Source organism: Enterococcus sp. DIV1421a (assembly GCF_051711025.1).
Classification (GTDB): Bacteria; Bacillota; Bacilli; order Lactobacillales; family Enterococcaceae; genus Enterococcus_B; species Enterococcus_B hirae.
In genome coordinates this window covers 115,344-342,500 of record NZ_JBIOLU010000001.1, presented here as the reverse complement: position 1 = coordinate 342,500, position 227,157 = coordinate 115,344, and the positions used below count along the sequence as shown (strand labels likewise).

At 36.4% G+C, this 227,157-nt stretch carries 197 protein-coding genes, 2 rRNA genes, 2 pseudogenes, 1 riboswitch and 2 other annotated features (2 of these 204 running past the window's edge); of the genes and pseudogenes, 55 read left to right on the top strand and 146 right to left on the bottom strand.

The window, feature by feature from the left end; genetic code table 11:
* The 5 genes from IGK21_RS01565 to IGK21_RS01545 form a co-directional block, all read right to left on the bottom strand.
* Positions 1-516 (bottom strand): 23S ribosomal RNA (locus tag IGK21_RS01565) (it extends 2,398 nt beyond the left edge of the window).
* A 232-nt stretch (positions 517-748) separates the two neighbouring features.
* A 16S ribosomal RNA gene (locus tag IGK21_RS01560) occupies positions 749-2,308 on the bottom strand.
* Together the 16S and 23S rRNA genes form the textbook arrangement of a ribosomal RNA operon.
* 1,349 nt (positions 2,309-3,657) lie before the next feature.
* Positions 3,658-4,008, bottom strand: coding sequence for a Spx/MgsR family RNA polymerase-binding regulatory protein (locus IGK21_RS01555; protein ID WP_010720213.1), 351 nt, complete (start codon positions 4,006-4,008; stop codon positions 3,658-3,660).
* Between the two features lie 21 nt (positions 4,009-4,029).
* On the bottom strand, positions 4,030-4,434 hold the full coding sequence (locus IGK21_RS01550; protein ID WP_010720214.1) for a Spx/MgsR family RNA polymerase-binding regulatory protein: 405 nt from the start codon (positions 4,432-4,434) through the stop codon (positions 4,030-4,032).
* A gap of 228 nt (positions 4,435-4,662) precedes the next feature.
* Entirely contained in the window at positions 4,663-6,867 is a 2,205-nt protein-coding gene (locus tag IGK21_RS01545; RefSeq protein WP_034699220.1) for an ATP-dependent helicase, read from the bottom strand.
* A gap of 177 nt (positions 6,868-7,044) precedes the next feature.
* On the opposite strand from IGK21_RS01545, the gene IGK21_RS01540 reads away from it, so the two are divergent.
* Positions 7,045-7,734, top strand: coding sequence for a YoaK family protein (locus IGK21_RS01540; RefSeq protein ID WP_096708504.1), 690 nt, complete (start codon positions 7,045-7,047; stop codon positions 7,732-7,734).
* A gap of 126 nt (positions 7,735-7,860) precedes the next feature.
* Here the strand turns inward: IGK21_RS01540 and IGK21_RS01535 are convergent, their stop codons facing one another.
* On the bottom strand, positions 7,861-8,091 hold the full coding sequence (locus IGK21_RS01535; RefSeq protein WP_010720217.1) for a hypothetical protein: 231 nt from the start codon (positions 8,089-8,091) through the stop codon (positions 7,861-7,863).
* Between the two features lie 260 nt (positions 8,092-8,351).
* Here IGK21_RS01535 and IGK21_RS01530 point away from each other — a divergent pair, with 260 nt between their 5' ends.
* The 3 genes from IGK21_RS01530 to IGK21_RS01520 all read left to right on the top strand — a co-directional run bounded on the left by IGK21_RS01530 (position 8,352) and on the right by IGK21_RS01520 (position 11,113).
* On the top strand, positions 8,352-8,954 hold the full coding sequence (locus tag IGK21_RS01530) for an accessory gene regulator B family protein (RefSeq protein WP_010736952.1): 603 nt from the start codon (positions 8,352-8,354) through the stop codon (positions 8,952-8,954).
* 140 nt (positions 8,955-9,094) lie between these two features.
* Positions 9,095-10,372, top strand: a complete 1,278-nt coding sequence (locus tag IGK21_RS01525) for a sensor histidine kinase (RefSeq protein WP_010736951.1) — start codon at positions 9,095-9,097, stop codon at positions 10,370-10,372.
* Between the two features lie 12 nt (positions 10,373-10,384).
* Positions 10,385-11,113, top strand: a complete 729-nt coding sequence (locus IGK21_RS01520; protein ID WP_010720220.1) for a LytR/AlgR family response regulator transcription factor — start codon at positions 10,385-10,387, stop codon at positions 11,111-11,113.
* 104 nt (positions 11,114-11,217) lie between these two features.
* Here the strand turns inward: IGK21_RS01520 and IGK21_RS01515 are convergent, their stop codons facing one another.
* A complete protein-coding gene (locus IGK21_RS01515; protein WP_181918529.1) occupies positions 11,218-12,735 on the bottom strand; it encodes a zinc ABC transporter substrate-binding protein AdcA in 1,518 nt (505 codons plus the stop codon).
* A 294-nt stretch (positions 12,736-13,029) separates the two neighbouring features.
* On the opposite strand from IGK21_RS01515, the gene IGK21_RS01510 reads away from it, so the two are divergent.
* Positions 13,030-14,217, top strand: a complete 1,188-nt coding sequence (locus IGK21_RS01510; protein ID WP_010720222.1) for an AI-2E family transporter — start codon at positions 13,030-13,032, stop codon at positions 14,215-14,217.
* Between the two features lie 597 nt (positions 14,218-14,814).
* Positions 14,815-14,919 (top strand): putative holin-like toxin, encoded by a 105-nt coding sequence (locus IGK21_RS01505; protein WP_223603620.1) that lies wholly within the window; start codon positions 14,815-14,817, stop codon positions 14,917-14,919.
* Between the two features lie 167 nt (positions 14,920-15,086).
* On the opposite strand, the gene IGK21_RS01500 is transcribed toward IGK21_RS01505, so the two are convergent.
* Both IGK21_RS01500 and IGK21_RS01495 read right to left on the bottom strand, forming a co-directional pair.
* Positions 15,087-15,227: a hypothetical protein gene (locus IGK21_RS01500; protein ID WP_161298828.1), complete on the bottom strand. Its 141-nt coding sequence runs from the start codon at positions 15,225-15,227 to the stop codon at positions 15,087-15,089.
* A 368-nt stretch (positions 15,228-15,595) separates the two neighbouring features.
* The gene (locus IGK21_RS01495) at positions 15,596-18,994 is read right to left on the bottom strand and encodes a BspA family leucine-rich repeat surface protein (RefSeq protein WP_438718809.1); all 3,399 of its coding nucleotides are present in this window, start codon (positions 18,992-18,994) and stop codon (positions 15,596-15,598) included.
* A gap of 485 nt (positions 18,995-19,479) precedes the next feature.
* Here IGK21_RS01495 and IGK21_RS01490 point away from each other — a divergent pair, with 485 nt between their 5' ends.
* Positions 19,480-19,896 (top strand): hypothetical protein, encoded by a 417-nt coding sequence (locus IGK21_RS01490; RefSeq protein WP_229065685.1) that lies wholly within the window; start codon positions 19,480-19,482, stop codon positions 19,894-19,896.
* A 546-nt stretch (positions 19,897-20,442) separates the two neighbouring features.
* Here the strand turns inward: IGK21_RS01490 and treC are convergent.
* The 3 genes from treC to IGK21_RS01475 form a co-directional block, all read right to left on the bottom strand.
* Complete coding sequence (gene treC, locus IGK21_RS01485; RefSeq protein ID WP_181914782.1) at positions 20,443-22,071, bottom strand: alpha,alpha-phosphotrehalase; 1,629 nt, start codon at positions 22,069-22,071, stop codon at positions 20,443-20,445.
* Between the two features lie 269 nt (positions 22,072-22,340).
* A complete protein-coding gene (locus IGK21_RS01480; RefSeq protein WP_181914781.1) occupies positions 22,341-25,052 on the bottom strand; it encodes an ABC transporter permease in 2,712 nt (903 codons plus the stop codon).
* A 9-nt stretch (positions 25,053-25,061) separates the two neighbouring features.
* Positions 25,062-25,763 carry an ABC transporter ATP-binding protein gene (locus tag IGK21_RS01475; RefSeq protein WP_010720230.1) on the bottom strand — a complete coding sequence of 234 codons (702 nt, stop codon included), beginning with the start codon at positions 25,761-25,763 and terminating at the stop codon, positions 25,062-25,064.
* Positions 25,764-25,926: 163 nt separating this feature from the next.
* On the opposite strand from IGK21_RS01475, the gene IGK21_RS01470 reads away from it, so the two are divergent.
* From IGK21_RS01470 to IGK21_RS01460, 3 genes are all read left to right on the top strand, one after another.
* Positions 25,927-26,532 (top strand): cysteine hydrolase, encoded by a 606-nt coding sequence (locus IGK21_RS01470; RefSeq protein WP_010720231.1) that lies wholly within the window; start codon positions 25,927-25,929, stop codon positions 26,530-26,532.
* Positions 26,533-26,616: 84 nt separating this feature from the next.
* Complete coding sequence (gene rbsR / locus IGK21_RS01465; RefSeq protein WP_034699241.1) at positions 26,617-27,642, top strand: ribose utilization transcriptional repressor RbsR; 1,026 nt, start codon at positions 26,617-26,619, stop codon at positions 27,640-27,642.
* A gap of 323 nt (positions 27,643-27,965) precedes the next feature.
* Positions 27,966-30,071 (top strand): glucosaminidase domain-containing protein, encoded by a 2,106-nt coding sequence (locus tag IGK21_RS01460; protein ID WP_034699243.1) that lies wholly within the window; start codon positions 27,966-27,968, stop codon positions 30,069-30,071.
* A gap of 370 nt (positions 30,072-30,441) precedes the next feature.
* Here the strand turns inward: IGK21_RS01460 and IGK21_RS01455 are convergent, their stop codons facing one another.
* The 10 genes from IGK21_RS01455 to IGK21_RS01410 form a co-directional block, all read right to left on the bottom strand.
* The gene (locus IGK21_RS01455) at positions 30,442-32,250 is read right to left on the bottom strand and encodes an FtsX-like permease family protein (protein ID WP_178306224.1); all 1,809 of its coding nucleotides are present in this window, start codon (positions 32,248-32,250) and stop codon (positions 30,442-30,444) included.
* A gap of 14 nt (positions 32,251-32,264) precedes the next feature.
* Positions 32,265-33,017 carry an ABC transporter ATP-binding protein gene (locus tag IGK21_RS01450; protein ID WP_010720235.1) on the bottom strand — a complete coding sequence of 251 codons (753 nt, stop codon included), beginning with the start codon at positions 33,015-33,017 and terminating at the stop codon, positions 32,265-32,267.
* A 6-nt stretch (positions 33,018-33,023) separates the two neighbouring features.
* Positions 33,024-33,410, bottom strand: a complete 387-nt coding sequence (locus tag IGK21_RS01445) for a YxeA family protein (RefSeq protein ID WP_034699252.1) — start codon at positions 33,408-33,410, stop codon at positions 33,024-33,026.
* Positions 33,411-34,211: 801 nt separating this feature from the next.
* Positions 34,212-35,081, bottom strand: a complete 870-nt coding sequence (locus IGK21_RS01440; protein ID WP_034699254.1) for an SPFH domain-containing protein — start codon at positions 35,079-35,081, stop codon at positions 34,212-34,214.
* A 26-nt stretch (positions 35,082-35,107) separates the two neighbouring features.
* Positions 35,108-35,602, bottom strand: coding sequence for a DUF5348 domain-containing protein (locus IGK21_RS01435; protein ID WP_010720238.1), 495 nt, complete (start codon positions 35,600-35,602; stop codon positions 35,108-35,110).
* Between the two features lie 408 nt (positions 35,603-36,010).
* A complete protein-coding gene (locus IGK21_RS01430; protein WP_181918528.1) occupies positions 36,011-36,844 on the bottom strand; it encodes a DUF4097 family beta strand repeat-containing protein in 834 nt (277 codons plus the stop codon).
* Between the two features lie 17 nt (positions 36,845-36,861).
* Positions 36,862-37,476, bottom strand: coding sequence for a DUF1700 domain-containing protein (locus IGK21_RS01425; protein ID WP_010720241.1), 615 nt, complete (start codon positions 37,474-37,476; stop codon positions 36,862-36,864).
* On the bottom strand, positions 37,469-37,786 hold the full coding sequence (locus IGK21_RS01420; RefSeq protein ID WP_010736935.1) for a PadR family transcriptional regulator: 318 nt from the start codon (positions 37,784-37,786) through the stop codon (positions 37,469-37,471). Before IGK21_RS01420 ends, IGK21_RS01425 begins: the two co-directional genes overlap by 8 nt.
* A gap of 325 nt (positions 37,787-38,111) precedes the next feature.
* Positions 38,112-39,137: a HAMP domain-containing sensor histidine kinase gene (locus tag IGK21_RS01415; RefSeq protein ID WP_010736934.1), complete on the bottom strand. Its 1,026-nt coding sequence runs from the start codon at positions 39,135-39,137 to the stop codon at positions 38,112-38,114.
* Positions 39,134-39,808 carry a response regulator transcription factor gene (locus IGK21_RS01410; RefSeq protein WP_010720244.1) on the bottom strand — a complete coding sequence of 225 codons (675 nt, stop codon included), beginning with the start codon at positions 39,806-39,808 and terminating at the stop codon, positions 39,134-39,136. Before IGK21_RS01410 ends, IGK21_RS01415 begins: the two co-directional genes overlap by 4 nt.
* A gap of 141 nt (positions 39,809-39,949) precedes the next feature.
* Here IGK21_RS01410 and IGK21_RS01405 point away from each other — a divergent pair, with 141 nt between their 5' ends.
* The 3 genes from IGK21_RS01405 to IGK21_RS01395 all read left to right on the top strand — a co-directional run bounded on the left by IGK21_RS01405 (position 39,950) and on the right by IGK21_RS01395 (position 44,407).
* Positions 39,950-42,286, top strand: coding sequence for an ABC transporter ATP-binding protein/permease (locus IGK21_RS01405; RefSeq protein ID WP_181914780.1), 2,337 nt, complete (start codon positions 39,950-39,952; stop codon positions 42,284-42,286).
* A gap of 532 nt (positions 42,287-42,818) precedes the next feature.
* Entirely contained in the window at positions 42,819-43,334 is a 516-nt protein-coding gene (locus IGK21_RS01400) for an RNA polymerase sigma factor (protein WP_161638015.1), read from the top strand.
* A gap of 11 nt (positions 43,335-43,345) precedes the next feature.
* Positions 43,346-44,407: a hypothetical protein gene (locus IGK21_RS01395; RefSeq protein ID WP_181914779.1), complete on the top strand. Its 1,062-nt coding sequence runs from the start codon at positions 43,346-43,348 to the stop codon at positions 44,405-44,407.
* 65 nt (positions 44,408-44,472) lie between these two features.
* Here the strand turns inward: IGK21_RS01395 and IGK21_RS01390 are convergent, their stop codons facing one another.
* The 3 genes from IGK21_RS01390 to IGK21_RS01380 form a co-directional block, all read right to left on the bottom strand.
* A complete protein-coding gene (locus IGK21_RS01390) occupies positions 44,473-44,760 on the bottom strand; it encodes a DUF1905 domain-containing protein (RefSeq protein ID WP_034699260.1) in 288 nt (95 codons plus the stop codon).
* Positions 44,761-44,880: 120 nt separating this feature from the next.
* Positions 44,881-45,594, bottom strand: a complete 714-nt coding sequence (locus IGK21_RS01385; RefSeq protein ID WP_010736929.1) for a DUF4811 domain-containing protein — start codon at positions 45,592-45,594, stop codon at positions 44,881-44,883.
* Positions 45,591-47,063, bottom strand: a complete 1,473-nt coding sequence (locus IGK21_RS01380) for an MDR family MFS transporter (RefSeq protein ID WP_034699264.1) — start codon at positions 47,061-47,063, stop codon at positions 45,591-45,593. Before IGK21_RS01380 ends, IGK21_RS01385 begins: the two co-directional genes overlap by 4 nt.
* A gap of 137 nt (positions 47,064-47,200) precedes the next feature.
* Here IGK21_RS01380 and IGK21_RS01375 point away from each other — a divergent pair, with 137 nt between their 5' ends.
* Positions 47,201-47,680, top strand: coding sequence for a MerR family transcriptional regulator (locus IGK21_RS01375; protein ID WP_010720251.1), 480 nt, complete (start codon positions 47,201-47,203; stop codon positions 47,678-47,680).
* A 173-nt stretch (positions 47,681-47,853) separates the two neighbouring features.
* Here IGK21_RS01375 and IGK21_RS01370 read toward each other — a convergent pair whose 3' ends face one another.
* The gene (locus IGK21_RS01370) at positions 47,854-48,405 is read right to left on the bottom strand and encodes a PadR family transcriptional regulator (protein ID WP_034699266.1); all 552 of its coding nucleotides are present in this window, start codon (positions 48,403-48,405) and stop codon (positions 47,854-47,856) included.
* Between the two features lie 103 nt (positions 48,406-48,508).
* Here IGK21_RS01370 and IGK21_RS01365 point away from each other — a divergent pair, with 103 nt between their 5' ends.
* The 3 genes from IGK21_RS01365 to IGK21_RS01355 all read left to right on the top strand — a co-directional run bounded on the left by IGK21_RS01365 (position 48,509) and on the right by IGK21_RS01355 (position 51,905).
* Positions 48,509-49,039, top strand: a complete 531-nt coding sequence (locus IGK21_RS01365; protein ID WP_010720253.1) for a phenolic acid decarboxylase — start codon at positions 48,509-48,511, stop codon at positions 49,037-49,039.
* Positions 49,040-49,334: 295 nt separating this feature from the next.
* The gene (locus IGK21_RS01360) at positions 49,335-50,951 is read left to right on the top strand and encodes a hypothetical protein (protein WP_371126270.1); all 1,617 of its coding nucleotides are present in this window, start codon (positions 49,335-49,337) and stop codon (positions 50,949-50,951) included.
* Between the two features lie 219 nt (positions 50,952-51,170).
* Positions 51,171-51,905 (top strand): hypothetical protein, encoded by a 735-nt coding sequence (locus IGK21_RS01355; protein WP_034866747.1) that lies wholly within the window; start codon positions 51,171-51,173, stop codon positions 51,903-51,905.
* Positions 51,906-52,022: 117 nt separating this feature from the next.
* Here the strand turns inward: IGK21_RS01355 and IGK21_RS01350 are convergent, their stop codons facing one another.
* Positions 52,023-52,856, bottom strand: a complete 834-nt coding sequence (locus IGK21_RS01350) for an endonuclease/exonuclease/phosphatase family protein (protein WP_010736923.1) — start codon at positions 52,854-52,856, stop codon at positions 52,023-52,025.
* A 253-nt stretch (positions 52,857-53,109) separates the two neighbouring features.
* Entirely contained in the window at positions 53,110-55,287 is a 2,178-nt protein-coding gene (locus IGK21_RS01345; RefSeq protein WP_181914778.1) for a PTS transporter subunit IIBC, read from the bottom strand.
* A gap of 306 nt (positions 55,288-55,593) precedes the next feature.
* Here IGK21_RS01345 and IGK21_RS01340 point away from each other — a divergent pair, with 306 nt between their 5' ends.
* Genes IGK21_RS01340 through IGK21_RS01325 form a run of 4 tightly spaced genes read left to right on the top strand, consistent with a single transcriptional unit; the run spans position 55,594 to position 60,602 of the window.
* Entirely contained in the window at positions 55,594-57,888 is a 2,295-nt protein-coding gene (locus IGK21_RS01340; RefSeq protein ID WP_181918526.1) for a glycoside hydrolase family 65 protein, read from the top strand.
* On the top strand, positions 57,881-58,546 hold the full coding sequence (gene pgmB, locus IGK21_RS01335; protein WP_181914777.1) for a beta-phosphoglucomutase: 666 nt from the start codon (positions 57,881-57,883) through the stop codon (positions 58,544-58,546). The genes IGK21_RS01340 and pgmB overlap by 8 nt, the downstream gene beginning before the upstream one ends.
* A complete protein-coding gene (locus IGK21_RS01330; RefSeq protein ID WP_181914776.1) occupies positions 58,539-59,561 on the top strand; it encodes an aldose epimerase family protein in 1,023 nt (340 codons plus the stop codon). Before pgmB ends, IGK21_RS01330 begins: the two co-directional genes overlap by 8 nt.
* Before the next feature lie 18 nt (positions 59,562-59,579).
* A complete protein-coding gene (locus IGK21_RS01325) occupies positions 59,580-60,602 on the top strand; it encodes a LacI family DNA-binding transcriptional regulator (protein WP_081128226.1) in 1,023 nt (340 codons plus the stop codon).
* Positions 60,603-60,772: 170 nt separating this feature from the next.
* On the opposite strand, the gene nhaC is transcribed toward IGK21_RS01325, so the two are convergent.
* From nhaC to dhaM, 10 genes are all read right to left on the bottom strand, one after another.
* Positions 60,773-62,149, bottom strand: a complete 1,377-nt coding sequence (nhaC, locus tag IGK21_RS01320) for a Na+/H+ antiporter NhaC (RefSeq protein WP_181914775.1) — start codon at positions 62,147-62,149, stop codon at positions 60,773-60,775.
* Positions 62,150-62,471: 322 nt separating this feature from the next.
* Complete coding sequence (gene tyrP / locus IGK21_RS01315; RefSeq protein WP_010720263.1) at positions 62,472-63,890, bottom strand: tyrosine-tyramine antiporter; 1,419 nt, start codon at positions 63,888-63,890, stop codon at positions 62,472-62,474.
* 513 nt (positions 63,891-64,403) lie between these two features.
* The gene (gene tdc / locus IGK21_RS01310; RefSeq protein WP_081128229.1) at positions 64,404-66,278 is read right to left on the bottom strand and encodes a tyrosine decarboxylase; all 1,875 of its coding nucleotides are present in this window, start codon (positions 66,276-66,278) and stop codon (positions 64,404-64,406) included.
* 289 nt (positions 66,279-66,567) lie between these two features.
* Positions 66,568-67,824, bottom strand: coding sequence for a tyrosine--tRNA ligase (tyrS, locus tag IGK21_RS01305; RefSeq protein ID WP_010736915.1), 1,257 nt, complete (start codon positions 67,822-67,824; stop codon positions 66,568-66,570).
* A gap of 94 nt (positions 67,825-67,918) precedes the next feature.
* Positions 67,919-68,124: a binding site (T-box leader), on the bottom strand.
* Positions 68,125-68,499: 375 nt separating this feature from the next.
* Entirely contained in the window at positions 68,500-69,156 is a 657-nt protein-coding gene (locus IGK21_RS01300; protein ID WP_034699296.1) for an HI_0552 family protein, read from the bottom strand.
* Positions 69,157-69,277: 121 nt separating this feature from the next.
* On the bottom strand, positions 69,278-70,111 hold the full coding sequence (locus tag IGK21_RS01295; RefSeq protein ID WP_181918525.1) for a hypothetical protein: 834 nt from the start codon (positions 70,109-70,111) through the stop codon (positions 69,278-69,280).
* A gap of 107 nt (positions 70,112-70,218) precedes the next feature.
* A complete protein-coding gene (locus IGK21_RS01290) occupies positions 70,219-71,418 on the bottom strand; it encodes a hypothetical protein (RefSeq protein WP_034699305.1) in 1,200 nt (399 codons plus the stop codon).
* Positions 71,419-71,642: 224 nt separating this feature from the next.
* Complete coding sequence (gene dhaL, locus IGK21_RS01285) at positions 71,643-72,245, bottom strand: dihydroxyacetone kinase subunit DhaL (protein ID WP_010720270.1); 603 nt, start codon at positions 72,243-72,245, stop codon at positions 71,643-71,645.
* Positions 72,246-72,259: 14 nt separating this feature from the next.
* Entirely contained in the window at positions 72,260-73,243 is a 984-nt protein-coding gene (gene dhaK, locus IGK21_RS01280; protein ID WP_034699308.1) for a dihydroxyacetone kinase subunit DhaK, read from the bottom strand.
* 1 nt (position 73,244) lies between these two features.
* A complete protein-coding gene (dhaM, locus tag IGK21_RS01275; RefSeq protein ID WP_010736909.1) occupies positions 73,245-73,640 on the bottom strand; it encodes a dihydroxyacetone kinase phosphoryl donor subunit DhaM in 396 nt (131 codons plus the stop codon).
* Between the two features lie 203 nt (positions 73,641-73,843).
* Here dhaM and IGK21_RS01270 point away from each other — a divergent pair, with 203 nt between their 5' ends.
* On the top strand, positions 73,844-74,164 hold the full coding sequence (locus IGK21_RS01270; protein WP_034699311.1) for a putative heavy metal-binding protein: 321 nt from the start codon (positions 73,844-73,846) through the stop codon (positions 74,162-74,164).
* A 458-nt stretch (positions 74,165-74,622) separates the two neighbouring features.
* On the opposite strand, the gene IGK21_RS01265 is transcribed toward IGK21_RS01270, so the two are convergent.
* The 6 genes from IGK21_RS01265 to pepV form a co-directional block, all read right to left on the bottom strand.
* Positions 74,623-74,859: a hypothetical protein gene (locus IGK21_RS01265; protein ID WP_232622355.1), complete on the bottom strand. Its 237-nt coding sequence runs from the start codon at positions 74,857-74,859 to the stop codon at positions 74,623-74,625.
* On the bottom strand, positions 74,849-75,148 hold the full coding sequence (locus tag IGK21_RS01260) for a hypothetical protein (protein ID WP_232088549.1): 300 nt from the start codon (positions 75,146-75,148) through the stop codon (positions 74,849-74,851). Before IGK21_RS01260 ends, IGK21_RS01265 begins: the two co-directional genes overlap by 11 nt.
* A gap of 72 nt (positions 75,149-75,220) precedes the next feature.
* On the bottom strand, positions 75,221-75,415 hold the full coding sequence (locus IGK21_RS01255) for a hypothetical protein (RefSeq protein WP_034699314.1): 195 nt from the start codon (positions 75,413-75,415) through the stop codon (positions 75,221-75,223).
* A gap of 389 nt (positions 75,416-75,804) precedes the next feature.
* Positions 75,805-76,995 carry a hypothetical protein gene (locus IGK21_RS01250; protein ID WP_034699317.1) on the bottom strand — a complete coding sequence of 397 codons (1,191 nt, stop codon included), beginning with the start codon at positions 76,993-76,995 and terminating at the stop codon, positions 75,805-75,807.
* A gap of 471 nt (positions 76,996-77,466) precedes the next feature.
* Positions 77,467-79,605, bottom strand: a complete 2,139-nt coding sequence (locus IGK21_RS01245; protein ID WP_232622354.1) for a hypothetical protein — start codon at positions 79,603-79,605, stop codon at positions 77,467-77,469.
* Positions 79,606-80,038: 433 nt separating this feature from the next.
* On the bottom strand, positions 80,039-81,457 hold the full coding sequence (gene pepV, locus IGK21_RS01240) for a dipeptidase PepV (RefSeq protein WP_010736907.1): 1,419 nt from the start codon (positions 81,455-81,457) through the stop codon (positions 80,039-80,041).
* A 147-nt stretch (positions 81,458-81,604) separates the two neighbouring features.
* On the opposite strand from pepV, the gene IGK21_RS01235 reads away from it, so the two are divergent.
* The 3 genes from IGK21_RS01235 (at position 81,605) to IGK21_RS01225 (ending at position 83,187) form a co-directional block, all read left to right on the top strand.
* On the top strand, positions 81,605-82,453 hold the full coding sequence (locus IGK21_RS01235) for an NAD(P)H-hydrate dehydratase (RefSeq protein ID WP_034699320.1): 849 nt from the start codon (positions 81,605-81,607) through the stop codon (positions 82,451-82,453).
* Between the two features lie 2 nt (positions 82,454-82,455).
* Positions 82,456-82,887, top strand: coding sequence for an acyl-CoA thioesterase (locus tag IGK21_RS01230; RefSeq protein WP_034699323.1), 432 nt, complete (start codon positions 82,456-82,458; stop codon positions 82,885-82,887).
* A 132-nt stretch (positions 82,888-83,019) separates the two neighbouring features.
* Positions 83,020-83,187 carry a hypothetical protein gene (locus IGK21_RS01225; RefSeq protein WP_010720280.1) on the top strand — a complete coding sequence of 56 codons (168 nt, stop codon included), beginning with the start codon at positions 83,020-83,022 and terminating at the stop codon, positions 83,185-83,187.
* A gap of 132 nt (positions 83,188-83,319) precedes the next feature.
* On the opposite strand, the gene IGK21_RS01220 is transcribed toward IGK21_RS01225, so the two are convergent.
* The 6 genes from IGK21_RS01220 to IGK21_RS01195 all read right to left on the bottom strand — a co-directional run bounded on the left by IGK21_RS01220 (position 83,320) and on the right by IGK21_RS01195 (position 89,318).
* A complete protein-coding gene (locus IGK21_RS01220) occupies positions 83,320-85,140 on the bottom strand; it encodes a DUF3329 domain-containing protein (RefSeq protein WP_051641768.1) in 1,821 nt (606 codons plus the stop codon).
* A gap of 824 nt (positions 85,141-85,964) precedes the next feature.
* Positions 85,965-86,324 (bottom strand): 50S ribosomal protein L20, encoded by a 360-nt coding sequence (rplT, locus tag IGK21_RS01215; RefSeq protein ID WP_010720283.1) that lies wholly within the window; start codon positions 86,322-86,324, stop codon positions 85,965-85,967.
* Between the two features lie 54 nt (positions 86,325-86,378).
* Entirely contained in the window at positions 86,379-86,579 is a 201-nt protein-coding gene (gene rpmI, locus IGK21_RS01210; RefSeq protein WP_002289309.1) for a 50S ribosomal protein L35, read from the bottom strand.
* A gap of 71 nt (positions 86,580-86,650) precedes the next feature.
* Entirely contained in the window at positions 86,651-87,175 is a 525-nt protein-coding gene (gene infC, locus IGK21_RS01205) for a translation initiation factor IF-3 (protein WP_010720284.1), read from the bottom strand.
* 44 nt (positions 87,176-87,219) lie between these two features.
* Positions 87,220-87,345 (bottom strand) — a sequence feature (ribosomal protein L20 leader region).
* A gap of 183 nt (positions 87,346-87,528) precedes the next feature.
* The gene (locus tag IGK21_RS01200; RefSeq protein WP_010736889.1) at positions 87,529-88,434 is read right to left on the bottom strand and encodes a magnesium transporter CorA family protein; all 906 of its coding nucleotides are present in this window, start codon (positions 88,432-88,434) and stop codon (positions 87,529-87,531) included.
* A 224-nt stretch (positions 88,435-88,658) separates the two neighbouring features.
* Positions 88,659-89,318 (bottom strand): deoxynucleoside kinase, encoded by a 660-nt coding sequence (locus IGK21_RS01195; protein WP_025480266.1) that lies wholly within the window; start codon positions 89,316-89,318, stop codon positions 88,659-88,661.
* Between the two features lie 314 nt (positions 89,319-89,632).
* Between IGK21_RS01195 and mvk the strand changes: the two genes are divergently transcribed.
* From mvk to fni, 4 genes are read left to right on the top strand one after another with little or no spacing between them, the layout of a single operon-like run.
* Positions 89,633-90,580, top strand: coding sequence for a mevalonate kinase (gene mvk / locus IGK21_RS01190; RefSeq protein WP_181914774.1), 948 nt, complete (start codon positions 89,633-89,635; stop codon positions 90,578-90,580).
* The gene (gene mvaD, locus IGK21_RS01185; RefSeq protein ID WP_010736887.1) at positions 90,573-91,550 is read left to right on the top strand and encodes a diphosphomevalonate decarboxylase; all 978 of its coding nucleotides are present in this window, start codon (positions 90,573-90,575) and stop codon (positions 91,548-91,550) included. The genes mvk and mvaD overlap by 8 nt, the downstream gene beginning before the upstream one ends.
* Before the next feature lie 12 nt (positions 91,551-91,562).
* Positions 91,563-92,648, top strand: a complete 1,086-nt coding sequence (locus IGK21_RS01180; protein WP_010720289.1) for a phosphomevalonate kinase — start codon at positions 91,563-91,565, stop codon at positions 92,646-92,648.
* Positions 92,645-93,691 carry a type 2 isopentenyl-diphosphate Delta-isomerase gene (fni, locus tag IGK21_RS01175; protein ID WP_181914773.1) on the top strand — a complete coding sequence of 349 codons (1,047 nt, stop codon included), beginning with the start codon at positions 92,645-92,647 and terminating at the stop codon, positions 93,689-93,691. The genes IGK21_RS01180 and fni overlap by 4 nt, the downstream gene beginning before the upstream one ends.
* Before the next feature lie 244 nt (positions 93,692-93,935).
* Here the strand turns inward: fni and IGK21_RS01170 are convergent, their stop codons facing one another.
* The 4 genes from IGK21_RS01170 to tgt all read right to left on the bottom strand — a co-directional run bounded on the left by IGK21_RS01170 (position 93,936) and on the right by tgt (position 99,893).
* Positions 93,936-95,036 carry a hypothetical protein gene (locus IGK21_RS01170; RefSeq protein WP_181914772.1) on the bottom strand — a complete coding sequence of 367 codons (1,101 nt, stop codon included), beginning with the start codon at positions 95,034-95,036 and terminating at the stop codon, positions 93,936-93,938.
* Positions 95,037-95,395: 359 nt separating this feature from the next.
* Positions 95,396-97,993: a bifunctional acetaldehyde-CoA/alcohol dehydrogenase gene (gene adhE, locus IGK21_RS01165; protein WP_181914771.1), complete on the bottom strand. Its 2,598-nt coding sequence runs from the start codon at positions 97,991-97,993 to the stop codon at positions 95,396-95,398.
* Positions 97,994-98,265: 272 nt separating this feature from the next.
* Positions 98,266-98,655, bottom strand: a complete 390-nt coding sequence (yajC, locus tag IGK21_RS01160) for a preprotein translocase subunit YajC (RefSeq protein ID WP_010720295.1) — start codon at positions 98,653-98,655, stop codon at positions 98,266-98,268.
* A 92-nt stretch (positions 98,656-98,747) separates the two neighbouring features.
* Positions 98,748-99,893: a tRNA guanosine(34) transglycosylase Tgt gene (tgt, locus tag IGK21_RS01155; protein WP_181914770.1), complete on the bottom strand. Its 1,146-nt coding sequence runs from the start codon at positions 99,891-99,893 to the stop codon at positions 98,748-98,750.
* 208 nt (positions 99,894-100,101) lie between these two features.
* On the opposite strand from tgt, the gene IGK21_RS01150 reads away from it, so the two are divergent.
* Positions 100,102-100,803 (top strand): DUF975 family protein, encoded by a 702-nt coding sequence (locus IGK21_RS01150; protein WP_126344801.1) that lies wholly within the window; start codon positions 100,102-100,104, stop codon positions 100,801-100,803.
* A 101-nt stretch (positions 100,804-100,904) separates the two neighbouring features.
* Here IGK21_RS01150 and IGK21_RS01145 read toward each other — a convergent pair whose 3' ends face one another.
* From IGK21_RS01145 to IGK21_RS01055, 19 genes are all read right to left on the bottom strand, one after another.
* Positions 100,905-101,078: a PepSY domain-containing protein gene (locus IGK21_RS01145; protein WP_232622393.1), complete on the bottom strand. Its 174-nt coding sequence runs from the start codon at positions 101,076-101,078 to the stop codon at positions 100,905-100,907.
* Position 101,079: 1 nt separating this feature from the next.
* Entirely contained in the window at positions 101,080-101,532 is a 453-nt protein-coding gene (locus tag IGK21_RS01140) for a hypothetical protein (RefSeq protein WP_126344803.1), read from the bottom strand.
* 291 nt (positions 101,533-101,823) lie between these two features.
* Positions 101,824-102,240, bottom strand: coding sequence for an Ohr family peroxiredoxin (locus tag IGK21_RS01135; protein WP_010736880.1), 417 nt, complete (start codon positions 102,238-102,240; stop codon positions 101,824-101,826).
* Positions 102,241-102,489: 249 nt separating this feature from the next.
* Positions 102,490-103,911 (bottom strand): flippase, encoded by a 1,422-nt coding sequence (locus IGK21_RS01130; protein WP_010720300.1) that lies wholly within the window; start codon positions 103,909-103,911, stop codon positions 102,490-102,492.
* Between the two features lie 5 nt (positions 103,912-103,916).
* Positions 103,917-105,083, bottom strand: a complete 1,167-nt coding sequence (locus IGK21_RS01125; RefSeq protein ID WP_034865877.1) for a nucleotide sugar dehydrogenase — start codon at positions 105,081-105,083, stop codon at positions 103,917-103,919.
* 3 nt (positions 105,084-105,086) lie between these two features.
* On the bottom strand, positions 105,087-105,938 hold the full coding sequence (locus tag IGK21_RS01120; RefSeq protein ID WP_010736877.1) for an NAD-dependent epimerase/dehydratase family protein: 852 nt from the start codon (positions 105,936-105,938) through the stop codon (positions 105,087-105,089).
* Complete coding sequence (locus IGK21_RS01115; protein WP_010736876.1) at positions 105,938-107,083, bottom strand: glycosyltransferase family 4 protein; 1,146 nt, start codon at positions 107,081-107,083, stop codon at positions 105,938-105,940. The genes IGK21_RS01120 and IGK21_RS01115 overlap by 1 nt, the downstream gene beginning before the upstream one ends.
* A 16-nt stretch (positions 107,084-107,099) precedes the next feature.
* Complete coding sequence (locus IGK21_RS01110) at positions 107,100-108,176, bottom strand: EpsG family protein (protein ID WP_010720304.1); 1,077 nt, start codon at positions 108,174-108,176, stop codon at positions 107,100-107,102.
* Positions 108,173-109,213, bottom strand: coding sequence for a glycosyltransferase family 2 protein (locus tag IGK21_RS01105; protein WP_181914769.1), 1,041 nt, complete (start codon positions 109,211-109,213; stop codon positions 108,173-108,175). The genes IGK21_RS01110 and IGK21_RS01105 overlap by 4 nt, the downstream gene beginning before the upstream one ends.
* A gap of 5 nt (positions 109,214-109,218) precedes the next feature.
* Positions 109,219-110,205 carry a hypothetical protein gene (locus tag IGK21_RS01100; RefSeq protein ID WP_181914768.1) on the bottom strand — a complete coding sequence of 329 codons (987 nt, stop codon included), beginning with the start codon at positions 110,203-110,205 and terminating at the stop codon, positions 109,219-109,221.
* Between the two features lie 13 nt (positions 110,206-110,218).
* On the bottom strand, positions 110,219-111,343 hold the full coding sequence (locus tag IGK21_RS01095) for a glycosyltransferase (protein ID WP_010720307.1): 1,125 nt from the start codon (positions 111,341-111,343) through the stop codon (positions 110,219-110,221).
* A gap of 7 nt (positions 111,344-111,350) precedes the next feature.
* Entirely contained in the window at positions 111,351-112,043 is a 693-nt protein-coding gene (locus IGK21_RS01090) for a sugar transferase (protein WP_010720308.1), read from the bottom strand.
* Between the two features lie 34 nt (positions 112,044-112,077).
* Positions 112,078-112,845 (bottom strand): tyrosine-protein phosphatase, encoded by a 768-nt coding sequence (locus IGK21_RS01085; protein ID WP_181914767.1) that lies wholly within the window; start codon positions 112,843-112,845, stop codon positions 112,078-112,080.
* Positions 112,842-113,567: a hypothetical protein gene (locus IGK21_RS01080; RefSeq protein WP_223603459.1), complete on the bottom strand. Its 726-nt coding sequence runs from the start codon at positions 113,565-113,567 to the stop codon at positions 112,842-112,844. Before IGK21_RS01080 ends, IGK21_RS01085 begins: the two co-directional genes overlap by 4 nt.
* 148 nt (positions 113,568-113,715) lie before the next feature.
* Entirely contained in the window at positions 113,716-114,399 is a 684-nt protein-coding gene (locus IGK21_RS01075; RefSeq protein ID WP_010720311.1) for a class D sortase, read from the bottom strand.
* Entirely contained in the window at positions 114,392-114,970 is a 579-nt protein-coding gene (locus tag IGK21_RS01070) for an LPXTG cell wall anchor domain-containing protein (protein ID WP_223603460.1), read from the bottom strand. Before IGK21_RS01070 ends, IGK21_RS01075 begins: the two co-directional genes overlap by 8 nt.
* A gap of 353 nt (positions 114,971-115,323) precedes the next feature.
* The gene (locus IGK21_RS01065; RefSeq protein ID WP_010720313.1) at positions 115,324-116,022 is read right to left on the bottom strand and encodes a CpsD/CapB family tyrosine-protein kinase; all 699 of its coding nucleotides are present in this window, start codon (positions 116,020-116,022) and stop codon (positions 115,324-115,326) included.
* Between the two features lie 11 nt (positions 116,023-116,033).
* The gene (locus tag IGK21_RS01060; RefSeq protein WP_010720314.1) at positions 116,034-116,738 is read right to left on the bottom strand and encodes a YveK family protein; all 705 of its coding nucleotides are present in this window, start codon (positions 116,736-116,738) and stop codon (positions 116,034-116,036) included.
* Between the two features lie 147 nt (positions 116,739-116,885).
* Positions 116,886-117,347 (bottom strand): hypothetical protein, encoded by a 462-nt coding sequence (locus IGK21_RS01055; protein WP_010720315.1) that lies wholly within the window; start codon positions 117,345-117,347, stop codon positions 116,886-116,888.
* A 276-nt stretch (positions 117,348-117,623) separates the two neighbouring features.
* Between IGK21_RS01055 and IGK21_RS01050 the strand changes: the two genes are divergently transcribed.
* A complete protein-coding gene (locus tag IGK21_RS01050; protein WP_010736872.1) occupies positions 117,624-119,096 on the top strand; it encodes a helix-turn-helix domain-containing protein in 1,473 nt (490 codons plus the stop codon).
* A gap of 202 nt (positions 119,097-119,298) precedes the next feature.
* Here IGK21_RS01050 and IGK21_RS01045 read toward each other — a convergent pair whose 3' ends face one another.
* Together IGK21_RS01045 and IGK21_RS01040 are read right to left on the bottom strand one after the other, a co-directional pair.
* On the bottom strand, positions 119,299-119,517 hold the full coding sequence (locus IGK21_RS01045) for a hypothetical protein (RefSeq protein ID WP_034699360.1): 219 nt from the start codon (positions 119,515-119,517) through the stop codon (positions 119,299-119,301).
* Positions 119,518-120,081: 564 nt separating this feature from the next.
* Entirely contained in the window at positions 120,082-123,129 is a 3,048-nt protein-coding gene (locus tag IGK21_RS01040; protein WP_034699364.1) for an immunoglobulin-like domain-containing protein, read from the bottom strand.
* Between the two features lie 348 nt (positions 123,130-123,477).
* On the opposite strand from IGK21_RS01040, the gene IGK21_RS01035 reads away from it, so the two are divergent.
* Both IGK21_RS01035 and IGK21_RS01030 read left to right on the top strand, forming a co-directional pair.
* The gene (locus tag IGK21_RS01035; protein ID WP_016249923.1) at positions 123,478-127,335 is read left to right on the top strand and encodes a putative mucin/carbohydrate-binding domain-containing protein; all 3,858 of its coding nucleotides are present in this window, start codon (positions 123,478-123,480) and stop codon (positions 127,333-127,335) included.
* A gap of 328 nt (positions 127,336-127,663) precedes the next feature.
* The gene (locus IGK21_RS01030; protein WP_010736869.1) at positions 127,664-128,677 is read left to right on the top strand and encodes an acyltransferase family protein; all 1,014 of its coding nucleotides are present in this window, start codon (positions 127,664-127,666) and stop codon (positions 128,675-128,677) included.
* Between the two features lie 132 nt (positions 128,678-128,809).
* Here the strand turns inward: IGK21_RS01030 and IGK21_RS01025 are convergent, their stop codons facing one another.
* The 6 genes from IGK21_RS01025 to IGK21_RS01000 all read right to left on the bottom strand — a co-directional run bounded on the left by IGK21_RS01025 (position 128,810) and on the right by IGK21_RS01000 (position 140,516).
* Positions 128,810-131,446 (bottom strand): cation-translocating P-type ATPase, encoded by a 2,637-nt coding sequence (locus IGK21_RS01025; protein WP_034698735.1) that lies wholly within the window; start codon positions 131,444-131,446, stop codon positions 128,810-128,812.
* Between the two features lie 747 nt (positions 131,447-132,193).
* The gene (gene queA / locus IGK21_RS01020; protein WP_010720324.1) at positions 132,194-133,225 is read right to left on the bottom strand and encodes a tRNA preQ1(34) S-adenosylmethionine ribosyltransferase-isomerase QueA; all 1,032 of its coding nucleotides are present in this window, start codon (positions 133,223-133,225) and stop codon (positions 132,194-132,196) included.
* Between the two features lie 128 nt (positions 133,226-133,353).
* Positions 133,354-134,064 carry a hypothetical protein gene (locus IGK21_RS01015; RefSeq protein WP_181914766.1) on the bottom strand — a complete coding sequence of 237 codons (711 nt, stop codon included), beginning with the start codon at positions 134,062-134,064 and terminating at the stop codon, positions 133,354-133,356.
* Positions 134,065-134,223: 159 nt separating this feature from the next.
* On the bottom strand, positions 134,224-136,047 hold the full coding sequence (locus tag IGK21_RS01010) for an amino acid permease (RefSeq protein ID WP_010720326.1): 1,824 nt from the start codon (positions 136,045-136,047) through the stop codon (positions 134,224-134,226).
* Between the two features lie 560 nt (positions 136,048-136,607).
* On the bottom strand, positions 136,608-139,313 hold the full coding sequence (locus tag IGK21_RS01005; protein ID WP_181914765.1) for a YhgE/Pip domain-containing protein: 2,706 nt from the start codon (positions 139,311-139,313) through the stop codon (positions 136,608-136,610).
* A gap of 258 nt (positions 139,314-139,571) precedes the next feature.
* Complete coding sequence (locus tag IGK21_RS01000; protein ID WP_181914764.1) at positions 139,572-140,516, bottom strand: NADP-dependent oxidoreductase; 945 nt, start codon at positions 140,514-140,516, stop codon at positions 139,572-139,574.
* Positions 140,517-140,738: 222 nt separating this feature from the next.
* On the opposite strand from IGK21_RS01000, the gene rpsN reads away from it, so the two are divergent.
* On the top strand, positions 140,739-141,008 hold the full coding sequence (gene rpsN / locus IGK21_RS00995; RefSeq protein ID WP_010736862.1) for a 30S ribosomal protein S14: 270 nt from the start codon (positions 140,739-140,741) through the stop codon (positions 141,006-141,008).
* Between the two features lie 323 nt (positions 141,009-141,331).
* Here the strand turns inward: rpsN and IGK21_RS00990 are convergent, their stop codons facing one another.
* The 14 genes from IGK21_RS00990 to IGK21_RS00925 all read right to left on the bottom strand — a co-directional run bounded on the left by IGK21_RS00990 (position 141,332) and on the right by IGK21_RS00925 (position 153,972).
* Entirely contained in the window at positions 141,332-141,694 is a 363-nt protein-coding gene (locus IGK21_RS00990) for a type II toxin-antitoxin system PemK/MazF family toxin (RefSeq protein ID WP_010720330.1), read from the bottom strand.
* A 10-nt stretch (positions 141,695-141,704) separates the two neighbouring features.
* Positions 141,705-142,826, bottom strand: coding sequence for an alanine racemase (gene alr / locus IGK21_RS00985; RefSeq protein WP_010720331.1), 1,122 nt, complete (start codon positions 142,824-142,826; stop codon positions 141,705-141,707).
* A 15-nt stretch (positions 142,827-142,841) separates the two neighbouring features.
* Positions 142,842-143,192 carry a holo-ACP synthase gene (gene acpS, locus IGK21_RS00980; protein WP_010720332.1) on the bottom strand — a complete coding sequence of 117 codons (351 nt, stop codon included), beginning with the start codon at positions 143,190-143,192 and terminating at the stop codon, positions 142,842-142,844.
* Between the two features lie 129 nt (positions 143,193-143,321).
* Positions 143,322-144,833 carry a degradosome RNA helicase CshA gene (cshA, locus tag IGK21_RS00975; protein ID WP_010720333.1) on the bottom strand — a complete coding sequence of 504 codons (1,512 nt, stop codon included), beginning with the start codon at positions 144,831-144,833 and terminating at the stop codon, positions 143,322-143,324.
* Between the two features lie 322 nt (positions 144,834-145,155).
* Positions 145,156-146,508: a UDP-N-acetylmuramoyl-tripeptide--D-alanyl-D-alanine ligase gene (locus IGK21_RS00970; RefSeq protein ID WP_181914763.1), complete on the bottom strand. Its 1,353-nt coding sequence runs from the start codon at positions 146,506-146,508 to the stop codon at positions 145,156-145,158.
* A gap of 76 nt (positions 146,509-146,584) precedes the next feature.
* Complete coding sequence (locus IGK21_RS00965; RefSeq protein ID WP_010720335.1) at positions 146,585-147,661, bottom strand: D-alanine--D-alanine ligase; 1,077 nt, start codon at positions 147,659-147,661, stop codon at positions 146,585-146,587.
* A gap of 169 nt (positions 147,662-147,830) precedes the next feature.
* Positions 147,831-148,196: a DUF2512 family protein gene (locus tag IGK21_RS00960; protein WP_181914762.1), complete on the bottom strand. Its 366-nt coding sequence runs from the start codon at positions 148,194-148,196 to the stop codon at positions 147,831-147,833.
* Between the two features lie 126 nt (positions 148,197-148,322).
* Positions 148,323-148,787 carry a YaiI/YqxD family protein gene (locus tag IGK21_RS00955; protein WP_088745039.1) on the bottom strand — a complete coding sequence of 155 codons (465 nt, stop codon included), beginning with the start codon at positions 148,785-148,787 and terminating at the stop codon, positions 148,323-148,325.
* Entirely contained in the window at positions 148,771-150,147 is a 1,377-nt protein-coding gene (locus IGK21_RS00950; RefSeq protein ID WP_094940636.1) for a hypothetical protein, read from the bottom strand. Before IGK21_RS00950 ends, IGK21_RS00955 begins: the two co-directional genes overlap by 17 nt.
* A 429-nt stretch (positions 150,148-150,576) precedes the next feature.
* The gene (locus tag IGK21_RS00945; RefSeq protein WP_010736856.1) at positions 150,577-151,068 is read right to left on the bottom strand and encodes a GNAT family N-acetyltransferase; all 492 of its coding nucleotides are present in this window, start codon (positions 151,066-151,068) and stop codon (positions 150,577-150,579) included.
* 23 nt (positions 151,069-151,091) lie between these two features.
* Complete coding sequence (locus tag IGK21_RS00940) at positions 151,092-151,691, bottom strand: TVP38/TMEM64 family protein (RefSeq protein WP_181914761.1); 600 nt, start codon at positions 151,689-151,691, stop codon at positions 151,092-151,094.
* A gap of 144 nt (positions 151,692-151,835) precedes the next feature.
* Positions 151,836-152,465 (bottom strand): uridine kinase, encoded by a 630-nt coding sequence (udk, locus tag IGK21_RS00935; protein WP_010720341.1) that lies wholly within the window; start codon positions 152,463-152,465, stop codon positions 151,836-151,838.
* 83 nt (positions 152,466-152,548) lie between these two features.
* Positions 152,549-153,244 carry a YjjG family noncanonical pyrimidine nucleotidase gene (locus IGK21_RS00930; RefSeq protein ID WP_010720342.1) on the bottom strand — a complete coding sequence of 232 codons (696 nt, stop codon included), beginning with the start codon at positions 153,242-153,244 and terminating at the stop codon, positions 152,549-152,551.
* Between the two features lie 11 nt (positions 153,245-153,255).
* Positions 153,256-153,972, bottom strand: coding sequence for a 16S rRNA pseudouridine(516) synthase (locus IGK21_RS00925; RefSeq protein ID WP_181914760.1), 717 nt, complete (start codon positions 153,970-153,972; stop codon positions 153,256-153,258).
* Between the two features lie 327 nt (positions 153,973-154,299).
* Between IGK21_RS00925 and IGK21_RS00920 the strand changes: the two genes are divergently transcribed.
* The 3 genes from IGK21_RS00920 to IGK21_RS00910 all read left to right on the top strand — a co-directional run bounded on the left by IGK21_RS00920 (position 154,300) and on the right by IGK21_RS00910 (position 157,101).
* Positions 154,300-154,908: a 50S ribosomal protein L25/general stress protein Ctc gene (locus IGK21_RS00920; protein ID WP_010736853.1), complete on the top strand. Its 609-nt coding sequence runs from the start codon at positions 154,300-154,302 to the stop codon at positions 154,906-154,908.
* 215 nt (positions 154,909-155,123) lie between these two features.
* Entirely contained in the window at positions 155,124-155,447 is a 324-nt protein-coding gene (locus IGK21_RS00915; protein ID WP_010720345.1) for a DUF960 domain-containing protein, read from the top strand.
* Between the two features lie 268 nt (positions 155,448-155,715).
* The gene (locus IGK21_RS00910) at positions 155,716-157,101 is read left to right on the top strand and encodes an MATE family efflux transporter (protein ID WP_063626437.1); all 1,386 of its coding nucleotides are present in this window, start codon (positions 155,716-155,718) and stop codon (positions 157,099-157,101) included.
* A 122-nt stretch (positions 157,102-157,223) separates the two neighbouring features.
* Here IGK21_RS00910 and IGK21_RS00905 read toward each other — a convergent pair whose 3' ends face one another.
* Positions 157,224-158,081 carry a DUF2382 domain-containing protein gene (locus tag IGK21_RS00905; protein WP_181914759.1) on the bottom strand — a complete coding sequence of 286 codons (858 nt, stop codon included), beginning with the start codon at positions 158,079-158,081 and terminating at the stop codon, positions 157,224-157,226.
* A 336-nt stretch (positions 158,082-158,417) separates the two neighbouring features.
* Positions 158,418-159,743, bottom strand: coding sequence for a hemolysin family protein (locus tag IGK21_RS00900; protein WP_088775177.1), 1,326 nt, complete (start codon positions 159,741-159,743; stop codon positions 158,418-158,420).
* A gap of 243 nt (positions 159,744-159,986) precedes the next feature.
* Between IGK21_RS00900 and IGK21_RS00895 the strand changes: the two genes are divergently transcribed.
* Positions 159,987-160,736 (top strand): hypothetical protein, encoded by a 750-nt coding sequence (locus tag IGK21_RS00895; protein ID WP_051641765.1) that lies wholly within the window; start codon positions 159,987-159,989, stop codon positions 160,734-160,736.
* Positions 160,737-160,755: 19 nt separating this feature from the next.
* Positions 160,756-161,025, top strand: coding sequence for a hypothetical protein (locus IGK21_RS00890; protein WP_051641764.1), 270 nt, complete (start codon positions 160,756-160,758; stop codon positions 161,023-161,025).
* A gap of 70 nt (positions 161,026-161,095) precedes the next feature.
* Here IGK21_RS00890 and IGK21_RS00885 read toward each other — a convergent pair whose 3' ends face one another.
* From IGK21_RS00885 to rpsO, 4 genes are all read right to left on the bottom strand, one after another.
* Positions 161,096-163,090 carry a KUP/HAK/KT family potassium transporter gene (locus IGK21_RS00885; protein WP_034698703.1) on the bottom strand — a complete coding sequence of 665 codons (1,995 nt, stop codon included), beginning with the start codon at positions 163,088-163,090 and terminating at the stop codon, positions 161,096-161,098.
* Between the two features lie 126 nt (positions 163,091-163,216).
* Positions 163,217-163,474, bottom strand: a complete 258-nt coding sequence (locus IGK21_RS00880; RefSeq protein ID WP_010720351.1) for a GlsB/YeaQ/YmgE family stress response membrane protein — start codon at positions 163,472-163,474, stop codon at positions 163,217-163,219.
* A gap of 234 nt (positions 163,475-163,708) precedes the next feature.
* Positions 163,709-165,832, bottom strand: a complete 2,124-nt coding sequence (gene pnp, locus IGK21_RS00875; RefSeq protein WP_063626433.1) for a polyribonucleotide nucleotidyltransferase — start codon at positions 165,830-165,832, stop codon at positions 163,709-163,711.
* 182 nt (positions 165,833-166,014) lie between these two features.
* On the bottom strand, positions 166,015-166,284 hold the full coding sequence (gene rpsO, locus IGK21_RS00870; RefSeq protein WP_010720353.1) for a 30S ribosomal protein S15: 270 nt from the start codon (positions 166,282-166,284) through the stop codon (positions 166,015-166,017).
* 248 nt (positions 166,285-166,532) lie between these two features.
* On the opposite strand from rpsO, the gene def reads away from it, so the two are divergent.
* On the top strand, positions 166,533-167,096 hold the full coding sequence (gene def / locus IGK21_RS00865; RefSeq protein WP_010720354.1) for a peptide deformylase: 564 nt from the start codon (positions 166,533-166,535) through the stop codon (positions 167,094-167,096).
* A 144-nt stretch (positions 167,097-167,240) separates the two neighbouring features.
* Here the strand turns inward: def and IGK21_RS00860 are convergent, their stop codons facing one another.
* The 7 genes from IGK21_RS00860 to IGK21_RS00830 form a co-directional block, all read right to left on the bottom strand.
* Positions 167,241-168,317, bottom strand: a complete 1,077-nt coding sequence (locus IGK21_RS00860; protein ID WP_232622352.1) for a hypothetical protein — start codon at positions 168,315-168,317, stop codon at positions 167,241-167,243.
* A gap of 115 nt (positions 168,318-168,432) precedes the next feature.
* Positions 168,433-168,675: a hypothetical protein gene (locus IGK21_RS00855; protein ID WP_232622351.1), complete on the bottom strand. Its 243-nt coding sequence runs from the start codon at positions 168,673-168,675 to the stop codon at positions 168,433-168,435.
* A gap of 336 nt (positions 168,676-169,011) precedes the next feature.
* On the bottom strand, positions 169,012-169,962 hold the full coding sequence (locus IGK21_RS00850) for a hypothetical protein (RefSeq protein WP_181914758.1): 951 nt from the start codon (positions 169,960-169,962) through the stop codon (positions 169,012-169,014).
* 80 nt (positions 169,963-170,042) lie between these two features.
* The gene (locus IGK21_RS00845; RefSeq protein WP_438718771.1) at positions 170,043-170,711 is read right to left on the bottom strand and encodes a hypothetical protein; all 669 of its coding nucleotides are present in this window, start codon (positions 170,709-170,711) and stop codon (positions 170,043-170,045) included.
* Between the two features lie 257 nt (positions 170,712-170,968).
* On the bottom strand, positions 170,969-171,490 hold the full coding sequence (locus IGK21_RS00840; RefSeq protein ID WP_034698694.1) for a transcription repressor NadR: 522 nt from the start codon (positions 171,488-171,490) through the stop codon (positions 170,969-170,971).
* The gene (locus tag IGK21_RS00835; protein ID WP_081204151.1) at positions 171,483-172,334 is read right to left on the bottom strand and encodes a chorismate mutase; all 852 of its coding nucleotides are present in this window, start codon (positions 172,332-172,334) and stop codon (positions 171,483-171,485) included. The genes IGK21_RS00840 and IGK21_RS00835 overlap by 8 nt, the downstream gene beginning before the upstream one ends.
* A complete protein-coding gene (locus tag IGK21_RS00830) occupies positions 172,324-173,049 on the bottom strand; it encodes an NAD-dependent protein deacylase (protein ID WP_010736844.1) in 726 nt (241 codons plus the stop codon). Before IGK21_RS00830 ends, IGK21_RS00835 begins: the two co-directional genes overlap by 11 nt.
* A 221-nt stretch (positions 173,050-173,270) precedes the next feature.
* On the opposite strand from IGK21_RS00830, the gene IGK21_RS00825 reads away from it, so the two are divergent.
* From IGK21_RS00825 to brnQ, 5 genes are all read left to right on the top strand, one after another.
* Positions 173,271-173,573, top strand: coding sequence for a hypothetical protein (locus IGK21_RS00825; protein ID WP_010736843.1), 303 nt, complete (start codon positions 173,271-173,273; stop codon positions 173,571-173,573).
* Positions 173,574-173,898: 325 nt separating this feature from the next.
* A riboswitch (Lysine riboswitch) is annotated at positions 173,899-174,073 on the top strand.
* Between the two features lie 249 nt (positions 174,074-174,322).
* Positions 174,323-175,918: an ABC transporter permease subunit gene (locus IGK21_RS00820; RefSeq protein ID WP_010720364.1), complete on the top strand. Its 1,596-nt coding sequence runs from the start codon at positions 174,323-174,325 to the stop codon at positions 175,916-175,918.
* Positions 175,919-175,930: 12 nt separating this feature from the next.
* Positions 175,931-176,671, top strand: coding sequence for an amino acid ABC transporter ATP-binding protein (locus IGK21_RS00815; RefSeq protein ID WP_010720365.1), 741 nt, complete (start codon positions 175,931-175,933; stop codon positions 176,669-176,671).
* Positions 176,672-176,951: 280 nt separating this feature from the next.
* Positions 176,952-178,307 carry an amino acid permease gene (locus IGK21_RS00810; RefSeq protein ID WP_010736842.1) on the top strand — a complete coding sequence of 452 codons (1,356 nt, stop codon included), beginning with the start codon at positions 176,952-176,954 and terminating at the stop codon, positions 178,305-178,307.
* Positions 178,308-178,715: 408 nt separating this feature from the next.
* The gene (gene brnQ, locus IGK21_RS00805) at positions 178,716-180,071 is read left to right on the top strand and encodes a branched-chain amino acid transport system II carrier protein (protein WP_010736841.1); all 1,356 of its coding nucleotides are present in this window, start codon (positions 178,716-178,718) and stop codon (positions 180,069-180,071) included.
* A 606-nt stretch (positions 180,072-180,677) separates the two neighbouring features.
* Here the strand turns inward: brnQ and IGK21_RS00800 are convergent.
* The 8 genes from IGK21_RS00800 to treR all read right to left on the bottom strand — a co-directional run bounded on the left by IGK21_RS00800 (position 180,678) and on the right by treR (position 185,971).
* Positions 180,678-181,013 (bottom strand): hypothetical protein, encoded by a 336-nt coding sequence (locus IGK21_RS00800; protein WP_094940930.1) that lies wholly within the window; start codon positions 181,011-181,013, stop codon positions 180,678-180,680.
* Between the two features lie 160 nt (positions 181,014-181,173).
* Positions 181,174-181,548: a hypothetical protein gene (locus tag IGK21_RS00795; RefSeq protein WP_010720369.1), complete on the bottom strand. Its 375-nt coding sequence runs from the start codon at positions 181,546-181,548 to the stop codon at positions 181,174-181,176.
* A gap of 136 nt (positions 181,549-181,684) precedes the next feature.
* On the bottom strand, positions 181,685-182,125 hold the full coding sequence (locus tag IGK21_RS00790) for a low molecular weight protein-tyrosine-phosphatase (protein ID WP_438718767.1): 441 nt from the start codon (positions 182,123-182,125) through the stop codon (positions 181,685-181,687).
* Positions 182,126-182,138: 13 nt separating this feature from the next.
* Complete coding sequence (locus IGK21_RS00785) at positions 182,139-182,720, bottom strand: TetR/AcrR family transcriptional regulator (protein WP_010720371.1); 582 nt, start codon at positions 182,718-182,720, stop codon at positions 182,139-182,141.
* Positions 182,721-182,812: 92 nt separating this feature from the next.
* Positions 182,813-183,814: a Holliday junction branch migration DNA helicase RuvB gene (gene ruvB / locus IGK21_RS00780; protein WP_010720372.1), complete on the bottom strand. Its 1,002-nt coding sequence runs from the start codon at positions 183,812-183,814 to the stop codon at positions 182,813-182,815.
* Positions 183,815-183,826: 12 nt separating this feature from the next.
* Positions 183,827-184,429, bottom strand: a complete 603-nt coding sequence (gene ruvA, locus IGK21_RS00775; protein ID WP_010720373.1) for a Holliday junction branch migration protein RuvA — start codon at positions 184,427-184,429, stop codon at positions 183,827-183,829.
* A 307-nt stretch (positions 184,430-184,736) separates the two neighbouring features.
* Positions 184,737-185,180, bottom strand: coding sequence for a peptide-methionine (R)-S-oxide reductase MsrB (gene msrB, locus IGK21_RS00770; RefSeq protein WP_034698687.1), 444 nt, complete (start codon positions 185,178-185,180; stop codon positions 184,737-184,739).
* A 77-nt stretch (positions 185,181-185,257) separates the two neighbouring features.
* Positions 185,258-185,971 carry a trehalose operon repressor gene (gene treR / locus IGK21_RS00765; protein ID WP_063626425.1) on the bottom strand — a complete coding sequence of 238 codons (714 nt, stop codon included), beginning with the start codon at positions 185,969-185,971 and terminating at the stop codon, positions 185,258-185,260.
* Between the two features lie 233 nt (positions 185,972-186,204).
* Between treR and treP the strand changes: the two genes are divergently transcribed.
* The 3 genes and pseudogenes from treP (at position 186,205) to IGK21_RS00750 (ending at position 189,215) form a co-directional block, all read left to right on the top strand.
* Positions 186,205-188,190, top strand: a complete 1,986-nt coding sequence (gene treP / locus IGK21_RS00760; protein ID WP_181914755.1) for a PTS system trehalose-specific EIIBC component — start codon at positions 186,205-186,207, stop codon at positions 188,188-188,190.
* 465 nt (positions 188,191-188,655) lie between these two features.
* Entirely contained in the window at positions 188,656-188,778 is a 123-nt protein-coding gene (locus IGK21_RS00755; protein WP_374220257.1) for a putative holin-like toxin, read from the top strand.
* A gap of 295 nt (positions 188,779-189,073) precedes the next feature.
* A pseudogene (locus IGK21_RS00750) lies at positions 189,074-189,215 on the top strand (putative holin-like toxin).
* 224 nt (positions 189,216-189,439) lie between these two features.
* Here IGK21_RS00750 and IGK21_RS00745 read toward each other — a convergent pair.
* From IGK21_RS00745 to IGK21_RS00715, 7 genes are all read right to left on the bottom strand, one after another.
* The gene (locus IGK21_RS00745) at positions 189,440-189,997 is read right to left on the bottom strand and encodes a Maf family protein (RefSeq protein WP_010736833.1); all 558 of its coding nucleotides are present in this window, start codon (positions 189,995-189,997) and stop codon (positions 189,440-189,442) included.
* A 28-nt stretch (positions 189,998-190,025) separates the two neighbouring features.
* Positions 190,026-192,125, bottom strand: a complete 2,100-nt coding sequence (gene mutL / locus IGK21_RS00740; protein WP_181914754.1) for a DNA mismatch repair endonuclease MutL — start codon at positions 192,123-192,125, stop codon at positions 190,026-190,028.
* A gap of 63 nt (positions 192,126-192,188) precedes the next feature.
* Positions 192,189-194,801, bottom strand: a complete 2,613-nt coding sequence (gene mutS / locus IGK21_RS00735; protein ID WP_094940933.1) for a DNA mismatch repair protein MutS — start codon at positions 194,799-194,801, stop codon at positions 192,189-192,191.
* The gene (locus IGK21_RS00730) at positions 194,785-195,159 is read right to left on the bottom strand and encodes a YlbF family regulator (RefSeq protein ID WP_010736830.1); all 375 of its coding nucleotides are present in this window, start codon (positions 195,157-195,159) and stop codon (positions 194,785-194,787) included. The genes mutS and IGK21_RS00730 overlap by 17 nt, the downstream gene beginning before the upstream one ends.
* Before the next feature lie 15 nt (positions 195,160-195,174).
* Entirely contained in the window at positions 195,175-195,972 is a 798-nt protein-coding gene (locus IGK21_RS00725) for a TIGR00282 family metallophosphoesterase (protein WP_010720381.1), read from the bottom strand.
* Between the two features lie 167 nt (positions 195,973-196,139).
* Positions 196,140-196,913 carry a Cof-type HAD-IIB family hydrolase gene (locus IGK21_RS00720; RefSeq protein WP_010720382.1) on the bottom strand — a complete coding sequence of 258 codons (774 nt, stop codon included), beginning with the start codon at positions 196,911-196,913 and terminating at the stop codon, positions 196,140-196,142.
* 21 nt (positions 196,914-196,934) lie between these two features.
* A complete protein-coding gene (locus IGK21_RS00715) occupies positions 196,935-197,570 on the bottom strand; it encodes a DNA alkylation repair protein (RefSeq protein WP_034698678.1) in 636 nt (211 codons plus the stop codon).
* A gap of 447 nt (positions 197,571-198,017) precedes the next feature.
* Between IGK21_RS00715 and rpsD the strand changes: the two genes are divergently transcribed.
* From rpsD to IGK21_RS00700, 3 genes and pseudogenes are all read left to right on the top strand, one after another.
* The gene (rpsD, locus tag IGK21_RS00710; RefSeq protein WP_010720384.1) at positions 198,018-198,629 is read left to right on the top strand and encodes a 30S ribosomal protein S4; all 612 of its coding nucleotides are present in this window, start codon (positions 198,018-198,020) and stop codon (positions 198,627-198,629) included.
* Positions 198,630-198,953: 324 nt separating this feature from the next.
* Complete coding sequence (locus IGK21_RS00705) at positions 198,954-199,502, top strand: biotin transporter BioY (RefSeq protein WP_010736828.1); 549 nt, start codon at positions 198,954-198,956, stop codon at positions 199,500-199,502.
* 246 nt (positions 199,503-199,748) lie between these two features.
* Positions 199,749-199,901 (top strand): annotated as a pseudogene (locus tag IGK21_RS00700) (transposase); the annotation flags it as partial.
* A 748-nt stretch (positions 199,902-200,649) separates the two neighbouring features.
* Here the strand turns inward: IGK21_RS00700 and IGK21_RS00695 are convergent.
* The 7 genes from IGK21_RS00695 to IGK21_RS00665 all read right to left on the bottom strand — a co-directional run bounded on the left by IGK21_RS00695 (position 200,650) and on the right by IGK21_RS00665 (position 206,043).
* Positions 200,650-201,258, bottom strand: a complete 609-nt coding sequence (locus IGK21_RS00695; protein ID WP_141639396.1) for a hypothetical protein — start codon at positions 201,256-201,258, stop codon at positions 200,650-200,652.
* Between the two features lie 404 nt (positions 201,259-201,662).
* Positions 201,663-202,172 (bottom strand): QueT transporter family protein, encoded by a 510-nt coding sequence (locus IGK21_RS00690; RefSeq protein ID WP_181914753.1) that lies wholly within the window; start codon positions 202,170-202,172, stop codon positions 201,663-201,665.
* Between the two features lie 192 nt (positions 202,173-202,364).
* A complete protein-coding gene (locus IGK21_RS00685; RefSeq protein ID WP_181914752.1) occupies positions 202,365-203,126 on the bottom strand; it encodes a 3-oxoacyl-ACP reductase in 762 nt (253 codons plus the stop codon).
* Positions 203,123-203,344, bottom strand: a complete 222-nt coding sequence (locus tag IGK21_RS00680) for a DUF2829 domain-containing protein (protein WP_010720389.1) — start codon at positions 203,342-203,344, stop codon at positions 203,123-203,125. The genes IGK21_RS00685 and IGK21_RS00680 overlap by 4 nt, the downstream gene beginning before the upstream one ends.
* Positions 203,334-204,869 (bottom strand): helix-turn-helix domain-containing protein, encoded by a 1,536-nt coding sequence (locus IGK21_RS00675; protein WP_010720390.1) that lies wholly within the window; start codon positions 204,867-204,869, stop codon positions 203,334-203,336. Before IGK21_RS00675 ends, IGK21_RS00680 begins: the two co-directional genes overlap by 11 nt.
* Before the next feature lie 63 nt (positions 204,870-204,932).
* Positions 204,933-205,634, bottom strand: coding sequence for an LrgB family protein (locus IGK21_RS00670; protein WP_010720391.1), 702 nt, complete (start codon positions 205,632-205,634; stop codon positions 204,933-204,935).
* Positions 205,627-206,043 carry a CidA/LrgA family protein gene (locus tag IGK21_RS00665; RefSeq protein ID WP_010720392.1) on the bottom strand — a complete coding sequence of 139 codons (417 nt, stop codon included), beginning with the start codon at positions 206,041-206,043 and terminating at the stop codon, positions 205,627-205,629. Before IGK21_RS00665 ends, IGK21_RS00670 begins: the two co-directional genes overlap by 8 nt.
* Positions 206,044-206,357: 314 nt before the next feature.
* Here IGK21_RS00665 and IGK21_RS00660 point away from each other — a divergent pair, with 314 nt between their 5' ends.
* On the top strand, positions 206,358-207,092 hold the full coding sequence (locus IGK21_RS00660; protein ID WP_010720393.1) for an MIP/aquaporin family protein: 735 nt from the start codon (positions 206,358-206,360) through the stop codon (positions 207,090-207,092).
* 153 nt (positions 207,093-207,245) lie between these two features.
* A complete protein-coding gene (locus IGK21_RS00655) occupies positions 207,246-208,382 on the top strand; it encodes a hypothetical protein (RefSeq protein WP_051641763.1) in 1,137 nt (378 codons plus the stop codon).
* Between the two features lie 158 nt (positions 208,383-208,540).
* Here the strand turns inward: IGK21_RS00655 and IGK21_RS00650 are convergent, their stop codons facing one another.
* The 3 genes from IGK21_RS00650 to IGK21_RS00640 all read right to left on the bottom strand — a co-directional run bounded on the left by IGK21_RS00650 (position 208,541) and on the right by IGK21_RS00640 (position 210,464).
* Positions 208,541-209,440 (bottom strand): metallophosphoesterase, encoded by a 900-nt coding sequence (locus tag IGK21_RS00650; protein WP_034698666.1) that lies wholly within the window; start codon positions 209,438-209,440, stop codon positions 208,541-208,543.
* A 25-nt stretch (positions 209,441-209,465) separates the two neighbouring features.
* Positions 209,466-209,822, bottom strand: coding sequence for an iron-sulfur cluster biosynthesis family protein (locus IGK21_RS00645; RefSeq protein WP_010736822.1), 357 nt, complete (start codon positions 209,820-209,822; stop codon positions 209,466-209,468).
* Between the two features lie 72 nt (positions 209,823-209,894).
* Positions 209,895-210,464, bottom strand: coding sequence for a GNAT family N-acetyltransferase (locus tag IGK21_RS00640; protein ID WP_010720398.1), 570 nt, complete (start codon positions 210,462-210,464; stop codon positions 209,895-209,897).
* Positions 210,465-210,701: 237 nt separating this feature from the next.
* On the opposite strand from IGK21_RS00640, the gene IGK21_RS00635 reads away from it, so the two are divergent.
* On the top strand, positions 210,702-210,998 hold the full coding sequence (locus tag IGK21_RS00635; RefSeq protein WP_034698663.1) for a hypothetical protein: 297 nt from the start codon (positions 210,702-210,704) through the stop codon (positions 210,996-210,998).
* 325 nt (positions 210,999-211,323) lie between these two features.
* Here the strand turns inward: IGK21_RS00635 and IGK21_RS00630 are convergent, their stop codons facing one another.
* The 5 genes from IGK21_RS00630 to IGK21_RS00610 all read right to left on the bottom strand — a co-directional run bounded on the left by IGK21_RS00630 (position 211,324) and on the right by IGK21_RS00610 (position 216,433).
* A complete protein-coding gene (locus IGK21_RS00630; RefSeq protein ID WP_034698660.1) occupies positions 211,324-212,529 on the bottom strand; it encodes a hypothetical protein in 1,206 nt (401 codons plus the stop codon).
* Positions 212,530-212,806: 277 nt separating this feature from the next.
* Positions 212,807-213,760 carry a siderophore ABC transporter substrate-binding protein gene (locus IGK21_RS00625; RefSeq protein ID WP_181914751.1) on the bottom strand — a complete coding sequence of 318 codons (954 nt, stop codon included), beginning with the start codon at positions 213,758-213,760 and terminating at the stop codon, positions 212,807-212,809.
* Between the two features lie 21 nt (positions 213,761-213,781).
* Entirely contained in the window at positions 213,782-214,537 is a 756-nt protein-coding gene (locus tag IGK21_RS00620; protein WP_034698655.1) for an iron ABC transporter ATP-binding protein, read from the bottom strand.
* Positions 214,534-215,490: an iron chelate uptake ABC transporter family permease subunit gene (locus IGK21_RS00615; protein ID WP_181914750.1), complete on the bottom strand. Its 957-nt coding sequence runs from the start codon at positions 215,488-215,490 to the stop codon at positions 214,534-214,536. Before IGK21_RS00615 ends, IGK21_RS00620 begins: the two co-directional genes overlap by 4 nt.
* Positions 215,483-216,433 carry an ABC transporter permease gene (locus IGK21_RS00610; protein ID WP_010736816.1) on the bottom strand — a complete coding sequence of 317 codons (951 nt, stop codon included), beginning with the start codon at positions 216,431-216,433 and terminating at the stop codon, positions 215,483-215,485. The genes IGK21_RS00615 and IGK21_RS00610 overlap by 8 nt, the downstream gene beginning before the upstream one ends.
* Before the next feature lie 145 nt (positions 216,434-216,578).
* Between IGK21_RS00610 and IGK21_RS00605 the strand changes: the two genes are divergently transcribed.
* On the top strand, positions 216,579-217,025 hold the full coding sequence (locus IGK21_RS00605; protein ID WP_010720405.1) for a YueI family protein: 447 nt from the start codon (positions 216,579-216,581) through the stop codon (positions 217,023-217,025).
* Positions 217,026-217,244: 219 nt separating this feature from the next.
* On the opposite strand, the gene IGK21_RS00600 is transcribed toward IGK21_RS00605, so the two are convergent.
* The 8 genes from IGK21_RS00600 to smc all read right to left on the bottom strand — a co-directional run.
* On the bottom strand, positions 217,245-219,662 hold the full coding sequence (locus IGK21_RS00600) for a BspA family leucine-rich repeat surface protein (RefSeq protein WP_063626409.1): 2,418 nt from the start codon (positions 219,660-219,662) through the stop codon (positions 217,245-217,247).
* A gap of 20 nt (positions 219,663-219,682) precedes the next feature.
* Positions 219,683-219,889 (bottom strand): hypothetical protein, encoded by a 207-nt coding sequence (locus IGK21_RS00595; protein ID WP_034698647.1) that lies wholly within the window; start codon positions 219,887-219,889, stop codon positions 219,683-219,685.
* 151 nt (positions 219,890-220,040) lie between these two features.
* Complete coding sequence (locus tag IGK21_RS00590) at positions 220,041-221,054, bottom strand: DUF3324 domain-containing protein (protein WP_181915167.1); 1,014 nt, start codon at positions 221,052-221,054, stop codon at positions 220,041-220,043.
* Between the two features lie 109 nt (positions 221,055-221,163).
* On the bottom strand, positions 221,164-221,877 hold the full coding sequence (locus IGK21_RS00585; protein ID WP_181914749.1) for a hypothetical protein: 714 nt from the start codon (positions 221,875-221,877) through the stop codon (positions 221,164-221,166).
* 311 nt (positions 221,878-222,188) lie between these two features.
* A complete protein-coding gene (gene gshAB / locus IGK21_RS00580) occupies positions 222,189-224,468 on the bottom strand; it encodes a bifunctional glutamate--cysteine ligase GshA/glutathione synthetase GshB (RefSeq protein WP_181914748.1) in 2,280 nt (759 codons plus the stop codon).
* A gap of 261 nt (positions 224,469-224,729) precedes the next feature.
* Positions 224,730-225,731, bottom strand: a complete 1,002-nt coding sequence (gene ftsY / locus IGK21_RS00575; RefSeq protein WP_181914747.1) for a signal recognition particle-docking protein FtsY — start codon at positions 225,729-225,731, stop codon at positions 224,730-224,732.
* A 10-nt stretch (positions 225,732-225,741) separates the two neighbouring features.
* Positions 225,742-226,551, bottom strand: a complete 810-nt coding sequence (locus IGK21_RS00570) for a Cof-type HAD-IIB family hydrolase (protein WP_063626406.1) — start codon at positions 226,549-226,551, stop codon at positions 225,742-225,744.
* 8 nt (positions 226,552-226,559) lie between these two features.
* Positions 226,560-227,157, bottom strand: the end of a protein-coding gene (gene smc, locus IGK21_RS00565; RefSeq protein WP_181914746.1) for a chromosome segregation protein SMC. 2,981 nt of this gene lie beyond the right edge of the window; only the last 598 of its 3,579 coding nucleotides appear in the window; its start codon lies off the right edge, out of view; it ends in the stop codon at positions 226,560-226,562.

Sequence of the window (227,157 nt, the reverse complement as noted above, 5' to 3'; positions counted from 1 at the left end):
TCACCTTTCCCTCACGGTACTGGTTCACTATCGGTCACTAGGGAGTATTTAGCCTTGGGAGATGGTCCTCCCGGATTCCGACGGAATTCCTCGTGTTCCGCCGTACTCAGGATCCTCCTAGGTGCCTTCCAAATTTCATCTACGGGGTTTTTACCCTCTTTGACTGACTTTTCCAAGTCATTCGATTATCTGAAAGAACTACCATATCGGAGTCCTACAACCCCAATGAGCAAGCTCATTGGTTTGGGCTTTTCCCGTTTCGCTCGCCGCTACTCAGGGAATCGAATTTTCTTTCTCTTCCTGCAGGTACTTAGATGTTTCAGTTCTCTGCGTCTACCTCGAATGCGCTATGTATTCACGCAAACGTAACATCCTATAAAAGATGCTGGGTTCCCCCATTCGGAAATCTCTGGATCATAGCTTACGTACAGCTCCCCAAAGCATATCGGTGTTAGTCCCGTCCTTCATCGGCTCCTAGTGCCAAGGCATCCACCGTGCGCCCTTATTCACTTAACCTTATCAACCTTGCGGTTGGGTTTTGATCTTTCTTCTAGCGATAGAAGTCCAATCAAGAAAATAAGCAATTGAACTTATTAAAAAACTCATTCAACGCGGTGTTCTCGGTTTGTATTACTAATTTACTTCAAATATCCAGTTTTCAATGAACAAAAATATCTCTTTGAGAGTAAACCTCTCAAAACTGAACAAAGTGAAAAACAAACAGTGTAGTCTCCGTAATATTCCTTAGAAAGGAGGTGATCCAGCCGCACCTTCCGATACGGCTACCTTGTTACGACTTCACCCCAATCATCTATCCCACCTTAGGCGGCTGGCTCCAAAAGGTTACCTCACCGACTTCGGGTGTTACAAACTCTCGTGGTGTGACGGGCGGTGTGTACAAGGCCCGGGAACGTATTCACCGCGGCGTGCTGATCCGCGATTACTAGCGATTCCGGCTTCATGTAGGCGAGTTGCAGCCTACAATCCGAACTGAGAGAAGCTTTAAGAGATTAGCTTAGCCTCGCGACTTTGCGACTCGTTGTACTTCCCATTGTAGCACGTGTGTAGCCCAGGTCATAAGGGGCATGATGATTTGACGTCATCCCCACCTTCCTCCGGTTTGTCACCGGCAGTCTTGCTAGAGTGCCCAACTAAATGATGGCAACTAACAATAAGGGTTGCGCTCGTTGCGGGACTTAACCCAACATCTCACGACACGAGCTGACGACAACCATGCACCACCTGTCACTTTGCCCCCGAAGGGGAAGCTCTATCTCTAGAGTGGTCAAAGGATGTCAAGACCTGGTAAGGTTCTTCGCGTTGCTTCGAATTAAACCACATGCTCCACCGCTTGTGCGGGCCCCCGTCAATTCCTTTGAGTTTCAACCTTGCGGTCGTACTCCCCAGGCGGAGTGCTTAATGCGTTAGCTGCAGCACTGAAGGGCGGAAACCCTCCAACACTTAGCACTCATCGTTTACGGCGTGGACTACCAGGGTATCTAATCCTGTTTGCTCCCCACGCTTTCGAGCCTCAGCGTCAGTTACAGACCAGAGAGCCGCCTTCGCCACTGGTGTTCCTCCATATATCTACGCATTTCACCGCTACACATGGAATTCCACTCTCCTCTTCTGCACTCAAGTCTCCCAGTTTCCAATGACCCTCCCCGGTTGAGCCGGGGGCTTTCACATCAGACTTAAGAAACCGCCTGCGCTCGCTTTACGCCCAATAAATCCGGACAACGCTTGCCACCTACGTATTACCGCGGCTGCTGGCACGTAGTTAGCCGTGGCTTTCTGGTTAGATACCGTCAAGGGATGAACAGTTACTCTCATCCTTGTTCTTCTCTAACAACAGAGTTTTACGATCCGAAAACCTTCTTCACTCACGCGGCGTTGCTCGGTCAGACTTTCGTCCATTGCCGAAGATTCCCTACTGCTGCCTCCCGTAGGAGTTTGGGCCGTGTCTCAGTCCCAATGTGGCCGATCACCCTCTCAGGTCGGCTATGCATCGTCGCCTTGGTGAGCCGTTACCTCACCAACTAGCTAATGCACCGCGGGTCCATCCATCAGCGACACCCGAAAGCGCCTTTCAAATCAAAACCATGCGGTTTCGATTGTTATACGGTATTAGCACCTGTTTCCAAGTGTTATCCCCTTCTGATGGGCAGGTTACCCACGTGTTACTCACCCGTTCGCCACTCCTCTTTTTCCGGTGGAGCAAGCTCCGGTGGAAAAAGAAGCGTTCGACTTGCATGTATTAGGCACGCCGCCAGCGTTCGTCCTGAGCCAGGATCAAACTCTCATAAAAAGTTCGAACAATCTTGCGATTGTTAAGCTCAATTGTTTGCTAGCATATTGCTTGCTTGTTAAAAATGTTTGTTGTCTTGAATCAATCAAGACGCCCTACACATTTGGTTTGTCTTTGCTTTGTTCAGTTTTCAAAGGTCTACTTGATTAATGCTACTTGATTTAAAGTTGAAACTTCTTAACGAGCTAGCGATTAATCATTCGATATTGCCGTAGTAACTTTTATATCATAACAGATCGACGTTTGTTTGTCAACTATTTTTTAAAAGTTTTTTTGACTTCGTTTTTCAGAAGTGTTTCAGCAACTCATTTATCATAACTCATCGTTTGTTATTTGTCAATAACTTTTTTGAAGTTTTTTTCGATGAAATCAAGCTTCATAAGCTGTCGGTTTTTAACGACTCAGTTATCTTATCATGTGATAACTCACACGTCAAGAACTTTTTGAATCTTTTTTATTACTTCATTTTTTTAAAACGAGTAACTAAAAACAACAAAAAAGAATATATCATGTAATTTTACACATGTCAATAAGTATTTAAACCTTTGGTATAGGTTATACTTCAAGTTTCAGCTTTTCTATATTAAATAAGCCATAGTCATTCTACTGATTCTGGCTATCCAGATAATCGAACTGTAAGACTTCTTTCAGCTGTTGTCCATTTATGACATCTTTGGTTACTCCACACGGTTGCCCCATTGATGAACGTTCATCGTTTTCCCGTTGATCAATGAGGTTGTGAAAAGAGTGTCTTGACCTAAGCATTAAGGATGAAAATCTCGAAACAGTTCCTCATGTTTTGAGATTTTTTGACTTATCGCCGAAGGTCAGCTCTTTGAACACCGTGAATCAGAGGTCGTGAAAACATCGGGTAGCTCTGATGACAATAAGAAAGAATTTTTTGAAACAGCTTCTCATGTTTTGAAAAATTCAGGCTTATTTCAAGGAGCTGATGTTTGAACACCGTTTAGCAAGAGGCTGTGAAAGAAGCGTTTAGCTCCGAGCGAATAAGCGAGGATTTTTTAAAATAGCTCCTCATATTTTAGAAAATCCTCGCTTATTGTTGAGGAGTTGCTTCTTGAACGCCGTTTAGCAAGAGGTTGTGAAAAGAGTGTCTTGACCTAAGCGTTAAGGATGAAAATCTCGAAACAGCTCCTCATGTTTTGAGATTTTTTGACTTATCGCCGAAGGTCAGCTCTTTGAACACCGTTTATTCGTTTTTAGAGATAATAAAAGAGACCGAGACAAGTTTCTTTTAGAAAAGATCACTCACAAAAAAAGGAAATGAATAGCCATCCATCTCCTCTAACCGACTATTTCGTTTTTTTGCCACTGAGGTCATCCTGTATTTATTGGCTTGCAATTAATTTCTCCATTAATTCCTCATTAAACCCAACAAATAAAACATTATCAAAAATAATCAGCGGACGTCTGATTAGTTCTCCATGTGTTCTACACAAAACAATCAATTGTTGTTCATTAATAGTAGATAAATCAATTTCCAGATTTTTGAAACCTTGTGACCAAGTGGCGAACAGTCGTTCCGCGTGAACATTCTCAAACCCACACAATTCTTTTGCTTCCTTAACGGTTAGCTCTCTCTGATCTAAATCAATAAACTGATAAGAGAGATGATGTTCTTCTAACCACTGCTTTGCTTTTAGACACGTCACACAATGCGCCGACCCGTATACCTTCACAAGATTCCTCCTTTTTTAAATTTAACTGAAGATACTGTTTTGCATATAAATCATTCTTCTTGCAACTGAACGAATTTCTCTTGGAACAAACGAACGAATTTCATCTTCATTAAAACCGATCAATATTCTTTTTTCATCAATTAAGATCGGACGTCTTAGTAAAGAAGGATATTGTTTAAAAAGGACGATCATTTGCTTTAATGTGAGCTCGTTGAAGTCAATAGCTAATTTTTCGTATATTTTTGAGCGAGTAGAGATAATGTCTTCAACGCCTCCGTTAGTGGCTGCTAAAATTTCACGTATTTCATTTTCTGATATCGGCTCTGCAAAAATATTTTTTTCTTCAAAATCTAAACGATTTTCTTGCAACCATGCTCTTGCCTTTCTACAAGAAGTACAGCTAGGGGAAGTATATACTTTTATCATTCTCTCACTCCTTTTTAATTATAATCCCATTCTAACTGAAAGTTATAAAAAACACCAATTATTAGCTATTAAAATTCAGAAAATTTATTCTTTTTTGCTATTAAACCCTTTTAATCCTGTGTTTATATGAAAAAAATTAATTTATTTTGTATAAAAAAAAGAAGAAAAACACATAAAAAAAACGACATTATTAGTATTTTTTACCTAATAATATCGTTTTTTATGTGATTAAACATGTATTTTTTTAATTTTACAACCTGTTTCTCTAATAAATCTAGAAGTTTTCAATTTTCTCGTCCCCTTCATCAAAGGTATACACAAATAGAGACGATTCCTTGCTCGGGTCATTGCTACATAAAAAAGACGGCGTTCTTCTTCGACTGTTGTCACATGCTCTGCCTTGACCTTATCCAAACTAATGGCTGCTTTATCAGAGGCACCATTGTAAGGAATAGCTCCTTCATTACAACCAACTAAAAAAACATTGCGATAGCTTAAGCCTTTACTTCTATGAATACTTTGAATGCATAAAGCATCAAGTTTCCCTTGTCTGTAAGCGATTAAACGAGTTTTTAGTTGTTTCGCAACTGCTTGGATGTCTTTTTCTAAATGGTTGATTTTTTCTAATGTTGGAAATTGTTTGAGCGTTCCTAACAACCATTCACGCTCACTACCGTCTATTTCTTTAGTTGGTCGACTTAATTTAAGGTAGCTTTGAATTAAACGATCAAAACCTTTTCCGCCATTTTTATCAAAAGTATGAAGGTCCTTTACAAACCGATGAATCTCTTTTTCTTTTGTTTTTAAATGCGGCTTTACAGAAAGGATATATTCCACAATATCTGTTACTTTATTTCGTTGGGAAAAATAGTCCTCACATTCAGCCTTCTTGAAATAGCAATTAATCATTAACTGATAGAGTACTTGTTGATAACCCTGTGTCTTTTTTTGATAAGTAGTTGCATTTTGCCAGTAAAGGATCCTTTGATAGAACTGTTGAAATAGTTTTATCCCAAATATCCCTTCGTATGGGCCATCTGCTTCTAGTACAAAGGGGATATCCGTCTGTAACAAGTCTTGGACTAATTGCTGGGTTTGCGTTAACGACCGATATAAAACGATTGATTCTTTGTATTTTCCTTTATGTTTAATCAATGTTTTGATTTGTTCAATGATCCAGCGACTTTCAGCTTGTATGTCATCAAAAGCTAGCGCCTGCATAATCCCCGCCTCTTTCTTAGCTGGAATCATTGCTTTTTGGATACGATCATTTTTATTAAAAGTAATTAAGCGATTCGCTCCTTGAACAATGGTGGCACGTGAACGATAGTTGGTTAATAAAAAAAGCGTCTTCGTTGCGTACTCTTGGTCAAAATTTTTAATATAAGAAGGTTCCGAACCTCGAAACCCATAGATACTTTGATCATCGTCACCGACCACAATAAGTTTCATTGGTGTTTCCTTCGTGATCAGGCGAACAATTTCCCACTGTAAAGGATTCGTGTCTTGAAATTCATCAATAAATAAATAATCATATTTTTGTCCCACGAAGTTTCTGATTTCTTCGTTCTGCAAGGCTTGTTTTAAATTACTTAGAACATCATTGAATTCAAAAAGATGTTGCTCTTTCTTTTGTGCTTGCAGTTCTCGCATGAAGTGGGTCATTCTTTCGGAAATCGGCATAGTTGCATTCGGTTCAATAAAGTCAAAGTTTTCTTTTATCAACACTCGCGTTTCTTCTATTGATAAGTTCATATTCTGCCAATAATCAAGACGTGCCGCCAAATTTTTTTCTCCATATTGATCAAAAGCGTATAAATTATACTTACGAATAAGTTGTTGGATTAGTCCACTGACTTTGTATGAGGTCTCTTTTGAAAATTCTCCCTGTATCCCTTCAGTGACTACTTCTGGGAATTGGCGACAAATATCATTGTACAAACGAAAAAAGATACTATGAAAAGTTCCTATATGAACATTGGTCTTTCGTTGGCTAAAATTATCTACTCGCTTTTTCAATTCATTCGCAGCATTTCTCGTAAAAGTGATCATCAATATCCGTTGCTCATCTACCTGATTTTCAGTCATTAAATAGACAGCTTTTGCACAAATTGTTTGGGTCTTCCCACTTCCCGCTCCTGCAATGATCCTTAGATTTTTTTCCATATTGTAAGTAATCGCTGCTTTTTGCTCGTAATTAAAACGATTGTAGGAGCGCTTTTCCATCATATCGAAAAATGAATGACTATTATTCGTTTCTTTTTCTTCCTCAATCAGCCCAGGTGCTTCACCATAAGCTGCTTCATAGCTTGCAATGATCTCTTCTTGCATCCGGAAAATTTGTTGGAGCTTCTCATATCTTTTTTCCCAATGACTGATTTCTCTTTGTAAGCGAAGTATTTCTTTTTCATTCCCTTGATTGATTGTTTTCACATCTTTCTATATATAAATGGTCAATATTTTTCTTTTATACTAACAGACCTTTCTAAAAATTAAAATGACTTTAGCAAACACTGATCTTTTCTGAAAATTATCTATAAAATATCAAAAACATATAACCAATATGATAGAATAAAAAAGACAAATATATTAATTTGAAGGTGAATATAAATGAGTACTTCATTTCATGAAGGACGGACAATCGGACTTTTATTATCCTTTATCGGTGGCGCAATGGACAGTTATACATATATTCAATATAACGCATTTGCTTCAGCACAAACGGGTAATATTGTCTTAGCAATCATCCAAGCTTTCGATGGTGAATGGATTAGCGTTGGAAAAAAAGTTCTTTCTACTGTCTTCTTTTTTTTAGGGATATTACTGACAAAATTTTTGATTGATTATTTCAAAAAGAAAGAAAAACACTATTGGCGTTTGTATGTTCTTTACTACGAAGCAATTATCTTTTTCTTAGTCAGTCTGACTCCAATCAGTATCCACCCAGCCATCGTAACTATCATGATTGCATTTACAGCAGCTATTCAATGGGTCGCTTTTGATAAAATCGATGGACGAGCTTATACTAATCTTTTTACTACGGGGAATCTAAAAGGAGTTGCTACTAACTTATACGATTCTCTTGTCACAAAAGAAAAAGCAGCGTTCGATCGTTTTTTCCATTTTCTGACAGTTGTTCTGGCTTTTATCAGTGGCGCAGGCGTTCTCGTTTTTTGCCACCATTTATTTGGGCATTTTGCTATTTTATTAGTGGCTGTTTTATTTTTAATCATAGCAATTGTTCAAAGCATTCAAGTATGGAAATTTTACCAACGTCATATAGTCTTATCCAAAAAATAAGGACAAGCGTGTTCACTTTAATGACCAACTAAAAAAATCACTATACTAAAACACAACAAATAGACTGATTTACAGGATACTCGGACAGTACCTCAGCCTATTTGTTGTGTTTATGTTTATTTTTATTCATTCCATTATCGCACTTGATTTTCGAACAACAAGTTGCCAATGCAAACTGTCGGCAGTCTCATTATCTTCTACTGCACATTTGATGACCCGGATCATCACGCTGTTTTCATAAACTTTTTCAATTTCTCCTTTGATAGGCGCTTCAAATAAATCTGAAACAAAAGCACCTGTTTCACCAACTTCAAATAATTGCTCATCCATTTTCTCCATTACTTGTTCATTCCCCATGATAGTTCCTCCAATATTTTTTAAGTCAATCAATTTTTAACACACTTCTAGGCAGAGAACACATAAAAATCATAAAAAGCCCTTTTCATGTCAAAACCGTTCACTTTTTTTATCTGCCATTTATAAAATACTCAAAAAAGAAAGATCTAACTGAATTTTTTGATCTTTTTTTTACGGTTTTGATGTCAAAACAACCTTTTATGAATCGAAACACTATTTTTAACAAATTTAGAATAAAATCGTTATTGGAGGTACGTTGGATGAAAAATAAAGTTGTAAATAGAATATTAGACACATTATTCAGTGGTGAAAAAATAGAAGATGAAATGGTTTATCTCCAAGTAAAATTTGCCCTTGATGTATTAATGAATAACCTTGGCAAATTGGCCGTTGTTTTAGTATTTTCTTTAATAACCGGTTCTTGGGTCGAAACAGGATTGACCTTTCTTTCTTATATTTGTATCCGTCGCTATGCTTACGGACTTCATTCTGATTCTGAATTTGTTTGTTTACTATGGACTTTGCTTTATTTGTGGGGCGTTCCCCTCTTAATGAAACACTTTGATGTGACCATCTCTTCCCCACTGAAGGTCATTTCATTGATCATCTGTTTCTTATTGTTGCTTCGCTATGGATCAAAAGGTACAGCAATCAATCCCATTGAACCTGAAAAACGCCCACCACTGTTAAAAAAAGCAATTTTCATGTTTCTTCTATTTGCAATAACTATTTTATTTTTCGCTAATTCTTACTTTTCTACTTACTTGCTTCTCGGGATTATTTTAGAAATAGCTACGCTGCTTCCAATTACGAATTATATAATGAATCTTGGAGGAATTTTCTATGAAAAAAACAATCATTAAACAACTTACTAATTTGTCTGACTTCTTTGTGTCTGGATGCTGCTTTGGTATGAGTTCAGAGTTTAAAATCCCTGAAAAATTAAAAAAATAATTCAATAAATATGCTATAATCTGGTAAAAATCAATGGGAGCTGTACTTTATATTTTTGTGGTCCATAGCCTTGCAATATTTAATTTACACAATTTGTGTATTACTCATTGAACACCAAATTAAAAAGAAATACTTATTCGTTACCACTATTTTAATCTCTTGTGTCTTGTTAGGTTTTATGTATCCTTTATTTGGGATATTTACTGCTTTATTTGCTATAGGTATGCTGATGCTAACATTCTTCTTCTTTTCTACTTCCCCGCAAAAACTGGTTTATGCTCTTCCTTGGGGATTGCTTACTTCGCTTTTAGGAGACCATTTGACGAGCATCAGCGATTTTTTTATTTTGAAATCTGCTGTCATTGAACCAGGAGATTCCTTGCAGTATATTCATATCGTCATTTCTGCGACGTTATCGATCTTACTTGCTTTAGCCTTTAAAAAAGCCTTAGAAAATTTCCATGGGTTGGATCGCCGAATGATTGGAACCGTTGGCGCGTTGATGTTATTTACCTATTATATCGTTATCTTTTATACACGTTTTTCTGGCGAGACTCCCCAAATTTTAACTATCAACACTGGCTTTTTCATTCTTTATCTCTGTGGCGGGCTGTTTATCCTCATTTATTATTGGAAAATTTCAAAGAGAAAAATGGCAGACCAATTGTTAGAACAGCGTATGCAAATGCAACAAGATTACATCCGTGATCTAGAAAAAAACTATCAAGACCTTAGAGAATTCAAGCATGATTATCAAAACTTGCTTTTTTCAATGAATAGTTATCTTGCTGAAGGTGACCTAGAGGGATTACGTAAGTACTACAATCAAAATATCTTACCCACTCGTCAAATGATGGATCTTTTCCCAGCAAACCTTAGTCTGTTAGATAACATAAAAATTCCTGAAATAAGAAGCTTATTGTCTTTGAAATTAATGATGGCACAAGAAAAAGGATTATCCGTGCATCTTGTTATTCCAGAAGAGATCACTTTAAAGAAAAAACACACAGTAAACATCGTCCGAATGTTAGGTATTATTTTAGATAATGCGATTGAAGGAGCTTTAATTACTAAAAAGAAGAAAATTGAACTCTTTGTTTTAAAAAAGAAAAACTCAGTGATTATTCGTGTCATCAATACAACGATGAATACACTTCCGTTAAATCAATTAAAACAAAAAGGTTTTTCAACAAAAAAAGATCCTAAAAACGAAGGACTCGGTTTATTCATTTTGGATGAGCTGTCAAAGGCCAATCCTTATATCTTTTTAGAGACATCTATTGAGAATCAACGTTTTTCTCAGACAATCTATATACAAACAAAATAAAGGAGTATTCGTATGATTCCAATTTATATTTGCGAAGATGACACGAAACAGTTGGAAGTAATTTCAGCAGTGATCAAAAATCGAATTATGATTGAGAATTTGGATAGTTATGTCCATATCGCCACTTCTGATCCAATTGAACTTCTTCAAGCAGCTAGAGTACGAACCTCATCTTTTGGTATTTATTTTTTAGACATTGAATTAAAAGATAGCGATCTAGATGGTATTATGATCGGAAAACGCGTAAGAGATCTAGATCCTTTAGGAAAAATTATTTATGTTACTTCTCATACGGATCTTTCAATGTCTATCTTAAAGAGTAATATTGAACCGACTGATTATATTATCAAAGAAGATATTTTTGATTTAAAAGAAAATGTGGAACGTATTTTAAGTAAGATCTTTGAAGATGTCAAAGCGACTCCTTTACAAAAAGATATTTTTAAAATCGAATTTAACGATGAAATAAAATTTCTTCCGATCAAAGATATCCAGTATTTCTCTACTTCCCCAGGAACGCCACATAAATTAGAGGTTCATTTGACTCATGCGCAAATGCAGTTCTATGATAAAATCAAAGAAATAGAGAAAATGAACCGTCATTTTATCCGCTGCCATAAATCATACGTGATCAATACTCAAAATGTCCGTACGATCAACAAAAAAACTCGTGAAATCACGTTAGCAAATGGCGAAGTGATTCCGGCTTCTGTACGTGGTTTAAAAAAATTGATCTCGTAAATCTCAGACTTCTCCCCAAAAACAAACAAAAAAAATGAGCAAAACTCGTCTGTTTGTTTTGCTCATTTTTTCTTATTTATCTTTTCTTGTTCTTATTTTGTAGTTTAATGTAACAGCATTTCTTGCGCAATTTCTTGCCCACTCATCTCCACTGGATAAAAAGTTGGCCAATGATCCATTTCTGCCAGTAAACTTTCTTGACTTTCATTCCCTAAATAGATATGAAAATGTTCCGAATCTGTTGGTGCAATCGAATGATCACTGAATTGTACATATCGATAAGCGCCACTTTCTGGCTCTACTGCTTCAAATAAGTAGCGTACGCCTCGATTTCCTGCAGCGTAATTCAAAACTCTTTTACCTGCATATCGGTAAGATGATTGCTTCGTCTCACCATTTTTAAAAGTAAATGCCATTCGATCTCCGTCAATCTTGATCTTTTCGACATCTGTCTGGTACCCGACGGTATAATAATCTTTGTACTCTTTTGCTGATTTTTTTGGATCGATTTTTGCCTTATACTCAAATACGGGATCTAAGGTTCCATCAGCTAAATAGTTATCGACCGTTTGCCATTGCCCTTTCCAATCGGACAATTTGCGGTCTTTCACAGCTGAATCTTCAAAGTAACCATTATATACATTTTTTTCTTTTTCTGGTTTCAGTGTGGCTTCCAGTGGATTCACTGTATCTGTCGTTTTTTGTAACGTCTTGAGGTTTTCTTTCATTATGGTTACATAGTTTTCACCATTTGCAAGTTGTTCTTTCGTTAAACCTTCTAGAGGATTCAAGACAGCCAAAGAAACGCCGGCTTCATTTGCTAGAGTTCTAGCGATACTGTCTTTAGCATTTTCTTCGAAATAAATATATTTGATTCCATGATCTTTTACAAACTGTTTTAATTCAGCTATTCTTGCGGCTGAAGGTTCCTCACTTGAGGATAAGCCAGCTATTGACACTTGATTCAGTCCATACTCCAATGCCAAATAGTTGAATGCGGCATGTTGGGTAACAAAAGATTTTTGTTTTGCTTTACTTAAGGTATCCTGATAACTCTGATGAAGTTCTTGTAATTTTTCTAAATAATTCTCCGCATTTTTAGTAAAGGCTTCTTTTTTATCGGGGTATTTTGTGATCAGTTGATCCCTTATACTTTTTACTTGTTTCATTGCTAAACTTGGAGCTAACCAAACATGCGGGTCTAATTCATGAGAATACCCTGCTTCGCCATGACTATGGTCATGTCCTTCTTCACTACCCGGTAACAACAACATCCCTTCAGTCGCTTTGACTGCTAACACACTCCCCTCTTTCAATGTGTTTTGGATTGCTGGTACCCAGGTTTCCATATTTTCGTTGTTATAGACAAAGACATCCGCATTTTGAATTTTTGCCATATCTTTTGCTGACGGCTCATAGTCGTGTGAATCTGTCCCAGCAGGAATCAATAACTCAACTTCTCCTTCATCTCCCACTACTTCTTTCGTGAAATCATACATTGGATAAAAAGTCGTCATCACCTGCAATTTTTCTTTTTTGTTCGCGGCTTCTTGTTGATTGCCACAACTGGCAAGTATACAAACAGTAGCTACTATCCCTAATAAATAAACCAAACGCTTCATTTGACGGCACTCCTTCATCTTCTTTCATTTTACGATTAAAGTTACCAAATCGTAACCTTTACGCTTTATCAACAGGATTTAATTTATCATATCGCTAAATAAATAGTCAAGCGTTTTCTTAAAACTATTTCTTTTTATTTTCTAGCCATTTCTGAACAGTATCATTTTCTTTTTGTCACTAGTTCCGACTATAATAAGATAAATCAGCTTGACGTTCCTGATAGGTAAAAAACAATTTCCTTTTACTTTTATCTTGAACTTAGAGCGATTTAGTACATTGAAAGGAGTAATAAATTGAAGAATAATTCTAAAGATCAGTCACGTCTGATACGTTTTCTAGGAGGAACGACTTCTTATTATGTATTAGGGTTGTTGATTATGTTAGCTTTAGTGATCTACTTTTTTCAGCAGATCGGTTTTATTTTTAAACCATTTTTCGTGATTTTTGCGACGACACTCGCCCCAGTACTATTTGCGTTAGTTTTATATTATTTACTAGACCCGTTGATCAAACGTTTGAGCCGAAAACTATCTAGAAATTTATCTGTTACTATCGTTTATGTCATTATTTTATTTTTGATCGGCTTAGGGAGTGTTTGGTTAGTTCCTTTCTTGGAGCAACAAGCCAAAACACTAATGACTAGTTTTCCTGATTTGTTCAACGATTTTATACAAACTTTGAAAAACTTCCTAGCGCAAACACCTTTTGCGGACACATTCGATCAATTCTTTTCATCGATTGATGATTGGACGTCTAATTTTGCCTCGTTTATTGGCGATTATTGGGAAAGTGGCGCACAAAGTATCGGGAATATCTTTTCAGCAGTAACATCTACCTTTATTACATTGTTTACTGGTCCAATCATTGCGTTCTTCTTATTAAGAGATCCTCAGAAATTTTATCAAGCTGTGTTAGGGATCGTACCACCCAAGTTCCGTACAGATTTTCGCACATTGACTAAAATCGCCAATCAACAATTAGGTGATTTCTTAAAAGGGCAAATCATTGCTTCTTTCATCTTAGGAGCTGTTTATTGGGTCACATTTTTATTGATCGGCTTAGAATTTGCAAGCATACTAGCAATCGCAGCTGGGATTTTATGTATCATTCCTTACATTGGACCATTTATTGCCTTCTTTCCTGGATTGTTTATTGCTTTCCAAGATTCGACATTCATGGCAATTAAGTTTGTTTTGGTCTGGTTCATCGTTCAATTACTTCATGGGGACTTAGTTATCCCTCGAGTTATGGGCAATCGCCTTCAAGTCCATCCAATCACTATTTTGATTGTTTTATTAGTGATGGGTGATTTACTAGGACTCATGGGTGTAATTTTTGGGATCCCCATCTACACATTGATCAAATTATTGGTTGTCTTTACTTTTAAAAAGTTCAAACAACGCTACAACAAGTATTATGGCGATCAGGGTGTCTACCAAAAAGCAGAATTTTCGGAAAAAGACTACTTTGAAAAAGAGTAAAGAAAGTCTGGAACATCTCTCAAAAAAACGAGGGACTAGGACGATCAAGTTTATTTTTCTTACTGAAGAAGACTATTGTCCCAGTCTCTACTAAACAGACCTTTGTTCCTGTTTCTATGTAAAACAACAAGAGCTGCAATCCACATTTAGGAGTGCAGCTCTTCTTTTGTATGCTCATCAATCGCATAAAATGATTGGGGTTTTTAATTTATATCGATTCAATGACTAAGTGATTCCGTTTATTGAAGTGACCTGTTACTGAAATAGTATAATTGCCTTCTTCCAAAATAAGCAATTTATCCGTTATTTCTATATTGACCACTGATTGATTGGTTCAGGGCTCATTGGTAATGTAAATCGCACAAGCAATGGCTGTGTCTTGATTTCCTGAATTTTACCGAGTAAAACAATAGATTATTCCATCACGATCACCTCGCTAAAATTATAGAAAAAACAACTAAAATCGAGAATTTTTAATCGATTTTAGATATGCTAATAATAATCAAGACAGTAAAGTTTGTGACGGTGGCTATCCGATTGAAAGTGAGGTGGTGCGTATGTGCGTACTTCCAAAATCTTACAGAAAGGAGAAGCCTTTTGCCTGTTGAAACGGCGTTAGGATTAATGATTGGTTTCGGTTCTTTAATCGCAACAATCATTTTTGGAATCTTGGCAGTTGTAAACAACAATCAAAAAAAATAACCGTCAGCTTTAGCCGGTCGACGATTATTTTTCAAAAATAATATTAAACTGGTCACCGTCTTAAACGGTGCTGTTAAGGAGTTGTTAGCGCAACTCCTCTTTTCGTATTCATTATATCAACTTTATTGATCTTTTACAATCAGAATGGGAAATCATCATTGCTAATATCATTGTCCATCCAATGGATTTTGTGAAGCGTTAAATCCACTGTTATTAGTCATCGTTGTTTCATGTTGTTCAAAGGTGGTTGTGATTGGAATCTTGGCAGGTTGATCAGTGTGATTACTACACAACACTAAGTAACGCATAATTTCACATCATATTTATTTTTAGATATTAATGTCCAGAAAATGGAGATTTGAGCGACACAATGACAATAGATATTTTTAAACTAAAAAGTAAGAATAGAAAGGGAAAAACAGCTAAGTTCACAAGTTTAAAAAAGAAGAAATCCCTGATATAATGTATTTTTTGTGTGTCACTTTTCTTTTGAAATGGCATAAATTTTTAATTTTATTTGACACAAAATATAAACCTCTGTACACATTCCGGTATTCATCATTTAGCTCAACCTGTTTTAATTTTGAGCGTATCTTAAATCAAGAAAACTGAGACATTGATCAGATTTTTTCTAATCAATGCCCCAGTTTTTAGACTTACATAAATTTATTTTTCCTTAGTTTACAGAAACTGTTTGGTTTTCAGCCAATAAGTTGCCACTGCCATCATAGAAATTCATTGTTACTTGATCATCAGCTTTGATTAGGTCTGGCTTCACATAATAACTGATTGCCCCATCCTTAAAGCTCCCACCTTTACTGATCAGTTTACCATTGACAAACAAGTGTCCTTGGTGGACCTGGGTATCAGAACCATAGGCTCCTTTGATCGTTTGTGTGCCAAGTTTATAAGTCAATTCGTTGATTTCAGCTGTTGGTGTTTGAATAGTGACATCAATCTCTGATCCTGGAATTTGTTGTCCTCGATTGTTGGCACCCATCAAGACTACCTGATCGTCTTCTGACACTTTAAGGTTTCCTACATAATAACTGAACTTGCCATCTTTGAAGCTACCGCCTTGACTAACTTTTTCACCATTGACCAATAAGATTCCTTGGTAAACATCGCCTGTGTAGTTTCCTTCGATCACTGTACTGATTCCCACACGATGGGCTTCTGTTAATTGACCCAGTTGTTCTCCTATAGTTACCGGTTGTGGATCACCTAGTGGTGTATCAAATTTATCATAGCCTTGAATCGTTGCTTGATCCCCTGCTTTGATGATTTGAGAGTTCACATAATAGCTAAACTTACCATCTTTATAGGTTCCGCCCCAACTAACGACTTCTCCGTTCACTACTAGTTTTCCTTTATGGATATCCCCCGTATAAGATCCAGTAATGGTTGAATCACCTAGCTTATAAGTGTCCACCTGATCAATTGATCCTGAAGATTCGGAAATCACTTCAATCTCTTTTGAATCTATCAATTCCTTCTCTTTGTTGTAGCCATCTAATACGACTTTGTCGCCGACTTTTAATTTTCCAACACCGACATAATAGCTGAACTGACCATCTTTGAAGCTACCGCCCCAGCTAACAACTTTGCCATTAACGGTTAATCGGCCGAGAGACATATCCCCTGTGTAGGTTCCAGTGATATTGACATCTCCTACATGATATTCTTGTGGTTTCAACTCACTTTTCACTAGTTCTGCCACATAAGTTCCTGCCGTTAAATCCCCAGTGCCGTAATTTGTCATAAAGTCAGCAGGTGAATAGCCTTTGGACTGACCATCTTCACGAATCCAATTTCCTGTCAGCTGATCTCCATCGTTCAATGCTTTCGGTGCTGATAAACCAGTGTCTCCAACCGCTTTAAAGTGATCGCCTAGTGTTAATTTAGCAAGAGGTGTGTCCTTAAACATATCCTGCATAGTTGTTACGTTACTAGTATCAAAAACACTTAAATCTAGACTTGTTACGCTGCTTATATTGTAAAACATATTCTCCATAGTTGTTACATTACTGGTATCAAAACCACTTACATCTAAACTTGTTACACTGCTCATACCACGAAACATATTAGCCATATCTGTTACGTTACTGGTATCAAAGCCACTTACATCTAGACTTGTTACGCTGCTCATACCGGAAAACATATGTTGCATATTTGTTACTTTACTGGTATCAAAGCCACTTACATCTAGACTTGTTATGCTACTCATACCTTTAAACATTTTACTCATATCTGTTACGTTACTGGTATCCAGTTGACTTAACCCTTCGATTTCAGTTACATTCGTAGGTTTGTCAGCCGAGGTATTTCCACTAAATAATAAAAAAGAATTTTCTGGAGCAACTACTTTTCCAGACAAGACAATTTTTTTGATTGCTTCAATATCGACTGTTCCGCTGTTCCATGGTGATTCTTCATAGCCACTTAATTCACCTGCTTCGATCGTCAATGTCCCTGTGTTTTCATCAAAATTATACGGACTGGTACCCCACAATCCCGTAGCAGAAACGTACGTGCCAGCAGTCAAGTCACCGGTGCCATAGTTTTTCATGAAATCTTTTGCTGTATAAGCCTTTCCTTTGCCATCTTCTCGCTTCCAAGCAGAAGTAAGCCCTGCGTAGCTTCCATTTTTTTCTACAAATTTAAATGTGTCTCCTAGAATTAATTTCTTAGGTGAAGTATCAGCAAACATATAACTCATAGTTGTTACTTTACTGGTATCAAAACCACTTACATCTAAACTTGTTATGTTACTCATATCGTCAAACATGTAACTCATAGTTGTTACTTTACTGGTATCAAAACTACTTACATCTAGACTTGTTACGCTGCTCATACCGGCAAACATAGCAAACATAGTTGTTACATTACTGGTATCAAAACTACTTACATCTAAACTTGTTACACTCTTCATATTGTAAAACATATTACTCATAGTTGTTACGTTACTGGTATCAAAACCACTTACATCTAAACTTGTTATGTTACTCATATCGCCAAACATGTAACCCATAGTTGTTACATTACTGGTATCAAAACTACTTACATCTAAACTTGTTAAGTTGCTCAGACCGGAAAACATATTACTCATATTTGTTACGTTACTGGTATCAAAACCACTTACATCTAAACTTGTTACACTGCTCAGACCGGAAAACATTTTAGTCATATCTGTTACTTTATTGGTATCAAAACCACTTACATCTAAACTTGTTAAGCTGCTCAGACTTTGAAACATAGACTTCATATTTGTTACGTTACTGGTATCAAAGCCACTTACATCTAAACTTTTTATGCTGCTTATATCGTAAAACATATTCTCCATAGTTGTTACGTTACTGGTATCAAAACCACTTACATCTAAACTTGTTAAGCTGCTCAGAGTGCTAAACATAGAAACCATACTTGTTACGTTGCTGGTATCCAGTTGACTTAACCCTTCGATTTCAGTTAAATTATTAAAGTTAACATTACAAAATAAGCGTTCAGAATCTTTCGGAGCAACTACTTTCCCAGACAAGACTATTTTCTTGATGGCTTTAGGTTCTACTTTTTTGTTTCCGTACCATGGCGATTCTTTATAGCCACTTAACTCACCTGCTCCGATTGTCAATACTCCTGTGTTTTCATCAAAAGTATACGGACTGGTACCCCATGTTCCTGTTATCTTAGAAGCTGCTGCCACGTTCGCTTTTTGCGCTACTTTTGGCGCTTCAGCTGTTGGATTAGTTGCATCCCCTTCACTTTCGGCAGTCGCTGCTGTTGCTTGGTCTTGGGTGTCATCCGTTGCTTCATCAGTTGTTGCTAATGAATCACTAGTTGTAGTGGTTGAATCCGTTGGGTTTACTAACGGATCTGTGACGTTTTGTATCGTTTGATCGATGACTTCTTTTGCTTCATTCGCCTGTGTTTGTTCAGTAGCAGTTTCAGCTGTTTGTGTCAAAGTATCCGCTAATGCCATCGTTGGTGCAATCCCGGTATTTCCCATCACCCCAGCCACCGCAAACATCGTTAATAGCTGTTTTTTACGTTTTGCTGTTAATTTTTTCTTACTCATATTTACTCCTTTTTTGCTCTTATTTTTGATCATTACTTTCTCGTCAATACCACTTCATCAGCTTTAGGTGTTTCCCCTGTTTTCAATTGATGTCTCTTTCCAATGTCTTGTTACCGAAGCTGAAAAAATCGTATTGATTATCTCCCCTGTAGCGTTTATTTTACTTGTTCTAAGCAATCATAAACGCTCAATATTCCCAATTAATATTCTTGAATTTTGATCATTTACCATAACGTTTATATATATATTTCTTTCATTGATCGAGGAAATCAATCAAGCTTCTTCTACTACTTATCATCTGAAGAAATATTTCACCTGCATGTTACGCTTTATGTAAAGGTTAATAGGTAAAAGAAAAAGAGAGTGGGACAATAGTCAGAAAAAAATCTGATTATTGCTCTACTCTCTTTTTTATTACATTTTTAAAGCTACTTTCAAATGTTGTTTGCTATAATTAAAAAAAGGTCTTTAAGGAGAACTAAATAATGCTTTTAATTAAATTTATGTTTACTTTAATATATTATGGTAGTTTTATTTATACAGTCTACAAAGTCAGGCAGATCCAACAGGAGTATTCAGATATCATGGCTCTATATAAACAAGAAAGAGAGCGTACTTTTCCAAACCTAACTGAACAAGAACAAAAGAAACGAAAAAAAGCAATCTCACAATATTATGAAAAAAAGGATCCTTCTTTTGCTCTAAAAAGAAAATTTTCATTTATCATTTATGTTATTGTCTTTTTTATTTTGGAACGTGTTATTCACTACTTTTTCCCTATTGAAGACGTTCCTAAAAATTTGAATTATATAATTCCCTATTTGGGAATAGCCCTTACCATCAGTGCTGTTACAGGTTTTTACTTAATTAAATCCAAAAAAAAAGGAACGCGAAATATTTAAACAGTATTTAATAGACCATCCCAAAAACGAATTACAATTTGTTTGGGTTTCAGAAAAACTTCAGGCAAGTTTTATGCAAAATACAAATAAAAGATTTATAGTCCATCTTACACTAGGTCTATTAATGATATTGTATCCTCTTTTTTCTTAGATGAGAGCATACATTAAATGGTTATTGCTTCCATCATATTCTTTGATTTGCGATAATCAATTTTATCCTTACTCAATCGATTTTTTCGTAATTCTTTTTTCTTATCTCACATTTGTTTTTAGACAAAATAAAAACGACCTTAATCCAATAAATCATGGATTAAGCGTCGAATGTTTTACCACCAGCTGATGGTTCATTAAAAATACAATCTTCTTTCGAAATATCTCGTGTAAAATTTTATCTGCAACCGATTCATCGTTTTTTTCAAAACAGTTGCTCATAAAGACATCAGTAATTTGTCAATCTCATGAAAGTTTTTTTTACTTTAGAAACAAAGATCATGCTCAGTTACTATCGGCTCATCGTTTACCAATTTTTTTCTCTTGATCTTTTATTTACTGGATCAACAGGGCGATCGCTTGATAAGGCCTTAGGGTCAATTCCTCTTGGATAAGAGTATTGGCATAATTGCTGATAAGCGGTTGGGCACTAGCAAATTCTTCTGGGATCGCTATGGTCGTTTCATTTTCGTAAAAATTAGTTAAAACCAATAATTTTTGTCCGTCTAATTGTCTTAAATAACCGTATACTTGAGGATGATCGGGTTCATAAGCTTGATAGTCCCCTGATGCAATTACAGGATATTGTTTTCGCAATTGAATCAATTTTTTGTAGTATGCGAAAATCGATTGTTCAGATGTACGTTCTTGTTCTACATTGATGACCTCATGATTTGCTGCTAAACCTAACCAAGGTGTTCCTGTGGTAAAGCCTGCTGTTTCATCACTTGTCCATTGCATCGGTGTCCGAGCGTTATCTCTGGATTTCGCCTTGATTCGCCGAAAAGCTTCTTCTTCCGAGAAGGATTGGTTCAGCATTTCTTGGTAAGCATTTAAACTTTCTACATCGACGTAATCATCGATATGCTGAAAGTCTGGATCGATCATCCCAATTTCTTCCCCCATATAAATATAAGGCGTCCCACGATTCAAATGGATCATCGTCGCTAACATTTTAGCCCCTTCTGTGCGGTATTTATCAATTGCTACAAAGCGGTTGAGGGCTCTTGGCTGGTCGTGGTTATTTAAGAACAACGCATTCCAGCCATTTCCTTTACTCATCGCTTCGCCCCATGTATGAAACAGACTTTTTAAAGCTTCAAAATCAAAAGGTGGCGTACTCCATTTGTTTCCATTTTCGTAATCAACCTTCAAATGATGAAAATTGAACACCATCGAAAGCTCATTCCGACTTGGTTCCGTATACAAAATACAATTTTCAATCGTCGTTGAACTCATTTCTCCAACTGTGATGATTTCTGGATCTTGACCAAAAGTTTCCCGATTTAATCGTTGAAGATACGTATGAGTAATCGGCTTGTCAGTATATTCTGCTTTTCCTTGGTTCTCTGCATTATTTTTGAGTTCTTCATCTTTCCCGATCACGTTGATTACATCAAAGCGAAAGCCTTTGACCCCTTTAGACATCCAAAAACGAACAACTTTGAACAACTCTGTTTGCACTGCTTCATTTCGCCAATTTAAATCTGCTTGTGTTTGATCATAGAGATGTAAATAATACTTATCCGTATCTCCAAAAGGCGCCCATGCATTACCACCAAATTTAGATACCCAATCGGTTGGCTCATCTCTTAGAATAAAAAAATCTTGGTAAAAACGATCGCCAGCTAAAGCTTTTTGAAACCATTCGTGTTCTATTGAGACATGGTTTAAAACCATATCAAGCATAATCTCTATATTATAGCTCTTTGCTTGTGTGACTAGTTCTTCAAATTCTTCCATCGTTCCAAATAGTGGATCAATCGCTACATAATCAGAAATATCATAGCCATTATCTTTTTGTGGACTCGGATAAATGGGGTTCAACCAAATCATATCGACCCCTAGTTCATGCAGATAAGGTAATTTTTCTTTGATCCCTTTTAAATCGCCAATCCCGTCACCATTACTATCACGATAAGATTTAGGATAAATTTGATAAACTACTTTCTCATTAAACGACATCCTCATTCGCCTCCAATCAGCTATTATTCCAACTTATATATACAAGTTTACAAATCCTATTATAAAGGAAAAGGAAGCGTTTATCAAGGACAGAGCTAAGTCCTCTAATAGGAAGACCTCACCCATTATAAACTGTCGCACATCCAACAAATTGGCATAACAAAACCTGCGTATCATTTTCCCTACACCAAATTTTCTTTTCATCAACCAGTTACCTAATAAAAAAACTTCTTGCAAAAGTCTACTCAACTTTTAGCAAGAAGCTTTTTTTATTCGTTTGATTTCAAAGCATCAATCATATTGATATTTTTCAGCTTGAAGTGGGTCGCTATCATAACGATAACTGTAAATTCAATAGTCAAAACAGCAGAAAGAGCATATGCTTTCCAAGTGATCACTAAGGGGAAGATCACCGTCTCCATTGAAGCCTGTTGTAAAATAAAGTCAGTTAGGACGTAGCCGATGCCAAACCCACCTACAATACCAACTAAAGTAAAAATAATATTCTCCCTCACAATATACATCGTTACTTCTTTATCAAAAAAGCCTAGTACTTTGATCGTTGATAATTCCCGCACTCGTTCAGAAATATTGATATTGGTTAAATTATACAACACGATAAACGCTAACAGCCCTGATAAAACGACAAAAATCACAACGATTGAATCGAGGTTCGCAAGTGATTCTTCTTGGGTTTCCATTTGTTTCGAAACAAATGATGTATTTGTTACTGCATTGGTTCCCAATAGCTTTTCTGACAAAGCATTCTCTTGTTTTTTAGACATTGGGTCAGCTTGAACTAAATAAGCATTTGTAGAAGCTTCGTTTCCTGATACTTTTTGATAATAGGCAGGGCTCATATAAACAAAGTTTCCTAAATAGTTTTGAGCAATGGCTTTCACCGTAACCGATAACTCTTTTTGGTCATCCGTGTACAATGAAAGGCGGTCTCCTTCAGATACATCAAACAGTTCGGCAGCTTTTTGTGTGAGGACGATTCCTGAATCATTCAACTCCATGTTACGTCCTTTTAATGAGATCAAGTGAATAAACGGTGATAGACCTTTTGACGTTTCCGGTATGATCATCGTAACGCTTTGAGTCGCTTGTCCTTGTTGCCGAAGCTCGATCGTTTGCATGTTTACTGCTAGCAAATCAGTAATTTTCGGATCGGATTCTAACTGTTCCTTTGCTTTTGTTTCACTGTTTTCTGTTTCTCCATCTAAAGTGACAATTGCTTGGTAATTCGTAATTGGGCCAAATTGTTTATCAGAAACAGAGCTTAAAGAGTCTTTCAATCCTACGCCTGCTACCATTAAACCAGCACAACCAGCAATCCCAACGATTGCCATAAACATTCTGGATTTATAACGGAACAGATTTCGATAACTGATTTTCTGATTAAAGCTTAATCTTGACCACAGTGGTGTGATATATTCCAATAATATTCTTTTGCCTGGTTTTGGCGCTTTGGGTTGTAATAAAGCTGCCGGTCTTTCTCTTAAATCTTTGAATAAGACAATCATCGCTGCACCAAATGCAGCGATAAAAAACGCCACTGCCGCTTGTAAAATCGGAGACCAATCATAAAAAATGACTGCTGATCCGATATCATAGCGTTCATTCGATAGTTCAAAAATAATTCTTGGTAATAGATTGGTTCCTAAGACGGTTCCTAAAATAATTCCTAGACCAGAAGCTAAACTTGCATAAATAGCATATTTTTTTGCAATTTCAAATTTAGTATAGCCTAATGCTTTCAACGTACCGATTTCTCGTCGGTTTTCTTCGACCATCCGTGTCATCGTCGTAAAAGTGATCAATGCTGCAATAAAGAAGAAGAAAACAGGAAAAACATTAGCAATGGCTGCGATCCGTTCAGCTAAATCACCAAATTCTTGAAAGCCCACATTATCGGAACGCTCTTGGAAACGATAGGTTGGTTTTTCCAAACGATTGATCTTTTCTTCATTTTCGGTAATTTGGGCCTGTGCATCATTCAGTTTTTCTTGTTGTTCAGCGACTTGCTTTTCTTGCTCAGCTAGCTGTGCTTCTTGCGTAGCTAGTTCATTAGTTGCTACTGTTCGTTGTACTTCAGGCAATTGTTCGAGCATTGAACGTTGTTGCTCTAGTTGGGCTCTGGCAGCTGCCAATTGACTTTGTGCCAGACTAATTTGTTCTTGACCAGCACTCACCTTTTCTTTTTCTGGTTGTAAAGACTCCTTAGCTTGTTCCCTTAGTTCAGTTAAACGTGCAGCTGGTCGATCTTGGAAAAGTTTCTCCACGCTTTTTTGGTTTTGTGCCATTTTGTCCCGATATTCTTTACTATAAGTATCAAAGGATGAAACATTTTTAAACGTTAAGTAAATAACCGATTGAGTGTCTGTGTTAAATTCTGTTTCAGGTAAATAAACAAAATAATCGATTGTGCCGTTCCCGACATTGGCAAAACCACGTTCTAAATTATTGATGAAAAGTGGCGATCGTACAAATCCAACAATTTGATAGTCTTTCTTTTTCACGTTGTCAGAATCGATCGTATACGTTTCGCCTATTTTATAGCCTAGACTTTTTGCTTTTTCATCTAGTACGAGTTCGTCTTTATTCTTTGGTAAATGCCCATCTACTACTTCTAAAAGGTTTTGTTTATTTGATTTTTTATAAGAAAAAACTTGCACAACTTCGTTTTTACTTGAGCTGGAATAATAAAATTGTTTTCCCGTTTCCAGTTGTGCATCAGGGATTTTTTCGGCTCTAGTTACGTCTTGTTCCGTTAAACCACCAGTTGAAATGATTTGTAAATCCGATAGATTGCCTTTTTCAACATAGTGATCCATCGTTTTTTGCATAACCGGCCCCGCCGTTTTAACGCCTACGAATAACAAGGTCCCTAGCAAAATGATCAATACAATGGCAATAAATCTGCCTTTCGATTGTTTGATTTCTCTAGCACTTGCTTTAAGATATGTTTTTGTTTTCATAGCCCCTCCTTACCACACAATCTCATCAATGGTTGAAGGATGATCGTTTGTTTCAATCGAACGGACTTTCGCATCGTTGATATGGATGACACGATCAGCAATCGGTGCTAAGGCAGAATTATGAGTAATGATCAACACCGTATTTCCATGTTCTCTACTCGCATTTTGTAATAACTTCAACACCTGTTTCCCTGTTTCAAAATCCAACGCACCTGTTGGTTCATCACATAGAAGTAATTTCGGATTTTTTGCTAATGCTCGAGCAATGGAAACACGCTGCTGTTCTCCTCCTGAAAGCTGTGAAGGAAAATTGTCCAGCCGATGTGCCAGACCTACTTGTGTCAATACCTCCACTGGATCTAACGCATCTGGTGAAACTTCTGTTGCCAACTCGACATTTTCTTTTGCTGTTAAATTCGGTACCAAATTATAAAATTGAAATACAAATCCGACATCTGTTCGACGATAGGCGGTCAATTGTTTATCGTTGAACTGAGCGATGTCTGTCTGATCAATGATGATTTGCCCTTCATCTGGCTTATCCATCCCGCCTAATATATTAAGAACAGTTGACTTCCCTGCACCACTTGGACCAAGTATAATGACTAGTTCTCCTTTTTTGATCGCAAATGAAATATTATCATTTGCGGTAATCGTTGTTTCTCCCATTTTGTACCGTTTACATTCGTTGATTACTTCTACATAGCTCATCCTTCTTCTCTCATCTCCATCTCTTTACGAATAAAGTCGCTACTTTTTATTTTACCATTGAAATGAATCAGACTAAAGATTTGATAGACGATTCATTGACAAATACAGAAATTATGTTTTACTTACATGGAAAACGATCTATTTATTGAAAGAAGGAAAACCCATGACTACTACAAAATCACCTATTCCACTCGAATTAGCAAAAACAGCTTTTTTACCGATCGATCTCCAAAAAGGAATTGTGAATTCTGGGCAATTATTCCCTTATGATGCAACCACCATCCTCTCAAACAATCAACTGATTGCTGAGCAGTTAAAGCATACACCTGCTTGGAATATACTAGTCAATGTCGATATTACCAGCTTTCAGTATTTGAGTGCTAAAAATGACCGAGCACAAGCAGGTTCTTTTTATACCCCCCCTAAAGAATTTACTGATTTATTACTTGAACCTACCACCAAAGGAACACAAAACACACTCACGATCACTAAACATAATCCAAGTGCTTTTTTTGGAACGTCTTTAGATGCCCAACTTCGTCGAAGAAAGATCGATACGCTCATTCTTTCAGGTGTAGCAACTTCAAACGGTGTCTATGCCACCGCTTTAGATGCTTTTCAACATGGTTACCATGTTATTGTTATCGAAGATGGTTGTAGTGATCGAGATCTAGAACTTCATACGCTCTTTTTTGAAAAAATGTTTCCAAAAACAGCACGGGTGCGTACAACCAAAGAAATCCTTCAAGCAATCGAAGAAGCCAGATAAAGGAACCAAACACGCCTTGTTTTTCATTTACATTGCTGGTTTTCCATGGGAAAATAAAAGTAACCGTTAGATAGGAGTATCAGAATGAAGAAAAAGAAAATAACGATTAAAGACGTGGCAAAACATTCTGGTGTTTCCATTGCCACTGTTTCATTGATTTTAAATGGTAATGAAGAAAAATTCAGCGCTAAAACAGTTGAAAAAGTGCTTGCTTCAAAAGACATTCTCGGCTATCAACCTGACTATGTCGCTCGCCAAATGATTACGAAAGAAACAAAAACGATTGGTGTCCTCGTGCCGGATATCACCAACCCTTTTTTTAATACGCTAATGCGTGGAATTGAAGATGTGTTATACAAACAAAACTTCGTGACGATTTTATGTAACGCTGATTCTGACCATCAAAAAGAAATTGAGTATTTAGCTGAATTAGCACGACGAGGCGTCGATGGGTTTATCATAGCTACTTCCGCTGTTTCGACTACAGCAATCAATGAAAATCTCAAGAAACAAAATCGACCTTTTATTGTGTTGGATCAAAAAAAGGCTGAAGGATTTAGTGATGCGATCAGCACAGATGATTTTCGTGGAGGATACTTGGCTGGTACACACTTACTTCATTTAGGTCACCAATCCATTGCGCTCGTTTATCCACAAAATCCCCCTGAAAACGTCTATCGTAGGATCGAGGGTTTTAAACATGCACTAGATTTTTATCAGCTCTCGCACGACAATTTATTGTTACTACCTACTCATTTTTCTAAAAATGGTGGGTACCAGGTCGTTCCAACGATTCTTAATTCCTCTGCGACCGCAATCTTTGCCTTAAACGACGAGCTCGCTTTTGGTATTTATCGTGGGTTGGAAGAACATGGAAAGAAAATCCCCGAAGATTATAGTGTGATTGGATACGATAATGTGGATATGTGTGAATATGTCAAACCAAAATTAACGACGATCGCTCAACCAATTTTTGAATTAGGACAATCTGCTGCTCAATTATTATTAGCCCGTATCCAGTCACCTGAAAAAGAATGGAGCGAAAAATTATTACCAGTAGAATTGAAAAAAAGAGCTTCAACTAAGCGTGTAAGTAGCGTTTGTGAATAAATTATGAAGAAAAAAATAAAACATGATGAAGTATTTTTGTGTTTTATTTTTTTTTTGTTTTTTACGGTCGTTATTTTTACAAATATTTTGTAGAAATCTATCTCCTTTGGTACAATTTAAGTAGTATGACCATTTCCCCCAAATTTGTTCTCCCCCAACAAATTAATGGCATGCAGAATAATTAAAATGTTAAAGCGAAGCGACTTATTAGAAAAAAGAATCGTAGCTTATTAATCAAAAAAAATCAGATCTTTGTTATGTATTAACAACAGTTGCATGAGCATAGAGACTCGTCACAAGCAAAAAGAAAAGGAGTACCGCATATGAACAAAAATAAAGCAATACGCCTACTTGCTGCATCTTGGCTGATTGCTCCAACGATTTTATCGACTCAAGCTGTTTTTGCAACAGAAAACCAACCAACAACTACAAGTAGCTCACTTGTTTCGGGAAGTGATTCTGTAACTTCAACAGCCTCAAGTACAGACACAACTGAATCGTCCACCACAGATTCATCAGCCACAACTGGCTCAACGGGCGAATCATCAACCACTGATTCATCAACGACTGAAACAGGTGAATCAACTGAGAAACCTGCGGAAGAAGTTGCGACACATACACTGACAGTTAATCCCGAATTACTGGGGAAAATTAAGCTGTCTGTTATCAGTAACGCCCCTCGAGAAGAAAAAGAGTTGACCATCCAACCTAATGGCACGGTCAGTGGATTGAAAGAAGGAACGAAAGTGTTCTATGAAATCACCCCTCCTAAAGGTGAAAAATTACTTTCTTTCCAAGTAAATGGTGCCCAAGAAGTGAATTATCAAAAAAGATTCTTTGTCGTTGGTGTAATGGATCTATCATTGACTGCTTCATTCAACACACCAACTGTTCCATCTGAAGACTCTTCTACTCAGGATACGACTAATTCAGCTGGAAATACGCAAGATTCTTCTCAAACGACAAAACCTAATGATACAACGAAACCTAGCACAGATAAAAATAAACCAACTGATAGTTCAAAAGAACAATCGAAACCGTCAACGTCAACCAGTAACGATTCAGTTGTTTCAGCGAATACCAATAATTCTTCCAATCACCAAACAAATGACAAAAATAAAGGTCAACAGGCAGGAATTGAAAATCCTGTAGACGGGTCCTCCGATTTTGTCAGCAAAACACCGATTGAAACAACTTTACCAACAAACACGACAGCAGTTCAAAAAGAAATCGTGAAAGAAGCCTATAAATATTTAGGCAGACCCTACGTTTGGGGAGCAAAAGGACCAAGTACATTTGACTGTTCGGGTTTAGCTTATTATGTTTACATGAAAGCCACTGGTCATTATATCGGTGGATGGACAGGTGAACAACAATACGCTGGAACACAGATTCCAGTAGATCAAGCACAACCAGGTGACTTAGTATTCTGGGGACCTTCCTCAGGTGTCACTCATCACGTTGGGATTTATATTGGTAATGGACAATTTATTCATGCCCCTCAACCAGGCGACAAAGTTCGGATTACTTCAATTGCTGATTTCAGACCAGATTTTGCAGTACGTGTCAATATCGCAGGTCTACCAAGCGTGACTGACCAACTGAAAAACCAGTCGATTTTAGATGGTTTAAATGATTCATTCAACTTTACAAAAAATCAAACAACAGATCAGTTTTTGAAAAAAATTGCTACAAGCGCGCAAGAAATTGGTCAAAAAGAAGGCATTTACGCTTCTGTTATGATGGCTCAAGCGATTTTAGAAAGTGGTTCTGGCAATAGTTTGTTGGCAAGTGAACCAAACTATAATCTGTTTGGCATAAAAGGAACTTATGAAGGAAAAAGTGTTTTGTTCAATACTTTGGAACAAGACAGCAACGGTGCAAATTACCAAATCCATGCAACCTTCCGTAAATACCCTTCTTATAAAGAAAGCTTAGAAGACTATGCGAAATTGATCAAAGGCGGGTTGTCCAATAATAAAGATTTCTACAAACCAACTTGGAAATCTGAAGCCAAAAGTTATAAAGAGGCAACGAAGTATCTGGAAGGCCGCTATGCTACAGATAAACAATACGCCAAAAAATTGAATGCGATCATTGAATCGTATGATTTAACTAAATACGATGAACCGAAAAAAGAAGATAATAAAGAAACCAAAGTTAAAAATGTTTCAAAACCTTTGGTAGTACCTGTGTCTTGGGATAAAAATGAGATGTCGCTAGTTGACGTAGACACTTGGTCTTTAAAAACAATTACGAAAAAACCAGAATATCTTTCTACAATGAAAACACCAAATTACTGGGAATTGTACTTGCAACTATCTGCCAGAGAAATTCCAAAAACGACTGTCATTAAAGTCAAAGCCGACACCATTCCTTTATTGAAAAACTTAGCGATCATCCATCCATCATGGAGTAGATTAACTTAAAAAAAGCTATGACAGAAGTGTCTAGCTCTGAAAACAAGCCGGAGATGAGGTTGAGACAAGTTTTGTCTCAGTCTCTTCTCCGGCTTATTCATGTTTAGAGTGAACGTGTGATGTCTCAGATGTTTCTTGTTTTAGCGTACACAAAAAGCACACAACCTTGTAAGATTCAAGTAACGAACAAAAATCAAAGGAGTGTGCCTTTTGTTAAACTATTGGATCGTCCATCAAACCACTTCAGTAATCCATATGGAAATTTATTCCAGAAGCTGATATTACCTAGTCAATACCTCAGATGAACCAATGCTTCTTTTTCGTCTCTTTAACAAGTGCTATCGATGAAACCAACCAATTTCACCTATTTAGAGTATTTTTATTTCTCTCTTTTCAAAACAATACTTGTATATAACCAAACAGTCAATACATAGTAAATAAAGTACATGACAAAGAAAATTCCGAATGGTATCAACACATCACGATATGGATCATTCATTAAAAATTCAAATAGTCTTAAACCAAATAAGACATGGATCGCTCCTAAAATACCAGGCGCTAAGAATAAAACACCAATTTCTCGTCGAATCGATTGTCTTAATAAGCCACGAGTCGCACCGATTTTTTCTAACATCGTATATCGACCAATATCGCTCTTACTACCTGAAAGAATCTTAAACATCAAGCAACTTGCTAACATCGCTAAGAACGCAATTCCTAGGAAGAAGCCCATAAATTCCATCCCTGAGAAAATACCATTCACTTGTTGATACATTTCATATTTTTGTCCACTCATGGCTTGGTAATCTTTCAACTCTGGATTGACTTGATTATTTTCTTTCACTAATGTTTCGATACCTGGTAAACTTGCTTCAAAATCTTTGACTGTAATTAATTGTAACGTTGTTTCTGGCAACGCTAATTGATCGAATTCACTCGCACGAACTAATTTTATTCCCTTCGCTTGTTGCGTAGGTAATTCGTTTTGTCTTAATGTCTCTTGCAATTCACTTGATTTTGCGATTTCTTCAGCAGTTGCTGTCTTTACTTTGTTATCCGCAAAAGTGTTCCCACTATATGCAATATATCTAAGCGGCTCTTTTTCCCATTCATCATAATTGTAATAAACGTATTGTTCATCTTCTTTTTGAGCATAGATGTTATTTGACGTTGGATTTAGTTCTCTGACTTTTCCTTGGTCAATCTTTTGTGCATTGTTTAGAACTAAATCATAAGCGTTTGATGAATTGGTCAATGCGGAGATTTGATTTCTGAATCCTAAACCAACCGTTAACGCTCCTAAAGCTAAAGCAAATAAGATCGCTACCATTGAAAGCATTTGCGTATAGTCACGAATCCTAAAGCTTAATTGTGATAAGGTAAAGTTGTTCAACTTTTTCAATGAGATACCTTCTGATTTTTTCAGTAAAGACAAGAAGAAAATAATCACTGAATGGAAAATGAAATAGGTTCCCAGACAAATCGTTACGAGAGAAATCCCTAAACCAGACAATCCAATACGTGCAATTTCTGATAGAACGTAATAACCAACGCCTAATAAAACAACCCCTAATACAACTTCAAGTAAAAATAAAAATTTATTTTGTTTCATTCGTGTTGGTGTAGCTTCCGCACGAATCAATGTAAGAATTGGCTTTTTCACAATTGAAAAAGCATTGGTGATTGCTGCTAATAAAAACAAAACAGCAAAAAAGAAAAGAGTGATCAGAATACCCTTTACACTAAATGGTGTAAAATGTGTAATTGAAATGTTTAATTGTTCAACGAGTATTCGTTCCACAATACTTGTTAGCCCTACACCAATCGCAGAGCCAACGACGGTCGCCGTTGCACCCACAACAAATGTTTCGGTAAAAATCATTTGTGCAATTTTTCTGCCCTTAGCCCCTAACATCATAAACATTGCATAATCTTTCTGACGCATCGCCATTAAAAATGAATTAGCATAAAGGATGTATACAAAAGTAATGATTGCTAATAATACCGAGCCAAAATGAAAAATTAAAACAGTTGATCCAACGGTAGAATTACTTTCTAAAAACGCTTCATTGCTTGCGATTGACTCGAACATATAAAAAATAGCTGAAGTCATAACCAAACCTGAAAATAAAACAATATAATCTCTTAAACGCCCTTTAATCCCAGTAAGCGATAATTTCCAAAGCATGTTTTTTCCTCCCCTTACTGTTCTAGATTTCCTAAGATCGTTAGAATATGACGATAAAACTCATCACGGCTTTGTTCGCCACGTTTGACTTCTTCGTGGATACCGCCATCTTTGATAAATAAGATTCGTTCACAGTAGCTAGCAGAAAATGGATCATGTGTTACTAATAGAATTGAAACATCATCTTTTTGATTCAATTCTTTCATCGTATCTAGCAAATCACGCGCACTCTTAGAATCTAAAGCTCCAGTCGGTTCATCACCTAATAAGATCGTTGGTTGTGTAACCAAGGCACGAGCTGCTGCTACCCGTTGTTTTTGACCACCTGAAATTTCAGAAGGATAACTTCCCATGATATGAGAAATCGATAAACGTTCTGCTACTGCTTTGACCCGTCGCTTGATTTCTTTAGGTTTAACACCTTGTAAGGAAAGTGGTACTGCAATGTTTTCTTGTGCAGTTAAGTTTTCTAGTAAATTAAAATCTTGGAAAATAAAACCAATCTCTTTCGCACGAAAGTCTGCTAATTGGTTTCCCTTTAACTTCGTTACATCGTTTTGATTGATTCGGATATTTCCGTCTGTGGGTTTGTCTAATGTAGATAAAATATTTAGTAACGTTGATTTACCAGATCCAGAAGCCCCCATGATTCCGATAAATTCTCCTTTTTCTACTGTAAAGCTGATCCCACTTAAGGCTTGTGTTTTCTTCTCATTATTCTTACCGTAGATTTTTGTTACATTTTGAACCTCAACAATTTTTTCCATTTTCACCTATCCTTTACTTAGTTTTTCTTGTGCTAACTTAGGTATATCGTTTTGTTTGACTTCCTCATAAGAAGTGACACCTTTGCTTTTATTCCATGTAATCTCTAAATAGGCTCCTTTTCTTAAAGGACGAGGTTTTTGTCCATTAAATGTTAATATTTTTTCACTTCCCTTTTCATCATATCCGGGAAGAGTATATTTATATTGGATGGTTATTTCATTACGATTATCTTTTATTTCCTCTTTTTCTCCATCTGTCGTAATTTTGACATAGTAGCTATCGCCACCCATGATCATTCGATCCGCAATTTTTAGGCCCCCAAAGATAAAAACTACCGAACCTAATACCAACGCTGCAATGGAAATGCCAATCCCGACCAGTAGTTTCTTCATTTCCTCTCCTTCTTTCACATATGATAGGGCAATTATAAAAAAAAAGACCGTATTTTACCTTTGATTTAACTGTCAAATATCTTTCAATATTGTCATTTATCTATCACAAAGCAAAAGAGTGATCCGCAAGCTTGAATCGAATCGTTTTTTATTCAGACGATGGTTCGGTAAATTTTATAAAAAGAATTTTAGATAAAAGTGTTTAGCATCAAGAAATAAGAAGGAATTTCCGAAAACTGCTTCTCATATTTTTTGAAGATGCTACTTTGGTCTTACTGTAAACAAGAGGTCAGCTCTTTGAACGCCGTGAATCAGAGGTCGTGAAAACATCGGGTAGCTCTGATGACAATAAGAAAGAATTTTTTGAAACAGCTTCTCATGTTTTGAAAAATTCAGGCTTATTTCAAGGAGCTGATGTTTGAACACCGTTTAAAGCAAGAGGCTGTGAAAGAAGCGTTCAACTCCGAGCGAATAAGAGAGGATTTTTTTAAATAGCTCCTCATATTTTAGAAAATCATCGCTTATTGTTGAGGAGTTGCTTCTTGAACGCCGTTTAGCAAGAGGTCGTGAAAAGAGTGACTTGACCTGAGCGTTAAGGATGAAAATCTTGAAACAGCTCCCCATGTTTTGAGATTTTTGACTTATCGCCGAAGGTCAGCTCTTTGAACACCGTTTATTCGTTTTTAGAAATACTAAAAAAGACTGAGTTTTGGCTCAGTCTCTGACTACTCTACTGTTCTATTATAGAAAAAATACAGTTAAAAAATTCGTTACAATCATACGATATTTACTCAATAATGGCTATTTTTCTTTCACTGTCCCTGTATTAATGACTGGTTGTGTTCCTTTATCTGTAATAATCGAAACAAGTAGGTTATTGATTAATTGGACTTTCCGATCATCTGTGAAATTGATTTCTTGTCCTGTTTCAATTTGTTCCAATGCCATTTGTGTCATCGTAACTGCTCCTTCAACGATTGTTTGCCGAGCAGATAAAATAGCTTTTGCTTGTTGTCTTTGTAACATTGCACTAGCAATCTCAGTCGCATAAGCTAGATGATTCAATCTCGTTTCAATCACCTCGACCCCAGCAACAGATAACCGCTCTTGTAGCTCGTTGGCTAATTCATCAGAGATGGCAGTCGTATTGCCTCGCAAAGTCAAATCTTCTTCATTGAAAGTATCATAAGGGTATTGGCTGGCAATATGACGAATCGCTGTCTCACTTTGAATCTCAACAAAGTCTTGGTAATACGCCACATCGAACAACGCCTTAGCCGTGTCAACAACTTTAAAAACTACGACGGCAGATATTTCGATGGGATTGCCATCTAAATCGTTCACCTTTAAAACCGAACTGTTAAAATTTCGTACTTTTAAAGATAAGTTGATTTTTTGTGCAAACGGAACCGTTAAGAAAAAACCACTTTCTCGTATCGTCCCAATGTACTGTCCAAAAAACAAAATAACTTTTGCTTGGTTGGGACTAACAACCGTTGCGGAGCTTAGTAGTGCAATAGCAATCAACCAACAAACAAAACCCATGACCGTCTGGAAGATCGCTCCACTTGTCATGCCAAAATAGAATAAGAAGCCGCCGATACCAACTAATAACACCAAACCGATCAATCCAATATACCCATTTACATAAACCGCTTTCTTTTCACTCATCACTTAGTTCCTTTCTTAGACCATTCCTACATGATTGGTTTCTTTCTAATCCGTGCCATCACTCCCTCTAATTCTAATTCCTTATCTTCTGTGATATACCAACCACTCACTTGTGGTCCTCCGGAAGTTTGGGGTAGATATTCTAACCTTGTGCGTACCCAATGTTTTTCTTCAGTAAAATAATCTTCCACTAAAATCTCTAAATCAATTCCTGCAGAAAGAATCAAATTCTCTCGAACTGATTTGAACACAAAACGCTCTTTTTCTTCGTCGTACTTTAAGATCCCTGTATCTAAAATCGGCAAAGAGTAATAGTCTAATTCCCTCTTTACTTTCAATAAATGATGGAATACTTCATTGTAAACTTGTTCTAATTGCCGACCTTCTGAGTTATTCGGGTAATCGATCATCACACGTTCTTTTTTTGTATCATAATATTTATGATTAAGTTCCGTGAGATAATTATGTAATTTTGTTATTTCTAACTGTAGCTCTTCTCGTTTCGCTTCATCTATTCTCATCTATTTTTCCACCTTATTATCTCAGCTGTGTTTTCTCTATTTTCTCTTATTTTACTACAGATTTGTAAGTTAAGCGATGAAAAAAATCGTTCTTCCCCATGATACTGCCCGATGTCTTAGCATCCTAACAGTCATGTCTGTTATATTAGCTAACCTATCTGAGAAACTATCTATCAAACACCTATCCGAGATAAAAGATGTAAAATCGTTATCTAAATGTGAATAAACCGTTATTCGAAAAAAACTTTTACGTGGATCATCATCCATAATCAACGACCGCCATTCAAAATCTTTTGAAAAAAATCGCTTAATCAAAAAATCGAAAAGTTCCAAAAATAGTTGCACCTATCTTTGAACCTCTTCGATTTATTTCTCTTTACTTACTCTTAATGACAGACTTTATCCTTTTTAAACATCATACTGATGGTTTTCGTCAGCTATCACCACACTACTATCATAACCAGTGATTTTTATATTGTTTTCTCCTTTGATCACTGTTTTGATTGGTAATTCTTCATTATTTTTTGTGACAGTTGACATCCCTAATAGATCAATATCTAATCCAATCTCTCCATTATCAAGAAAGTCTACATAGCAATTTTCTAACATAACTGTTCCTTTGGTATTTTTGAATCCATTTAAGAATAGATTCCCATACTTGGCATTCAATTCGATGTTTGAAATATCTGAATTATCAATATTTACATAACTTTGCACAGAATTTACTTTAACTTTTTTTCCATCAACTTTATTAAATGTAATGTATCCACCATTATTTGTAACGGAAACATTCTCACTCACTACGTCATTTAATAAAAGTTGTCCTTGCTCTCCTTCTAACACAAGTTGATCTAAAGGAAGTTCGCTAGGAACTGTCAGGGTGATTTTGGATGTGTTATTCATTACATGAAACAAGACGTTTTGTTCACGACCATTTCCGTTAATCGTCAAAGTATCTCCTTTAGTAGTGACTTGAGGTTTACTTGCTTTTTCATACGTAGAGTTAACTTCAAAATTTTTGCCACGTTTGATCTCAACTTGTTGGTATTGTGCATTGACCACTATTTTGTTGATTTTTTCTTTTGTCGATATCACTTGTGAGTCATGGTTCATTTCGACCAATTGAGGGCCATTTTCCCAAGCAAGGCTTCGGTGCGTCCCAAACGCATAGGTTGTCCCAGCAAGTAAGCCACCACTAACCATCAAGCCTAGACCAGCCATTAAAAAATATTTTAATTTCATCTTCACACCTCTTTTTCTTATAACTTCGACGAATGAATCGCACGTCTCGTTACAAAACGACGTCCAACCCACTTCACAAAATTCATCATCATTTTAAATATCCATTTTGTCATTTTCAGAAGGAGCGGCGCACAGAAGACGACGGTTCCGGTAGCGAATAGCCCTAATCCAACGTAAAATAATCCACTTTCTATCGACTGCCCCAACACACCAATACCCGAAACAACTGAAAATAATCCAAGCCCTAAAACAGTAATACAACCGACATAACCACCTACCAGCAAAGCGACTAATAGACATAATAACCCCACGATCACTGCAACAAAACCAATCGCCAAAGGAATCAACAGAGGGGAGGCACATAAGCCAATCACGATCATCCAAATCAACCGAATTTGTCGTTTAGAACTTCTTGGGTTGACTTCATCTGTTGCTGAATCATCTTGTTCAGAGAAATAATTGATTTTCAATTTAAGCGCAAACTGTTTAGGCGTACCATATTCTTCAATGATTTGATCAATTGTTTTGCCAGAATCTAAAAAATATTCTTCATAATATTGAATCAAATCGAATCGGTCATCTTCAGGAATCTCTTGGATTTCCTCTATTACCTCATCTAAATATTCATTCATGTTTATTATCCTCCAATAATCGATTTAAGGAATCTCGAAAGACGATCCACTCATCAATAATATCTTCTAACCGATTATACCCCGCTGGTGTTAATTGATAATATCGACGATTTCTTCCTTCAAAGGGTTCATCATAAGTATCTAAAAATCCTTCTTTTTTTAACCTTCTTAAGACGGGATACATCGTTGACTCACTTACCGACAGGCTTTCCTGTACGATTTTAGTCAACGCATAGCCATACATATCTTCTTTACTCAATGCAGCTAATACCGTGCCATCAAGTAATATCGTTGGAACTTGGATGTGCATTCCTTCACCTTCTTTTATACAATATCTTCTTTCATAACATATTATACTACATATAATATTGTTTTAAAATATAAATGTTGATTATTTTTAAATAAAACAGCATAATAGTCAGATCTAAAATCTATGAATAACGCTCCGAAATCAATTGCTGCTTCAGATTATTAGAGTTGAGCCATTTGAGAAAGACAAAAACATACTAAGATTAGTCGACGGAATACCTTACCACTCATCTTAGTATGTTTCTTTTATCACGTAATTGATCTGGTTTTAGTTCATAATAAAACAATTGAACAGAACAACTACTTCATCATTAAAGTTTAGCTTTTTATTTTTTCAAGCTGATCACAGCTGTGGTTCCTACCTCAGGAATGCTGTTATAGCGTATCGTACCCTCATGCAATTCAAGGATTTTTTTTACCAAAGACAATCCCAAGCCATTGCCAGCCATCTGACGGCTTGTGTCTCCTTGATAAAATTTTTCAAAAATGCGATTTTGAGTTTCTTCGTTCATCCCTACACCTGAATCCGTTACTTCCAATAAAATATCTGTAGCATTTTGAGTCAAACGAATTTCGATCTTGCCATCAGGTTGATTATACTTGATCGCATTATCCATGATATTCAACCACACTTGGTATAAAAATTCTTCGTTTCCCTCATAAAAGACCGTATCCAAATCGATATGCAACTTCAACCCTTCCCATTTAGGTTGCAAAAACACGATGACTTCTCGTATTTGTTCATCTAAACGAAATTTATGCTTTTCGATTTTGACACTTTGGTTTTCTAACTTATTTAGTTTCAAGATATTTTCAGTCAACTGTGAGAGCTGAGTAATATTTTCAATCAATCGTTGCAAAAACACTTGCTTCTCTTCTTCTGGAATATCTGGTGCTTGTAACAATTGGACATAGCCTTGGATCGTCGCTAGTGGTGTTTTAAACTCATGAGAAACACTCGAAACAAAATCATTTCTTAGCGTTTCGATGCTATTGAGTTCTTGGACCATCACGTTGAAATCTTTATATAACTGTTGGACTTCTGCGACTTTGGGAGGTTCCTCCATTCGAATAGAAAAATCACCTGTAGCTACTTTACTCATATTTTTACGTAATTCACTGATTGGCTTCAAGATCCTATGACCGACAAAGCCAGAGATTACCGTGCCGACGATCATGCTAAAAAAAGCAAAAACGAATAACGGATAGAGTGTTGGTCGTTCAGATGGCGTAACATTTTGATGAGAAAGCAAAAAAATAAAGCCTAAGAAGCACAGTAGAGTCACTAATATTGAAACAAACACAATGCTAGCAAAGTAGATCCACAGTTGAGAGTATAATTTCTTTTTCATCTTTTGACCTCCGCTTTATACCCGAGTCCTCTAACGGTGATGAGCTGAAAATCTTCACTTGCTTCAAAACGTGTCCTTAATCGTTTGATATGTACATCGATCGTTCGTTCTTCTGTATTTGTATCCAACCCCCAAATATCGTCCATCAATTGTTGTCTCGTAAAAATCTTATTCGGATAAGCTAACAGTTTGTAAAGCAAAAGAAATTCTTTCTGAGGTAGCACACTGACCTTTTCATTTTGTCTTACTTCATACGTTTCCTGATCTAAGGTAGTATTTCCAATATTCAATTGATTACTATGATTGATTTTTGCTCGCCTTAATAACGCTTCCACACGTAAAACCATTTCATTGACATCTACGGGCTTCGTCATGTAATCATCCGTTCCTAACTGGAAACCGCGTTTTTTATCTTCAAAATCGGCTTTAGCCGTGATCATCAGCACAGGAAGCTCTATTTTTCCATCTCGTAAACTTTCCAACAATTCATAACCATCCATCTCAGGCATCATGATATCGGTAATAATCAATTCTACATGAAAATTTTCCAATCGCGCTAGTGCTTCTGTTCCACTACTAGCTGTGACTACCGAAAAACCAGCATGTTCTAATACTGAACGATAAAGCAATTGTAAATTTTCATCATCTTCTACTACTAATATACGGTTCATTTTATTCCCTCGATTTTTTGAAAAATTTCTTGTTTCTTTCTGATTGTTCATATTGAGTTAACATTCATTGATTATACTGCGTTTATTGTTCTGATATACTTTTAAGTATACCGAATATTCTAATAAGAAAGAAGGACGAATATGCTACAACTTAAAGATATAAAGAAATATTATAAAGTTGGCGAAACAACGACTAAAGCATTAGATGGCGTATCTGTTGCCTTTAGAAAAAAAGAATTTGTTGCCATTCTTGGTCCAAGTGGTTCAGGAAAAACAACGATGTTGAATGTCATCGGTGGCTTAGACAACTATGATTCCGGAGATATGGTGATCAACGGAAAGTCCACAAAAGACTTTAAAGATAGCGATTGGGATGCTTACCGAAACAATTCGATTGGTTTTATTTTTCAAAGTTATAACTTGATTGGACATTTAGGAATCATCGAAAATGTTGAATTAGGGATGACACTTAGCGGTGTGGCAAAAGAAGAAAAACGCCAAAAGGCTGAGGAAGCCTTACGCCGTGTCGGTTTAACGGATCATATGCACAAAAAACCAAACCAATTATCTGGCGGACAAATGCAACGGGTCGCAATTGCTCGTGCTTTAGCCAACGATCCAGATATCCTCTTATGCGATGAACCAACTGGAGCTCTAGATACCGAAACAAGTATCCAAATCATGGAATTGATCCAAGAACTATCTAATGAGAAACTAGTAATCATGGTTACACATAACCCTGATCTTGCTCATCAATATGCAGATCGAATCATTGAATTTTCAGATGGTAAAATCTTGGCAGATTCACATCCTCATATCGAACGACCAAAAGATGATCAATTCAATTTACGTCGGACAAAAATGAGTTTCTGGACAGCCTTGAAACTTTCATTTAATAATATCCGCACGAAAAAGGGGCGAACATTTTTGACGTCCTTTGCTTCAAGTATTGGGATCATCGGGATTGCGATCGTCTTGGCATTATCTTCAGGCTTCCAAAAACAAATTGATAAAACACAGTCTGAAACGATGGCAAAATTCCCGATCACTATCTCCAAAGTGACAACCAATCGTTCAACAGATTCTGCTTCATTGGGTACTAGTAAAGCGGATTATCCAAATACAAAACAGGTAACTGCTAAAATCAGTGATGAAGATAAAGCACAGCACACCAATAAAATCGACCAATCTTATGTAGATTATGTCAAAGATATCGATCCTAATTTAAGTAATAATATTGGCTTTACTCGTGCTACTGGTATCAATATGCTTCGCCAAGTTGATGGTAAAGTGCAACCAGTAAGTTTCTCTAACCAAAACCCTGAAAACGAATCATTATCGTTATCAAGCACGATGTCTGCTATGACGGGTGTCGGTGTTTCCAGTTTTCCAACACAGTTAGACAATCAAAAAGAAAACTTTTTAAAAGCGAACTATTCACTTCTTTCAGGCAGTTATCCTGCTTCTGCGAATGACGTGGTCTTGATCGTAGATGGTAACAACAATACAAATATCAATGCTTTGAAAAACCTAGGATTTGACGTAAAAGACGGTCAAAAACTAGACTTTGATCGCATTGTTGGGACAACTTTCAAAGTGATCAACAACAATGATTACTACACGAAATTACCTACTGGCAACTTTATTCCAAATACTGATTACGATACGATGTATGCTAATTCAACGAACGAAGTAAAAATTGCAGGGATTTTACGAGTGAAATCTTCTTCAACAATGAATCTTCTTTCCCCTGGAATCGCATATAGTGATCAATTAACGACACAAATCGTTAACGAAAATAAAGATTCTGAGATTGTAAAAGCGCAAAAAAATAGTGATACGAATGTGATGTCCAACGAAAAAGTGGATGAAACAGCTAAACAATCACTGATCAGCTATTTAGGCGGTGACAGCATTCCAACTAGCATCATGATCTATCCAAATAACTTTGGTGACAAAGAAAAAATCCTTGATTACTTAGATGCTTACAACAAAGGAAAAGCAGAAGAAGATAAAATCATTTACTCTGACTTAGCAGGAACAATGACTGAATTGACTGGTGGTTTGATGGATGCCATCACTTATGTATTGGTTGCTTTTGCTGGTATCTCACTAGTGACAAGTATGATCATGATCAGTATTATCACGTATACTTCAGTCATCGAACGTACCAAAGAAATCGGGGTGTTAAAAGCATTAGGGGCTCGTAAAAAAGATATCACTCGTGTCTTTGATGCAGAAACTTGTATCTTAGGAATTTCTTCGGGCTTATTAGGTGTTTTGATTGCTTGGTTAGCAACGTTCCCAATCAATCATTTACTCTATCAAATGACTGATCTAAAAAATGTGGCTCAATTGAACCCACTCCATGCACTGATCCTCGTGATCGTCTCTACGATCTTAACGATGTTAGGTGGGCACATCCCAGCAAGAATGGCTGCTAAAAAAGATGCAGCGATTGCTCTGCGTGCAGAATAAACGATTGATATTGTTTGAAAGAGATTGAGAAGTCCTTAGCAGCAAGAAATAAGAAGGAATTTCCGTCAATTGACAAGAAACACAAATACTTGTTTTCCCTGTTGATTGTCGTCTACTTGGTTCTTCTCAAATTTTTTGGACAATTTCGGCTTATTGCCGAAGGTCAGACTTTGAACACTATTTATTCTTTTTTAGAGATACTAGAAGAAACTGAGACAAGTTTTAGCTCAGTTTCTTCTTTATTTTTTAGTCAGTAATATTATGTGTTAGAAACAACATAGCATGCACTGTTGACTGGATTGTAAGAATAGTAGATGTACCACTCTTGCGTGTAGACCCCCCAGCACATATTGCTTCTCCAATTGCAACTTTAGAGCTGTAGGTATTCCCTATTTCTGTACCTATGTTTTTTACAGTTAAATGATATAATATGCATCTTTTAGAAAACGCTTAAATAGCCAAAATTATTTTTATGTATTTGAAACTTTTTCCTATTTATTTGACTCTAATAGATGTAAGAGAAAAAATCTTTATGAAGTGGGAGGAAAATCGTGTGCCCAGTGATTTATTTTTAGTAAAAAAAGCAAAGGAGGGAGATAAAGAGGCATTTGTCCAATTGTTTAAAAGTTATGAAGCTGTTCTCTATAATACAGCGCGTAAGTTTTTGAACAATTCAGAAGACATTGCAGATTGTTTACAAGAAACAGCATTGACGGCCTACAAAAATATCCAAAGCGTGCAAAAACCAGAATATTTTAACACCTGGTTATGCAAAATTCTCATTAATAATTGCAAAAAAATTCTCAAAAAATCAAAGAAAGAAACTTTTTATGTAGAATACGAGGAAGAAAAAAATACAACGATACATTCAATGGAATTAAAACACATGCTACAAAAATTAGATTTGAAATATCGAATTCCGTTGGTGCTCTATTACTATAATGGGTTTTCCATCAAAGAAATCAGCACGATATTATCTGAACCAGTCAATACAGTGAAGACACACCTTGCTCGAGGGAAAAAACTACTAAAAATAGAGGAGAGCTAGGAGGAGAAAAAATGACTATTTCTGAAAAGAAATTTATGGAAGAACTCAAAAAAGAGGAACGCTTACCCTCAGAAGTACGAACCAAATTAGAAGCCACCTATGACTCTATACGAAAGGAGAAACAGGTTCCACTTAAAAACTACATAAAAAAACGGGGTTATTTGATAGCTGTTGCCGTATTTCTCATAAGTATCTGTTTGTATGCTTACTCACCCTTAGGCACTGCAACTGCTAATTTTTTACGGTTTGGGAAATTTACTTCTGAAACATTGAATCATGAAGGGTTTATTTCCAGCCAACAACTTACAGCTTATGATAAAAAAGCAGATATACAGTTAACAGAACTCTATGTAGATAAAAATGAACTAGGGTTACATTTTACTGTTCATCTTCCAAAAAACTCGGAGCTTTTAAACAAAAAATGGGAGAAATATGGATTAAATTTTGGGATCAAAAATGGGCAAGATCAGTATTTGATTGATTTTCGTTCAGGACTAGCAGAAGAAAAAGAAGACTTGTCGCTATTCCGTTCGATCAATGAGGAACAGAGCATTGATCGAGAAACAAACACATTGGAATTTATTTACAATCTACATCCTACAAAAACGGGCTCGGTTCCCTCTCTTGAAGAGACAACCATACAAATCAATGGCATCACAGCCTACAGAACAAGTGACCCAAAAGCATATTCTATTTTTAAAGGCGAATGGGAACTACCTATTGATACAAGTAAGATTAACTATTTTGATGAAATAAATTTTACTCCAAAAAATAATCACCTTTTACCGATTGAGCAAGCAATGGCATATCCTACTAATTTTGTCATTCGTTTTAAAGACGAACAAGACTTTTTGAAAAAGTTGCCAAAGCCAAAAAGTAATGCCGACAACAATATTCAATTAAAAATAGTAACTGAAAAGACGACAACCTATTACCCATATTCTAAATTTACTTCTGTTACTGAAGGGTCACATAACTATTGGGATATGACTTTTGACTATTCTGGATATGATCAACAAGCCTCGATTTATCTCGAATTGAAAGGAATCGGAGAAATTGAGTTAGAAAAATAGATCGGATTGTTGTAAATCCATCATGTTAGTTATAAAAAATGAGCAGAAGACAACTATCTTCTGCTTTAATTTTTTGGAATCACTTCTACAGAAACGATATCACCGATGTCTTTCTCAATTTTTTTACGAATATCTTTACGTATCCCTAAGATGTAGCAAATTGTTCCATCTTCGTTTTTCACCCCCATATTCACAATACTTCCCTCATATGCTACTCCATCAAATGTCGCTTGAACTTTGACTCGGCCTACACCAAACTCTTCTCTGAGATCATAAGGAAAAATGATATATGCGCCACCCTTGCCTATTTCAGAAGCATAAATTTTTGACTGAAAAGAATATTTTTTTTGCATTTCCCCACCCCTTTTTTGTTCAGTATAACAAAAAAAAGGACCCTCCACAGCTGATCGTTCAACTGTAGGGAGGAGCCCTTTTTGAAATTAACTGATTCTTGCACTTACTTGATTAGCTGACTATTTATTTGCTTTGACTTCTTCAACTAATTTCGTTAATGCTTGTTGTTGGAATTGCGTTGCTAATTCTTTTGACAATGTTGCTTGTTCTTCTGGCGTCATGGCTGGATTTTCAGTCATAGCTTTCATCAGACCTTCTTGTACAAAAGCCTTTGCGTCGCTTTCCATCGTACTTTGTTGTTCTTTTACTCGTTGCGCTAATGTTTTTGCTTGATCCGTACTTAATTCGATCCAATCAGCTGGAATTTTAAAGGTATTTACACGACTGGCATATTCGTGGTTATTATCCGCTAGATTGAACCAGAATTTATACATATCATTTTTATAGACCCAATAAGTTGTTTTTGCTACTTTTTGCGCTTGACCAGTCGTACGTTCTACTTTATTGGTTTCATTATCAGTACCGGTAGCTTTTGGTTTCTTTTGGTCTTCACTCGTACGGTAAAGGTAGACTTTTTCAGTTCCGTCACCTAACGCTTGATATAAAAGCATATTTGCACTATCTGAATCAGCACTTGATACGATGTTAGTGGTTTTCGTTTCAGTTACTTTTTCCATACCAAAATGGTTGGATAAATTAGCCACGATCAACCCTAAGGATGCCACAAAGACTAACCCAAAAAGTAATGATACAATTGTTTGCCAAGCTTTTTTTGCAAAGATATTCATTAGGGCAAAAGCCACTAAACTAATGATCAATACGAAAATAATCATGCTTTATCCCCCGCTTTCGCTAGAACAGGTTCTTTTCTCTTCAATAAGAAGGCAATCACAAAACCAATCACACCAAAGACGATCGCCACAAAGAATGCTGCGTGGTAACCAGATAATGTCGCATTGATCGCTTGGTCTTTATAAGTTAAAGGCGTGCTTTCTAAGACTGATTTTGCAGGTAGATTATCTTTTGTTACATTGGTCAATACACTGATCAAAATAGCTGTCCCAATCGAACTAGCAATTTGTCGGAAGGTATTGTTTACTGCAGTCCCATGACTGATCAGTTTGTTTGGTAAAGCATTCATACCAGATGTTGTTACTGGCATCATAACCATAGAGATCCCAAACATCCGAATCGCATAGAGAACAACAATATATAAAATAGGCGTTGTTTTTGTTAAGAAAGCAAATGGTGCTGTTGCAGCGGTTAGCACGAACATCCCGACAATCGCTAAACGTTTTGCACCGTGTTTATCAAAGATCGCACCTGTGATCGGCATCATCGCCCCCATAATCAAGGCACCGGGTAGTAACATCAAGCCAGAATGAAAAGCTGATTCACCACGGATATTTTGGATATATAGAGGAACAACCATTTCAGCACCGACCATCGCCATATTCGTTACACCAGCTAAAACTGCTGCAATTGTAAAGGTTGATGATTTAAATACACGCAGTTCCAAGAATGGATTTTCCAAACGAAGTTGGCGCCATGCAAATAAGGCAATAAATATTACCCCTACGATCAAGAAGCCGATCACTTTCGCACTGCCCCATCCAGCATCACCGACACTTGAAAAGCCATAAAGCAAACTACCAAATCCAATTGTTGAAAGGATAGCAGATAGAATATCGATACTTGGATTTGATAACGGAATAACGCTTCGCATCAAGAAAAAGGCTAAGACCAAAACTAAGACGACAATTGGTAAGACCATACCAAATAGATCACGCCAATGATAGTTATCAATAATATAACCTGATAATGTTGGTCCTAAAGCTGGAGCCAATCCAATAACGATCCCTGACATCCCCATGGCAGATCCTCTTTTTTCTGGTGGGAAAATCGATAACATAATATTTTGTAATAAAGGCATTGAAACACCCACACCACAGGCTTGGATCAAACGTCCAATCAATAAAGTACTAAAGTTAGGGGCAACAAAACAGGTAATTGTTCCGATTAAAAAGACTGACATTGCTGATAAATATAAACTTCTTGAACTAAATTTATTGATCAGCCAAGCAGTAATCGGAATCATGATTCCGTTAACCAATAAGAACCCTGTTGTTAGCCATTGAACACTTGATGCAGAGATATCAAAATCTTTCATCAGCGTAGGAAAAGCTGTAGTTAATAAGGTTTGATTTAATACCGTACAAAAGGTACCAATCAATAAAACGACAACTAATAGTGTCCGATTATATGGTTTGCCGTAAATATCTACGGGTTGATTTTTATTCATATTTCTCCTTCTTTCTGAATTCTTTCTGAAACCACTTGAATACTTTAGTCCTATTTCGTTCATTTGTCAACCTACTTGACACATAAGTTATCCCAAGTATAATTAAGGAAAGTTAGACAACAAAAGGAGGGACAAAAATGGTAGGAGCATCCCTGAAACGTTTATTAGAAAATGATCATTTACTGGTAGGAATCAGTGAACTAAGTGAAATTGTCGGTGTGTCTCCACGTCAGTTACGATATTGGGAACAAAAAGAATTCATTCGTTCCGTTTCTACTGGTGTGAATTGTCCTCGAAAATATCAATTACCTACTGTTATCAAGGTTGAGATTATCAAAAAATATTTAGATGAAGGCTATACGTTGAACAAATCAGCTGAAAAAGCCGAAGAACGTCTAAAAAAAATGAAGCATGTCCGCAAAGTTTTTTCCAAAGCAATCAAAGAAATCGAATTGATTGATGAAAGATATACTGTTTTATTAATCGGTGATTTCAAAGAGACAACTGAAGACTCAAAACTTTATATCATCCACGATGAAGCAACAGATGAACTCACGTATAAAATTGTCCCCGTAAGCGAAAAAATTGATTTCGAACAATTATTGAAAAATCTTTAAGCAATGGAAAATAAAATGTAGTCAAATATCCCAATTTCTCATGTGTTTTACCAAAACAGTTTAAGAAATTGACGATAATCGACTACATTTTTTGCTTCTTTTCTATCTTTTTCAGTTTGCTACTATCAATAAAATAAAAAATAAAATTTATTTTCTATTCTCTATTCCATTTATTATCTCTGTCTTTTTTGCTCTTCTAATACGCTCGTCAACCAATTCGCATATTCTGTTTCTCGATTGATCGCATGGGATAAAATCAAATAGTGCCCATAATTTTCTTCTTGTTCTTTTCTTGTTGGAAATATCCTCTCTTGGCGTGCCAATAGATGTGCTCGCTTTTCTTCATGGAGATCCCGTTGCTGCTCAATGATCTCTCTCAACATCGGATCATTCACATCTTTCACAAAATATAATTTCAACACAAACTCGTCTCGATTGACTGGTAATTCATTCGTTGGCGTCCGAATCCATTCGTTTAACAATGCCTTTCCTTCATCCGTTAATTGATAGACTTTCTTCTCCAATTTCATCCCTGTAATTTCAACTTCATGTTTGATGATCCCTCGTTCTTCCATTCTTGCTAATTCAGGATAAATTTGACTATGCTTCGCTTGCCAAAACTCACCGATTTCATTTTTGAACGATTGGTTTAATTCATAGCCTGTCATCTTTTTTTTACTCAACAATCCTAACAAAATATAGCGTAGCGTATTTTTTCTCGCCATGCTCTCTCCTCCTTGACAAATCCTTTTATTCATTCTATCATAATCACGTAATCAAAAACATGTACTTTATTACATGTTTTAATTTAAAAGGAGCTGTTGTTTCATGAAAGAATTTAAAGAACTAGAAGATTTTATCGGTACACACTTTATTTATACGTACGATAATGGTTGGGAATATGAATGGTATGCTAAAAATGACCATACTGTCGACTATCGAATTCACGGCGGAATGGTCAAAGGCCGTTGGGTCAAAGATCAAGAAGCAGATATCGTTAAGTTAACAGATGGCGTCTTCAAAATTACTTGGACTGAACCAACTGGTACTGACGTGGCCTTGGATTTCATGCCCAATGAAAAAAAATTACATGGAACGATTTTCTTTCCTAAATGGGTTGAAGAACATCCTGAGATCACAGTTACTTTCCAAAATGAACATATAGCTGAGATGGAAGCAGCACGTGAAAAATATGAAACTTATCCAAAATTGTTAGTACCAGAGTTCGCTAACATTACTTATATGGGCGCTGCTGGTCTCAATAATGAAGATGTCATTAGTGAAGCTCCTTATGAAGGAATGCCTAGTGATATCCGAGAAGGTCGTTATTTTGATAAAAACTATAAACGGATAAAATAAGAATCATTCGTAGATTTGACTATTAGTCTTATACGAATAGGGAAAAACAACCATAGCATCTCATACTATGGCTGTTTTTTTAATTAACTATTGATCTAAATAAAGCGAGCAACAAAGGATGTATTTTGAAAATTTCCTGTAATAATGATAATTTTTTTCATATTTTTTCGAATTTCTTGCCACTCTTTTAGGTAAGCTTTATGATTAAATAAGTTACACTATCAAAAAAGGAGTATGACAATTGAAAAAATATGTTCCGTATTTGACAATTTTACTATTTGCATTCTTATTTGTTATGCCAAATATCCTAACACATGACCTTATCATTGGAGCAGATGCACCATTTCATTATAACCGTTTTTACGATGCCGCTGAACAATTCGCTAATTGGGATTTCCATTATTTCCCTTCCATGTATGGATTTCAGCAAAGCGGGCGTATCGTCAATGCGATCTATGGTCCGTTGTTTGCTTATTTTCAAGGCTTGATCGTTTTAGTTTCAGGCAGTTGGTTCCACTATCAAATCTTATCAAACTTTATTCTCTTTGTGATTTCTGGTTGGTCGATGTTGACACTATTGAATTATGTACAGGTGAAAAAATGGGTCAGCATACCAATCTCGGTATTATTTATGACGACTTATTCCATTCAATATTGGGCAATCAATCAGGGCTTTACCAGTTGGGGCACCTGTTTTTATCCCTTATGCATGATTCCATTAGTGGACTTTGTTGTTCATAAAAAATTTCCTGTCTTGAAAGTTACCTTTTCAATTGCACTGATGACTCAGATCCACTTACTGTCCACCGTTATGTTGGTACTGATGTATATCCCTTTTTATCTTTATTATTTCTTTACTCAGACAGAAAAAGGCAAAGCAATCGGGCAACTGATCAAATCTGTCCTCTTTTATTTTGTACTAACAGCAAATATTTGGGCAGGATTAGCTATCGTCTATGGTGGAAATAAGATTTTGCCACCTTTTGTCAACCGAGAAATGAGCCAAAAAGCAATCAATCTGGATGGCAGCTATTGGCTAGCGTATCCCAAGATTTTTCCAATTTTTTTATTGATCGGACTAATACTGTATCTTCTTTTCCGCCGTCACTACGACATTTTTACAAAGTTACTTTTACGCACAAGTCTTGGATTCTTCCTACTTTCAACCAGTTTGATCCCTTGGACAACACTAGTGGAAAAAGAGGTACCTTTCGTAAGCTTGATCCAGTTTCCTTTTCGTTTCTTTGTCCCATTTACCTTGCTCTTTCTACTCTTTTTAGCACTTGCGCTAAATCAATGGGAAAAGAAAAATTGGTATCGTGCGTTGAGTGTCCTATTTCTCTTTGTCGCTTCTGCACAAACGATCCAAAACCTCTATCAGCATCTGGATAAATGGCAAGACGAAACATTTGTCAGCCGTCACACGTATCTCTTTGATACACCAGCAGAGGCAAGAAAAACATTTTATGACCATGATATGTCTACTAGTTTATTCGTTTTTCAAAAGACAACACCCGATTATCTACCAATCTATCATGAAACTAAAGCAAATAAATATGATCGCTATAATGAAGAAATCTTGGAAGGAGAAACCACGTTCATTAAATCTCATCCTGGAGGACGTTTAACGATCAAATGGAAAAACACTGGGGAAGAAACTGTCCATTTACCAGTCATTGTCTATGACCGCACAGTGTTACTGCAACACGGCAAAAAATTGACAGATTATCAATTAACAGATATCGGTACTCCTATCGTCAAACAGCACAATGGAATCAATGAGATCACTCTCTATTATGATTTACCAATTTTCTTTTACTTTGTGATGGCATTCTTCCTGATTGGTTGGTTCGTTTTGATCGGACTCTTTGTCAAAAATCGTTACCAGGTTGGGAGGATAACTAAAAAATAAGGGACTTGCTTCTGTGGATCAAAAAGAGAAATTCTCAACACGGAAGCTGTCTCTTTTTTATACCTTTTTATAAAATAGCAAACAAATCGTCAAATATAGTAGTCCTAATAAACGAATCGTGTTAGTAGCTACTTTTTTTTCTAAACATAAGAAAAAATATTTATTTACTCTCTTCTTTTATAAACTATACTAGAATACAGAAAAGAAGGAGTGATACATATGCCTCAAACAACGAATCGACAATTGACTTTGAAAAAAAAAATCGGACATGCTTTTGTTCATCAATCTACGAATACTACCCTTAATACTGAGTCTCACCTTGAAATGATACTTAAAGATCTACCTGAGGATTCGCTATCAATTAAAGAATCAACTAATGAACAGCTGTATGAGCTGCCAAATAGTAAGACTGAGCCGCTATATGTAACTGTAATTGGTGATCGATCACCTACGCCCATTTCAAATGTTCGGTCAACGAGTGAATCAACTTGTATTAATGACCAAGATTATTCTAAAAGAAATACCATTTTAGACATTTTAAAAAAAACTGCAAACTCTCCTGAAGAGGTAAAAGAGCTGACAAGCATCATAGAGCAGTTAATTAATGAACTGCCACATCGTGAGCCTAGCGGTGAAGTTCTGCAACCTCATGAGCCTAAAATCAAAGATTCCCTCGTTGTACTTTTGAATCTTTTAGATAACTTGCCAATTCTAACCGATTCCGATAAAGATCGATTTATAGACCATTTTGATATTTTACATGAGGAAGTACTACATAATACCAATTTACAAAAAAATACACCGGTAACTAAAGAGTCCGACTCCTTGAAAAATGTCCGAGAATTCATTTCTGCCAATCGGAAAAAAAGTCCAGCCGAGTTAAAAAAACAATGCAGAGACCAAAGAAACAGAGAATTTTATTGCCTTCCTCCTTGGTGCTTCCCATCGCACTAACAGTCATTTCATTATCTAATCAAATTTCTGCACGTAGCTGAAGCTGCTGCAATCAAAAAGACCCATGGAAAGAAAGGATTTATCCATTTTTCTTTCCACGGGTCTTTTTGATCATTTTTATTGAATGGGGCTGACCGTTATCTCTACTCCATAATGGTCACTTACAATGATTTCTTGTTTTCCATCAAAAATACTACGATAAAAAGGAACTGAGAATTCCTGTGGTACATAGATATAATCGATTCTTAACTGCTCTGTATTCGTTTCCCATCCATCGATTTTCTGTTCAATGGTTGCCTGACCATGAACTTCTTGGGCAACAGTATAGGAATCGACAATCGCAAGAGGGCTTTTTTCAACCAAGCGATAGCCTGCCTCTCCTGCTGGGTTGTTAAAATCCCCCATTAAAAACAGCGGATTTGAGAGATTAGCTAAGTGTTCCATCAAGCAATGCCATTCAAAAGCAAAGCCCTTCGTTTCATCTATCCACCAAGAAAAATGACAGCTTGCTAGAGTGATTGTTTGGTCATCGATCATCGTCTGACAGATCAAAATTTTCCGAGTGTGGTAATCCTCTTTTTGCTTTGTTTCAGAAACATAGATTGCTTCACTGGTTAGTGGTGTCTTAGAAAGCAGCGCATTCCCCTCTTCATAAATCCCATAACCGACATGACTCATTTCCCAACTCCAATAATAGTCTTTCCCTTGTTTGGCTAAGTAGCGCACCAAACAATAAGCAAAATTATCGACATGGACGGGCGATTGTTCTATAACTGGACAAAATTTGTTTAATTCTTCATTCACGATACTTTCGGAAGTGATTAATTGATTGACTTCTTGTAAAGCAATCACATCATAATCTGCTTGACAGATTTTATCTACGATCTGGCGCATCTTTTCTTCTGGTGATTCTTCTAACCAGCTATGTGTATTCAAAGTCATCATCTTCATCTTCAATTCTCCTTATTTATTAAAACTTACTTCATTTCTTTTATGATAGGATAGCCATGGATTATTAGCTGTGATTGTTTACCCGCTCGCAGATATTCAAAAAAATAAGTCTGAGAACTCAAAAACGAAGTATAGCGTTTTCGTGTTTTCAGACTTATTTGAGAAACAGAAAAACTGACTATCGGGAACCAAATAAGGAATTAAATTTGGTACTGGTCATCTTACTCATTATTGTTGAGTCACTTTATAATGATCACAGTTTTATTTCGCCAATTACTGTTCTTAATTCCGTTGGTCCTAAATGTTTGAGAATCATTTCATTGACTTTCCCATCTGTAAATACCACCATAATCGTTATATCTTTTCCTTCATTTTTGATTTCGGTTAGATTCATTTGTGCCAGTTTTGCTCCTGCTTCAACGGTTTGACCTTCTGTTACCAGGATTTCAAAAGCTGGTTGATCCATTTGGACTGTGTCGATTCCCATATGGATTAGTACTTCTGCACCTTCTTCTGTTTCCATTCCAATAGCATGTTTGGTTGGAAAAATACTAACTACTTTCCCAGTAATAGGTGCCACAACTTCACCAGTCGTTGGAATAACAGCAAAGCCATCCCCCATCATTTTCTTTGAAAAAACAGGATCATTGACTGTTGCCAAGTCTATCACTTCACCAGCTGCTACAGTCTGCAACTCTTTTCGTATACCTAACGTTTGATTATTAGCTGTTTCTTTTTCAACAACAACTTCTCCTACTGGAGCTGGGATAGGCGCCCCCGATTGAAGCAAATCTTCGATATCTGATTTTAATACATCGGCTTTTGGACCATAGACAGCTTGTACACCATTATCTTTGACGATTAGCCCCATAGCGCCTGCACGTTTCCATTCTTCTTCTGAACCTACTTTCTCACGATCAGCTACACTCACACGTAACCGTGTCATACATGCATCTACATCTTTGATATTATCTTTCCCGCCTAATAAGTGAATGATTTTGATGATTTGTGGGTTTGACGTGCCAGCTTGGACTGTCGTTTGTTCTCCATTCCCATTGCTATCGTTACTGTCACTATCATAATTACCATTACGCCCTGGTGTAGCAAAATTGAATTTTTTGATCATGAAGTTTGCCACAAAGTACGTAACGACTCCAAACAAAATGACGCAAATGACGAAGTTAAGCAAATCGCCACCAAGTCCCGCTTTCATCGCTAGAGGAGTTCTAGTTAACAATTCGATGTTTCCAAAGGAATGAACACGTAACGGTAATAAATCTGCCATTGCAAATGCTGCCCCTTGGATCACAGAATAAACAATATAAAGTGGAACTGCAGCAAACATAAACATAAATTCTAATGGTTCAGTAACCCCTGTTAGAAAAACAGCTAATGCAGCTGAGAAATACATGGAACGATAGCGTGCTTTTTTATCAAGATCAACATTTCGATACATAGCTAAAGCTAACCCCATCAAAATACCAGAAGAACCAATCATTTGCCCCACTTTAAAACGAGCTGGTGTCCAGTTGTTCAACACAAATTCATACTGTGATAAATCCCCCGCACCTTTTAAATTCACCAAATCAGTAGCCCAAGCTAACCATAAAGGATCTTGTCCAAAGACTTGCGTTCCTGCTTGTGCACCAGATAAGATTTCATACGTGCCACCTAATTGCGTATAATTGATCGGAATCGTCAACATATGATGCAAACCAAAAGGTAACAATAATCTTTCTAAGGTACCATAAAGAAATGGCGCTAAAACCGGTGCACTTTCTTGTGACTGAGCGATCCAAAGACCAAAATTATTAATACCTGCTTGGACATTTGGCCAGACAACAGCCAATACTAAAGCTACAATCGTTGACCAAAGAATCACTACAAATGGAACAAATCGTTTTCCATTAAAGAAAGATAACGCATCAGGTAATTTACGATAATTGTAATATTTATTATAGGCCATTGCACCAACAAAACCAGCAATAATCCCTACAAACACGCCCATATTCAACGCAGGTGCCTCTAATACGCTAGTAAAAAATCCTTTGACCATGATCTTCGTGCCAAATAATGTATGGGTAAAGGCATCTTCATTTGCTAGCATCTCACTCGTCACTCCGAAAATCGCTCCCGTGATCCGGTTGATCAAAACAAATGAGATCCCTGCTGCAAAAGCACCACCTGCACGCTCTTTTGCCCAACTTCCACCTATTGCTAAAGCAAACAACAGATGTAAATTCCCGATGATCGCCCAACCAATATTTTCAATGACACCACCCGTTGTTACTAAAAAAGCTAAATCGGGATCAATCAATGGAATAGATTTCCCGATACTGATCATCAAACCCGCAGCTGGCATCACTGCCACAACAACCATTAAAGCTTTCCCAAATTTTTGCCAAAACTCAAAATTAAATAATTTCTTCATAACTCCTACTCTCCTTTATGCAATCGGTTTCGTTGTTAGTTATTATAGCCCTTGTTTCTTTTTTTGTAAATGCTTTATTTTTGATTTTATTCACTTTCCACCCAAACAGTCGCTATCAGAAGAATCATTTTCTTTTCGCATTTAGTAGTAACTTATTAACAAAACAGTTAATGTTTTCCAGGAAAATTATCTTTTCATTTCTTTGTTTTAAATCCCCGCTAAAAAATTCTGCTTTATTTATATTGACTTACGCAATCGGTTGCGTTTATTATAAACGTATCAATGAAATTATCTAGGAGGAGTACAATGAAACAAATCAAGCGCCTATTTCAAATTGATCCTTGGAAGATCAGCACCAACACATTAGATCGGGAAAATCTCCGTTTACAGGAATCTTTAACTAGTATTGGTAACGGATACATGGGCATGCGAGGGAATTTTGAAGAAGCCTATTCAGGTGATCATCATCAAGGAACTTATTTAGCTGGGGTTTGGTACCCCGATAAGACTCGTGTTGGCTGGTGGAAAAATGGCTATCCCGAATATTTTGGCAAAGTGATTAATGCAATCAATTTTATTGCCATGGATATCTATATCGATGAGCAATTATTAGACCTTGCTACAATCGAACCAGAAGACTTTTATTGGGAATTGAATATGAAAAACGGCGTGTTATCACGTAGTTACACAGTAACGACTGCAACTAACAAACTAAAGATCACCTTTGAACGTTTTTTAAGTATCGTCAAAAGCGAAACTGCTTATATTCGTTTAACAGTTACGATGCTCGAAGGAAATGGCACGGTCAAAGTCATCTCTAAATTGGATAGTAACGTTCAAAATGAAGATAGTAACTATGATGAACATTTTTGGAATGAAATCGGTCGAGGTACTTCTGATGAAACAGCCTACTTAATGACCAAAACGATTCCAAATAATTTTGCGATCGAACAATTTACCGTAACAGCTGCCATGAGACATTTCGTGAATGAAGAATTAGCGCAACCAATTTACCACGAAGATACATTAGCAGTCCTTGGGGAATTTTCTTTCGACTTAACAACGAATCAATCCGTGACACTTGATAAAGAAGTGCTTGTATTGACGAGCCGTGACATTCCCGAAGCACAGCAAGTCCAACAGATCCTCCAAGAATTTAGTGACTTACAAAGTCATTATCTGCAAGCAAAAGCAGAACAAACCACTGCTTGGAGCAAACGTTGGGCACTGGCTGATGTGGTGATCGAAGGTGACGAGGAAGCACAGCAAGGGATTCGTTTCAATCTTTTCCAACTATTTTCTACTTACTACGGCGAAGATGAACGTTTGAATATTGGACCCAAAGGCTTTACAGGAGAAAAATACGGAGGTGCTACTTATTGGGATACGGAAGCTTACGCTGTCCCCTTATATCTTGCTTTAGCAAAACCTGAAGTGACAAAAAATCTGCTTAAATATCGCCATAATCAATTGCCACAAGCTATTCATAATGCCCAACAACAAGGATTAAAAGGCGCTTTGTACCCAATGGTTACTTTTACAGGAGTCGAATGCCACAACGAATGGGAAATTACCTTTGAAGAGATCCATCGTAACGGTGCGATTGCTTATGCGATTTACAACTATACGAACTACACAGGTGACACCGATTATTTGAAAAAAGAAGGGTTAGAAGTATTAGTTGAGATTGCTCGTTTTTGGGCAGATCGGGTTCATTTTTCAAAACGTCATAACAAATATATGATCCATGGCGTGACTGGTCCGAATGAATATGAAAACAACATCAATAACAACTGGTATACCAATACGATAGCTTGCTGGGTATTAACGTATACCCGGGAAAACTATTTAAAATTCCAAACAGAAACTACTGTAACGATCACTGACGAAGAACTAACGAATTGGCAAACCATTGCAGAAAATATGTATTTTCCTAAAGATGAAGAATTAGGTATTTTTGTCCAACATGATACATTTTTAGATAAAGAATTATTGCCGGTATCAGAGCTATCTCCTAGCGAGCTTCCATTAAACCAACATTGGTCTTGGGACAAAATTTTGCGTTCTTGTTTCATTAAGCAGGCGGATGTGCTACAAGGAATCTATTTCTTCAACGACTCGTTTAGTAAAGAAGAAAAACAACGAAACTTTGATTTTTACGAACCAATGACCGTTCATGAGTCTTCCCTTTCACCAAGCATCCATGCCATTTTAGCTGCTGAATTAGGTATGGAGGATAAGGCAGTGGAAATGTATCAACGGACAGCCCGCCTTGATTTAGATAATTATAATAACGATACCGAAGACGGCTTACACATCACGTCGATGACTGGTAGTTGGCTCGCAATCGTCCAAGGATTCGCTCAAATGAAAACAGATCACGAACAGTTACGTTTTGCTCCTTTCTTACCAAACACGTGGACAGCCTACTCCTTCCATGTGAATTATCGTGGTCGTTTATTATTTGTTTCGGTGTCTAGTGAACAGGTGCAATTGACCTTAGTATCAGGCGAAAGTTGCCCATTAAAGGTGTACGAAAAAACGTATCTTTTAGAAGACCAGTTAAAGGTACCTTTGCGTAAGGAGGAATTAGATGTTTAAAGGAGTTTTGTTTGACTTAGATGGGGTGATTACAGATACTGCGGAGTTTCATTATCGCGCTTGGAAAAAATTAGGTCAGGAAATCGGTGTTCCCATTGATCGAACATTCAACGAACAATTGAAAGGGGTTAGTCGAGAAGATTCACTTCGCTTATTGCTTTCCTACGGACAAAAAGAAAGTGAGTTTTCCCCACAAGAATTTCAAGAATTAGCGCACAGAAAAAATGAGTACTATCTTGAAATGATTCAAGCGATCACGCCTACAGATGTTTTTCCAGGGATATTGCCATTACTTGAAGAATTGAGAGCAAACAAGATCAAGATTGCCCTTGCTTCAGCTAGTAAAAACGCACCTTTCCTCCTTGCTAAAATGGCATTAACGCCATTTTTCGATGCAATTGCCGATCCTGCAACGATCAAACTGGGTAAGCCGGCTCCCGATATTTTCTTATTGGCCGCAAAAGAAATTGGCTTATCCCCACAAGAATGCATCGGGATCGAAGATGCACAATCTGGGATCAAAGCAATCCGTGCTAGCGGGGCATTTCCAATTGGTGTTGGACGAATAGAAGATCTTGGAAAAGATATCCCAGTCGTACCTGATACGACTTGCCTTACACTAGACTATTTAAAAAATGAGTGGACACAGTATGTCTAAACCTTCCATCACTGTGATCCCCATTCCCAACACCAACTTGAAGCAAATCACATTGAAGAACGACGAACTCACAGTCGTTCTTCTCAACTACGGGGCAAGGCTTCATCAAATTCTAGCTCCAGATAAAAATGGTCACTTAGAAAATGTCTTATTATCTTATGATTCCTTAGAAGACGTTTTAAAAGATCAAAGCTATTTTGGGGCAACGATTGGACCAGTCGCTGGCAGAATTAAAAATGGCTCTTGGGCTGATCATCAGCTAGAAAAAAACGAAGGAAATCACCATATCCATGGTGGTTCAAACGGTTGGGCATTTCAGTATTGGGAGGTAGAAGTTTTTGAGACTCCTACAGCGATCGGTGTTGTTTTTTATTTGCAGGATACTTTTTCCGGTTATCCCGGTCCGATCACCGCAACCGTTACGTATCAGATTGTTCAAAATAAATTAGAAATGATCACCAAGACAAGCAGCTCGACTGAAACCATCTGCAACCCAACGAATCATGCGTATTTCAATCTTTCTGGCAATGGCAAACGAGATATCTACGATCATGAACTAACGATCCAAACAGATGGAATATTAGCCTTAGATCACGAAAAAATACCAACTGGTGAAGTGATCGCTCTCAGCGACTTACCGCTTAATTTTAAACACCCACATTCGCTAATGGAAATTTTAACGAATGATCCAAACGGACTAGATGATGCTTTTGTTTTAAGTACGCCTAAACGAACGAAGAAAATACTTACCTTGACCGAAAAGCAAGCTGGTCGCCAGTTGTCTATAGCAACGACGAGCAAAAGTATGGTATTATTTTCTACGACTGGATTTGAAGCAGATTTTTTAATCAATGGCCAAAAAATGCACTCAAATTATGGGTTGGCAATTGAACCACAAGAACTTCCTGATGCCGTTCATTTCCCTGAATTTGGGTCAATCGCATTATATCCGGGACAAGAAAAAATTTGCTCTACCACTTATCAATTTCATCGTTTAAATGAAAAGCAAGTCTAGAAAAGAGGTGTATCGTTTATGGCGATCACAGTGAAGGATGTAGCCAAAAAAGCTGGTGTTGCGACCTCGACTGTTTCACGGGTCATCAATGACCATCCAAGCATCTCAGAGGCAACCAAAAAGAAAGTACGAAAAGTCATGGATGAACTAGGCTATGTACCAAATATCACTGCTAGAAATCTAGGGAAAAGAATTTCTAGCGCAATTGGCGTCATTCTCCCACCCCTTGATTCAAAAGAACGGATTGGGAATCCTTTTTATCTTGAGATCATGGAAGCGATCAATGAAGAAGCACGCCGTTATGATCTGACAACTGCTATAGCAACAGCCAAAAATTTTGATACTTTATTAGAAAACGTGCAACGGATGCATCTGCAAAAACAAGTCGATGGGTTTATTTTAGTTTATTCCGACAGTGAAGATCCTGTCATAGATTATCTCTATACGAATGAGATTCCTTTCACTTTGATTGGTCAGCCTTACCGACATGAGAATGAAATCATTTATGTCGATAATGATAACCAATTATTAGGTAAACAAGCCACGGATTTCTTGATTCAAAACGGTCATGAAAGCATTCTTTTCGTAACCAATACAACCCACGAGAGCCTTTACTTCGAACGTTATTTTGGCTACCAAAAAGCCTTGATGCTAGCTGGACTTACAGTTCATCCTAGTGTAGTGATCGAACAACCCGAAGATTATTTAGCTTTTGATGCCATTTTGAAAAAGTCCCAAGCAACAGCGCTGGTAGTCATTGACGATATTTTTGCCTTACGAACGATGCAACTAGCACAGATGTATGGCTATCGAATTCCTGATACCCTATCGATCATCAGCTTCAATAACTCTATTTTCGCTACATTGACTCACCCTTATTTAACCAGTATCGATATCGATATTTCTGAATTAGGAAGGGTTGCGATGCAAAAATTATACGAATTGATCCATGATGAAATCAGCAGCGGTGTTCGTTTAGTCATTCCTCATCAACTCGTCAAACGAGAAACCGTCGTACCTCGCTTACAAGAAAAAAAATAAAACAACTGTTGAACACACAAATAAACTATTTGTAGTGTCTTCAGTTGTTTTTTTACTATACAGGTTCATTTTTTAAGAATCTACACTCTTCAAATAACTTTTTCATGAAAAAGAAACTGAGTATAAAAAGCTATTTCGATTCTCGTTCTCAAACCTTGATGGTGCCTAGACTATTCACTGGTACGTTTTTTCATCTTTTGATTAAGCCAGAAACCACTCAAAATCGTAAAAATCGGTGCTAAGATCGAGAAGAAAGTAAATGGTAGATATTGTAATGCGCTGACTTTCATCGTGCCCATAATAAAGGTACCACTAACTCCCCACGGAACGAGTGAATTAACGGTTGCTCCAGCATCTGCCAAAGTTCTGGTAAGATACTTTTTATTAACGCCCGCACGATCGAACGATCGCTTAAAGGTTTCGCCTGGTAAAATGATCGACAAGTACTGTTCGCCTACGATCAAATTGATCCCGATACAGCTTAATGCTGTAAAGCCAACCAAGCGAGAAGGCCGATCCATTTTTTCTCGCAATTCCTGAACAATCGTTTCCACAATCGTATATTTGATCAATAAGCCACCCAAAGCTAAAGCTAGAAGAATCAAGCTTGCTGAACCAAGCATACTAACAATTCCCCCTCTTGAAAGCAATTCATTGATTTTAGGGTCTGCTGTATGGGCAACATAGCCGTTCATTAAAATATTAGCTACTTTTGACATCGTTAAATGTGGTTGATTGATGAAGGAAAGAACAATCGCAGCAGTTGAACCAACTAGTAGTGTTGGAATCGCTGGAATTTTTTTAATCGCTCCACCAAACAAGATCACTAATGGGATCAACGTCCATGGAGAGATCCAGAAACCTGCTTTCATGTTTTGGATCATATCCGTGATCGCATGTAGATCCGCTGTGTGACTTCCATTCCCAAGAAAAACATAAAATAACATAGAAATTAAAAATGCCGGCAAATCAGTGTAACGCATTTGAGCGATATGCTCAAATAAATTTACTTCTCCTATCCCTGCCGCCAGGTTCGTAGTATCAGATAACGGCGAACAATTATTTCCTAAAAAAGCCCCCGAAACAACTGCTCCTGTCGTCATCGCATCACTAAAACCTAAAATATGACCGATTCCTAAAAAAGCAATACCGATCGTTGAAATCGTTGTAAATGAGCTTCCCACCGTAATCCCGACGATTGCACAAACAAGAAAAGCAGTCGGTAAGAAAAAGCGAACCGAGATCAATTGGAAACCATAAACCATGATCGTTGGAATCGTTCCAGATAAAATCCACGAAGCTACCAAAACACCAATCAATAGAAAAATCAAAATTGGGATGATCCCTGGAGTAATTCCTTTGACAATCCCATCATGAATCTCATCCCATGAGAAACCTCTAAATCGTCCATAAAATAACAAACACATGAAAGCAATTAGTATAGGAATATGCGGAGACAATTGAAATCCAATAATCAGTATTCCTAATATCGCCAACAATATGAATAAAACTGCCATACTTTCTTTCACAGATATTTTTTTATTCATCGTATCTTCTCCTATTTTTTTACAAAAAAAGCCCTACCTAAAAAAAAGCGTTCTTTTGGTAGGACAACTGGTCATAGCATCATTTTTTTGTTTTAGCGGATAGACGATGCTAATGACGATTATTTTCTCAAATCCGCTGAACCTTATGATTAGCGTTATTTTCGCAAAGGTTCCCTGATTAAAAAGCATACATTTGGCAAACCATGCTGTAACAGACATGAGCAACTTCTGGAACACCGTTTGTTAGGAATAAGGGACTGTGACAAGATTTTTGTCATAGCCCCCTTCCCTATTTACATTTTTTACTTGCTTCTTATTTATTCTATTCTTTTAAACTCTTTTCTACTTCGCTTCCCCAAGAATCATTTTTAAAACGATTGATAATCAAAGGAATGACAAACATAACGATTGCAATAACTGCTACCAATAATGCATCCGTCAAGGTAGATGTTCCTAAAGTGGATACAACTACTGCAATGATAGAGAAAATCAACATGCAGCTAACTACCCAAGCCATTCCATTTCCTTTTTTACCAATTCGATAAGGACGTTCTAAATCTGGATGGCTTTTTCTCATTTTGATCAATGAAACAGCAATCAAAATATAGACGATACAATAAATAACAGTTGTAGCATTTGTTAATGTTAAGAATACAGCACTGACGTCATCCATTACGCCGTAAAGTAAAGCGAATAATGAAATAACGATTGATTGAGTTAATACGACATTACGAGAAACACCATATTCATTTTCTTTATGGAATCCAAATTTAGGTGGTAAGAAACCTTCACGTGCTACTTGGATAATCGTTTTAGATGGTCCAGTTACCCATGCAGATAATTGAAGTAACACACCGATAAACACCATAAAGCTGAAGATGTTCCCGATAATTGTTGGTAAGCCAAGGATTTGGCAATAAATCAAGATTGGTTGCGTAATGTTTGCTAATTCCATTTTTCCATTTGGTACAACATTGGCAACTAACATTGCATTGATCACGTTCAATAAAACAAGACCAATCAACGCAATAAAGACCCCTTTAGTGTAGTTTTTCGTTGCATCTTTTAAACGAGGCATGTAAACAGAACTCATTTCGATACCAACAAAAATAAATGTGATACCTGCAAGATATTTCAATGATTCACTATGTTGTAAATCTGGGAAAGCTTTTGACCAAGAAAAATCTCCTAAGTAACCATTAGATACTAGACCCACTTTGAATGCGGCGAATAAACCAAGGACAAACATGATAACCACTGGGATATACACACCTAACCAAACGCCGATGTTCCCACCAACTTTGGCCATATCAAATTTCAAGTTCAAAATTGTAATGATCCAATAAATAACTAAAATACAACCTAATACAAATAAATGATTATTGCCTAATTCTACGTTCCCGAATGTATTTCCTAATAATGGACCTAATGTTGATGCAACCATAACCATCCCTGGGAACATTTGAACCCAAAGCAACCAGGCAACAACAAATCCCCATTTACTTCCTAAGGCAGTTTTGACCCATAATTGTGGTCCACCTTCTTGTGGAAGCATCGTAGAAAGCTCACCAGAAACCATCGAAATAGGACCGGCAAAAAACAGTACGGCAAAAATTGAATAAAAAATCAATGTCCAACCAACGGCTGCTAAAGTCGGAATACTCCGAACTGTCGCACACAAAGCCATCGTCAGACCGACAAAGGTCCCAAGACCCATTTTACTTACTTGTGATTTACTCACTGTTGACACGCTCCTTGTTTTTTTTGAATAAAAAAACGTTGTCTTCAAAGTAATCCCAAGTCGCAAGACAAAAGCCAAGAGGTTGTTCCCCACAACTTTTTTAGTATAAAAACGATGCTTAGTGACTGGATTTTATTAGTTATTATTTGCTAAAAAAGAAAAATCTGAAATAGTCTTGTGTTCCATTCGCTGTATTTGTATTGAAGCTTTTCGATCTTTCTCTTCATTCATACCAAATACCTAAAAGAGCGCAAGCTATTTCATTACAACCTCGGCTGTTTTGAACAGATTACTTGTATCGCTTCAAAGACAACCTGTAAAACAAAAAACACCTGAGCAGATAACAGAAGTGCTGAGCTCAGAAAAACCAGCAGAAGAATCTAAAAAATAACTTTTTGTATTTTAAAGATCCTTCAACTGTATTTTTCGATTGAGCTACCACCGTTTATTCGGTTTTATAGCATACAATAAAAGTGACTTCTACTTCTTATACTCAGAATGTTTTTTATTTTATTATTTTTCTTCGCTTGCTAGTAATTGATTTGCGTAGATTTTTTCTAATTTTTCTTGAAGAGCTGCTTTGATTTTTCCAGCATATTCTTCGAAGTTTTCTGCTTTATTCATGTATGGTGTCATTACACTTGCACGTAAAACAGTTACTTTTCCTGCACGGTTCCATTCTTCATCTGAGAAACCTAATTGGTTCACAAATTGTAATGGGCTGTTGCCATAATCTGGAATAGCAAAGTCAGTGTGTGATGTCAAGAATTCATTACCATAGATGCTACCTTTAACGTATGAAGAGTAGTCATAAACGTCATGATTCAATTTGTTCATTGCAACTAGATCGTCGTTGCCTTTTTCTTTAAATACATAGTCAACCATATTGAAATCTGGGTAAGTTAATGGATGTACTTCGATTTCTTTATCGCCGACTTTAAATGATAAATCTTGTAAGAAGTTATAGAAACGATGTGCTCCTTCGATTGAAGCTCCCATCAATTTACCATAACCAGTTACATTAAGTGGTAAGACATGATGTGCAGCCCAAACACTAGCAGCAGTTGCTCCTGCTTTTGAACCTTCTAAAATGTATGCACCAAGTAATGCTGGGATATCTGCGCCTTTTTCAAACACGTAAGTAGCAAAGTAAGAAATAACGTCGCGCATACGTACGTCTTTGATGACGATCCCACCAGCTGAGTAAGGAACATAACCCATTTTATGTGGATCAATTGTTACAGATTCTGCTTCTTCAATTGCTTTGAAGGCACTGTGTACATCTTCTAAGATATAATCTTTGTTTTCTGTAAATACATGATGTTTTGCATGAACATCTTTTAATTCTTCAAATGGAATAAAGTTATTTTCTTCGTCTAAGAAAATGGAACGACCATAACCGCCGTAAGCAGCATCAACATGCAAGTAGAAGTAAATACCATCTTTTTCTAATACTCGACGTAATGCAACGATTTTATCGATACCGTCAATGGCTCCTTCTTCTGTCGAACCAACAACACCGACTACACCCAAGATTGGTGTTTTTTCAGCTGCTAGTTGACGAACGATTTTTTCAAGTTCGTTGATATCCATTCGATAGTTGTGATCAACTGGTACAGGGATTACTTGATCTAACCCGATACCGATGATATCAGCTGCTTTTAGCCATGAGTAATGTTTCGTTTGTGGTACTAACCATTTTCCTAATTGTTGTAAATGTTTTCCGCTACGTGCAGAATGTGCTTTGATGTCATCAATTTTTTCTGGAACACTATCTAACAAGTCCATGATTTCTTTTGTAGACATGTTCATCAATTCCCAGTCACTTTTTCCTGAGACTAATTCAGGTGCAACTTCTTTCATTGCAAGTGGAAGTGATTTGATGTTACGTGCATACCAAAGACCTTCTAAGTTAGCTAAAGAACCATCAGCAACGATGTGTCCCCAGCCATCTTTATAGCCCATTAATTTCGCAAACTCTAGTCCTACTTCTTCTTCCATTTGACTTGTTGCTGGAGAAGATTCGTAAGCAACGTTGTTACCATTCCATAGCATTGCGAAATTATATGCTAGTAAAGATGGCATTAATGTTTCAGAGTTCATATGACCCCAATAACGTCCAGCTGTATGCCATGGTACTGAGTGAGTACGCATACGAGCTGAGATTTCAGATAAAACATCTTTTGTTTTATTGACTGTGTGCTCAAAACTTGCACTACTTTGTTCTTCTGGTGTAATAACTGGCATGTCTTGTGGCATGTAGTTTTGTCGCCAGCCTAAATGTTCATCTACTAAATCGTTCAACAAATCTTTATAGAGTTGGCCGTTCTCCGCTTTGTCTCCGATAAATAGTGCATTTAGGTTTAATTCATTTGACAATGATTCCATGTGAAACCCTCCTAAAAAATATTTAAATTTTGTCGAGCCCTACATTACACCTGTTTTTTATTTCTGTAAACTAAATCACAAGTGATTTTTTAATCATTTTGTAATAATTATCAATTGTGCGAATTGTTTACACATTTAAAAAAATTAAAAAAAACGAGGGAATTTACAAAAGTAAATTCCCTCGTAAAGATTGTATTAACGAGATCCCACGTCACCCTTTTAGGTTGGGTTTCAAAATTGGAATCTTGTAATAGAGTTGACCATTTTCAAGCCAAAAAATTACTAAATTCTAATCAACTACTTTGGCCAAAAAGTAATTTTTCTTACCCTTTCGAATAACCACAAACTTACCATCAAATTCCTTCGATGGATCTATGACAAAATTTAAATCGGTAACACGGTCACCGTTAATACTTATAGCTCCGTTTGAAACATCTTCACGCGCTTGGCGTTTTGATGGTTCAATTTTTGTGGAAACCAATAATTCCACGATATTTTCAGGTTTGCTTGAAATTTCAACGTTTGGCATTTTACCAAATCCTTGAGCGATCTCAGCTGCATTTAATTCTTTGATGTTTCCAGAGAACAATGCTTCTGTTATTTTTTGTGCTTCTTTCAAGTCTTCTTCACTATGAACGAATCTCGTCACTTCTTCTGCTAAACGTCGTTGTGCTTCACGTTTTTCAGGTTCAGTTTCAACTTTTTTCGCCAAATCTTCAATTTCTTCTTGTGATAAGAAAGTAAAGAATTTCAAGTATTTCACAACATCTCGGTCATCTTGGTTCAACCAGAATTGGTAGAACTCAAATGGTGATGTTTTCTCAGGATCTAACCAGATAGCGCCACCGGCAGTTTTACCAAATTTTGTCCCATCCGCTTTTAACATCAATGGGATCGTTAAACCGAATGCTTCTGCTTCTGGTCCTTCTAATTTACGGATTAAGTCTAATCCAGCTGTGATGTTCCCCCATTGATCAGCACCACCGATTTGTAGTTGAACATCATATGTTTTGTGTAAGTGTAAAAAGTCAATTGATTGCAAGATTTGGTAAGTAAATTCTGTAAATGAGATACCGACTTCCAAACGACTTGCTACGATATCTTTCGCTAACATCGTGTTAATATTGAAGTTTTTACCGTAATCACGTAAAAATTCAAGTAATGAGATTTTTGATAACCAATCATAGTTATTTACAAACGTGATGTTTGCATCTTTCCCAAATAATTTTCTCATTTGGTTAGATAAAGCATCAACATTATGTTGGACTTGTTCCATTGTTTGTAAGACACGTTCTGTCTTACGGCCACTTGGGTCTCCAATTGTACCTGTTCCGCCACCGATCAGAATGTATGGATGATGTCCTGCCAATTGAAATCTTTTCATCATCATAAATGGAATCAAATGTCCGATGTGCATAGAATCCCCAGTTGGGTCAACTCCGCAATATAGTGAAATACTCTTTTCGTCAACAAGTTCACGAAGTCTTTCTTCATTCGTTTGTTGGTTAATGGCATCACGCCAAGTTAATTCGTCGATAATATTCATGTTAAATCCCTCCGTATCATTTTATTGTGAAAGCAGGAACCTGCTATCATTCATACTAATTAAAATCAATAAAAAAAATCCCTTGGTTAACTAACCAAGGGACGAAATCTCGCGGTACCACCCATTTTATATGTTTCATTCAAAACATATCACTCAAACATTTAACGCTGTCACGTGACAAATCAATGCCAAAGGCTCCTAAAATGTAATTCGTCTTAAAGCTTGTACTAGTTCTCAGCAACCACTAGCTCTCTGAAACATTGGCTTTAATAACTACTGCGTTTTGATCATTGCCTGTTATCAAGTTAATATGTGTCTATCATAGAACGCTATTTTTTCTTTGTCAATAAAAAAGATAAAAATTTCTTTCTATACTTCTTCAACAATGGAATAAAACAGTAAAATCCGAACATTCTTTTTTTAAAATTATTTGCATCCAATTACCTAAAATAACTCATTGATCCCTTTATTTCATCCGTTTTTTCTAAGATGAATGATCCATTCAATTGCGCTCATTTGACCATCAAATGAAAATTTTAAAAATTTTTGAAGCTTAAGAAAATTTTATAAACTAGTATTTATCAACGACAAATTTACTTCTTTTATTTTATTATTTTAACGTTTTCGATCATCTAAGCGATCAAATACCTCTTTCTCTCACCCTAATTAATGTTATTATTTCCCATTCAATCGAAAGTATAAAGGCATCAATTCCTGCATACCATCTAAAATCAACTTTTCAGCATCTTTTAATTCATTCGGATAAAAATAAAGCTTACCAAGTTGGAAGGTTTTATCCTCCATTGCTTTTTTTAATTCGATTTGTTTTTGCTTATCCGTCAAATAGGTGGCTAACGGCAGGTGATCCACCAGTTCATGTTCTGGTTGCGGCCAAATATAATACTCTTCAACTGGGATGTGCTTACTCCATTCCTTTAAAACCGTTAGTAGATGATTGAAGGACGAAATACTTCCTTGGCGTTCTTCACTTTTATAATGTTGAAACATCAAATAGATTTGAAATTGTTTTTTATTTAGCAAAGTAGCTAAACAAGCATTTTCCTGTTGGCGTCCTTCACTACGGTACGCACACCAAAAATGGCTTCTGAGATTCCAACCATTCGTCCAACTTTCGATTTTTGGTTTTCTCATCTGCCATTGCAAGGGGGTTGCTTTTGCCACTTGTTCATTCATTTTTTTCCACTTTTGCCAGTGTGTTTGATACCTCACCTTAAGCTGTACTAATTCTTCAGTAGTATAACTTTCTTTTAGCTGCTTAAAGGTATACATCGAACGATCAAACAATTCATAATCACTAGTTAATAAATCCATTCCGCCACTTCTTTCTTAACGATTTCCCTATCCTACATTGTAAAGACTATCAATGAGAGAAACAATAAAAATAGCAAGAAAAGAGTGAGCATGGAATTATTTCGGTGAAAATACTCGATAATCATCTTCCTTTATCATTTAAATCTTGTTTTGCTTGTGTAATTGGTTGTCTATTAACTGGATTCTGCTTTGTTGTCCCATTTTTCTGTACTTTGTCTTTTAATTGAGCTTTTTGTCGCTGTCCATTTCCTTGTTCTGATTCCATATGCTTTTCCAGAGAGGCGATCAGCTTATCTGTATATTCTATATCTTGTTTTACCAATCCTTTAAAACTATTAATCAAAGGCATCATTTTGGCAACCAGAAGTTGTGATTGACTCTGAGTAGTGTTTTCCAGTTGAACATTCAAATTTAAAAAACGCTCTCTTTCCTTGCTCACATCTTTCTTTAACTTTTCAAGACTTTTTGTTCCTAGAAGTTTTTTCCCTAATGCTAACTTAGCTTTTTGAGCGTCAATTTCTTTTTTCAACATATATTTTTGTAACCAATTCACACCTTTTGCTAATTTTTCTTCGTTTTTGTTCATACTATCCTGCAATTTATCGATTCGTTGAGTCAAATGAACCTTCATATTTTCCTGATCTCGTGGTTCTACGTCTAATTTTTTTGCATGATTTAAATAATTTAATCGATTCATCCGTTCTTTTTTCAAATAAGAAACTCGAGCATACTGCTTCTGTCTTTGCTTATCTAACTCTAGGATCGTTTTATATGTATGTAAAAATTCCTTATCCAATAGCATGGGAATTTCCATCTTTATACTCTTTTTTTTATTTCCATTTACCTCAGTTAATTGGTAAATCTTGGCATTTTTTTTAGATACTACTTCTTGTTCAACAAGCTGATAAATTTTTTCTTTTGTTTTAACCTCTTTTGCTTTTGGTAGTATTGACATTTTTTTACTCCTTATCATTTAGTAATCGAGATATTTCGAAAACGAATGCGTTGTGCCTAAACTTAGACGAAACGTATTTGGACAAACAAAACTTTCCAAACATATTACTAATTACGTGAATCGTGTTCAGGCGTTGATCTTTGTTGTTTCTCTGGTTGGCTTTGTTGTTTCCCTGGTTGGCTTTGTGGCTGCGTAACTCCTTCTATCAGAGTATATAATTCACGTGGACCATTTGTTTTTTGTTCATCATTTATTTTTATTGTTTCATGCACTTCATTTGTTTTTTGTTCACCATTTATTTTTATTTTTTCATGCACTTCATTTGTTTCATGCACTTCATTTGTTTCTTGCTCATCATTTCTTTCCATTTCAGCTTGTACTTTATTCTGATATTCATGTAACTCCGCATTTAGTACTTGTGGGCGATGATTCTTGATATTTTCAAATCTCTGCTGTGTCTCTAAGAAATTTTTTTCGGTCGTATAAATTGAGCGAGCAAGTTCGCCTAATAGCGGTGCCACGTACGGAAATAGACTGGCTGATACTTTATTATTTAAATCTATAAAACCTTTCTTCACCATACTAAATTGTTCATTCATATTCAAATCAGAATATTCTTTCGTTATTTTATTTATCCATTTCTTCTTTATCTTTTTACTATCAACCTCCCCACTCAAACTATAGCCTTTCCCATAAAGTGATGATAGATCAGACTCCAGTTTACCTTTTATAAGCTTTTGTTCATTTTCCAATGAACGCTTCTCTTTTTCCAATGCTCCTATTTCACCTGTAAAATAACTTAAAAATCTTCTAAACGGTGAAGCTTTGATCTTATCGATTTCATCAGTCTTCTCCTTGATTAGTACTGGTATTGCATTTAACCGATCCAATTTGTTATCCATGTTGTTTTTTTCACTAGTGTAGCTAGTCAATTCTACGCCTATCTCTTCTTCCAACGACTGAATTTTTATTTTTATTTTGTCTTCATCACTCTCTAAATTGTTTTGCATACTAATTACTGACCTCATGTCTTTATTTAGTTCAAAACACTTTTGTACTTCATTTTTAGGAACAACTAATGATTCCTTGTATGAACCAAAAGAATATTCGCTCATTAGACGTAGATCTGATTTTTCGTGTTTTTTCAACAGGTTTTGTTTGTTTTGTTCAATTGACGCAATTTTAGCTTGGTCGTTAGTGACATACGCTGCTATACATTCCTTTTTATATTTCTTAAATTTATCTTCCTGTTCCATTTCTAAACTAGATACTGCCACATTTTTATTTTTGTTATTTAAATCCCCCATATCTGCTTATCTCCTTTATTACTTTAGTGTGTTAAGAATAACACGCGCGACAACTGTTATTTCTCCGACATTTTCTCAGTTTGGAAATTTTTGTTTTAAAATTGTTTATCCTTTGTTTTTTTGATTTGAAAGCATATTCTCATAAGTGTTCTGGAATAGAAAAAAACTGACTTTTGTTCCCATTTTTACTGGTTAAAAAGTCAGCTATATAAATATTTTGTTATTTATGATTCTATATTAGTTAATAAAGTTTCAAAGAAAATAGCACTAGAAGCTGCTCCGGGATCGATATGGCCAATGGCTCTTTCCCCTAGATAAGAGGCACGTCCTTTTTTAGCTACTAAATCTTTTGTATGTTCCTTCGCTTCTTCAATCACTTCTTCTGTTAATCGATTATTCTTCAAGGCTTCAGTAACAGGTAACCAGACATCTAGCATCGTTTTCTCTTCTGCTTCTGCTTTCCCTCTAGCTTGAATCCCATTTTTTCCTTCTTCAATGATTTTCCCTAATTGTTCTTGTGATGTAATCACATCAATGTCTTTTGTAGCCTTCATCATATTCATAAAGGCAGAACCATATAATGGTCCAGAAGCACCTCCAACTTTTGAGATCATTGCCATCGAAAGAACCTTGAACGTGTCACTGATCGTTTTCGGTTGTTCTTTTTGAAACGCTTCTTGATAAGCCGTCATCCCTCGCCCCATATTATTGCCATGATCGCCATCACCGATCGGCGTGTCGAGCTCACTCAGATAACTTTTATTTTCATCGATTTTCTCTGTAAAATCCGTTAACCACGCTTGAATTTCTTTGACCGTTAGTTCCATTATTCTCCCACCTTCTACCACGAAATTGTGTGAACTTCACTTTCCAATGCTTCCTGCCATTTCTTAGTTGTTAGGTCAATCATCGTCAGAGATAATCCTTGCATGTCTAAAGAAGTCATAAAATCACCGACTTTATGAAATATCACTTTGACTGCTTCTTGATCGAGTAATGATTGGACATCATTCATAAAAACAAAGAGTTCCATCAATGGCGTGCCACCCATCCCATTAACTAGCACTCCAACTTCTTTTGGTTTCTCTGGGTAGTCAGCTAAAATTTTTGTTACTAATTCTTCAGCTAATACTTTAGCAGGTTGCAACTTTTCTCTACGATAACCAGGCTCGCCATGGATCCCTACTCCGTATTCGATCTCATCTTCGGCTAATTCAAATCCTGGCTTTCCTACTTCAGGAACCGTGGCCGCACGCAATGCCACACCAATCGTCTTGATCGCTGGAACTAGTCTATCTCCTAGTTCCTTCAATTCTTGCAAGGATGCACCTTTCCTAGCGGCATCCCCTAAGATTTTATGCACAAGAACTGTTCCAGCCACTCCACGTTTTCCAGCAGTATATGTGCTATTTTCCACCGCAATGTCATCATCCACTACAACACTTTCTACTTCAATCCCTTCCATAGCCGCCATTTCTTTAGCCATGTCAAAATTGAGTACATCTCCTGTATAATTCTTGATGATCAATAAAACGCCTTTTCCTTGATCCGCTTCTTTGATAGCTATCTGAATCTGATCAGGTGTCGGCGAAGTAAAAACATCTCCTAAAACTGCAGCACTCAACATCCCAGCACCAACAAAACCTGCATGCGCTGGTTCATGACCACTTCCTCCCCCAGAAACCAAGCCAACTTGTTCTACTTGATCATTTTTTGCTACTACTCGAGAATCAGCTACTTGGTGAATCATTTCTGGATAACTTATCACTAAACCAGACAACATTTCTTCTACGATCGTACTAGGATTATTCATGATTTTTTTCATTTCACGTCCACCCTTTCTTTCCCGCATTCTGTGCTTCCGTTAGTATTTGTTGAGGATCATCCGTGATACCTGCTGTGATCGCTCCAGCAAAAGCCCCTTCAACAAGTGGCGCATCCACAAGGTAGTATTTCTTTTGTTGGTCTTCATCCAACATTTCCTTGGCCATTTCAGCGTTCAAAACCGCACTCCCGATATCCGCAAACACAAAATACATGGCGGAATCAGCTGATTGGTTGATCGCATCGATGATTTTCATCGGATCAGAACCAATTCTTCCCTCTACTCCTCCTAAGGAAAAAAGTAACACATCTTCTGATTGTTGCATCTGTTCAATCATTTCTTTGAGTCCATCCGTTAACTGTTGACTATGGGAAACAAGTAAGATACTTTTTTTCATGCCATTTCTCCTTCTTCCTTTTGTGGTCACACCAAGTTTGCGCTTTCATTCTTTTGATCATCAACTACATTCTTTTGCATAGTTCCAGTATATAATAGAATGTCCATTTTTTGGAAATGATGCGCTGTAATTGACTAGCTAATTCCAATTGCGACTTAAGAAATAAATTTTGATATACTATTTTTAAAGAAAGGAGTGATCAAATGATCATTACAACAACAAACAACGTGGAAAATAAAGAAGTAACAGCATATAAAGGCATTGTTTTTGGTGAAGTCATTACTGGAATCAACGTATTAAAAGATATCGGGGCAGGATTTCGCAATGTTTTTGGCGGACGTTCAAAAAGCTACGAGGATGAATTGCTTGCTGCACGTGAAGAGGCCTTAGCAGAAATGCAAGAGCGTGCTCGATCATTAGGTGCAGATGCAGTCATTGGGATGAAAATGGATTATGAAGTATTGGGGAGCGATAACGGAATGCTAATGGTCACCTGTAGTGGGACAGCGGTGACATTAAACTAGTTCAGACATGAGGTTGTGAAAAGAGTGTCTTGACCTGAGCGCTCACCAAGTAAAAACTGCGACGAGTAATCGCAGGAGCATTAAGGATGAAAATCTCGAAACAGCTCCTCATGTTTTGAGATTTTTTGACTTATCGCCGAAGGTCAGCTCTTTGAACGCCGTTTATTCGTTTTTAGAGATACTAGAAGAGACTGAGATAGAACTCTCACTTAAAAAATATTCCGAACCTGTTCTACCAATACACCGATTCAAAAAACAGATGGATATAAAATAAGGTGTTTCCTAAAAAATATACGTAAAAACGTTAAATTTTAGGGAACACCTATGCTCTTTTTTCCTAAATTTAATTGATTATCCAAGTAAGATACTGCTATCTAATTATTTATGTACGTTGCTCTTTTCATCAATGGATTATTTTCTATTCTACTATCTATGATTGCTGGCATTTCACCATCCGATTATCCTCTTGAAGTTCGATTCGTTTTATTGCTATTTTGCATTTGATCTTTTTTATCACCTCGGTTGTTGAGCTTTTCTACCCGCTGTTGAGCATTCTCTTTTAATTGGTTTATCTCTTGCTTTCTCACTAGAAGCTCTTCTTTAAATTTTTCATGTTTTCCTTTCCAACCTTGTACATTTCTTTCCAGGTCCTCAACCTTTTGCTCCATGATGTTTAATTTTCCACTAATTTTCAAGTTGTTCTCTTCTGTGTTTACTAACATCTCGTAGTCCCTTTGTCTTCACTTCAACAACATCGTACTCTGCTGACAGTTCACTAAGTTTCGCTTTAGGAACGTTAATTTCACTTTTCACCTGATCACAGACAGCTATATTCTTATCTAAATTCCCAGTGACCATTTTTTCTAAGTTACCCTTCTGATTAATATCTTCAATCAGTTGATTATTCGTATTTTTAATATCCTCAGTAACTGTTTTTACATCTTGTGTTAATTTAGTTTTTTCTCCTGTAAAGATGTTAAACAACTTCCGTACAAAAGGATTGTTGAAATCAGTGACGGCTTGGTTCTTAGTAACGAGATCCGTATCTAGTTTTTTTTATCTCGTATTTACCTCCCCAATAGATGTATCTACCTCACCTATTTCAGCTATTTGTTGATCGTCTTTTTGAACAGGCGATAGCTTTTGTTCTATTTGGCTAATCTTATCTTTAAATTGGGATTCAAAATTATTTACCTTTTTATCTAAATCATCAATTAGAGGATTATCGAGTTGTTCTGATGCTGCAGCCATTCTCTCCAGAGTTTTTTGCTATGCTGATTTTATATTGTTTACTTTTTTTATGTCTTTAGAAACTTTTTCTTTAATTCTTTTATTGTTCTCTAATGCATTATTGTATTGTTTTTGTGAACCTTCAAAAGCTTTTTGATTCGGTATAGTTTTCTCATCTGTAAACTTTTTTTGCTTCTTTAAAATTTCCCTTTAGAGTTTCTAACTCCTGATCGCTGTACCGTGCGGTTGATGGTACTTGAGTAACTTTTTTTATCGTGACTTTCCATATTTCATTTCACTCCTCTGTTTTTCGTACTAACATATGTAATACAAGAGTATCAGGAGTTTATTCATGTTATTTACTAATAATTTTTTTGTTTGAGAATTTTTGACGATGCCTTGCTAAGTTACTATGCCCTTGAATGTTTTTTACTATTAAGCTTCTGACCATTTTGCATGTTTAGTGAGTCCGGTTGATCCAAGTATATAGTAGCTTTTTGTTGTGCTTGATTAATCTTTTTACGGATTTTTTGAGGTTTCTTCGAGTTGTCGTTAATTAGTTTTCGGGCTTCAAGTTGTAGTGGTTCTATTCCATCCTTTAGCGTTGTCACCTTCCTTATGATTTCAGCATATACTTTCATTGCATAAGGTTTAACTGCTTTTACTTTTTCCTTTTGTACTTTATCTAACTCTTCTTTGAACATTTTTATTTCTTTTTCTAAGCCTTTTTTTACTTGTTTTGCAATTTCATCTGTAGATTCTATTGTCTTAAAACGTTCCTTAAGATTATTCGGAAAGCGTGCCTTAAGTTCTTCTGGAAAACGTTCCCCAAGTTTTTCCTGAAAGCGTTCCTCAAGTTTTGCCTCAAAGCGTTTCTTAAATTCTGCCTCCCAATCCTTAGTTTTCAAGGTTGTTTGCTGTATGGGGTTCCTTGGTTGCTCTTTTTTTCCAGTAAAAAAATTAAGCAAGCGTTTGAAGAATGACGGTTTCTCACCAACTTTACTACTTAAGCTATCTACTAGATTGTTATTTACGGGTTCTAAGGAAGATGTCTTCAATTTACTAAGCTGATTCTTTCTTTCTTTTTTTATTTCTTTTTTTATTCCTTCTTTTATTTCTTTTATTTCTTCGATTTCTTCTTCTACTTCTTCTTCGATTTCTTCTTTTATGTCTTCTTCTGTTTCTTTTTTTATTTCTTTTAGTTCCTTAATAACATCCCTATTTGGATACAAGTCTTTTATAATATTTTTTACTCTAGTCTCTGATTCCTTGATTTGTTGGTCTATTTCCTCCTTTTGCTTCCGTGCATTAGGACCAAACTCCTCAACTTCTGGATCTCGCTTACTATCGTCAATTTCACTTTTTGGTTTTGTTTTCGGTTTCTCTATAATAGGTATCTCATTATATTCTTTAATAAAAGCATCTGTCCCCTCAGCGAATTCATCTTTAAGGTCTTCATGTACTCTTTCTGTCCTCTTACTAGCTTTCGAAAAATAATTAAGACCCTCTGCCTTACTCCTTTTCTGCCATGCAGCGTCAATCTTGTCTGATAGATCTTTAAGGTTTTGTAATGCTTCATCCTTAGAAACTGGCCTTCCCATTCTTATTTCACTCCTTCGTATATTGATAAATTAAGCGTAACATGACAATAAAAACTTTATTTTTTAATAATTTCTTTGTTTGGAAATTTTTAAAAAAGTTTCATTCTTCTAGAATAAAAAGACACTTCATCGTACCCTTAAAAATTCTGCGAGATCAAACTAACGTTTTTCAAAACAAGTAGCATTTAGTATCCTCTATCTGTATTTACTCTTCAGCATTAACCAATCGTTGACTTCACCTCCGAAAGCAAACAAAAAAATCAAGAAGATCAAAAGCAATTTTTGCTTTTCCATTCTTGATTTTAATGCCAATCCTATATTTTTCTTATTTACAGATTCAAAAGATGCTCCTTCAATAACAGACCACTTTTTTCTTCAGAAATCTCTTGTATCACTTGATACGTATATCATATCTTAGTAAAACATCAGGCAAGATACCGCCACATATTAGAGAGTACAAAATTTTATTCTCTATAATGTATGTACTTCTCTGCCAATTGATTGATTCGTTTGGTTATGTACTTGTTGAGATTGCCGGTTGCGATTTTTGTTATTTTTTAACAACTTCTTATTCCAGGCATTCGTTACCAATATTCTATACTTTTGGTAATCAACAGATTTTTTCGGTGACTGATCCACTTTTTCTGAAGGTTCCTTATCTTTAAGTTCCAGCATCATCCAAAAACCCAATTGTTCTTTTATCTTTGGTTGTTGCTCCTTAATAAATTTTAAACTTTTCTTTATTTGAGCAGCTAGTTCATTATTAATCTTTGGATGTTCTTCTCCTGTTGGATATTTATTTTTCAGCTGTTTCAACTGGCTTTTTAAATCTGCCAATCCATTGTTAACATGATCAACTTCCTTTCTTGCCTTGATAAAAATTCTCTCAGCCTGCTCATTCTTTTCTGTTTCAATCCTTTTTCGCTCAATGAGTTCCTTTATTTTATTCTCAAAAGTTGTCGATAAGACACTTTTTTTGGCAGTGTACTTTTCTCTAGCTTTTATATGTTTTTTAGTAAATCGACTAAGAAATCGTTTTACTCTCGGCTGATCGCTATTAATCATTTTTTTCGTTGATTTTTCCCAATCCTTATGTATCTTCGCAATTTCTTGGATAATTTTTTTCACAGAATGACTTGCCTTATCACGCTCTTGTATCGTTAAGTCATATAATTGTTTAAAGTCACTGGAAAAGATATTTTGAACTTTCATATCTAATTCGGTGCTTTTATGGACTAAATATTGATACAAACCAGGTGCATTTAATTCTTCAATACGTACATTTTTATTTCCCAATTCAGCCGAAAGTTGATTGGTAAAGATATTTTCTCTTTCATTCAAATGTTTGCTTTTAGCATTTTGTTCCCTTCTTTCATTTGTTTGATTTACTGTTTCGATTACTGTTTGATCTATCGCTTTGCTTATCAGACGAATAAATCCTTGTTGATCTTTACTTTGTTCTTGCTTACGGTATTCGTCTATTTTTTGCAGATTTTGTGTTATACCTCCCACAGTACCTTTAACTTCTTCTAAATTCTTCTGTAAATTTTCTATTTTTTTCGTTAAAGCTTCCCTATTTACCTCTTTTGGTATATTTTCCTTTACTATTTCATAATTCTGATTTAAATCATTCAAAGTGGCTCCTATGTTTGCACACTTTTCTTTCCACCCCTCAAATATTTCATTACTAGAGAAAACTTCATTAAGGATATTCTCATTTCTTGTGTAAACTGTTTGTGCTTCTTCTATTTTAGAATTCATAGTATTAATTGTAGCTTTTTTTGTATCTAAATCTGTTCGTAATTCGGCCTGTTCCTTAGTAAAAAAATTAATGATTTTTCTAAAGAACGACTGATCAATCGCTTTAATTTTCGATTCTATTTGTTCAGCATCTGATTGTAGAGATAACTTTTCAACATAGCTATCCAAAAAATTTTTTTTGGCTTCATCACGTTCTCTTATACTATTTAAGATATTTTTAGTTTCTTCGTCTAGTTTAGATAACTTTGTATGTGCTTCTTCCTTTTTACTTTCTAACGGGCTTAATTTGTCGATAACTTCAGTTTCTACTGTCTCATAAAGAGAAGAATCTTTTTGTTTAAAAAATTCTCGTTCTTCATCTACTGATAATCTACCTTCTTGGACTATTGATTGAGTTTCTTGCTTACTTTCTGGTATCCTCGCTTCTTCATTATTAGGAGAATGTTTTATTTTTGCACGTTCTCTTTTATCTTGAATTTCTCTATTTGTTTCTTTCATAATATGTAAATCCCACTTTGCTTTTAAGTAGTCATTCTCTACTTTTCTTGCTTTATCATTATGAGGATGGGTTGAATAAGCGTCATAAATTGAGAAGAGCTGTGCTTTTAATTTTTTTTGCGCCTTCAATTCTTCACGACTATATTCCTTATCTGTTGCTTTAATTGGGTGTCTTAGCATCATTGCTAACTTTTCCTCTTCTTTTTCATGAATACGAGCTGCGTTTTTATAATTTTCTCCGTGAGGATAGGTAGCGTGACTATCCATTGTTTTATAGGCGTTCTCTACTATTTTTTTTTGCTTATCAATCTCTGCTTTTGTAAATCCTCTACCTTCTGCTATTTCTGTCATTAGATCCCCTTCTCTTATTTGATTAATAATCTGAATGTAACACAAATGTAGAGTTTTTTTAGCCAAAAATTTCTAAATAACAGATTTTTTGTTCTATGCTAATGATATTTATTCCTAGCGACTTTCTTTATTGATGAGAATCGCTGAACCAATAACTGTTTTTTATCTTTATCTCCTCATCATTAACTACAAATATTATTTTTTCCTTCATAAAAAATATCATTCGTTTGTTTTTTTGGAACAATCTTCGATGTTGAATATTTAGAATATTATTTAGCAAGTAAAAAGGATGTGATTTTTCGCCCCATCAAGCAAAAAATCACATCCATATCATGTTAGAACATCTTTTTCATTCACTTTTCCAACGATCCTTTTCAAAAACTATCTTTTAGAACAAGGATAGCCGATGAATCAGCATGAGTTTCATTCACTTTTACTTCGCCAAACGGTAGATAGCATCTGCATAAATGGCAGTTGCTCTGAAAAGGTCATCCAGACTCATAAATTCGTTGGCTTGGTGCATTGTATCTGTATAGCCTGGGAACATTGCGCCGTAAGCTACACCACGTTTCAATAGTCGGCCATAGGTTCCGCCACCAATGATTTGTTCATAGCCTTTTTCGCCTGTATGGTCTTCATAAACTTGCAATAAAGTTGCTACCAATGGATCTTCCATTGGTACATAGTGAGGTTCCATGACACGTGCGCCACGAGTAACTGTTGCTCCTTCTGCTTTCATCGTTGTTGCAATGTCATTTTCTAAGCCGTCAACGGTAACCCCTTTTGGAAAACGGAAGTTCATGTTGATATAGTTATCTTCTTCTGACCCATTTTCTTTAAAGGCAAACAATCCAGCGTTCATGGTCAATTTACCCATTTTTTCGTCTTCATGGGCAACCCCTAATTTTTCTCCATAAAAATCTTCATGGACATAGGCTGCTGCTACATGGATGAATTGTTTAGCAGAACCGATAAATTCATAATCGTCTAAGAATAATGCTAAGAATGAACCGGCATTGATCCCTGATTGAGGACTTGCACCATGTGCGCCCTTTCCGATCAATTCGATTTTCACATAGGTATTATCCGCTTCGATCGAACCACTTACTGGGTTTGCTTCAACAAAACGATAAAAAGCTTCTTCCATTTGGATCGCAGCTTCCGCACTTGGTACTTCAAGAGTCGCTGTTGCTGTTCCAGGCACCATGTTTTCACGTAAACCTGAAGTAAATGTCTTCAAGACATAATCTCCTGCGTTGTCTCCTTGGAAACGTAGTGCGAAAGAAACATTTCCTTTCTCACCATTGATGATTGGAAATTCTGCATCTGGAGAAAAGCCAAAGTCAGGTTCTTCTTCATGTTCAAAGTAGTAAGCCATGTCTGCCCAACCACTTTCTTCATCACTACCAACTACAAAACGAACTTTTTTGGATAATTCCAAGTCAAGATCTTTGATGATCTTCATGGCATAGTAAGCAGCCATGCTTGGTCCTTTATCATCACTAGAACCACGAGCAAAGATTTTCCCATCTTTGATTACTGGTTCATAAGGATCTGTATCCCAACCATCCCCTGCTGGTACTACGTCCATATGACCAAAAATACCTAAAGTTTCATCGCCTTCACCAAGATCAATATGTCCTGCATAGTTATCAACATTTTTTACGACAAACCCATCACGTTCGCCATAAGCCAACATATGTTTTAGCGCATCTCGAGGTCCAGGTCCAAAAGGTGCATCAGGAGTTACTTTTGAATCATCCCGTTCACTGTTCACACGTAAAAGATTTTTTAAATCTTCAAGTAGTTCTTCTTTACGTGCTTCTACTTCTTTTTGCCAATCGATTGTCATAAAATCAATCCTCCACTCATTAAGTCTACCTGTCCATCATACCATAAATCCTGCCAAAAAAACGTGCAAAAAAATTTGTGGTTCCTTAGCCAAACGGTATTTTATTTAAAAATACTCAGTTATAATACAAGAAAGGAGGCGGAAAAATTGTTAATAGATAGCGATTTATTACAAAAAGTAATTCAACCACGCCCAGAAAAGTCACATAAAGGAACTTTCGGTCGTACTGTCTTGATTGGCGGTAACCATCAATTTGGTGGTGCGATCATCATGAGTGCACTAGCGGCTGTACACAGTGGCGCAGGATTAACGACTGTTGCTACAGACCAGCGGAATCAAGCACCACTTCACACCCATTTACCTGAAGCAATGTGCATCGACTGGCAAGAAAAAGAACAACTGTTAGCAGTGATGGACACGGCAGACGTTCTATTGATTGGTCCAGGATTAGGGGACTCCTCATTGAGTTTAGAATTATTAGCATTCACTTTAGCACATCAAAAAAGCCATCAGTGGTTAGTGATGGACGGTTCAGCATTAACATTATTCGCTAAAGAAAATCTAACCCTCCATTTTCCCGAGCAAACCGTCATGACTCCTCATCAAATGGAATGGCAAAGAGTAAGCTCACTTAAGATCGATGAACAAACGCCTGAGAACAACCGCAAGCAGCAAGCCAAATTAGGCGCAACGATTGTTTTAAAAAGTCATCGAACCACGATCTACGGGCAACAAGAATGCTATCAAAATACTACTGGCTCTGCCGCAATGGCCACTGGAGGTACTGGTGATACATTAGCTGGTATGATCACTGGATTCTTGGCACAATTCCCTAAAAACGATGAAACAATCGCAGCAGCTGTCTACCTGCATAGTTTTATTGGGGATCAACTGGCAAAAAAACAATATGTTGTTTTACCGACACAAATCAGTCAAGCAATCCCTCAATGGATGCACTATTTTAGTCAGAAAAAAGATGGAAACAAGGAGTTCTAATGATGGAAAAATTTACTGGATACACGCGTGAGCCGTTTTACTATGAAACCGATCAAATGGGGATCATCCACCACAGCAACTATATCCGTTGGATGGAAGAATCTCGTGTTGCTTTATTGGATCATTTAGGTTTCAGCTATACAAAAATTGAAAAACTAGGAGTGATCATCCCTGTTTTAGAAGTCACTTGCCAGTACAAAGAAATGATTCGTTATGGTGAAACTGTTCGTATTTTGCCTAAAATCGAACAATATAGTGGCACAAGATTAAATTTTAGTTATGAAATCTACGGTTTAGATGACGGAAAATTACGAACAACTGGCTCTAGCAAACATTGTTTTTTACTCGCTGACAATCAGAAGTTAACCAAACTTGAACGGGTAAATCCTGCATTAGATCGCTTATTCCACGAGTATGCACAGTTGGATAGCTGAAGAATAGTCTTTACCTCTTGTATTTTTTAGGATTTCCATTACGGATTTTCTTAAAAAAAATCAAAAAAGCTGCCTTTTTTCTTGTGTTGGCTTGATTCATCCGTATAATAAAATAAAAAGCAGGTGATCATCATGTATGTTGTGAAAGTATTGCACGGTTACATTGATAAAACAGGCTGCCGCACAAGAGAAAAAAATCCAGATAACTTATTGATTTTCAAAGAAAAAAAAGCATCAGAAGCTTTTGCTAAATCGATCGGAGGGCGTGTCAAACAACTGCACGAAGTACGCCCTGATTGAAATAAAACCTCAATCATTAGTTAGTCAACATGGTTGAGGTTTTTGCTTGTCCAAAAAATTTCTTTAAAAAACGAGCTTACCAAAAAGAGTGATCCTTTTGGTAGGCTCGTTTTTCTTACTATTTTCTCTCTTCTATCTTGAGAGGGTTAGTTTGTCACCAGTTAATTGAATATTAACAGCATCTACTATTTTTCCTTCTTTTGACAAAACAGCAATATTTATGCCCGCTTTATTTCTTGCAACATTTATATCGCCCACTTTTATCGCAGCAAACTGTTGGTCAGCATACGGTGTAAAACTTGAAGATACTGAGATCTCTTTCCCATTGATTTCTTGGCTAACAGAATTATAGTTCTTTGTCTGTGAAAATTCAGGATTTTTTCCTAACAGACGGATACCCGAAAAATTCCAAGAACTTTCTGAATCCCCATTTTTAAACTCAGGGAACAGCTTACGGATCTCTTCAGCTAACTGCTGGTTCATTTGTGCCTTGTCTCCTGCACCTGCCATCACAACCAAATAATCAGTTTGACTTAATGCTTCAAAATAGGTGTTAGCATTCCAAATACTCATCCATTTTGGATCTCCCTGTTGATAGATTGTTTCCCAAGCCTCTTTTGGTACTGAATGAATGGACTCTAAACCAAAATATTTTGCATTCGCTCGATTGACTTGTTTCGTTATATCCGTTTTTACGTGGGATAGTCCTCCCGAGTAAGCAGTATGACCAGTTTGATTATAAATCGTAAAGTTGGCAATCACCGGATTCAAATTCCCTTGTTTTTTTTGCTCTCTGACGTAATTGTATTGTTGATTGATCTCTCTATAAGAAAGTGCTATGTCATTGACTCCTAAAGCAAAAGTAAATAGAAATTGGGTAATCAATACGCCACTAATCACCCCATAAAACGCTCCCTGGGTAGATTTCAACACTTTATCTGGCCATTCAAACGCCATCGCCATAATGATAAATAAAACACCACCAAAAAATGATCTTCCCCAATCAAGTCCAGCTGGTGAAAGAGATAATACATAGATCGTGGCTATCCCTGCAAAGAGATAGATATAGGATAGTCTCAACCATTCTTTGTGTTTACTAAAGAAAATTCCCAACACGATCAGAATCGCCATCAACACAAAAAGAGCGAAACTATTTTCATATAGCGTTTTTGTGATTGAAAAAACACCTGAATACAATTTCCGAGGTAAAGACCACTGGCTACGAGCAAAATAAGTAGCTCGAACAGCATTTCCAGGGGCTGTTACCATCATGAATAACCCAAAAATTGCTCCTAACAATCCTGTGAACATCCATAGTCGTAAAGGCTTTTTCTTTTGATAATAAAAATAGAGGTAGCCAAGAACAATCAAGATCATCCCACCAGAAGTATTTTCATTACACCAACCAGCTAAGATTCCTAAAATGAGTAGCAATATGCTATTTACTATAGGATTAAAAGACAATTCTTGCTCTTTCTCATAATAGCGGTGGTAAAGAAATAGGAAACTGACAACGATGATACCTCCCCATAAATAGTTAGCAGCACCAGTTTCCCATAAAATTGTTTGACCGAAAGCTGGGACAAATAACCATAAAAATACATTAATTAAAAAATATTTGAAGGAATAAAACGTAGTATTATCTTTTGTGGTCATTTTATAAATCAATAATGTCAATAAAACATAGATCAGTGGATTGACCAAATTAAATACTGTTTTAGGCATCAACAAAAACAAACGTGCAATGATATGGACAACGGATCTTCCCGTCCAAGTCATATATTGTGTGTATTCATCATGTAAAATAGATGAAAAACTACTTGTTTTATACATATACTCAATATCGTCCGCAATTAACGGTGTCAAAAAATTTAAAACAACCATGATAACATAGGCAGAAATAAGAACTAAAATTTTTTTATTATTGCGGATAGTCTCTTTTATTTGTTTCACTTCGCTCCTACTTTCTTCTTAAATTTTGCTATAAAAAGGGTTCCTGTGATTCACAAAGAAAATTATAGCATTTTTTGATTCAACTTACATTCTTACTTTTGTATTCGACTGCCACATAGATCAAATAAGGAAACAACCATCAGTAATCATGAATGCGTGTTATGTACGAATAATCAAAGGACTAACCCTATTCTCCGCCCCTGAAAAAGGGAGATAAAGACCAAACACCTGACCTGTTCGTTATTCGAAATAAGACAGCATAAGCAAGATTATCGCAATAGCAAGAGGCTGTGAAAGAAGCGTTCAGCTCCGAGCGAATAAGAGAGGATTTTTTAAAATAGCTCCTCATATTTTAGAAAATCATCGCTTATTGTTGAGGAGTTGTTTCTTGAACGCCGTGAATCAGAGGTCGTGAAAACATCGGGTAGCTCTGATGACAATAAGAAAGAATTTTTTGAAACAGCTTCTCATGTTTTGAAAAATTCAGGCTTATTTCAAGGAGCTGATGTTTGAACACCGTTTAGCAAGAGGCTGTGAAAGAAGCGTTCAGCTCCAAGCGAATAAGAGAGGATTTTTTTAAATAGCTCCTCATATTTTAGAAAACCATCGATTATTTTTGAGGAGTTGCTTTTTAAACGCCGTTTATTCACTTTTAGAGCCACCAGAAGCGACTGAGGGGAGTTTTGGTTCAGTCTCCTGTCGTTAAAGATACTAAAGAAAAGATGACCTTCTATTTTTGAAAAAGTCTGGGTCAATTCTGTGACAAAAGAAAAACCCCGCTCGATAAAAGCGGGGTATACGTTGGTTTAACAACGTTTATTTGATTATTTAGCTAAAGCATCTTTAGCTTGGTCAGCTAATGCAGTAAATGCTGCTGCATCGTGGACAGCTAAGTCGGCTAACATTTTACGGTTGATGTCGATTTCAGCTAATTTCAAACCGTGCATCAATTTTGAGTAGCTCAAGCCATTCATACGTGCTGCTGCGTTGATACGAGCAATCCACAATTTACGGAAGTCGCGTTTCTTTTGACGACGATCGCGATATGCGTAGTTGTATGAATTCATTACTTGTTCTTTTGCTGTTTTAAATAAAGTGTGTTTTGAACCGTAGTAACCTTTTGCTAATTTTAGCATTCTTTTACGACGTTTACGAGTGACTGTTCCACCTTTAACACGTGCCATGTTTAATTCCTCCTAATAAAAATAAATCTTCAAATTTCGATCTTTTTGTTTTTTTTATTTCATTTTTGCTAGTTGTTGGCGAATACGTTTGAAGTCGCCACTAGAAACCATGCTTGCTTTACGCAATTGACGGCGTTGTTTTTTAGTTTTACCGTGGAAACGGTGACTTGTAAACGCACGGAAACGTTTTAATCCGCCTTTACCAGTACGTTTGAAACGTTTTGCTGATCCGCGGTGTGTTTTTTGTTTTGGCATGACTATATTTCCTCCTCAAAATCTTTCGTTATCCGACTATCGACTGTCCAACAGTCAGTGAGTCATTCAAATTACTTACTGTCGTTTTTCGGTGCCAGCGTCAAGAACATGCTGCGTCCGTCCATTTTCGCTTTTTGCTCAACTGTCGCAATATCAGCAGTTTCTTCAGCTAAGCGATCCAAGACTTTTTGACCAATTTCTTTGTGGGTAATGGCACGGCCTTTGAAGCGGATAGAAGCTTTCACTTTATCGCCCTTCTCTAAGAACTTACGTGCATTACGAAGTTTTGTATTGAAGTCATTCACGTCAATTGTTGGACTTAAACGAACTTCTTTAACATTGATCACTTTTTGTTTTTTACGCGCCTCGCGGTCTTTCTTTTGTTGCTCGAAACGGTATTTTCCGTAGTCCATGATTCGCGCAACTGGTGGCTTCGCACTTGGGGCAACTAACACAAGATCTAAATTTGCTTGTTCTGCAATTTTCAATGCTTCTGCTTTTGTCTTAACTCCTAATTGCTCACCATCTGAACCGATCAATCGTAACTCACGTGCACGAATGCCGTCGTTAACCATCATATCCTTTGCTATGGTCATTCACCTCCAAATATTATGAGAGAAAGAAAAGCGTGCCGAATATTCGGCAATAAAAAAAACGAGTTCTCTTCCAGAACCCGCACGTACTTCACCTAATTCAATAGATGAAAACTATCTAGCCCAGTGACTGAATCAACTAAGGCGAGAAGCGGGTGCTTCTGCTTTTATTTCTCAACTTCAATAGTATAGCAAATCTATATTTTTTTGTCAATCTTTTTCACTAGAGACTCTCGAAACATTCCCTAATCAGTTAATTACTTTAGTTATATACTTGTCCAAATAAAAAACTTTTAGCTATCGAAACACACCCTTCATCAGACACTCAACTTTTTTGGTGACCGTCTTCCTTGAAACTACCGAATCCTACGCCACAATGCGATCAGCATCCAAACTGACAATATCAGACTGATGAATAAGGCGATCCCCCAACCAAAGACAGAATGTGTAAAAGGCAATTGTAGATTCATACCGAAAAAGCCTGTCACAATGGTAGGAACGGTCAGAATCAATGACCAGACTGTCAAAAATTTCATCGTGTCATTTAAGTTGTTGTTCAACAAATTATTATACGTTCCCGAAAGTTGATCAAGGATCTGGGAGGCCAAATTGGTCATTTCCACTGCCTGTTTTGCTTCAATCAATGCATCATCCAATTGTTCCTTCTCTTTTTCAGTGAGCTTTCGATAAATCGCTAATGCTTTGATTTGTTCTAATAATACGACATTTTGTTTTGTACCAGTCACTAGATAAACTAAACCAACTTCGAGGTCAGATAAAGCTAGTAAATTGCGGTTCGTAGTTTTTTCTCGCAACTTTTGGTTTAAGCGTTGTCGTTCACTATTCACTTCTTCGATCAACGGGAAGAAGGAATCTGAAATCAGAAAGAGCGTACGAAAAAGTAAACTGTATACATTTATCTCGGAATCCCGATCTAAGATTGAACGAATCAGGCGAATCACATATTCTGTATTTTGAGTCGTAAATGTAAATAGACCATTTTCTTTTAGAATAAATGCTACTGGACTTGTTTCATAGTGGTTTTCGATTTTTTGTTGATGAGGAACATTGGTGACTAAAAGTAAAATATCATCAAGAGTATCATATTCCACACGAGCACGTTCATTTTTGTCTAAAGAATAGGTAAGCATCTCATCACTAATGCCATACTCTTCCTTAAGATTTTTGATTCCCATTACATCATCTCTAGGCACATTCAGCCAAAAATTTTGATCAAAATTAAAAAAATGTTTTTCTCTCATACCGTCCTCTTCTTCCTGCTTCGATAGATTCATTAGGTATCTCACAACGATTCTTCTAAGTATTCTTGGCGAATTTACAAATCGTTAGCACTTCTGACCGCTGTCTCGCTTTTAAAAATAAATAAGCCGATGAAAAGCGAAAATAGCTCTCCTATTTTCAATTTCTTCGGCTTAGCTATCGAAGTTAGATCCTATCTTCTTTATACTATCATTTTTTATTGGACTCAAGAAACAAAGACTTCTTGACGAATTTCTGCTAACTTTGCTTCAATCATGTTCAGCACTTCTACTTTTGCTTGGGGATCTTCCACAAAATTGAATCGATCCCCATCAATTTGAATTTTGGGACTTTCATTGTACTCGTCATACCATTGATCATAGCGACGATTCAATTCTTTGTAATAATCATATAAGCTTGGATCGAAGGAAAGTTGTTCATATGATCGTCCTCTTTTTTCGATCCGTTCAAGCATCGTATCAAATGAAACCCGAATATGAACCAATAAATCCGGATGTTTTTTATGTGCGGCATACGGCAACTCTTCCATCATATTGGCTAATAGCTCGTCGTATACTCGAACTTCTGTTTCAGTTGCCCGCCCCAAATCAGCATTCAAATGAAAAAGCAAAGAATCTTCATAGATCGAACGATCTAAAACATTGTTGTCTTCTTTCATTGCCTGCTTGATACTTTCAAAACGTTTATTCAAAAAATAGATTTGTAACAAAAACGCATACTGCTCAGGATTGGCATAAAATAAAGGCAATACCTCATTATCCTCGATTGACTCATAAAAAGCTCGACTTCCAAAGTGTTCAGCCATCATTTCTGTTAAACTTGATTTTCCAGCGCCAATGGTACCTGCTAAAACAATCACACTCATTAACCTCCAACTCACTTTATCACTAAATGTTGTGTCTTTTTCCAATTCTTTTTAAATATACCCCCAATATCTGGTGGTGTCAATTAGGAATAACAGGATATTTCCATTCATAAAATTCAATAAAATCTTAAGAAAAAAGAGGTTTTTCAACAGAAAACGTATTCTTTATTTTACTTCTGGGAAGGTTTTAGTAAAATAAAGATGAATTGTTTTTTGAACTTCTATGTTATACAATCTGTTCGTTAGCGCAAAGGATCCAAGGCGCTTTATTTTTTGCTCAAAAAAGTTATGGGAATAAAAGAAGGAGTTAGATTATGGCAAATTATGGCCAAGGGGAATCAAATGGTAAAATTATTCTGATGGGCGAACATGCAGTTGTCTACGGCGAACCGGCAATCGCTTTTCCTTTTCAGGCAGCAAAAGTAGTTGCTTCCTTGAATGAACGCATCACTTCGTCAGGAGATCAGCTTGTTTCTTCCTACTATACAGGAATACTGCGTGATGCCCCACATTCGTTAAAAAACATCAAGCAGTTAGTATTCAACTTAAAAAAGGAACTGCAAATTGAGCAATCATTAGAGTTAACTATTCACAGCACTATCCCTGCCGAACGTGGAATGGGCTCAAGCGCTGCAGTAGCTACGGCAGTTACTCGTGCCTTTTACGATTATCTCGAACAACCACTTTCTCGCGAACAGCTCTTGACAAATGTCCAAATTTCAGAAAAAATTGCCCATGGTAATCCTAGTGGTATCGATGCTGCGGCAACAAGCAGTTTAGAACCAATCTACTTTGTGAAAGGACACCCGTTTGATTATTTCTCTTTAAATATCGACGCTTTTTTGATTGTCGCTGATACCGGAATCAAAGGTCAGACGCGAGCAGTGGTCAAAGACGTTGCTCATTTATTTGAAAAAGATCAGCAGAAAGTTGGACAAAAAATCCAACAACTAGGATACTTAACAAGGCAAGCCAAAAAAGCCATTGTTAAAAATAACCCCGAGCATTTAGCCCAAGCGATGAATGAAGCCCAACTAATTTTAAAAAATTTAACGATCAGCAACGATTTTCTTGATGTATTGATCGAAACCGCTAGAGATTCAGGCGCTTTGGGAGCAAAACTAACTGGTGGTGGTCGAGGTGGCTGCATGATTGCGCTAGCTCAAACAAAAACAAAAGCCCAAGAAATCAGCGAAGCCCTCTTACAAGCGGGAGCAGCTGCAACTTGGATTCAAGGATTAGGAGTACATACCTATGTTTAAAGGCAAAGCACGAGCATATACGAATATCGCCCTTATCAAGTACTGGGGTAAAAAAAATGAATCGTTAATTCTCCCGATGAATAACAGCTTATCACTCACATTAGATGCATTTTATACGGAAACTGAAGTCAGCTTTTCAGAAGCTTACACAGAAGACCAATTTTATTTAGATAATCAATTGCAAGATGAAAAAGCAACCAAAAAAATCAGTACTTTTTTGGATATTGTGAGAGAAAAAGCGGGTACCACGAAAAAAGCAAAAGTGATCAGCCAGAATTTCGTTCCGACTGCTGCGGGTTTAGCTTCTTCTGCCAGCGGCTTAGCGGCTTTAGCCGGAGCATGCAACGAGGCATTGAAATTAGGATTAGATGATCAAGCTTTATCAAGACTGGCTCGTAGAGGATCAGGTTCCGCTTGTCGGAGTATTTTTGGTGGATTTGTTGAATGGGAAAAAGGACACGATGATCAAAGTTCGTATGCTCATCCAATTTCCTCAGACGGTTTTGAAGATCACTTAGCGATGGTCTTTCTATTGTTGAATGAACAAAAAAAGGATGTCTCAAGTCGTGATGGTATGCGCCGAACGGTTGAAACTTCAAGTTTTTATCAAGGATGGTTAGATTCTGTCGAAGCCGATCTTTATCAACTAAAACAAGCAATCAAAACTAAGAACTTTCAACTTCTAGGTGAAACTATGGAACAAAATGGGTTAAAAATGCATGGAACGACATTAGCTGCACGTCCGCCATTTACCTACTGGTCTCCTGATAGTTTAAAAGCCATGCAAGCGGTGCGGGATTTAAGAAACCAAGGGATTCCTTGTTACTTTACTATGGATGCTGGCCCAAATGTGAAAGTGCTAGTTCAAAAAGACCATCTAGATAAGGTCAAAACAACATTTAGTGACTTATTTAGTAGCCAACAAGTCATTTCGGCTTTTGCAGGTCCAGGAATGACGATTATTGAATAAAGGGAGATTTTTATGATTGAAGTATCTGCACCAGGAAAACTTTATATTGCTGGAGAATACGCAGTTGTTGAAACCGGACATCCGGCTATCATCGTAGCCATTGATCAGTTTGTTACTGTAACCGTTGAAACCGCACGAAAAGTCGGCAGCATCCAATCTGAGCAATATAGTGGCATGCCGATTCGTTGGACTCGGCGTGATGGTGAACTTGTCTTGGATATTCGTGAAAATCCATTTCATTATATCCTTGCTGCCATTCGTTTGACTGAAAAATACGCACGAGAAAAAAATATTTTACTTTCTTTTTATGACCTAAAAGTGACAAGTGAATTGGATAGTTCTAACGGACGCAAATACGGTCTAGGCTCAAGTGGCGCCGTAACTGTCGCAACAGTCAAGGCATTGAATATGTTTTATGCGTTAAATCTTACACAGATTGAAATTTTCAAAATTGCTGCACTAGCAAATTTAACGGTTCAAGATAATGGCTCTTGTGGAGATATTGCAGCTAGTTGTTATGGTGGTTGGATTGCTTTTTCAACCTTTGATCACCAGTGGCTCCAAGAACAAGAAAAACAACATACGATCGTTGAACTCATCGAAATGGATTGGCCTGGTTTATCCATTGAGTCTCTTCCGACACCGAAAGATCTGCGTTTACTGATTGGTTGGACTGGCAGTCCTGCATCAACTTCTGATTTAGTCGATCAAGTCCATCGCTCACGTAAGGAAAAAATGGTAGCCTATCAAAAATTTTTACAAGATAGTACCTTATGCGTCCATGAAATGATTAAAGGATTCAAAGAGAATAACATTGATTTGATTCAAGCTATGATTAGAAAAAACCGACAACTACTCCATGAGCTATCGTCAATTACGGGCGTATTGATCGAAACGCCTGCTTTAAATAAATTATGTAGCTTAGCAGAAGAATACGAGGGCGCAGCAAAATCATCTGGAGCAGGTGGTGGCGATTGTGGTATCGTAATCGTGGATCAAAAATCCGGTATCTTGCCTTTGATGAGCGCTTGGGAATTAGCAGAAATTACACCCTTGCCATTACACGTCTATAGTAACCAACGAAAGGAAAAAGGATGAATCGAAAAGATGAACATGTCTCATTAGCTAAAGCTTTTCATAGTAAACAAAAAAATGAATTTGATACGGTTCGAATCGTTCATAACCCCTTACCTGAAGTTTCCATGTCAGAGATTGATCTACATACGACTGTTGCTGGCTTAACTTTAGACTATCCTTTATATATCAATGCTATGACTGGTGGAAGTGAAAAAACTAAAAAAATCAACCATGATTTAGCGATGATCGCAAAAGAAACAAATTTAATGATTGCCACGGGTTCAGTCAGTGCAGCTTTAAAAGATCCTGCTTTAAGCGATTCTTACACGATCATGCGTGACGTTTATCCAGAAGGAAAGATCCTTGCCAACGTAGGAGCCGGCACCTCTTTAGCACGAGCAAAAGAGGCGATTGAACTATTTCAAGCCGATGCTTTACAACTCCATCTCAATGCACCACAAGAATTGGTGATGCCTGAAGGGGATCGTGATTTTTCCAATTGGAAAGAATTGATCAAAGAAATCAGCGAAGGCATTTCGGTTCCTTTGATCGTGAAAGAAGTCGGTTTTGGTATGACTAGAGAAACGATCGATGAACTAGCCGAGTTGGGGGTTCAGACAATCGATATCAGTGGCCGAAGCGGAACCAGCTTCACTCAAATCGAAAATGCTCGTCGCAAAAAAAGAGAGTTAGATTATTTAGTCGATTGGGGACAATCAACGGTTACTTCTCTGCTAGAGGCAAACGAAGCCCGACATCAAGTAGAGATTCTTGCTTCTGGTGGTATTCGCAATGCCTTCGACCTCTTCAAAGCACTTTGTCTTGGTGCCAATGCAGTAGGCGTTTCTGGAACGATCTTAACGCATCTCATGACACACGGCGTGGCAGAAACGATCCAACTAGTCCAACAATGGCAAGCAGAACTTCAACGGCTATTGACCATGGTAGGAGCTAAAACTATCCAAGAACTTCATCACCAACCCTTGATCTTATCTGGAACTACTAAAGATTGGTGCGAAGCCCGAGGAATCCCTCTGACCAAATATGGCACACGAAAGAAATAAACAAATCGATTCAACTCAAAAAGGTTGTCCAATCATCGAAAAGATGAATGACGACCTTTTTTGTCTACAAAAATACAAAGTTCCCTTAGAATAAAGAATGAGATTTTCTTATGGCGTTGACTCTATTTTATCCTTCACCAATCACTTCATACTTTTGTTCTAGTTTTCATGCGATAAATAATAGGATACCAACTCTTTTTCATCTGATAAACAAAAATAAAACCTATGTATCTTTGACAAACGGCTATAATTCCATTCCTGGCATCATTGGCGGAGCGCTAGGTTTTATTATACCCATCCCCTTCCCTATCTCAAGATTACTCGTTTCACATACTTTCCCTAGTTCTTTGCTTATTAAATCAGTCAATTGTTTTTTTCCCTGCTGTTTTTCCTGAACTGCTGTTTCACGCTTAAAGTTATCTGGATTGGTTAGTAGATAACTATAAATATCTCTCCAACTCATCTGAAGATCTCGTTCTATTTTTTTTCGTTTTTTATCCACTTTACCACCACTAAATAGATTGAGCGTTTTTCCGCCAGGGTTAATCCTGAATCGTATAATTTTTTCTAGCTGCATAGATCTTTTAAGATATAAACGTATTATGACATAATAGTCTATTTTATTTTGATTAAAACAAGGATTCTTTACATTCCCTAATTTTTTTAACGTTTGATCTAGCTCCTTAAGATTGTGGAGATTATTTTTTAATTGTTGCTTTCGTTGTTTTTCAGTCAATTCTTTAGTAACCAGTTTTAGTTCTTTTGTTGTTACTTTTTCTTTTGCTGCTATATTTTTTTCGGTTGCTGCTTCCTCTTTTAGTTTGTCATCCTCCGGTGTATTTTTTTCATCTGCGACAACTTTAGTGTTCACCACGTACTTTAATAAAGAATGATCGATCCATTTTTCACCTCTCCTACCAGTTAAATACTGCATTTCCTTCGTCAGTTTTTTTATCTCAGACTTGCAATTTTTGATTTCTTTTGCTATTTCGTTAAGCTCTTTTTTTTTGCTCTTGATCGTTTCACCATGTACTCGCTTGGTGCTTTTATATAATGCATTTTTTTTTGCTTTCACTGCGTTTTGAAGTTCCTGCTCACAATCTTCCTTTTTTTTAATTTGAGAATGCTTTTTCTTATACCAATCCTCTCTTTTCTTAGCCCGTTCTTCAATTTCTCTCTTTAGTTCATTTTTCAACTCTATGTATAGCTCAGTGCATTTGTGTACGTTTTCAAGTGGTTCTAAGTTTTCCCGCAATTTGACTTCTAATGAATCAACGGTTGACATCAATTGTTCTTTTCCCATATTTTCTTGATTTTTTGTTTTCTCAAATACTGGTTTTGTCATCCTAAAAACTTCCTTCCTTTTTTCATTTTTACTTATCTAAAGTAACATGGTTCATCGGTCTTGATAAAACTACTTTTTCTAAAAAAGCGAATTAATCGTTTTTTTCTAACAAAAGAAATTCCTACGCTAGTTCTAACGAGATTGTTCCCCTTTCCGACAAAAAAAGGGACTGGGACAAAAGTTGTCTCAGTCTCTTCTGGCATCTCTAAAAACGAATAAACGGTGAGACAAAAGTAGCATCTTCGGAAATAAGCCGAAATTTACCAAAAATTTGAGAAGCAATTTTCGGAAATTCCTTCTTATTTCTTGATGCTGAACACTTTTGTCTCAACCTCTTGATTAACTATAATTGTATTGAATTAACCATTATAAGCATCAATAATGATTTGTTTTAGCTCACTGATCAATGGCTCTTTTGGATTTGCTGTTGTACATTGATCTTCATAAGCAAGTTCTGCCATACGGTCAACCGTTGAATCTAAGGTTTCTTGTGTTACACCTTGCGCCTTCAAGCTCATATTGATTCCAACTGATTGTCCTAATTCATAAACTGCTGTTGCTAAAGCTTCAACTAATTCCGCTGTTGTTTGTCCTTTTAACCCTAAGAACTTAGCAATATCTGCATAGTCTGTATCTGCACGGAAGTAATCATATTTAGGGAACATTGCATGTTTTTGTGGATCTTTTGCATTATAGCGGATGATATGTGGTAATAAAATGGCATTTGTACGACCATGTGGGATACCATATTCTCCACCAATTTTATGCGCAACTGAGTGACAAATTCCTAAGAAGGCGTTCGCAAATGCCATCCCTGCCATTGTAGAAGCGTTGTGCATTTTTTCTCGTGATTCCATATCAGGAGTTTTCACTGATTTTTCTAGGTAATCGAAGACTAATTTGATTGCTTGTAAGCTCAATCCTCTTGTATAATCAGAAGCCATAACAGAAACATAAGACTCAATCGCATGAGTTAATACGTCCATCCCTGTATCTGCCGTGACAGAAGCTGGTACTGACATGACAAATTGTGGGTCGACGATTGCTACATCTGGTGTTAATGCATAATCTGCCAATGGATATTTCACATGTGTATCACTATCTGTGATAACGGCAAAAGGTGTTACTTCAGAACCCGTTCCTGAAGTTGTCGGAATACACACAAATTGTGTTTTTTCTGGTTTATCGATCTTATATGTCCGTTTACGGATATCTAAGAATTTTTGTTTTGCTCCAAAGAATGAAGTATCTGGGTGTTCATAGAACATCCACATTCCTTTAGCAGCATCCATTGCAGAACCGCCACCTAATGCAATCACTGTGTCTGGTTTGAAATCAGCCATCAATTTCGTTCCTGCATAGACTGTGTTTGTTGAAGGATTTGGCTCAACTTCTGAGAAGACTTCGATTTTCACATCATTCTTACGTCTTGATAGTACTTCACGAACCGTATCACAGTAACCAAACTGCACCATACCAGGATCACAAACGATCATGACACGCTCTACGTTTTCCATTTTTTCTAAATAAAGCAAAGAGTTCTTTTCAAAGAAGATTTTTGGTGGTAATTTGAACCATTGCATATTATTTCTCCGTTTCGCTACAGTTTTGACATTGATCAAGTTGATGGCACTTACATTTCTAGAAACAGAATTTTTACCATATGAACCACAACCTAAAGTTAGTGAAGGGATCATTTCGTTGTAGATATTTCCGATTCCACCTTCTGCTGAAGGAGTATTTACTAAGATACGGCAAGCTTTCATCCGTAGACCAAACTTCACATGTAGCTCTTCATCCTCTGAGTGAATCACTGCAGTATGGCCTAACCCGCCTAAGTTCAACATTCCTTCGCATAATTCAAAGGCATGTTCTGTATTGTTTGCTTTAACCATTGCAAGTACTGGAGAAAGTTTTTCACGTGAAAGAGGGTAATCCGCTCCGACACCTTCTAATTCAGCTACTAACATTTTTGTCCCTTCTGGAACTTTGATGCCAGCTAGTTTTGCAATGTCCATTGCAGAATGTCCAACGATTGCTGGATTTACTGCGTATTTACCTTCATTCATCACTGCATCTTCTAATTTTGAAAGTTCAGCTGGTTTCACAAAATAGACTTGATGTGCTTGGAATTCTGCTTTAACTGCAGCATAGACTTCTTTGTCAACGATTACTGCTTGCTCAGAAGCACAAATCATTCCGTTATCGAACGTTTTAGAAACGATCAAGTCATTCACTGCTCGTTTGATTTTTGCTGTTTTTTCAATATATGCTGGTACATTACCTGGTCCAACACCTAAAGCTGGCTTTCCTGTTGAATAAGCAGATTTTACCATTCCTGCCCCACCAGTAGCTAAAACAATTGCGATCCCTGGATGATTCATCAACATTGAAGTCGCTTCAATCGATGGATGTTCAATCCATTGAATACAATTTTCAGGTGCGCCAGCTGCGATCGCTGCGTCACGAACGACACGTGCTGCTTCAGCAGAAGATTTTTGAGCACTTGGATGGAATGCAAAAACGATTGGGTTTCTTGTTTTCAACGCGATCATTGATTTAAAAATTGTCGTTGATGTTGGGTTAGTTGTTGGAGTTACCCCACAAACCACACCAACTGGTTCAGCAATTTCAATCAAGCCTTTTTGAACATCTTCATTGATGACACCAACTGTTCTATCGTGCTTGATGTTATTCCAAATATATTCAGAAGCATACATATTTTTGATCGCTTTATCTTCATAGATCCCACGACCAGTTTCTTCAACTGCCATTTTAGCTAACGGCATATGTTGATCTAATGCTGCCATTGCCATTTCATGCACAATATGATCTACTTTTTCTTGATCAAAGTTTTCCATCTCTTTTAATGCGACATTTGCTTTCGTTGCTAATTCATCAATCATTCCTTGAACATCAATAGTTTTTGGTTGTTCTTTCTCCATTACTTTAGCCATTGTCTTCCTCCTAATGGGTCATGGTTGTTTGTTAATTAATTCACATTCTCATCATACAACAAACCTTTTCAGATGTAAACCTTTATTGTGATTTTTTTCACAGTTTTTTAAATTTCGATTAAATCCTTTATTTATCAGTATTTTTATTTATTATCCTAATTATCCAAAGTATTTTATCAAAAAAACAGTTTATTCAAAACTTAACAAAGTCAGAGTTTTAGGATAAAAAAAGAGCCCGAGACACCGTCTCAGACTCAACTACTAAGCTTTACCTATTTGTTTTCTTTACTATCTTCAGGTGTTTCAACAGTTTCAGTAGCTTCTTCTTTCACTTCTACTGTTTCAGCAACTTTTGGTTCTGTTTTTTCTACCGTATTTACTGTCGAATCATTGGTTACGACAGTTCCAGGTTTAACCGTTTTGATGGCTGCTCGATCGTATTCTAGAAAAATCCCTTCACAATCTATAACGACTGTGCGTTTTTCATTGTCGATCTCTGAAACAACACCATGTAATCCGCCGATTGTAACTACTTCATCGCCTGATTTCATACTGTCTAGTAAATTTTGTCGTTCTTGTTGTTGTTTCTTTTGTGAACGTGACATAAAATACCACATTGCTAAAAGAGCAACGAACATGACTAACATTGGTAATGATCCCATTTTTTTCACCTCACTAACATGTATCTACACACTCAACTTTAGCAGAAAAAGGCGTGAGACACTAGTTTTTTACATAAATTTAGTGAAAAAGATTAGAAACTTTTGGCATTCTCTTTATTAAACCCATATTCCTCAAAAAAGGCTGCTCGAAATTCTAATAAATTGTCATCCATGATCGCTTGACGCACTTGTTTCATCAAATTTAATAAGAAGTACAAGTTATGGTAAGACGTTAACCGTATCCCAAATGTTTCATCACATTTGATCAAATGACGAATATACGCACGTGTATAATTTTTACATGTGTAGCAGTCACATTTCTCATCGATTGGGCGCAAGTCATGTGCGTATTGTGCATTTTTCACGACTAAGCGTCCTTGTGAAGTCATACAAGTACCATTTCTTGCGATACGTGTAGGCAAGACACAGTCAAACATATCGACTCCTCTAATCACGCCGTCAATCAATGAATCTGCTGCACCAACACCCATTAAATAACGTGGTTTATCCTCAGGGATCAATGGTGTTGTAAACTCTAACACACGGTTCATTTCTGATTTAGGTTCGCCAACAGACAAACCACCGATTGAATAGCCAGGGAAATCCATTGAGATCAAATCTTTTGCACTTTGGCGACGTAAATCTTCAAACCCAGCTCCTTGAATGATACCAAATAATCCTTGACGATCAGGATTCAGATGGGCTTTTAAGCCTCGCTCAGCCCAACGTGAGGTTCTTTCCACTGATTTTTTGACATAATCATAGCTTTCATCAAAAGGAGGACATTCATCGAAGCTCATCATGATGTCTGATCCTAATTTATTTTGGATATTAATTGCTTTTTCTGGTGATAAAAACATCCGAGAACCATTTAAATGATTTTTAAAATGGACACCCTCTTCTTCGATGTTACGCATATCGCTTAGCGAGAACACTTGAAAACCACCTGAATCTGTCAAAATCGGTTGATCCCAATTCATGAACTTGTGTAAGCCGCCTGCTTCTTCTACCAAGTCTTCTCCAGGTCTTAACCATAAATGGTACGTATTACTTAAAATGACTCCCGCACCCATTGCTTTTAATTCTTCAGGTGACATGGTTTTGACAGTTGCTAGTGTTCCCACAGGCATAAACATTGGTGTGGGAAATGTCCCATGAGGAGTGATCAATTCACCAAGACGGGCACCGGTATGTTTTTCTTTTTTGATTAAACGATAACGAATGGCAGGTTGTGTCATTCAATTCCCTACTTTCTCTATAATAATCGCATTGACAACTCCCATCATCATAATCGTTCTAACTCTTTTTTGCAAGGGTTCATTGGGTAACAGGTGTTTATTTAACCTTCATTTTTTAAAGAAATTATAATAACAGATAAAAGATAAAGAAAGCCAAATTGTTTCTTCTTTGTTATACTTATGGCATAAATAAAAAGGAGTGAAACTCATGCTATCTTCAAAAGAACTGAAACAACAAGCAAAAGACAGTTTAAAAGGACGCTGGGGACAAGCTGTATTATTGAATTTAGTCCCAACGTTAATCACAATTGCACTCATTATGATCATAGCTATTCCGACCGCTTTATTATTTGCTCATTCTTATAATGATCCTGCAGCTGTCCAAGATATGGCAAACAATACCAACGGAGGTGCTGCTTCTAGCGGTGGTGGTATTGTGTCTGGTATTATCAGCGCACTATTTATGAGTGGGATCTCATGGACCTATCTAGATATCCTGCGTGGAACCAAATCGACCATCGAACCATTTAAAGATGCCTTTCGTGGTTTTACAGGATTATTTCTTGGTGGTGTGATTTTACTAGCTATTTTGATTTCGATCTTCACTACTTTATGGGCGTTATTATTCGTTATTCCTGGTATCATCAAAAGTTATTCTTATTCCCAAAGTTACTTCATTTACTATGATGTTATCACTGAAACAGGGGAAAAACCGAGTGTTCTCAATACGATCACTGCTAGTCGTAAATTAATGGATGGCTACAAAGGTAAATTGTTCTGGCTTGATCTATCCTTTATTGGCTGGCATATCTTAGCCATGCTAACTGCTGGAATTGGTTATTTATGGTTAAATCCTTATATTACAGCAACTAAAGCAGCTTTTTATGAACAATTGCCAAAAAACGTATAAAAATCAATGTCCAATGAAACGACCCTCAAAAGTTAGACCAAAAATCTAACTTTTGAGGGTCGTTTCACATGCTTCAGCCGCAGTCGCTTTTTTCATTTCGCTCACTTCTGCTCAGCTTTTAGAACTTCGCCAGTATACGCATCAACTTTGACTGTCACTTTTTTTATTTTTTCTTTAATAGTAATTGTCCAATACGATTTTCCTGATTGTCTTTCGAGATACCACATTACTGCTTTTCCTGTCCCAGTCGTTTTTTCAGCTACTTTTTCAGCTATTTCAGTAACTTCCGATAAACTTTTTAAGTTTTTGATATTGAACAGATCTGCGGATTGCTCGGTAGTGGCTTGTTCGTGTTTGTTTCGTATGCGATATACTTTTTTTTTTGATGTTCGCTGTTTTAGTTGAAATTCTTACGCTGCATTCTTTAGTTGCATCTCTACCAGTAATTTCGTAATAGTAAGGACCAACAGTCTGACTAACTTTCACAGAAGTAATCGCTTGATTAGGATAACAAGTCTGATAAGTTTCAAGTGCTTCTTTTAATGATACATTGAATTTTTCCGGCTCCTCAATTTCATCCGCAGATGTGGACGAACTAGAAACATTGGCAACCTTGATTTCTTTCGTTTCATTCCCATAATTTTCATAAGGATAATTAAAAACAAACATCACCAACATCCCCAAACTAAAACTAGTTAATACCGTTAAACACCATACAAACAACTTCATCTTTTCCGCTCCTTCACAATCAATTGTTAGATTCTTGAAATGAACGATTAATCGTTCTTTTTTTAGGAGTTTGAGGCTGGATGAATTGAATCCTCCAGCCTCATTGAGAGAATATAAGAGATAAAGCAAATAATATATCCCTATGTCTTTATTCTACTTAAATCTTTCATCTTATTTTTTTTATTTTTTTACCATCTAGTCATGAACAAATAAAAAAAAAACATATTAGAAAAGCTCCCCCATGGCTTTTCTAATATGTTTCATCATTACTTTTGATGGAAAGGAACGATTTTAGAAGTCAGTGTCACTGATTTCTAAATTTACTGTTACATTTCCACGCAAAGCTTTTGAGTAAGGGCAAACTTGATCTGCTTCTTCAACAAAACGTATTGCTTCATCTTTCGGCATATCTTTGATAAAGACTGTCAAAAGAACTTCTATTGTAAAATCTGCCTCTCCATGATTCAGCAAGGCAACGTTTGCTTTTACTGAACTAGGTTGATTGATGTTCTTTCTAGATAAAACTAATTCTAAGGCACCGTTAAAACAGGCACTATAAGCTGCTGCAAAGAGCTCTTCGGGATTTGTTGCATCCGTGTTTTGGGTTCCAGGTGCTGCGACATCATACAAAAATTTTTTCTCTTGTGAATAAATTTTACCACTACGACCACCTGTATTAATAGTAGCTACCTCATAAATTTTGCTCATAAATTTCGCCCTCCAAAGTTGATTGTAAATATAGTAGTTGGCATCTAGGTAATTGGGTATCACATAAAAGGTTAGTGTATAGGAATGATTGGGTTGTTTACAAGAATAGTAAATTTTACCTAAAACCAAACTGCGTCTATTTACTTCTTTACTCTAAAGGATTATTCAACGTCATTTTTTCTTAAAAAAAATACGAATCTACTCTTTATTGAAATTATTAAAAATTTTGAGCAAGGAAACTACTCGTGTTCAATTTTCTTTTTTCCATTTCCCTAAACCACTCAAAATAGGGTTATAGCCAAACAAAGACGTTAATAAAAAATAGATAGGGACGGCTATAGAAACTTGGATTAGATTAGTCAAAAAGGTAGGTGACATGCCATTTGTAATTATTCTTGTAACGAACCACATAATAATGGATGAACAAAAAATAACCAGTAAGTTTTTTTTCTTAAAGCTAAAATTTGTTTGATTCAAGAATGATTTTGTACGTACCACTGTTACAAAAATTTCTGCTAAAAGGTTTGAAAAAACCACTCCAAAAAAACCGATCCACGGTAACAAGATTAAATTAGATAAAATATTGATAACCGCACCAATTAATACAGATTTATTGTAGATTTTTACTTTGCCAATCGGTATCAAATATTGTCTAGAAATGGACATACCTAAGGGCATCACAACGATCAAAATAGAAAAAAGTGGAATAACTTTATTGATGAATAAGAATTCTTTCCCAAAAAACCAGGGAACTAATTTATCGTAAACCGTAAGCATCCCGAACATCGCTGGAACACTAAAATATAATTGTAAATGAATCGTCTTATCAATGATGTCCACCATCTTATTAATGTTTCCTTTGGCATATAACCCACTCATGTGCGGTAATAGCACCATATCAAGCGTTGTAATAACCGTGATAAATACCGTATTGATTGTTAATGAATTAGTGTAATAACCAACAGCTGTACTACCAATAAAAACACCCAATAAAGTCTTGTTTAGATTCGTATAAAGTAAAATAGCAACCTGTGGGATAAAAAATTCAAAAGATGATCGGATATGTCTAAAGCTATCTAAGAATGCTACCTTTTTAAAATTTATATGTTTATGAATAAATAGCCATGTCAATAGTTGAGATAATAAGGTTCCTACTGACTGTAGTAAAACATATAAAATCGTATCAGAAGAATCTTTAATCAAAAAGATAATTAAAATGAAAGTAACAAATTGAATTCCCAGATTGATCATGCTCGTTTTTCTGAAATCTTCGATTCCCATAAAAAACCACGAAATGTCAAACATAACAGCTATAATAGTGAGACTTTGTATATAGAAATAGATCTTATTACCTAAAAAAGTAGTAAATAACAAAAAAACTAAAAGTGTAATACATGTTAAAACTGCTTTTAATAAACAGATTTCCCAAAACGTTTTTGAAATATTTTCTTTACGATTATAAACTAATGCGATTTCTCGATTCCCATACATCGAGATCCCTAAACTAGCGACTAACACAAAATATTGAGTAATCGAATTGGTGTAATTAAAAATCCCTAATCCTCCAGGACCTAATGCTTTTGAAACAATTGGGACTGTAATGATTGGCATGATAATCTTTGTCAGTTGAAATAATGACTGATACCCAAAATTTTTAAGCACATGTTTCAATTCTATTAGTCCCTTCCAAATATATCTCGCGTATAGACTTTCATTTCTACATCTTTGAGTAACGGATCAAATCGATTGGCTAATATCACATCTGAATGCTTCTTGAACTCATCAATGTCCTTTATTACTTTAAATGTCGAAAAATGCTCCTTCTTCACTGTCGGTTCATAAATGACTACGTTAATGCCTTGATCTTTCAAAAGACGCATGATACTTAAAATAGATGAATATCTGAAATTATCAGAGCCCGCCTTCATTGTTAAACGATAAATCCCTACTACATCTGGATTTTTTTCCATGATACGATCTGCAATAAATGTTTTTCTTGTATCATTTGACTGAACGATGGCTTGGATCAGATCATTTGGCACGTGCTGGTAATTCGCTAGTAATTGTTTCGTATCCTTCGGTAAACAATATCCGCCATAACCAAAAGAAGGATTATTATAATAGTCCCCTATTCTTGGGTCCATTGAAACCCCCGAGATAATTTGAGCTGTATCTAATCCATTCATTTCAGCATAAGTATCAAGTTCATTGAAATAAGCAATCCTTAATGCTAAATAGGTATTAGAAAACAGTTTGATCGCTTCTGCTTCTGTTGAATCAGTTAAAATAACAGGAACATTTTTTATTCGAGTATTTTTTTTAAACATCGAAGCAATTTTTTGTCCTCTTTTCGTGTTTTCGCCTACAACGATACGAGAAGGATAGAGATTATCATACAATGCTTTTCCTTCCCGCAAAAATTCTGGTGAAAAAATAAAATCCTCTGATTGATATTTCTTTTTTAAATACTTAATATAACCTAAAGGAATCGTTGACTTAATGATAAATACAGCATCCGTACGTACTGCCTTTACCTTTTCGATTACTTCTTCTATGGAGGAAGTATCGAATAGGTTTTTTTCTTCATCATAATCGGTTGGAGTAGCAATCAAAATAAATTCTCCCCATGATGCTGCACTTTTGAAGTCTTGTGTAAAAGTTATTCCCAATTCTCTATTATTCAAAAATTCTTGGATCTCTTTATCTTCGATTGGGGAACAACCTTTTATTAGTTTCTCGATTTTTTTCTGATCGATATCATAAGCAACCACATCATTATTTTGGGCAAGCAACAATGCATTTGCTAGCCCTACATAGCCCATACCGAAAACAGATAGTCTCATTTCTTACACCTTACTTATTTTTTTATTTTTTGCTTGTTTTAAAATTTTTTGTATTTTTTTATTATCCCCCCATACAGCCTTAGAATCATATTTTCTATCGGGATAGGCACCATAATCCAAATGAATATTCAAGTGATTATCTGCAATGAATTGTTCGACACGTTCTTTTAATTTAACAGGATAACCTGAGCAAATATTAATGATTCCTGAGATTTCGTCTTGTTCAACAGCTGCTGCTACTTGAAAACAAAAATCATCATAGTCTAAAAAATCGTATTGGTTTTCCCCCATTGTAAAAGGAAAGTTTACCTCTTCTTCCTTGGCTTTCTCAATGATTTTTGAAAAAACCGAACTACCACCCGGTTGATTCGATACAATGTAATAAGCACGCAACCATTGAAATTTTTTATTGGTTTCTTTAGCCATAAACGAACTAAAATTTCTCAATGAATCTTTTGCAATGCCATAGTAACTCATTGGGTGTGTACTAGTGAATTCGTTAATGCAGCCTTCATAAAATCCAACTTCATGCATCGATCCCATCACTACGATTTTATCGATTCCTGATAAGAAAAATTTTTTTAAAAATAGTGCATGATCGGATAAGTTTCTAATATGACTTTCTGCATTATGGATAAACCCATCTTGCCATGCAAGATGGACTAATACGTTCGGTTCACCAAAATAATGATACGGATCAGAAATATCAAAAAGATTTTCTTGATAGATAGTGGCTTCTTTATTTATTCGATTCGTTCTGACATCTGTCGCAATAACTTCATTTCCATCATTGATCAGTTGGTCTACAATTCCAGTTCCTAAATAACCGTTTGCTCCAGTTACTAATATTTTCATCAATTCTCACTCCCCAAATTTACTATTTTTTCTATTATTTTTTCCCATGAGAAGAGGTCGAGTAACACCTGATCCCCAACAGGGATACGTTTTTTTCCCAAAAATTGAAGCATTTCGTTGATTGAGATCGGTGAATCATCATCCTTTACTTGATAAATATTTTGTTTTACTGCACTAAAAAATGGTGTTTCGCCTGATGTAATCACTGGAATTCCTTGATAAAGTGCTTCGGATACTTTGATAGCTGTCTCAATATTGGCACCTCGTAGATGTAACTTTAATGTACCGATAGCCATTGAAGCTTCACCATAAAGCTGTTCTAATTCTTGACGATCTTTATACCCATGAAATATAACGTATCCTTGTAATCGGTAAGATGCTACCAGTTGTTTTAACTCTTCAATTGCTGGTCCCCCACCAACAATGTCAAAGAAGACCTCTGGTGCTATCTCATCTTTTGTCCGATAATAATATTCAAGTCCTTCAATTAAACGATCCAGCCCATGATAAGGATAAAAATTTCCAACAGCAACTACCCGATGTGTAGGCTGTTCTTCATTTTTCTGATATAAATTGACTGGCAAATTATCCGGATCTACACCATTGTAAAAAGAAACCATCTTCGCCTTTTTTTTATTACTTGTCTTCGCCTCAATTACTGCAATCTTATTGCATTTTTTTTCATACAATCGATCACCTAAGTAATTCCATACTAGACTCAATCCACCCTTTAACTTATTGGGTGCTACATTCAATTGTTCTTTATAATAAGGATAAGTAGGAATTTCCATAATCGTTTGAATTGTTTTTTGCTGAGAGATACTTAGCAGTTCACTCATTATTTTTGTATAATATTGATCCCGAAAATAGAAATGAGTCCATTCTCTCGACAACAATAATTTTTTTGTTGCTATTTGGATATCTTTTATTTTTTGACGGTGATTCGTTGCATCACTCTTTGTTAATAAACTGTCGTGAATCATCTGCTTGTCATAAAACTCACGTACTCTTATTTCTTGTTTTTTAAAATAAAGTAACCAACATTGCTTTTTATGATTGCTCATATACTTTGCTTGGGAACAGTTCTTTTTAAAAATACCTTTATTTTCTTCTGCAGAAATCCCACTCAAAAATAAGATGCTCATTGTATTTTGTCCTTTCTTATAGCCATTCATTCTGATAAAATAGCGGATTAAAAATCCTTTCAGGTATAGAGATCGAAAAATAAGAAACATAAAACCAAGCCAGAAGGTGAATAACTAACATCCCCCACAAAACGAGTTGATAATAGGTGACTTTTTTGTATTTATAACTAGCATTGATCACAGAAATATAAATCAAAGGCAATATACCTCTGGCTAAACGGTAAAATTCCACAGAATACCAAAGCAAAGGAATAAACATCAATAAAATCACCGAAGCATAAAACACATATTGTGAGAATAGTTTATTTTTTTGACTGATTGTACTTTTAGGAAATCCTAAATGTGCCCAGTATGCTAACCCCACATTCAGCAAGAAAAGAAAAATAACTTGTATCGAACCATTTGTTATTTTTTCAGTATATTGTTGGATTCTTCCGGAATTTGTTGAGAACTCTTCGATTAAATAATTCAAATAGGGAGGAGTTCCACTATAGATTACATAGATCAACTCCAGAAAAATTGCACCACCAACCATTAGTTGAATAAAAAACTTTTTGTTTTTTGAAGATAAAAATAAAAACGGTAGATAAAATAAACTGATCGTATGAAATAAGCTAGCGCTAATTATGCCAAAAAAATATTTTATTTTTTTATTTTCTACTAAATATGGAAATGAATAAATCACAAGAGATATCGCCACTAAATTCCTTAGTTGAATAGCATCAATAAAAAATAAAAATAACGTATAAATAATTATAAATAGATGAGTATTTACGCAATATTTTTTAACTGTCGCACCGATTAATAGGGTTGCAAATAAAAAGACCAACCCACGCATACCAAAGAGTCCTAAATTTAATTGTCGGCAAAACTGTGCAAAATAGTAAAAGCCGAATTCTGTCGCTTTATATTTGATACGTGCATCATCAAAATAAGTTGCTTTATAGTAGACCATGTCTGTATTTTCAGTACCACCTGCAAAAATCAATCCGAGGATCAAAACACTTAATAAGAGTAAATATTTATTGCGTTTATTTCTGAAAACTTCAATAAAATTAAGTATCAGTACAGCAAAATAAGCAACGATGATCATCCAGCAGACACCCTATTCAACATTTTTTTTATAAAACTGGTTCCATAAATCAACTGATTCAAGGTTCGATATCTCCGTTTTTCCATTAAACGACTCACCAGACATAAATAGTTTCTATAATACCGTGATGATTCTATGATTAAAGGTTTCTGTATTTTCTCTTTGGACAATAGTTGTTGGATATCTTGTAGCATCTTTTTTTGATTCGCTGTATTCATGCCGAATTGGGTATAGATATTCAACCCATGTCGTAAAAAATAAGTATAGCGATATTTTTGATAGTAGGGATAAACGCGTTCATTCCATTCAATTTCTCCAATTGTTTCTATAAATATTTGAAAATCTTTCACAGCTGAGGGATTATTTTTTAAAGAAGTACTCGTCAATTCACGTTGACTATATTGATAAACTACTTCGGGGACCAGCTGAATCGTTTGACATTTAGAAACATAGTTAAAATTGAATAAAGTATCTTCTTGCCCATAACGAAATCTTTCATCGAATTTCAAATCATACTCATCTATTATTTTTTTTCGGTACAAACAATTCCATAAATGGAGAAACGTCATTCGATGATCTAAATTAAACAAAGCATAAGCAATCTCTTTTTGATCCTTTAATTGCTTTTCTTCATAGGAGTAATCTATTTCAGACAAAAGCAGTTGTTTCTTATCAATCAACTGCATCGATTTGCCGCCTACGATCATATCTGCATCTCCGATTTTGTTAGACAAATAGACATAGATATTGGGATTAATTGCATCGTCTTGATCGATAAAACTAACAAATTCGCCTGTCGCATAAGCTAAACCTGTATTACGGGCTGCACAGATCCCCGCGTTTGTTTGATGAATCAATAATATACGTTCATCTTGTTGTGCAAATTTTTGGCAAATTTGATAACTATCATCTTGTGAACCATCATCAATCAAAATCAACTCGATGTTTTTGTAGGGCTGATTCAATAACGCTTGGAGTGTATTTTCTAAATACAAGCTTCCGTTATAGATTGGAACAATCACGCTAATTCTCTTCAATTTTCTTACTCCTTTCCACTGAAGATCCGATCGAGCCAAGTGGATAATTGATAGTTTTTGTAAAGTTGATCATTTAGTAAATGGTAGTCTGTCTCAATAAAACGTTGTGGAATAACTGGCTTTTTTCGGTCAACTACGCAAATGTTATCAGGATGGTAAAAATCATAATTTTTCACTTCTGGATTTGTTGTAATCAGTTTTCTTCTCATTCCATGTGTCTCAATCGTACGCATCGTGAGACCTGATTGATTTGCTAGCTCTAGATCCAAAATAATTTTGCTCTCTTTAACCACTTCATTAACGATTGTTTGCGGAAGTGGTTGATAGATGAATTCTTCTTTTTTGGCTGTTGCGAGTGTCTTAGTTCCATATTTGTAATAATAAAAATGCCAGATAGAAGGAAGATATAGTTTGAAATAGTAGCTATATTGTTTTTTCTCACAAAGTTCTTTTACTTGATTGATAAATGAGTAACGCATGCTATGACCGAATCCCACAAAAGAAAAAAGATAGGTTGACTCTTTTTTGTTTTTCTCATCGGAATTTATGTAGAATAATGGCAAAAAATTTAATTCTGCGTATTTCTTGCAGTCTTTCGCATCAAAACTATATAAATAATTAAAATAATCAAAGTATCTAGTCACTTGTGAAAATGTAGCAATTGAATCCCACAAATAGGCTAATTTAGGGATCGGTCCAACAATATCGGTCACCTCTTTGATGAACTTTTCAGGAAACAGTACTGGATTGATAACGAAAAAGTAATCATAATTTTCTTGTCCTATCGCTAATAAAATTTGCTTCAGATAACTCTCTCTTAAGGTATTGAACTTTGTAGAAAGTTTCATTTTGAGGTGTGAGTCCGAAGGGATCGCATTATAATACGTCACTTTTGCGCCTTTTCTTTCTAATTCTTCGATGATCAGCTGTGGATAATCGTAAAATTTCCATGCAATAAACAATATTTTTTTATCCTTTAAGCGTTTGTCCATACTATGCCTTCTCTCAATTTTCTCCGTTGTACTGTTTTGTAATCTCTCGAATCATTTGATTTAATGAATAATTTTTTTGATAGATCGCTATTATTTGTTGTTTGTCACAGCTATGCTCTGCATTTAGGATTGCTCGTGCAAATGAGTGAGGACTATCTGTATTTAATAAGCAACCACCTGTTTGTTCAATAATTTCTTCTACTCCTGTCACCTTTTTGCCAATAATCGGAACACCAGCGCGAATCGCTTCGATCAAAGAATAAGGCAACCCTTCATATCTCGAAGTGATCAAATAATGATCATACCCTGCAACGATTCGTTCACTATCCGTTCTTTCTCCTAATAAATGGACATTTCCCGTCAAATCGTGCTTGATTAAAAATGCTTTGACTTCTTTGAATAGTGGTCCATCCCCTGCCCAGACAAAATGATAATTAGGGTCTTGTTGAATGACTTCTTTTGCTACTTCCATAAATAAAAAAGGGTCTTTTTGAAAAGAAAGACGTGCGTTGTTACCAATAACAATATTCGATTCCTTCAACCCTAGAGATTCTTTGATCGTTTTTTTAGAAGGAAAGTCGATTGCAGGCAATCCATTGCGGATGACTATAAATTTGGATGGGTTATCAAGGTGTAATTTTATACCTGCCATTCGTTCTTCTTCAGATACATTAAACGTCTTCTTCGTTGCATACCTACTTAGCATCTTCTCTATCCAAATAAATAGTGTCTTCTTAGATTGCTTAAATTCCGAAGATAAGAAAGAATACGCATGTGGTGTATAAAAAACTTGCTCAATACGATTTCTTTTAGCAGCTATTCGCCCTAGCGCACCGGCTTTCGAACTATGACAATGCACAATATCCGGTTGAATTTCTTTCATTTGTTGTTTCAAGAAGCGGTAAGTAACATAATCATTTTTCACATCGACATTTCTAGTAAAGGTAGGACAGGGAATAAAGGTAGCTCGATCTTTTAACTGCATATATTGATCAGAAAAACAGTGATCCATTTTTTTTGTTCCATGAATAAAGTAAAGATCAAATTCTTCTTGGTCTAATTGTTCAATCAATTGAACGATATGTTTTCTTAAGCCGCCTTCCATTGATTCACTCAAGAGCAAAACTTTTTTTTTCATTTCCCTATCAACACGCTCCTTCAGGACGCAAAATAACAAAAAATGTACGATAGATGATTTTGAAATCAATATAAATACTTCGCTTTTCGATATATTCTAAATCTAGCATCACCATTTCAGAAAAACCGATATTGCTACGCCCGTTAATTTGCCATAAACCGGTACAACCTGGTTTGACCAATAGTCTTTGCTCATCATATTTCGTATATTGCGAAACCTCTCTTTGTAAAGATGGACGAGGACCAACTAAACTCATTTCACCTTTCAAAACATTCCATAGTTGTGGTAATTCATCTAAGCTTGTTTTACGAATGAATCGTCCAAATTTTGTTACACGTGGGTCATCTTTCATCTTGAACATCGCCCCTTCTACTTCATTCTTGCTCAGTAGCGTGGGGAGCTTTTTTTCTGCATCGACACACATCGAACGAAATTTATACATTTTGAATAACTGCTTATTTTTGCCTACTCGGTATTGGGAAAAAATGATTGGTTTTCCCGGCTCTTCCAGATATATCCTAAGAGCAATCCAAAGTAAGAGAGGTGATAAAACCACAAGGCCAATAAAGCTAAAAACAATATCAATGATTCTTTTAGAAAGTTCATATAATTTTTTGCGTTTCAGCTTCACACGATAAAATTGGACTCTCGAGCCAAAGCCCTCTTGAAATTTTTTCGTAACCTCGATATTTTCACTCATCCCATTGCCACCTTTCTTTATCGAATGGATCAAATCAACGAAAGAAACTAAATCGACGATGTTTCACTCTTTGATAAGTAAACGGCTCAATTTTGTTTTCGTATAGGATATCCATCGGCATTTTCTTTAATGATTTAACTTTTTCATTACCATAATCTTTTTGAATGATGTGATATGCTTCTTTTAAATAAAAATTCCTTTTTTCTAAACTATGGGCATCGGAAGCAATCATTTGAACCATATTTAATTGAATCATTGTTTTGGCAGTCTTTTGGATTTTTCGTCCAAACAAACCGACGATACTTGGTGCCGTTCCTTGAGCTAGCGCCCCCATATCTAAGAAAGGCAACAGTTTATTCGGATCATTAATGAATATCCTATTTCTTTCTGGGTGGACGATGATTGGTATATAGCCTTTAGCAATTAATTCAAAAAAGAGCTTTGTTGCATAAAGGGGAACGTCATTCGTCGGGAACTCTATTAGTAGAAACTGTTTTTGCTGCCCAAAACCAATAATTTCTCTTTTTTCTAAATCTTCTATCAACGTACCAGTAATACGATTTTCTTGACCTACGAGCAATTTCAGCTCAATATTGTTACGATCAAATTTAGTTTGTAATTTTGCTACTTCATTGGCTACATTCGTAGCGGGATTCAAAAATCGCCCATTCTTATGATGGGGGGTACACATCAAATGTGTGATTCCTTGTTCTCTGGCTTTCAACGCCATTTTGAGACTTTCATCGATGGTTTTCGGCCCATCGTCAACTCCTGGTAAAATATGACAATGTAAATCGATCATTTTTGAGCCCTACCTTTATTGATAACGACCTTTCTTTTTATCTCACTGATTACATACATTCCAATAGCCATAACCACAGCAAGTATCCCTGCATATATAAATGTTTGGACGAAAGACAATAAGTACCCCCGTACAAAGTAATAAACACTTTCCGTTAAAATACCGATACGATCAATCACACCACTAAAATAGATCCATGTGGGTAATAATAGGAGTGTTCCGCCAGCGCCTAAAAACATCAAGGCGACAAATCGGAATTTTTGATGTGACCAATGAATGGTGTGGAGTAATAGCAGAAGTAGGCAAACCAAGATCACACCATTTCCAATAATCAATTGATTCAGCAACGGCTTAAATTGCTTCACTTTATTCACATAGTTAGCTAAAAATGGAATTTCTAACGATTTTTCGGTTGCTTCGATCGAAGAATCCACTAGCCTATTGATTACTTGTTCTTTGTCTTTCGTTACTTGTATGTTTTTTGTTTGAATATAGTGATTTAAATGTTGTTGGATTTTCTCTTTGATTTCTTCTTCTCCAGATAAATCGTATGTTTTCCTCATATAAAGGCTAGTTACATACTTTTTGACATTAGTTTGGACAAATGATAACGAGACAATCTCTTTTAACTGATTCGCCGGGACATTGCTACCTCTTCCAATATCTTGAATTTTCTCGTTAATTTCTTGTTGAACTAATTTTGTATATCGAGAATTTTCCATTTGCTTGCTCATGAAATTAGGATTTGCTAAGGTTACTCTGATACAAAGCAAAGACAAAAAGCAAAGACATGCAACCGAGCAAATATAGGTCAAAAATAAGCGTGCTGTTTTCTTTCTTAAACCTTTCTTCATGCCGACTATCCTTTGTTTATTTATTTTCATTGATCATCGGTCCTGCATGTAATTTTGCAGTTACAAATAATCGTTGATCCGTTAAGCCAATGCTGTCGATCGGATAACAGGTATATAGTATTAATTTGGCATTATTTCTTTGACGAATCTCCTGCTTTATCTGAGCATCATGTTTATTGGCTACTCTTACTTCTTCTACCTCATATTGATAGCTACCGTAATTCGTTTGGATTGTTATAATCTCTTGCGCTTTGATGTTAATTAACTTGCCAAATGAATCACTATTATGCCCAGCAATCAATGTAGTTCCTATTTCTCCTGGAAAAGTGGAACCCATATATTGTCCCGCGCCTTTTCTTAAAATAGTTGCTGAATCGCCAAAATATAATGGTGTTTTTAATTGGATCGAAGGGACAGATATCTCTCCATACAATTGACCATAATGAGGAAATTGAATTTTACTAGAAGAAATCTCGCTTTCTCCATTCGTAGAAAGTTGTTTGATAGCTTCTTTATGATTGTTCTCTTTAAATGTGGGTGCCTCTGCAAGTAACAATGTCTGGATAGAGGAGGTAACAAAGTGAATGACTGGTTTGCCAATCACATAAATCAAAGAATAATTGATGACCAAAAAAAGAAACGCCAACAGACATCCGTTAACTATTCGATTTAGACCTCCCTTGATTCCTCTCTTACTCACTTCTACGTGCCACCCAATATGCGCCTCCAGCCAACATCAATACAGCACCTAAAGCCACATAGCTCGTGGTATAATCTGCACCGGTTTGTTTGATTTCATCTTCTGTAGAATAAATAGGAGTACCTGAAGGATCGACAACCGAAACGCCATCTCGATAAAAAGTCACTCTCAGATTTAAAATTTCTCCAATTTTTAAGACAATCGTTTTTAATTGCTCAATCACTGGACGTGGTAAAGCTTTGATCAGATTTTTTAGTGAATGGATCGAACGAACATCGACATTTTGTGAATTATCTAAGATCAATTGACGTGCTTCTCTTAAGTAATTTGCTACCTTTAACGCATTTTCATCTGACACCTGATGGACCTTCAGATAATTTTCTGCTTTTGTGATATCTGTAATATCAAAATCATATTTTTTCCCTTTCACCGTTACACCGGTATAAAGCTCATTTAAAATATCTCTTTCTGCGTTGGTGATTGCCCCTTGTGTTTCAGCATGAACTGCTGTCGGCAACAATAAACAGATAACTGACACCAATGTAAACAATATCCCTTTAAAATTTTTCATGATCTCTCCGCCTTTCATTAATAAATCCTGTAAATTTAGGATTAACTATGTCTTTTATTCTACTGAGAACCCTCACTTGATTTTTTTTGTTTTTTTAGCCTTCAAACGAATTACTTAAAAAAATAAAAAATGATTTGTATACATAAAAAGAGTTTGAGACAAAAAATTTTTGTCTCAAACTCTTTCATAATTATAAAAGGAAATAAATGAGAGACCTCAGTGTCAGCCTCTTACGACAAATGATTTTTTTCAAAACTTAGGGTCTTCTTTGAAAAAGTTCTTTTGTTTTGTCATTCGTGTACTTTGATGCTTTTCTCTTTAGCAAAGAGTTTCATTTGGAACATGATAGCAGGTCACGATCCATAGTAGTAATAGCCTTGATTTTCATCCTCTTTAGAAGCATTGTAAACTACTCCTAAAATATTGGCATTTACTAATTCCAGTAGATGTTTAGCTATTCGAAAATTCGCTTTTTTTGTTAACTTTTCACTGACTACCATAATCGTTCCATCCACTTTTGAAGACAATATTTGTGCATCTGTCACGGCAGTCAAGGGAGGGGTATCGAATATGATCATGTCATAGGTTGCTTCCAACTCCTCAATCACTTCTTCTAAGCGAGAAGAACCTAACAATTCAGCCGGATTTGGAGGTTTCGGTCCACTTGTCATAACAGAAAGATTTTTTTCAAAACTTTCTTGTATACATTCTTTAGCCTTGATGTTTGTACCTAATAATGTGCTAAGACCTACATGTTTCTCTAAAGAAAAAATTTTGTCTAGGGTTGGCTTCCGCATATCTGCATCTATGATCAATACTTTTTGCCCTAGATTTGCGTAAACCACTGCTAAATTAGCTGCTGTAGTTGATTTACCTTCACCTACACCTGGCGAAGTAACCACTAATGTTTGCACTTTTTTACCATAAGGAAAACTATATTGGATATTGGTCCGAATCGTTCGATAGCGTTCTGTAATCGGTGAAGTTTTATCCATGATTGTAATTAAATTTTTTCTGACTGTGGCATTTCTTCCTCTTCTTGTCTTTCTCATTGATTACACCCTTACTTCTTTTTTCGATTTTTTTTCTCATTGTCATCCATATAAGGGATACTTCCCAGTACCACCATATTAAATTCATTTTGAATCGTCTCACTATCACTGATTGTTCGATCCATGAATTCTAATATCATAATGATCATCAAACCAATAAATAAACCAATAAGCAATCCTTTGGCCAAAACTATTTTTTTATGTGGCTCTGTTGGTGTTGCACTAAGCGTAGCTTTTGAAATAATCGAAATGCGATCTACATTGAGTAATTTTTTTGCATTCTTCTGAAATTTTTCGGCTGTAACGTTAGCAATGTATTGGGCAAGTTTTGGATCCGGATCCGTTGCGACAATCGAAAACATTTGAGAATTTTCCTTTTGTTTGATACTTATAAGGTTTCGTAATTGCTCAATTGTTAAATGGACACCAAAATTTTTCGCTAAGTCTTGAGACACCTCATCCATTATCAAGTCTCCAGTAATAATGTCTTTATAGGTGGTAATCATTTGCAAGTTGCTGTTGACATCATTAATGTCTGCCGTTTCGTTTTTAGGTAAAGTAACGATTAATTGGGCTTGTGATTCATACTTTGGGACTAAGACAAATGCAATCAAAAGCATGGACATAATTAAACCTAATAAAGCAGAAATCACAATCGCAAATTTTCTTTTTTTTATGATACGCCAAAATTTCTCTATGTTTACTGTTTGCTCCATCCTTATCTCTGATTCTCCTAAATAAAATTATTTATAAACTATTTTTGCTCGTTAATTGACGATGTTCACTTTGAAAGAAAATAATACTTTTTTTATCTTTCTTAGTTGCTATCAATTATCTAAGGGATACTACAGTCAACTATTGACTTAATCAATCTTACTGAAATTAGTTTTTTCATTATCCGTTACATATTTGATGACTGTATATTGCTTGAATGAATCTGGTTTTTCAAATGAAATCACTAGATCAAAATCAGACTCTTTACCTTCATAACTATATTTCCCATAAATTTCTTTGACATTTTTATATTCTTGGCCTTTTCCTTTAACTGTCTTTAAATCAGCTGTTGATAATGTTTCTTTAATAAACTTCAATTTTTTTGGGTCCAATTTATTATTTTGGGTAATCGTTTTTTCAGCAATTTTTGTTAATTGCTTTACTTCTATATCTTGCTTATCGGCCCATGTCATTTCACTACTTGTCTGCGTTGGTTGACTGGAAGAAGCTGTACTATCAGTGCTAGTTGTATTAGTAGTTTTAGTTGATTTACCTGCCGAGCAGCCTGCCAATGCGAAGACAACCATACTTGCTAAAATTATTTTTTTCATTTGTTCATCTCTCCTTAAAATCATTTATCTCATTCTTCCTAAATTAGTACAAAAAAATTTAGTTGCTATATTAGTATAGTATTTTCGTTCATAATACTTTCCTAATTTTTTTATAGAACCCCACAAAAAAATTAATAATAAAAAAAATCCCTTTTAAAATTGCTTATAGAATAACTATAGTTACCTTTATTTATATTGGTTCCCCCAAAATTTAACGAACAAAAAATGGATATTTTGCGTTATAAAGTGATATTTACCAAGCGAAGGAAACTTCAAATGGAAGAGAATCAAATCTGTTTAGGAGAATTTAAAATGATTGAAGATTATATAGAAAAAGACATTATTAGAAAAGTAAAGTTAGTTGAATTTTTATTTGAATTAAAAGAACTGAACGTAAGCGAAACTGCAGAAAGATTGGGTGTGACATTCAACACAATCAAAGCGGATTTCCAAAAATTAGTCATTCGACTCGAAGATGATATCGACTATTATAAAATGACTAGTAGTCATCTACTGATATTTTTCAAACCATCTATTAGGCGCTATGATCTCATCAAACAAATTTACCAAGATTCTAATTTTTTAAGAGTTTGTTCCCGATATATCATGGGAGAAAATGATTATTTAACACTTGTGGATGAAGAGTTTTTATCTGTGACAAAAGTATTCAAAATAAAAAAAGATGTAGAGAACTATTTTGCAGAAGCACTCACCCCACTTACGAAGGAACCCGAAGAATCGCATGAGTTACAGTATCGCTTTTTGATCCTTTCAGTTTGGATGCGGTGTGACTATTTAGATACACAAATTGATCCCATAACAATGGAAAAAGCTGAAAAATATGCAGACAAACTACTTCATATCCTGTCTAATCGTTTAAATAAAACTCAATATACTTTCTTCAAATCCGCCATCTATCTTTCATTGGAACGGCGAAAAAGCAATCCAATTGTCTTTCCAAACGACACTATGAACATTTTTAAAGATGGTATCATTTTCAATATGTTTAGAGAGATTTTCATACAAATCGAGGAACCTTTAACAGATGAAGAGATAGCCTATCTAGCCCTTATTTACCGTACACTTCCTTACAATTCACCAAATTATTTCATGATCGAGATCGATTATCATTATGTAAGAAATCGCTTGATCACCAAGTTTAAAGAAATCGATTTATTGATCGAAATGTTTGAAAAAGAATTTGGTGTGAATTTATTTGGCAATATTTTGTTTGAAGTCCCCCTCTTTAACCTGCTATACACGTGTGCTTTGAACGTTGGTAATTTCTTAGTTACCAAACATATTTTCTTAAGTGCAGAGCAACTAGATTTATTAAATAAAGTCAAGTTTATTTTAAATAAATGGATTGAAGAACTTGATACTCCTATTCATCATATTCCTTATTTTCATCTGCAAGAATTTTGTCAGTTGACCTTTTTCATCTTGACCCATGGGAACCAATCAAAAATAGGTGTGGTCATCGTAGCAGAAAGTGAAACTTCGCATATCGTATTTCGGAATTCATTAGAAAAGAAAATGTCTACAAGTGATTTATTGATTGACACTACCCTTTATTATTCCATGGACGATGTGCCTAAATATATCAAAAAAACCGGTCATCTAATTATTTGTGAGCGAACGCTTTTGAATAAGGAAACCTTTAACACCGAGAATATTTTCCCAATCTCATTGAATTCCATCTCTAAGGATATCAATAAGATTGCGACACGTATCATGAACTTTGATTGATCTTCACTTGATACTGAAAAGAATTAGCAAGCAAGATCCAATTTGCTTGCTAATTCTTTTTTCTTTTCTATCACTAATAAAAAAGCTAGTTCAGTACCAATGATTTCACTCTGTTTGTTCGAATAAGCAATATTTCTTTTTTCCACTCAGTAAACTAGTTTGAACAAACTAAGAGCAAGGATGGGACAAAGATTATTTCTCTTCAAATCGCTACTATATAATCTTTATAATCTTTTGCTAATTCTTCTTCTGGCTCTTCGATGATATATCCTTGTTCCTTCAGCACTTTCTTAGTAACAACATAGTGTTTGACACCTGCTTCTACAATAACGACATTCGTTAAAATATTACTAATCTTCCCTGTAGCTAATTCCCCAGAAACAGCACAGGCCGAAACAGTGATTCCACGTTCTAAATTCATGATCATTTCTCCTAACTTCCTAAAATTACTTACTGTTATCATTATAAAAATTTACTTCTGCTCATTTTACAATTATTTTGGTAAAAATTTCTTCTAAGTTACTAAAAATGAAAAACATTCGTTCAAAGACCTTAAAGAATACTTTTTGCAATGAACTAGCAGAAAAAGAGAGCCGCTTTCCTCTTTTCTTAATTTATATTTTAGCAAAACATACAGATAACATTTTTTTATCTATTTCACCTCAGCCTATTTTTTTATCAATAAAATTAACTATCCATTCTTTTTCATTTTTAAACATACTGCTATATTCATACTAAAAACTTAAATGAATCTAGTTGAAAGATAGGATAGAAATAATACATTTCTTTAGCTTCCTTCGGTCAATGACTCTATTTAGTTGCACAAAGTATTAATTTTAACTATTTCTTCCTTTTTTTAGAACAGCCTCAATAATTGAAAAAAAATCAAAGTCAGTTGGAATTTTTTACTTTTATATCAAAAAGACGAACTTTAACAAAAAAACGCTCAAAGCGTTCTCTATGCTTTGAGCGTCTTTCATACCTTTTATTTAACAGGTACATTTACAGAAACAAGTTGTTTTCCATCGAAACTTAGACTTTCAATTGTAAAACTATTTGCTGAAGCTGGAATCTTATTACCAATATAAACTTCAAATTGGTTGCCTTCTTTTAATTTAAAGCCTGGTTTGTATTCCTTATTATCAACAGTTAATTTGATAGAACGGATATCTCCTTTGTAAGTCCCTGTTAGGTACTCTGAATTACGTGTATATTCATTTGGAACTAATTCTGGTTGGGAAACTGAAACTTCTTGACTTACTAAGACATTTCCAGATTTATCTAGACCTTCTAATTTTATAGATTTTGAATCAGCCGTGATTTTATTACCAATATAAACTTCAAATTGGTTTTCACCAGTGATTTTAAAACCAGGATTGCTTTCTTGTCCATCTACTACTAATTTGAATTTCTTAATGCCGTCACCGTTGAATGTACCTCTCATATATTCATCGCCACGGACATATTCATTGATACTTAAAGTTGGGGATTGCACAGTGATTTCTTTTGAAGTCAATTGTTGTCCTGATTTATCTAATCCAATCAGCGTAAATGTCGTTGTTCCTACTGGTACTTTGTTACCAATATATACTTCAAATTTATTACCTTCAGTGATTTTAAATCCTGGGTAATTTTCTTGTCCATTAACTACTAATTTGAATTTTTTAATTGCTTGACCTGTGAACGTCCCTGTTACATACTCATTGCCAGCTAGGTATTCATTTGGTTGTAACTCAGGATTTTGTACATTCACATCTTGAGAAACAATTTCTTGACCTGTTTTATCTATTCCCACTACTTTAATAGAATTAACATTTGCTGGTACTTTATTACCAACGTAAATCTCAAATTTACCGTCAGTTAATTTGAATCCTGGGAAGCTTTCTTGTCCATTAATAATCAATTTGAATTTTTTAACGCCTTCCCCTGCAACAGTACCTGTTAAGTATTCATTACCACGAATGTACTCATTAATTGTCAATTGCGGTGCTTCTACTGTTACATTTTGTTCGACAATTGTTTTACCGGCTTTATCTAATGCTTCAAGCTTAATAACTTTTGAACTTCCAGTAATTTTACTTCCGATATAAACTTCAAATTTACCATTTTCTAATTTAAAGCCTGGTTCATATACTTTATCATCAACAGTTAGTCGGAATTTATTAATGCTGTTGCCTTGGTAAGAGCCTGTCATGTATTCACTACCTAAAACAAATTTATCGACAGACAATGATGGTGCTTGAACTTGTACTGTTTGAGAAGCAACTTGTGTGCCTGCTGGGTTAAATGCCTTTAATGTAAACTCAGTTGTTCCTTCTGGGACACGATTTCCTACATATACTTCAAGTTTTCCATTTTTTAATTTAAAACCAGGTTCATAGGTTTGTCCATTGACAATCAATTGGAATTTTTTGATGTTCCCAGTAATTGTACCCGTTACATATTGATCTCCTAATGTATATGGATTAAGTGTTAATGTTTGTTTCGATTTTTCTTCAAGTGCTTCTTGTGCTTTTTGGATTTTGGCTAATAATTCTGTTTTTGTTTCGCTTGCTTTTAAAGCATCCACTTTTTCTTTGGCTGCATTGATTTGCTCTTGCGTATTTTCTGGTTTTGGTGTATCTCCATTGAATAACGCATTTACTGCTTCTGTGGCTGCTTGTACTTTCGCAGCTTCTTCAGTTGCTTCATCCAATGCTTGTTGTGCAGCAGTGATTTTTGCTAGTAAAGCTGTTTTTACTGTCTCATTTGTTAATGCATCTACTTTTGCTTTGGCTGCGTTAATTTGTTCTTGTGTATTTTCTGGTTTTGGTGTATCACCATTAAATAACGCATTTACTGCTTCTGTGGCTGCATTTTCTTTTTCTACTTCTGCATTTAAAGCATTTTGAGCTGTCGTAATTTTTGCTAATAAAGCTGTTTTTGCATCACTATTTGCTAATGCATCCACTTTAGCTTTAGCTGCATCAATTTGTTCTTGTGTATTTTCTGGTTTTGGTGTATCTCCATTGAATAACGCATTTACTGCTTCTGTGGCTGCATTTACTTGTATTTCGTCTAAAGCATTCTGAGCTTTTGCAACCTTTGCAAGCAAGTCTTCTTTTGCTTGACTATATGGCAGAGCATTTACTAATGCTTTGGCAGCGTTAACCTGTTCACTTGTATTATTAGGTTTAGGTACTTGATTATCATTGAATAAGTTATTCACTGCTACCGTAGCTTTATTTATTTGATCTACTTCAGCGGATGCTTTATCTAGAAACGGTGTAAGGAAATTAGCCCAGTATGCTGAGATATAACTACTACTAATATCTCTTGGAATATAATTATTCATTTCTTGACGAACATTATCAATTCTACTTTGAGTAACACCTGGAGCTAAGACACCACTCGTTGAATAAATTGAGTCAAGCAATGTACTGATTCTGTTTCTACTTGTGATTGCACTTTGTGGTACATCGGTGAATTTACGATAGTTACTTGTATTCCAACGAGCAATATCTCCCTTACCAGTAGCCACATTAATAGAAAAATTAGTTGATGTTCCTTCAGCTTGGAATGTCACTTGAACATTTATTGTATTTGAATATTGCGAAGTAGAAAACTTCACATTTTTCCCTTGAACATTAACCTTTATGTCATTCGCTGTTAATGTGGAACTAGGTTGTTTGAAGATTGAAAAAGTAATTTGAAAAGTAGCTCCTCGCACAGTATTTGGTAGTGTCCCAGAATAATTATTCGTCGGTGTTGATGGTAATACTTCTCCAATATTCCAATCAAAATTGGAAGGATTCACTGTTTTTCTTTCTGTAGCTGTTAGATTTTGTTTTTGAGTCAACGTGTTCTCGTTTGAAATAGCCTCCGAATTTTTTGTATTTTTTTCAGCAGTAGTTGCTGTTTGATTTTTTTCTGCTGCATAAACCAATGAGGTTCCTGCACTAGCTGCACTTGAAACAAGCACTAAGCCTGCAGCTGACGCAGCAAGTAGTTGTTTTCTAAGTTTTTTGCTTTTTGATAGATTTTTCTTTCCCATTTTACATTAAAACCTCCTATTAAATTGTCAATAAATTTTTATTGATAGACAAATTATAGGCGACCTCCAAAAAAATTTTTTTCACGTTTTTTCAATTTCAAGAATACTTATGTTAAAAAATAAAAATCTCCAATCGAATAAACGTCTATCCTTTTTCCAATAAAAAATGATTGCTCTCCTAAAGTTATCCACATCAAATATTGTTACATCAATGTCTTAACTCATTTCTAGCAAAATAAATTTCTTCTATCTTTTTTGAAATATAAAAAAAAAATATCTGAGCCACTAATAATATGCTTAGGTCCTAAACAGAAATCTTTATTTGGATAGGAGAAAGGATGAAATACAATGAAAAAGAAAATAATTGTTACTTCAGCTACTGGTATCATGCTATTTTCAAATTTACTTTTACCAAGTGCCCAAGTACTAGCTACCCAAGAAAATCTCTCATCAACTAATACTCAAGTTATTCCTAAAGCCTCAACGCAAAGTTTTACATTAAAAGGCTACGATAATACAACTTTTGCTCAAATCAGTGTTGCTAACAGTAACCTTCACTTGCAAACCTTCGCTGTTCAACCACATTGGGGCTTCTATGGAGATACTTACGCAAGTTTACAAATTAAGCGTGGAACACAAGACGTCTACAAAAAAAGCTTTGTCGGCAACCAAAAATTGACAGCTGAACAAAAAGATATTCCTTTGCAGGATGGAGATATCGTAACAATCACTCATCGTGAAGCGAATGATACTCGTTTTGCTGTCAATGACCCATCATTAAAAGGTAATACTTCTGGCGATTACACTTATGTCGTTAAAAATGGCAAATTAAGCAATATTACTTTACAACTAGCAGAAGCGACAAAAGCAGTCAATGATTTATTCAATGGCGACACACCTAAACTGGGCATCACCCAAGAACAAGCAGATGCAGCAGCGGCTAAACTTAACGCACTACCAAATTATCTGCCCCAACTTGGTCAATTATGGAATAAGCTAGAAAAAGCTTACAATGCTATCAGTGTCCATGCTGAGACACAAGGTTTCACCCTAAAAGGTTACTATGATCGAACATTTGCTCAAATTAGTGTAGTGAATAGTACTCTTCACTTACAAACAATGGCCGTTGAACCACACTCAAGATTTTATAGTGATATTTACGCAAGTTTACAAGTTAAACGTAGAACACAAGTGGTTTATCAAAAGGACTTTGTCGGCAATCAAAAATTGACAGCTGAACAAAAAGATATTCCTTTGCAGGATGGAGATATCGTAACGATCACTCATCGTGAAGCGAATGATACTCGTTTTGTTGCTACAGATCCTTCTTTAAAGGGCAATACTGCCGGCAATTACACCTATTTTGTTAAAAATGGCAAATTAGAAAACATCACTTTGCAACTGGCAGAAGCAACGAAAGCTGTCAACGAGTTGTTCAATGGCGACACACCTAAACTGGGCATTACCCAAGAGCAAGCAGATGCAGCAGCAGCTAAACTTAATGCACTACCAGATTATCTAACTCAACGCGATCAGTTATGGAATAAGCTGGAAAAGGCCTACAATGCCATCAGTGTTCAAGCTGAAACACAAGGATTTACCTTAAAAGGTTATGATAATACAACCTTTGCTCAAATAAGTGTTGCTAGAAGTAACCTCCACTTACAAACCCTCGCTGTCCAACCACATTGGGGCTTCTATGGAGATACTTACGCAAGTTTACAAATTAAACGTGGGACACAAGTGGTTTATCAAAAAAACTTTGTCGGCAACCAAAAATTGACAGCCGAACAAAAAGATATTCCTTTACAAAATGGGGATATCGTAACGATCACACATCGTGAAGCGAATGATACTCGTTTTGTTGCTACAGATCCTTCTTTAAAGGGCAATACTGCCGGCAATTACACCTATCTTGTTAAAAATGGCAAATTAGAAAACCTCACTTCGCAACTGGCAGAAGCGACGAAAGCCGTCAATGATTTATTCGATGGCGAAACACCTAAAGCTGAAAATACACAAGAACAATTAAACACAGCTTTAGAAAAAATCAATGCTTTACCTAACGGATTAGCTGAACGAACAGCTTTACAAAAAAAATATGACCAAGCTTATCTTGCATTAAAAACCTATAAAAAAACGATGTTCACCACAGCATATCCAGGAAATACTGCTGCTGCAGGAATTTTAATGGGGAAAGATCATGATCGTCAAGATTTAGGTATCCAATTAACAAAAGGTGCAAAAATTACCATTAGACAAACGAATCCAAAATTCACTTCAAAAATGACGTTGCGTTTATTAACCAATAATTCAAGTACTGAATCTGCTATTGATTTCACAACAAACAATGTCACACTAACTGCTAAAGCTTTAGCAGTACCATTTGTTTATACGCCATATAATCAAGAAAATGGGGAAAAACCACAATTAGAATTTACTGTAGAAGGACAAAAAATCCTATTACCAGTCTTTAGTAAAAATGGGGATATCGAAGCATTTAAAGATACTTGGAATCAAACAAAAGGTTATGGATTGATCAAAGGAAAGAGATTTCAAACTTTCTTACCTGAACAAAATCGCAATCAAGCTTTAAAAGTGGACCTCAACCGTCTAATTGATAAATATGATAATGATATTATCGGATCCTATAATGAATTATTAGGTTTATCTGACAATGACCCAAATCCATTGAACCGTTCTTCAGAACGTAGATATTTCTATAAAGCAGATGCTTCAGGTGCGGGTGCTCTTTATTATGGTGGCCTTTGGGCAGCACAAACTAGTACGTCTGGCGACGCTTGGTTAGGCGATGGTTGGGGAGTGCTTCATGAAACTGGTCACGGCTATCAAGGAAGCTTTATGAACAAAGGAATGGATGTCGGTGAAGTTTGGAATAATCTATATGGTGTAATTTATAATTACAAACACATGGGTAAAACTGCTGCCGATAAAAATTCTTGGCTTTATGATTATGGACACAAACAATCCATTGAAAATGCATTAAAGAATACAATCAATAGTGCTGATCCAAAATTCAATAGTCAAGATTTACGTAAAAAATTAGTCATTCTTTCAAACATCGTTGATAAAGCAGGAAATGAAGGCTTTACAAATTTCTATACAAACTACCGAAAATTTGCTAGTCAGTCAGGATTCAATGCCAATAACTATCCATTACCAGATTTGATCACAACTGAAATGGGTGCACCGAAGAAAGTGGACTTTTCTGCTGTCTTAAACGCTTGGGGCTTATCAGTATCAGAAAAAGCGAAAAAAGCAGCCGCAGATAATGGCTACCAACAGGTGGCTCATTTGGCACAAGTGGTTCCTGATAATCGATTAGATGCAGCGATTCAACAATTGACACAAAATAATCGTCTAAGTTCCGTTTTATCTTTAGTTACAAATGAAGAATTAAAACCATTGAATCTAACAAGCAACGTTACATTGAAGTTTAAAGATGGCAACTTGTTCGAAGGTATGAAATTGCGTATTTTAGATGGAAATAAACTTTATAAAGAAATTACTTTAGGTAGCGATCCAGTTACGATCAACAACATGCCAAATGGTGTATATTCTCTTGAATTGGGAACAGACACTGGTTATATCCAAAAACCATATCTTTTTGTGAAAGACAATGGTACAGTAACTATTTCATTAAATAACTATCTCAAAGAAGCCACAGAAGCTGTTGACCACTTATTCCAAGACAATGATCATTCGAAAATCAAGACAAATCTGATGCAAAAAGATATTGATCAAGCCAAGAAAAAAGTAACGGCTTTACCAAACAGTAGCCAAAAAGATAACTTATTGACACGATTAAATAATGCTTTTGATCAATTGCAAGAATTTACTTTCAAAGGATTAGGAAACTTCCATTTTGCTTCCTTTGACGTAGCAAATGGCGTAGCAACCGTACGTACAATAGCTGGTACTCCGCATAGTTACTTCAATGATCGCTATGCAAGTATCACTATTTCACGTAATAATGAAACGCTCTATCAAAAAGAATACATTGGAGATCGTCATTATGATGCTAAAACGGATACGATCAATTTGAAGGAGGGCGACACAGTTACTGTGACACACCGAGAAGCAAATGCAACTCGTTTAGCCATCAATCATGAGAACTTGAAACACAATACAAGAGGAACATACCATTACGATGTACGTAACGGACAATTAGTTCTAAGAAAGTAAAAAATGTTATTAAAAATTCTATACTAACTATTTAACTGAAGCTGGAGCAACGATTGCGGCTCTTTGTCAATCATGAAGAGACTGGGACAAAACTTGTCTCAGTCTCTTCTAGTATTTCTAAATACGAATAAACGGTGAGATAAAACTAGTATCTTCGGAAAATTTGAGGAGCACCAAGCAGGTAACAATCAACATCAAAAACTAGTGTTTGTATTTCTTATCAATTTTCGGAAATTCTTTCTTATTTCTTGATACTGAACAATTTTGTCTCAACCTCAAATTATAGAGTCACTATTGCCCCAGCCACTTTATTAAGGATGATTATTTTATGAAACGATCACGCAATCAAAAAATTGATCACTTGAGAGCATTAGCAATTTTGTGTATCATTCTTGCTCATACAGGATTACAAGGAATCCTGTTCAATTTGCGTTGTTTTGATGTGCCATTAATGGCCTTTTGTTTAGCTATTTCTTATTACTATAGCAGCAAGAATCTCTCCTATATTTCCTATGTCAAAAAAAGATTCACTCGTTTAATGGTTCCAACTTATATATTTCTGGCGTTATTATTTACATCACTTTTTTTCATTGCTCAGATTACCGATACTCCTTATCAATTTAATATTTTTTATATTTTGCACGCTTTTTTCATGGATACAGGTTATGGTTATGCTTGGATTATGCGAACGTTTTTTCTTGTATCTTTACTCATGCCCTTCCTGTATAAATTGAGCAAAAAATACCAGCACTTTGTGGAAATACTTGGTATTTTCACTTTATTATTAATCCTCCAAATCTTTTTAGTTTATTTGATTCCTTATGTTCCAAGCTCATGGCAAATCCTTTATACTCAACTCGTTCCTTTAGCTTTTGGCTATTGTCCGATTGCTTTACTAGGATTACTTGTTTTTCAATTAGACCGAAAAAAACTATTACACTTATCAATTGTTATCTTATGTTACTTAAGCATTAGTTTCTATCTCTACGGACTCCATGGATTAACTTACTTTAAATACCCACCACAGTTGCCTTTTATTTTATATGGCTGTTTCTGTGGCTGTTTCTTATGGTATATGTTAGCTAAATATGAAGGGAATTTCTTCGCCCCTATCAGTAATTATCTTTCTCTTCATTCACAAGAACTTTATTTTATTCATATTTTCTATATTTATATTTATGAGTTTTATTTACCAAAGGAAGGAAGTCTGTTAAACAATTGGTTCTTTAATTTTATCTATTTACTTTCTATGTCATTACTTACGTTGTTTTTGATCAATCAAGGCAAAAAGAAAGTAAAACAAATTAAGAACAAAACACGCCAAGTAGAATGTGACGAGTAACCGCAGAAGCAGGAAAGAGAAATCTCTCGCATCAACTTTCCCTACTGAAAGTCAGCTGTTTAAACGTCTTTTAGCCATTTTTTACATGCGAAAGAGCTTGGGCTGTTCGTTTTTGTCCCAAGCTCTTTTGATTTATTCTTCTTCTGCTTCAGGCAATTGATGAAATTTGATCAACTCATTCACAGCCACAGGTACGACTGATAAAAAGCCTACTAACAACCAATGGTTTAAGCTAACATGCACTAAGCCAAAGAGTTCTTGGGTAAACGGTAAAAGTGCAATGACCGTAGTGATGACCAATGAAAGTACCGCCATTTCCAATAACGATTTATTCGTTGCTAAGTTCACTTTGAAAATTGACTGACTGCTACGCACATTGAATACATGGAGGATTGACGAGTATGCTAACACTAAAAAGGCAACTGTCTGTCCAACTTCTTGTCCTGCATCGACCCAAGGGCTAATAGTATCGACATAGCTTCCCAAATAATAACCAAACAAAGTCACGATCGTAAATATAGTCGCATTGATCGCAATTTTTTGTAGTAATCCTCGAGCAAAAATCCCTTCATTCTTAGGAATCGGTGCTTCGTCCATGATCCCTTTTTCTGCTGGTTCACGCCCCAAAGCAAATCCAGGCAACCCATCAGCAACCACGTTGACAAACAACAATTGAACTGCTGTAAACGGTGCTCCCCAGCCCACTAGCATCGCAATCAACACAATAAAAATTTCTGAGACATTACAACTCAACAAAAAGTTGATCGCTTTACGAATGTTTTGATAGACGGAACGTCCTTGACTAACCGCATCGACGATCGTTGCAAAGTTGTCATCGGTCAAGATCATATCTGATGCACTCTGTGCCACGTCAGTTCCAGTGATTCCCATTGCACACCCTACGTCACTTGCCTTCAAGGCGGGTGCATCGTTGACGCCATCTCCAGTCATAGCAACTACGGCACCAGTTCGTTGCCATGATTTAACGATCCGGATCTTGTCTTCCGGCGTAACACGAGCATAGACAGAAAGGTCTTTGACACGTTCGTCTAATTCATCATCAGATAGTGCTTGTAGTTCTGAGCCCGACAGTGCTTCGGCTGGATTCGATAAAATCCCTAATTCTTTGGCTATGGCACTAGCCGTAACAACATGATCTCCTGTGATCATCACTGTTTTGATTCCTGCTTTTTTCGCTCGTTTGATTGCTCCTTTACTTTCAGGACGAGGCGGATCAATCATGCCGATCAAACCAATCAAACGTAAATCTTTTTCTAATGCTTCTGACGTGATTTCTTGCGGTTCTTCTTCATAGGTAGCATAACCTACCGCAATGACCCTTAAAGCTTTTTTCCCAAAACTGTCATTGACGATCGTGGCCTGTTCAATGTCTCCTGAAGTAAAACGCGAAGCTAGGACGTCAAAAGCGCCTTTCGTAATTGAAATATATTTTTCACCCATTTGATGAACCGTTGTCATCATCTTACGGTCTGAATCAAAGGGTAGTTCTGCCACTCTCGGGTACTTTTCTTCTAATTCCTCTTTTGTGTGATAATTTTCTTCAACCGCTCGTACGATCGCGGCTTCTGTAGGGTTTCCTTTGACAATCAATTCATCATTTTCTTTTTCGACCGTCACATCGGTACAAAGAGCAGCCATCTTCAAGATTTCCATCGCACTGTTGGTCATTGAGTCCTCTACATCAGTCACTTCATCTTCTTTGCTCCAAACTCGGCGGACACGCATTTTATTTTGTGTCAGCGTTCCCGTTTTATCTGAACAAATCACATTGGCTGTTCCTAAAGTCTCAACTGCGGGGAGCTGACGAATAATGGCATGTTTCTTCGCCATTTTTTGGACACCATATGCTAAAGTCAATGTAACGATAACTGTCAATGTTTCTGGTACCGCAGCGACGGCTAAAGAAATGGATGTCATAAACATTTCCAGTAAGGGTTCTCCTTGGAGTTCCCCAATAATAAACACTAACGCTGCAGCAGCTAATGCGATAAAACTGATGCGTTTACCTAGTTGATTCAATCGAATTTGTAATGGTGTTTTTTGAGCAGTGTTGTCATTTAATAGTCCAGCGATCTTACCCATCTCGGTTTTCATCCCGATAGCGGTCACAATCGCTTTCCCACGACCAGCTGCGACTGTACACCCTTTAAACACCATATTGATTTGATCACCTAAGGCATCATCTTCTTGACTCACATAATCTGCATCTTTTTCGACCGCTTCACTTTCACCAGTCAGTGCCGATTCCTCTACTCTTAATTGCGAGGTTTCAACTAATCGAGCATCCGCCGCAATGGCTGAGCCAGATTCCAAGACCAGAACATCTCCCACAACTAGGTGTTCAGCATCCACTTTTTCAACTTTGCCATCTCGGATGACTGTGGCAGTTTGCTTGTTCATATCCTGAAGAGATTCCAACGCTTTTTCGGCATTTCCTTCTTGTACGATAGCTAATACTGAATTAATGATTACGATCGCAATAATCAACAGTCCTTCAAATAAATCCCCATGTTCGGTGGCAAAGGCAGTATAAAAAGAAATGACTGCTGCTACAAGTAAAATAATCGTAGTAAAATCAGATAAACTTCGTAAAAACTTTTTTGCCAATGACTCTTTAGGCGCTTCCTCAAATTTGTTTTTCCCTTGTTCTTGACTTCTTTTTTCTGCTTCTTGGGTCGTTAACCCCTGTTCAATTGTTGTTTTTGTTTCACTCTCCACTTCTTTCACTGTTTTCTTAAAATCATCCATCCTATTCCTCCTTTATTTTAAGCACACAAAAAAGGCACTTATTTTACTATACCATTGTTAAATTGCCTTATTCAACTATACCGCTTGTTGCTTCTCTAAAATAAGCATATCTCGTGAGCTTCTTTTTTTGCAACCGCTAACAAAGTGTGCTATATTATAAGTGTAAGGAAGGAGGATACCATCAAATAAACAAAAGAATTTCTCGATAGATTAGTATAAGCAAACAAAGTTGTTAAAAGGTACAGGTTTCACCAATGAGGTCATGTGAAGTATAATCTTTTACAAATAGTGAATGCGTATGAGGCGTTAGATCATGCAGTATCTAAACCAGAAGTAACATGATACGTAAAAAAGAAGAACATGAATATCTGAAAACTGAATAGAATCAAGAGATGTTTCAACTGTTGAAGATGTAACAAAAACAAGATTTTTTGTTTATCAAGAAGAAATTCAACACGGTACTTTGCATGGGTCATGGAAAGTTACACTTATTTTGTTTATTTGATTCCTTCCGCATACGAAGAGCTGGGCTTATCGAGAGCCCAGCTTTTTTTGTCGCCTGAGTTTATTTATCTTCTGCAAGAAACGAATCCATGTCTCCTACACTTTTTAATTCCAACTAAAACAAAGAATAGAAAAAAATCAGTCAAAGAACCCATTTTTCTAGTTGAGGATTCTTTGACTGATAATTTATAATGGGCAATTACTGCCATTTTGTTTAATCGTATTGAAACAGCTTTTTTATCTTTATTTGACAAACATTGCATCGCCGAAACTAAAGAAGCGATAACGTTCATCAATAGCATGTTGGTAAGCTGCTAATGTTAATTCTCGTCCAGCAAAGGCACTCACTAACATGACTAACGTTGATTTTGGTAAATGGAAGTTTGTTGAAAAGGCCTCTACTACTTTAAATTGATAACCTGGTGTGATGAAAATATCTGTCCAACCACTATCTGCTTTGATTTCACCATCAAATTTAGTTCCAATCGTTTCAAGTGTACGGATCGAAGTCGTTCCTACGGCGATGATCTTGCCACCATTTTGACGGACTTGATTTAAGCGACTTGCTGCTTCTTCTGTTAGACGATAAAATTCACTGTGCATGTGGTGTTCTTCAATCTTGTCCACACTGACCGGTCGGAATGTTCCTAACCCTACGTGAAGTGTCAAATAGACGAGTTCTACCCCTTTTGCTTCGATTTCTGCTAACAATTCTTTGGTAAAATGTAATCCAGCTGTAGGAGCTGCTGCTGACCCGTTTTCTTTTGCATAAACAGTTTGGTAACGATCTGGATCCTCTAAACGTTCTTTGATATAAGGAGGTAAAGGCATTTCGCCCAATGATTCCAACGTTTCAAGAAAAATACCTTCGTATTCAAATTCAATGATTCTTCCGCCATGTTCTAATTCTTCTTTGACAACTGCTTGTAAACGACCATCACCAAATGTAATTCGTGTACCTACCTTCGCACGTTTTGCCGGTTTGATCAACGTTTCCCAAGTATCTCCTTCTGTATTTGTCAAAAGTAATACTTCAAGGTGTGCACCTGTTTCAATTTTTTCACCATATAAACGAGCTGGCAACACACGTGTATTATTCATCACTAGCGCATCTCCTGGATGCAATTCTTCTAGGATGTCATGGAAATGTTTATCCGACATTTCCCCAGTTGTACGATCTAAAACTAGTAACCGAGAATGGTCACGGTCTTTTAGGGGTGTTTGAGCGATCAACTCTTCTGGTAAATCAAAGTCAAAATCTTCTGTTGTTAACATATCGTCACTCACTTTCTATCTTCTGCCTTGTCATTCTAACATTTTTACTGTTGCCTTGGCAAAACCCGCACTCGAAAAAAGAAGAAAGAGAAACGAACGAACAAACCGATTTCTTGCAAATGATCGTTTTATTTTTTTATAGATTTGATTGCATCATTGATATGATTGAGTTCAAAACGTTCAATTGTGCCTCCAAACTCCACAGTGATTAAGTCATTCAATTTCTTTGCATCCATTTCTTTGACAATCGCTAAGACCCCTTCTTGTCCTTCTGGGATACAGTTAGCAATATAATGAAAAACATTTTTAGATTTTTTCTCTGCATGATGCGCTTGCCCAAAACCAATGACATCGCCAATTGCCCAGCCAAAGATCGCCCCTAATGGACCACCGATAAAGCCAATGATAATACCTAAAATACTATCACGCCACTCATTCTTTTCGCCTGAAAGATTCTCAAAATCCATCACTGTAAATCCTCTTTCGTCAAACGCGCGTTGAGCTAACATCACTTGTTGAACCTCAACATCTGGTTTTAGATCATTTCTTTTAAGTTTATTGAACACTTCTAAGCAGTGAACATCTTCCGCCATGTTGATCACTATTAGTGTATTTTCCGGCTCTACTTCGATGTTTGGATCTAGAGCTAGATCTTCCATTTCATAAAAAGAAGAATAATCATTTAGATCACCTGAAGCAATTTTAGCCATCAACATTTCTGACTTATTGAGTTGATCGTCAGATACTTTTTGAAAGTTGCCCATTTGATCCTTGATTTCTTTATATTGATCTTCCGTCAAGACTTTTCCATTTTCAGTATTTCTATAATATTGTGCCATTGTCTTTTCAGCTCCTTCAAATAAATTGGATAAACATGTTCTACTAAAAAAATACATCAATTAAGTGACACTTTTTTATTTATTTTTTTTGTAATTAGAAAATAAATAAATAAAAAAATGCCTGAGTTTCTCACTCAAGCATTTTTTGGTCTTTAACATTTATTTCTTCAAATGATAACTATACGTACTTATCACGATATTTTCTCGCCAAGATAAACGAAGTCTTAATCGTAAACTTGTTTGATTGTGTAAGATATTTTGCCAACGACGGTTTGGTACAAACTGTGGAATCAATACTGTCGTCGTATAGTTTTGTTTTGCGGCATTTTTACTTACCAGATCAACGTAGCGGATAATTGGATTTTCAATGGAACGATAAGAAGAATGAACAACTGAAAAACGGACATCAGGAAAATGTTTCTTAAAGTCTGCTTCAATTTCTTTTTCTTTTGCTATATCTTCATCCAATGACACGTGCATGGCCACCACATAATCCCCGATCGAACGAGCATAATTGATCGCACCGATATTAACACGTGTGACATTTCCTACTAAAACCAGCACGGTATTTCCATCATAGTCATGTAACTTGGCGTCCGTTTCCAGTCGCAGCTGTTCTGCTACCTTTTTGTAGTGATCATGAATGCGATAGAAAATATACATCACAATTGGCATGATGATAAAGAATGGCCAAATATCACCTAAGCGGTAAACGAACAAAATCGCAATGATCGCATAAGAGATAAACGCACCTGTGATATTTGCAATAGATTTTCCTAACCAGTTCTTTCCTTCTTTTTTCCATTTAACGACCATTCCTGTTTGCGATAGCGCAAAAGGAATAAATACACCGATCGAGTATAACGGAATCAAACGTTCCGTTGAACCATGGAAAATAAATAAGAGAATGATCGAACCAAAAGCTAATGTCATGATCCCATTTGAGTACCCTAAACGATCGCCACGATCTTGATACATATGTGGCATGAACTTATCTTTTGCCAAATTGTATGCTAATACTGGGAATGCAGAGAATCCAGTATTGGCAGCAACCGCCAAGATCAAAGCGGTAGCAAATTGTAATACATAATACAATACGCCATGGCCAAAGACAGCTTTCCCAATTTGAGACAATACAGTAACTTCTTTTTCAGGTACGATCCCATACCAATAGTTGATGAACGTGATACCGACAAAGAAGAAGCCTAAGATCAAAGCCATCATTGTTAAAGTTGCTGCTGCATTTTTTGCTCGAGGTTTCTTGAAAAATGGTACGGCATTACTAATTGCTTCAACCCCTGTTAAAGAAGAAGACCCAGAAGAGAATGCTCGCAAAATCAATGCGATCGACACTCCTGGGATTGCAGCTCCAGGTAAGGCTGTTGCATGTAATGGTACGGCACCAGTAATGATATTAAACAGTCCGACCGCAATTAGCAACGTAATCACAATGATGAACGTGTAAACAGGGAATAGCAAGAAAGAAGCCGATTCCCTTAACCCGCGTAAATTCAGCATCATCAAGAGCAATACGATTGCAACTGAGATTGCTACTTGGTGACCATACAATGCGGGAATTGCCGAGGTAATCGCTTCGGCACCAGCTGACACGGAAACAGCTACCGTCAACATATAGTCGATCAACAAGGAACCTCCAGCGATCAACCCGGCATTTTTCCCAAGGTTTTCACTGCTGACGACGTAAGCTCCTCCACCTTGAGGATACGCGTGAATGATTTGACGGTAAGAGAGAGTTAATGAAATCAATAGAATAATAACAAATGCTGCAATTGGCAGTGAATACCAAATGGCTGCAGTTGACAAGGCAACTAAAACAACCACAATCTGCTCTGTACCGTAAGCAATGGATGATAGGGCATCCGATGACAGCAATGCTAACGCGGCAAAACGAGTTAATTTATGCTCGTCGTTTTCAGCAGATTTCAACGGCTTACCTACTAACAACCTTTTTAAGTAGTCCAATTTTTTTACTCCTTTACGCACATATTTACTTCAAAATTATTATTGTCAAAATTAAAAAAAATTTATCTTAAACAAGATGTTATAGTACGCTCCCATAATATAAAAGTCAATAAACTTTCATAAAATTAATTGAAAAAAATTAGAAAAAAAACAGTATTTTTTTCAATCGTACGTTAAATTAGCAAATGCCTTACATTTCAGCGACTTTTTTCCTTTTCTGTCAAAAAATGTAACATCTCACTCATCGAGATTTTTCTTTCCTATTCAATAAAAACTTTTACTTTTCGTAGAACTTGAACAACCAGCACTTTCCAAAAAATAAGTAAACGGACTGTGATTTTTTCTAGCAATCATCAATCATTGTGGAATCAGCCATAACAAACTTTACTTTTCTATTTTCAATTTTTTCAATTAAACTCGTTGTTTCTACAAAAAGAAAAAAATAGCTACTCTGATCACCTAAGCTCTGTTAATAAAATAAAGGCCTTGTCAGACGAAAATACATGACTATTTCTGTCTAACAAGGTCTTCTTTTTTCAAACTGGTTATTGCTTTAACTACTAGTGGAAAATATGACTCTGATGTGCTGCTTCTTTGAATTTTACCATTTTTTCTTGGACATAAGGCGCAACAGCCGTTCCAATAACACCAAAGCTAACGAATAGACCAATCATGATCCAAATCGCATTTGCAGCATTTGGCCAATAGATTCCTCCTGCTGATTCTCGTAATAGATTAACCGCATGAGTGAATGGCAAGAATGGATTGATCATTTGGAAGAACTTCCCTGATACTTGGATAGGATAGTTCCCACCTCCACCAGAAATCGATAGCACGAGGATAATGATCGCAAGTCCCTTTCCAACATTATCAAATAGCGCCGCTAAAACATACACGATCATCATAAAGGCTAGCGAGATCAAAACGGCAAAGGACACGCTGTAAACTGGATTATGGACATCTACACCTAATAAAAAGATATTTCCTAAAGTAACGATCAAACTTTGTGCGATAGCCATCGTTAAGAACGTGAACATTCGAGCAACAAATTGTTCTCGTTTTGTAAAATTGTTTCTTTCTTTTTTACCCAGATAATAATCGGTTGTCGCTACACTTGAGAGTAAGACAGCTCCCACCCACAAGCAAAGTGCTGTATAAAATGGCGTACTTGCCGATCCGTTGTTTGCAATTGGATACATCGTATTGGTTTTTAATTCTACTGGTTGCGTAAAGAAGTCACTCTCTTTCGTGGCATCTAGTTTCAATAATTTGATCACTTCTCCTAGATCAACTTCTTTTTCTCCTTTACGAATAGCATCTGCTGCTTTTTGGATACCTGTCTTGATGTTTGGCCAATCATTATTGATCAAATCAGCTGCTGCATTTACTGCCGTTTCAACTTGTGGCATTTTTTCATTCGCTGTTGTCATCGTACTTGTGATTTCATTTTTGATCGTTGGCCAGTCATTTTGGATAAAGTTAGCAGCTGTACTCAATTTGTTGGCTAACACTGGCAAATCATTATTATACAGATCGGCTCCTTTATTGATCCCATTGACGATCGTTTCCATATTACCATTCAACATGGTGTTTGCATCATGGATCTCTTGTCCGATCGCTGGCATTTCTTTTTGGTACTTCTCTAATATCGCCACTGCATTGGTCACTGTTGCTTTTGTTGAATTTAACAGCGAATCAAAATCGATTTGGTCAGCCTTGCTTAACGCACCTTGAGCTGTTTCAATCGTACTGATGACTTGATTTAATAGTGAATCAACGGTTGAACTGACTTGGTTCACATCGATTCCAGAAATCAAGTTATTGACATTTTTAGCAGCAGTTTGAATTTGCCCTAAGATATTTCTTACATTATCGATATTTCCTTCTTGAATGGCTTGTTTCAACGCTGGTAGGCGATTTTGTAAGCCGCTTAAAACTGGTTTGATACTATTTAATGTATCAATTATTTTTTGAAGTTTGGTATTACCCGTTTGATTCTGTAACTGTGTCAAAAAGGTAATCAACTGATCAATCGCTTGTTGCTGTGCTGGTAAACTATTGTAGAGATTATCCAATAATTTGAGTAAGTTTCCCTTCTCTTCTTCCGTCAATTGATTATCTGCAATTGCCTGATCGACACTCGCTGTGAATGAATCAATAGACGTTGCTACCTGACTAATCGATTGTATCGTTGTATTCACACTTGTTGTGATACCTGGTAATGCGTCTTTTAATTGCTCTGCACCTGATTTTGTTTGAGTAGCTAGGTCGTTTGCTTGTGTTTCTAATTTCTTCACGTCAGGTAAGATTTCTTGGACTTGTTGAATGATCGACAACCCTTGTTTCGCTTCAGTGATTCCTTGATCCATCGTTTCTTGGATCGATGAAAAATCCTGATCGATCTCAGCAATTTGTCGACCTGCATTTTGGATTTCCGGTATTTTTTGTTGTAAATCTAAAATGATTTTCGCTTGCTCTTGGAGCTGTGGCATTTTATCATTCAATGCAACCACTTTTTGTCCCATTTCATCGACTTGTGGGAGATAGTTCACAAATTCATTGGCTTTGTTTAACTTTTCTTTAATAGAAGGTAGTTGTTTTTGTAAATCGAGTACTTGTTGCGTATAGCCATCGATCGTATCAAGGTTCTCATCCGTTGAAAGTATCATTGATTTGACCTTATTGATACTTACTAGATTCGAATCAATGTCATAACCGATCTCGTTAAAGACCTTCAATAACGTTGAACTAGCTGTCTTGATAAATTCATCTGTAATCTGGGTTTGGATCGCAGAAGCTCCTTTATCGGTGATCTTAGGAGCGATCGCATTGATTTTCTCATTCACCGTGTATTCGATTTTTGGCTTTCTGATCTCTCCACTCGTAAAACTTAACAAGTCTTCTGAGAAATCCTTCGGTAAGTAGATTCCTGCATAATATTTCCCAGAACGAACTCCTTGTTCCAGTTCTGCTTTTGAGTCAACGAATTGCCATCCGAGTTGTTTATTGTCATGAAGTGATTTGATCACTTCTTTCCCAATTGCGACTTCTTTCCCTCGAAATTCTGCCGGTTGATCTGCACTGTAAACCGCAATAGGCAATTCACCGGTATTTCCGTAAGGATCCCATAACGCTTTGATGTTGAACCACGCATATAATGAAGGGATAATCATAATTGCAATGATCAAAAGTGTAGCAATTGGATTTTTAAAAATTCTTTTCCAGTCAAGTAGATATAATTTTAATGTGTTTTTGATTGACCGCATAAATATCCCCTTCTTCTTTTTTCAGCTGCATTACTTTACCATGTAAATCATGTAATTTTCAATTCCCTTTTTTCAAAAAGCTCGATAATTTAGACATAATAGTCAAACTGTCCGATTGTCTGACCATAGAATTGAAGAAATAGTTAAATTTTACATGTACCACTTTACCATTAAATAAAGCAGAAAGAAATTTTCATGCTAAAAATCAGAAGAAGAAAACGCATCCAGAAAAAGTTTGCTCCTTTTACCAACCCAGCTCTAATCATAAGTTAATACGATTTTACCTGCAGAGGGGTGTCCTTCAAGTTGATGGTGCGCCCAGATTAAACGATCAAGAGTTGCAGCTAATTCTTCTGCTACAAAAATTTGGTAATTTCCTGTTTTATATGCGGCAATTAAATGAGTCAAAGCTTCTTGATCTGAGTATTCTTTTCTAGGAACAAAAGTCTCATAAAACCCATTTTTTTTCTGACGAGATGCAAGGGAAGGCAATTCGTTCAACGCAACATAATGACCTTCTTCTTTCATAATTTTGATAGCCATGTCTCCCGCGATGCTTCCTTTCGTCGCATCGATCACAATATCTGCTTGATTACTGAATACTTCTCCAGGATTTTCTTGATCATAAGAAGAAAAATGAGTAACGCCTAAACTTCGGACTAATTCTTCATTTGTCTTTGATGCACTAGCAAACGTCCGAATCCCTTTTTGATGAAGTAATTGGATCAAACTAGTTCCTACGCCTCCTGAAGCTCCGGTCACCATTACCGTGTCAGTTGGTTGGATCGTTAGCAGATGATTAATCACATTGTAAGCAGTGATCCCCGTTGTTACCATTGCAGCCGCTTCTACCCAACTCATTTCATCTGGTATTTTAGCCACTTTACTTGCTGGTAAGACGATTTCTTCGCCGTAAGCACCTGACACAGGATGAACGACTACACGGTCCCCCACAGCAAATGAATCGACGTCACTTGCTACTTCCGTCACGATTCCTGCACCATCATTCCCTAATACGTAAGGGAATGTTAAGGTTCGGACTTCCTTCATCTTTCCTGAACGCAAAGCGACATCATAAGGATTGATACTAAACGCTTTCAATTCCACACGAAGATGATTTGGCGTGACCTCCCTTGGTGTGTCTACTATTTCTTGAAACACCTTTTCAGCTGGCCCATAACCACTAATAGCAAACCTACGCATCTCTACCCCCTCCTTTTCTTCTAGTTTACGTGTAACACCACTATTTGACAAAAAAACTGTTTTAATCGCATCGGTGGCCTTTCTCTTTCATAGAGAACAAGTGAAGGACTAAACATTTTTAGAAACAAAATAATTGTTTTATTTCTCACACTATGTTAAGGTATCTACACTAAACCGTAATTTTTACGATTTGAAAAATTAAAGAGATTATTGGAGGAAAATATGGCAAAAAAATCAAAAATTGCAAAAGCTAGAAAACAACAAGAAATGATTGCCCGCTATGCTGATTTACGACAAGAGTTAAAAGCGAATAAAGATTATGAAGCCTTACGTCAATTACCTTTAGATGCACGCCCTGAGCGTTTGAAAAACCGTGACTTGATCGATGGACGTCCTCGCGGATATATGCGAAAATTCGGCATGTCTCGTGTGAAATTTCGCGAACTAGCTCATCAAGGACTGATCCCTGGTGTCAAAAAAGCTAGTTGGTAATTAGTATTAGACAGACGAAAGATATTCTGGCAAAATAGCAGTCACTCTCTGAATAAGATAAACTAATCAAACACATATAAAAAAAGCCGTAAGGACTAAAGATAGGAAAACTATTTTTGGTCCTTACGGCTTTTTTATAAGTTGAACAATGCTGACTCAACTTTTTTCTTATCATTATCCAGCATTTTTTATTAAGAGTCAGAAACGACCGTATAGCGATTGACATCATTAACGCTCAGATCCAACGATTTCTCTTATAACCTTTGTTGATTGACATTCAAGATAATTAGCTTGTTCCTTTTATATGTAAAGGCATAATGTGCTTATTTAGCGACAGGGGTCAATGCTTCGATACCTACACTGATTTTAAGTGCATGATCGACTTCTGACATAATTCCTCGATCTAAATGACAAACTTTTTCTTTTAATCTTGATTTATCAATTGTTCTGATCTGTTCAAGTAAAATGACAGAGTCACGTTCGATTCCAGTACCAGTTGCTTTTATTCCAATATGCGTAGGCAATTTAGGTTTGGCCATTTTGGCAGTAATGGCCGCCACAATAATCGTTGGACTAAAATGATTCCCTAAATTATTTTGAATAACTAAGACAGGTCGTGTCCCGCCTTGTTCTGAACCCACGACTGGAGAAAGGTCAGCAAAATAAATGTCTCCTCTTTTTACCATAGGATTCTCCTTACTCTTCATATTCTCTAGGAATGCGCGTTCCTAGTACACAGGCTACCTCATAGTGGATCGTACCTAATTGATCCGCTACTGCTTGCATCGATATCTCTTTTTCCTGATTTTTACCAATCAAAGTAACCTTTGTTCCCAGTGGAACTTCCTGAGGTAAACGGATCATAATTTGATCCATACACACACGTCCGACAATTTCACATAAATTTCCATCCACTAGGACGGAAAAGCCTTGCATGTTTCGTAACCAGCCATCCGCATAGCCAATCGGGATCGTCCCGATCCACTCTGGTTGATCGGTAATATAGGTTTCCCCGTAGCCGATGCCTTCACCTTTAGCCAAACGTTTCACTTGGATCAACTCGGAAACTAACTCTAGTGCGGGTTCCAATGGATACGGTTCTGGCAGTGCATGCCCTGAAGGATTTAACCCATACATTGCTACACCAAAACGAATCATGTTACCAATTTTTTCATCATGCCATAAAGCAGTAGCACTATTACTTACATGAACATACTTAGGTAAAGCAGGCAATGCATCGATTGTCTCTATAAAACGTTGATGTTGCTGTTGCCAATACGTTTCATCCGCTTGATCAGCCGTTGAGAAATGGGTGAAAATCCCTTCCCATTCCAATACAGCACTTTCTTGAATAAATGAAACTGCCTCTACGACTTCTTCAGGTGTCAAAAAACCAATCCGTCCCATGCCGGTATCAACTTTCAAATGAAGTGCTAACGCATGTTTCAGCTTTCTTTCTTGCAGATATTCAACAGCCTGTTCTAACCATTCTTTGTTTCCTACAGTGATCGATAAATCATGGACAACCGCTAAAGTCAATGCGTCAATGGGAATCATATTCAACACTAAAATAGGTTGTGTGAATCCCGCTTCCCGCAATTCAATCCCTTCGTCTAGATTAGACACACAAAATCCAGTAGCACCTCCAGCCAGTGCAGCTTCTGCTGTCTGAACTGCTCCGTGCCCGTAACCATTTGCTTTGACTACAGCAAATAGCTCTTTTCCTTTTGGTAATCTAGCTAATTCTTTTTTGACATTTTCAGTAATAGCTTTTGTATGTATAATGACTCTTGTAGGTCGGTGCCAAGCGACAACCATGATTTTTCCTTCTTTCTAATCTTCTAAAATAATTTGTGCAAACGCTAATTCATCCGTATGCGTGATACTAACAAAACAAGTACCTGAATGAGGTGATTTTGTGACTACAGGTTGTCCTGCATCATTTTTTAAAATTTCAATTTCTTGAAACGTCACCTTACCAATACCAGTTCCCCACGCTTTTGAAAAAGCTTCTTTGCAAGCGTAACGCCCTCCGAGAAATTCTACTTGTCGGTGAAAAGGCAGGATTTGAAATTGCTCGATTTCATTTGGCGTCAACACTCGGTCGATAAAATTTTGTTTTTCTTTGATGATCTTTGCAATCCTTGGTAACTCAACTGCATCAATCCCAATTCCTTTAATCATAGACTCTACTCTTTTCAAAAATTTTAGAACACTCTCATTCTACCAAATTCTCGGTATTTTACCACCAATATGTCCATAAATAACTAAAAAGAAAGCTCCTCTTAAAAAAGAGAAGCTTATCATTTATTATTAATCGTTATTTGTACGGATCACAAATCCACGTTTTTTATCGTTTTGACGCTTACCGCCATCTTTTTGATGGTTATTATTTTTACTGTAGCCACCTTTTGATTTGTTGCCACGGTAGTTGTTATTATCGCGTCGATTACGGTTATTTCCGCCGCCACGTTTGCCATTTTTATTATAGCCTTTTTTCTGCATTGGCAATGGACGTTCTGGAGTGATTTTAACTGGTATTGCATCAGAAGGATCCTTCGCAGTCGTTTTTAGTAACAAAGCTACTAAATCTTGTGCAGAATACTCTTCAAGCAATTTATCTGCTGTTTGCAAATACTTGTCTAAGCCGTTTTCTTCAAGCTTAGCTTCAATTTGTTCCACTGCAGCACCTAGTTGTCCCTTGAATGCTTCTTTTTCAGTTGGCGGACGTAGAGTAGCCATCCGTTTTTTCGTTAAGTTCTCAATAACATGTAGGTAGCTCATTTCGTTTGGCGTAACGAATGTCACTGACATCCCGCCTTTACCCGCACGACCTGTACGTCCGATACGGTGAACATAACTTTCTGGATCTTGTGGAATGTCATAGTTGTAGACGTGAGTCACGCCTGAAATATCCAAACCACGTGCAGCTACATCCGTAGCAACTAAAATATCTAAATGACCATTTTTAAATGAACGTAAAACACTCATTCGTTTTTGTTGTGAAAGGTCCCCATGGATTCCTTCTGCACGATAACCGCGAGCTTCTAATCCACGTGCCAATTCATCAACACGTCGTTTTGTACGACCAAAAACAATCGTAAGTTCTGGTGTTTGGACATCGAACAAACGTGTCATGATATCGAATTTTTCATATTCTTTTGCTCGAACATAATATTGATCGATTAAGTCAGCTGTCATTTCTTTCGCTTTGATCTTCACGTGTGTTGGTGATTTCATGAATTTCACGCCGATATTTTTGATTGCAGGTGGCATTGTTGCTGAGAATAATAATGTTTGGCGTTCTTCAGGTACTTTTGAAATAATACTTTCAATATCTTCCAAAAAGCCCATGTTCAACATTTCATCTGCTTCATCTAGAACTAATGTTTCCACTGTTCCTAATTTCAATGTGTGGCGGTTGATGTGATCCAACATACGTCCAGGTGTTCCCACGACAATATGTGGACGATCTTTCAATCCACGGATTTGGCGACCGATATCAGCGCCTCCGTAAACAGCTTGTACACGTACTCTTTTATCACGACCAAGACGATAAAGCTCTTCTTGTGTTTGGATCGCTAATTCACGTGTCGGTGCAATGACTAACCCTTGCAATTCGTGGCGATTAGTGTCGATTTTTTCTAACATCGGCAAACCAAAAGCAGCCGTCTTACCAGTCCCTGTTTGTGCTTGTCCAATCACATCTTTTCCAGACAATGCTAAAGGGATTGTTTCTGACTGGATCGGTGTTGCTTCTTCAAAACCAGCACGCTCTACTGATTTCAATAATTCTGGTGATAATTCTAATTCTTTAAATTTCAAATGAATCCTCCTATATGGTTGTTAACTGAGGATGTAGCTTAATTTTTGCTACCCCGTCGATTGTTCGGTCAAAGTGTTTGGTTCTTTTTGACAGTGGCCACGTACGTTTTTACTCATTCTTAGCCCCTGTGGCACCACCGAAAAATCACTTTGCGAAGTTTAGGCATTAGAAAAGCCAAACGGGTCGCGTTCAGCTTTATCATTGTTATGACATCTGGCTCTAGCAATTTACATAAACGAAAGAACCAGTCCAATTTCTCTTCATCTTTCGGCAATAGGTTATTCTAGCATAATTTCTTATTTTCTGCAAGTTTGCAGTTTATTATTTCATTCCTTGCAATTGTTTAACGACATCAATCAATCCCATTCCATTGCTTCCTTTTAAAACGATGCTATCTTCCGGACGTATTTCTTCTTTCACCGTTGCAATGAGTTGTTCTTTATCTGTTTCAAAATATTGTACGTATAAATCTGGATACTTTTCGTTCAACTTTTCATATAATGCTTTCATTTGGGGCCCATATAAATAGACTCCCGCAAAATCAGCTGGATCAAGATGTTCAGCCATACTTGCGTGCATCTTCAAAGCATCTGGTCCTAATTCCAGCATGTCCGCAAGTACAGCAAGTCTTCTCCCTTTTGTTGGTAAGTTGGCAAAAGTATCTAAGACCAATCCCATTGCTGTAGGATTCGCATTATAGACATCACTTAGAATTCCCGCACCATTTCCAGCACTTAGCCACTCCGTACGATTTTGCGTCACTGTGACACTTGCTAAACCTAGACGGATGGCTTCCGTTGGCAGACCAAAAAATTGCCCGACAGCATAAGCAATCAACGCATTGGTGACATTATAACTTCCAGGAAGAGGAATCATGAACGATTCATCATTGACGATAAAATGTGTGGCTGTTTTCTCTTCACTCGTTACCTCCGCCTGTAGCTCCCCTGTATTTAATCCAAACGTTTCAATTTTTTGGGTCAAACTTTCAGTCAAAGGTTTCAATAATGGTTCTTCTTCTGGGATAATCAACAGCCCATCTTCTCTCAAACCATCAACAATCTCCATTTTTGCTTGCGCGATTCCTGCTCGTGAGCCAAGGTTTTCAATATGTGCTTCACCAATCATCGTAATAGCCGCTACTTTAGGTCGGGCAATCAAAGAAAGCTCAGTGATCTCTCTGGCATGATCCATCCCCATTTCTAAAACGATTTTTTCGGTATCCATCGGCATATGCAAAATCGTATAAGGCAAGCCAATATTATTGTTGTAATTTCCTTGTGTTTTATAGGTTTTGTACTTTTGAGCTAAAACTGAAGCAGTCAAATCTTTTGTCGTTGTTTTCCCATTACTTCCCGTAATTGCCACCACTTCAGCCCCAACTTTCGCTAGGTAGTACTTCGCCAGATCTTGCATTGCTTTTAGTGGATCATCCACAAGAATCACTCGAATCCCACTAGGTGCTTTGGTAGGTTCCAGACTCCAAAAAGTAGCAACCGCTCCATTATCCATGGCTTGTTGGATAAATTCGTGTCCATCTCTTGCTCCTTTTAGCGGCACGAACAACCCACCTTTTTCAATCTTGCGACTATCGAACTCCACACCTGTGATTTCCGTTAAATCATTCATTACGCTTCCTACAGCTTGAGCGATTTCTTGTACTGTTAGTTTCATAAAAAACCCGCCTTTTCGCATTTAGAAGCCGGAACAAATGTGAATGACATTCGCTCCAGCTTCTATTTTTAATTGTCTATTCGTTTGCTTCAAAAAAACCTTGTCGTTGATTAAAACGATTGATTCCTAATTGAATCAATTCTTCGATCAAATCGCCATACTTCAAGCCCATGTTTTCCCACAATAATGGATACATGCTAAATTGCGTGAATCCAGGCATTGTATTTAACTCATTTAGGAATAGTTCATTTTTATTCGTCAAGAAGAAATCACAACGGCTCAAGCCACTCCCACCTAGCATTGTATACGCAATTTTTGCATATTCCTGCGCTTTTTGATAGACCTCTTCCGGTACTTCAGCTGGGATTTGCATTTCAATCTTATTGTTGATGTATTTCGCATCATAATCATAGAATGCAACATCTTTGACTACTTCACCAGGTAACGTGGTACGCACGTCTTCATTCCCTAAAACAGCTACTTCAATTTCACGTGCTTCGATCCCTTGCTCAACGATCGCACGAGAATCATATTGATAAGCTAATGCAAGCGCATTTTGCAGCTCTTCACGGTTCTCCGCTTTAGAGATCCCTACACTTGAACCCATATTTGCTGGTTTGACAAACATTGGGTAAAGCAAAGATCCTTCACATTGATCAAAGATTTTTTTAGGATTTTCTTTCCATTGATTTTTCAAAACAGGGACATAAGGAACTTGTGGCACTCCTGCCGCTTGCAAAATGTATTTGGTCATGATCTTATCCATTGCACAAGCACTTGTTAAAACGCCAGCGCCGACATATGGCAAGTTCAATGTTTCCAAAAATCCTTGAATCGTTCCATCTTCACCATTAGGTCCGTGTAAGACAGGGAAAACAATCGTTCCTTCTTCTTTGATTTCTCCAGGATTGATCACTCTTCCCGTAAAGCCATCTGTCACTTTTCCGCTTGGGTCCCATGTCAAATGTAAGTCTTCTTTGCTCGCTGGTTTCTCTGTTAACAAAGGGCCTTTCACCCATTGACCTTCTTTGCTGATAAATATCAGTTGAACTTGATAGTACGTATAATAAATAGCATTTAAGACTGAAAACGCTGAAAGAACTGAAACATCATGTTCTGCACTGCGTCCACCATATAGTAAAGTAATCTTCAAAAGATTGTCCTCCCGTATCCAATATCTTTCACTTTTACTTCATATTTTAGCACAAAATCAAAAGAATCAAACAGCTTATTTTTCAAAAAGTCGATAAACTTATTTGTTAAATCAAGAAAAAAGGCACGGCATCGCTGCCTGCGCCTCTTTTTCGATTGTTGTTTTTCATCTATTCCATCTTTCGTTCATCAGGGACAATCCCTTGATTTAACAACCATTTATGGAAGAACCATTCTCCTATGCCAATTAATAAAGCAGGAATCAAAACTTTCATCCAGATGTTCGTCGTATCATTCATAAAATAAAGATATACCCACAAAATGACTGCGGAAGAACCGGCATCTGCGATCGTCGCCGCAATATTCCCCACCTTTCGCAAAATGAGTAAATCACCTAATACATAAATCATCACAACGATAATGACCCCAACAATTGTCGAATCCATGAAGCTAACTCCGTATAATCCTGTTAATACGATCCATAAAATCGCCCAAATCATGATTGCTTTTACAATTAATGCTTTTACATGTTTCATTTTCCACTCTCTCCCCTCAGATTAGAAAAAAATTAGATAATAAAATATCTTTAATTATTTTATCATTTTAAAGACAATACAAGCAAAGATATCGTACTAATTGAGGGGAAAACAAACCTATTGTCGCTACTCATTGTTTGAAGATAACTTGACTTGTTCAAGTGCTTGAATTAATGCCTGTCTAAAGTTTTGATGATCTTGAGTGGTAAAAGGTTTAGGTCCTCTAGTCCGCAGACCTGCTTTGCGCAACCTTCCACTTTGGTAACGTTGTTCTAACAAGGAGTCAATCGTTGTTGCACTAAATTCTTTACCCGTTTGATGAAACACTCGTACCCTCTTTGGTAAAACTAAAGAAGCTAACCCATAATCTTGTGTGATTAGAATATCTCCTTTGCGAATCAATCCTACAATGCGGTAATCTGCGCTATCTGCGCCTTGGTCAACGTACACAAAATGAACATACGCTGGATATTCTTTATGGGTATAATGAGCCACGCTCGTCACGATCATGACTTCCACTTGATACAAACCAGCAATTTCAATTACATCTTCCTTAACCGGCGAACCATCTCCATCAATCAGTATTCGCATGATGCCGCACCTCTCGTTTCCATAATAGATAAACACCCAGCACACCAAGGAGTAGCCAGCTGATGTTCCCCCACTTAGCGTATTCCATTAATTGCACACTGATCGTAGGAACTCTTAACTTGTCAGTCAACTGCAACAGCACTGCAACGGGTAGCTCTAGCCAACGGGTAAGAACTAATAATAGCCCCATCAAGAGAAACTGATGGACCACACTCCCTTTGTTTTGTGTCGTAAATTTAATGATGACTCGCTGATCCATGGGAATATCCGTATCGGTATCATAGCACACACGATTTAACCAACCGCTGATCACAGCATGACAAAAACTTAAGAAAAACAATCCAATCACAAACGCAGTCGGGATCAATAAAATCAATAAAGAGAGAGAGAGCCCGATCAACTGGACGATCACTGGAGGATAGGGGAAACTACGTAAGATACGATTACCAATCAGCTTAGCGACGACCATTCCAGCTATATAAGGTAGATACATATAAGTGGCTAAATGATCAAATCCATACAAAACTCCTACATAAAATGTACTAAACAAAAAGAGAAAGTTCCCCACCATTCCACTCAAAAAATTCATGAGATTGAGCCAACTTGGAAACTGCCAATTTTTTTTGCCTCGCCCTAAATAAAAAGCGGCTAAAACAAATAAAAAGAGAAAAACATAAATTGTAAGATCAAACAGTTCTGGCTCAACGAGCAAGCGTGCATTTCGAAGCAAAAACAATAAGACAAAAAACACAATGAACAGCACAAATTCTTTCGTGACAAAAATCGTTGTTTTCATCTCTTTAAAATCCAATTCATACCTAGGATAATGGCTGATGGTGTGATAAGCCATGATATAAAACAATGTATACAGCCCTAACGTCACAACGATTTGGGTCGTACCTGACAACTCGATCGAGCGAAAAAGCAAAACCAATAATAGTAGCGCAAAGATATATTTTTTGCCTGTCATATTCGTAAAACCCTGTCGCTTTTCATGGTAATTAACAGTCACATTTGCTGGAAGTAGCCAAGCTGCACTAAATCCCAATAAAATACTAGACAAATAAAACAAGGGGAAATAGAGCACACCAAAGATCCCTAATAACGAACCCGCCCCTCCCATCAAAAGAGCAATCATCAGTAATGTATAACTATCTAGACCTAAACGAATACTGCGGATCAAAAACAATCCCGTCATACGGAAAGTATAAAATAAGGTAAACGGTAAAATCGACGCCCAGTTAGCCCCATCGCTCAAATTCAGAAATAAAAGATAAGGAATAAATATAACCGTATTAGCTAAAATAAAAGGTGTTGATTGCGTAAAATTACGACCAAATTGTTTGATTTTCTCGAACATAAAAAAACTCCTTAGCGAGTAATTACAAAACTTATTTTTCATTCATTCTAGCATTAATCATAAGTAGAAACCAATTTTAGCCGATACTCTCAACTAAGAATTTCGACTTATAACGAGCGATAACCTATTGCGACACGTCTTCTTGTCAGTAATAGTAACACTCAAGCCAAAACAAACCACGAAAGATTGCCCATAAAAAATAGGACATTACCCAGAATCTCTTCTGACTAATGTCCTATCTTACTGGTACTTGAGTTTTTGTGAACTCAAGCAGACAAGCCCTTCTCCACAAAAGTCTTGCCCGACACCCTTGCATTCCGGCAAGTGATCACATCATGATCTTGTGTCTCCAAAATCAATTAGGCGCATCTGTAAACCAGAGGCCTTCTCGACCCGTCGCATGTCGTTACTTTAACACATATCCCAAAGTTATGCGAGTCTTTTTTTCATTTGATAATCGACCATTTGAAATCCTTGACCAATATCCGAGATCAGTTCACCAGCCATTTCAAAACCTTGATGAAGGTAAACGGCGATGGCTTGAGCATTGCCTTGATTGACACGTAGAAAAATCTCTTTGATTCCTTGTTCTCTAGCGATAGTTTCGTACCACTGAAAAAGAGCCGACGTCAATCCCTTCCCTCTGAATTGATTCATTAAGTATAACTTACTCAAATATATTTTGGATGCTATTACCTCATAGGCGGTATATCCGACCGTTTGCCCTTGCTCTTTTAAGAGAAAATACTGCACACCTTCCGCCACTTCTTTTTCAATCTGTTGTTTTGATTGATAGGTAGCCAGCATATAGTCCACTTGTGCTTGCCCAATGATCGGAACAAATGCTTCTGGCCAAACTTCCTTGATCACTGATACCAACTCGTCAATTTCAGTTGAGGTTACCTTGACTTTTTCTAACATTCTTTTTCTTTCCTCTCTTACTGCTAAAAATTTCCTTGTGCTTTCTGGAACAGATACAACATAATCAAACTATACGCACCGACAGACCAAGGTTTCAATAATAGGACAATTTGGATATATCCCTTAAAAGATATTTTAGTTAACCCTGCGACCAGACAAACCAAGTCATCAGGCGCAAAAGGAATCAACATGGTCAAACACAGTACTTTTTTGATATCCTTCGTTTTCTGTGTCAGTAATTGGTCAAATTTTTGGTACTTTTTGGGCGATAAAATAAGTTGTACAAAACTAACGCCATAATAACGAACCAATAAAAAACCAATGGCTTCACCGATAATCAATCCAATACAGCTATAAAGTAATCCCCAGCCATTTCCAAACATCAACAAGCCTGCCACTGAAGAAATCCCTCCAGGTAGTATTGGGATGATCACTTGAATGATCTGCAGGAGAATAAAAATCACTACTGCATACTCCCCAAATTGTTGGATGAAGCGTTGCAAAGAAGTGGTTGATCGAAAGATCCCATGTTGATAAGCATAAATGATTAACACCAAAAAGAACAATAAGCCAATAATCGGGATTATTCGGATATATTTATGTAAATGATTGTGATTGTTCATTTTCAGTCTCTCCACCTTTTAGCGCTACTTTTCATTAAGAATCGTTGCAAAAGTAAACGTTTCACTTGATAAATAAGTCGAAGAATCGAAAATAGCTTCTCCTATTTTCATGATTCTTCGACTTATCCTATTGGTTTCTTTGTTTTATTTATGATCCAAAAAACTAGCAACTTTCGTCGTAATCAAATCGATCGCTACGTGATTTTCGCCACCTTCTGGCACGATGATATCGGCGTAACGCTTAGTTGGTTCGATGAACTGATGATACATCGGTTTAACCACAGTCAAATATTGTTCGATCACGGAATCCAACGTTCTGCCACGTTCTTCCATATCTCGTTTGATTCTGCGGATGATACGGATATCATCGTCTGTATCTACATATACTTTGATATCCATCAAGTCACGTAGATTTTCATCTTCTAGAATCAAAATGCCTTCTAATATAATTACTTCTTTAGGCTCTTGGATGATTGTTGCTTGACTTCTTGTATGTGCAACATAATCATAAACTGGTTTTTCAATGGCGTTATAGTTCAGTAGTTCTTTCACGTGCTGAATCAGCAGATCATTATCAAAGGCAAAGGGATGATCATAATTCGTATTCAATCGTTCTTCAAAGCTCAAATGGCTTTGATCTTTATAATAAGAATCTTGTTCAAGCATCATGATGGAATGGTCTGGAAAATTATTGAAAATGGCACGACTTACGCTTGTTTTACCGCTTCCTGATCCACCCGTCACACCAATGATAATTGGCTTGCTTTTTGTCATTGACTAAAACCTCTTTCATATCCGTTTTTACATTCTTATCTATTATAGCGAAAATACACGAAAATGCTATATTTTTCTGAAAATTAATGCTTCTCGATTTCCAAAAGAGGATAAAGTTCTGCTAACGAATCAATCCGATAAGTCGGTACGATTTCTGGAATTTCCGGCAACCGATTTTTGTTAAACCAAATCGTATCAATTCCTGCCAAGTTCCCTCCTTTAATATCTGAGGTCAATGAATCGCCAATAATAACTGTTTTTTCTTTTTCGAATTGAGGAATCTGTGAAAAGACATGATCAAAAAATTCTTTCATTGGTTTTTGGGCGCCCACATCTTCTGAAACAAAAATTTTTTTGAAATAGCCCAACATTTTCGCATCAGTCAAACGTTGATATTGCGTTTTCGATACCCCGTTTGTCACAATATAAAGATCCGCTTGTGAAGATAACGTCTGAAGCAGTTCATGACTTCCCTCAATCAAATCATGCCCCTGATTCAAGTAATGTCTGTATCTTTTCTCCATAGCTAAACTATCAACTGTTTTACCAAATTGTTGAAATAGTAGTCCAAAACGACTCCCGGTAACCTCTTCTCTCGTCATATTCCCTTTTTCAAATTCACGCCATAAGTGATGATTTAATGCCTTATAACTTGTTTTCACTTCTGGTGTCAATTCAATTCCTTGCTCTGCAAATAATTCATTTAATGCTTTTGCTTCTGTCATCTGAAAATCAAGTAACGTATCGTCTACATCGAATAATAAAGTATGATAATTCATTTTTTTCTCTCCTATTTAAAATATATTTTCAATTGCTTTAATTCGGTTAATGTCAGTGAACGATAGGCACCTTCAGCAAGTTGCTCATCTAACTGCAAAGGTCCCATCATTAGTCGCTTTAGCTTTGTCACTTTTTTACCACGTGCAAGGAACATCTTTTTTACCTGATGAAATTTTCCTTCTTGTATCGTTACTCGTACTCGACTGCTGTTTTTGGATGTTTCCATGATTGTTAATTGTGCAGGTAAACAACGATAGCCACCCTCAAAAACAATTCCTGCTTGAAAAGCTTCGATATCTGAAGCTGTCACTTGTTCATTGATCTGCGCCTCATAAGTTTTGAAGACTTTTTTATCAGGCAGCAACATTTCATATCCCAACTGACCATTTGATGTCAGTAATAGTAGTCCTGTGGTATCACGATCCAAGCGTCCGACAGGATAGAGCGGCTTCGCTCGATCCGCTGAAGCAATCAAGTCTAACACGGTCATTTTTGTTTGGTCTTTAACTGCAGTCACAGCACCACTCGGTTTATTCAATAAGTAATAGACTTCGTTTGTCGTTAAACGCTTACCTGAGACTTCGATCTCATGAATCAAACTATCCACATTTCGGTTTTGGCAAAATTCGACACAACCATCAATTTTCACTTGTTTTGATGCAAATAAACGCTTCATCTCTTTTCGAGTCGTTTGTAAAGTTTCTTCAATTAATTTATCTAAACGCATGGTGCTTTCCTTTCTTAGCCTAACAAGCATTATAACCCGAAAGAGAGTAGATGCAAATAAGAAAGCCATTGTTATTCCTTGACTTAAATTCAGATTCGCGCTACGGTTAAAGAGTAAAGTGAATTGGATTTCTCATACACAGCGTAATGACCTGGTGGAGAAAAGTTGAATCCTGACTTTCTAAAGGTAGATGCGCGCATCTACCTTTTTGCGTTTTTTAAGCGCCCTAGCCAATAATGTGCACGAGAATAGCCGTCGAAAGTTCACTTAAATAAAATCTGTTGGTCTACGTTGCCGACAGTCACATTTTAAGGAGGAATTTTGGTTATGTCAGTATCATTAGAAGTAAGTAAGAGAGAAGTACGTCCCCGTTCATTGAGAAATAAATTGCGTCATGAAGGTAAAGTTCCAGCTATTGTTTATGGGTACAATGTTGAAAGTACTCCGATTGCTATTGATGGACAAATATTCAGTAAATTATTACGTGAAAATGGCGCAAATACAGTAATCACAATGACGATTGATGGAAAAAAAGTCAACACGTTGGTTCATAAAGTCCAAACGAATACCTTTACCAACCATTTTGAACATGTGGAATTTCTATCTGTGAACATGTCAGAAGAAACTGAAGTCGAAACTGAAATCGTTCTTGTTGGCGAAGCTGCAGGTGTAAAAGCTGGTGGTGTCTTAGCACAAAACCTTTACACTGTGATCGTCTCTGCTACACCAAGCAACTTACCAGAACGTATCGAAGTTGATGTAACAAACCTAAATCTAGGCGATGCAATCACAGTAGCCGATCTACCTGAAAACAACGATTATAAAGTCGTTTCTGATGGTGAAGAACAAATTGCTGCAGTAGCAGCTCCAACTGAGGAAGCTGAAACTACTGATGAAGAAAGCGAACCAGAAGTTATTGGTTCAACGGAAGAATAACAAGTGACTTGTTCGTGTCAAAAGCGTTGGCAACCTTCGCTTTTGGCACGTTTTTTTCTCTCCTTAAAAAAAACTTATACTTTGAAAAAAAGTACACGATTTTTGTTGCATTTTTAAAAAAAGTCTATTAGAATGAACCATCGTTACAGTAAATCGTTTATCCTAAATGAAGAAATAAAACATGTCTATTCGATAAAACGAAGGAGGTTAAACAGATGTTTGAAAGTTTTGACAGTAGTCGTAACCGGTATGCCTCTGTAGGTGTTGTATCAAGTTTACCAGATGAACTGATTGATAGTATCTGGTTTATTATTGACCTAGACCTTAAGGGAGTCATCCCCTTAGATAATATGTTAGCCTTTGATTTAATCGACAATAATGGAAAAGTAACTATGCATTTTTCGCAAGCTGGTAGTGATGTTGAGATGGGAATCGATTTACCGTTTCACTATTCATCAAGTTTTCCAAGCCAAGTATATGCTTATGATGATGGTACTAGAGAAACCATTCTTTTACCCAGCGAGATAAGACAGTATTAAGGTTCACAACCATTCGTTGTCCCTTTTGATTTGTACGCCCAGGCCAAGTAGTTGATCCTTTGAATTTATTCTTTGCGTTTCATTCTTTGAATTTATTCAGCGATTCAATTCTTGGCTTGTTTTATGATGCACATCATTGAAAATATCTTTGAAAATGAATCTGCAATACATTGAAAGTTATCAAAATTATTTCATTTTTACCTAGTAATCTCAGGATAAACACTATATACTACTAACTAAATTTTATAGACAATAAGGAGTTTAAAAAATGCGCGATTTAACAAAAGGAAGTCCAGCTAAACTAATCTTAATGTTCACCGTTCCTTTACTTATTGGTAATGTCTTTCAGCAATTTTACAACATGGTCGACATGATCATCGTTGGTCAAACATTAGGGAAAAATGCGCTGGCTGCTGTTGGTGCAACCGGAAGCTTGACCTTTTTAATCCTTGGCTTCGCTCAAGGTCTTACTGCTGGATTAGCGATCATTACAGCTCAGCGTTATGGTGCAAAAGATTATCGTGGTCTTAAGAAAAGTTTTGCTGCAAGTGTTGTTATCAGTTTGGTTGTCACTATTGCATTAACCGTCCTTAGTTTAGTATTTATTCGTCCGATGCTGCAATTGATGCAAACGCCCGTTGAGATTATTGACCAAGCACAAACGTTCATTTCAATCATCTTACTAGGGATTTTCGCATCTATGAGTTTTAACTTGCTTTCAAATGTTATTCGCGCGCTTGGAGATAGCCGGACACCACTTTTCTTTTTGATTATTGCAGTGGTTGTCAACGTTGTGCTTGATTTGATTTTCATCATTTCTTTTGGAATGGGTGTCGAAGGCGCAGCAATTGCAACGGTTATTGCCCAAGTTTGCTCAAGCCTACTATGTTTAGTTTATATCAAGAAAAAAATTCCTTTGTTGCAATTACGTAAAAAAGATTTTCACTTTGATAAAGAAGAGATTCGTGTTCATTTAAACGCTGCTCTTCCAATGGCTTTTCAATCATCCATCATCGCCATTGGCGCCATCGTCCTTCAAGCTGCGTTGAACAGTTTAGGAACAGATGTCGTAGCCGCTCAAGCAGCAGCCAGCAGAATTGACCAATTTGCTAACCAACCAATGATGTCCTTTGGGATTGCTATTGCAACATTTACTGCTCAAAATTATGGTGCAAAAGAATATGGTCGAATTTTAAAAGGTGTTAAGCAAACACTTATGATGAGTATTGGCTTTAGTGTTGTTGCAGGTGCGATCGTGATTTTCTTCGGTCATTCACTTATGCAGTTGTTTGTTTCACCGACAGAGACTCGTGTCTTTGAATTAGCTCAAACTTACTTCAACATCAATGGTTCCTTATATTGGATCTTAGCGATTTTATTTATCTTACGTTACACACTACAAGGACTTGGCCAAAGTAAGATTCCAACACTCGCAGGAATGATGGAATTAGTCATGCGTTCATTTGCAGCAATCATTTTAACTGGTTTACTTGGTTATACGGGTGCTGCAGCTGCTTCACCACTTGCTTGGGCAGGATCTGTCGCTGTTCTACTATACTCTTACTTGCGTTCAATGAAACAACTTAAATCTTTCGAGAATGAACAACAATACGCTATGGATGATCCTGAGATCCAGTACAATAGTATCCAATAAAAGAAAAAAAGACATTTCTCTCATCGATCAGATAAGCAGAAATGTCTTTTTTATTAGCAATTTACATGATGTTCCGTTCAAAAAACGAAGGAGTCTGGTTAGATGATTTTAGCGATCAATTATTATATATGATCATTTTTACGAGTATTTTCATCCGTATCTTCTACTCGAACGTCTCCTTTTGTATCAATATCCAACTCTTCACGACTTACTTCTTCCGTCACTTGTTTCATATCTTCATGCTCTTTTTTGTGAATACCTACCTCTTCACGTACTACTGTATGTTTATTGACATCAATTTGTTCTTCTTTAAGAGGAATTGTAATCGTTTCGTCTTCCAAAGAATCATCTGAAATATTCTCGCTTGCTTCAGCATTTACTGGTTTTCTTTCGATAACGATTTCTTCACGCTTCACAGGGACTTCCACTGTTTTAGTATCATTAACAACGTGTTTATGGATATCAACTTCCCCAGTTGTCACGTCATGGGTATTGACATCTAACTGTTCTTCTTTGAGTTGAATATTTTCATTATTTGTATTTAGTGTATCCGTTGGATCGGGCATATTTTGAGTCCGATCGTTTTCAACAACTGCTTCATTTGGCGCTTTGTAATCTTTAACCGTAATCACTATTTTCCCAGCGGCAATATCCTCTTTGTATGAATACAATGGATCATCGTTAACAGAATCATCCGCTTTTTCTGTATACGAATCTTCCTCATAGGTGTTAGAAGTGAACGTATCTTTGATCCGTTCCCATAGCGAGCGTTCTTCATGCGTGCCTTCAACCTCATCCACATTCGTTTCTACATCAATTCCTGATAAACCAGAAAAACCAAAATTTTGAGCAGCATCTTTTGTCGTATAGATAATGATATCGTCTCGATCGTATCCTTCATCACGCAATTGTTCGATCACTGATAAAGCTTCTTCCCTCGTACTGTAACTACCAATAACTGTTAGATTTCTTTCATTCATGTGAATCCCTCCTGTTAATAGTATGTCTGTATTTAGTGATTCCGCTTACAGATCTATTCTATCGGATATTTTTTTTTAGAACAAATATATGGTTTACAAAGTAAAAAAGATGCCAATCCATTCAGCTAAGTCGAATGGATTGGCATCAGTTCTATCGTTTAAAATCTTATGATCAAGAGATCCGTCCACCAAAATGAGTAGGAAGCTTCCGACTAAGGGACAAAAAGAAAGTATAAACATCGGTTTATTCGTTTTTGGTAGTGGTTAGAATGTTTTGTCTTACTTCTCTCATTTTTTTTGATCGTGAAATGTAGGATTTTGTTTATCCCAGATTCTTCATTCTGTTTTATTCGAATCGATACTGTTTTCTGCTATTTCTTGTTTTTTGATTTTAAAATAGTCCACATGTGTATGGTTATATTCTAACACCGTAAATTGAAAAGAATCAATTTGGATCACTGTACCTGTCTTGATGTTTTTTTCATGGTTCGACATAAATCCAGATAGTGTGATAAAAGTAGACTCTTCAAATTCAGGGATCGTAACGTGGAAATAACGACCAAAATCATCTAACGTCAATTTTCCTGAAACAATATAGCTCCCATCTGCTTGTTTCGCTATCAATGCTTCATCCAAATCCGTTTCATCCCGAATTTCCCCCACGATTTCTTCTAAAATATCTTCAATCGTCACTAAACCACTCGTTCCTCCGTACTCATCTTTTAAAATAGCAATATGTTTTCCTTTTTTACGCATGATCGTCAACAGTTTTTTGATGGGGATCATTTCCGAAGTAACGATTGGTTCTTCCACCAACTCATCCACTGTTAATTGATCGTCTTTAAACGACTGCTTAATCAAATCTGGTAAAGTAACATAACCAAGGACGTGATCCTTTGACCCAGAAATAACGGGGTAGCGGGTATGACCTCTTTGAATAGAAGCTTGAATCGCATCTTTCACTGTCTCACCAGCTTCAAAAACCTGCATAGAGGTACGATCCACTTGGATATCTTTTGCCAACGTATCATCAAATTCAAAGACATTTTCTAAATAATAGTACTCTTCTTTCGTCAACTCTCCTTTTTCATAAGAATTCATAGCCACTAACGTCAATTCTTCTTGAGATAATGTCTCTTCTCCTTCTGAAACTAATTTCACGCCTAATACTTTTCCTAAAGCCGCAGCAGAATGATTCAACACCCAAATAAAAGGAAACATTGCTTTATAAAAATAATGCAACGGACGTACAACAAATAAGACCACTTGCTCTGTATTCACGATACTATAACTTTTAGGTAAAAGTTCTCCGATCACCACATCGATATATGTCACCAAAATAAACCCTAATGCGACAGAAATCGTTCCGCTCAATGCTGAGCTAAACGGCAATCGACCGATCCAAGGCTCTAGTAACGCCGCCACTGAGCCTTCGCCAACCCAACCAATGATCAACCCAGTCAAGGTAATTCCTAATTGACTAGCCGACAAGTAGTTATCCAAATGATGCGTGACATGTAATGCTAATTTGGCATTCTTTACATTTTCTCTTTCTAATTGTTCTAAGCGTGAACGTCTGATTTTAACTAATGCAAATTCACTAGCTACAAAAAAAGAAGTCACCGCAATCATCAAAAATAATATGGCAAAATTAAGTACCATAACTTCCCACCTCTCTTCTCTCCCCTATTGTACCTCTTTTCGAAAAATAATTTAAATCAACGATCCACGATTGCATTGAGTTTCTTTAGAAAGTATCTTGACCCACAAAACTCTTTTAACTTAGCAAGCTTTGTCAAGCTTTTATCCAAAACTAAAATTTCATATAGCCGAAAAAAGAAGACTCTTTGTCTGATCGATTCCTTTACAATAGTTCTAGTAAAAAAATCAAAAGGAGATTATCTTATGCCCCTTAGTCAAGTTCTGAAAGAACACAAGTTAATGAAAGTATCAGAAAATAGTATTCACTTGTGGAATCGAATGTTGAAAATTCACGGCTTAAGCCAAACCTTAGCCTATTTAACTACATTTAATTATGAAACTGAAAGTATCAAAAATATTATAAACAACCTTCATTTGCCAGCAGGAACAGATAAAGAACAGATTGAAACCTTGTTAAATGTTCTGGGCAAAACGGTGGTGGAATCAGGTTTTTCATCTGATCAGGAGTTACTAACCACAATTGACCAGTGGAACGCAATGCTTAAACTAAACGGTGCTGATGAAACCTTCGCTTTTCTAGCTACCTGTAACTATAATGATTCAATGATCAAATTTATCATAGCGAATCTTTACTTACCAGAAACGATAAATCCAGTCATTGAATCAGATAAAATCATTACGGCAGAGCGATCAACTATCACTTCAGATTTTCAATCCAACCAAGAACTACTAAATACGATTGACCAGTGGAACACGAGGTGTAAAGAACGTGGCCCAAACGAATGCTTAGCATCTTTGTCTAAATTAAACTATAAAGCCAGAAGTATTAAATTTATTATGGCTAACCTCCAGTTACCAAAAACAATGGACCGATTAGCCAACACACAAAAAATAGTTGAAGCAAACAAAATGAATATAATATCGAATTTCAATCAAAAAATAAAAATAATCGCAAAAAAAAAAAACGTTACACAGCCTAAACCACATCATTAATAACCTTGAATTACCAAAGTTGGATGCTGAAATACTAAGAAAAAAAATCATTCTAAAAACTCAAAAAGTAATCGAAATTGGTGTTAAAAAACACCTCGCTAAGATGAATTTCGCATATAAAAAGACGCAAACCCAAGTTTACATAAAGCAAATGCAACAAGAACCAAATGAAATTGACATCTACCTAGGAAAATCTCACCTAAAAGATTTAAAAAGAAAAGCAATCAATAGTATTTCAAATAAACATCTAAGCGAGCCTAAAAAAGCTAAACTCTCTTTGCAACGCTAAATAGCCCAAAAACAATGGGAGAAACATTCCAAGAAATGTCTCTTCCATTGAATACTTTATTCGCTAAAGTTTAACTTTTCCGTTCTTTTAACCACGTTTTTCTTGTTACACCAATTAGTAACGGTACTGTTTCATGCTTTACTTCACTATACTCCAAGCCAAACCAAGTTTCTGGCGTGGTCGCAATTTTTTTAATTGCAAGTTTTGCTTGCATGATTTGTCGTTCCCATTTGCTGAGAGTCGTCACATTTGAGATCACTTCATCAATCAAGATAAATTGGAAATCACCGACTTCTCTTCCCGGAGTTAACGAGTAAGTCTGCGGTTGTTTTGGTAATCTTCCTTGTTTCATCAAATCATGAATGATTTGACGAACATAGACATTGATTTCTTGTTGTACTCTGAATCCTAAGAAGAGATTCACTTGTACGACAAAATCAGTATCCATCATATCGATTTGGTATTCTTTCGTATAAGGTTCATCCGTCACTTCCACATGTACGAACCAATATACACGTGCTCTTTTTGGTCGTTTGTCCAGAATCGAGTAGACAAATTGTCTACCAACTTTTCCTTCGGCCATATCTGGTACTAAGAACACCACATTAGTTTGATAAAGTGGCAATGAGTGATCATCTCTTAATTCCGCTAATTGTGGAATGTAATCTTTTAATGCCACATCTTCCGCAGCAGACTCACGGATGATATTTCCTTGTTCCCAAATAAACATGACAGCTAAAATAATGATCGCCATCAACACCGCAACAAACCCTCCGTGGAAAAACTTCACGATACTTGAGATGAAAAAGATGATCTCGATCGCACCAAAAAAGAAAGACACAATCCAGGCGAACCATTTGGAATAGTTGCTTTGGATCAAATAGAAATAAAGAAGTACCGTCGTCATCAACATCGTGACAGTAATTGAAAGTCCATAGGCTGCTTCCATATGATGTGATGTTCGGAAAGTAACCACGATCAACGAACAAGCCAACCATAAAATCAAATTAACCGCGGGAATATACATCTGACCGATACTGTTTCCTGGATACATGATTTTCAAGCGTGGTAAGAGTTTTAACTTAATCGCCTCTGATACCAATGTAAATGATCCAGTAATCAAAGCCTGTGAAGCAATGACCGCAGCGATCGTAGCAAACCCAACGCCAATAATCAACCAACCTTTAGGTAACATTTGGAAAAATGGATTGAGATTATTGATTTGTTGCACCTCTTGATTTTGATAAATATTCAGTAACCAAGCCGCTTGTCCGAAGTAATTCAATACTAAGCAAAGTTTAACGTAAGGCCAACTTAAACGGATATTTAATTTCCCCACATGCCCCAAGTCAGAATACAATGCTTCCGCCCCTGTCGTAGCCAGAAAGATGTTTCCTAAAATAAAGAGACCTAATCGATTGTCTGGACTAAAAAGTAGGCGAATCGCGTAGTAGGGGTTCAACGCTCGGATCACCGTCCAGTCTTGGCTGAAATTTATTAAACCCATCACACCTAAAAAAGTAAACCATAAAAACATGATCGGGCCAAACGCTTTTCCTACTATCTCGGTACCGAATCGTTGAACCATAAATAATACGAAAATGATGACTAATGTAATAATGACAATAATATTTTGATTGTTACCGAATCGATCAAAAAATTGTGGGATACCTCTTAACCCCTCGATTGCTGTCGTGACAGTCACCGCTGGGGTCAATACTCCATCAGCAAGTAGAGCAGCTCCACCGATCATTGCTGGTACGATCAAGTATTTACTCCCTTTCCTGACTAGTGTATATAAAGAAAAAATCCCACCCTCACCGTGGTTATCGGCATTTAACGCAATCACCACATACTTGATTGTGGTAAGTAATGTTAGTGTCCAAAAAATCAATGACACCGAACCAAGGACAAATTCAGGATTGATGCCTCGTAGTCCTCCGTTATCTTCTACGATGGCCTTCATTACATATAGTGGACTCGTTCCAATATCTCCGTAAACTACGCCCATCGCAACTAATAGACCAGCCATTGAAATTTTTTTAGTGTTGTGTTTTGTTGTCAATTGTCCCCCTCTTTTCTACTTTCGTTCACTATCGTATTTTCTTCACAAATCATTGATCTTTTATTTCATGTGATTTACTTAACTAGAGACCCCTACGAAGTGTCAAATCATTATACAAGATTTCATTTAGTAATGTCGACGGATATAGTCTGCTAAAAATGAATACACACCGAGACAAAAAAGAGCTCCTAGCAATGAAGGGATGAGGTAGAATCCTTTGATCGAGGGACCTAATTCACCAAGAACAAATTCTCCTAACCAGCTTCCTAAAAAACCGATCACTACATTTCCAGTGACACCGCCAGGTACATCCTCATTTAAGATCAATCCAGCGAACAGACCTAAAACGCCACCAACGATCAAAGTCAGAAAAAAATAAAGCATCTCGTTCCCTCCTTAAAAAATACACCTTTATTTTACGTTATTTTGAAAATTAGACCAAAGATTATGAATAGCTTTTATCCAAGTAAACTTTCCATAGGGATTTTAGCTATAAAAAGAAGGAGTAAGACATTGTCTCACTCCTTCTTTTTCAATGTAGCAAAAACAAGTATTTTTCACTGGCGTAGGCATTTCAACCCTCAGATTACTCTTTTTGCTATTTTATCGCTTAAACGATTATTTTGTTTCTTTTTCAGAACCATCTTCTGTTAACATCGCTTTTCTAGAAAGATTTACGCGACCTTGTTTGTCAATCTCAGTTACTTTGACAAGGACTTCATCACCCAATTTGACTACATCTTCTACTTTATTGACACGGTCATTTGAAAGTTGAGAGATGTGAACCAATCCGTCTTTTCCTTTGATCAAGTTAACGAAAGCACCAAATTTTTCAATACGAACTACTTTTCCTAGATAAACCTCACCGACTTTTACTTCTTTGGTTAAGTCTTCAATGATCTTGATTGCTTTTTGGATCATTTCTTTATCAGATGAAGCAATACTTACTTTACCATCTTGATCGATATCGATTTTCACACCAGTTTCTTCAATGATACCATTGATTGTGTCGCCACCTTTACCGATCACATCTTTGATCTTCGCAGGGTCGATTTGGATCATTTCGATTTTCGGTGCATATGGGCTTAATTCTTCACGAGGTGCTGCAATCGTTGAAGTCAATTCTTCTAAGATTTCCATACGTGCTTGTTTTGCTTGGGCTAGCGCTTCTTTTAGGATTTGTTCCGTAATCCCTTGGATCTTAATATCCATTTGTAGAGCAGTTATCCCGTCTTTAGTTCCAGCCACTTTAAAGTCCATATCTCCCAGATGATCTTCTAATCCTTGAATATCTGTTAAAATCGTATAGTTTTCGCCATCTGAAACAAGTCCCATTGCAATCCCTGCAACTGGTGCTTTGATTGGCACACCGGCATCCATCAATGCTAATGTCCCAGCACAGATACTTGCTTGTGAAGAAGAACCATTCGATTCTAAAACTTCTGCCACTAAACGGATTGTATAAGGGAAATCTTCTTCTGAAGGAATCACTTGTGCTAGCGCACGTTCGCCTAAAGCACCATGTCCGATTTCACGACGACCAGGTGATCCCGCACGCCCTGTTGAACCAACAGAAAATTGTGGGAAGTTGTAATGGTGGATGAATCGTTTGCTAACTTCTACTCCCAGTCCATCAATAATTTGGTGTTCACCTAGTGGCGCAAGGGTACAAGCAGATAATGCTTGAGTTTGTCCTCGAGTAAACAAACCTGAACCATGAACCCGTGGCAACAAGCTTACTTCTGAAGCTAGTGGACGGATTTCGTCCAATTTACGCCCATCAGGACGAATCTTGTCGATCGTGATCAATTCACGAACTACATCTTTTTCTAAGTCCTCAGTAATTTGTTTTACTTCTTTTAGTAATTGATCTTCCTCTTCATGCCCGATAAATTTTTCGGCATAAGCTTCACGAATATCGATTTTTACTTGTTCGATATTGTCTTCACGAGCTAGTTTTTCTTCTGTCATAACAGCCGTTTTCATCGTAGCATAAGAAGCATCAAAGATTTCTTTTTTCAAATCTGCATCTACTTGTAACAAAGAAACTTCCATTTTCTCTTTGCCGACAGCTTGGACGATTTCTTCTTGGAAAGCAACTAATTCTTTGATTGCATCAAAACCAAATAGTAATGCTCCAAGCATATCTTCTTCAGAAACTTCTTTCGCACCACTTTCAACCATGTTGATTGCTTGTTTTGTACCTGCAACACTTAGTTCAATATCTGTTTGTTCCGCTTGTTCAACTGTTGGATTCAAGACATATTCGCCATTCACACGGCCGACTTCGACACCAGCAATTGGTCCATCAAATGGAATATCTGAAATTGATAATGCTAAAGAAGAACCTAGCATTGCAGCCATCGCAGGTGAACAATCTGTTTCAACACTCATCACGATGTTGGTTACTTGAACTTCGTTACGGAAGCCATCCGCAAACATTGGGCGGATCGGACGGTCGATCAAGCGAGCCGTTAAAGTTGCTTCTGTACTTGGACGACCTTCACGCTTGATAAATCCTCCAGGAATTTTACCGGCAGCATACATCTTTTCTTCATAGTTGATCGTCAACGGGAAGAAGTCAGTATCTTTTGCTTCTTTTGAAGCAACTGCCGCACTTAAAACTACAGTATCTCCATAGCGAACTAAAACTGCTCCGTTCGCTTGTTTTGCTAATTGACCGACTTCGATTTGTAAGGGACGGCCTCCCCATGTCGTTTTGAATATTTGTTTTTCTGACATAATTACTCCTTTTCTTTCTCGTGAAAGCAAGACGCTACTAAACAAATGAAAACCGCCAAACGTCGCTTATCCAGCTTTCATTTGGTTAGTAGGAGTCTATCATGCTTTTTTCGAGAATGGTTGTATTAGGTATTACAGTAAAAAAAGTGAGATTCATTTGAACCCCACTCTTTTTGTCAAAATTAACGGCGTAGACCTAAGCGTTTGATCAATTCGCGGTAACGTTGTACATCAGTCTTACGTAGGTAAGCTAACAAGTTACGACGGTGACCAACTTTTTTCATTAGGCCACGGTATGAATGATGATCTTTTTTATGCATACGTGCATGTTCATTCAAGTGGTTGATTTCTTCCGTTAATACAGCGATTTGTACTTCTGGAGAACCAGTATCCCCTTCATGGCGTGCATAGTCTTTGATGATTTCATTTTTACGTTCTTTTGAAATTGCCATTTCTTTCACCTCTTTCGATTATTCCCCTGTGACTGAGTAAAACGTTGGTGATTCGCTTAACCAAGTAACAGGCGATATGCCTTACGCATACAGCTATACTTTACCTGAATCTACGGGAGAAATCAAGTGAAGAATCATTAAGAAAATTTAGTTTTTAAACAAACTTTCTCCTACTTTTTAAATTTTATGTTAAACTATAATGCGAAAATAGACGTATAACTGTCTAAAAAGAAAGGGGTACATATTCCATGATCACAATGGATAATATCATCCGCGAAGGAAATCCTACTTTGCGGGAAGTAGCTGAAGAAGTTGCTCTCCCATTAAGCAAAGAAAATATCGACCTAGGAAAAGAAATGCTCGAATTCCTGAAAAATAGCCAAGATCCAATCAAAGCGGAAGAATTAAACTTACGTGGAGGGGTTGGTTTAGCTGCTCCTCAATTAGATATTTCTAAACGCATCATTGCTGTACACGTGCCAAGCCCTGATCCAGAAGTAACAGAACCCACGCTAAGTACGGTAATGTATAATCCAAAAATCCTTAGTCACTCAGTTCAAGATGCTTGCCTTGGCGAAGGAGAAGGCTGTTTATCTGTTGACCGAGAAGTACCTGGCTACGTAGTCCGCCACGCTAAAATCACGGTTTCTTATACAGATATGAATGGCGAGAAACATAAAATCCGCTTGAAAAATTATGAAGCAATCGTTGTCCAACACGAAATTGATCATATCAACGGCGTGATGTTCTACGACCATATCAACGAAAAGAATCCATTTGCCCTTAAAGAAGGCGTATTGGTGATTGAATAAAAATGATTGAAAGTTGTATTTCAATCTAAATGATTCGTAAGAAATTGAACTAAAAAGCAACATCTTCGGAAATCGCTACTCATTTTTTCGAAGATGTTGCTTTTTGACGTGGGGAGCCCCACTCCTTTTTTATATTACTAAGAATCAGCGATGTGTTCGTTGTCCATTAAACTGGTTTCTGTCTTTACTATGTCTATTTTCTCCCAACTTTTCTTCTTGTCGTTCAAGTTTACCTCCCGCTCTAGTTGTGCCTTCTACTATCTTTTTCTGCCCTAGATTCTCTGGAGATGGGCTTAACGTCAGATTCTTTTCCAACTCCAATAGGTCTATCTTGTTTGTTTTTGCCCAACGTTTTATTTCACCAATCATTTCCATCCATTTGTCTAACTGTTGTTCTCCGTTCTGTTGCGCATAGCATTGATTCTCTCGCTGAGCACGAAGTTGCTGAGTCAAGATTTTTAATTGATCTTTGCGTTCTCCTATTAGCTCATCTTTTTGCATTAATTGATTTTTAGTAATTTCTGTCTCTAATTCAGAATTTGATACTTTTAATTTATTGATTCCAACTTTAATTTTTTCAATTTGACCTTCTATTTTTTTTAATACATGTACTATTTCTGGAGTAGTTTTGCATTTTATATTTTCAATTATTGTTTCTGCTTCAGATCGTAACGCAAGATCTTTCTCGCATCTTTTTCTAGCCATCAAATTAAAGAGCGTGGCATTATTACTCGGCAATTGTTTTATTTTATCCTCAACTGTATTTTTATCATATAGATAAGGTTGTATCAGAACAGCCTGCGACTTGTATATTTCCACCACGAAACTTTTCCACTTCTCTAATTCTTTTTTTGCAGAATCTAGGTCCCGCCAGTCAAATTCAGAAGAGTTTAATTCGATTTCTTGTAGTTTTGTTTGTATTTTAACTATTCGTTCTGCCACTGCTCTTAAAAATGCATTTATTTCTGAAACAGGTCGCTTATTCACCTCATCTTGTAATTTATCTGCTTGTGCTCTAAATTCTAGATCCTCTTGACAAATGGTAAGATTCTTTTTTAAGAGAGCCTTTGTACGCCCACTTCTATCGAAATCCGATCCCCAGTTTTCATCGAACCAACTGATCGTTTGTTCAACGGTGCTTTGTTCGTATAAAAAGGGGAATTCTATTATATTTCTTTTCCGCTTTTCCAACATTTCAATACTCTTTAATTCAGATAGCAACTTTATTGTACCCCTTCCAAAAACTAGCTTGTTGTTCCAGTACTTTATCTCCAGAATTCTTTGTCTTTCATTCGATGATTCGCTGTTCTGCTATATTTGCATATTCAGCAAGCTTTTATTTCGATAGATAACTAATATCTTTCTGTGCATAATTTTTCATAGACAAGCGTTGAGATTGTTCTTTTATTAGCTTAGATTGAGCATCCTCCCCTTTATTTAGGAGGCTTATTTCAGTCTGATTTTTATTTGAACATGCATTGAATGTTGCTATTCGTAAGTTAGCTTGCTTTAAATTTACGCTAATTTCATCATCCAAAAAGCGAATCACGTTTCCAAACTGATAAATCCATCCTATCATGCGCTTCAACTCCTATATTTTATTTATGTCACGAATACTTCTGTAAAAAAGTAGAATCAAAAAATAAATTCAGCTGCAAAACTTCCTATTGTCCCATTTTACTTAAAAAATGAAACTAGTTTCTTCCTTCTTTTTCCCAAAAATAAAATAACTGGTACGATTCGTAAATGGATAAATCATACCAGTTATTTATTATTTAATGTTCTTATATATTCAGCCCAGGCAACTCTTTTCCTCGCTAAGCCGTTCTTTGTTTCATTAGTTTCAAGTACGTAAACTCTTGTACTACAATATTATTCTCTTAGTGTAACGATCTTACCTTAACCATTTCAGATATCATGACCGACTTTGATCCGGTTGGCCTACTTGTTGCATTATCTTGGGCTTCTTTGGATCTGGTTCTGCTTTTTGTGGTGAAGAGTTTACCCTTTTAGATAAAGGATTTTGTCTTGTATTTTTTACCTGTTGTACCTCTTCCATGCTTTTTAATGTCTGTTGTGGTTGTTTTTTTAATTCGTTGATTTTTCCAATAGTTTCCTCAATAGCATACTTCTTATTTTTTAATAACTTAATCGATAGTACCATTGCGGAAGTATGTGTGCTTACATCTTTTTCGTATTTTTGAACGAATTGATTCGCCTCAAAATTTTCTTCTAATTTTTGATTGATTAAAGACGAAACGGGGTTTTCGATTCCACTTGCCTTGTCTGATTCATTGAATTCTTTGCTCATTTCCTCAATAAGCTGATTCTTCTGATTTTTTACGTACTCACTCACTTTTTTTCCTGATTCTGTCAGTTCCTTTCCTTGAGTTTCTCGAATCACTTCGTCAAATATGAAAATTTCTCCTATCTTTTGTTTGAGTAAAGACGTATTTTCAATTCCACTTGGTTCTATTGGATTATTTGGTGAATTTACTTCTTTTTTGTCCTTATTTTTTGACCTTCTCATTAGTTTATTGAACATTACCTTTAGCAATGAAGGCTTTTTATTTGTATTTCTTACCTTTTTCATCTCTTTCATGTTACTTGATGCCTGTTGTGTTTGTTCTTTTTTTGATTCGTGGAGGTTTCTGCTATTTTCCTTAATATACTGTTCCTTTCGATTTATTAAGATCGCAATCAGTGATTCTCCTGATCCTATCAGTTCCTTTGTTCTTACCATTTCTTGAGTTTCTCGAATCACTTCGTCAAATATAAAAATTCCTTCTATGTTTTCTTGGATGTTTGCTGTGACTTTAGCCTTTTCACCATTTCCTTGTACTGTTTTGCTAGTTGATTTATCCATTTGTTTTAGCTCCTTTACTTTAGTATGTAGAAAAATAGTACCTGAATAATTCATATTCAATGTTATTGCAACTTATATTACTATCTTGACTTCTTTTGATCTGGTTCTGCTTTTTGTGGTGAAGAGTTTGCCCTTTTAGATAAAGGATTTTGTCTTGTGTTTTTTACCTTTTGTATTTCTTTTATGCTTCTTAATGTCTGTTTTGATTGTTCTTTTGTTAATTTGTTGAATTCTTCGCTAACTTCCTTAATTAATTGATCCATAAGCTTATCCTTCGAATTTTCTAAGTTCTCAATCATTGATTTCTTTGACTTACTATCTATTTCTGTTGTGTCATGTATTTCCAGAATACGCTTGTTCAATAGGAAAGTTTCTTCTAACTTTTGATTGATGAAAGTCGGAATTGGATTGACTATTCCACTTGTTTTGTTTAACTCGTTGAATTTGTTACTAATTTCCTCAATATTCTGATTCTGATTTTTTTTACAGAGGCTAATGAAGCTTTGTTTTGTTGCTAATTCTTGTTCTAATTTTTGTTCTAATTTTTGTTCTAATTTTTGTTCTAATTTTTGTTCTACTTCTTGAATTCCCCATTGTAAAGTGAAAATTTCTTCTATTTTTTGCTGGATAAAAGGCATATTGGAATTTACTTCTTTTTGGTCTTTCACTTCTGCGTTTTCTTGGATGTTTGCTGTGACTTTAGCCTTTTCACCATTTCCTTGTACTGTTTTGCTAGTGAATTTATCCATTTGGTTTAACTCCTTTACTTTAGTATGTATTAAAAACATCTATTGCTAAACTTGGTTCCCACTATTTTTTTATTATGTAGAAGAATAGTGCTTGAATTATTCATATTCCGTATTATTGTAATTTATAAATAAAATAGTCGAACGCTTATTTTTTCAAAAAAATAAAATAACTGGTACGATTCATAAATGGACAAATCATACCAGTTATTCACTATTTAATGTTCTTATATATTCATCCCAGACTACTCTGCTCTTCATTAGCCTTCATAGAGAATTCCTGCTTTTATCAACTGTTGCTTAATCGTTCTCAACACATTAGTATCTGGATAACGGATGGTATGCAGATGAATCCCATCGGTCAGCTCAGATAACAACGTAGCATTACTTTTTTTATAGCGTTTCATAAACAATTCAATTTCTTGAGTTGTTTGGATATGAAGCATGCCTGTCAACTCACCATATAAGGGATGTTCTACAATGACATCTAAAACTTCGCCACCAGCTTCAACGATCAAGCGCAACTCTTCTTCTGTTTGCTCACGACCATGTTGGACAGCAATCTTGCTCACTAAGCCGTTCTGTGTTTCATTGGTTTCAAGAACGTAACCTCTTGCCGTTGCAATAATAGTCGCACCTGATGCCCTCAACAACGCAATATCTCCGACAATGATTTGACGGCTCACTTGAAAACGTGAAGCGAATTTGCTGGCACTGACCGGTTTTTCTTCATTTGCCAGGGTATGCAGAATCTCTTTGCGCCGTGCTTCTCCATCAATCATCCACTTTCTCCCCATTCAATTCATTTTGATAATCACGAGAATGTTTCATAAGATCGATATATGTCGCTGTGATCGTTTCTTTATATTTCGTATTTTCTAACCGACTAGCGATTTTTTCTAATACTTCTTGCTCCCTTTTTTCGTCATAGACTGCTTTTTTCGATGCTTGTTTGGTTTCGCCAATTTTCGTTACCGTGTCCATACGTTTTTCTAGTAATTTGACGATTTGTTGATCAATCTGATCGATTGTTTGACGTAAATCTTCAAGTTTTTCTGGTTGTTGATCTTCTAATATTTTTTTGATTACTCGAGCAGGATTACCTGCAATCACTACATTATCAGGAAAAGATTTAGTTACAACAGAACCCGCTCCAACTACGACATTGTTTCCTAACGTAACACCTGGCGTAACAATCACACCACCACCAAGCCAGACATTATGACCAATTTTGATTGGTTTCGCATATTCTAAGCCACTATTTCTTTTCACTGGATGAAGTGGATGAGTGGCTGTATAAAGTTGAACATTTGGAGCAAACATGCAATTGTCGCCGATTTCGATCGTACTTACATCTAAAAATGTACAGTTGTAGTTCGCATAGAAGTTTTCACCTACACGAATATTGTAACCATAATCAAAATTGATCGTTGGCTCCATGTAGATTTTTTCTCCCGTTTTTCCAAAGGTTTCTTTTAGTAATTGAGAACGTAGCTCTGCTGTTTCTGCTTGGTTGATGATCGTACTTTGGCTTCTTGCGTATTGACGATCCGCTACTAATTCCGGATCATTAGCAAAATATAATTCGCCAGCAATCATTTTTTCTTTTTCTGTTCTAATGGTCATAATTTGCTCCTTTTGATAATTTTTCAAATACTATAGCACCGTCCGTTTGCAGAAAATCATATTCTTGGTCTAACTGGATTGGCTCTTGGTTGATTACTAAGATTTGAGACTTCGTATTACGAAATTGGATTAAGTCACAAAACGGGTGTACTTGAAAACTCGTTCCGACGATGACGATCAACTCTGCTTGTTGAACAGCCGATGTTGCTCGCTCTATGACTTCATCATTAAATCCCTCCCCATACAACACGATATCTGGTCGAATTTGTCCCCCACATGTTGCATGTTGATCTGTTTGTAAATAGGTTTCCCAAGAAACGGTGTTCCCACATTTCCTACAATAGCAATGATAAAGATTTCCGTGAAAATTCACAAGTTTTGGACTTCCCGCTTTTTCATGTAATCCATCGATATTTTGGGAAACTACCCAAACTTGCTTTTTTGAGGCTAACTTTGCCATTTCTAAGTGAATAATATTTGGTCTTGCTGTTGGATGATAGATTTTTTTCACAAATGAATAAAATTTTTGTGGCTCATTGTTCATTGCTTCATGACTTAGAAGGTATTCGGGTTGTTCCAATCCATGATAGATTCCTTTTAACGATCGATAGTCGGGAATACCAGAAGGCGTTGATACCCCAGCGCCAGTTAGGAAAGTGATTTTTGAACTAGTGGCTATTGTTGCTACCGCTTCTTCAACGGTTACTTTTTTCATTTCCTTTCACCTCTCTCTTATTATACATCTATCTTTCGTTTATTGATTGATCGTACTTTTTATTCAAACGATTTCATTTTTTGAGAAACATCTCACAATATAGACTGACAAACCAATGAAAACGTGCTACAATACTGCTAGATTCTTCGGTATGATCATCACTATTGCTATCTAATAGTACGATAAACCAAGCATATAGAACAAAAGTGAGGTGAGTTGGTATGGTACCATCCATTATTTACTGGGGCGTGATTTTAGCTTGTATCGCCTGGTTAGCATTAAGTATTTATTTTTCAATTTTTTACCTTGCTCGTAAAGAAAATGGAAATCTTTGGGCATTTGCATTTTTCAATGTACTTGCTGCGATCGTTTTAGCGATTACCTTAGTTATTTTCCGAACATGGGGTTGGGGAATCACTCAATATTCAAGTCTGATTTATCTAATATTGGCTATTTATGGCGTAACGATTATTCTTCAAGCAATCTTAGGTCGTGAAAAAAAAGTAGTTAGTAAAACAGCATAATATACAGAAAGTCAGGATCGAAAATGATTGATTGGGTCAGCTATTGCTAAGCAGCTCATCTTTTCGACTGCTTTATTTTATATAATAAGTAGGAATTAGGACACTTAAATAGATTCGTGTCCTAATTTTTATTTATTTAATGAATAATTATTCTTTTACAACTCTCGCTCTTTTTGAATATCATTTTTCTTATTTTTTGTATAATTATAGAAATTTTCTATAGATATCAATACTTCACAAGAAAACTTCTGTTATAGATTGACAAAGTGCTTTGTCTATCGTAAACTATTTTTTGTATAAATAACTGAATACGAGATACCTCAATCAATGAGGTAGAGGTCGCGAGAATCATTAACCCTGTGGAGTGAAGCAAACACCGTGAAGCAGGACTAGGGAAGATCGCCGAAATGTACTCTTCTTTGCTTGAAGTTTACGTTGGGACACAAGTTAAGAGCTTGTGGACTGTCTTAGCAGTGATGCTAAGTTGCGCTATGTTTTGTGAGAGGTTTATCACTTTTGTGAAATGTTAGCGACCCTTTTATATTCTTGAAGCGGTCGTTTTTTATTTCTCCTGATAAGCTACTGCAACGCATTTGTTTAACCGCTCGTAAAAAAATTATGCGTAAACAGTTAATTTGATAAGTACGTCTATCTGACAGTAAAATTAAGTTAGCTGAAACGGAACTTCGCCCGTTTCATTCCTGATGAAATCGTCGAGCCGTATGTGTAAAAAGAAAAGGAGAAAGATTATGAAAAAAAGTTCAGTTACACTTACCCTATTGATGGCATTTATTTTTTCATTCTTCACTGTAGGAAGTTTCGTGAATGCCGATGAGAAAACACCAACAGATGAGTTCCGTGTAGGTATGGAAGCGGGGTATGCCCCTTTCAACTGGTCACAGCAAACAGATGCCAACAACGCTGTACCGATCCAAGGTCAAAAAAGCTATGCTGGTGGTTATGACGTCCAAATTGCCAAAAAAGTTGCGGATGGATTAGGGAAAAAATTAGTCATCATGCAAACCAAATGGGATGGATTAGCCCCTGCGTTACAATCTGGCAAAATCGATGCGATCATTGCTGGGATGAGCCCCACAGCAGAACGTAAAAAAGAAATTGATTTTACCGATCCTTATTATGAATCACAACTTGTTGTAGTCGTCAAAAAAGATAGTAAATATGCCAATGCAAAAAGTTTGGCGGATCTATCAAATGCTAAGATTACTGCTCAATTGAATACTTTCCATTATAATGTCATCGATCAAATTCCTGATGTGCAAAAGCAACAAGCAATGGATAACTTCTCTGCGATGCGTACCGCTCTTGCTTCAGGTATGATTGATGGTTATGTCAGCGAACGACCTGAAGGGGTAACAGCAACTAGCGTCAATAAAGATTTAAAAATGTTAGAATTTACTGGTCAGAATGGTTTTCAAACAAATCCTGAAGATGTCCAAATCGCTATTGGAATGCGTAAAGGTGACCCAGATATCCAAAAAGTTAACCAAATTCTTAGCGGTATCTCTCAAAAAGAACGTACAGAAATTATGGATCAAGCAATCAAAGATCAACCCGCTTCAACAAATACAGAGGGAGAAAAAGCTGGTTTGTTCACTGATTTCAAAACGATTTGGGATCAATATGGGAATATGTTCCTTCGTGGTGCAGGACTTACGTTATTTATTGCATTGATTGGGACAGTTATTGGAACTACCTTAGGCTTGTTGATCGGTGTTTTCCGTTCTATTCCTGAGTCTGACAATGCCGTGACACGTTTCTTCCAAAAGTTAGCAAATTTACTACTATCGATTTATATTGAAATATTCCGTGGAACACCAATGATGGTTCAAGCTATGGTCGTCTTTTACGGATTAGCATTAGCCTTTGGAATCTCCCTTGATCGTACGATTGCTGCCTTATTCATTGTATCGATCAATACTGGTGCTTATATGACTGAAATCGTCCGTGGTGGTATTTTCGCTGTCGATGAAGGACAATTTGAAGCAGCGCAAGCAATTGGTATGACACATGGACAAACAATGCGAAAAGTAGTTGTTCCTCAGGTCTTACGTAACATCTTACCTGCGACCGGGAATGAATTTGTTATCAATATCAAAGATACAGCAGTCTTAAGTGTTATTGGTGTAGCTGATCTATTCTTCCAAGGGAACTCTGCTGCAGGAGCAAACTTCCAATTCTTCCAAACATTTACAATCGTAGGTATCATTTACTTGGTTATGACCTTTACGATTACCAGAATCTTGCGTGTAGTGGAGAAAAAAATCGATGGTCCTTCAGCCTATACAAAAATTGAAGAAGTTGACAACGCCAACTTGCAGGAATAAGGAGGAAGAATCATGAGTGAAGAAATCATTAAAATCAATCATTTAAGAAAAAGCTTTGGTGAAAATGAAGTATTAAAAGACATCAGCATGGATATCCATAAAGGTGAAGTTGTAACCATCATTGGTTCTTCTGGCTCTGGTAAATCAACTTTCTTACGCTGCATCAACCTTTTAGAAAAACCTACTGGCGGCGAAATTATGTATAATGGTGAAAATATTCTTGCGCCAAAATATAACTTGCCTAAATATCGAACAAATGTCGGAATGGTATTCCAATCGTTCAATCTTTTCAATAACATGAATGTCTTAGAAAACTGTATGTCTGGTCAAACGACTGTCTTAAAAAGAAACAAAGACGAAGCTCGTAAAGTCGCTCTTGAAAATCTAGAAAAAGTTGGAATGGAACGTTATATTGAAGCCAAACCTTCTCAATTATCAGGTGGTCAAAAACAACGTGTGGCAATTGCTAGAGCCCTCTCAATGGACCCAGATGTAATGTTATTTGATGAACCAACCTCAGCACTTGATCCTGAGATGGTCGGAGAAGTATTGAATACCATTCAAGACCTAGCTCACACTGGTTTAACGATGATTATCGTGACACATGAAATGGAATTTGCAAAAGATGTTTCTGATCGTGTCATCTTCATGGATAAAGGTGTTGTTGCTGAAGAAGGAACCTCTGATGATATTTTTGTTCATCCAAAAGAAGAACGTACCAAAGAGTTTTTATCACGTATCTTAAAAAAATAGAAGAAAGCCTTTATCCGAAACGACAGGTTCGTTTTGATAAAGGCTTTTCCTTTTTTGGGAAATGATTCACTATTTTCTCAATTTTCTCATGTTTATCTGCAATCTATTTGAACACCATTCATTAATTCATCAGTCGATCAGTCCTCTCTTCTTAGATTGATTGGTCTGATTGCATTTGTTTGAAAATGAATTTTTGAATATTTTCTGAATTAAGTTGTAATTTTTAGAAAATTCTATTAATATAGAAATTATCAAATTTTTTAGTTAGGATGATTAAACAATGGTTGAAGAGCAACAAGAACTACAGCGTGGACTTAAGAATAGACACGTTCAATTGATTTCGATTGGTGGTGCGATCGGAACAGGTCTTTTCTTAGGAGCAGGAAAAACGATTCAATTAGCTGGTCCCTCTATTTTACTGGCTTATCTTATTACCGGGTGCGTTTGCTTCTTTATTATGCGTGCCTTAGGTGAACTTTTATTATCTAATACAAATAATCATTCATTTCTTGATTTTGTTGCAGAATATCTTGGAAAAAAAGTTGCTTTCGTAACAGGTTGGACTTATTGGTTTTGTTGGGTTGCGATCGCCATGGCTGATTTGACAGCGATCGGGATGTATGTCCGTTACTGGGTTCCAGGAGTCCCACAATGGCTTCCTGAATTGATCGCTCTGATTTTACTGCTTGGTTTAAACATGGTGGCTGTTTCATTATTTGGTGAATTAGAATTTTGGTTTGCTTTGATCAAAGTCGTTTCCATTATTGCATTTATTATCGTTGGTATTTACATGATTCTTACCCATTACAAAACAAGTGCTGGACCTGCTAGTATCACCAATCTCTGGTCACATGGCGGCTTTTTCCCAACTGGTACGAAAGGATTCATTCTTTCCTTTCAGATGGTCACATTTGCCTTTACAGGAATCGAATTAGTCGGTTTGGTTGCTGGTGAGACCAAAAACCCTGAGAAAGTCTTACCCGAAGCTATCAATAATATTCCTATTCGAATCATTCTTTTTTACCTTGGTTCTTTGTTCGTTATCATGTCTATCTATCCTTGGAATAGCTTAGATGCGAACAACAGCCCATTTGTCGAAGTGTTTTCAGAAATTGGGATCACCGTAGCCGCTTCTTTGATTAATTTAGTCGTATTGAGTGCTGCGGCTTCTGCTTGTAACAGCGCGATCTACAGTACAGGACGTATGTTACGCTCTCTTTCACAAGAAGGTAGCGCGCCTAAAAAATTCCGTCAGTTGACTTCTCACCGTGTACCAGGAAATGCGTTAGTTTTTTCAACTATTGTGATTTTTATTTCCGTTATCCTAAATTATGTGATGCCTAGTGAAGTATTTACACTCGTCAGCAGTATTGCGACTACTTGCTTTTTATTTATCTGGGGAATACTCGTTTACACTCACTTAAAATATCGTAAAAGTATGTTAGGTAAAAAAGAGCATACGTTCAAAATGCCTTTTTATCCTTATAGTAATTTTCTTGTTTTTGCCTACATGATTTTCATTTGTCTAGTTTTATTTCTTGGCAAAGACACACGTATTGCCTTACTCTTAACTCCTGTTTGGTTTATTGGGTTATTGATCATTTATCGAATGAAATACGAGAAACAATCACTTTGAAATACAGACAACAATCCATACTAAAAAAAAATAGATTGATAAAAGTATGTTAGGACTCTCTTTTTTATAAGCCGCAAAAAATCTTTAGAATATGAGATTGAGACAAAAGTGTTTCGCATCAAGAATAAGAAGGAATTTCCGAAGATGCCACTTTTGTCTCACCATTTATTCGGTTTTAGAGCTTCTAGAAGCGACTGAGGCAAGTTTTGGCTCAGCCTCCAGATTTTTTGGTCAATTACTTATAGAACATCTCCCCTTCAATTACTCTCTCACAGAACCACTCAGGATATAATGATTATTTCAACTCAAGATCAATACTTTATACTCATTATTTGATTAGAAAAACATTGCTAAACTACGTTATTTTTGTTACTTTAAAAAAAGTATAAATAAGTAAAGGAGAAATCTATGACAAAAAAATTGACGTTCAAAGAAAGTATGTTTATCGGTTCAATGTTATTCGGTTTATTTTTTGGTGCTGGTAATTTGATTTTTCCCGTTCACATGGGACAAGAATCTGGCTCTGCCGTTTTCTGGGCCAATCTTGGCTTCTTAGTAACTGGGATCGGACTACCTTTTTTAGGTGTAATTGCCATCGGTGTTTCAAAAACATCAGGGGTTTATGAATTAGCAGAACGGATCGGCAAAAAATATGCTTTGGTTTTTACTGTTTTGCTTTACCTCGTCATCGGACCGTTTTTCGCCTTACCAAGATTAGCAACTACCTCTTTTGAAATTGGTTTAGCTCCATTTATCCAAGCCAAGCAACAACATGTATTTTTAGTTATTTTTAGTATTTTATTTTTCTTCACTGCTTGGTGGTTATCCAGACGGCCTACTAAAATCCTTGATTATGTAGGAAAATTCCTTAATCCTGCCTTTTTGATTTTACTAGGAATCTTGTTGGTACTTGCTTTTATTCATCCATTGGGTGCAATCGATCAAGCTACTGTCCAACCTAGTTATCAAGAACATGCTTTCTTTACTGGTTTTACCCAAGGATATAATACGTTAGATGCACTTGCTGCCTTAGCATTTGGTATCCTTATTGTTACTACGATTCGCAATATGGGTGTAACAAAGCCTTCTGAGATTGCTAAGGATACGATCAAATCTGGTGCAATCAGTATCGTTTTGATGGGAATCATCTACACATTACTTGCTTATGTGGGAACAATGAGTCTCGGTGGATTTGCTTTAAGTTCAAATGGCGGGATCGCCTTAGCGCAAATCGCAGATCATTATTTAGGAACTTATGGCAGCATCTTGCTCGCTCTTATTGTGATCCTTGCTTGCTTAAAAACAGGGATTGGACTAATCACTGCTTTCGCAGAAACCTTTACCGATCTGTTTCCTAAAAGAAATTACATTGTATTTGTGACACTAGCTAGTGCACTTGCTTGTTTGGTCGCTACTGTGGGATTGACAAATATCATCCAAATTTCATTACCTGTCTTGATGTTTATTTATCCTTTAGCAATGACCTTGATCTTACTCGTTCTTGTGGGTCCATTGTTTAAACAACGTCCTGCTGTTTACCGCATGACCACTTATTTTACACTAATTGCTTCAATTTTAGACGGTTTAAATGCTTGCCCAGACGGAATCAAGCAAACCAGCTTTGTCAAAACGTTGTTAGACTTCGCAACGAATTATCTGCCATTCTTTAAATTAGGAATGGGTTGGATCGTCCCAGCATTGATTGGTTTAGTAATTGGCTTGATTTGGAGTATGGTTAAAAAAGAAACACCTGTTGTAGAGTAACGGCATCTAGAACGATCATTCTTCTAAAAGAAGGAACGGTGTGCTAACCTCACTTCTGTGAAATGAACAGAGCATATTTGAAGTGACTTTCCATTATTAGATTGCATCTAACAGTGGAAAAGTGCTTCAAATATGCTCTATTTATATATACAAGAAGGAACCTGTGTATTTTACTTCTATTTTCGGCTCTGAATTTTTTACTAAGTCATTAGAATCAACAGATAACTGACAAAATTACTTTTTGAATGAATCCATTGGATGTATTTAACTATTTAGTCAAATGGCTAGCAGAAATATATTTTCCTAAAAAAATTACCAACTTCCAAAAACTTTCGTCACAAAAAATTCACAACTCCTGAGTAATATATAAGCATACCAACAAACAACCCTAACAACACTTTTTCATTTTTAACTCCTTATCCTGCTAGCTCCCCGGCTAGCAGGACTTTTTTATTGAACTAGAAATGGCTGAGACAAACCTGAAAAATAGTTTTGTCTCAACCATTTTGTGTTTTAGTTTATCTATCACCAACCAGCCAGCTTTTGTCATTCCTAGTAGTCTTGCCAAATTTTCAAAGTATCATTCTTGTTTTTCGTTTTATCGTATCAAAAAAACTGCCAATTCATCCAAGTAGGATTATGAAAACCTGTAAAGTAATAGAGGCAGAAATAAATTACCCAAACACTGCCAATTAAGACATCGATTCGTTTTCCAACTTTAGATTTTACTGATTCTCCCAAGCCAACAAACACCATCATCAGACCAATCAAAAATAAATTTAATGCGTTTGTATAATAGTTATCCAAATCTGGAAATAGGACGAACACTATATTTAAAGAAACAACGATTGCAGCTGCAGAAAGGAATAAAGAATCAAATATATTCCATCCGGCTATCTTCCAATTTTTGGTCATATAATTAATCAAACGATTCTTTGGCACCCATAACACCTCTCTATTGATTGATAAAATCCATCTATCCTCATGACTTAATTATGTACTGCTCTAGTATTGATTTTCAGTTTTCTCTTCGCCAACATCATATGAAAAAAAGCAAAAAGCGACGGAAAATGAAGAATCTATTCCATCGCTTTTTTTGCTTCTATTTAGATAACCGCTCTTGATCTCCTGCTGGAGAAAGACTGGTGATTTTTTCGATTTGATCAATTGGAACCATTCGTATTTGTTGTTCCTTGTTTTGTAGGCGAATCATGACTACTTCTTTTTCAACATTTTTTGTAGCTACCCAGCCTGAAATCGTTTCGTACTTATTACTTTTTCGATTGGCTCTTACTTGTAAAATCACTAAACTATGTTGAGTAGCTGCTTTTTGCAGCTCTAAAACAAACTTTCCTTGCAAACGTACATTCTCTGCTATTTTTTCAGTGTCATTTACAAAAGAATCAAAAAGCTGATACGACGTATGCGTGACTAACTTGGTCAATTTCTTCATTGGTGATACTGTTTCTTCGTTCATTGAATGCACTCCTCCTTTAGCTAAGAAAGTGTTACTTAATTAACTATATTCTACCTAAGATTTAACGAAATAACAAGAATATTATCTATACTGAGCAACAAAAAGAAAGCGTTACCTATATAGATATATCGTTATTTTATTTATCTTTTTTCCATTCTTGCATCCAATACTTGAGCCCTTCAGTCAATAATTGGTAAGTTTCGTCAAAGTTATCGGTATAGTATGGATCAGGAACATTTTGTGTTTCTTTTCCAGGAACCCGACTTAAAAATAAATGGATCTTATGTTGTGCGTCGGTCGGTGCCATCCGTTGTAAATCCTCTACGTTAGATTGATCCATGCCAATGATCCAATCAAATCGTTGAAAATCTTCTTCTGTGATTTGGCGTGCAATCATTTGACTCGTATCCACGTTCTCATTTTCTAAAATTTTCTTTGTTCCTTTATGAGGTGAACTCCCCACTTCATAAGTGCTTGTCGCTGCAGAATCAATCAAAAATCGATCAGATTGTCCGTCTTCAGCTACCATTGGTGAACGGCAAATATTTCCTAGACATACAAATAAAACTTTCGTCATGTTTGCTCTCCTTCTAATCATTTGTTTCCAGCTCTTCTTTTGCATACAACCGATAGGAATATAATTCTGTATCTTTGGCTAAGCGGAACAATTGGACGGCGATTTCTAGAGGCGTCTCTTCGTAATCATGTGTAATCCAGTTGATTAGAACCCCACTACATCCATAAGAAAAAAAACGAGCATAAAACAATTTGTCCGCTTTTGATAACTGCTTTTCTTCATCCATTTGATCAAAAATCTTAATAAATGATTGCTGGATAACAGCAGTAAACTCTTTTTGTAGTATTTCTTGGTCAGAGGTAACAGTGTTCGCATAAAATTCTTTTTGTGCAGCAATTGCCTTCAACATTTTTAATGCTTGCTCTTCCCAATTGTCTAAAGAAAGGGAATGAGGATCTAAATAGCATAAACAATCTTCGTAATACACCCATCGCAACAAATCGTATTTATCTGTAAAATGGTAGTAAAATGTTTGGCGATTGATGCCTGCCTCATGGGCGATTTTCTGTACACTGATCTTTTGAAAAGACTGCTTTTGACATAAATCAATCAATACGTTTTTAATCAATTGCTTAGTATGCGGTGTATCGCCCATCTCATCATCTCCTATCTTCTTTACAAAGACTTCTCATTCTACGATTTTCTTGAAAAAGTATTTATATGGACAGTCGATTCAAGTATCCTTTTTTATACTTGATAATCATATCCAAAATGTTCATAGGCATATGGTGTGGCGATCCTTCCACGAGGTGTCCGTTTCAAGAAACCTTTTTGGATCAAAAAAGGTTCATACATATCTTCAACAGTTTCTCTTTCTTCACCAATATTGACAGATAACGTACTCAATCCAACCGGTCCGCCACCATATAATTCAATCATCGTACGTAATAGTTTCTGATCGACATAATCCAAACCTGCCTGATCGACTTGTAACAACGTTAATGCTTGATCGGCAATGGTTTGATTGATCTTGCCATCTCCCTGTACTTGTGCAAAATCACGTACCCTTTTTAATAAGCGGTTAGCGATCCGTGGTGTTCCTCTTGAACGTCTAGCAATTTCCAGTGCACCTTCTTCAATGATCTCTGTTTGAAAAATATCAGCAGAACGAATCACGATTTCTCTTAAATCAGCTTCTTCATAATATTCCATATGAGAAATGATCCCAAATCGATCACGAAGTGGCGCTGAAAGCATACCTGCACGAGTTGTTGCGCCAATTAATGTAAAAGGTGGTAAAGGAAAATGAACAGGATGAGCAGTTGGTCCTTGTCCAACCATTATATCAACGTAAAAATCTTCCATAGCAGAATAAAGCATCTCTTCTGCTACACGAGGTAATCGATGAATTTCGTCAATAAATAAAACATCGCCAGCTTCTAACTCATTTAAAATAGCAACCAGATCTCCTGGTCGCTCGATTGCGGGACCACTAGTTGTTCGTATATTGACTGCCATTTCATTCGCAATCACCATTGCCATTGTCGTTTTCCCTAATCCCGGCGGACCATATAACAAAACGTGATCCAACGGCTCTTCCCTGTGACGGGCAGCTTCAATATATATTTTGAGTTCCTGTTTCACTTTCTTTTGACCAATATATTGGGAAAGTAACCGTGGGCGGAGGGTCTTCTCTAAACTTAATTCATTCTCGCCCGTTTCAGGGGATAATAACTGTTCATCGGTCATCATTTTCCCTCCTTATTTTTTCATCATTAATTTTAAAGCTTGGCGTAAGTATTCATCTGTTGTGAGATTTTCTACTTCTTTTAGTTGTTTCTCGACCCGCTTGACCTCTTTATCACTATATCCAAGTGCTGATAAAGCTTCCATTGCTTCTGATAATGCCGTCGCATCTTGTGCTGTACTTTCATCAAATAAATTGAAGGGCGTATCGATACTTAATTCGCCAAATTTTCCTTTTAAATCTAAAATCATTTGTTGAGCTGTTTTTTTACCCACACCAGGGAATTTGGTCAGATAAGTCACATCCCCTGTTTCAACCGCTTGAATCAATCCTGAATGATCATCACTAGCCATAATCGCTAAGGCACTTTTTGGTCCAATTCCTGAAACACTAACTAACCTTAAAAATAATTGTTTTTCTTCTAAAGAATCAAATCCGTACAGAAGATGTGCATCTTCTCGAATGACCTGATGGACGTAAAGTTTGATTTCTTTGTTTAGCTTACTACTATAACGATAGGGATTGCCTAATGCAATTTGATAACCGATCCCATTTGTTTCGATTACTAAATAATAAGGATTGATAAAGGTTACTACACCTGTAAGATATTCATACATCTGTTATCCTCTTTCTTTCACACACATATGTTCGCATATTTTCTTCCATTGTAGCATACTTTTTCTTTTGAAAAAAGAGAACAGAAGATCGAGCTACGCTTCTCCTTTTTAACGTAAGTTTATCAAGGTTTTTAGGATAAACATTTTTTGCAAGAGATTTTAATTTGAACGATCAGAGTTTCAGCACTTTCCTCAAAACAAAGGATCAATATTCAGGAAACAACGCTTCAATAAAGATAAATAAGAAAAAACCTTGAAACAATCAAAAATTGTCTCAAGATTTTTTACCCAAAAATAAAGCTCTTCCTTATTCAACTTGTGATAGATATTCTCCATATCCTTGTTCTTCCATTTCTTCATATGGAATAAACTTTAAAGCCGCAGAATTGATGCAATAACGTAGTCCGCCTTTTTCAGCAGGACCATCATTGAATACATGCCCTAAATGAGAATCTGCTTGACTGCTTCGCACTTCCACTCGGTGCATACCATGAGAAAAGTCGGCCTTTTCTTTAATATCTTTTCTAGTGATTGGTTTACTGAACGCCGGCCAGCCACATCCCGCATCGTATTTTTCGGCTGAGCTAAACAATGGCTCCCCACTGACAATATCGACATAGATCCCTTTTTCATAGAAATCATCATATTTCCCACTAAATGGTCTTTCTGTTGCGTTTTCTTGCGTCACAGCATATGAAATTGGAGATAATTCCTCTTTTAAATCACGCTCATTTTTCTTGAAATCGCCCACTAAAAACGCCTCCTTTTTCTTTTAATCATAACGACAAAAGTATCAGAAGCAAACATTCTGCTCATAGTAATAATTGCTTAGACTTTACGACGTCTAGCAAACTCGACGAAACGAAATTTATCTAAACGGTGAATTGATTCTGTATACTCGAAACACCTTGTATCTTCGAGGTGAACCAGTCCTCTTACTACCACGACATAGCGATCTCCATGTAGATCCATCATCTCTTCGATTTCAGGAGTTACTTCTTCAACGGTAATTTCTTTCTGGGCGTAAGCAATCGTTAGTTGCAATTCATTTTCAAAGTATTCGTAGATCGAGCCAGCAGCTTGTGTTGCTGTTAAAGTTGGTACCACATTTTTTAATAAATAATCACGATCTAATATAACCACTTCTCCATTGATTTTCCTTTGACGAACCAAATGCCAAACCGGCGTTTTTTTCTTCCAGCCTGTTATTTCACTCAATGATTGGTCCACTTCTGTTTCTTCGATTAATTGAACGATGGTTTCACTTGGGATTCGTTGTGTTTCCTGTAATTCTTTGTAGCTTGTTAATCCTGCAATTGGAAAATCAAATCGATTGCGGTCTAAAACAATCGAACCCTTTCCTTGTTTCTTTTGGATATAACCTTCAGTCGTTAACAGGTTAAGCGCTTTTCGAATTGTTTCTCGTGAAACACCATAAATTTGAATCAGCTGATTTTCACTAGGGAGCAAAGTATGCGGAGGGTATTGTTGATCCAAAATTTTTTGCTCTAAATCTAAAAAAATTTCATTAAATTTATTCATTACATTTCCTCCACTTAATATTCAATTTCTTTTATTCGCATATAAACTATACTACAGCTTTTTTGTTATTTCAATCGCCCCCTCTTTTCACATATCCCTACACTAAGCCAAGTGTAACGATTACATTTTTTCATTTTTCGCTTGTAAAACGCTTGCAATAGTAGGAAGAAACAAGTATAGTATGGATAAGATAACTTGTGTATACAAGTTTAAAAAGAAAGGGGTTTATTCCTATGGCAAAGTACCAAGCAGATGCTGAGAAACTGTTAAAGGAAATTGGTGGAAAGGAAAATATTGCTGCAGTTAGTCATTGTGCCACTCGGATGCGCTTTGTCTTAAATGATCCAAAAAAAGCCAATGAAGAAGCAATCGAAGATATTCCTAGTGTGAAAGGGATGTTTACCAATGCTGGGCAATTCCAAGTCATTATTGGTAACGATGTTTCAACCTTTTACAACGACTTCGTTGCTGTATCAGGTGTTGAAGGCGTATCCAAGGAGCAAAGTAAAGTTGCTGCTAAACAAAATCTCCACCCTGTCCAACGAGCAATCGCTGTTTTGGCAGAAATTTTTACACCATTGATTCCAGCCATTATCGTAGGGGGACTGATTTTAGGTTTCCGGAACGTATTAGAAGGAATCCAATTTGAAAGTCTTGGTGGAACAATTGTTGAACACTCTCAATTTTGGAACGGCGTAAACGGCTTTTTATGGCTACCTGGCGAAGCAATTTTCCATTTCTTACCAGTTGGTATCACTTGGAGTATCGCGAAAAAAATGGGCACTACACAAATATTAGGAATTGTTTTAGGGATTACGTTAGTTTCACCGCAATTATTAAATGCCTATAGTGTCGCATCAACAGCTGCGGCTGATATTCCATTTTGGGATTTTGGTTTTGCTCAAGTTGATATGATTGGTTATCAGGCACAAGTCATTCCAGCGATGCTTGCTGGATTTATGTTAGCTTATCTTGAAATTTTCTTCCGTAAATATATTCCACAGTCGATTTCTATGATATTTGTTCCATTGTTCTCTCTACTCCCAACAGTCTTAGCTGCCCATGTCATCTTAGGACCTGTGGGTTGGACAATCGGTAGTTGGATCTCAAATATTGTTAATACTGGCTTGACTTCTTCAATCAGTTGGTTATTTAGTGCCGTCTTTGGTTTCTTGTATGCACCTTTAGTAATCACCGGCTTACACCATATGACGAATGCAATTGATATGCAATTGATTGCCGATTTCGGCTCTACGAATCTTTGGCCAATGATTGCTTTATCAAATATCGCACAAGGTTCGGCAGTTCTTGCGATCATCTTCTTACATCGCGGAAATAAAAAAGAAGAACAAATCTCGATTCCAGCAATGATTTCTTGTTATCTAGGGGTAACTGAACCTGCAATGTTTGGGATCAATCTAAAATATGTTTACCCATTTGTTGCCGCAATGGTTGGTTCAGGTTTAGCTGGAATGTTTGCCAACTTGATGAATGTACGTGCTAATGCAATTGGTGTTGGTGGACTACCTGGTATTCTAGCTATCCAAGCAGAAACTTGGGTTCCGTTCATCATTTCTATGATCATTGCAGTTATTGTTCCATTTGGTTTAACCGTAATCTTCAGACGTCAAGGGATCTTAAATAAAATCGATCCTGCTGTACCCGTAGAAGACACAACTGGCTTACAACTACAAACAGCTGATGGAAACAACGTTTCACCACAAAAATTTGAAGCTGCCAATGCAACAGCAGTTTCTGCTCCGACAGAAGAGTTATTCGCTGTAGCAGATGGACAAATCAAGGAAATCACCGAAGTAGCAGATCCTGTTTTTGCTCAAAAAATGATGGGTGAAGGTTATGCTGTACTACCTTCCAACGAAAAAGTTTATGCTCCAGTCGCTGGTAAAGTAACAAATATTTTTGATACACAACATGCGATTGGTCTTTTAACTAATGAAGGTCTGGAAGTTCTCGTTCATATGGGTCTAGATACTGTCGAATTGAATGGGCTACCTTTTACGATCCATGTAAAAGAAGGCGATTCAGTCACGCCAAAAACACAACTAGCCGACATGGACCTCACAGCAATTGAGCAGGCTGGGAAGAAAACGGACATCTTAGTTGTATTAACAAATAATGAAAAAGTTGCTGCCTTAACATTAGATCAAACAGGTCTCGTTCGTCATAGCGAAAAAATTGGAAAAGCGCAACTAAAATAAAAAATACTAATGTATAAAAATAACCTGAAAAAATTCTTTTAGTGAATTTTTTCAGGTTATTTTTCACTCTTTAAGCGTTGGTACTTTCATCAACACTTTAGTCAGTTTGATCGTCACTATGCTTAAAAACGACAAAAAGAAATAGCCGTCACTTTAACCGAAGTCTGGCTATTTCTCTTTGAAATATCTGATTAAACGGTCACCGTCTTTCGCGGTGCTGTCCAGGGGAGTTGTTGGTCGCAACTCCTCTTTCGTTTTTATTATACCAGTTACTTTAGGTATTTACAACGTTCTTAAAGATAGAATTCCTCTTAAAAAACCCTAAATAAAAATAACGTTTTTATGTTTTAAAAAACACATTTCTCGTGGCGATAATATGCTACAATAAACTCGACAGTAAAGTGGATCGACGGTGGCAACTTCTCACAAAGGTGGTGGTGCTTATGGGAATAAGTACTAAAATCTATGAAAGGAGTTCGCTTTTTGTCCGCATATGAGATCGTTCAAACCATGCTTGGCTTTGGTACTTTCACCATCGCTTTAGTCAGTTTGATCGTTACTATGCTTAAAAACGACAAAAAGAAATAGCCGTCACTTTAGCGAGTATAGCTATTTCTTTTTGAACTATTAAACTAATTCGCCACCGTCTTTCGCGGTGCTGTCTAGAGGAGTTATTGGACGCAACTCCTCTTTCGTTTTCATTATACCAATTCCTTCAGGTATTTACAACTTTCGTAAAGATAGAATTCCTCTAAAAAAACCTAAATAAAAATAACGTTTTTATGTTTTATAAAACACGTTTCTCGTGGCGATAATATGCTACAATAAACTCGACAGTAAAGTGGATCGACGGTGGCAACTTCTCACAAAGGTGGTGGTGCTTATGGGAATAAGTACTAAAATCTATGAAAGGAGTTCGCTTTTTGTCCGCATATGAGATCGTTCAAACCATACTTGGCTTTGGTACGTTCACCATCGCTTTAGTCAGTTTGATCGTCACTATGCTTAAAAACGACAAAGAATAGCCGTCACTTTAGCGGGAGACTGGCTATTCTTATTCTTTGTCGAATATTTAAATTCAACCGCCACCGTCTTTCGCGGTGCTGTCTAGAGGAGTTGTTGGTCGCAACTCCTCTTTCGTCTTGATTATACCAATCACTCATACACTTTGCAATTCTAAATATGACTGAAAGTAGTGGACACAAACTTGAACGTTCCTATCTCAATTTCTGATTTCCGTCAACTGCAGCTACATAAATTTTTTCAAACCTTGGTAAACTGCACCGATTGGAAATCCAACAATACTGTAATAGTCGCCTTGGATCTCTTTAACAAATGCACCTGCAAAGCTTTGAATACCATACGCACCTGCTTTATCCATATAATCACCGGTTGCTAAATAGGCTTCGATATCCTTAGTTGTCAAAGGATAAAAGGTCACCTTAGCTTGTGCTAAGATTTTTTCTTCTTGGTCACCTTTCGTCAGCACCACGGCTGTATATACTTCATGCGTTTTCCCACTAAGTTTTTGAAGGATAGCTTTTGCCTCTTGTTCATCCGCTGGTTTACCGATGATCTCATCATTGAAAACAACTGTCGTGTCACTTGCAATCACCAATACATCATTATCGTATTGATGTTTGACTACTTTTGCCTTTTCAGTTGCCATTCGCTCAACATAATTTTTAGGTTTTTCTTGAACAAAAGGTGTTTCATCGATATCAGCCGGATGAACATCAAATGCACTAACCAATCGCCCTAATAATTCTTTTCTTCTAGGGGACTGCGAAGCTAACACAATTTTCATCTGTTTCTTCTCCTTTTCATGAGACTCATTAATGTGGATCTTGGATGCGTTTAAACATTCTTTCCATATCTGAATTAGTAAAATGGATCAACACAGGGCGTCCATGAGGACAATTAAAAGGATTTTCACATTGGGCTAAGTCCTTCAATAAAACCCTCGCCTGAACTTCATTCAAATAATGATTTGCCTTGATTGAACGTTTACAGCTCATCATGATTGCTGTGGCTTCTCTAAATTTCTTCACGCTAACGCTACCCGTTGTTAATAACATATCGATCATTTCTCGAATAATCGCTTCTTCCTCTCCAGCTGGATACCAAGTAGGATGTGCTCTGACGATAAAACTATTTTGACCGAATTCTTCTAGATAAATACCTGCTTCTTCAAGCAATTGTTTTTTCTCTTTCAGTTTCAAAGCATCACTATTGGGATAATCTAATACAAACGGCACAAGTAGTTCTTGTAGATCGTTAGAAACTTCGCCAATTTTTTCTCGAAAATATTCATACTTGATTCGTTCTTGCGCTGCATGTTGATCAATAATGTATAAGCCATCCTGACTTTGAGCAAACAAGTACGTTCCATGCATTTGTCCAAAATATTCTAATTGTGGAAAGCGTTGTGTTACCTGCTCATTTTCTAATTTCTGAATTGCTTGATCTAATGAGCGCCCATTTTGACTTAAATCAAACTCTGGATGTAGCGCTAAATCCTCACGATAAACTGTTTCTGAAGAAGTTTCTTCTTCAGCTGTTGTTTCATGCTCGTTGGAAAAGTTTTCAACAGTGGATAACTCATTTTCACTCTTATCCACTGGTTTTTCTACATAGTTATCAACAATATCACCAGAGTTATCCACTGTTTTTCTTTTGCTTTCTGGATAACTAATGGTTTCTTCAGAAAATACAGGAGAGTTTTCAACATTATCCACAGACTTATCAACAGATTCATGCACAAACTCGCTTTTTTCTTCCGCTACAAAAAATGTTCCGGTTGTTTGATCAAAATTCAAGCTTTGCGGTTTCTTAGGTTTCGCTTCTTCAAAAGCGTAAGATAAATCAATTTCGATTTGTTCTGCTTTTGGTTGATCAGCAACCTTTTTCTTGAATCGCAAATTGTCAGCTGCACTGGGAATTAAGTTCTCCTGTACCAATGCTTTTTGAATCGCTTGAGTAATTAGCTCAGTTAATTCCTGTTCCTTCGATAAACGAACTTCTTGCTTTGTTGGATGGACGTTCACATCCACTAACAATGGATCCATTTTGATTTCCAGTACAGCGATTGGGAATCGCCCTACCATTAGTTTTGAACCATAGCCGGCTACAATTGCTTTATTCAAGGAAAAATTTTTAATAAAACGTCCATTAATGATGGTTGAAAGATAATTACGACTAGCACGAGTCACTTCAGGTAAAGAAATATAACCGAATATTTCAAAATCTAAATCTTTCGCTTCAATCTTCAACATTTTCTTTGCTGTATTCAACCCATAGATTCCGGCAATCGTTTGTTTCAATTCGCCATTTCCTGAAGTTGCTAACATCTTATTCCCATCATGGACTAATCGAAAAGCAATTGCCGGGTGACTTAAGGCTAAGCGATTCACAATATCACCGATATTCGCTAATTCAGTATGCAACGTTTTAACATATTTTAAGCGTGCTGGTGTATTAAAGAAAAGATTGCTGACTGTGATTTTCGTTCCTTGCCTTAAAGGAGCTGGGCGGTGTTCCATTACCGCACCCCCCTTAAGCTCTAAATAGGTTCCTTGCGTTTCTTCTTGATTGGCTGTTTCTACCGTCATCTCTGAAACAGAAGCAATACTAGGCAATGCTTCTCCTCGAAACCCAAGCGTACGAATTCGGAAAAGGTCGTCACGATTGTGGATTTTACTTGTTGCATGACGTTTAAAGGCGTTCTCAACATCTTCTGTCAAAATACCTTCTCCATTATCAATCACTTGGATCGTTTTTAATCCTGCTTCTTCAACTAAAATATCGATTTGACTACTTCCTGCATCTATGGCATTTTCCACAAGTTCTTTGACTACCGAGGCTGGACGTTCGACAACTTCACCGGCTGCGATTTGATTGGCTAAGCGTTCTGATAATTCTTGGATTTTCGCCATCATTCTACGCCTTCTTCCTATATAGTATTTATAGTTAGCTTACTCTTCTTATTTATCGTTGATTTACAGCTGTTTTTTCAATTCATAGAGTTGATTCAATGCATCCATTGGTGTCATTTCTAACAGATTCATTTGTTTCAATTTAGAAATAACTGCTGTTTCGGCATCGCTTAATTCACTGAACAAGGACAGTTGTTGCGTTTCTTCTTGTTCTATCGATACAGTATCAGTTACTGGTTGTGCTATTGCTTCAAGCGGTTCACTTGGAACAGCCACGGAATGATGGCTCACTTCTCCTGATTCTAATGTATGCAAAATATCTGCAGCTCTTGCTAATAAATTAGAAGGTAGCCCTGCAATTTTCGCTACATGGATTCCATAGCTTTTATCAGCTGGGCCATCCATCATCTTATGCAAAAATACTACTTCGCCGTCTTTTTCAACAGCTCCTACATGTACATTTTTTAATTGAGGTAATTCTTCCTCTAGTACTGTTAACTCATGGTAATGTGTAGAAAAGAGCGTTTTTGCTTGTACATGTTGATGGATATATTCAATGATCGCTTGAGCTAATGCCATTCCATCATAAGTCGCAGTTCCTCTACCTAATTCATCAAAAAGAATTAAGCTGTTTGGTGTCGCATGCCGCAACGCTTGATTGGCTTCCATCATTTCCACCATGAACGTACTTTGTCCAGCAATCAAGTCATCACTTGCACCAATCCGGGTAAAAATCCGATCAAAAATTGGTAAGATCGCTTTTTGCGCAGGGACGAAGCACCCCATTTGAGCCATTAAAACAGTTAATGCTAACTGACGCATATACGTACTTTTCCCTGACATGTTTGGTCCAGTTATCAATAAGATCATTTCATCTTCAGCCATATCCACACTATTGGGAATATATTCTTGATGTCCTAATACTTTTTCAACGACTGGGTGCCGACCTTCTTGAATCAGTAATTGATGTCGATCCGAGACCATCTCAGGACGAACATATTGGTATCGCTCACTGATCGTAGCAAAACTTTGCAGAACATCGGCTGTACTGATTGATTTTGCTAAAATTTGTAATGGTTTGATCGCTTTTTTGACTTCTTCTCTCACTGCTAAAAACAGCTGATATTCCAAATCAACAGACTTTTCTTCTGCTTCTAAAATTTGCGTCTCTAACTCTTTTAATTCTGGTGTGATAAAACGCTCTGCATTGGCCAATGTTTGTTTACGTTCATATTTTTCCAGTTCAACATTTGCCAGATTCGCTTTAGTGATTTCGATATAATAACCAAATACACGATTAAAGCCAACTTTTAAATTTTTGATCCCAGTCTGCTGACGTTCTCTTGCTTCTAACTCTGCTAGCCACTGCTTCCCATTAGTCATCGCAGAACGGTACGTATCTAACTGATCATTAAAACCATCTTTAATGATATTCCCCTCAGTAATTTGTAGGGGCGGGTCTTCTTGAATTGCTTGATCAATCAAATGAACCAGACCATCCATTGGTTGCATTTCCTTCAATAAGTCAGTCCACTGACCTTGATCGATCCCTTCGATCAGTTGACGAATCAGCGGTACTTGTTCTAAAGAAGTCTTTAATTGAATCAAGTCACGCCCATTGACATTTCCAAAAGCCACTCTTCCTGCTAGGCGTTCTAAATCATAAACCTTCGTCAATGCACTTTGTAGATCAAGTCGTTCAAAATAGCTATTCAAAAGAGAAGCTACCATTTCTTGTCGTGCCTTGATTTGATTGAGTTGAATCAGCGGACGGTCAAGCCATTGTTTCAGTAAACGCCCGCCCATAGCTGTTTTCGTTTCATCTAGCAACCATAAAAGCGTGCCGTGTTTTTTTCCTGTACGTATGGACTGGCTTAGTTCGAGGTTAAACTTAGAATAGTAATCCATTTTCAAATAGTGATCCGGTTGATACTCGATCGCTTTTTGGATATGCGCAAGACTTCTTTTTTGTGTCACTGCTAAATAAGTAAGTAATTTTCCTGTCACTTCTTTTTCAAGTGGATCGGATAGCTCACTGGTTAAGAAATTAAACTCTGCATTTTCTTCACTTGTTTCTTGTTTTGAGAAAACTAATCCTAATCGATTCTTTAATTGCTCAGCAAGTTTTTCACTAATTTCATTTCCTAAAACAAGTTCTTTTGTTTGCAAAGCCGTCGTTTCGTTCAGTACAGCTTCTTCATCAAACAAATGAGCAGTTTTTAACTCCCCTGTGCTTAAATCAGCATAGGCAAATCCAAATTCGTTGCCTTGGCTAACAATTGCTGTCAAAAAATTATTGTCTTTAGCAGATAGTCCCTTACTATCCATGACTGTTCCAGGTGTTACTAATTGAATCACTTCACGTTTAACCATCCCTTTGGTGGTCTTAGGATCTTCTACTTGTTCACAAATAGCCACTTTATAGCCTTTTTCAATTAAAATATCAATATAGCCTTGTGCTGCATGATGGGGTACCCCACACATTGGGATTGGTTCGTCTGCATTACGATTCCTGCTGGTTAATGTTAACTCTAAAATTTGAGACGCATTGATGGCATCTTCATAAAATAATTCATAAAAATCACCTAAACGATAGAACAAAAAAGCATCTTGGTATTGGGCCTTGATGCTTAAATATTGTTCCATCATTGGAGTATTCTTAGTTTTTTGAGGCATTGTCTTCCTCCTCTATCCAATTATTGATTTCATCTTGCAGCATTTTCGTCAAATGATGCAATAAATCATTTGCTTCAAGCAATTGTTTCCGATAAGCTACTACGATCGGATGTTGATCAAATTGTTTCGTCAATTGTTCAACCCGACCATTCGCTTCTTTTTCTGCTATTCTTTTCCCATAATAAGCATAGTTTGCTGCTTCTTTTTGTGCAGATTTGATATCTTCCGTTAACTTTTCTAAATAGGAACTAGTTTGTACTTTTCGCTCTAGTTCGTGGTAGCGGATGATCGTTTCATGTTCACTTAAAAGTTGAGCTAATTTATCCGCTTCTCGTTGAATATTCGGCTCTTTATGCAAAAGATGTCTCACTTTCTATTCTAAAAATGGACGGTCCTCGTTGATCTGGATTAATTGGATGGTTTTCGCTTTACCAGTTGCATCGTCAAATTCCAGTAAACAGCCACTCAAAATACCTCGTCCTCGTTCAACGACTTCAAAACGTTTCGGCAAAGCTGTTAAAAATTTTTCGATAACTGGTTCTCGGCGCATACCTAAAATTCCGTCATAAGGACCTGTCATACCTACATCAGTTAAATAGGCAGTTCCCTGCGGTAGAATCCGAGCATCATTGGTTTGTACATGCGTATGGGTCCCAATGACTGCTGAGACTTTTCCATCTAAGAACCATCCCATGGCTTGTTTCTCACTTGTCGTTTCTCCATGAAAATCAACGAAAATGATTGGCGTTCTTTTTTTTGCTTCGGCGATCAAGCGATCCATCTTGCGGAACGGATCATCTAAGTCGACCATAAAAGAACGTGCTTGCATGTTGATTACAGCTAGTTCTACTTGATTGACTTTCACGAATACCATTCCTTGACCTGGCGTTCCTTCAGGAAAGTTTGCTGGACGAACGATTTTTTTTGCTTGATCGATAAATTCAAAAATATCTCGGTTGTCCCAAGTATGATTGCCCATCGTGACAACATCTACACCGTCTTGTAAAAACTTTTTATAAATTTTTTCAGTTATTCCTCTTCCAGAAGCTGCATTTTCTCCATTTACGATTGTGACCTGTGGTTGATATTTCTTTTTTAAACGAGGAAGATAGGTTGTAATCATATCTCTTCCCATTGAACCTACTACATCACCAATAAATAAAACCCGCACACGTTTTCCTCTTCTCTTTTAACATCATTCTATATTATAGTTGTTTTTTTGTAGAAAGAAAAGGGCAGAAAAATCCTCTGCGTAACCCTCATCTGAAACTACTAAAAAACTAGCTGAAGTCAGTCTCCAACTAGTTCTTTTTACTATCCTAGATTATACTTGTTTATTTAAATCATGGAAAGTTGCTTCAATGCTTTCCAAATTCCATCTTCATCATTTGTATCAGTAACCAACTTCGCTTCTGCTTGTACCTCTGGAACTGCATTTCCCATTGCAACACCAATGCCTGACATACGCAGCATCTCCCGGTCATTTTGGCCATCACCGAAACTAATGATATCTTCTTGCGCAATTCCGACTTGTTCTGCTAGGTGTAAAATCGTGGCTGCTTTTGAACCGTCATGTGGAACAACATCCACACTTTTTTCATGCCAACGAACAAATCGAATCTTATCGTAACTAGAAAAATGATGATCGTAATTCTGATCAAAAAATGCTAAAGCTTGATAGATATCTTGTTCTTCCACAAAGTACTGATCCAGTTCAGGTAAAACAGCACCAAAAGAATGCATTGCCTCTTCCATCATTCCCACATGATTGGAAGAATAACGTTTGATATTATCTAGACTCACAAAAGCAGTATCGATATTTTTATCTTGTGCTTCTTTGACAAAATTGTCTAATTGTTCACGGTCAAGCAAATTTTTATAAACTTGTTCATGATCTAAAAATCCAGCAGCGCCATTACATAAGATATAATTTGTAAATGCTAGATCTCGGATAACCTCTTGCGCATGGAAACGACTACGCCCAGTAGCAATCGTTACCAAATGTCCTGCTTTACGTAACTTATCCAAGGCTTCTCTTGTGCTGTCTAATGCTTGTTTATTTGTGTCCAGTAGCGTCCCATCAATATCAAAAGCAAATAATTTACGTTTCATTTTTTTAGTCGACTCACTTTCTTATAAATACTTGCTTGCTTCTCTTCTTGTCAAAGCAGACCATTCTTTTGTCAATTGTTCTTTTACCCAAGAAACATTTGTCTTGCTATAATCGCGCAATGCCCACCCAATCGCCTTTTGAATAAAAAATTCCTTTGAGAAGCGATCTTCAGTAATCACTCGATCCAACAACAGCTGATTGGTAGCTTCTTTAAATCCTAACTGTAACGTAATTGCTATTCGCCGAAGCCAAAAATCTTCTTTTTTTTCAAACAAAAGAGAAACCGTCTCTAATTGTTCCATATGAAGTTTACACCATGTAGCATAAACTTTCCGCCAAGCATCAATCGTATCCCACCATGCTTTTTCCGGTACCAATACAGACAATTCGACCAACTCATCCAATGATAAACGTTTGATGTTTTGTTGAATCAAATCAATCGCCAGGTACTGATACTCCCGTTCTGTTTTTTCATAATAATAGAAAACAAGGAAAAAAAGTTCTGGAACATCAAGCACTTTGCTTTCACGCAAAAGTGTTTGTTGCAATTTCCAACGTTCTGGTTTGGGCACACCTGCAAATGAGAACTGATTTCTCATATACATTTCCATTGGATGTGCTTTTTCTTCATTTTTTTGAAAAACTAAAAGTTCCAAGACAGTCCTCCTTGAAAAATCAAGCCCGTATCTTAGGTGACAGCTGAAAAATCACTGTCACTACCTTTTAGTGGCTCTGTAGGTTGAAAATAGGCTGTGCTTACACAAGCATGATCCTTCATTTATTTCTTTTTAAGATTGGTACGTTTATTTTTCATGCTTTTAAAAGATACCCTCTTATTTTATAGAGTGAAACAAGGTTTGTAAAGCGTTTTTAAAGAGAAACGTACTTGACAGTTTCACCTTGTTTCCCTTATACTGGACTTTGTGTAAAATAATGCAGCGGAAAAATAATAATTTCGTCCCTAGTTCATTGCCCCGATTCGGGTTCAATTGCGTAACCGCGGCTGCAAAGGTGAAGATTGAAGAATGGACTACACGATTATGAATTTTTTATCGGATTATTTTACTCCAAAAACTAAATTTATTTTATTGGAGGAAATTTTAATGTCTCGTTATACAGGACCATCATGGAAAATTTCTCGTCGTCTAGGTATTTCATTATCAGGCACAGGAAAAGAATTAGCACGTCGCCCTTACGCTCCAGGTCAACATGGACCAAACAGCCGTGGCAAACAATCAGAATACGGTATGCAATTAACTGAAAAACAAAAACTACGTCACATGTACGGAATGAACGAACGTCAATTCCGTAACTTGTTCGTTAAAGCTAGCAAAATCAAAGAAGGTAAACACGGGGTTAACTTCATGATCTTACTAGAACAACGTTTAGACAATGTTGTTTATCGTCTAGGTCTTGCAACTACTCGTCGTCAAGCTCGCCAATTAGTTAACCATGGTCATGTGATGGTTGATGGCAAACGCGTTGATATCCCTTCATACCACGTTGAAGTTGGTCAAGTGATCTCAGTTCGTGAAAAATCACAAAACATGACAACAATCAAAGAAGCTGTTGAAGCAACTGTTGGTCGTCCAGCATTCGTAAGCTTCGATGCTGAAAAATTGGAAGGTTCATTAACTCGTTTACCAGAACGTGACGAACTATATCCAGAAATCGACGAAGCTCTTGTCGTTGAATACTACAACCAAAGCCTATAATTTTCAAAGCTTTGGCTTACAAGCCCACTATCTATTCGATAGTTGGGCTTTTTTTATGTAGATTTCCCTCTCTCTTTTCTAGCTCTCTTCTTTATTTGAATTTGATTCGCCCGTGTAACTCTCCTAGAATCATATGTTGAGACTTGCCAAAAAGTTCAAAATGAAACAATGTTTAACTGAACATATAACCTATCCTCAAAGGAAGATAGACTAATATTTTGAAGGAATACTTCGTTTATTTAAAAAATATACTTTACAAAAAATAATTTTTCTTATACAATTTCGTTAACTCAGAAAATAAAAATGGTTAACAAAGGAGAACTTATGACAAAATCACTCAAAGAACTCATTCTTGCTGCAGAATTTGCAGCGATCATTGCCGTTCTTTCACAATTCACTTTCCCTCTAGGTCTAATTCCTTTGACTGGACAGACTTTTGCCATTGGTTTAACTGCTACTTTCCTTGGTAAGAGAACAGGAACTGTCTCCGTCTTGATCTATCTTTTATTAGGTCTTATTGGGTTACCTGTTTTCTCGGGGATGTCTGGAGGGATTGGTGTATTATTCGGTCCTACCGGTGGCTATCTAGTTGGTTTTATCCTCCAGTCTTGGCTAATTGGATTTATCATGGAGAAAGTCGGTTCTCGCTATCCTCTGACAATATCCGCAAACTTAGTTGGTTCAGCAGCCGCATTATGCTGTGGCATGCTTTGGTTAATGATCAGTAGCAGTCTTTCTCTTCACACTGCATTTTTAAGTGGATTTCTTCCTTTTATAATCCCTGAAGCAATCAAATCGATTGCTGCCGCTTCGGTAGGTCTGTTTCTAAAAAAACGTTTGTCTCGACTTCAGTTGTTTAGTATGGATAAATAACTAGACAAAACAACTACTACGTTGTATTCCTTTACGAAAAATTTTTTAAAATAAAATCGTCACTGATTCAAACTGATTGTGACATTACCTAAATTCCTTGAATTGTTGATAAATAAAAAAAGCTTACAATCGTAAGCTTTCAGACTATAGACAAAGTGCTTATTTATAGTGTTTTGTCTTTTTTATACGTTAAAACAGAACGATAAATTGGAGCTGTACCCTATGCTTTCAAAACAAAGTAAGTTTAAAGATCTCTATAAAAAAAGAGAAGAAACGATTGAACGAATATTCAGCACCACAAAAGAATTTCATGGATTACGTTATACCAATCAAATAGGAATTGTAAAAATACACATGAAAATCGGGCTTACTTTTGCTTGTCTAAATATGAAAAAGCTAAATCAAAAAATATCAAGCGAAAAAAGAGTATTTTTCTAAAGAAAAGAAGACAAATTTTTCTTTTGTTTTTGAAAATAGACCTATAAAAAAGACAAACCTTATTTTTACATAAGGTTTGTCTTCAATCTGATATAAATTATATTTTGTAAAAATTTCTGATTCTTAATTCTTAATACGTTGCTATACAGTTGATTCGTGAACACCATGTACATTAGGATACTATCAGTAGCATTGAACTAACAGATCACTACTTTAAATTTTGGAAGGATCTATCGCCAGAAAAAAACGCCTCCAACATAAAATTAGAGACGTTTAAGCATTCTTTGTAGTAACTAAATAATTGTTGCCCCTTACCAAGCGGCAACTATATTTCCAAATCAACGTATTTATTTCTATATCATGAAAGAAAGCTCATCAATAGCAGTACACCTATTGTTATTACTAACTCCATAATATTTTCAATCCATACTGGAAAGAATAATCCTTTGTAAGGTGACCGAAAAAGGGATCGATATTTTTGGGGGATAGTGAAACTCAGTACACTAGATAGTGCCCATAGAAACAAAGCGAATGATGCATGGTGTTTCATAGCTAAAAAAAGACTTAGAGCTAAGAGAATAAATTGACAAATTCTTAGAAAACCCAGGGATTTCATCTCCCACCTCCTCATGTACTAAATACAATCTCTATACTCATTTATTATATCAATAAATTTAACAGAGATTGTATTTTAGTTTAAATGATCAATTTACCAACGGTTATCATATTTAGAAGACCATCTTGATTCAGTAAGTGTAATCCGAGCAGTACCGGTATTTCCATGGTTGTCAATTTTATCTCTGCAATCTTTTGAGTAAAGGGTAAGCTTACCCATTGCTATACCTGCTAAAAGAGCTGCAGCTCCAATAACTACTGATCCAGCAGAAGTACTAAATTTAGCTAAAGCCGTAGCAAGGCTACCGGTTCCTGCAGCAGCAACATACATACCATTATAAGCGGTACGAGCAGTTTGTTTGCCCGAAGCTGTATTATAATATACATTCCAGCCACCATTTTGTATACGTTGACCTAACCCAGCAGCGAAGGCTTCTGCTCCCTCATATTTGTTAAGTATATATTGTGCCGTGCTTTCAGGATTGGCCTTCGAAGCTACTTGATATTGAGGTGTAGCTAGTTCCTGTTCTAATGCGACCCATTTCGCATTTTTCACCACTTCTATTGAAGTTGCTTCTGGCACAGCAATTTCATCAGCTGCTACTACTATTGATGCCGTGGGAGAAAATATACCTAAACATAAAAGAATTGCGAAAAATAAAGCATAAATACTTTTAGAGGACCTACCAATTTCTTTTTTCATTTGTTCTGCTCCATTCATTTATTGTATTGCAAGCGTTTACAATACAATGATAACCCCTAATGGGAATTCATACATTATATTATCCAAAAAGAATGATGATAAAACGGTGTCATTATAATAACATTTTAGAAATGATAAAATATTTTTTTACAACACCAAAAAAGCTACACAATAATATTAATATAAATTAAATTTCTGTAAAAATAACAAACCTCATTTAAATTCTTTGTTTTATAGAAGGAGTGTTTTTCTAAAGAAAAACAGACCACTTTTTCTTTTGTTTTTGAAAATAGACCTATAAAAAAGACAAACCTCATTTTTACATAAGGTTTGTCTATAATCTGAAAGCTTTCAATCGTAAGCTTTTTTATCTTCTATTTTTTAAATCTTAGCTAACTCATCGCTTATTTTTTTAGATCCACTTTTTTACCGATCCAATAAATGATGACTCCTCCCACTAGCATGGAAGCTAGCACGCCCAAAGCAACGGTTCCCCAAGTGAAGAAAAACGGTAATTGATAGAATAGCTTTAATTGCCCAGCAACTGTAAACATAGAAAATGCAAAGATCAAAGCTGTAATCGCCATTTTTATTTTCATGTTTTTCACTCGTTTCGTTATCTCATAGTTGATCAATAAGACGAGTAAGGTGCTGATACTACCAACTACGACATCAATCCATCCCAGTGGTGAGGAAAGATTGGCTAGAGCCACACCTAGCGTGATAGCCAAAATATACTTTTTATTATAGAGCGACAAATAATTGAACATTTCGGAAAGACGTATTTGAATGGCACCAAAACTGATAACTGACAACACGAATGTAACTGCCACATATAAGCCTGTTACAAGTGCCATTCGAGCAATTTCTGCTGTGGTAAAACGATTAGTAGAACGAATTTTCTTTTGATCCATATTCTTTCTCCTTTACAAGGTCGTGATACAATCGATCATCCTTGTGGTCAAAAATGCCACAAAAGATCTCGTCTCTCTCAACTCTTGGTAATAACTACGACCAAAGGATGGGAATTGACTTCCAACTGAAGTGCCGTAGTGCGAATAAATTCGCTAATCATAGCTTATCTGAAAACAATAAAAAAGACAAAATCATTTTAATAACCAACCACCGTCGATTGGAATGATCGTCCCTTGGATATAGCTTGCTTGAGGGGTCGCCAAGAACAACGTTAATTCAGCAACTTCCTCTGGTTGCGCCCACCGTTTAACAGGTGTTTTATTCGCCACCCATTCTGCCATCTCACCATTTCCTGCAAAATCAGCTGCATTCATAGGTGTTTGAATCGCGCCTGGTGCAATTCCTTTGATACAAATACCTTTAGAAGCATAATCTAATGCTAATTGCTTCGTAAAGCCAACAATTGCATGCTTTGCGCTGGTATAGGCAATCCCGCCCCCACCACCGACAAAGCCAGCAATTGATGCCATATTGATGATTATCCCCTTTTCTTCCTCAAGCATATCTGGAAGGATCAAGTGCGTTAGCTGAAACATACTCTTGACATTAACAGCAAACACTCGATCCCATAAAGCTTCATCTGTTTCCAACAATGGCTGGTACTCATCTAAAATTCCTGCTGTATTCAGCAAGATCGCAACTTTTCCAAACGTTTCGTGACACTGTTCAACCGCCTTTTTTAACAAAGAATGATTCGTGATATCACCTAAAAAATAAGCAAAGGTTTCAGAAAATTGCTGGGATAGATCGTCCATTCGGCCTAATTGCTGATCAAAACCAAACACCCGCGAACCTTGTTCTAAAAAGGCTTTAGCTTGTGCCTGTCCGATACCTGAAGCTGCTCCAGTGACAAAAACAACTTTCTCTGTTAGATCACTGTATCTATTTTTCATTCCACAATGATCCAATCTTCAGCTAAAATGTCACAGACTGTAGGCGCAAAACTGGAAAATCCTTCGTCACTTGTTTTGATTAAAAAGTAAGGGGTAACGGGACAACCGTCAAATTCTTCTCCTGAAACAAGAACGACATACAATTCAAAACCACTCCAACCTTTTCGAATTACTTTATTCCCTTTTTTTAATGCTGGTAAAATTTCTTCAAATGTCATTTATTTCGTTCCTTTCTTTGTCTTTTCGGTCTTGGATCAACACAAATTTTTGGTACAATTGGATATAATCGTTTAACTGTAACTCTCCAGTCACGATAAAGTATTCTAAATCAGACCATGGCTTACGATGCACTTTGCTCGTTGAAAGTAATAAATCAACTTCTCGTCCCCGATAATCTGTTGGTAAAAATTTCAAACAATAAACATTTCGAAAAAAACGATGTAAGTCTTCTATTAACAACTGCTCTTCAAACAGAGGGAAATCTGTCATCAAAAGAATCGTGATCTGCGGTAACTTTGGTGTAAATGCACCCATTGTCTTTAAAACCGTTAAATACCGCCCCATCAAAAAAGACGTATTTTGAAATGCTAGCTGATCCACTTTTTGCTCGGTCTCAAAAAACAAATCGAGCCACTGGATAATTTCACTATTTTCGATCATCAAATGATTTATAAAGTCACTATCGTTCCCATCAATGGTTTCCTTAGCTTCTGGAAAAAGATAGGCAAATAAATGACTACTAAAAAGATAGGTTTCAGCTTCTTTTGTTAAGGGTTCTTCTGACAATCCTTGTTCCACTTGATAGAGAGCTAATGCTTCTTTTGCTTCATAAAGTGCATGGTAGGGTGGTGTTTGTCTCCTTCGATGGAAAGCAAACATTTCTTCTCGGATGTCTTCATCCGTATAGTACTCTTCTCGTGTCATCAAAACTAAAAATAACGCACCTAATTCTTCTTCATTTTGAAAATAGTTAGGAAACACTGGTTGCATCCAATGACAAAATTTTTGAAACATAGGATTATCAGTAATCAGTTGTCGCTTTCGTTCGTTTAACGATACGTAATGCTTCTGAGATTTACGCAAGAAGAAAGCTCCTAACATATACTCTAGTCTTCTTTTTTTGATCTCATTAAGGTGAACATTGAAAAAAGCCATGATTTGTTCAGCAATTTTTTTCACATCTAATTGTGAAATCGTTACAAAAGGCCAAATTTTCCCACGAAACAACTGCCAAAACGTCATGTGAAGGTAAAGCCGGATGATTTCTTCTTCTCCTTGCACCACATAAGTCCCACGTTGTAAATAAATCCCGTAATTTTTTAATTGTTCTCTCCACTCGTTGATCTTTCGACGCGCAGTTGATTCGCTGATATATTGTTTTTGAGCAAATTGATAGATCGTATGAAACTCTTCAAAAAAAATATCGTGCAATAGCTGGTATTTCAGCGTACTTTGCACGAGAAAAATCAAAAAACGCTCATGTTCGATAGAATCAAGCGTATCATAAAAGGAATAGCCAGAACGAGGGGTTTTCATAAACAATGTTTGAGAGCTCTCGTTGAACTGATGGTAATTTTTTGTTAATTCGTTTAAGTACTTAGCGACACTTCTTGCATCTAATTGGACTGTTTGTGCCAGTTCAGCAATCGTGTGCCACTGATGATCCTCGAAACTTTCCAGCAGGAGAATTTTATAATAAAGGTCTTTATCAAATCGTTTTAAATATTCAGATGACAAATACAACTTTTACCACTCCTTTATGCTAGAACGTTTTTTTCATTGTAGCATAAATCCTGGGAAACAACATCAAAACAGGTTAGTAAAAAACTGAAATAATAATGGTAATAAAAAGACGGTCAGCATGCCATTGACGCCAATGGCTAAGCCTGAAATAATCCCTTCGATCTCACCCAATTCGATTGCCTTTGCTGTACCAATCGCATGAGAGGTACTTCCTAAAGCAACCCCCTTAGCAATCGGACTGCTGATCTTAAAAAGACGAAAGATATGAGTAGCGATCAACGACCCAAAGATACCAGTAGAAACAACAATTGCAAGCGTGACCGCATTGATTCCTCCCATCGTATGAGAAAGATCAACAGATATCGCTGTTGTCACTGATTTAGGTAGCAGAGAAATGACCATCGCTTTTTTTAATGTAAATAAATAGCCAATACCCACACTGACTAAGCAATTAGCTACGATCCCCGCTAAGATTGCCGCAATGACTGGGAAAAAATTTTCTTTTAACAAATGAAAATTTTTATATAAGGGAATAGCTAATGCAACTGTTGCTGGCGTAATCATCATGGTCAAAAAATTCCCACCCACATTATAATCCTGGTAACTGATTCCAGAAAAATGAAGAAAAAGAATGATCACTAAAATAGACAATACCAACGGATTGATAATTGGCAATTTATACTTGCGTAAAAATTTATCTGATAATACGTAGACACCTAACGTTAAGCTTAATCCAAATAATGGGTTACGAATAAATTCAGTCAATTTGTTGCTCCTTCCTTTTGATTTTCTGCAACTTTTGGCTACTTGTTTGTTTCAATTGAACAGATTGTAACATTTTTTCTACTACTTCTGCCGTTTTGCCTGCTACGACCATCGTTACGATCGAACAGATCACTACCGCACCTAATAAAATAGGCCAAATTGTCGCAATATCACCAAAATAGTCAAGTAAACCTACCCCTGCCGGGACGAATAAAATCGTTAAATTATTTAATAAAAAATCACCTGTTCCTCCTAAATGCTCAGGCTTTACTAGTCGCATCTCAAAAGCTAGGAACAAAAATAAGATACCTAGGATACTTCCAGGAATTGGTAAATGGAACAATACACGAGTTCCTTCACCTAAAACTGAGAAAAAGAGGATAATAAAAAATTCTTGAAAAAATTTCATCTATGAAACACTCCTTATTGTTAGCTTTCATTTTACTAACAATATTTTTCTGAAATTTTCAAATTGTGCTGTTTCTAAAGTACAATATTTGAAAAATATAATCGTTTTTTTTTGGTATATTTATAATTAAGGTTGGTGTTTTGTGGGAAAGTTCCATACGTTGTTTTGGAAGTTGGTCAGATTTCTTTTATACATAGAAATCATTTTTTTATCTGCACTTATTTATGACCAATAAAAACGTCGGATGCGAAGCACTACACCTATTGTGTTGTTGTTTCTTTTTTTTTGCATTTTTATAAATTTTGGAGGTATATATGGATTATTCACTTATGACCCGTCTTGTGGCGGAAATGATCGGTACAGCTTTATTAATCATTCTTGGGAATGGTGCTGTAGCAAACGTAGATTTAAAAGGAACAAAAGGTTATGGAAGTGACTGGATGTTGATCGCTGTAGGTTATGGCTGTGGTGTAATGATGCCAGCAATGATTTTTGGTGGTATCAGTGGAAATCATATTAACCCAGCGTTCACAATTGCTCTTGCCTCAAATGGTTTATTCCCATGGGCTGAAGTATTACCTTATATTGCTGCTCAATTGATTGGTGCCGCAATTGGACAATTGATCGTTGTAGCTTGCTACAAACCTTATTATGATCAAACAGACGATGTAAACCATGTATTAGGTACTTTCTCAACAATCAACAGTGTTGGTTCTAAATTCAATGGTTTTGTTAATGAATTCTTTGGATCATTTGTTTTATTCTTTGGTGCACTAGGAATTACTAAAGCACCTTTCTTCCAAGACAATCTTGGTACAGCACACTTAGCTCTTGGTTTCTTAGTATGGACGTTAGTTGCTTCTCTCGGCGGACCTACTGGACCTGGTTTGAACCCAGCACGTGACTTCGCACCACGTTTAGTCCACGCATTGTTACCATTAAAACATAAAGGTTCATCACAATGGGGTTATGCATGGGTACCTGTTGTTGCACCGATTTGTGCTGGTATCGTTGCTGTCTTCTTATACAAATTCTTATTTATGGCTTAATTTATCAAAAAAACTTGGAATCACTTCGATTCCAAGTTTTTTTATTTGGAGAAAAAATTGATTTCTGTCCTCTTTTAACCTATGTCATACTATGCAAAGAACGCAAAATAAATTGCAGACTTTACTATTTATTTTATAAATGGAGGAACTCCTATGCCTTACGAAACAGAGCTTCAACGACATCTTGATATATTTGCTCTTTCTTTATCATTAAAGAAAAATAATAGATGGTCTCCGGAAGATGATAAAGTGAATTACCCACTTTTATTTTCTATTTATATTAAAATGATCCAACAAGATGAACAAGAATTTTTTGTACGTAAGCAAGACAAATTAAAAATGATTCAGTCACTCAACCGAAGCAAGGATTTCTATTCTTTTACTCGTCACACACAACTTTTTCATACTTTAAAGCGGATGATTTCAAATGATCCTCGAGATTTTATTCTTTTACCCTTATCTTATAGTATAAAGAAAAATAAAAAAAGTGGTCATGTTTCCGGAGCACTCATCTACAAAGAAACGAAAAACTATAGAATTATTCTAGTGGATAAAAGGAAGCACCTGTCAAACTCATCTGTAAATATGGTTAAAATTCCTTCGGAGAAAATGGCTCCCCTTTGTAAAGAATTGTTTGCACAGAGAGATCATCCTAAACTCGAAACTTGTTATGATATTCTGTACAGAATTATTGACCATTCCTCTTCTAACAGCTTTTCGTCACTAGACTATACGATGCATGAACAAAAAGAAGGAAATTGTGTGGTCAAAGAAATAGAAGCTACTGCAAAAACTGCGCTCTTACATTGCCGCCATGACCTTCTTGCTTCACAAGGTAAAAAAAAATTAAAATGGAGTGATGTTCCCGAGTCCACTTTGGAGATGCAAAAACGTTTTTTAACTGTGATCAAATCAAAATACATAAAATCTCCTCTTCCTGATTATTTCTTTGAAATTTACAAATTGAGAAAACGAGCGAATGATGAACATTCGCCTTTAACAACGACAGAAAAAAAAAGAATACATGAAATATACAAAAAAATATTTGCCGATCATCCAGAAATTCAAGAAATCTTCAAAGAAACGCCTTCTAGTAACCTTTCAAAAGTAGAGAAACCAATACAGTTAAACAAAGCAATTATAGCAGATCCGAAAATGGGTAAGTATCCAAAAGCTGGCAATACCAAAAATATGATCAATATTTTTGAAAAAATAACTGACGAAAAAAATAGGATAGCTAACGGACTAAGAACCGAAAAAAGGACGCCAAAAGATGAGTTCATTCGCTAAAGGGGATAATGTGAATCAATAATCCGATTGTGCTCAACAAGAAAAAATAAACGAGTGCCTAGCTCCGCAATAAATAGTTAGACCGTGACCGTTCTAACCCTATTTTCAAAAAATGATATTACTCGTTGACAATGGAATAAAAAGCCATGACAACCCTTCTAATAAGAAATGGTCGTCATGGCTTTTGCAAACTCTTCGTACAAATGTTCATTGCGGTAGCGATTAAACTCTGGGTCGTGTTTTCGTAATAGCGTGCGTAACTTCATGGGATGATAACTATCGATCAAGTGATTTTTTCGTACAAACTCCCTCGTCAATTGCCATTCATAATAATAGCCAAAAGGACGGCAACTATAGCGGGTACCATGAATGATTTTATCTTCAAAACGACGATGGGTATGTCCAAAAACAACCTGTTTGATATTATCGTATTGATCTAATAGTTGTCCAAAAGAAGCTGAACCTAAAAAAGCATTTAAGTTGTTCCAGCGTTCGTATGGAGCGTTTTGATAGACAATAAAGTCTTTTTTAGGAACAAAATGTGTCGCTAAAATAACGTCCAGTTTTTTTGCTTCTAACTGGTCTAGTAACTTTTTCATTGCTATCAGAACTCGAGCGTTGACTTCAATGTCACTTCCCTCTCGTTTAATAAAACGATCATACCAGTAAAGGTTCTTCATGCGCAGAATTTGTTTATTTTCTTTTAATTCTGAGAATTGATAATCATACCAACCATTCATCCCAAGTAGGACTGTCTGCTTATTCAACGCCAGATATCGTTCATTTAAAAAGTGAGAATCCGGGAAATGATTCATCATTTCTTCTCCCTCAACATCTGCCAATTCATGGTTCCCAAAGTTGAACGTTGTAGGAATTCCTTTTTTGGCAAAAAATTCAACAACTGCTTGGCAAAGATCGACTTTATTCGCCACATCTCCTGCTAAGTGAAGCCGTGTGATCCCTTTGTCTGTGAGAACCTTCCACAAAATCAGCCATTCTTGTTCACTAAACTGATTGATATCTACATGTAAATCGCTGATAATTGCCAAGTTTCCCATACGCTTACCTTCTGTCTCCTATTTTCTACTCGTGATGTATGATTTGAAGATTACCTTTTAGTAATCCACTGGGGCCTTTTAACTGTAAACTCTTATAAGTCGGTTCAACTGCAATTGTCGTCGGATCATCTAGATACATCAATGCACTTTTTTTGATGTAGATTGGTCCAACAGCTGTTTCTACTTTGACAGAGTATAAACTCAAATCTTTTGTTGTCTCTTTCTTTACGAGAATCAAACGAAAGGATGTATCAATCTGACAAGTTACTCGACTGTCGGCAAAAGGACCATCTCCGTCTTCAATATCAAGTAATAACTGTTCATCTTCATTTTGTTGTGCTAATAATTTTTCTTTTGCTTCATCTGTTAGTAATAATTCCATTCTTATCACCTCAAACTTAGCTTAATGATTTTACAACTCAGATGCAACTAACTTGTTTATGCTACACCTTTATCAACTTCTACCTGCTTGCCATTCTTGTCGTGTCAATCCTCGCAAGACAACTGAAACGATTTTTCCTTTGAAACGCCTTGCATCAGGGATGATTCCTTCTTTTTTCATCCCAAGTTTTTCCATTACACGCCCCGACTTAGGGTTTTCTGCATCGTGATAAGCAAAGATTCGGACCAAGTTTAACTCTTCAAATCCTAATTTTATCAATGCTTGACTCGCTTCTGGAACAAATCCTCTTCCCCAATAGTTCTTATTCAGTGCATATCCGATCTCTGCGTTATCTTCATTTTCTTGTACTCTTAAATCAATTGTCCCGATGAATTGTTGATTTTCTTTTAATTCAATACCGTACTTCCCTAAAGGTGCTGACATAAAATAATTAGCGATGCTGTTTTTCGTATCTTCAACGGATTGATGTGTTGGAAATACAAACCGTGTCGTTTCTTCATCATGAGCATAGTCATACATGTCTTTTGCATCATTTAATGTAACGGGGCGTAAAATCAAGCGCTCTGTTTCAATACGTTGATGTTGCGCAAAAACCAAATTTCGATTGATCAATTGTTCCATCGCTATCCTCACCTTTTGCTTTTTCGTTTTCTTAACTGTAGCGAAATTTGTTATAACTTTCAACTACTTCCGTCGAAAGAATTCTTAAACCTGCCTAAAATAAAGGACTGGAAAGTTCAAAATAAAAAATCCTTAATCATTGCTTGAAAAAGAATAATTTTTTGTTCACGTTTTATTAACATCTTTTCGTTATCGTTGAAATAACCAATAAATACAATGGATATCGGAGGAGTTCCTATGAGAGAATATACGAAAAAAATCTATTTTATTGAAGAAACCCAAAATATTGAAGGATCTTATATTGAAGTAAAAACCTTATTTGTCAACGAGGATAAAGAACAAGCCCTCACGACATTTAAACAATTATCAAAAAAACTAATGCCGTCTTTTGGCTTAGTACTCGGTGAGTATAAAATCAAAGCCGGAAAAAGTTATTTTTCCCAATTATTACAACGGTGGGCACATTTACCAGCTGAATTCTATCGTACGATGACAATTTTAAATTACCAAACATTAGCTGAAACAAAAGGATAAAAATTTAAGTTTTATTTATGTTTCGTTTATTATCCTTATCAACACCATAGGAGGCGAACGAGATGATAAAAAAATTTTTCACACGATTATTTACCCAGCATCAACCTAGAATTAATCCTTATGAAGTCGAAAATGAATTTATGTTGAAGACAGACTTCCCTAAATGCTACTAATAGCTTGCTTTATAACCAAAAGAGAGACTGACAGATTATTTTCTGACAGTCTCATTTTTTCTCCTATTTAAATCTTCTAAATATATATATCTATATACAAATCCATAACCATTAATCTTCCTTAAAAAAAAATGTACTTTTATTAAACAAGCTTATGTTCTAGAAAAGTATTTCTCTTGCTTTACAACATATGATTGTAACGAAGGCTCAGTTCTTTGTTGTCTAGGTAAGGTAAGAATATCTCCCATTTTTTTTAATTGAGGTATAGAAGGTGGCATTTGTTCATTGTTGATTCCTACAATACGAGAATCTTTTTTAAATTCTTCAACAATTTTATTCCGTTTATAAAGCCTCCAATTTCTTTTATAAATATTGTTATATCTTCTTTTTAAAACTATGTATTTTATTTTTTTATATATATTATTTTTTCTTTGACTTCGTATTTTTTCTAATTTCATCATCTTCTGTTGTAATTTTACATTTTTTGGATGATTTTTTCGCTTCAGATAATAATTGTTAAAAATATAGTCAAAAGACTTATTTTGTTCATGTTTATTAGTTTTCAAAGCCTTAAGAAATCGTTTTCTCATCTCTAAAGTTGAATTAGGGCAAGAGTTCCATTTAGGTCTCAATGTTGGTTTAGAATGAGAATATGACAGAATACTTTTTTGACAGTTAAAAAGAGCTACTTTAAGTGTAGATTCTACCTCGTTAACAATGCAGTTTCCAACATTTTGAAGTGACATATCAACGTTAAGCCTAGAAACACACTTTTTTGTTGATATGTGAACTAATTTCTTTAATTCTTCGAAAGGTTGTATCGTTGGTAGAGCAAACTTATTACTTAAATAAAGTACATGATTAAGCTGATCTATTCTTTCAGCATAGATGGTTACAAGTCCAACAGGAAATTGATGATTAAATAGTTTCGCTTTATCAACCATTACTACGTCATAACAATTTCCATGTTTATATATTATTAATCCAGAACAATGTCCTTTACCAGAATAAAGAGGATAGGCAAGTGGTACAATCAAAAATGACGTAGGATCATTTGTTTTAAGACTTTCCAGTATTTGTAACGATGCAGTAGTACTTGGTGCATTACAAAAATCTAGTGTTTTTGTTAATGACGAAAGAATGTGTTCTTTCCTATTTTCATCAATAAAGAACCCATCAGTATCCTGTTCAATCATTTTTTTGTAGGTAGAAAGTAGCATCACTTCGTCCTCTGTGCCAGTATCACCGTCTCTCTTGTGCTCTTTGACAGCATCTTCCATTCTATAGTATAAGTTGGTATTATGTTTTAACCCTAAGGTCAGGGCTAAAAGCTCATAACGACGTTGATAATCATCCATATAATTCAATTCCTTTCATATGTAGAGATTAAGATGAATAATTTAAAAAACTTTATTCGATTCATTAGTGGGAGTTGCTAACAAATATAGCATAGTTGAAGATATAATATTCATTAATTTTTTCCTCAAGAAAGAAATAGTTGTTCTAAGCTTACATAAATATGAGCACATCCCGTTATGACTATAAAAAAGATTACTCCACCATCTATAGAATCTAATATTTTTTTATATATAAAGAAAATGAGACCGATAACAATCGTCCCATCTCATTTTTACTTTATTTCAAGGCTTGAGCAACATCTTCAATCATTAATTTCATGGATTCTAAGCCTCCACCACTTAGATACCAAACGTCTGGCTGTAGCGAAATCACTTTATGATGTTTACCTGCATCCGTTTGTGCAATCAACTCATTCGCAGCGACATTATCCTTACTGTCATCGCCACCGATCGCTTTCGTACGATCTACCACAAAAAGAATACCAGGATTTTTGTCTAATACATATTCATAAGAGACGCTTTGTCCATGAGTAGAAGCTTCAATATGTTCATCTGCTTGTTTAAAACCAAAGACATCATGAACAAGTCCGAAGCGTGATCCTGAACCATAGGCGGATATTTGTCCTTCATTGACTAACGTCACTAACGCAGTTTGATCAAGATTACTTGTTTTTTCTTTTATCTCATTGATTTTTTTAGTTAAATCGGTAAGTCCTGCCTCGGCTTGATCTTCTCGATCAAAAATCTTTCCTAAGGTTTGAACATTTTGTTGTATCGATTCCCATGGCTTGCTTGAATCAACAGCTAAATATAAAGTAGGCGCAATTTTGTTTAATTCCTCTTGATAATCGCTTTGTCTCCCTGAGATAATGATCAAATCAGGTTGCATTTGGTTGATTTTTTCTAAATCAGGTTCTTTAAGTCCGCCTGCGGAATCCACTTCTTTATATTTTGCCAAATAGTCTGGTAAATTCTTCGTGGCCGCACCAACGACTTTATCCCCCACTCCTAATGCATCCAAAGTATCTAAAGAACCATTATCAAAGACGACGACTTTTTGAGGTTTTTGTTTAACTTCAATTTTCTCACCATTACTGTCTTTTACGGTCAAAGAAGATTGAACTTCTCCGCCACTGGTTTTCGTATTTGTCGTAGTATTTCCCGCATTGCTACCACATGCTGCTAACGCTACTGTTGCTACTAATAAAAAACTGACAACTAATTTTTTCATTCCGATTCTCCTTCTGCTATTTTAAAAATAAAGACAGAATCTGCGTCCTTCAATCTCGCAAACTCGAATGTCCATTTCATATAATTCATCTAAGATGTTCTTTTGGATAATTTCATTGGTGGCTCCTTGAATAAACAGTTCCCCATTTTTCATGGCAATGATCTCATCCGCATAGCTTGCTGCAAAATTGATATCATGAAGCACAATAATGATCGTTTTCCCTAAATCTCGAACTAAGTGTTGTAAAATTTGCATGATCTGAACAGCAAAATTCATATCCAAATTATTTAACGGTTCATCAAGTAAGATATAATCGGTATCTTGGGCTAACACCATCGCTATATAAGCTCGTTGTAATTGCCCACCCGAAAGCGTATGGATCATCTGGTTTTTTAAGGAGGTTAAACCTAAGTGTTGCAAAGCTTCCGCCACGATTTGTTGATCCTTTGTAGTTAGCTTGCCTTTTGTATAAGGAAAGCGCCCAAATTCTACCAATTCTTCCACTGTGATTTGCATACTGATGCCATTTGATTGGCGTAAAATGGCTAATTTTTGAGCTAATTCTTTTGATCGCCAGGCTTTCACTTCATTATGATCAAGATAGATTTCCCCAGTATCTTTCGCAATCAAACGACTAATCATGGATAAAACCGTTGATTTACCAGCACCATTGGGACCAATAAAAGCCGTTAATCTTTGGTCATGGATAGAGACATCGACATCTTTGACTACCCGTTTGTCATGGTAACTTTTATTGACCTTTTTTAAATCGATCATCCAATTGTCTTCCTTTCTCGAATCAGTTTGATCATAAAGTACAGTCCTCCTGAAAATTCTACGATGACACTGACAGTGGTATTCCATTTAAAAATTTGTTCAACCAGCAGTTGTCCCCCCACCAAAAACAGTAACGCAACCAAAAAACTACCTAAAAACAACTCTCGATGCCGATAAGTCGCAAATAATCGATAACTAACATTCGCTACAATAAAACCTAAAAAAGTTAATGGTCCTACTAATGCCGTTGCTGTCCCTGTTAAAAGACTGACACCGCACAGGATTAAAAATTGAAATCGCTCTGTATCGATTCCTAAATTGATTGCCTGCTCTTGCCCTAGATGAAAAACATCTAAATAACGACTTTTATAAAACAAAAAGAGCCATGTACCACTAATCAATATAGTTGCTGGTACTAGATAATGACTAGGGATGTTCCCAAAACTAGCAAATAATTTTCCTTGTAATAAATCATATTCGTTTGGGTCCATCACCACTTGTAGAAATGTACTAACACTACTGAACAAAGTCCCTAAGATGACACCAGTCATCAAAAGCAAAAACAAGTTCGTTTGTCCTTTCTTTAGTAAAAAGAAAAAGAGTAATTGACTCAAGCCAACCATTAACGCAATATTGGTCAAAAAAAAGCCAGTCCCTGTTTGCTGAAGCATGGTCACACCCCCAACGATAAAGAAAAGGACCGTTTGAACTAAGACATAGAGAGAATCTAGTCCTAATACTGAGGGTGTCAAAAACTGATTTTGGGTAATTGTCTGAAAACTGATCGTGGCACTACTGGTGGCTAACGCAACAAGTAAAAAAGCAACGATTTTTTTACTCCGTAAGGCCCAAGCAAATTGCCAATTTCCATAAGTGTTGATCGTTAAATAGCTCATAATCACTAAGAGGACAAGAAGCAACAGTCCAATGAATACGCCCCTTTTTTTAAGCATATTTTTTCCTCCTAACCAACAAATAGAGAAAAATAATTGCCCCGAAGATCCCCACGATCACACTTACTGGGATTTCGTAAGGGTAGATCACCAAGCGAGCAACGATATCACAAAAAAGTAAGAAAACACTTCCCAACAATGCAGTAATACCAATTGTTTTATGTACTTGATCTCCATATAAACGGGCTGTGATATTTGGAATGATTACCCCTAAAAATGGAATACTTCCCACCATGATCAAAACAATCGCACTAGCCAAAGAAACGAGACCGATCCCTAGTAACTGCATTTTTTTATAGTCAATCCCTAAATTGACCGCAAATGACTCCCCCAATCCAACAATCGTAAATCGATAAGCAAAGAAAGAAATAACGATTAATAATGGAACGGTTACATAAAGCAATTCATAATTTCCACGTATAATCGTGGCAAAATTCCCCTGTAACCAAGAAGACATATTTTGGATCAATTGAAATTGATAAGCAAAAAAAGTGGCAATGGAGCCGATGATATTACCTAACATGACACCGATCAATGGTAACATCAGTTGATTCTTTTGAGGTAACGTTTGTGCCAAAAAAAGAAATAAAAGTGTCCCACCAAAAGCAAACAAAAAAGCGGTAAATGAACGTAAAAGCAACGGTGCATTTGGTAAAAAAAGCATCACCACTAAAATACCCAATCTTGCACTATCCATCGTTCCAGCTGTGGTAGGCGAAACAAATTTATTTTGCGTCAAATGTTGCATGATCAAGCCACAAATACTGCTAGTTGCTCCTGCAAGGATCAGGCAAACCGTTCGTGGCAGACGAGTGGCAAGAAACAATTGCGTGCTTTGTCCTTTGAATTGAAGCAAATCAATTACTTGAATCGTTGAGACACCAATAAATAATGAGCTGATAGTCAGTAAACCTAACAACCCTATGAGCCAACCGTAGCGCATCAAACCCCTCCTGTAATTGATAATGATTCTCATTCTTATTCTAAGTGAACAGATGAACAAAAGCAACCGCTTTTTTTCCTTTCAAACTTCAATTGTTTGTATGTTATACTTTTATTAGCTATACAATGAAAAGGAGGATATTTTGATGTCAAAAGATGATGTACAAAGCCACTTAGATAAGGGGATGTATGGTACACCATTAGTTAATCCGGAGGAACAACATAAATATATGGGGACATTCCGTGAACGTTGCTATTTAAGTATGACTGTAGCTGAGATGAAAGATCCTATAAACAAAGAAAACTTTCTCAAAGAAATCGAAAAACAACCCGATGTTACGGTTCTTCTGAATGGCTCGCTACCTTTAACGATCCAGAATCAATATATCCAACTTGCTACCAAACAAAATGTACGCTTTACGATCGTTAATGATTATGTATCTGATGATCCCAATAGCTTTGGTTTATTAGTCGCTGCTAAAGAAGCGGTCAACGAGCCAGTCATTGATGTAGAAAAGAAATATCCCAAACAAGAGTCTCTTTCTCCAAAAGAACAGCCGAAGAAAAAAAGCTTTTGGGAACGACTATTTTAAGCTTATGCTGACTGTCATATTCCCCATAAAAGGCATGATACTCAAAACAATCTCTAAAAAAGAGAAGATACTAAAATTGACAAGCAATTTAAGTATCTTCTCTTTTTTTGGCGTTGAACACTATTTTCAATCTACAACATACCTCATTCAGTAAAAAATCTTTCACCTATGTTATCCCATAGCTAATTTCTTTTGATCTTCATAACTATTCAATCAATTTTAAGGGGCATTAACTAAATTCCATTCAACGTGCCCCGTATAATTTCCGGGTTGTGCTACCTTTGCATCAGTGATTTTGAGCGAGACATTTCCTAAATCATAATTATAGACAGAGGTATGAATTGCTTGAGTAGCTTTCATTATAACGGTTGGGCTATCCGTTTTTATTTCTGGTGAAATAGTACCTTGGACTTCACTACCACAATCAACCAAGTCCGTACTAGGATTAAATGGCGCATTTCCATCATTGATATTTTTCTTCACGATACCTTGGTTAGTTAGGACGATCGAGCTTGTTGGAATCTCCTGAGCGCTATCCCAAACAAGTTGCGCTTGTAGTGACCAACTATTATTAGTTTGACTCTCATCACATACACCGACATCAAAAGAAGTTTGTTTAATAAATGGAATATATTGCTCTCCTGATTCTTTTAATGGTGTTTCAAGAAAGCTAAATTTCTTAGGGATATAAGAAAGTCCAAATGAACTTGTTGTTCCCGGTCTCATATTGTCTGAAGGAGATGGCATTTCTGGTAATGGTGACCAGATGGCTTGATAAGTCGTATTGAGTAAGTCTGTCACCTGATTTCCACTGCCCCCTTCTTTTATGTTCCAGCCGATAAAAATGCTATTTGGTTTCTCAGCGACTAGAGTAGCTTTGAATTGATCAAGTGTTGCCATTTGTAGTTTAGGATCGGTAGGAGAAACCGCAACAGATTGGAAATAGTGTTTTGTTATACTATTATCTTCAAACGTCCCCCCGTTGGCATCAAAAGTAGGACCAGCGATTATCCGATTATTTGAAAGATAATTATAATTCAATAGTTTATTATCTTTGGCAATAACTAATAGTGGGGTCTTGTTGTCTGTAGTAAAGATATTAGTAGTATCAGTGACATTCGTCAGATCAAATTGTCTTAAATCTAATAAGTTTAACTCATTCATGCCAAGAAACATGCTGTTCATAATCTTTACTTTTTCGGTTTGAAAAGAGCTCAAATCTAATTTTTTTACACTAGATAAATAAGAAAACATATGATCCATATTTACTACTTGACGAACATCCCAATTTGCTAGTTCTAATTCTTGTAATTTTCGATCTGCATTGAACATATAATTCATATCTATAATATGGGAAGTATCCCAACCACTCAGATTTGCTTTAGTTAAAAGGGGATCATTAGCAAACATCGCTCCTGTGTTTGTCACTGTACTAACATCCAATCCCGTCAAATCTACTTCCTTTAAATTCGACCAAAATTGAAAAGCATGTCTTAAATCTGTCGTTTGAATTGGTACTTTATTCCCCGAAGCAATTTTAAAACTGGTAATCGATTTATAATTAGGGAAAACTGCAGTGTTGATATTGTTCAAAATAGTCGGCTTTCCATTGATTACTGTAGGCACAACGATTTCTTGGCTCTTTCCAATGTATTTCGTTAAAAGATAACGATCCTTTTGTGGCGTCAACTGATATTGCCATTCCGATACAGTACCGGTTGCTGCTGTAACAGAGGAAGTTATTTGATCTACAGGCGATGTCGCTACGTAACTTCCCTCAATAGAATGTTCATTCATTAGGTCTTTTAAAATGACACTGTTTGCTAGTTGTTCTTGCAATTGATTCTGCAATGAAACTGGCCAATGACTTAAATCTAAATTTTTTAATGCGTGACAATTAGTGACGAATCCTTTGACACTTTTAATCATGGTTGTCTTCCAATTGTTGATTCCCTCAATTTTTGTTAACTGTGGACAATCATTAAACATATCACTCAAATCTTCTGGCATTTCATTTTCTAAGATTGTCACTTGTGTTAAATTCGGACAATTCATAAACATACCTGATAGATTAGTCGCATCAAGTTTGTTGATCTTTACAGATTGTAATTGCGCACAGTTTTTAAACATTTCACTTGTATTAGTCACTTGACTAAAATCAGTCTGCCCAAAATCAACATTTCTAAGTGTTTGATTTCTAAAAAATACTTGTGACAAGTTGACACTATTTCCCTGATCACTAGCAATACAAGGGGCGAAAGGAAGATCAGCAGATACCGTCAAAGAATGCACTTCATTTTTGTTGATATCTCTCAAAAATTGTGGAGATAAGATTAGTTTTTTTATATTTGGTTGAATAGCATCTAAAAATGAAGAATTAATCACGATGGCTGGGACTTGGGTATTGTCTGACAATCCTGACAGCGTTAGTTCTGAATCATTCAATAGATAGTTGATGTGTTGATAGACTCCCTGATGAATTCCTCCCGTTGGCGATTCTACTACTTGCTTCAAGTCGTTGTTTTCAACGGCAGTCGCTGTTTGCTCTGTTTGGCTATCTGCAAAGCCTGATTGTCCATAATAAACCATATTTCCTAACAAAATCATCATGATCGAAACATATTTTATTTTTCTCAAATCAGTCAGCTCCTCTTCACTTATAATTGTTTCGCCACAACGAAAAAGTAACCAATACCTAATAAGATGAAACAAATTGAAGTAATAAGAATTAGTGTATTAAGATAAAGAATCGTTTTATTTTCTTCTCCTATAATCACTCTTTTATAATTCATTAAAAATAGGTAAATGGCTAAGCCCATGAAGAGAATACCCGTTGAAATAATAAAAATCGGTATCGTATACATAATTGTTCACTCCTTCCAATCAAATAAATATAAGACTTATACTTATTTGATTCCTCCTTTGAAAGTATGTTATTTCTGTTCATAAAGTAAATCATTCATACTCCTATTTTTTCTAAAAATGGATATAAACGAAAAATAGAATGAGTACTCATTAATTTTTCTTATATCTTATAATGAGATAACTGATGCCAGCTACATTGACTAAAAAGAGAATGATCCAACTAATTTGGAGCCATTGAGGAACAACAACGTGATAAAGCGACTGTTCATTGATATCATTAGCCGTTGTTGGATTGATCGTAAATTCTTTGCTAAATAACCATTCCTTGCCACCTGCCTTAACTGAACCAGTAAAAACATATGTCCCTGCTTTTAGTTCATCCTTTTTCCAATCAAATTGAAAAGGATAGACTGAATAAGGTGCAATATTTACATTTGTTTTTTGTTGCTCTTTGATGACTTTATCTGTATTTTTTTCAAGAATTTTACCTGCAACAGTTGCTTGATCAAATATATAAGGGTTAGGATTTAAAATATCTGCTTGAATGATTTTTCTTCCATTTGATAAAATCGGAGCGACTTTTTCTAAAGTAACAGAAATAGGTTGATTCATTTTGGTTTTTGCATTGTTGGTTAAAACTACTCCTAATGTGTAGTTATACGTATTTTCGATTGATACTTCTTTTTTCTGGTCTTTTGGTGTTTTTTCAGCTTTCTCAGAAACCACGATTCCTCCGACGACCACACCGGGAAATTTTTCTTTGGGTAATGTAACCGTAAGAGAGGTCTTTACTTCACTCTTTGCTGGTACTTTGACTTCTGACTGTGTCGCTTTGACGATCGAAGTCAATGGTAATTTCAAATCTTTGTTGTCTTTTATCGTACCTGTATAATCTAACAAACCATTCACATTGGTATTTGCGTTTGTAACTTTAATCGTTAATAGTTTCTCCTGATTTGAACTATTGATCAATTTAACACCCAATTGATCTTGTGTACCTGGTTGCTCACATAGATAAAAATAGCCTAAATTAGTATCAATTTGATGCACATTGGGAATACGTTCGATCGTATAGCCTCCCATTATTTCTTCTGCCTGAACATCCAACGTACCAATAAACATAAACATAAGAAATAAGATGATTGATTGCACTTTTTTTAACAATACCGTTCTTCCTTCCTTTTTTTGATTATCAGCAGCTCTTTGATCAAAAGCTTGGTCTGCCAATAATCAAAAAAAGGAAAAGAGTAAGTCCTTTCCCTTCTTAAGGTAATTATGGAGCAACCGATAGATTCCATTCGACATGTCCTGTATGTGTCCCTGCTGGCGTAGTTTTTGTATTTGCTATTTTAAGAGACACTTGTCCTAATCCATAATCATAGGTGTCATTATGCACAAATCCCTGTGTTCCTGACATCAATAAAACTTGAGCATCTGATGTAATCTCAACATTTGGCACAGCAGTAACTGAACCAGCTGGAGCGTCCACTAACTGACCATTTCCAGTATTGACCTTCGCATTAGTTCCAGTATGGGCAGTTTGAATCGACATTCCTTTTTCTCCATTATCCCAAACAACTTGTGCTTTTAAAGACCATCCCATAGTTTCCCGAGTTTTGTCTTTGACCCCGACATCAAATGTGCCAGAATTTTGCGGCATGGTCACAGGGATCGTTTGAGAGCCAGTTTCCAATAATTTTGTTGACGGGATTGTAAAAGTACCTGGTTCATAAGCAATCCCAAAGGCAACCGTAGGATTATTTGATTTATTCCCTGGATCAGATGAGCTGGCAGGATCTTTCGTATTACTTGGTGGCGTTGGATTACTCCCACCATTCGTTGGTAATTCAAGTGGCGCACTGATCGGTGTTTCAGCTGTTGCTGGACTCGGAGTCGTAGTTGTGCTTGCTGCGTATACCCTTGGATTATTAATTAATAAAAAAGAAGCCAACAAGCCAGTGCTGATTAAAAAAGTACTTTTTTTCATTTATTTCACTCACTTTCTTTTTTCACACATTGGGTATTTTTATACTGTCCTGATTGAACAAAAAAAGCGTATCATTAAACTAGATTCAGTTTTTTTTGTTTTTTTTTTGATTTCACACTTATTTTTAAAAAAATTAAAAAACAAATCACTAAGAAAAACAGATGACACTAACTTTTTACATATGACTTTTAAAAATAAATCGTGTACTTAGCAACCCGATGCATAAAAAAACCCATAAAATCCGAAAATAACACCCTTATTTTCTGGATTCTATGGGATATTTTTAACTAGTGAGTTTTGCCATAATGTGATTAATTTTGAGTCAGGATATTAAGTTCAGGATACAATAAATGCAACACGTCTAAAGTCAATCTTCTCCCTTTACCTGCAAATGGGTACACGTGCATATGCATTGCTGGATTAAAGTTAGCTTCGATAATCCCATAAGCAGTAGCGCTGTTTTCCGGTGCTACCTCTTTGTCCGGAATAATCAAATCGATTCCACTAATTTTTGCGCCTAAAGCTTCAACTGCAGAAACAGCTATCTGCTTATAACTTTCAGAAAATTCGTCTGTGACATCAATCGAATCGCCACCTGTACTAATATTAGAATTTTCTCGTAGATAAACAACCTGATCTTTCTGGGGAACAGAAGAAACGGTAAGACCTTGTTCTTTTAACATCAGTTGCTCTAATTCTCCTAATTGAATTAGCTCTAAAGGTGCTCGATGATTTGTGCCTCTTAAAGGATCAAGATTCTTTTCAGCGACCAATTCAGCAACTGTACGTTGTCCATCTCCGACGACATTCGCAGGTTTACGAAGCATGATTGCTTTGACTTTGCCATCAATCACAAAGAAGCGATATTCCGTGCCTGGCATAAATTCTTCTACTAAAATCGAACGATCTTCGCTAAAGGCAATCGCAAGTCCTGCTTGATAGTCCGCTAAATCAGCGCCTTCTTTAAAAATCGTGATGCCCAGTCCATAGTTCGTTGATTTAGGTTTAATGACAAATGCTTTGTTTGCAAATCTTGGATAGGCTTTGACTGCTTCCTCCATTGTCGTAAACTCGGCTCCGTTTGGCACACGATAGCCGGCTTCTTTCAAGACTTTTTTAGTGACCGTTTTATTTTCCATGATCAAGGGAACGATATAGCTATCTTTACTTGTCATATTTGCATTTTTCACGTACTCAATATGATCGTGATGCTGTAACCGCAAAAATTGATCCGATTCGTCAATCACTTTCACTTCAATACCTTTTTGGATCGCATCAAATAACAAGATTTGCGTAGACAACTCCATCTCTCTAAATCCTGCGAGTTGATACGGACGTTCATGCGCTTTTTGATAGTAAGAAAGACCCAAAGAGGTAGCAAACTGATGTTGACTACTTTCTTTTGCTGCTTGATAGATTGTTCCTGCTAATGTTTCACTTGGACGTTCCAGTTCTTCTAACATTTTTTCAATCAATGGTAGTGCCTCTAGTTGCTCAAGTTCGAGCGCCATTTTCTTCATATCAGTTAAAAGATAACGGCCTTCCTCGATAAACTCGGTTTGATTTAGAGGATGTTCAAGAGAGACGATTTCATTTTTTCTAGTTCCTTCTTCTACCCATTGATCAGCTGCTTCTTTTTCTTCCGTCCATAACATATAAGTTAAAAATAACTGTAAGAAACGAACTTGTTCTTGATCAATTCCTAAACGTGCATTGGGATTTAAATCGATATTTCTTAATTCGATATAACGCACACCCGTTTTAGCTAAATCTGCTACCCGTTTACCACCACGAAAACGAAGTGGCGTATAAAATTCTTTTTCTTCTGATAGTTTTCCTTCTTCAACCATCTTTTCAATGTCGAACAAATATTGCTCCATTGAAGCATACGAAACTTTGACATTTGGATGATTCGTATAACCATACGAACTATTCCGAATACTTCGAACTGGCTCATTAGGAGCTGGTTTATCAATGAAATAGTTTGCTTCACTTAATGGTGATGCCCCATAAAAATAGGTAATCAACCACCGATAGCGCAGAAAATTGCGCGCAGTTTTCAAATATAGCTCTGTTTTAAAAGCAGCAAACTCCGAAAACTCTGTTTGTTGCACAAACAACGATCGAAGCAAATCATCTCCAAATTCAAAATTAAAATGGATACCACTAACCATTTGCTTTCTTTTCCCATATTCTTTAGCTAAATAGCGGCGATATAACACATCTTCAAAATTTGCTAATTTTGCAATCATGATGTCTTCATCTTTTGCTGGCAATGCTGGTGGCATACTTAAAGGCCAGATCATTTCATTTTCAGGAATTGAGCGAGCAGCAACATCATAAATGGCTGACATATATTGGAAAAGCTCATGGATCGAATCGGTGACTGGTGTAATTAATTCAATTTGTGTTTCACTAAAGTCTGTCTGTATATATGGATGAAACGTACGATCGCCAAAAACACTTGGATGATCAGTACGTGTTAGATCTCCTGTAAGGTTCACTCGCTGTCCTTCTCGTTCTACACCAAAACGTGCTTGATCGATAAATGGACGTGAACTAGGATGTTTTAGTAATTGTTTAAAATTCATGTTGATTATCCTCCAGTTCGTATGCCTCTAATTATAGTAAAAAATAGCCAGAAAAAGAATGAAATTGTTTCAAAATATAAAAAAAGCCTGTCCAATTTTATGTACGCTTACTTCGTCGGTTGGGTTGGTTCACTCCCATACCTTACTAATACCATCATTATATGTAGAATTACCGTTACCTTTCTATAAGAAAAAGCATCTAGCTAAAAAGATTCAATTTTTTAGCTAAATGCTCTTCTTGCTGATAAAAAGAATAACTGCTTACTCTTCTTTCAACAATCCTTTAAATAAACCAATAACAAAATCATTAGGTTCAAATGGTTCAAGATCATCGATTCCTTCGCCAAGCCCTACCAATTTCACCGGTAAGTGAAGTTCATTACGGATGGCTAACACGATCCCACCTTTGGCTGTACCATCTAGTTTGGTTAAAACGAGCCCAGTGACATCAGTTGTTTCTTTAAATTGTTTTGCTTGTACCATTGCATTTTGACCAGTAGTCGCATCTAGTACAAGTAATGTTTCATGAGGTGCATCTGGTAATTCTCGTTGAATGACACGTTTGATTTTTTCCAACTCATTCATCAAGTTGACTTTGTTTTGTAAACGTCCAGCTGTATCTACTAACAACACATCTGCCTGTTCATTTTTCGCACGTTCCATCGCATCATACACAACTGCTGCTGGGTCGCCACCAGCATTTCCCCGAACCACTTCGACACCAGCACGTTCGCCCCAAACCACTAATTGGTCAATCGCACCTGCTCGGAAAGTATCGGCTGCTGCCAGCAGCACTTTTTTCCCTTCATTTTTGTATTGGTGGGCTAGTTTTCCGATACTGGTTGTTTTTCCAACACCGTTTACCCCGACAAACAAAATAACTGTTAATCCTTCTTCTTGTAGATTTAATTCATTAACTTCGTTGATTCCTTCTTGTTCATATAAATCCACTAATTTTTCAATGATTGCATTTTGGATCTCAGCTGGTTTCTTTGCGTTTCTCAGTTTTACTTCTTGACGCAACGCTTCAGAAATCTGAATAGCCGTATCAAACCCAACATCCGCACCAATCAGTGTTTCTTCTAATTCTTCAAAAAAGTCTTCGTCTACTGTCCGAAAATTAGCAAACAATTCATTCATTCGTTCGCCAAATGTTTTTCTGGTTTTTTCTAACCCTTTATCATATTTCTCTTGTACTTCGACTTCTTCTGGTTCTTGTTGTTCACCAGTAAAAGCACGCTTGATTTTATCAAAAAAGCCCATACGATCCCCCCTAATCTAAAACAAATTTTTCGATAACTTTGGCTACACCATGTTCTAAGTTACTTGACGTAACATAATTCGCTGCTTCTTTAACAAATGGGACGGCATTTGCCATGGCAACACCCATTCCAGCGTATTCAATCATCGGCAAATCGTTTTCTTCATCCCCAATTGCCATGATCTCAGCTGGTTCTAAACCTAAATCTTTTGCTAGTAAAGAAATACCATAAGCTTTTGTCACACCTTTTGGCATAAATTCTAAAAGCATACTGCGGGTCTTGATGATTTCATAACGTTCATGAAATTCGGCTGGTATTTCTTTGATCTTAGGATCTAATTCCGCTTGCGGATAGGCAATAACTGCTTTATTCAACACAAACTCGTCTGTCAGATCTGCTAAATTTGCCGGTTGAAATTGCAATAATTTATTTAATGTGTTGTATAAAGATTTCTTCCCTGGTGCAGTCGGTAATTGTAAAACCACATGATCTGATAATACATCTAAGGGCAATGCCAATTTTTGCGCAAGATCATATAAACGATGGATATCAGCAACTTCCATCACTTTTTTCTCAATGATTTCTCCTGTATCATTTTTTTGAACAAGACCACCATTGAAGGTGATGCTATAATCCCCTTCGTCCACTAATCCTAACTCTTGCAAATAATGAGCCATTGCTGCTAAGGGACGACCAGTACATAAAACGATCTTAACACCTTTTTCTTTTGCTTTCGCTAAAGCTTGCTTATTCTCATCTGAAATTTGTTTTTCTTCATTCAATAATGTACCGTCTAAGTCGATCGCAATTAATTTAATCATTTATTTCCTTACACCTTCGTTTCCATTTTTCCTTCTTCATTGATATCTTCCATACGGACAGACACAATTTTTGAAACACCTGATTCTTGCATGGTTACTCCATATAAAACATCGGCAGCTACCATGGTACCTTTTCGGTGTGTGACCACGATGAATTGAGTGTCATCTTGGAAATCACTTAAATAACGTCCGAATCTTTTCACATTTGCTTCATCTAACGCAGCTTCTACTTCGTCTAAAATACAAAATGGAACAGGACAAACTCGGATGATTGAAAACAGCAAGGCGATAGCAGTTAATGCTCTTTCTCCGCCAGAAAGCAAGCTCAGACTTTGTAATTTCTTGCCCGGTGGTTGCACTTCGATTTCGATCCCTGTTTTTAATAGATCCGATGGGTCAGTCAATACCAATTCTGCGCGACCGCCACCAAACATATTAGGAAAGACTACTTTAAACTCTTGCCTGATTGCTTCAAAGACTTCTTTAAAGCGAGCCCGTACTTCAGCATCCATTTCTTCCATTGTTTCAAACAATTGGTTCTTTGCAGATAACAAATCATCACGTTGTGTGGCTAAAAACGTATGTCGTTCATTCACTTGCTCAAAT

Coding starts and splice junctions, on each gene's coding strand:
- IGK21_RS01550 (WP_010720214.1), bottom strand. CDS start 4,434: ATGATAAAAGTATATACTTCCCCTAGCTGTACTTCTTGTAGAAAGGCA.
- IGK21_RS01540 (WP_096708504.1), top strand. CDS start 7,045: ATGAGTACTTCATTTCATGAAGGACGGACAATCGGACTTTTATTATCC.
- IGK21_RS01535 (WP_010720217.1), bottom strand. CDS start 8,091: ATGGGGAATGAACAAGTAATGGAGAAAATGGATGAGCAATTATTTGAA.
- IGK21_RS01530 (WP_010736952.1), top strand. CDS start 8,352: ATGAAAAATAAAGTTGTAAATAGAATATTAGACACATTATTCAGTGGT.
- IGK21_RS01520 (WP_010720220.1), top strand. CDS start 10,385: ATGATTCCAATTTATATTTGCGAAGATGACACGAAACAGTTGGAAGTA.
- IGK21_RS01515 (WP_181918529.1), bottom strand. CDS start 12,735: ATGAAGCGTTTGGTTTATTTATTAGGGATAGTAGCTACTGTTTGTATA.
- IGK21_RS01500 (WP_161298828.1), bottom strand. CDS start 15,227: ATGCGTTACTTAGTGTTGTGTAGTAATCACACTGATCAACCTGCCAAG.
- IGK21_RS01495 (WP_438718809.1), bottom strand. CDS start 18,994: ATGAGTAAGAAAAAATTAACAGCAAAACGTAAAAAACAGCTATTAACG.
- IGK21_RS01490 (WP_229065685.1), top strand. CDS start 19,480: ATGCTTTTAATTAAATTTATGTTTACTTTAATATATTATGGTAGTTTT.
- treC (WP_181914782.1), bottom strand. CDS start 22,071: ATGTCGTTTAATGAGAAAGTAGTTTATCAAATTTATCCTAAATCTTAT.
- IGK21_RS01480 (WP_181914781.1), bottom strand. CDS start 25,052: ATGAAAACAAAAACATATCTTAAAGCAAGTGCTAGAGAAATCAAACAA.
- IGK21_RS01475 (WP_010720230.1), bottom strand. CDS start 25,763: ATGAGCTATGTAGAAGTAATCAACGAATGTAAACGGTACAAAATGGGA.
- IGK21_RS01470 (WP_010720231.1), top strand. CDS start 25,927: ATGACTACTACAAAATCACCTATTCCACTCGAATTAGCAAAAACAGCT.
- rbsR (WP_034699241.1), top strand. CDS start 26,617: ATGAAGAAAAAGAAAATAACGATTAAAGACGTGGCAAAACATTCTGGT.
- IGK21_RS01460 (WP_034699243.1), top strand. CDS start 27,966: ATGAACAAAAATAAAGCAATACGCCTACTTGCTGCATCTTGGCTGATT.
- IGK21_RS01455 (WP_178306224.1), bottom strand. CDS start 32,250: ATGCTTTGGAAATTATCGCTTACTGGGATTAAAGGGCGTTTAAGAGAT.
- IGK21_RS01450 (WP_010720235.1), bottom strand. CDS start 33,017: ATGGAAAAAATTGTTGAGGTTCAAAATGTAACAAAAATCTACGGTAAG.
- IGK21_RS01445 (WP_034699252.1), bottom strand. CDS start 33,410: ATGAAGAAACTACTGGTCGGGATTGGCATTTCCATTGCAGCGTTGGTA.
- IGK21_RS01440 (WP_034699254.1), bottom strand. CDS start 35,081: ATGAGTGAAAAGAAAGCGGTTTATGTAAATGGGTATATTGGATTGATC.
- IGK21_RS01435 (WP_010720238.1), bottom strand. CDS start 35,602: ATGAGAATAGATGAAGCGAAACGAGAAGAGCTACAGTTAGAAATAACA.
- IGK21_RS01430 (WP_181918528.1), bottom strand. CDS start 36,844: ATGAAATTAAAATATTTTTTAATGGCTGGTCTAGGCTTGATGGTTAGT.
- IGK21_RS01425 (WP_010720241.1), bottom strand. CDS start 37,476: ATGAATGAATATTTAGATGAGGTAATAGAGGAAATCCAAGAGATTCCT.
- IGK21_RS01420 (WP_010736935.1), bottom strand. CDS start 37,786: ATGCACATCCAAGTTCCAACGATATTACTTGATGGCACGGTATTAGCT.
- IGK21_RS01415 (WP_010736934.1), bottom strand. CDS start 39,137: ATGAAAAAGAAATTATACTCTCAACTGTGGATCTACTTTGCTAGCATT.
- IGK21_RS01410 (WP_010720244.1), bottom strand. CDS start 39,808: ATGAACCGTATATTAGTAGTAGAAGATGATGAAAATTTACAATTGCTT.
- IGK21_RS01405 (WP_181914780.1), top strand. CDS start 39,950: ATGCTACAACTTAAAGATATAAAGAAATATTATAAAGTTGGCGAAACA.
- IGK21_RS01400 (WP_161638015.1), top strand. CDS start 42,819: ATGAAGTGGGAGGAAAATCGTGTGCCCAGTGATTTATTTTTAGTAAAA.
- IGK21_RS01395 (WP_181914779.1), top strand. CDS start 43,346: ATGACTATTTCTGAAAAGAAATTTATGGAAGAACTCAAAAAAGAGGAA.
- IGK21_RS01390 (WP_034699260.1), bottom strand. CDS start 44,760: ATGCAAAAAAAATATTCTTTTCAGTCAAAAATTTATGCTTCTGAAATA.
- IGK21_RS01385 (WP_010736929.1), bottom strand. CDS start 45,594: ATGATTATTTTCGTATTGATCATTAGTTTAGTGGCTTTTGCCCTAATG.
- IGK21_RS01380 (WP_034699264.1), bottom strand. CDS start 47,063: ATGAATAAAAATCAACCCGTAGATATTTACGGCAAACCATATAATCGG.
- IGK21_RS01375 (WP_010720251.1), top strand. CDS start 47,201: ATGGTAGGAGCATCCCTGAAACGTTTATTAGAAAATGATCATTTACTG.
- IGK21_RS01370 (WP_034699266.1), bottom strand. CDS start 48,405: ATGGCGAGAAAAAATACGCTACGCTATATTTTGTTAGGATTGTTGAGT.
- IGK21_RS01365 (WP_010720253.1), top strand. CDS start 48,509: ATGAAAGAATTTAAAGAACTAGAAGATTTTATCGGTACACACTTTATT.
- IGK21_RS01360 (WP_371126270.1), top strand. CDS start 49,335: ATGCCAAATATCCTAACACATGACCTTATCATTGGAGCAGATGCACCA.
- IGK21_RS01355 (WP_034866747.1), top strand. CDS start 51,171: ATGCCTCAAACAACGAATCGACAATTGACTTTGAAAAAAAAAATCGGA.
- IGK21_RS01350 (WP_010736923.1), bottom strand. CDS start 52,856: ATGAAGATGATGACTTTGAATACACATAGCTGGTTAGAAGAATCACCA.
- IGK21_RS01345 (WP_181914778.1), bottom strand. CDS start 55,287: ATGAAGAAATTATTTAATTTTGAGTTTTGGCAAAAATTTGGGAAAGCT.
- IGK21_RS01340 (WP_181918526.1), top strand. CDS start 55,594: ATGAAACAAATCAAGCGCCTATTTCAAATTGATCCTTGGAAGATCAGC.
- pgmB (WP_181914777.1), top strand. CDS start 57,881: ATGTTTAAAGGAGTTTTGTTTGACTTAGATGGGGTGATTACAGATACT.
- IGK21_RS01330 (WP_181914776.1), top strand. CDS start 58,539: ATGTCTAAACCTTCCATCACTGTGATCCCCATTCCCAACACCAACTTG.
- IGK21_RS01325 (WP_081128226.1), top strand. CDS start 59,580: ATGGCGATCACAGTGAAGGATGTAGCCAAAAAAGCTGGTGTTGCGACC.
- nhaC (WP_181914775.1), bottom strand. CDS start 62,149: ATGAATAAAAAAATATCTGTGAAAGAAAGTATGGCAGTTTTATTCATA.
- tdc (WP_081128229.1), bottom strand. CDS start 66,278: ATGGAATCATTGTCAAATGAATTAAACCTAAATGCACTATTTATCGGA.
- tyrS (WP_010736915.1), bottom strand. CDS start 67,824: ATGAATATTATCGACGAATTAACTTGGCGTGATGCCATTAACCAACAA.
- IGK21_RS01300 (WP_034699296.1), bottom strand. CDS start 69,156: ATGGATTTATTAACTAGTGATTATGAATTGTTTGATCGTTCGATGTAT.
- IGK21_RS01295 (WP_181918525.1), bottom strand. CDS start 70,111: ATGTCAATACTACCAAAAGCAAAAGAGGTTAAAACAAAAGAAAAAATT.
- IGK21_RS01290 (WP_034699305.1), bottom strand. CDS start 71,418: ATGGGGGATTTAAATAACAAAAATAAAAATGTGGCAGTATCTAGTTTA.
- dhaL (WP_010720270.1), bottom strand. CDS start 72,245: ATGGAACTAACGGTCAAAGAAATTCAAGCGTGGTTAACGGATTTTACA.
- dhaK (WP_034699308.1), bottom strand. CDS start 73,243: ATGAAAAAAATCATGAATAATCCTAGTACGATCGTAGAAGAAATGTTG.
- dhaM (WP_010736909.1), bottom strand. CDS start 73,640: ATGAAAAAAAGTATCTTACTTGTTTCCCATAGTCAACAGTTAACGGAT.
- IGK21_RS01270 (WP_034699311.1), top strand. CDS start 73,844: ATGATCATTACAACAACAAACAACGTGGAAAATAAAGAAGTAACAGCA.
- IGK21_RS01255 (WP_034699314.1), bottom strand. CDS start 75,415: ATGGCTGCAGCATCAGAACAACTCGATAATCCTCTAATTGATGATTTA.
- IGK21_RS01250 (WP_034699317.1), bottom strand. CDS start 76,995: ATGGGAAGGCCAGTTTCTAAGGATGAAGCATTACAAAACCTTAAAGAT.
- IGK21_RS01245 (WP_232622354.1), bottom strand. CDS start 79,605: ATGACAGAAATAGCAGAAGGTAGAGGATTTACAAAAGCAGAGATTGAT.
- pepV (WP_010736907.1), bottom strand. CDS start 81,457: ATGACAATCGATTGGCAAAAAGAAGTAGAAGCACGTAAAGAAGAACTA.
- IGK21_RS01230 (WP_034699323.1), top strand. CDS start 82,456: ATGGAAAAATTTACTGGATACACGCGTGAGCCGTTTTACTATGAAACC.
- IGK21_RS01225 (WP_010720280.1), top strand. CDS start 83,020: ATGTATGTTGTGAAAGTATTGCACGGTTACATTGATAAAACAGGCTGC.
- rplT (WP_010720283.1), bottom strand. CDS start 86,324: ATGGCACGTGTTAAAGGTGGAACAGTCACTCGTAAACGTCGTAAAAGA.
- rpmI (WP_002289309.1), bottom strand. CDS start 86,579: ATGCCAAAACAAAAAACACACCGCGGATCAGCAAAACGTTTCAAACGT.
- infC (WP_010720284.1), bottom strand. CDS start 87,175: ATGACCATAGCAAAGGATATGATGGTTAACGACGGCATTCGTGCACGT.
- IGK21_RS01200 (WP_010736889.1), bottom strand. CDS start 88,434: ATGAGAGAAAAACATTTTTTTAATTTTGATCAAAATTTTTGGCTGAAT.
- IGK21_RS01195 (WP_025480266.1), bottom strand. CDS start 89,318: ATGAGTGTGATTGTTTTAGCAGGTACCATTGGCGCTGGAAAATCAAGT.
- mvk (WP_181914774.1), top strand. CDS start 89,633: ATGGCAAATTATGGCCAAGGGGAATCAAATGGTAAAATTATTCTGATG.
- mvaD (WP_010736887.1), top strand. CDS start 90,573: ATGTTTAAAGGCAAAGCACGAGCATATACGAATATCGCCCTTATCAAG.
- IGK21_RS01180 (WP_010720289.1), top strand. CDS start 91,563: ATGATTGAAGTATCTGCACCAGGAAAACTTTATATTGCTGGAGAATAC.
- fni (WP_181914773.1), top strand. CDS start 92,645: ATGAATCGAAAAGATGAACATGTCTCATTAGCTAAAGCTTTTCATAGT.
- IGK21_RS01170 (WP_181914772.1), bottom strand. CDS start 95,036: ATGACAAAACCAGTATTTGAGAAAACAAAAAATCAAGAAAATATGGGA.
- adhE (WP_181914771.1), bottom strand. CDS start 97,993: ATGGCTAAAGTAATGGAGAAAGAACAACCAAAAACTATTGATGTTCAA.
- yajC (WP_010720295.1), bottom strand. CDS start 98,655: ATGGGATCATTACCAATGTTAGTCATGTTCGTTGCTCTTTTAGCAATG.
- tgt (WP_181914770.1), bottom strand. CDS start 99,893: ATGACACAACCTGCCATTCGTTATCGTTTAATCAAAAAAGAAAAACAT.
- IGK21_RS01150 (WP_126344801.1), top strand. CDS start 100,102: ATGCTATCTTCAAAAGAACTGAAACAACAAGCAAAAGACAGTTTAAAA.
- IGK21_RS01140 (WP_126344803.1), bottom strand. CDS start 101,532: ATGAAGTTGTTTGTATGGTGTTTAACGGTATTAACTAGTTTTAGTTTG.
- IGK21_RS01135 (WP_010736880.1), bottom strand. CDS start 102,240: ATGAGCAAAATTTATGAGGTAGCTACTATTAATACAGGTGGTCGTAGT.
- IGK21_RS01125 (WP_034865877.1), bottom strand. CDS start 105,083: ATGAGACTATCTGTTTTCGGTATGGGCTATGTAGGGCTAGCAAATGCA.
- IGK21_RS01120 (WP_010736877.1), bottom strand. CDS start 105,938: ATGAAAATATTAGTAACTGGAGCAAACGGTTATTTAGGAACTGGAATT.
- IGK21_RS01115 (WP_010736876.1), bottom strand. CDS start 107,083: ATGAGCATCTTATTTTTGAGTGGGATTTCTGCAGAAGAAAATAAAGGT.
- IGK21_RS01110 (WP_010720304.1), bottom strand. CDS start 108,176: ATGATCATCGTTGCTTATTTTGCTGTACTGATACTTAATTTTATTGAA.
- IGK21_RS01100 (WP_181914768.1), bottom strand. CDS start 110,205: ATGGACAAACGCTTAAAGGATAAAAAAATATTGTTTATTGCATGGAAA.
- IGK21_RS01095 (WP_010720307.1), bottom strand. CDS start 111,343: ATGAAAAAAAAAGTTTTGCTCTTGAGTGAATCAATGGAAGGCGGCTTA.
- IGK21_RS01090 (WP_010720308.1), bottom strand. CDS start 112,043: ATGAGTGAAAATATCGAGGTTACGAAAAAATTTCAAGAGGGCTTTGGC.
- IGK21_RS01085 (WP_181914767.1), bottom strand. CDS start 112,845: ATGATCGATTTACATTGTCATATTTTACCAGGAGTTGACGATGGGCCG.
- IGK21_RS01080 (WP_223603459.1), bottom strand. CDS start 113,567: ATGGAAAATTCTCGATATACAAAATTAGTTCAACAAGAAATTAACGAG.
- IGK21_RS01070 (WP_223603460.1), bottom strand. CDS start 114,970: ATGAAAAATTTTAAAGGGATATTGTTTACATTGGTGTCAGTTATCTGT.
- IGK21_RS01065 (WP_010720313.1), bottom strand. CDS start 116,022: ATGAGAAAGACAAGAAGAGGAAGAAATGCCACAGTCAGAAAAAATTTA.
- IGK21_RS01060 (WP_010720314.1), bottom strand. CDS start 116,738: ATGGAGCAAACAGTAAACATAGAGAAATTTTGGCGTATCATAAAAAAA.
- IGK21_RS01055 (WP_010720315.1), bottom strand. CDS start 117,347: ATGAAAAAAATAATTTTAGCAAGTATGGTTGTCTTCGCATTGGCAGGC.
- IGK21_RS01050 (WP_010736872.1), top strand. CDS start 117,624: ATGGAAGAGAATCAAATCTGTTTAGGAGAATTTAAAATGATTGAAGAT.
- IGK21_RS01045 (WP_034699360.1), bottom strand. CDS start 119,517: ATGAATTTAGAACGTGGAATCACTGTTTCGGCCTGTGCTGTTTCTGGG.
- IGK21_RS01040 (WP_034699364.1), bottom strand. CDS start 123,129: ATGGGAAAGAAAAATCTATCAAAAAGCAAAAAACTTAGAAAACAACTA.
- IGK21_RS01035 (WP_016249923.1), top strand. CDS start 123,478: ATGAAAAAGAAAATAATTGTTACTTCAGCTACTGGTATCATGCTATTT.
- IGK21_RS01030 (WP_010736869.1), top strand. CDS start 127,664: ATGAAACGATCACGCAATCAAAAAATTGATCACTTGAGAGCATTAGCA.
- IGK21_RS01025 (WP_034698735.1), bottom strand. CDS start 131,446: ATGGATGATTTTAAGAAAACAGTGAAAGAAGTGGAGAGTGAAACAAAA.
- queA (WP_010720324.1), bottom strand. CDS start 133,225: ATGTTAACAACAGAAGATTTTGACTTTGATTTACCAGAAGAGTTGATC.
- IGK21_RS01015 (WP_181914766.1), bottom strand. CDS start 134,064: ATGGCACAATATTATAGAAATACTGAAAATGGAAAAGTCTTGACGGAA.
- IGK21_RS01005 (WP_181914765.1), bottom strand. CDS start 139,313: ATGCGGTCAATCAAAAACACATTAAAATTATATCTACTTGACTGGAAA.
- IGK21_RS01000 (WP_181914764.1), bottom strand. CDS start 140,516: ATGCGTAGGTTTGCTATTAGTGGTTATGGGCCAGCTGAAAAGGTGTTT.
- rpsN (WP_010736862.1), top strand. CDS start 140,739: ATGGCAAAAAAATCAAAAATTGCAAAAGCTAGAAAACAACAAGAAATG.
- IGK21_RS00990 (WP_010720330.1), bottom strand. CDS start 141,694: ATGGTAAAAAGAGGAGACATTTATTTTGCTGACCTTTCTCCAGTCGTG.
- alr (WP_010720331.1), bottom strand. CDS start 142,826: ATGGTTGTCGCTTGGCACCGACCTACAAGAGTCATTATACATACAAAA.
- acpS (WP_010720332.1), bottom strand. CDS start 143,192: ATGATTAAAGGAATTGGGATTGATGCAGTTGAGTTACCAAGGATTGCA.
- IGK21_RS00970 (WP_181914763.1), bottom strand. CDS start 146,508: ATGAAACTAACAGTACAAGAAATCGCTCAAGCTGTAGGAAGCGTAATG.
- IGK21_RS00960 (WP_181914762.1), bottom strand. CDS start 148,196: ATGAAACATGTAAAAGCATTAATTGTAAAAGCAATCATGATTTGGGCG.
- IGK21_RS00955 (WP_088745039.1), bottom strand. CDS start 148,787: ATGCGAATACTGATTGATGGAGATGGTTCGCCGGTTAAGGAAGATGTA.
- IGK21_RS00950 (WP_094940636.1), bottom strand. CDS start 150,147: ATGTTCGAGAAAATCAAACAATTTGGTCGTAATTTTACGCAATCAACA.
- IGK21_RS00945 (WP_010736856.1), bottom strand. CDS start 151,068: ATGTTAGAAAAAGTCAAGGTAACCTCAACTGAAATTGACGAGTTGGTA.
- IGK21_RS00940 (WP_181914761.1), bottom strand. CDS start 151,691: ATGAACAATCACAATCATTTACATAAATATATCCGAATAATCCCGATT.
- udk (WP_010720341.1), bottom strand. CDS start 152,465: ATGACAAAAAGCAAGCCAATTATCATTGGTGTGACGGGTGGATCAGGA.
- IGK21_RS00930 (WP_010720342.1), bottom strand. CDS start 153,244: ATGAATTATCATACTTTATTATTCGATGTAGACGATACGTTACTTGAT.
- IGK21_RS00925 (WP_181914760.1), bottom strand. CDS start 153,972: ATGCGTTTAGATAAATTAATTGAAGAAACTTTACAAACGACTCGAAAA.
- IGK21_RS00920 (WP_010736853.1), top strand. CDS start 154,300: ATGTCAGTATCATTAGAAGTAAGTAAGAGAGAAGTACGTCCCCGTTCA.
- IGK21_RS00915 (WP_010720345.1), top strand. CDS start 155,124: ATGTTTGAAAGTTTTGACAGTAGTCGTAACCGGTATGCCTCTGTAGGT.
- IGK21_RS00910 (WP_063626437.1), top strand. CDS start 155,716: ATGCGCGATTTAACAAAAGGAAGTCCAGCTAAACTAATCTTAATGTTC.
- IGK21_RS00905 (WP_181914759.1), bottom strand. CDS start 158,081: ATGAATGAAAGAAATCTAACAGTTATTGGTAGTTACAGTACGAGGGAA.
- IGK21_RS00900 (WP_088775177.1), bottom strand. CDS start 159,743: ATGGTACTTAATTTTGCCATATTATTTTTGATGATTGCGGTGACTTCT.
- IGK21_RS00895 (WP_051641765.1), top strand. CDS start 159,987: ATGCCCCTTAGTCAAGTTCTGAAAGAACACAAGTTAATGAAAGTATCA.
- IGK21_RS00880 (WP_010720351.1), bottom strand. CDS start 163,474: ATGCTTTATTTTTTTCTGACTTTGATCGTTGGTGGCGTTTTAGGTCTG.
- pnp (WP_063626433.1), bottom strand. CDS start 165,832: ATGTCAGAAAAACAAATATTCAAAACGACATGGGGAGGCCGTCCCTTA.
- rpsO (WP_010720353.1), bottom strand. CDS start 166,284: ATGGCAATTTCAAAAGAACGTAAAAATGAAATCATCAAAGACTATGCA.
- def (WP_010720354.1), top strand. CDS start 166,533: ATGATCACAATGGATAATATCATCCGCGAAGGAAATCCTACTTTGCGG.
- IGK21_RS00855 (WP_232622351.1), bottom strand. CDS start 168,675: ATGATAGGATGGATTTATCAGTTTGGAAACGTGATTCGCTTTTTGGAT.
- IGK21_RS00850 (WP_181914758.1), bottom strand. CDS start 169,962: ATGGATAAATCAACTAGCAAAACAGTACAAGGAAATGGTGAAAAGGCT.
- IGK21_RS00845 (WP_438718771.1), bottom strand. CDS start 170,711: ATGGATAAATTCACTAGCAAAACAGTACAAGGAAATGGTGAAAAGGCT.
- IGK21_RS00840 (WP_034698694.1), bottom strand. CDS start 171,490: ATGATTGATGGAGAAGCACGGCGCAAAGAGATTCTGCATACCCTGGCA.
- IGK21_RS00835 (WP_081204151.1), bottom strand. CDS start 172,334: ATGACCATTAGAACAGAAAAAGAAAAAATGATTGCTGGCGAATTATAT.
- IGK21_RS00830 (WP_010736844.1), bottom strand. CDS start 173,049: ATGAAAAAAGTAACCGTTGAAGAAGCGGTAGCAACAATAGCCACTAGT.
- IGK21_RS00825 (WP_010736843.1), top strand. CDS start 173,271: ATGGTACCATCCATTATTTACTGGGGCGTGATTTTAGCTTGTATCGCC.
- IGK21_RS00820 (WP_010720364.1), top strand. CDS start 174,323: ATGAAAAAAAGTTCAGTTACACTTACCCTATTGATGGCATTTATTTTT.
- IGK21_RS00815 (WP_010720365.1), top strand. CDS start 175,931: ATGAGTGAAGAAATCATTAAAATCAATCATTTAAGAAAAAGCTTTGGT.
- IGK21_RS00810 (WP_010736842.1), top strand. CDS start 176,952: ATGGTTGAAGAGCAACAAGAACTACAGCGTGGACTTAAGAATAGACAC.
- brnQ (WP_010736841.1), top strand. CDS start 178,716: ATGACAAAAAAATTGACGTTCAAAGAAAGTATGTTTATCGGTTCAATG.
- IGK21_RS00795 (WP_010720369.1), bottom strand. CDS start 181,548: ATGAACGAAGAAACAGTATCACCAATGAAGAAATTGACCAAGTTAGTC.
- IGK21_RS00790 (WP_438718767.1), bottom strand. CDS start 182,125: ATGACGAAAGTTTTATTTGTATGTCTAGGAAATATTTGCCGTTCACCA.
- IGK21_RS00785 (WP_010720371.1), bottom strand. CDS start 182,720: ATGGGCGATACACCGCATACTAAGCAATTGATTAAAAACGTATTGATT.
- ruvB (WP_010720372.1), bottom strand. CDS start 183,814: ATGACCGATGAACAGTTATTATCCCCTGAAACGGGCGAGAATGAATTA.
- ruvA (WP_010720373.1), bottom strand. CDS start 184,429: ATGTATGAATATCTTACAGGTGTAGTAACCTTTATCAATCCTTATTAT.
- treR (WP_063626425.1), bottom strand. CDS start 185,971: ATGAATAAATTTAATGAAATTTTTTTAGATTTAGAGCAAAAAATTTTG.
- treP (WP_181914755.1), top strand. CDS start 186,205: ATGGCAAAGTACCAAGCAGATGCTGAGAAACTGTTAAAGGAAATTGGT.
- IGK21_RS00755 (WP_374220257.1), top strand. CDS start 188,656: ATGAAAGGAGTTCGCTTTTTGTCCGCATATGAGATCGTTCAAACCATG.
- IGK21_RS00745 (WP_010736833.1), bottom strand. CDS start 189,997: ATGAAAATTGTGTTAGCTTCGCAGTCCCCTAGAAGAAAAGAATTATTA.
- mutL (WP_181914754.1), bottom strand. CDS start 192,125: ATGGCGAAAATCCAAGAATTATCAGAACGCTTAGCCAATCAAATCGCA.
- mutS (WP_094940933.1), bottom strand. CDS start 194,801: ATGCCTCAAAAAACTAAGAATACTCCAATGATGGAACAATATTTAAGC.
- IGK21_RS00720 (WP_010720382.1), bottom strand. CDS start 196,913: ATGAAACGTAAATTATTTGCTTTTGATATTGATGGGACGCTACTGGAC.
- rpsD (WP_010720384.1), top strand. CDS start 198,018: ATGTCTCGTTATACAGGACCATCATGGAAAATTTCTCGTCGTCTAGGT.
- IGK21_RS00705 (WP_010736828.1), top strand. CDS start 198,954: ATGACAAAATCACTCAAAGAACTCATTCTTGCTGCAGAATTTGCAGCG.
- IGK21_RS00695 (WP_141639396.1), bottom strand. CDS start 201,258: ATGAAAAAAGAAATTGGTAGGTCCTCTAAAAGTATTTATGCTTTATTT.
- IGK21_RS00690 (WP_181914753.1), bottom strand. CDS start 202,172: ATGGATCAAAAGAAAATTCGTTCTACTAATCGTTTTACCACAGCAGAA.
- IGK21_RS00685 (WP_181914752.1), bottom strand. CDS start 203,126: ATGAAAAATAGATACAGTGATCTAACAGAGAAAGTTGTTTTTGTCACT.
- IGK21_RS00680 (WP_010720389.1), bottom strand. CDS start 203,344: ATGACATTTGAAGAAATTTTACCAGCATTAAAAAAAGGGAATAAAGTA.
- IGK21_RS00665 (WP_010720392.1), bottom strand. CDS start 206,043: ATGAAATTTTTTCAAGAATTTTTTATTATCCTCTTTTTCTCAGTTTTA.
- IGK21_RS00660 (WP_010720393.1), top strand. CDS start 206,358: ATGGATTATTCACTTATGACCCGTCTTGTGGCGGAAATGATCGGTACA.
- IGK21_RS00655 (WP_051641763.1), top strand. CDS start 207,246: ATGCCTTACGAAACAGAGCTTCAACGACATCTTGATATATTTGCTCTT.
- IGK21_RS00650 (WP_034698666.1), bottom strand. CDS start 209,440: ATGGGAAACTTGGCAATTATCAGCGATTTACATGTAGATATCAATCAG.
- IGK21_RS00645 (WP_010736822.1), bottom strand. CDS start 209,822: ATGGAATTATTACTAACAGATGAAGCAAAAGAAAAATTATTAGCACAA.
- IGK21_RS00640 (WP_010720398.1), bottom strand. CDS start 210,464: ATGGAACAATTGATCAATCGAAATTTGGTTTTTGCGCAACATCAACGT.
- IGK21_RS00635 (WP_034698663.1), top strand. CDS start 210,702: ATGAGAGAATATACGAAAAAAATCTATTTTATTGAAGAAACCCAAAAT.
- IGK21_RS00630 (WP_034698660.1), bottom strand. CDS start 212,529: ATGGATGATTATCAACGTCGTTATGAGCTTTTAGCCCTGACCTTAGGG.
- IGK21_RS00625 (WP_181914751.1), bottom strand. CDS start 213,760: ATGAAAAAATTAGTTGTCAGTTTTTTATTAGTAGCAACAGTAGCGTTA.
- IGK21_RS00620 (WP_034698655.1), bottom strand. CDS start 214,537: ATGATCGATTTAAAAAAGGTCAATAAAAGTTACCATGACAAACGGGTA.
- IGK21_RS00615 (WP_181914750.1), bottom strand. CDS start 215,490: ATGCTTAAAAAAAGGGGCGTATTCATTGGACTGTTGCTTCTTGTCCTC.
- IGK21_RS00610 (WP_010736816.1), bottom strand. CDS start 216,433: ATGCGCTACGGTTGGCTCATAGGGTTGTTAGGTTTACTGACTATCAGC.
- IGK21_RS00605 (WP_010720405.1), top strand. CDS start 216,579: ATGTCAAAAGATGATGTACAAAGCCACTTAGATAAGGGGATGTATGGT.
- IGK21_RS00595 (WP_034698647.1), bottom strand. CDS start 219,889: ATGTATACGATACCGATTTTTATTATTTCAACGGGTATTCTCTTCATG.
- IGK21_RS00585 (WP_181914749.1), bottom strand. CDS start 221,877: ATGAAAAAAAGTACTTTTTTAATCAGCACTGGCTTGTTGGCTTCTTTT.
- gshAB (WP_181914748.1), bottom strand. CDS start 224,468: ATGAATTTTAAACAATTACTAAAACATCCTAGTTCACGTCCATTTATC.
- ftsY (WP_181914747.1), bottom strand. CDS start 225,731: ATGGGCTTTTTTGATAAAATCAAGCGTGCTTTTACTGGTGAACAACAA.
- IGK21_RS00570 (WP_063626406.1), bottom strand. CDS start 226,551: ATGATTAAATTAATTGCGATCGACTTAGACGGTACATTATTGAATGAA.